This window comes from Bradyrhizobium sp., assembly GCF_030646015.1.
Lineage (GTDB): Bacteria > Pseudomonadota > Alphaproteobacteria > Rhizobiales > Xanthobacteraceae > Bradyrhizobium.
Map to the genome: position 1 here is coordinate 1 of NZ_JAUSLT010000019.1, position 163,616 is coordinate 163,616.

At 61.6% G+C, this 163,616-nt stretch carries 163 protein-coding genes, 3 tRNA genes and 6 pseudogenes; 78 read left to right on the forward strand and 94 right to left on the reverse strand.

The features are described 5' to 3' along the window. From Q7T45_RS01660 to Q7T45_RS01675, 4 genes and pseudogenes are all read right to left on the reverse strand, one after another. Nucleotides 1-352, reverse strand: a pseudogene (locus tag Q7T45_RS01660) (carbohydrate ABC transporter permease); the annotation flags it as partial. Next, nucleotides 349-1,221 (reverse strand): carbohydrate ABC transporter permease, encoded by an 873-nt coding sequence (locus Q7T45_RS01665; RefSeq protein WP_304866660.1) that lies wholly within the window; start codon nucleotides 1,219-1,221, stop codon nucleotides 349-351. The pseudogene Q7T45_RS01660 and the gene Q7T45_RS01665, both read right to left, overlap by 4 nt. Before the next feature lie 28 nt (nucleotides 1,222-1,249). Beyond that, the gene (locus tag Q7T45_RS01670) at nucleotides 1,250-2,611 is read right to left on the reverse strand and encodes an ABC transporter substrate-binding protein (RefSeq protein ID WP_304866663.1); all 1,362 of its coding nucleotides are present in this window, start codon (nucleotides 2,609-2,611) and stop codon (nucleotides 1,250-1,252) included. Continuing rightward, nucleotides 2,571-3,731 carry an ABC transporter ATP-binding protein gene (locus Q7T45_RS01675; RefSeq protein WP_304866666.1) on the reverse strand — a complete coding sequence of 387 codons (1,161 nt, stop codon included), beginning with the start codon at nucleotides 3,729-3,731 and terminating at the stop codon, nucleotides 2,571-2,573. Before Q7T45_RS01675 ends, Q7T45_RS01670 begins: the two co-directional genes overlap by 41 nt. 340 nt (nucleotides 3,732-4,071) lie before the next feature. On the opposite strand from Q7T45_RS01675, the gene Q7T45_RS01680 reads away from it, so the two are divergent. From Q7T45_RS01680 to Q7T45_RS01695, 4 genes are all read left to right on the forward strand, one after another. After that, nucleotides 4,072-5,340, forward strand: a complete 1,269-nt coding sequence (locus Q7T45_RS01680; protein WP_304866669.1) for a CaiB/BaiF CoA-transferase family protein — start codon at nucleotides 4,072-4,074, stop codon at nucleotides 5,338-5,340. A gap of 482 nt (nucleotides 5,341-5,822) precedes the next feature. Continuing rightward, nucleotides 5,823-7,454, forward strand: coding sequence for a GMC family oxidoreductase (locus tag Q7T45_RS01685; protein ID WP_304866672.1), 1,632 nt, complete (start codon nucleotides 5,823-5,825; stop codon nucleotides 7,452-7,454). A 177-nt stretch (nucleotides 7,455-7,631) separates the two neighbouring features. After that, nucleotides 7,632-8,426: a hypothetical protein gene (locus Q7T45_RS01690; RefSeq protein WP_304866676.1), complete on the forward strand. Its 795-nt coding sequence runs from the start codon at nucleotides 7,632-7,634 to the stop codon at nucleotides 8,424-8,426. Nucleotides 8,427-8,457: 31 nt separating this feature from the next. Then, a complete protein-coding gene (locus tag Q7T45_RS01695; RefSeq protein ID WP_370691190.1) occupies nucleotides 8,458-8,904 on the forward strand; it encodes a DUF2924 domain-containing protein in 447 nt (148 codons plus the stop codon). Between the two features lie 93 nt (nucleotides 8,905-8,997). Here the strand turns inward: Q7T45_RS01695 and Q7T45_RS01700 are convergent, their stop codons facing one another. Further along, nucleotides 8,998-9,423 carry a hypothetical protein gene (locus tag Q7T45_RS01700; protein WP_304866679.1) on the reverse strand — a complete coding sequence of 142 codons (426 nt, stop codon included), beginning with the start codon at nucleotides 9,421-9,423 and terminating at the stop codon, nucleotides 8,998-9,000. Between the two features lie 817 nt (nucleotides 9,424-10,240). Here Q7T45_RS01700 and Q7T45_RS01705 point away from each other — a divergent pair. The 3 genes from Q7T45_RS01705 to Q7T45_RS01715 are packed head-to-tail and all read left to right on the forward strand — an operon-like array spanning nucleotide 10,241 to nucleotide 13,435. Beyond that, nucleotides 10,241-11,227, forward strand: coding sequence for an FAD-binding oxidoreductase (locus Q7T45_RS01705; protein ID WP_304866682.1), 987 nt, complete (start codon nucleotides 10,241-10,243; stop codon nucleotides 11,225-11,227). Next, entirely contained in the window at nucleotides 11,220-12,227 is a 1,008-nt protein-coding gene (locus tag Q7T45_RS01710; protein ID WP_304866685.1) for a tripartite tricarboxylate transporter substrate binding protein, read from the forward strand. The genes Q7T45_RS01705 and Q7T45_RS01710 overlap by 8 nt, the downstream gene beginning before the upstream one ends. A gap of 41 nt (nucleotides 12,228-12,268) precedes the next feature. Then, the gene (locus Q7T45_RS01715; protein WP_304866688.1) at nucleotides 12,269-13,435 is read left to right on the forward strand and encodes an ABC transporter substrate-binding protein; all 1,167 of its coding nucleotides are present in this window, start codon (nucleotides 12,269-12,271) and stop codon (nucleotides 13,433-13,435) included. 125 nt (nucleotides 13,436-13,560) lie between these two features. Here Q7T45_RS01715 and Q7T45_RS01720 read toward each other — a convergent pair whose 3' ends face one another. The 7 genes from Q7T45_RS01720 to Q7T45_RS01750 form a co-directional block, all read right to left on the reverse strand. Continuing rightward, a complete protein-coding gene (locus Q7T45_RS01720) occupies nucleotides 13,561-15,162 on the reverse strand; it encodes a GMC family oxidoreductase (protein ID WP_304866691.1) in 1,602 nt (533 codons plus the stop codon). 91 nt (nucleotides 15,163-15,253) lie between these two features. Further along, nucleotides 15,254-16,012 carry an ABC transporter permease gene (locus Q7T45_RS01725; RefSeq protein ID WP_304866695.1) on the reverse strand — a complete coding sequence of 253 codons (759 nt, stop codon included), beginning with the start codon at nucleotides 16,010-16,012 and terminating at the stop codon, nucleotides 15,254-15,256. Continuing rightward, nucleotides 16,009-16,779 carry an ABC transporter permease gene (locus Q7T45_RS01730; protein ID WP_304866698.1) on the reverse strand — a complete coding sequence of 257 codons (771 nt, stop codon included), beginning with the start codon at nucleotides 16,777-16,779 and terminating at the stop codon, nucleotides 16,009-16,011. The genes Q7T45_RS01725 and Q7T45_RS01730 overlap by 4 nt, the downstream gene beginning before the upstream one ends. 7 nt (nucleotides 16,780-16,786) lie before the next feature. Next, the gene (locus Q7T45_RS01735) at nucleotides 16,787-17,773 is read right to left on the reverse strand and encodes an ABC transporter substrate-binding protein (protein WP_304866701.1); all 987 of its coding nucleotides are present in this window, start codon (nucleotides 17,771-17,773) and stop codon (nucleotides 16,787-16,789) included. A gap of 29 nt (nucleotides 17,774-17,802) precedes the next feature. After that, on the reverse strand, nucleotides 17,803-18,573 hold the full coding sequence (locus Q7T45_RS01740) for an ABC transporter ATP-binding protein (protein WP_304866703.1): 771 nt from the start codon (nucleotides 18,571-18,573) through the stop codon (nucleotides 17,803-17,805). 8 nt (nucleotides 18,574-18,581) lie between these two features. After that, a complete protein-coding gene (locus tag Q7T45_RS01745) occupies nucleotides 18,582-18,902 on the reverse strand; it encodes a hypothetical protein (protein ID WP_304866706.1) in 321 nt (106 codons plus the stop codon). Next, on the reverse strand, nucleotides 18,899-19,426 hold the full coding sequence (locus Q7T45_RS01750) for a MarR family winged helix-turn-helix transcriptional regulator (protein WP_304866709.1): 528 nt from the start codon (nucleotides 19,424-19,426) through the stop codon (nucleotides 18,899-18,901). Before Q7T45_RS01750 ends, Q7T45_RS01745 begins: the two co-directional genes overlap by 4 nt. 184 nt (nucleotides 19,427-19,610) lie before the next feature. Here Q7T45_RS01750 and Q7T45_RS01755 point away from each other — a divergent pair. From Q7T45_RS01755 to Q7T45_RS01775, 5 genes and pseudogenes are all read left to right on the forward strand, one after another. After that, nucleotides 19,611-21,111: pseudogene (locus Q7T45_RS01755) on the forward strand (sulfatase-like hydrolase/transferase); the annotation flags it as partial. A 739-nt stretch (nucleotides 21,112-21,850) separates the two neighbouring features. Beyond that, nucleotides 21,851-22,168, forward strand: coding sequence for a 2Fe-2S iron-sulfur cluster-binding protein (locus Q7T45_RS01760; protein WP_304866712.1), 318 nt, complete (start codon nucleotides 21,851-21,853; stop codon nucleotides 22,166-22,168). 38 nt (nucleotides 22,169-22,206) lie between these two features. Next, entirely contained in the window at nucleotides 22,207-23,478 is a 1,272-nt protein-coding gene (locus Q7T45_RS01765; protein ID WP_304866715.1) for a cytochrome P450, read from the forward strand. A gap of 180 nt (nucleotides 23,479-23,658) precedes the next feature. Continuing rightward, nucleotides 23,659-24,894, forward strand: a complete 1,236-nt coding sequence (locus tag Q7T45_RS01770) for an NAD(P)/FAD-dependent oxidoreductase (RefSeq protein ID WP_304866718.1) — start codon at nucleotides 23,659-23,661, stop codon at nucleotides 24,892-24,894. A gap of 164 nt (nucleotides 24,895-25,058) precedes the next feature. Further along, nucleotides 25,059-25,850 (forward strand): GntR family transcriptional regulator, encoded by a 792-nt coding sequence (locus Q7T45_RS01775; RefSeq protein ID WP_304866722.1) that lies wholly within the window; start codon nucleotides 25,059-25,061, stop codon nucleotides 25,848-25,850. Nucleotides 25,851-26,092: 242 nt separating this feature from the next. On the opposite strand, the pseudogene Q7T45_RS01780 reads toward Q7T45_RS01775, so the two are convergent. The 3 genes and pseudogenes from Q7T45_RS01780 to Q7T45_RS01790 all read right to left on the reverse strand — a co-directional run. Then, nucleotides 26,093-26,485, reverse strand: a pseudogene (locus tag Q7T45_RS01780) (heterodisulfide reductase-related iron-sulfur binding cluster); the annotation flags it as partial. Nucleotides 26,486-26,578: 93 nt separating this feature from the next. Continuing rightward, entirely contained in the window at nucleotides 26,579-26,734 is a 156-nt protein-coding gene (locus tag Q7T45_RS29000; protein WP_370691191.1) for a hypothetical protein, read from the reverse strand. A 169-nt stretch (nucleotides 26,735-26,903) separates the two neighbouring features. Further along, a complete protein-coding gene (locus tag Q7T45_RS01790) occupies nucleotides 26,904-27,416 on the reverse strand; it encodes a transposase (protein WP_304866725.1) in 513 nt (170 codons plus the stop codon). A gap of 264 nt (nucleotides 27,417-27,680) precedes the next feature. Here Q7T45_RS01790 and Q7T45_RS01795 point away from each other — a divergent pair, with 264 nt between their 5' ends. Together Q7T45_RS01795 and Q7T45_RS01800 are read left to right on the forward strand one after the other, a co-directional pair. Next, complete coding sequence (locus Q7T45_RS01795) at nucleotides 27,681-28,592, forward strand: ATP-binding protein (protein ID WP_304866728.1); 912 nt, start codon at nucleotides 27,681-27,683, stop codon at nucleotides 28,590-28,592. Nucleotides 28,593-28,611: 19 nt separating this feature from the next. After that, entirely contained in the window at nucleotides 28,612-29,085 is a 474-nt protein-coding gene (locus Q7T45_RS01800) for a hypothetical protein (RefSeq protein ID WP_304866731.1), read from the forward strand. Between the two features lie 252 nt (nucleotides 29,086-29,337). Here the strand turns inward: Q7T45_RS01800 and Q7T45_RS01805 are convergent. Both Q7T45_RS01805 and Q7T45_RS01810 read right to left on the reverse strand, forming a co-directional pair. Beyond that, nucleotides 29,338-29,493 (reverse strand): annotated as a pseudogene (locus tag Q7T45_RS01805) (DUF2235 domain-containing protein); the annotation flags it as partial. Nucleotides 29,494-29,512: 19 nt separating this feature from the next. After that, complete coding sequence (locus Q7T45_RS01810) at nucleotides 29,513-30,493, reverse strand: CBASS cGAMP-activated phospholipase (protein WP_304866735.1); 981 nt, start codon at nucleotides 30,491-30,493, stop codon at nucleotides 29,513-29,515. A 191-nt stretch (nucleotides 30,494-30,684) separates the two neighbouring features. Between Q7T45_RS01810 and Q7T45_RS01815 the strand changes: the two genes are divergently transcribed. From Q7T45_RS01815 to Q7T45_RS01825, 3 genes are read left to right on the forward strand one after another with little or no spacing between them, the layout of a single operon-like run. Further along, entirely contained in the window at nucleotides 30,685-31,833 is a 1,149-nt protein-coding gene (locus Q7T45_RS01815) for a CBASS cGAMP synthase (protein ID WP_304866738.1), read from the forward strand. Nucleotides 31,834-31,873: 40 nt separating this feature from the next. After that, nucleotides 31,874-33,517, forward strand: coding sequence for a ThiF family adenylyltransferase (locus Q7T45_RS01820; protein ID WP_304866741.1), 1,644 nt, complete (start codon nucleotides 31,874-31,876; stop codon nucleotides 33,515-33,517). Continuing rightward, the gene (locus Q7T45_RS01825) at nucleotides 33,514-33,966 is read left to right on the forward strand and encodes a Mov34/MPN/PAD-1 family protein (protein ID WP_304866745.1); all 453 of its coding nucleotides are present in this window, start codon (nucleotides 33,514-33,516) and stop codon (nucleotides 33,964-33,966) included. Before Q7T45_RS01820 ends, Q7T45_RS01825 begins: the two co-directional genes overlap by 4 nt. Before the next feature lie 254 nt (nucleotides 33,967-34,220). Here Q7T45_RS01825 and Q7T45_RS01830 read toward each other — a convergent pair whose 3' ends face one another. After that, entirely contained in the window at nucleotides 34,221-35,774 is a 1,554-nt protein-coding gene (locus Q7T45_RS01830) for a hypothetical protein (protein ID WP_304866748.1), read from the reverse strand. Nucleotides 35,775-36,014: 240 nt separating this feature from the next. Then, nucleotides 36,015-36,431: a hypothetical protein gene (locus tag Q7T45_RS01835; protein WP_304866752.1), complete on the reverse strand. Its 417-nt coding sequence runs from the start codon at nucleotides 36,429-36,431 to the stop codon at nucleotides 36,015-36,017. Between the two features lie 13 nt (nucleotides 36,432-36,444). On the opposite strand from Q7T45_RS01835, the gene Q7T45_RS01840 reads away from it, so the two are divergent. After that, nucleotides 36,445-36,945 carry an NADAR family protein gene (locus Q7T45_RS01840; protein ID WP_304866755.1) on the forward strand — a complete coding sequence of 167 codons (501 nt, stop codon included), beginning with the start codon at nucleotides 36,445-36,447 and terminating at the stop codon, nucleotides 36,943-36,945. A gap of 3 nt (nucleotides 36,946-36,948) precedes the next feature. On the opposite strand, the gene Q7T45_RS01845 is transcribed toward Q7T45_RS01840, so the two are convergent. From Q7T45_RS01845 to Q7T45_RS01875, 7 genes are all read right to left on the reverse strand, one after another. After that, nucleotides 36,949-37,935 (reverse strand): PfkB family carbohydrate kinase, encoded by a 987-nt coding sequence (locus Q7T45_RS01845; protein WP_304866759.1) that lies wholly within the window; start codon nucleotides 37,933-37,935, stop codon nucleotides 36,949-36,951. A gap of 21 nt (nucleotides 37,936-37,956) precedes the next feature. After that, on the reverse strand, nucleotides 37,957-39,882 hold the full coding sequence (locus Q7T45_RS01850; protein ID WP_304866762.1) for a hypothetical protein: 1,926 nt from the start codon (nucleotides 39,880-39,882) through the stop codon (nucleotides 37,957-37,959). A 162-nt stretch (nucleotides 39,883-40,044) separates the two neighbouring features. Continuing rightward, on the reverse strand, nucleotides 40,045-41,160 hold the full coding sequence (locus tag Q7T45_RS01855) for a hypothetical protein (RefSeq protein ID WP_304866765.1): 1,116 nt from the start codon (nucleotides 41,158-41,160) through the stop codon (nucleotides 40,045-40,047). Nucleotides 41,161-41,166: 6 nt separating this feature from the next. Beyond that, on the reverse strand, nucleotides 41,167-42,990 hold the full coding sequence (locus Q7T45_RS01860) for a hypothetical protein (RefSeq protein ID WP_304866768.1): 1,824 nt from the start codon (nucleotides 42,988-42,990) through the stop codon (nucleotides 41,167-41,169). A gap of 80 nt (nucleotides 42,991-43,070) precedes the next feature. Continuing rightward, nucleotides 43,071-44,219, reverse strand: a complete 1,149-nt coding sequence (locus tag Q7T45_RS01865) for a hypothetical protein (RefSeq protein ID WP_304866771.1) — start codon at nucleotides 44,217-44,219, stop codon at nucleotides 43,071-43,073. 546 nt (nucleotides 44,220-44,765) lie between these two features. Further along, entirely contained in the window at nucleotides 44,766-45,083 is a 318-nt protein-coding gene (locus tag Q7T45_RS01870) for a hypothetical protein (protein WP_304866775.1), read from the reverse strand. 381 nt (nucleotides 45,084-45,464) lie between these two features. Next, nucleotides 45,465-45,878, reverse strand: coding sequence for a hypothetical protein (locus Q7T45_RS01875; protein ID WP_304866778.1), 414 nt, complete (start codon nucleotides 45,876-45,878; stop codon nucleotides 45,465-45,467). A 249-nt stretch (nucleotides 45,879-46,127) separates the two neighbouring features. On the opposite strand from Q7T45_RS01875, the gene Q7T45_RS01880 reads away from it, so the two are divergent. The 4 genes from Q7T45_RS01880 (at nucleotide 46,128) to Q7T45_RS01895 (ending at nucleotide 49,017) form a co-directional block, all read left to right on the forward strand. Next, the gene (locus tag Q7T45_RS01880; protein WP_304866781.1) at nucleotides 46,128-46,703 is read left to right on the forward strand and encodes a site-specific integrase; all 576 of its coding nucleotides are present in this window, start codon (nucleotides 46,128-46,130) and stop codon (nucleotides 46,701-46,703) included. A gap of 170 nt (nucleotides 46,704-46,873) precedes the next feature. After that, nucleotides 46,874-47,752, forward strand: a complete 879-nt coding sequence (locus Q7T45_RS01885) for a hypothetical protein (RefSeq protein WP_304866785.1) — start codon at nucleotides 46,874-46,876, stop codon at nucleotides 47,750-47,752. A 230-nt stretch (nucleotides 47,753-47,982) separates the two neighbouring features. Then, nucleotides 47,983-48,564: a hypothetical protein gene (locus Q7T45_RS01890; RefSeq protein ID WP_304866788.1), complete on the forward strand. Its 582-nt coding sequence runs from the start codon at nucleotides 47,983-47,985 to the stop codon at nucleotides 48,562-48,564. Nucleotides 48,565-48,684: 120 nt separating this feature from the next. Beyond that, nucleotides 48,685-49,017: a DUF3768 domain-containing protein gene (locus tag Q7T45_RS01895; RefSeq protein WP_304866791.1), complete on the forward strand. Its 333-nt coding sequence runs from the start codon at nucleotides 48,685-48,687 to the stop codon at nucleotides 49,015-49,017. A 10-nt stretch (nucleotides 49,018-49,027) separates the two neighbouring features. On the opposite strand, the gene Q7T45_RS01900 is transcribed toward Q7T45_RS01895, so the two are convergent. Then, nucleotides 49,028-49,177, reverse strand: a complete 150-nt coding sequence (locus tag Q7T45_RS01900; RefSeq protein WP_304866794.1) for a helix-turn-helix domain-containing protein — start codon at nucleotides 49,175-49,177, stop codon at nucleotides 49,028-49,030. 179 nt (nucleotides 49,178-49,356) lie between these two features. On the opposite strand from Q7T45_RS01900, the gene Q7T45_RS01905 reads away from it, so the two are divergent. Both Q7T45_RS01905 and Q7T45_RS01910 read left to right on the forward strand, forming a co-directional pair. Further along, complete coding sequence (locus Q7T45_RS01905; RefSeq protein ID WP_304866796.1) at nucleotides 49,357-49,785, forward strand: hypothetical protein; 429 nt, start codon at nucleotides 49,357-49,359, stop codon at nucleotides 49,783-49,785. 797 nt (nucleotides 49,786-50,582) lie between these two features. Further along, nucleotides 50,583-51,059, forward strand: a complete 477-nt coding sequence (locus Q7T45_RS01910; protein ID WP_304866799.1) for a hypothetical protein — start codon at nucleotides 50,583-50,585, stop codon at nucleotides 51,057-51,059. Between the two features lie 114 nt (nucleotides 51,060-51,173). Here the strand turns inward: Q7T45_RS01910 and Q7T45_RS01915 are convergent, their stop codons facing one another. Both Q7T45_RS01915 and Q7T45_RS01920 read right to left on the reverse strand, forming a co-directional pair. Then, a complete protein-coding gene (locus tag Q7T45_RS01915) occupies nucleotides 51,174-51,674 on the reverse strand; it encodes a hypothetical protein (protein WP_304866802.1) in 501 nt (166 codons plus the stop codon). Nucleotides 51,675-52,054: 380 nt separating this feature from the next. Continuing rightward, nucleotides 52,055-52,870, reverse strand: a complete 816-nt coding sequence (locus tag Q7T45_RS01920; RefSeq protein WP_304866810.1) for a phage Gp37/Gp68 family protein — start codon at nucleotides 52,868-52,870, stop codon at nucleotides 52,055-52,057. Between the two features lie 580 nt (nucleotides 52,871-53,450). Between Q7T45_RS01920 and Q7T45_RS01925 the strand changes: the two genes are divergently transcribed. Continuing rightward, nucleotides 53,451-55,181: a DUF927 domain-containing protein gene (locus Q7T45_RS01925; RefSeq protein WP_304866813.1), complete on the forward strand. Its 1,731-nt coding sequence runs from the start codon at nucleotides 53,451-53,453 to the stop codon at nucleotides 55,179-55,181. Nucleotides 55,182-56,187: 1,006 nt separating this feature from the next. Here Q7T45_RS01925 and Q7T45_RS01930 read toward each other — a convergent pair. The 5 genes from Q7T45_RS01930 to Q7T45_RS01950 all read right to left on the reverse strand — a co-directional run bounded on the left by Q7T45_RS01930 (nucleotide 56,188) and on the right by Q7T45_RS01950 (nucleotide 59,179). Further along, nucleotides 56,188-57,279, reverse strand: a complete 1,092-nt coding sequence (locus tag Q7T45_RS01930) for a ParB/RepB/Spo0J family partition protein (RefSeq protein WP_304866817.1) — start codon at nucleotides 57,277-57,279, stop codon at nucleotides 56,188-56,190. Further along, nucleotides 57,272-57,490, reverse strand: a complete 219-nt coding sequence (locus tag Q7T45_RS01935; RefSeq protein ID WP_304866820.1) for a helix-turn-helix domain-containing protein — start codon at nucleotides 57,488-57,490, stop codon at nucleotides 57,272-57,274. The genes Q7T45_RS01930 and Q7T45_RS01935 overlap by 8 nt, the downstream gene beginning before the upstream one ends. Nucleotides 57,491-57,574: 84 nt before the next feature. Then, the gene (locus Q7T45_RS01940; RefSeq protein ID WP_304866824.1) at nucleotides 57,575-58,294 is read right to left on the reverse strand and encodes a hypothetical protein; all 720 of its coding nucleotides are present in this window, start codon (nucleotides 58,292-58,294) and stop codon (nucleotides 57,575-57,577) included. Nucleotides 58,295-58,448: 154 nt separating this feature from the next. Beyond that, nucleotides 58,449-58,523 (reverse strand) — tRNA-Glu (locus Q7T45_RS01945). A gap of 320 nt (nucleotides 58,524-58,843) precedes the next feature. Then, complete coding sequence (locus Q7T45_RS01950) at nucleotides 58,844-59,179, reverse strand: hypothetical protein (RefSeq protein WP_304866828.1); 336 nt, start codon at nucleotides 59,177-59,179, stop codon at nucleotides 58,844-58,846. A gap of 33 nt (nucleotides 59,180-59,212) precedes the next feature. Here Q7T45_RS01950 and Q7T45_RS01955 point away from each other — a divergent pair, with 33 nt between their 5' ends. Together Q7T45_RS01955 and rpoH are read left to right on the forward strand one after the other, a co-directional pair. Further along, nucleotides 59,213-60,229, forward strand: a complete 1,017-nt coding sequence (locus Q7T45_RS01955) for an RluA family pseudouridine synthase (RefSeq protein WP_304866830.1) — start codon at nucleotides 59,213-59,215, stop codon at nucleotides 60,227-60,229. Between the two features lie 216 nt (nucleotides 60,230-60,445). Beyond that, nucleotides 60,446-61,345 carry an RNA polymerase sigma factor RpoH gene (rpoH, locus tag Q7T45_RS01960; RefSeq protein ID WP_304866833.1) on the forward strand — a complete coding sequence of 300 codons (900 nt, stop codon included), beginning with the start codon at nucleotides 60,446-60,448 and terminating at the stop codon, nucleotides 61,343-61,345. 300 nt (nucleotides 61,346-61,645) lie between these two features. On the opposite strand, the gene Q7T45_RS01965 is transcribed toward rpoH, so the two are convergent. The 3 genes from Q7T45_RS01965 to Q7T45_RS01975 form a co-directional block, all read right to left on the reverse strand. Then, nucleotides 61,646-62,269: an N-acetylmuramoyl-L-alanine amidase gene (locus tag Q7T45_RS01965; protein WP_304866836.1), complete on the reverse strand. Its 624-nt coding sequence runs from the start codon at nucleotides 62,267-62,269 to the stop codon at nucleotides 61,646-61,648. Nucleotides 62,270-62,288: 19 nt separating this feature from the next. Beyond that, a complete protein-coding gene (locus tag Q7T45_RS01970) occupies nucleotides 62,289-63,515 on the reverse strand; it encodes a GGDEF domain-containing protein (RefSeq protein WP_304866841.1) in 1,227 nt (408 codons plus the stop codon). 611 nt (nucleotides 63,516-64,126) lie between these two features. After that, nucleotides 64,127-64,738 carry a LysE family translocator gene (locus Q7T45_RS01975; RefSeq protein WP_304866844.1) on the reverse strand — a complete coding sequence of 204 codons (612 nt, stop codon included), beginning with the start codon at nucleotides 64,736-64,738 and terminating at the stop codon, nucleotides 64,127-64,129. Nucleotides 64,739-64,859: 121 nt separating this feature from the next. Here Q7T45_RS01975 and Q7T45_RS01980 point away from each other — a divergent pair, with 121 nt between their 5' ends. Next, the gene (locus Q7T45_RS01980) at nucleotides 64,860-65,702 is read left to right on the forward strand and encodes an SDR family oxidoreductase (protein WP_304866847.1); all 843 of its coding nucleotides are present in this window, start codon (nucleotides 64,860-64,862) and stop codon (nucleotides 65,700-65,702) included. A 122-nt stretch (nucleotides 65,703-65,824) separates the two neighbouring features. On the opposite strand, the gene Q7T45_RS01985 is transcribed toward Q7T45_RS01980, so the two are convergent. The 3 genes from Q7T45_RS01985 to Q7T45_RS01995 all read right to left on the reverse strand — a co-directional run bounded on the left by Q7T45_RS01985 (nucleotide 65,825) and on the right by Q7T45_RS01995 (nucleotide 67,993). Continuing rightward, a complete protein-coding gene (locus Q7T45_RS01985; protein ID WP_304866850.1) occupies nucleotides 65,825-66,628 on the reverse strand; it encodes a lytic transglycosylase domain-containing protein in 804 nt (267 codons plus the stop codon). A 161-nt stretch (nucleotides 66,629-66,789) separates the two neighbouring features. Then, a complete protein-coding gene (locus Q7T45_RS01990) occupies nucleotides 66,790-67,590 on the reverse strand; it encodes a lytic transglycosylase domain-containing protein (protein ID WP_304866854.1) in 801 nt (266 codons plus the stop codon). A gap of 133 nt (nucleotides 67,591-67,723) precedes the next feature. Further along, on the reverse strand, nucleotides 67,724-67,993 hold the full coding sequence (locus Q7T45_RS01995; protein WP_304866857.1) for a DUF2442 domain-containing protein: 270 nt from the start codon (nucleotides 67,991-67,993) through the stop codon (nucleotides 67,724-67,726). 239 nt (nucleotides 67,994-68,232) lie between these two features. On the opposite strand from Q7T45_RS01995, the gene Q7T45_RS02000 reads away from it, so the two are divergent. The 3 genes from Q7T45_RS02000 to Q7T45_RS02010 all read left to right on the forward strand — a co-directional run bounded on the left by Q7T45_RS02000 (nucleotide 68,233) and on the right by Q7T45_RS02010 (nucleotide 69,979). Continuing rightward, a complete protein-coding gene (locus tag Q7T45_RS02000; RefSeq protein WP_304866860.1) occupies nucleotides 68,233-69,177 on the forward strand; it encodes an OmpA family protein in 945 nt (314 codons plus the stop codon). Between the two features lie 102 nt (nucleotides 69,178-69,279). Further along, the gene (locus tag Q7T45_RS02005; protein WP_304867136.1) at nucleotides 69,280-69,684 is read left to right on the forward strand and encodes a hypothetical protein; all 405 of its coding nucleotides are present in this window, start codon (nucleotides 69,280-69,282) and stop codon (nucleotides 69,682-69,684) included. Further along, entirely contained in the window at nucleotides 69,668-69,979 is a 312-nt protein-coding gene (locus Q7T45_RS02010; protein WP_304866863.1) for a hypothetical protein, read from the forward strand. The genes Q7T45_RS02005 and Q7T45_RS02010 overlap by 17 nt, the downstream gene beginning before the upstream one ends. A 274-nt stretch (nucleotides 69,980-70,253) precedes the next feature. Here Q7T45_RS02010 and rpoD read toward each other — a convergent pair whose 3' ends face one another. Further along, entirely contained in the window at nucleotides 70,254-72,392 is a 2,139-nt protein-coding gene (gene rpoD, locus Q7T45_RS02015; RefSeq protein WP_304866865.1) for an RNA polymerase sigma factor RpoD, read from the reverse strand. Between the two features lie 250 nt (nucleotides 72,393-72,642). Then, nucleotides 72,643-74,667 (reverse strand): DNA primase, encoded by a 2,025-nt coding sequence (dnaG, locus tag Q7T45_RS02020; protein ID WP_304866868.1) that lies wholly within the window; start codon nucleotides 74,665-74,667, stop codon nucleotides 72,643-72,645. A 196-nt stretch (nucleotides 74,668-74,863) separates the two neighbouring features. On the opposite strand from dnaG, the gene Q7T45_RS02025 reads away from it, so the two are divergent. After that, nucleotides 74,864-75,427: a chlorite dismutase family protein gene (locus Q7T45_RS02025; RefSeq protein WP_304866871.1), complete on the forward strand. Its 564-nt coding sequence runs from the start codon at nucleotides 74,864-74,866 to the stop codon at nucleotides 75,425-75,427. A 6-nt stretch (nucleotides 75,428-75,433) separates the two neighbouring features. On the opposite strand, the gene Q7T45_RS02030 is transcribed toward Q7T45_RS02025, so the two are convergent. The 3 genes from Q7T45_RS02030 to Q7T45_RS02040 form a co-directional block, all read right to left on the reverse strand. Further along, complete coding sequence (locus tag Q7T45_RS02030) at nucleotides 75,434-75,832, reverse strand: gamma-glutamylcyclotransferase (protein WP_304866874.1); 399 nt, start codon at nucleotides 75,830-75,832, stop codon at nucleotides 75,434-75,436. A gap of 154 nt (nucleotides 75,833-75,986) precedes the next feature. Further along, complete coding sequence (locus Q7T45_RS02035) at nucleotides 75,987-76,799, reverse strand: transglutaminase family protein (protein ID WP_304866877.1); 813 nt, start codon at nucleotides 76,797-76,799, stop codon at nucleotides 75,987-75,989. Nucleotides 76,800-76,804: 5 nt separating this feature from the next. Next, the gene (locus tag Q7T45_RS02040; RefSeq protein ID WP_304867139.1) at nucleotides 76,805-77,689 is read right to left on the reverse strand and encodes a transglutaminase family protein; all 885 of its coding nucleotides are present in this window, start codon (nucleotides 77,687-77,689) and stop codon (nucleotides 76,805-76,807) included. 97 nt (nucleotides 77,690-77,786) lie between these two features. Here Q7T45_RS02040 and Q7T45_RS02045 point away from each other — a divergent pair, with 97 nt between their 5' ends. Continuing rightward, nucleotides 77,787-78,590, forward strand: a complete 804-nt coding sequence (locus Q7T45_RS02045) for an N-formylglutamate amidohydrolase (protein ID WP_304866880.1) — start codon at nucleotides 77,787-77,789, stop codon at nucleotides 78,588-78,590. 39 nt (nucleotides 78,591-78,629) lie between these two features. Here the strand turns inward: Q7T45_RS02045 and Q7T45_RS02050 are convergent, their stop codons facing one another. The 4 genes from Q7T45_RS02050 to Q7T45_RS02065 form a co-directional block, all read right to left on the reverse strand. Further along, nucleotides 78,630-78,920, reverse strand: coding sequence for a hypothetical protein (locus Q7T45_RS02050; protein WP_304866882.1), 291 nt, complete (start codon nucleotides 78,918-78,920; stop codon nucleotides 78,630-78,632). A gap of 144 nt (nucleotides 78,921-79,064) precedes the next feature. Then, on the reverse strand, nucleotides 79,065-79,742 hold the full coding sequence (locus Q7T45_RS02055) for a hypothetical protein (RefSeq protein WP_304866885.1): 678 nt from the start codon (nucleotides 79,740-79,742) through the stop codon (nucleotides 79,065-79,067). Between the two features lie 80 nt (nucleotides 79,743-79,822). Further along, nucleotides 79,823-80,791: a DUF3592 domain-containing protein gene (locus tag Q7T45_RS02060; RefSeq protein WP_304866888.1), complete on the reverse strand. Its 969-nt coding sequence runs from the start codon at nucleotides 80,789-80,791 to the stop codon at nucleotides 79,823-79,825. A 99-nt stretch (nucleotides 80,792-80,890) separates the two neighbouring features. Next, the gene (locus tag Q7T45_RS02065) at nucleotides 80,891-81,508 is read right to left on the reverse strand and encodes a LysE family translocator (RefSeq protein ID WP_304866891.1); all 618 of its coding nucleotides are present in this window, start codon (nucleotides 81,506-81,508) and stop codon (nucleotides 80,891-80,893) included. Nucleotides 81,509-81,773: 265 nt separating this feature from the next. Here Q7T45_RS02065 and Q7T45_RS02070 point away from each other — a divergent pair, with 265 nt between their 5' ends. The 4 genes from Q7T45_RS02070 to Q7T45_RS02085 all read left to right on the forward strand — a co-directional run bounded on the left by Q7T45_RS02070 (nucleotide 81,774) and on the right by Q7T45_RS02085 (nucleotide 85,493). After that, nucleotides 81,774-82,088 (forward strand): helix-turn-helix transcriptional regulator, encoded by a 315-nt coding sequence (locus tag Q7T45_RS02070; protein ID WP_304867142.1) that lies wholly within the window; start codon nucleotides 81,774-81,776, stop codon nucleotides 82,086-82,088. After that, the gene (locus Q7T45_RS02075) at nucleotides 82,081-82,548 is read left to right on the forward strand and encodes an SRPBCC family protein (protein WP_304866894.1); all 468 of its coding nucleotides are present in this window, start codon (nucleotides 82,081-82,083) and stop codon (nucleotides 82,546-82,548) included. Before Q7T45_RS02070 ends, Q7T45_RS02075 begins: the two co-directional genes overlap by 8 nt. Continuing rightward, nucleotides 82,545-83,057: an SRPBCC family protein gene (locus tag Q7T45_RS02080; protein ID WP_304866897.1), complete on the forward strand. Its 513-nt coding sequence runs from the start codon at nucleotides 82,545-82,547 to the stop codon at nucleotides 83,055-83,057. The genes Q7T45_RS02075 and Q7T45_RS02080 overlap by 4 nt, the downstream gene beginning before the upstream one ends. A gap of 201 nt (nucleotides 83,058-83,258) precedes the next feature. Next, nucleotides 83,259-85,493 (forward strand): ATP-binding protein, encoded by a 2,235-nt coding sequence (locus tag Q7T45_RS02085; RefSeq protein WP_304866900.1) that lies wholly within the window; start codon nucleotides 83,259-83,261, stop codon nucleotides 85,491-85,493. Between the two features lie 22 nt (nucleotides 85,494-85,515). On the opposite strand, the gene Q7T45_RS02090 is transcribed toward Q7T45_RS02085, so the two are convergent. The 5 genes from Q7T45_RS02090 to Q7T45_RS02110 all read right to left on the reverse strand — a co-directional run bounded on the left by Q7T45_RS02090 (nucleotide 85,516) and on the right by Q7T45_RS02110 (nucleotide 91,012). Beyond that, entirely contained in the window at nucleotides 85,516-86,295 is a 780-nt protein-coding gene (locus Q7T45_RS02090; RefSeq protein ID WP_304866903.1) for a DUF2189 domain-containing protein, read from the reverse strand. Nucleotides 86,296-86,560: 265 nt separating this feature from the next. Beyond that, nucleotides 86,561-88,171: an acyl-CoA synthetase gene (locus Q7T45_RS02095; RefSeq protein WP_304866906.1), complete on the reverse strand. Its 1,611-nt coding sequence runs from the start codon at nucleotides 88,169-88,171 to the stop codon at nucleotides 86,561-86,563. 193 nt (nucleotides 88,172-88,364) lie between these two features. Continuing rightward, nucleotides 88,365-89,561 carry an NADH:flavin oxidoreductase/NADH oxidase gene (locus Q7T45_RS02100; RefSeq protein WP_304866909.1) on the reverse strand — a complete coding sequence of 399 codons (1,197 nt, stop codon included), beginning with the start codon at nucleotides 89,559-89,561 and terminating at the stop codon, nucleotides 88,365-88,367. A 166-nt stretch (nucleotides 89,562-89,727) separates the two neighbouring features. Next, complete coding sequence (locus Q7T45_RS02105; protein WP_304866912.1) at nucleotides 89,728-90,183, reverse strand: GatB/YqeY domain-containing protein; 456 nt, start codon at nucleotides 90,181-90,183, stop codon at nucleotides 89,728-89,730. 127 nt (nucleotides 90,184-90,310) lie between these two features. Then, nucleotides 90,311-91,012: an alpha/beta fold hydrolase gene (locus tag Q7T45_RS02110; protein ID WP_304866917.1), complete on the reverse strand. Its 702-nt coding sequence runs from the start codon at nucleotides 91,010-91,012 to the stop codon at nucleotides 90,311-90,313. A gap of 169 nt (nucleotides 91,013-91,181) precedes the next feature. Between Q7T45_RS02110 and carA the strand changes: the two genes are divergently transcribed. From carA to Q7T45_RS02125, 3 genes are all read left to right on the forward strand, one after another. Further along, nucleotides 91,182-92,372 carry a glutamine-hydrolyzing carbamoyl-phosphate synthase small subunit gene (gene carA, locus Q7T45_RS02115; RefSeq protein ID WP_304866920.1) on the forward strand — a complete coding sequence of 397 codons (1,191 nt, stop codon included), beginning with the start codon at nucleotides 91,182-91,184 and terminating at the stop codon, nucleotides 92,370-92,372. Nucleotides 92,373-92,576: 204 nt separating this feature from the next. Beyond that, entirely contained in the window at nucleotides 92,577-93,086 is a 510-nt protein-coding gene (locus Q7T45_RS02120; protein ID WP_304866923.1) for a PaaI family thioesterase, read from the forward strand. A gap of 88 nt (nucleotides 93,087-93,174) precedes the next feature. Then, complete coding sequence (locus Q7T45_RS02125; RefSeq protein ID WP_304866926.1) at nucleotides 93,175-93,699, forward strand: hypothetical protein; 525 nt, start codon at nucleotides 93,175-93,177, stop codon at nucleotides 93,697-93,699. A 184-nt stretch (nucleotides 93,700-93,883) separates the two neighbouring features. Here Q7T45_RS02125 and Q7T45_RS02130 read toward each other — a convergent pair whose 3' ends face one another. Continuing rightward, on the reverse strand, nucleotides 93,884-94,423 hold the full coding sequence (locus Q7T45_RS02130; protein ID WP_304866929.1) for a Dps family protein: 540 nt from the start codon (nucleotides 94,421-94,423) through the stop codon (nucleotides 93,884-93,886). Between the two features lie 123 nt (nucleotides 94,424-94,546). Here Q7T45_RS02130 and Q7T45_RS02135 point away from each other — a divergent pair, with 123 nt between their 5' ends. The 9 genes and pseudogenes from Q7T45_RS02135 (at nucleotide 94,547) to Q7T45_RS02175 (ending at nucleotide 102,044) form a co-directional block, all read left to right on the forward strand. Beyond that, nucleotides 94,547-95,242: a class I SAM-dependent methyltransferase gene (locus Q7T45_RS02135; RefSeq protein ID WP_304866935.1), complete on the forward strand. Its 696-nt coding sequence runs from the start codon at nucleotides 94,547-94,549 to the stop codon at nucleotides 95,240-95,242. A gap of 66 nt (nucleotides 95,243-95,308) precedes the next feature. Continuing rightward, a tRNA-OTHER gene (locus tag Q7T45_RS02140) sits at nucleotides 95,309-95,385 on the forward strand. A 276-nt stretch (nucleotides 95,386-95,661) separates the two neighbouring features. After that, complete coding sequence (gene carB / locus Q7T45_RS02145) at nucleotides 95,662-98,991, forward strand: carbamoyl-phosphate synthase large subunit (protein WP_304866938.1); 3,330 nt, start codon at nucleotides 95,662-95,664, stop codon at nucleotides 98,989-98,991. 141 nt (nucleotides 98,992-99,132) lie between these two features. Then, nucleotides 99,133-99,609, forward strand: coding sequence for a transcription elongation factor GreA (greA, locus tag Q7T45_RS02150; RefSeq protein ID WP_184257210.1), 477 nt, complete (start codon nucleotides 99,133-99,135; stop codon nucleotides 99,607-99,609). Between the two features lie 154 nt (nucleotides 99,610-99,763). Then, nucleotides 99,764-100,054, forward strand: coding sequence for a hypothetical protein (locus Q7T45_RS02155; protein ID WP_304866946.1), 291 nt, complete (start codon nucleotides 99,764-99,766; stop codon nucleotides 100,052-100,054). Between the two features lie 141 nt (nucleotides 100,055-100,195). Beyond that, a complete protein-coding gene (locus tag Q7T45_RS02160) occupies nucleotides 100,196-100,600 on the forward strand; it encodes a DoxX family protein (protein WP_304866950.1) in 405 nt (134 codons plus the stop codon). A gap of 10 nt (nucleotides 100,601-100,610) precedes the next feature. Next, entirely contained in the window at nucleotides 100,611-101,024 is a 414-nt protein-coding gene (locus Q7T45_RS02165; RefSeq protein WP_370691192.1) for a DoxX family protein, read from the forward strand. Nucleotides 101,025-101,243: 219 nt separating this feature from the next. Beyond that, nucleotides 101,244-101,465 (forward strand): annotated as a pseudogene (locus tag Q7T45_RS02170) (DoxX family protein); the annotation flags it as partial. A gap of 162 nt (nucleotides 101,466-101,627) precedes the next feature. Next, the gene (locus Q7T45_RS02175; RefSeq protein WP_304867145.1) at nucleotides 101,628-102,044 is read left to right on the forward strand and encodes a DoxX family protein; all 417 of its coding nucleotides are present in this window, start codon (nucleotides 101,628-101,630) and stop codon (nucleotides 102,042-102,044) included. A gap of 19 nt (nucleotides 102,045-102,063) precedes the next feature. Here Q7T45_RS02175 and Q7T45_RS02180 read toward each other — a convergent pair whose 3' ends face one another. Next, nucleotides 102,064-102,543, reverse strand: coding sequence for an Lrp/AsnC family transcriptional regulator (locus tag Q7T45_RS02180; protein WP_304743931.1), 480 nt, complete (start codon nucleotides 102,541-102,543; stop codon nucleotides 102,064-102,066). A 268-nt stretch (nucleotides 102,544-102,811) separates the two neighbouring features. On the opposite strand from Q7T45_RS02180, the gene trxB reads away from it, so the two are divergent. The 5 genes from trxB to Q7T45_RS02205 all read left to right on the forward strand — a co-directional run bounded on the left by trxB (nucleotide 102,812) and on the right by Q7T45_RS02205 (nucleotide 106,735). Beyond that, nucleotides 102,812-103,777 (forward strand): thioredoxin-disulfide reductase, encoded by a 966-nt coding sequence (gene trxB / locus Q7T45_RS02185; RefSeq protein ID WP_304866959.1) that lies wholly within the window; start codon nucleotides 102,812-102,814, stop codon nucleotides 103,775-103,777. Nucleotides 103,778-103,815: 38 nt separating this feature from the next. After that, nucleotides 103,816-104,709 carry a LysR family transcriptional regulator gene (locus Q7T45_RS02190; RefSeq protein ID WP_304739641.1) on the forward strand — a complete coding sequence of 298 codons (894 nt, stop codon included), beginning with the start codon at nucleotides 103,816-103,818 and terminating at the stop codon, nucleotides 104,707-104,709. 474 nt (nucleotides 104,710-105,183) lie between these two features. Next, on the forward strand, nucleotides 105,184-106,101 hold the full coding sequence (dapA, locus tag Q7T45_RS02195; protein ID WP_304866962.1) for a 4-hydroxy-tetrahydrodipicolinate synthase: 918 nt from the start codon (nucleotides 105,184-105,186) through the stop codon (nucleotides 106,099-106,101). A 218-nt stretch (nucleotides 106,102-106,319) separates the two neighbouring features. Further along, nucleotides 106,320-106,469, forward strand: coding sequence for a hypothetical protein (locus tag Q7T45_RS02200; RefSeq protein WP_304739472.1), 150 nt, complete (start codon nucleotides 106,320-106,322; stop codon nucleotides 106,467-106,469). A gap of 131 nt (nucleotides 106,470-106,600) precedes the next feature. After that, complete coding sequence (locus Q7T45_RS02205; protein WP_304866966.1) at nucleotides 106,601-106,735, forward strand: hypothetical protein; 135 nt, start codon at nucleotides 106,601-106,603, stop codon at nucleotides 106,733-106,735. A 109-nt stretch (nucleotides 106,736-106,844) separates the two neighbouring features. On the opposite strand, the gene Q7T45_RS02210 is transcribed toward Q7T45_RS02205, so the two are convergent. The 7 genes from Q7T45_RS02210 to Q7T45_RS02240 all read right to left on the reverse strand — a co-directional run bounded on the left by Q7T45_RS02210 (nucleotide 106,845) and on the right by Q7T45_RS02240 (nucleotide 111,459). Next, nucleotides 106,845-107,528 carry a ParA family protein gene (locus Q7T45_RS02210; RefSeq protein ID WP_304739475.1) on the reverse strand — a complete coding sequence of 228 codons (684 nt, stop codon included), beginning with the start codon at nucleotides 107,526-107,528 and terminating at the stop codon, nucleotides 106,845-106,847. 177 nt (nucleotides 107,529-107,705) lie between these two features. Continuing rightward, nucleotides 107,706-108,038, reverse strand: coding sequence for a hypothetical protein (locus tag Q7T45_RS02215; RefSeq protein ID WP_304866971.1), 333 nt, complete (start codon nucleotides 108,036-108,038; stop codon nucleotides 107,706-107,708). A 147-nt stretch (nucleotides 108,039-108,185) separates the two neighbouring features. Continuing rightward, a complete protein-coding gene (locus Q7T45_RS02220) occupies nucleotides 108,186-108,545 on the reverse strand; it encodes a hypothetical protein (RefSeq protein WP_304866974.1) in 360 nt (119 codons plus the stop codon). Nucleotides 108,546-108,804: 259 nt separating this feature from the next. Continuing rightward, entirely contained in the window at nucleotides 108,805-109,176 is a 372-nt protein-coding gene (locus Q7T45_RS29005; protein ID WP_370691195.1) for an RES domain-containing protein, read from the reverse strand. A gap of 886 nt (nucleotides 109,177-110,062) precedes the next feature. Further along, a tRNA-His gene (locus tag Q7T45_RS02230) sits at nucleotides 110,063-110,139 on the reverse strand. 258 nt (nucleotides 110,140-110,397) lie between these two features. After that, nucleotides 110,398-110,829: a phasin gene (locus Q7T45_RS02235; RefSeq protein ID WP_304866980.1), complete on the reverse strand. Its 432-nt coding sequence runs from the start codon at nucleotides 110,827-110,829 to the stop codon at nucleotides 110,398-110,400. A 246-nt stretch (nucleotides 110,830-111,075) separates the two neighbouring features. Next, on the reverse strand, nucleotides 111,076-111,459 hold the full coding sequence (locus tag Q7T45_RS02240; protein ID WP_304866983.1) for a phasin: 384 nt from the start codon (nucleotides 111,457-111,459) through the stop codon (nucleotides 111,076-111,078). A 339-nt stretch (nucleotides 111,460-111,798) separates the two neighbouring features. Here Q7T45_RS02240 and Q7T45_RS02245 point away from each other — a divergent pair, with 339 nt between their 5' ends. Together Q7T45_RS02245 and Q7T45_RS02250 are read left to right on the forward strand one after the other, a co-directional pair. After that, the gene (locus Q7T45_RS02245; protein WP_304867149.1) at nucleotides 111,799-115,392 is read left to right on the forward strand and encodes a PAS domain-containing protein; all 3,594 of its coding nucleotides are present in this window, start codon (nucleotides 111,799-111,801) and stop codon (nucleotides 115,390-115,392) included. A 242-nt stretch (nucleotides 115,393-115,634) separates the two neighbouring features. After that, on the forward strand, nucleotides 115,635-116,462 hold the full coding sequence (locus Q7T45_RS02250; RefSeq protein WP_304866986.1) for a metallophosphoesterase: 828 nt from the start codon (nucleotides 115,635-115,637) through the stop codon (nucleotides 116,460-116,462). Here the strand turns inward: Q7T45_RS02250 and Q7T45_RS02255 are convergent. Together Q7T45_RS02255 and Q7T45_RS02260 are read right to left on the reverse strand one after the other, a co-directional pair. Then, nucleotides 116,401-116,886 (reverse strand): Crp/Fnr family transcriptional regulator, encoded by a 486-nt coding sequence (locus Q7T45_RS02255; protein WP_304866989.1) that lies wholly within the window; start codon nucleotides 116,884-116,886, stop codon nucleotides 116,401-116,403. The two genes, Q7T45_RS02250 and Q7T45_RS02255, sit on opposite strands and share 62 nt — an antisense overlap. 126 nt (nucleotides 116,887-117,012) lie before the next feature. Beyond that, nucleotides 117,013-118,203: an NnrS family protein gene (locus tag Q7T45_RS02260; RefSeq protein WP_304867152.1), complete on the reverse strand. Its 1,191-nt coding sequence runs from the start codon at nucleotides 118,201-118,203 to the stop codon at nucleotides 117,013-117,015. Between the two features lie 211 nt (nucleotides 118,204-118,414). On the opposite strand from Q7T45_RS02260, the gene Q7T45_RS02265 reads away from it, so the two are divergent. Both Q7T45_RS02265 and Q7T45_RS02270 read left to right on the forward strand, forming a co-directional pair. Then, entirely contained in the window at nucleotides 118,415-119,137 is a 723-nt protein-coding gene (locus Q7T45_RS02265) for a Crp/Fnr family transcriptional regulator (protein WP_304866992.1), read from the forward strand. Between the two features lie 56 nt (nucleotides 119,138-119,193). Continuing rightward, on the forward strand, nucleotides 119,194-119,403 hold the full coding sequence (locus Q7T45_RS02270) for a hypothetical protein (protein WP_304866995.1): 210 nt from the start codon (nucleotides 119,194-119,196) through the stop codon (nucleotides 119,401-119,403). Nucleotides 119,404-119,431: 28 nt separating this feature from the next. On the opposite strand, the gene hemN is transcribed toward Q7T45_RS02270, so the two are convergent. Next, nucleotides 119,432-120,784, reverse strand: a complete 1,353-nt coding sequence (gene hemN, locus Q7T45_RS02275; RefSeq protein ID WP_304866998.1) for an oxygen-independent coproporphyrinogen III oxidase — start codon at nucleotides 120,782-120,784, stop codon at nucleotides 119,432-119,434. Nucleotides 120,785-121,014: 230 nt separating this feature from the next. Here hemN and Q7T45_RS02280 point away from each other — a divergent pair, with 230 nt between their 5' ends. From Q7T45_RS02280 to Q7T45_RS02300, 5 genes are all read left to right on the forward strand, one after another. Beyond that, complete coding sequence (locus Q7T45_RS02280; protein ID WP_304867001.1) at nucleotides 121,015-121,227, forward strand: hypothetical protein; 213 nt, start codon at nucleotides 121,015-121,017, stop codon at nucleotides 121,225-121,227. A gap of 284 nt (nucleotides 121,228-121,511) precedes the next feature. Continuing rightward, on the forward strand, nucleotides 121,512-122,606 hold the full coding sequence (gene nirK, locus Q7T45_RS02285; RefSeq protein ID WP_304867005.1) for a copper-containing nitrite reductase: 1,095 nt from the start codon (nucleotides 121,512-121,514) through the stop codon (nucleotides 122,604-122,606). Nucleotides 122,607-122,732: 126 nt separating this feature from the next. Next, entirely contained in the window at nucleotides 122,733-123,635 is a 903-nt protein-coding gene (locus Q7T45_RS02290; protein ID WP_304867008.1) for an SUMF1/EgtB/PvdO family nonheme iron enzyme, read from the forward strand. 157 nt (nucleotides 123,636-123,792) lie between these two features. Continuing rightward, nucleotides 123,793-124,821, forward strand: a complete 1,029-nt coding sequence (locus tag Q7T45_RS02295; protein WP_370691193.1) for a Fe(3+) ABC transporter substrate-binding protein — start codon at nucleotides 123,793-123,795, stop codon at nucleotides 124,819-124,821. A 93-nt stretch (nucleotides 124,822-124,914) separates the two neighbouring features. After that, nucleotides 124,915-126,549 (forward strand): iron ABC transporter permease, encoded by a 1,635-nt coding sequence (locus Q7T45_RS02300; RefSeq protein WP_304867012.1) that lies wholly within the window; start codon nucleotides 124,915-124,917, stop codon nucleotides 126,547-126,549. Nucleotides 126,550-126,661: 112 nt separating this feature from the next. On the opposite strand, the gene Q7T45_RS02305 is transcribed toward Q7T45_RS02300, so the two are convergent. Next, nucleotides 126,662-127,312, reverse strand: a complete 651-nt coding sequence (locus Q7T45_RS02305) for a 3-oxoacid CoA-transferase subunit B (protein WP_304867015.1) — start codon at nucleotides 127,310-127,312, stop codon at nucleotides 126,662-126,664. Further along, a complete protein-coding gene (locus tag Q7T45_RS02310) occupies nucleotides 127,312-128,040 on the reverse strand; it encodes a CoA transferase subunit A (protein WP_304867018.1) in 729 nt (242 codons plus the stop codon). Before Q7T45_RS02310 ends, Q7T45_RS02305 begins: the two co-directional genes overlap by 1 nt. Nucleotides 128,041-128,453: 413 nt before the next feature. Between Q7T45_RS02310 and Q7T45_RS02315 the strand changes: the two genes are divergently transcribed. From Q7T45_RS02315 to Q7T45_RS02330, 4 genes are all read left to right on the forward strand, one after another. Beyond that, nucleotides 128,454-130,409: an AsmA family protein gene (locus Q7T45_RS02315; protein ID WP_304867021.1), complete on the forward strand. Its 1,956-nt coding sequence runs from the start codon at nucleotides 128,454-128,456 to the stop codon at nucleotides 130,407-130,409. 194 nt (nucleotides 130,410-130,603) lie between these two features. Further along, nucleotides 130,604-131,020: a DUF6088 family protein gene (locus Q7T45_RS02320; protein WP_304867024.1), complete on the forward strand. Its 417-nt coding sequence runs from the start codon at nucleotides 130,604-130,606 to the stop codon at nucleotides 131,018-131,020. Further along, on the forward strand, nucleotides 131,010-131,582 hold the full coding sequence (locus Q7T45_RS02325) for a nucleotidyl transferase AbiEii/AbiGii toxin family protein (protein ID WP_304867027.1): 573 nt from the start codon (nucleotides 131,010-131,012) through the stop codon (nucleotides 131,580-131,582). The genes Q7T45_RS02320 and Q7T45_RS02325 overlap by 11 nt, the downstream gene beginning before the upstream one ends. Next, nucleotides 131,573-131,941 (forward strand): nucleotidyl transferase AbiEii/AbiGii toxin family protein, encoded by a 369-nt coding sequence (locus Q7T45_RS02330; RefSeq protein WP_304867030.1) that lies wholly within the window; start codon nucleotides 131,573-131,575, stop codon nucleotides 131,939-131,941. The genes Q7T45_RS02325 and Q7T45_RS02330 overlap by 10 nt, the downstream gene beginning before the upstream one ends. A gap of 82 nt (nucleotides 131,942-132,023) precedes the next feature. Here the strand turns inward: Q7T45_RS02330 and Q7T45_RS02335 are convergent, their stop codons facing one another. The 6 genes from Q7T45_RS02335 to Q7T45_RS02360 all read right to left on the reverse strand — a co-directional run bounded on the left by Q7T45_RS02335 (nucleotide 132,024) and on the right by Q7T45_RS02360 (nucleotide 137,552). Beyond that, nucleotides 132,024-132,899, reverse strand: coding sequence for an NAD(P)-dependent oxidoreductase (locus tag Q7T45_RS02335; protein ID WP_304867031.1), 876 nt, complete (start codon nucleotides 132,897-132,899; stop codon nucleotides 132,024-132,026). Between the two features lie 77 nt (nucleotides 132,900-132,976). Continuing rightward, nucleotides 132,977-133,399: a VOC family protein gene (locus tag Q7T45_RS02340; protein ID WP_304867032.1), complete on the reverse strand. Its 423-nt coding sequence runs from the start codon at nucleotides 133,397-133,399 to the stop codon at nucleotides 132,977-132,979. A 900-nt stretch (nucleotides 133,400-134,299) separates the two neighbouring features. Continuing rightward, nucleotides 134,300-134,476 (reverse strand): hypothetical protein, encoded by a 177-nt coding sequence (locus Q7T45_RS02345; protein WP_304867033.1) that lies wholly within the window; start codon nucleotides 134,474-134,476, stop codon nucleotides 134,300-134,302. Nucleotides 134,477-134,635: 159 nt separating this feature from the next. Next, the gene (locus tag Q7T45_RS02350; RefSeq protein ID WP_304867035.1) at nucleotides 134,636-135,454 is read right to left on the reverse strand and encodes an ABC transporter permease; all 819 of its coding nucleotides are present in this window, start codon (nucleotides 135,452-135,454) and stop codon (nucleotides 134,636-134,638) included. Then, nucleotides 135,451-136,365, reverse strand: a complete 915-nt coding sequence (locus Q7T45_RS02355; protein WP_304867039.1) for an ABC transporter permease — start codon at nucleotides 136,363-136,365, stop codon at nucleotides 135,451-135,453. The genes Q7T45_RS02350 and Q7T45_RS02355 overlap by 4 nt, the downstream gene beginning before the upstream one ends. Beyond that, nucleotides 136,362-137,552, reverse strand: a complete 1,191-nt coding sequence (locus tag Q7T45_RS02360; RefSeq protein ID WP_304867042.1) for an ABC transporter ATP-binding protein — start codon at nucleotides 137,550-137,552, stop codon at nucleotides 136,362-136,364. The genes Q7T45_RS02355 and Q7T45_RS02360 overlap by 4 nt, the downstream gene beginning before the upstream one ends. A 115-nt stretch (nucleotides 137,553-137,667) precedes the next feature. Between Q7T45_RS02360 and Q7T45_RS02365 the strand changes: the two genes are divergently transcribed. The 3 genes from Q7T45_RS02365 (at nucleotide 137,668) to Q7T45_RS02375 (ending at nucleotide 139,573) form a co-directional block, all read left to right on the forward strand. Then, entirely contained in the window at nucleotides 137,668-138,987 is a 1,320-nt protein-coding gene (locus Q7T45_RS02365; protein WP_304867045.1) for a tetratricopeptide repeat protein, read from the forward strand. Nucleotides 138,988-139,052: 65 nt separating this feature from the next. Next, nucleotides 139,053-139,283, forward strand: a complete 231-nt coding sequence (locus Q7T45_RS02370) for a hypothetical protein (protein ID WP_304867048.1) — start codon at nucleotides 139,053-139,055, stop codon at nucleotides 139,281-139,283. After that, nucleotides 139,280-139,573, forward strand: coding sequence for a type II toxin-antitoxin system RelE/ParE family toxin (locus tag Q7T45_RS02375; protein WP_304867051.1), 294 nt, complete (start codon nucleotides 139,280-139,282; stop codon nucleotides 139,571-139,573). Before Q7T45_RS02370 ends, Q7T45_RS02375 begins: the two co-directional genes overlap by 4 nt. A gap of 10 nt (nucleotides 139,574-139,583) precedes the next feature. Here Q7T45_RS02375 and Q7T45_RS02380 read toward each other — a convergent pair whose 3' ends face one another. Then, complete coding sequence (locus tag Q7T45_RS02380; protein ID WP_304867054.1) at nucleotides 139,584-141,053, reverse strand: glycerol-3-phosphate dehydrogenase; 1,470 nt, start codon at nucleotides 141,051-141,053, stop codon at nucleotides 139,584-139,586. 9 nt (nucleotides 141,054-141,062) lie between these two features. Continuing rightward, the gene (locus Q7T45_RS02385; protein WP_304867057.1) at nucleotides 141,063-143,756 is read right to left on the reverse strand and encodes an EAL domain-containing protein; all 2,694 of its coding nucleotides are present in this window, start codon (nucleotides 143,754-143,756) and stop codon (nucleotides 141,063-141,065) included. A 300-nt stretch (nucleotides 143,757-144,056) separates the two neighbouring features. Between Q7T45_RS02385 and Q7T45_RS02390 the strand changes: the two genes are divergently transcribed. Continuing rightward, on the forward strand, nucleotides 144,057-145,160 hold the full coding sequence (locus Q7T45_RS02390) for an NAD(P)/FAD-dependent oxidoreductase (RefSeq protein WP_304867060.1): 1,104 nt from the start codon (nucleotides 144,057-144,059) through the stop codon (nucleotides 145,158-145,160). A gap of 110 nt (nucleotides 145,161-145,270) precedes the next feature. Here the strand turns inward: Q7T45_RS02390 and Q7T45_RS02395 are convergent, their stop codons facing one another. After that, the gene (locus Q7T45_RS02395; RefSeq protein ID WP_304739529.1) at nucleotides 145,271-145,456 is read right to left on the reverse strand and encodes a YdcH family protein; all 186 of its coding nucleotides are present in this window, start codon (nucleotides 145,454-145,456) and stop codon (nucleotides 145,271-145,273) included. Nucleotides 145,457-145,693: 237 nt separating this feature from the next. Between Q7T45_RS02395 and Q7T45_RS02400 the strand changes: the two genes are divergently transcribed. Further along, nucleotides 145,694-145,900: a YdcH family protein gene (locus Q7T45_RS02400; protein WP_291562571.1), complete on the forward strand. Its 207-nt coding sequence runs from the start codon at nucleotides 145,694-145,696 to the stop codon at nucleotides 145,898-145,900. 6 nt (nucleotides 145,901-145,906) lie between these two features. Here Q7T45_RS02400 and Q7T45_RS02405 read toward each other — a convergent pair whose 3' ends face one another. Further along, complete coding sequence (locus Q7T45_RS02405) at nucleotides 145,907-146,287, reverse strand: response regulator (RefSeq protein ID WP_304867069.1); 381 nt, start codon at nucleotides 146,285-146,287, stop codon at nucleotides 145,907-145,909. Between the two features lie 207 nt (nucleotides 146,288-146,494). Here Q7T45_RS02405 and Q7T45_RS02410 point away from each other — a divergent pair, with 207 nt between their 5' ends. Together Q7T45_RS02410 and Q7T45_RS02415 are read left to right on the forward strand one after the other, a co-directional pair. Further along, entirely contained in the window at nucleotides 146,495-146,695 is a 201-nt protein-coding gene (locus Q7T45_RS02410) for a hypothetical protein (protein ID WP_304867072.1), read from the forward strand. Between the two features lie 27 nt (nucleotides 146,696-146,722). Then, entirely contained in the window at nucleotides 146,723-146,974 is a 252-nt protein-coding gene (locus Q7T45_RS02415; protein ID WP_304739544.1) for a hypothetical protein, read from the forward strand. 37 nt (nucleotides 146,975-147,011) lie between these two features. On the opposite strand, the gene Q7T45_RS02420 is transcribed toward Q7T45_RS02415, so the two are convergent. Together Q7T45_RS02420 and Q7T45_RS02425 are read right to left on the reverse strand one after the other, a co-directional pair. Beyond that, nucleotides 147,012-148,169 (reverse strand): epoxide hydrolase family protein, encoded by a 1,158-nt coding sequence (locus Q7T45_RS02420; RefSeq protein WP_304867075.1) that lies wholly within the window; start codon nucleotides 148,167-148,169, stop codon nucleotides 147,012-147,014. An 89-nt stretch (nucleotides 148,170-148,258) separates the two neighbouring features. Next, nucleotides 148,259-148,951 carry a GGDEF domain-containing protein gene (locus Q7T45_RS02425; RefSeq protein WP_304867078.1) on the reverse strand — a complete coding sequence of 231 codons (693 nt, stop codon included), beginning with the start codon at nucleotides 148,949-148,951 and terminating at the stop codon, nucleotides 148,259-148,261. Between the two features lie 165 nt (nucleotides 148,952-149,116). Here Q7T45_RS02425 and purE point away from each other — a divergent pair, with 165 nt between their 5' ends. Together purE and Q7T45_RS02435 are read left to right on the forward strand one after the other, a co-directional pair. Continuing rightward, the gene (gene purE, locus Q7T45_RS02430; RefSeq protein WP_304867082.1) at nucleotides 149,117-149,605 is read left to right on the forward strand and encodes a 5-(carboxyamino)imidazole ribonucleotide mutase; all 489 of its coding nucleotides are present in this window, start codon (nucleotides 149,117-149,119) and stop codon (nucleotides 149,603-149,605) included. Next, entirely contained in the window at nucleotides 149,602-150,702 is a 1,101-nt protein-coding gene (locus Q7T45_RS02435; protein WP_304867085.1) for a 5-(carboxyamino)imidazole ribonucleotide synthase, read from the forward strand. The genes purE and Q7T45_RS02435 overlap by 4 nt, the downstream gene beginning before the upstream one ends. A 12-nt stretch (nucleotides 150,703-150,714) precedes the next feature. Here Q7T45_RS02435 and aqpZ read toward each other — a convergent pair whose 3' ends face one another. Beyond that, nucleotides 150,715-151,437 (reverse strand): aquaporin Z, encoded by a 723-nt coding sequence (gene aqpZ / locus Q7T45_RS02440; RefSeq protein ID WP_304867088.1) that lies wholly within the window; start codon nucleotides 151,435-151,437, stop codon nucleotides 150,715-150,717. Nucleotides 151,438-151,685: 248 nt separating this feature from the next. On the opposite strand from aqpZ, the gene rpsU reads away from it, so the two are divergent. Then, nucleotides 151,686-151,991 carry a 30S ribosomal protein S21 gene (gene rpsU, locus Q7T45_RS02445; protein WP_079564913.1) on the forward strand — a complete coding sequence of 102 codons (306 nt, stop codon included), beginning with the start codon at nucleotides 151,686-151,688 and terminating at the stop codon, nucleotides 151,989-151,991. 175 nt (nucleotides 151,992-152,166) lie between these two features. Continuing rightward, the gene (locus tag Q7T45_RS02450) at nucleotides 152,167-152,745 is read left to right on the forward strand and encodes a tetratricopeptide repeat protein (RefSeq protein WP_304867096.1); all 579 of its coding nucleotides are present in this window, start codon (nucleotides 152,167-152,169) and stop codon (nucleotides 152,743-152,745) included. A 21-nt stretch (nucleotides 152,746-152,766) separates the two neighbouring features. Here the strand turns inward: Q7T45_RS02450 and Q7T45_RS02455 are convergent, their stop codons facing one another. From Q7T45_RS02455 to Q7T45_RS02515, 13 genes and pseudogenes are all read right to left on the reverse strand, one after another. Continuing rightward, nucleotides 152,767-153,768: a hypothetical protein gene (locus Q7T45_RS02455; RefSeq protein WP_370691194.1), complete on the reverse strand. Its 1,002-nt coding sequence runs from the start codon at nucleotides 153,766-153,768 to the stop codon at nucleotides 152,767-152,769. A 156-nt stretch (nucleotides 153,769-153,924) separates the two neighbouring features. Further along, nucleotides 153,925-154,209: a cupin domain-containing protein gene (locus Q7T45_RS02460; protein WP_304867099.1), complete on the reverse strand. Its 285-nt coding sequence runs from the start codon at nucleotides 154,207-154,209 to the stop codon at nucleotides 153,925-153,927. A 52-nt stretch (nucleotides 154,210-154,261) separates the two neighbouring features. Then, nucleotides 154,262-155,598 (reverse strand): annotated as a pseudogene (locus Q7T45_RS02465) (sodium:proton antiporter). Between the two features lie 83 nt (nucleotides 155,599-155,681). Continuing rightward, on the reverse strand, nucleotides 155,682-156,779 hold the full coding sequence (locus Q7T45_RS02470; protein ID WP_304867102.1) for a calcium:proton antiporter: 1,098 nt from the start codon (nucleotides 156,777-156,779) through the stop codon (nucleotides 155,682-155,684). 50 nt (nucleotides 156,780-156,829) lie between these two features. Further along, nucleotides 156,830-157,639: an alpha/beta hydrolase gene (locus tag Q7T45_RS02475; protein WP_304867105.1), complete on the reverse strand. Its 810-nt coding sequence runs from the start codon at nucleotides 157,637-157,639 to the stop codon at nucleotides 156,830-156,832. A 17-nt stretch (nucleotides 157,640-157,656) separates the two neighbouring features. Further along, nucleotides 157,657-159,054 carry an NAD(P)(+) transhydrogenase (Re/Si-specific) subunit beta gene (locus Q7T45_RS02480; RefSeq protein WP_304867108.1) on the reverse strand — a complete coding sequence of 466 codons (1,398 nt, stop codon included), beginning with the start codon at nucleotides 159,052-159,054 and terminating at the stop codon, nucleotides 157,657-157,659. Between the two features lie 42 nt (nucleotides 159,055-159,096). Then, nucleotides 159,097-159,414 carry a proton-translocating transhydrogenase family protein gene (locus tag Q7T45_RS02485; RefSeq protein WP_215605028.1) on the reverse strand — a complete coding sequence of 106 codons (318 nt, stop codon included), beginning with the start codon at nucleotides 159,412-159,414 and terminating at the stop codon, nucleotides 159,097-159,099. A gap of 11 nt (nucleotides 159,415-159,425) precedes the next feature. Next, on the reverse strand, nucleotides 159,426-160,553 hold the full coding sequence (locus Q7T45_RS02490; protein ID WP_304867118.1) for a Re/Si-specific NAD(P)(+) transhydrogenase subunit alpha: 1,128 nt from the start codon (nucleotides 160,551-160,553) through the stop codon (nucleotides 159,426-159,428). A 124-nt stretch (nucleotides 160,554-160,677) separates the two neighbouring features. After that, the gene (locus tag Q7T45_RS02495) at nucleotides 160,678-160,830 is read right to left on the reverse strand and encodes an aa3-type cytochrome c oxidase subunit IV (protein WP_304867121.1); all 153 of its coding nucleotides are present in this window, start codon (nucleotides 160,828-160,830) and stop codon (nucleotides 160,678-160,680) included. Between the two features lie 98 nt (nucleotides 160,831-160,928). Next, nucleotides 160,929-161,324 carry a type II toxin-antitoxin system death-on-curing family toxin gene (locus Q7T45_RS02500; protein ID WP_304867124.1) on the reverse strand — a complete coding sequence of 132 codons (396 nt, stop codon included), beginning with the start codon at nucleotides 161,322-161,324 and terminating at the stop codon, nucleotides 160,929-160,931. After that, a complete protein-coding gene (locus Q7T45_RS02505; protein WP_304867127.1) occupies nucleotides 161,321-161,593 on the reverse strand; it encodes an AbrB family transcriptional regulator in 273 nt (90 codons plus the stop codon). The genes Q7T45_RS02500 and Q7T45_RS02505 overlap by 4 nt, the downstream gene beginning before the upstream one ends. 86 nt (nucleotides 161,594-161,679) lie before the next feature. After that, complete coding sequence (locus tag Q7T45_RS02510) at nucleotides 161,680-162,267, reverse strand: intradiol ring-cleavage dioxygenase (protein WP_304867130.1); 588 nt, start codon at nucleotides 162,265-162,267, stop codon at nucleotides 161,680-161,682. Nucleotides 162,268-162,278: 11 nt separating this feature from the next. Further along, nucleotides 162,279-163,616, reverse strand: a 1,338-nt coding sequence (locus Q7T45_RS02515; protein WP_304867133.1) for a M3 family oligoendopeptidase, incomplete at its 5' end; no start/stop codon positions are given.

Below are 163,616 nucleotides of genomic sequence, written 5' to 3' on the forward strand. Positions count from 1 at the left end.
AGTTCGTCAGTTCCAGCAGCGACTTATACGAAGAGAGATCTGGCGGCCAAAACGCCAACGACGTGTCCAGAAACAACCGCTGCGGGGCCCGAAGACTGGATACAATCATCCAGTAGATCGGAAAGAACGAGTAGATGCAGATTACAATGACCGCCGCGTAGAGGCCGATGCGCCCGGCAATCTGCTTGATCGGCTTGCTCACAAAACCGGAGAACTTTTGTTCCGATGCTGGCGTTGGCGCGTCCTGCGGCAAGCGATCGAACCGAGAGGCGCTGCGAAGGAGTCGCTCCTGCCGCGGATCGGCAACAGCAGCAACGACGGAGAGGTGCGGATTTTGTTGTGTCACTGTCATCGGCCTTGCTTTGCTTCGTCGATCGGGAAGAACCGCAGATAGATCAGGATAATGGTCGCCAGTAGCGCAAACGAGATTGTCGCCACCGCAGCCCCACCTCCGAGATCGAACTCCAGAAACGCTCTTCGATAGGCAAGGGTCGGGAGCGTCTCGGTCTGATTCAGTGGGCCTCCCTTGGTCAACAGCCAGATCACGTCAAACTTGTTGAACATCCAGATGCCTCTCAGCAGAATGACCACGATCAATACAGATCTGAGACCCGGCAGAGTGATGTGCCAGAACTGCTTCCAGGCGCTGGCGCCGTCGACCCGAGCTGCTTCGTAAAGCTGGACCGGAATTGTTTGCAGGCCAGCCAGCACGCACGTCACCACAAATGGCGTCCATATCCATACGCTGACGAGAACAATCGTTCCCTTCGCGGTTGCCGAGTTCGCGCCCCAGTCAAACATGCTGGATCCGAACGATGCCAGGATACTTTTGATCAATCCGTAATTAGGATCGAGCATCCATTGTGCGATGAGGCACGCAACGACCGTCGGAAGAAAGTATGGAACGATCGACAGCGCTCGAACGACTGCCTGTCCCACGAATTGACGGTTCAGAACGAGTGCAATGCCCACGCCGAGCGTGACCTGCAACACGATCGCGGAAATAGAGATCGTTATCCCGTTTAACAGCGCGTCCCAAAAATTTCTGTCCTCGAGGACGGTGAGATAGTTTCCAAGTCCGACCCATCGCGGCGGAGCGATAAAGGACTCCGCCGCGTAGAATGAGAGCTTGATGGAGTACAGGAGTGGCCCGCCAACGATCGCGCCGACTATCAAAACGCCCCCGACGAACAAACAGATGATTCGCCAATCCTGCCTCATGAGGCACCTACCTTTTCGTCAACACAATTCAACCAAGCTTCCGGATGCGATTGGCCGCCGCTTTCACGCAATCGGCCGATGACATGTTCTTGAGCACCTTGTTCTGCAACATCTCGGGCATGACATTCGAATCGAAGACCTTGCACGGCCGCAGATCGATCGACGGACCGATCAAGTCGACCGACGAGAGCCTCACCTTGCTGTCCGGGTCGATGAACGACTTCATCTGCATCATCGTTGCCCAATGCTTCTGAATCATCGGGTGTTTCTTCCAACGCGGGTCCTCGTAGATGTCCAGGCGCACCGGCTGGAAGTTCATCCAAGCCGAATGCAGCCAATCGATGTAGTGCTCATCGATGAACCATTTGAGGAACTTGAGCGTTTCCTCGCTTTGCTTGGTCTTGAACGCGACGAACCCGTCGAAGGCGAACGGCAGCGCCTTCTGTTTACCCCCGCTGTCTGGTGCGGCGAAGATTCCATACTTGTCCGCGAGATCCGGATTTCTCGCTTCGAGCGCCTCGACCACACGTCCCGAGTAAAGGGTGTGCGCGACCTTTCCGGTGACGAAGAGACTCATGAGCTCGGCATAACCTACCGTGTTCAATCCGGGCGGCATGGTCTTGTAGAGTTCACCGTAAAGATCGAGGAAGCGTCCGGTCCGATCCGCATTCTCCGGAGCATCCAGAACAACATTCCACTTGTCGTCGTAGAATTGCGGGGCTTCCGCGAACAGGTTGCCGAAGCTCGCCCAATTGGTCGCGCTGTCGCTCGCCAGCGGCATCACGCAACCGCCACGCTCGATATTGCCGTCCTTCGAGACAGTCAGCGCTCGGCAGTTGTCAAGATATTCCGCCCATGTATTAGGGATCTTGAGGCCCTTCTCGGCATAGAGATCCTTCCGATAGTAACAGGTCACCAGATTGTAATCGTAGGGATAGAACCAGTTTTCACCCTGATACTTCCAGGCCCCCATCTGTCCCCAGGAATGCTGCTTCACAAGATCGGTCATCGGAAGAAGATGACCGCCGCGCGCGTACTGTAGAATGTGGGCGATATAGCCTTGGGTGGCGAGGTCGTACGGATTACCCGCGTTGATCGCCGCCATCGTCTTTGCGTATGCGCCGCTTATCGGCGTCGAATCGACGATGATCTTGACGCCGAACTTGCTCTCATACGCATTGCACGCGTTTCGCAGCACGGCTTGGCTGTCGGCCGCAGTTTCAGCGTTGAGGAACCGGAGCGTCACTCCGGCTTGAGCATTTACGTACGGAGCCGCTAGAGAGCTCGTCGCTCCAACCACCGCGCCCGCTGATGTTTTGAGAAAGTCCCGTCGGCTGAAGCCGAAAGACTTATCCTTGGACTTCCATTGATTTGAGTTGCGCCTGGTCATGATTCTTCCTCCCGTTGTTAGTTTCATTTATCGATTTCGATTGCCTCAACGTCCTTCCGTTCTCGCGCGAAAACATATGCAACCGCTGCGCGGGCAGAACGAGGGGGATTTTGTCCCCAGCCGCGAGCACATCGTCGCGCGCGAATACCGCGCGGAATTTCTGGCCGAATATCGTCCCCAGCACATAGGTCTGCGCGCCGATTTGCTCGACCAGACTGACGATCATCTCGATATCGGAAGCCGCTTCAGCGCGAATGATATGCTCTGGTCTGATGCCGACGGTGACGCTCCTCTCGGTCTCGACAAACTCGCCGTCCGGCAATCCGAGCTGCAGTTCGCCAGAACGAACCTTCAGACCACCACCGTCACGGAGCAGATCGCCCTCAACCAGGTTCATCTCGGGCGAACCGATGAAGGCGGCCACAAAGACATTCATCGGCCGGTCGTAAAGATCCAGCGGCCGTCCGGCTTGCTGGATCCAGCCATCGCGCATGATGACAATCCGGTCACCGAGCGTCATGGCTTCGACCTGGTCGTGAGTCACGAAGATCATCGTGGCTCCGAGCCGGGCATGCAGGGTCGCGATTTCTTCGCGAGTCTTCACGCGCAGCTTGGCGTCGAGGTTGGAAAGAGGCTCATCGAGCAGAAAGACATCGGGGTCTCGGACGAGCGCACGGCCAAGCGCAACCCGCTGCATCTGACCGCCCGACAGCTGCCGCGGCTTCCGCTCGAGCAAAGGATCAAGGCCGAGGCTCGACGCCGCGCTGCGCACGCGACGATCAATCTCGTCTTTCGGTTCTCCGCGCACGCGAAGACCAAATGCCATATTGTCGTAGACGGTCTTCTGCGGATAGAGCGCGTAGTTCTGGAACACCATCGCAATATTGCGATCTTTCGGCGGGAGTGAAGTCACATCCCGCCCGCCGATCATGATCTTGCCCGATGTCACATCATCGAGGCCGGCAAGCATGCGCAACGTGGTCGATTTCCCGCAGCCGGACGGCCCGACAAAAACGACCAGTTCTCCGTCGGCAATATCCAACGAAAAGTCCTGCACCGCCCATGGCCCTCGATCTCCACCAAAGGATTTCGACACATTCTGGAGAGTTACTCGCGCCATACAGCAAACCTCGCTTCGCGTTGCCTCTAGTTATTATCACCATGCGCCAGAGCCTTGACCGCATAGCTGTCTTCTAAATTGGACAGACCATTTTGGTCTTCCATACGTCTCCGCCTGGCGGCTGTCAAGCAATCTCCACGGTTGGCACCTTCAAAACCGCGCGGTCATTGAGCAGAAGCTCCCGCCGGGATCCGGCGATCCGGCGACCCGGAACTCTGCCCTAAAAACTGATCACAACCTGTGTTGGTTTGACCAATTTGGTAAATCCAATTATAGATGAATGGAGGGCGCGCGGTTTCTCGGAAATAGATCGCGCCATATGAACTAACAAGGAAGCGACATGGCTGGACCTCTGGTGGGCTACCGAGTGCTCGATCTCTCAAGAATTCTCGCAGGGCCGTGGTTGGGCCAACTTCTTTCGGATCTCGGTGCTGAAGTCTGGAAAATCGAACGCCCAGGCACTGGCGACGACACACGGCAATGGGGTCCCCCGTTCCTGAAGGACGGCGAATCGAACGACACAACCGAAAGCGCATACTTTCTCAGCGCCAACCGCGGCAAGCATTCGATCTGCGTCGACATCGCGACCAACGAAGGCAGCGCAATCGTGCGCGCGCTGGCGCAACAAGCCGACATCGTGATCGAGAACTACAAGGTCGGCGACATGACCCGATACGGGCTGGACTACGAGTCACTGCGAAAGCTGAAGCCGGACATCGTTTACTGCTCGATCACCGGCTACGGCCAGACCGGCCCGATGAAGGACGTGGCGGGATACGACATGGCCATCCAGGCAACCGGCGGCCTGATGAGCATCACGGGTGAAAGTGACGATATGCCGGGCGGCGGTCCTCAAAAAGTCGGCGTTCCGATCGTCGATATTCTCACCGGCATGTACAGCGCAACCGGCGTCATTTCAGCGTTGCTGCACCGGGAGCGCACCGGCGAGGGTCAACACATCGATATGGCTCTGCTCGATGTCCAGGTTTCGGTACTTGCCAACCAGAACATGAATTATCTCACGACGGGAACTCCTCCCAAGCGTTACGGCAATGCGCATCCGAACATCGTTCCCTATCAGGTGTTCAAGACAAGGGACGGCTCGTTTGTGCTGGCTGTCGGAAACGATCAGCAATTCAGAAACTTCTGTGCCGCGTCGGGATTGACGGAATTGGCCACCGACGTCCGCTTCCTCACGAACACCGACCGGCTCTACAATCGCGACCAGCTCATTCCCCTGATGGATGTGCATCTTGCAAAGCAGACGACACGCCATTGGATATCAATGCTTGAGCCAGTCGGAGTTCCTTGCGCGCCGATCAACCGGCTGGACCAGGTGTTTGCTCATCCGCAGGTGATCCACAGAGAACTGCAGATTAATCTGCCTCATTCTTCTGGCGCCGTCGCGCCTCTCGTCGGCAACCCGATCAAGTTTTCGAGAACGAAAATCGAATACTCCAAGAGCCCTCCGCTGCGGGGCGAAGACACCGTACATATCCTCAAGACTGTTCTCAAATTCGATGAAGCGCGCATTCAGCGCCTGAACGACCGCCGGATTGTCGATACCGGCACGCATCCGCGGCACTCCTCACCAGGACGGCCCGACTAAGCGGGGGGCGCTACTCGCACCCATGAACGGCGCAGCCTACGCGGCGGTCGCGCTCGTGACATCTGCCTGCGGATCTGGTGGCAGCGCTATTTCTGCGGCAGGCGGAGCGCGAACGAATTCGGACGAATGCTGACCTAACTAATGACCAAGGGCCCAGACTGCCTTTTGAAATGCCGTTCTGTCCTGGGGAGACATAATCTTATCCCAATGCTGCGAGTCTTTCGGTCCCCATAGAAGAACAACAACAGCCAATACGACAAGCGAAGCAGTCAACATGCGAGTGATCATCGAAACACCTCTCTGTTGACGCCCGAGCTTCGGGCACTATAATTGGACATACCAAAATGGTACTCCAAAACGACCCAAAAAACAACGGCAATGTTCGTCACCCGTATCAGAAAGCATCTTCCTCGGCGGGCTACTAGCTTCTTGCCATACCAGCCACGCTGGCAGCCGCGGGGCGTTCCCAAGGGGGATTCGAAATGAAACTATCCGGATATGACTACATCGTCGTCGGCGCGGGATCGGCGGGATGCGTGCTGGCGTCGCGACTAAGCGAGAATCCAAACGTCAATGTCCTGCTGATCGAGGCCGGAGCTCCGTCCGCATCCATCTTCGTTCACATGCCGGCCGGCATTCGCGTGCTCTACACAAGTCCGAAATACAACTGGCAGTTCTGGACCGAGCCTCAGGCCCATCTCAACAATCGAAAGATCTACATCCCTCGTGGTCGGGTTGTGGGTGGATCGTCCTCCATCAACTCGATGATTGCGATTCGAGGCAACGCCTGGGACTACGACTCGTGGGCCGCCCAGGGCCTGCCGTCATGGAGTTACGAAAACCTGCGCCCTTACCTCCGAAAGATCGAGGATGCCACCCTGGTGACACGGGAGCGCGATCAGGACAGAGGATATTCTGGTCCTATTCGGCTGTCCTATGGCACCCTGCAACATCCCATTTCGAAGGCGTTCATTGAAAGCGCGGTGTCGGCCGGCTTGCCGGAGAACAATGGCTTCAACGGCCCATCCCAGATCGGCGCCGGCTTCTACGAACTCACCATCGCTGAAGGAAAGCGATCCGGAGCCTTCAAATATCTCGATCGCGCGAAGGGACGAAGCAATCTCACCCTCATGGCCAACTGCAGAGTACGCCGGATCGCGATGGAGGGGACGCGCGCGCGCGGCGTGGTCATCGAGAAGGGCGGCCGCGAGATAACCATCTCGGCAGAGCGCGAGGTATTGCTGACATCCGGAGCCATCGGCTCGCCGCAACTGCTGATGCTGTCGGGAATCGGACCGGCAGATCACCTGCAATCGCTCGGCATCAAGCCTGTCCTCGATTCCGCTGGCGTTGGAGACAACTTGCAGGACCATCTGGATTGTGCGATTCGCTTGGAAGCCTCTCAGCCCGTTACGCTGACGCCGTATCTCGGCCTGATCAAGGGTGGCCTCGCGGGGGCGCAATACCTTCTTCGAGGCACGGGCCCCGCCACGTCTCAAGGCGTTGAAGCCGGCGCCTTCTGGGGACCTGACAAAAATTCGTCGCTGCCAGAGTGGCAAGCTCATCTCATCGTGGCGCTCCGAAATCCGCCGCCCAACGAACGCATTGCTCATGGTTTCGCGATTCGCGTTTGCCAACTTCAGCCCAAGAGCCGAGGAACATTGCGACTGCGATCGGCAGACCCATCTGACACTCCCGCTATCGATCCCCGTTTCCTTTCTGACGAGTCGGATTTCATCAGCATGCAAGAAGGTGTCAGACAACTGTGTGAGATTATCGATCAACCGGGTCTGGGCAAATTCGTGAAACGAAAGATCGATATCGATGCATTTACCAGTGTGGCTTCCCGCAAGAAGTGGATACGGGAGCGCGCCGAGACGATCTATCACCCCGTTGGTACCTGTCGCATGGGCGAAGACAGCAACGCCGTCGTCGACGATCAGTTGCGGGTCCGAGGAATCGACAATCTCAGAGTCATCGATGGTTCGATCATGCCGACAGTGATCAGTGGAAATACCAATCTGCCGATCATGGCTATGGCGGAGAAAGCTGCCGAGTTGATTGCGGAGGGCAATGAGACAAGGGCAGTTCTTGTCGGGCGCCGGTGCCCCTAGAAGCCAATCAGCATGATGCAGGAGTACATGTCACTCATCGGGCCCGAGTATTTCGGAACCGCTGAGTGACCTATTTCCTCGATGGACCACTGCGTATGGTATGCCGGACCGTGACTTCAGGCTGCGGTAATTCGCGAACGGCAACACCGTCGTCTCCCGCAACCATAAGGATGGATCATGACTGAGCGGCTCGAAGCGTATCGTGTGGAGGCTTTCAACACCGCCAAACTATCCGAAAACAAGATGCACGATGATTCCGTGGCCCTGAAGTACGGTTTCAGAGGCGGTCTGGTGCCGGGGATCGATATTCTTGCCTACATGATCCACGTTCCAGTTGCGAAATGGAGTCGAGCATTCCTCGAACGAGGACTGATCGAGGCGCGGTTCATTAAGCCGATCTATGATGGTGAAGTCCTACTGGTTCAAGCGGAGGAGTCCAGCGAAGGACTCTCGCTAACCGTCGAACACGGCGAGGCCAAAGCCACAGGACATGCCTCGCTGGCGGTAACAGCGCCGGCCTTCTCGCTCGCCAGTTTTCCCGACACCGCACCGGTTGCGACGCGGAAGCCCATCGACGCTGATTCTTATCAACTCGGCAAATGGCTCGGCACTGCCCCGCGCTCCTGGCAGGGCAAGGCCGGCGCCGAATACCGCACCGGGGTGCGCGAGGCCGATCCAATCTATGCGCGCGAAGGCCTTGTCCATCCTGGCGTGCTGCAGCAGATCATGAATCGGGTACTCATGGAAAATGCCCTTCTCGGGCCATGGATTCATATCGGCAGCCGCATGCAACTGATATCAGCCGCTACCGACAGTGACCAACTGACCGCACGTGCACGCGTCACGGGCAACTACGAGAAGAAGGGCCACTTATTTGTGGAATTGGACGCCCTTATCGTTGCCAATGGCCGCACTCCTGTCGCACATTGCCAACATATAGCGATCTATCAGCCTCGACCTCAAGTTGCATGAGACATGCTCCCGGTACGGACGTACTTATGAGGTGTACCGCGAACGCGCTCGAGCGGGCGATATCTGTTTTCTATATCGACGAGAGCGGCTGCGTCGTCCGCAGGCGCGCCTCAAGCGATTCGCACAACGCTTGGCTGTCATAGCCTTGTCGGCGACGAGTCCGGCAGATGACCAGCTCGGCTCTATGCCGATTGCCGCCTTGCGGGCTCGATACCGCGAGCTGTTCCGGTCCGATCCGCCTCCGGCGTTCGGGCCGGACTTGCTGCGGCGAAGTATCGCCCAGCAGATTCAGGAGAACGCCTATGGCGGTCTTTCCCGAGAGGCCAAGAAGCTGCTCGGCCAACTGGTGCGATCGATGGCTTCCGGAAACCCAGGTCGCCTTGAGGTGCCGCAGCGGATCAAACCCGGTTCAGAGCTGGTGCGGATCTGGAATGGCCAAACCCACAAGGTCACGGTCTTAGCCAAGGGCTTCGCCTAAGCGTCTCGTGAAGATCGACTAACCACCCTAGTAAAAAACCATCGCTCGCCAAACCAATGAGCCGCCCCAGCTCCTTGTCATCATCGTTGCTGATCAACATTTCAGCCTCCTTTCGCCGCAAGATCTGGACGATCGTAGATGCTTCGTAGAAGATCGAACGACGGCCCGAACTGACGCAATTTCAGTTTCGAGCCGCCAATGCAGTTGCTCGAGACCGTCCATGTCGAATGGGCTGTACTCACCAAGCGTTTTGCTAAGGTTGATGATGCGATTTAGCCGTCGTCGAATGCGGCGGCGCTCGACCGGTATAATCTCCGTCTCGGTTACTCGCCTTAGAATTCTTTGCATAGCTTGCAACTCGGTCAACAGCTCAGCCGAACGCTCGCCAACAGCCACGAATAGTTCGGCACAGTCAACCAAGCATGTTTTCTGAAAAGACGATTCAGCCTTCCCGAACAGGCTTCTTAGATCCAGCTTTTTTGGCTCCTTGCGGGTGCGATGCGCAATTTTCGTTTTCATTTTTTTGCTCTCCAATATTTTCATCGCGGCAGTCACAGCCGCGTACTGCCATTTACAAGATTACGAACCATGCTCGAACACGACGATATTTAGCTGGGGGACCCGCCGGCAACTCTTGCGATCGACTCACGCACCGCGTCGTCCAGGTCGTACCTTACCGATGGCGTTCGCATTCCTCCTCCATTTTGCGATTGAGAGGCGACGATAGTGCAACAGCCCGCAAAGGCAAAATGCGATCATCTCCGAAGCGTCTCTGCTTTGATGGCCGCCCACGGATCATGGCGGACGCTCGGGGACTTAGTCGACCAACATCATGAGCAACGCCAAGAATTAGTTCACGCAAATTTTCTCTTCTGATGGGGCGTCGCAGACGTTGCCGCTGGTTTCCATGCCCGCATGGTCTTGCCGTAGTAAGAGCCAACAATTGCCGCCTCAAACGAGCATTCCGGCTCTTGAGCGAACTGATCCTCGGATGTCGCAGCTCAAGGCATGACCATCCGGAAGCCGGGTTTTTCCGGTCTTGGAGGCCTTGACAACGATAGTAGGGATATCGAGATCATTCCTCCACGCCTGTACGTCGAGCATTACAGGCCAGTCCACCAATGGGTTGATCGGAGGCAAACCTCTGTCAGCTTTTTCAACAAACGCTTCGGCATTTCATCAGCGGTGATACGCGAATTGCCATCACGACATCATTTACAAGATTGATTCTTCGTCCCCTCCAATGTCGCCACGGCCGCGAACGCGACTGATAAGCTTTCTGCTAAAACCTTATCAGTTCACGCGTCCGAGCTAGTCCGCTCATGATCGACCGTCGTTGCTCTCCGACCGACTTCGACCTCGATTACCTGATCCGCCATTCGGCCGGCCAGGACTTTGCGGTAAGCGCGATGAAAAACTCCACCACATCCAATGCTCGCTGTCGGGCGAGATCGATCAGCAGGGCAAGGAATTGGTGCGTCCTGAAAGCGGCCCGGTCCTGATGTGCCGCTCGCGGCCGCGCACCGACCTGCAAATTCTGCCCAAGCGAATCGAAAGTATCGGGTCGCCGGTTCGGAAGACGCTGACCGCGCGAGTATTTCGACGCACCACGCCCGCTCCCGACGTTTCCATCCTCACCCTGCGTTTCCCGATCGGTGTTCGCGCCAAATTCAAGGCGGGACAATATCTGAAGGTCCTGATGCCAGACGGCGACTCCAGGAATTTTTCCATGGCCAACCCGCCTCACCAGAATGACGGAGTTGAGCTTCACATTCGTCATGTTCCCGGCGGGCTGTTCTCCGAACAGATGCTGCCCGGTCTCGCGGCCGGCAGCAGGCTGCGCGTCGAGCTGCCGTTCGGCGATTTCTATCTGCGATCGGCATCCGAATTGCCGGTTGTCCTGCTTGCAAGCGGCACCGGATTTGCGCCGATCAAATCGATCGTCGAGAACGCCATCCGGCAAGGCAGCACGCGGCCGATGAGCCTGTATTGGGGTGCCCGGACGGGCGACGACATTTACCTGCACGATCTGCCGGCGAAATGGCAGGGCAAATTTCCTTGGTTCTCATTCATCCCGGTGTTGTCGGAAGCCGCTAGCGACTGGTCCGGCCGCACCGGCCTCGTGCATCGCTCGGTCCTCGAGGATTTCACGGATTTGTCATGCGTCGAGGTCTATGCATGCGGCAATCCGCTGATGATCGCCGCGGCGCAAGGCCAATTCAGCGAAGGCGCGGACTACCGGAAGACCGCTTCTATTCAGATGCCTTCGTTGATTCCAGTTCGCCACAACCGGCTCACAAAGACGGCTTATCGCAATGACTAATTCTCGATCACGACATCTTTCCGTCGCAGCAATCGCCCTTGCAGCGATGCTGGCTACCTTGATCCTGTCAGTTCCATCCAGCTCGAGGGCCGAAGATTCGGCATCCGGGTATCCCGCACGTGCGATCCGGATTATTCCGTTTCCAGCCGGAGGGACCGCGGATATCCTTCCGAGGATCGTCGCCGAGAAGCTTCGCGAGCGTTGGAAACAACCGGTCGTTGTCGAGAATCGCTCGGGCGCGGGCGGCAATATCGGGGCGGAGTTTGTCGCCGCCAGCCCGCCCGATGGCTACACGTTACTTGCGAGCCCGCCGGGTCCGATTGTTATCAACGAAACACTCTACAAGGCTCTTCCGTTCCGTCCGGCAGACCTCGAGCCAATCACCGTATTGGGCTCGGTTCCGAATGTACTTACCGTACGACCGGGATTTCCGGCCCAGACTGCACACAGCTTTATCGAATATTCCAAGGCCAATCCGGGAAAGGTGTCATTTGCCTCGCAAGGCAACGGGTCGACCTCTCATCTGACCGCGGTGTTGTTCCAGAAACTGACCGGGTCGCAGATGGTCCATATTCCCTACCGCGGGACCGCGCCCGCGCTGCAGGATATCATGGGCGACAACGTCGACATGTTTTTCGACAACCTCGGATCCTCGCTCAATCTCCATTTGGGCGGGAAGATCCGAATTCTGGCCGTCGGAGGCGCCGAACGTGCCTCCTCGCTTCCCGACATTCCGACCGTTCGGGAAGCCGGCGTTCCAGATTTCCAATCCGTTACCTGGTTTGCCTTACTGGCGCCGCATCAAACACCAGCAGCAATCGTCGCGCGATTGAACACGGCCATCACGGAAATCCTGACGGAGCCGGATGTCAGGGAGCGGTTTTCCAAAATCGGCGTGCAGGCCGTGGGGACAGATCTTGCAGCCACGGCCAAATTCATCAACGACGAGCGATCCCGCTGGGGCGCCATTATCAAGACCGCAAACGTCGTAATTGACTGATGCCGATGAAAACAATCGTTCAAAGAACAGGGGAGGCCAGAATGAAATCATTTAATGTCGCACTTGCCGCATCGATCAGCCTTGCCATGGCAAGCATCTCAGCCGGAGCGCAGGACGCCTATGTGATTGGAATCAACTCGGCATTGACGGGACCCGGCGCCAGCACCGTGGCCGGCGCCGCCGAAGGCCTAAAGCTGTATATTGAAAAGCTCAATAAGTCGGGCGGTATCAACGGCAGGCAGGTCAAGCTGGTGGTCCAGGACGATCAGGGCGAACCATCAAAAGCGGCCGCGAACGCGAAGAAGCTGTTGACCCAGGACAATGTCTCACTCCTGATCAACACAAGCCTGTCCTCGACATTCGCGCCGATGATTGCGGAAGCGCAGCGCGCCGGCGTGCCTCTGCTTTTCGCGGGATCGGTTTGTCCGCCTGACGTCTATCCGCCGGCAAATGAGTTTCTGTTCTGCACCACATCCCACTCCGCCGCCCATGACGCCCGCGCAACGATCGATTTCATCAAGCAGAAGTCAGGCACGGACATCAAGATCGGCCTCGCCGCCATGGCCATCCCGGTATCTCGTACCGGTATCGATGCCGCGGAGAAATTCGCCGTGGGCGCTGGCATGAAGCTGGTTGGAAAAGAGATCATTCCGCCGGCTACTCCCGACTACACGCCGTTCGCGACCAAGCTCATGCAGGATAATCCCGAATGGGTTTACTGCTGGGCACCTTGGGTGACGGAAGCCAAAACCTTCGAAGCGCTGCGCAAGCTCGGCTGGCAAGGCCAATACGCCTTGAACGTGCTGCCTGAAACCGAAGGCGAGCTGGCGCAACTCAAGGATGGAAAGCTATTCGCGCTCGGATCGAACGCGATGTTCTTCCAGAATTTGCCGATCCAGAAGGAGATCGCGGACGCCGCCAAGGCCGCGAACTCGACCTACCAACCCAACCAGATGACCGACGGATGGATTGGAGGAATGACCATCGAGGCAATTCTGAAGACAGCCGGCTGGCCGGTCACCGCCACAAAACTGAAGGATACGATGGCCGCCCTCACCATCGACACCAAAGGGCTGCGCGGCGGCCCAATCGAATGGACCAAAGACAATCACTTTAGAACGAAGCAGTACTATCGCGTCTACCGTTGGAATCCCAGCAAGAATGCGATCGAAATCGCGATGGACTGGAAGGAATACGAAATTAAGTAGATGCGATCTCCGGATCCATACGGCGAGCTGATCTGACCATTGTCCTCGTCTGGGGAGCGGCGAGCCGCAATATCAGGACCGGAAGGAATTCCTGTTCTCGCTTAGGTCCGGCGCCACTGTCTTATTCACGTCCGAAGCTCCTCGGAAATCCAGTCCGACGTCCGCTCCGCCATCATGACGATCGGTGCATTGGTGTTACCGGACACCAGTCGCGGCATCGCCGAACCATCGACCACGCGCAGGTTGCGGATACCGCGCACGCGCAGCCGATGATCGAGCACGGCGTCAGGATCACCGTCTGGTCCCATCGCGCAGGTGCCGACCGGATGGAAAATGCTGCCGGCGCTGTTGCGAACCCAGTCCAACAGCTCGGCGTCGGATTGATGCGCCCTGCCCGGTCTGTATTCGTCTTCAATGAAATGCGACAGCGGCGCGGCCGACGCTATCGCGCGCATCTTGCGCACCATTTTGACCGCAAGCGTTTGGTCGCGCGGATCGCGCAGATAGTTGGGCTGAATCCGCGGTGGCGCGAGCGGATCCGTGCTGGCTATTTCAATGACGCCGCGACTCTGCGGCCGCAGCATGCAGGCCGACAGGGTAACGCCAGGAAAGGGATGCGGCGGTTGATGCGGCCGGTCGAAGCTGACGAGGCCAAAGTGGATCTGAACATCGGGCCAGTCTGCATCAGTTCCCAGTGTGAGAAAAGCGCCGGCGCGATAGACACCGTTGCCCAGCGCGCCGCCGCGCGTCAACATGTAGCGAAGGAATTCCCGGGCGCTGCGCCAGCGACTGTTGGCGATGTCGTTGAGGGTTTCCACGCCGCTGCAGCGATAGGAAGGACGAACCTGAAGGTGATCCTGCAGATTGCGACCGACCCCGCGCAAGGGGCTGACGACCTCAATGCCGAGCGGCTTCAGCATCTCGGGATCGCCGATGCCGGAGAGTTGCAGAAGCTGAGGCGACTGGATCGCACCGGCGCAAAGGATCACCTCTTTTCGTGCCGTGATGATCTCGCGGGTACCCCTGCGTGCGAACTCCACGCCCGTGGCACGGCCATTGTCAATGATGATCTTGGTGGCGTGCAACCCGCACTCAACGTGCAGATTGGTGCGATGCCGCGCGGGATCGAGATAGGCGCGCCGAGTGCTCATGCGCCGGCCGCGCCGCGTCGTCATTTGAAAATAGCCGGCGCCATTGTTGTCGCCGGCATTAAAATCGGCGGTTGGCGGAATCTGGCATTGCCCCGCCGCCGCAATGAAAGCATCGGACAATCGATCATGCGGCAGGTCGGAGACCCAAAGCGGCCCACCCGTGCCATCGTGGGCGCCGGGGGCGCGGGCGCGGTGCTGGGCGCGTTTGAAATAGGGCAGCACGCTGTCCCAGTCCCAACCTGGATTGCCCAGATCGCCCCACTGGTCATAGTCGCGGCGGTGGCCGCGCAGATAAAGCATCCCGTTGATCAGGCTGGTGCCGCCGGGGCCCTTGCCGCGCGGCCACGGCAGTCGCCGACCAGCCATCTCAGGATCGGGCTCGGTGTCAAATTTCCAGTCGAAACGCGGATCGCCTACAGTCTTGAAATAGCCGATCGGAATGTCAATCCACGGAAAGCGCGTCGGCACGCCGGCCTCTACCAGCGTGATCTGCAGGGCGGTGGTCTCGCTCAACCGCGCCGCCAGTGCACAGCCCGCAGAACCCGCGCCGACGATAAGGATGTCTGTTTCAGTCATTGCAGCAGGTGTTCCCGATTTTCTGGCTCGGCATCATTTTTATCGTCGTCGCCCGGTCTGCCGCATCCATCGTACCGCCTCCTTCATCTTGCTATCGGCCGTGTCCGCCGGTGGTCGCGTGGTGCCAGGCGAGCAGGCGGCGATCGAGCCATTGGAACAATGCATTGACGAGAAACCCGACGACAGCGACGACGACCACTCCTGCCAGGCCGTCGGCAATGCGGAAGTTCTCCTGCGATCGCAACAAATAGACGCCAATGCCATTGGTCGTCAGCAACATTTCCGAGACGACCGAGACCAGGAGCGCCGCGGCTACCGCAAGACGAATGCCGGTCATGATGATGGGAGATGCCGCCGGCAGATCGATCAGCATCATGTTCTCCAGCCGCGTCAGCCGCAGCGATCGGCCCACATCGGTCAGCATCGGGTGATTGGCGCGAACGCCGTCGATGGTGCTGATCAGCACCGGAAAAGCGCAGGTGAAGACGATCATGGCGATCTTGCCACCGTCGCCGGTGCCGGCGAACAGCATTGCGATCGGCGCCACCGCGGGGGGCGGCAACGGCCGCAGCAGGTTGATCAGCGGCTCGAAGATTTCACCGAGCGTACGGATACGCCCGACCAGGATGCCGAACGGGATCATGGTGGCGAGCGTGATCGCAAGCCCGATCGCGGCGCGACGCAACGTCGCCGCCATCTCCATTCCGATGGTGCCGGCATTAGCGATCAGCGCCGCAAATGTCGCCGACAATGTCGGCACGAACGGATTGTGAATCATCCGCGCGCCGACCTCCCAGAACGCCAGGATCGCCAGGCCGAACAGAATCGCGGGCAGGTTGATGCGGCTCATGACGCAGCCGCCGATCGCATCATGACGTCGTGCCAGCCGACGCAGACGCCGCGTAGCGCGGCGACGAGGGAGTTGATGAGAAGGCCCGCGACCATGGCAGCCAAGAGACCTGCGAAGGTTTCCGGTACGCGTAACGTAAATCCGGCATCAATCAGATAGAAGCCGAGTCCGTCGCGTCCGGCGATCATTTCCGCGGCGACCGCCGCGATTAGCGCAACGGCTGCCGCAAGCCGGATGCCGATGAAGATCGTCGGTAGTGCTGCTGGCAGCCGGACATAGGCGATGATCTCCCAGGTGTCATATCCGGTCGCGCGCGCGGTCTCGATCTGCACATTAGAGGTAGCCTTCAATGCCTGCGCAGCATTGAGATAGACTGGCCAGAAGCAGGCAAAAATGAGAATAAAGGCATAGAGCTTCCAGCCGAGGCCAAGAAAGAAGATCGCCATCGGTACGATTGCCGCGGGAGGTAGCGGTCGCAGGAATTCGGCGATCGGATCGAAGGCGCGGCTGATCAGCGGTAACCACGCCGCCAAGAGCGCCACAGCGAGCGCGACCAGCGTCGCGGCGGAGGCGCCTGCCAGCGCTCTAATGAAGGTGATCGAGAAGGCGGCAGCGAGCGGACCGCGGCGCAACTCATCGATCAGGGTTATGACGACGAGGCTCGGCGCAGGAAAGTGATCGCCCGGCACAACGCCAGCACGCGCGATCCCTTCCCAAAAAAGCAGGAAGCCTGCGATCGACAGCGCGCCGCGTCCGAGCGATCCCATCGCGCACCTATTTCGCTGTCACGATGACGTCTTCGGCTTTGGTTGGCTTCTTCAGCATACCGTACTTCAACATCTTGTCGATGATGGTCTGATAGTCGGCGGCCTTCGGCTTGAAATCGACCAGGAAGTCGTAGCGTAGCTTTTCGATATACTCAGCCGGAAAGCGGAATTCGTCAGCCAGGATCGCCTTCGTCACCGACGGATCGCGATTCAGCTCGGTAGCGGCGCGCAGCGACGCCTTTTCCAGCGCGACTATCTCCTTTTGGTGCGCGGCGATCCAGGTCTCAGCCGCGAACAGCCCCGCGATCCGGTAGGGTGTTGTGACTTCCGCGAGAAAGCCGCGCGCCAGCTCTACGGGTTTGGTCTTGCCGTTGAGCGCGGCAGTTGCAAACGGCTCCACAATGCAGGCGGCGTCGGCAGTGCCGAGTTCGAGCATCGCGGGCATCTGTGGGAACGGGTTGTTGAGGATTCTCGCCTGGCTATAGGCCAGCCCGGCCTTGTCCATCCAGTCATGGATTGACAGCTCGCACAGGCCGCCTGGGACACCCAGTACGATGTTCTTGCCGGCGAGATCCTTGATCGATTTGATTCCGGATTTGGCGCTGGCCATGATGGTGCCCCACAGCCGGCCGGGCGTTTGCTCATATTCCAGGCTCATGAAGAACTTGAATGGCTGGCCCTGCTCGCGCGCGATCAGCACCGGCGACAGCGCGGCAAAGCCAAAATCAGCCGAGCCTGAAGCAATCGCGGCGCCGACCGCGGGACCACCGGGCACCGCGATCATCTCGATATCGAGCCCCACGTCTTTGAAATAGCCCTTCTTGGCAGCATAGAAGAACGGCAGCACTTCGAGCGTCTTCACGTAAGCGAAGCGAACCTTGGTCTGCGCCGCCGCGGGAACCGCGAGCGCCAATTGCCCGAGCGCCAGAACGGCGATGACGGCCGTCAGTCGATGGGTCCTGGATGAAATCTTGCCAGATGTCCGGTCGGTCATTGTTGGTCTCCCCTTCTGATCCATTGATGTTACGCAGCGGCCCGCATGGAGCGGATCTGTGTCAGCACCCGCTCCCGCATTTTCAGAAACGCTGGATCGGCACGACTCACGATCTGGTCGCGTGGCGTCGGCAGTTCGATGCGAATGGTCTCGACCACATGGGTAGGGCGTTGCGACAGCACCATGACGCGGTCAGCCATATAAATCGCTTCATCGACGTCATGGGTCACCAACAAACAGGTCTGCTTGTATCGGCGCGCGAGCGACAGCAGCAGATCCTGGATATCTGCCCGCGTCTGGGCGTCCACCGCGGCAAGCGGCTCGTCCAGCAGCAGGAGATGTGGCCGGGCAGCGAGCGCACGCGCGATCGCCACGCGCTGCTGCATGCCGCCGGACACCTGCCAGGGAAAATGCGTCTCGAAACCGGTCAGACCCACGGCACCGAGCATCTCGGCAGCGAGCGCACGCTTGGCCCGGCCATCGAGATCGCGCAACCGGCGCATGCCGAAGATCACATTATCGATGTTGCGCCGCCACGGCAGAAGCGAGCGGCTGTAGTCCTGAAAGATTAGCGCCATTCCGGCCGGCGGCCCGTCGATCGTCCGCCCCTCAAACTCGAGGCGCCCTGAATCCGGCAGCCGCAACCCGGCCAGGCAAGTGAGCAGCGTGGTCTTGCCGCATCCTGACGGGCCAACCAGCGAAATGAACTCGCCGGCCTCGACATCGAGGTTCAAGTCGCGAATGATCTCGGCACCGCCAAGCGATTTCGCGATGCCCTCCGCGCGCAAAATGGGCGACATAGCCGGGGTCATATCGGCGCCGCCGCGAATGCGACGTCGAGGATCGCGACGGTTTCATCCACATTGTCGCACGTGTAGGTCAGCGGCGACGACAGGATGACCTTACCACTGGCCCAACGCAAGGCGAGGCCACGCGACAGTCCCGCCGCACACGGCCTGCTGCCGAAGCTGTCGGTGAGAGCGAACGGCCCTTTGGTCTTGCGATCCCGGACGCATTCGATTGCGAGCATCAATCCCTTGCCGCGAACATTGCCGATCGCCGCGCCGACCATCGGATGCCAGACGTGACGGGCTTTGTGGGCCTCGATAAGATTGGCATGCTTGTTCATCCGCGGGCCCCCTCGTTGACGCGACGCTTGTCGCGTGGCGGATCGGTCGCTGGCGCCGCCTGCGCCAGCGCTTCGACGTAAGCCGTATTCGCCGCAGCGGTAAGCTTGTCGAGCAAGCGAAAGACCTCGCCGCGTTCCTTCGGAGCAAGCGCATCCAGCAGATGCTGATTGCGCGCCGCGACGAAATCGAAAATCCGATCGTGCCAGCGGCGGCCTTCCGCGGTGAGGCTGAGAAACACGTGCGGACCGCCATTCGCAGCTCGTTTGCCCGCCACCAGCTTGCGGCCGGTCAGCGCACTCACGGTGCGACTGAGCTGCCCCTTGTCCTGATACAGGTTGCGTGCGAGCTCGGTGAGCGTGAGCGGGCCGACGGCGTGAATTGAGCCCAGCACGCGCCATTCGCTGAGATTCATGTCGAACCGTGTGGAGATCTGCGACTGAGCCTTGCGGTCGGTGATGGTCGCCAGTTGTGCGATGCGAAACCCCAGCAGGGCGCGAATGTCGCGCGCGGTCGCGGCGGCCATTTTGCCCTTACGCTGGTTCGCCACATTCCCTCCCATGTCGCTGACTTGCGATCGCATTGTTTTTGTCGCTGCTCTGCCTGCTGGCGGTTCGAGAGCGGCACGCAGTGTGGTCGCTGTTGACAAGTTCAACACGAAGCTTATCAGTTGAGGACGATCGGTCAAGCCGGAGCATGGACTGAACGGAATGGCGACTCCGAATACCCTCTTCATCATGTGTGACCAACTGCGGTTCGACTATCTGAGCTGCGCGGGGCATCCGTTCTTGCAGACACCGAACATCGATCGCCTTGCGGCGCGCGGGGTTCGGCTCACCCCAGGCCTATTGCAGTCGCCAGTGTGCGGCTCGTCGCGGATGAGCTACCACACCGGACGTTGCATGCGCTCGCACGGCTCCAACTGGAATAATTTCCCGTTGCGTGTCGGTGAGCCGACACTTGGCGATCATCTCAAGCCGCTCGGCGTGCGCACGGCATTGGTCGGCAAGACGCACATGAAGTCAGATGACGAAGGGATGACCCGCCTCGGCATCGATTCATGTTCGGTGATCGGCGTTCAGGCCGCTCAATGCGGCTTCGAGCCCTATGAGCGAGACGATAGTCTGCATCCCCACATGCTATGTCGGCAAGCCGCTGGCTTACGACACGTATCTGCGCGTCCGGGGCTATGACGCTGAAATCCGTGGAAGGAGTGGGCCAATTCCGGCGCCGCGCCTGACAGGCATGCTGCAGAACGGCTGGCTGCTGGTGCACGCCGACAAACAGGCGCGGGTGCCAGACGAGCACTCGGAAACGCCCCATACGACGCGGCGCGCGATGCAGTTCATCGATGAGGCCAGCGCCGATGGCAGGCCTTGACTGCTGCATCTGTCCTATATCAAACCGCATTGGCCTTACATCGCGCCGGCAGCCTACCATGATATGCATGGCGATAACCAAGTCATTGCTCCGGTGCGCGATGAATCGGAGCGGCGCGACCCGCACCCCGTCTATGACGCCTTCATGGATCTGCGGGTGTCGCGGAATTTTTCGCGCGACGACGTGCGCCGCCGGGTGATCCCGGCCTATATGGGCCTGATCAAACAGATTGACGATCAGCTCGGTCCTCTCTTCGCGTTTCTTGATGCGCGCGGCCTCACCGATCAGACCATGATCGTGGTCGATCCGTTGCCACGGGCGGATGCCACGCGTGGCACGACCTGCGACGCTCTGGTGGAGGCGATCGACCTCGCGCCAACCTTCGTCGAGTATTTCGGCGGTACGCCGCCGCGCCACATTCTTGAGGGTCGCTCGCTGATGCCGCTGTTGCGGGGCCAAAGGCCCGACGGCTGGCGGCGTTGCGTGTTCTCCGAATACGATTACTCGATGCAGGACGTTCGCCAGGCGCTGCGGCAGCCGATCGACAAATGCCGGCTGTTCATGGCCTTTGACGGGCGCTGGAAATATATCCATGCCCCAGGCTATCGGCCGATGCTGTTCGATCTGCAGGGCGATCCACACGAACTGCGCGACCTCGGCACCGATCCGGCCCATGAAGCCGAGCGGCAGATGATGAAGGAGCGGCTGTTCGAATGGGCGCTCACCGATCACAACCGCATCACGACGCGCGACGAGCGGATCGCGGCCTATAGCGCGCGGGCGCAGCTCAAGGCCGGCGCCCTGATCGGCTACTGGGACGAGACGGAGCTAAAGGCGGCCGAAAAGACGCTCCATCCCGGGTGTTCGCAGACACGGACGGACGCTTGCTGCGATCAAAGGCGCGTCAGCATCCGTGACCCATATGAGCGCAAAGCAAGGTGGCTATTGCAGGACCCGGGCTTGCCGCAGGGCCACAGCCCCTCAAGAGCAAGCGCTGACAAGGTATTTATGAACGGTCCCAACACCGCCGGGTTCCGTCGTTATGGCGGCTTAGCGAACAGGTGGTCTCTTTCTCCTCCAGAGGTCCGGCTACCGCATCTCCTGCACCTCGCGTGGACAACTCCTGCTGGGATCAAAGCTGTGCGGATTGTTATCCCAAGGGCGCGAGCGTCTGAAAGGGGCGACACATCCCCGCTGCGGTGCGGTACGATATGGTCTGAAAATTTCCAGCCGAGGATGTTGACGCCGGCGAGGATAGCCCCGGGTGGCAGATCCTACCCGGCCCAACCGCCTGAGGCGTTCCCGAACACGACCAGCCGGATAGCAGCTAAACTGGAACTGGTCCAAATCATTAAAAGGGCAAGGTGGGGGTAGGTGGAAGTGACCGGGCGCACACCATAGCAAGCAATCGCCGCTCCCCCGGCCTGACGACGACCTTCGTAGGAACATACGACAAGGATGTAGGAAACGGACGCCTCACGATTCCACCTTGTCGATTATTGACATCCACCTTGCATCTTACTAATATACAATTTCACTGGAAGCATAAACCCAAAAAGCGGGGACGCCCATGTCGAAATTGGTCTTCATATTGCCTGACGGTACGGCGCAGACGGTGGCTGCCATCCCTGACACAAGCGCAATGAGGCATGCCGTCGACAATGGACTTCCTCTTGATGCGGATTGCGGCGGCGAATGCATGTGCGCCACCTGTCATGTCCACGTCGATCCGGGATGGTTCAACAAGCTTGAGCCCGCGGAAGAGCAGGAAGCCGACATGTTGGGCGTCGTGGACGACCCAAGCCCAACTTCGCGTCTGTCGTGCCGAATCCGGATGACCGAAAAGCTTGACGGTCTAGTACTGCGTCTGCCTCCAACACACCGCTGACCGCGCGCCATCCGGCGTCCATCGAGAGGAGATTCCTTATGAGTGATGTCACCATCGAAGCCGCTCGTGACTTGGTGTCCGAGCACGAGCGCCTGGCCTATGAAATGCCTATCGAGGACATCGTAGTGGCCGACGCCGCGTTGTTTCAGCAAGGGGTATGGATGCCGTATTTTCAGCGCCTCCGGCGCGAGGATCCGGTACACTTTACGCCCAAGAGCCGCTTTGGCGCGCATTGGTCAGTTACGAAGTTCAAGGATATCCAAGCCGTTGATTCAAACTGGCGCGTGTTCTCATCCGATACCGCCCGCGGTGGCGTGCACATAGGTGACAAGCCGCCCGAGAAGCGCTTGCGCAGCTTCATCGCATCGGATCCGCCGAAGCAAATAGAACAACGGAAAGCCATCCAGCCGATCGTATCCGCCGGGAGCCTTGCGGAAATCGAGGGAACGATACGGCGGCGGACTGGAGCGCTTCTTGATCAATTGCCCCGCAATGAGACGTTCGATTGGGTAGCCCGCGCTTCTATCGAGCTAACGTCGATGACTCTTGCAACCATCTTCGACTTTCCGGTGGAGGACAGACGCCTGCTCGCCCACTGGTCGGATGTCTCAATCGTCGATCTGTTAGCTGGTGGCCCGATCGATAGCGAGGAGAAGCGAGGCGCAGAACTCGCGAAATGTCTGGATGCGTTCAAACTGCTGCGAGAAGAAAAACTCAAACGCCAACCGGAGAACAATCTTATCTCCATGATCGCTCATAGCCCAGCCTATCAGGGGATTTCCGAGAAGGAGTTTCTCGGCAATCTTCTCCTCCTCATAATCGGCGGTAACGAAACCACACGGAACTCGATGAGCGCCAGCGTCCTCCTCCTTAACGAGAACCCCACTGAGCAGCGTAGACTACGTGCAAACCCTGAATTGATTGAGAGCATGGTAAGCGAAGTTATCCGCTTCCAATCGCCAATTCTCGCTTTCCGGCGGACGGCAACTCAGGATACCAACCTGGCCGGCAAAACCATTCGCGAAGGCGAGAGGGTGGTAATGTGGTATATCTCCGGAAATCGAGACGAAGACGAATTCGCAGAGCCCCATCGCTTCCTATTGGGTCGCGACAACTATCGCAAGCACATCGCATTCGGTTTCGGAGTACACCGCTGCGTTGGAAATCGATTGGCAGAGTTGCAGCTGCGCGTTCTATGGGAAGAGATTCTCGCCCGCGACCTCAGGATTGAGGTGGTCGGGGCCCCCAAGCGCCAATATTCGACTTTCGTGCATGGCATTGTGGAATTGCCAGTAGTCATCCGGCAATAGGGAGAACGCCTCGTAGCGTTTGCCGACGATCCTTCACGCATCGCCTTTTTGCACGCCTGCAAACGCACCCAGCTCTCGGAAGACGAATCGCCTTTCCGTCGACTGTCACTTCGACCGCGCAGACTTAACCTTTCCGACAGACTTGCTTTGTTGGCCACCTGACCCCGGGAGCGCAGAGACTTGGATCCTATCGTCATCATCGGCGCTTCACATGCCGGAGTGCAGATGGCAGCTTCGGCTCGCGACGCAGGCTGGGAGAACGAAATCGTTCTGGTAGCCGAGGACACGCTCCTACCGTATCACCGCCCCCCGCTGTCGAAAGGTCTGCTTACCGGCAAAACCGCCGTTACAGACATCCCCCTGCGCGGCGAGTCCTGGTACCAAAGGAACCGTATAGTCCGCCTGACCGGCCGCCGTGTCGTTGCGCTCGACAGACATCGTCGTCGAATCATTCTTCAAGGTGGCGAGCAAGTTTCATACTCCCGTCTCGGACTTGCAACAGGTGCTCGCGTGCGGCGTCTCTCCTTGCCGGGATCGGAGCTGGACGGCGTATTGTATCTGAGGGATTTCGCAGACGTCGAGACGTTGAACTCGCAGCTTCAACAGGCGCAGTCGGCTGTTGTTATTGGAGGTGGCTTCGTAGGGTTGGAGGTAGCGTCCAGCCTCTGTCAGATGGGCAAGAGCGTGACAGTGCTTGAAGCACTTCCGCGCCTTATGCCGCGCGCCACGAGCTCGGCGATCTCCGGCTGGTTCGGCCGCCGCCATACGGAACAAGGCGTCAACCTGCTTTTCAATGCGCGAGCAGAAATTATTCTGAATGACGGCCAGGGACGCGCGGCGGGAGTGCGCCTCACCGGCGGGCAAACAATCGCCGCCGACTTTGTCGTCGCGGGAATTGGCGTAACGCCCGCTGTCGAACTCGCCAAGGCGGCGGGGCTCACCTGCAGCGACGGCATCCTCGTTGACTCGCTAACCCGCACAAATGACCCATCCATTTTCGCCGCCGGCGACGTGACCAACCATCCATCCGCATTTTCCGGCGGGCAGCTGAGACTGGAGTCGGTGCAGAACGCTACCGATCAGGCCAAAGTGGCGGGACAGATGCTGGCCGGCGGCGCTCCCAACCCGTACAACGTCGTGCCGTGGTTTTGGTCCGACCAGCACAGCGTGTCATTGCAGATGGTCGGCCTGGCAAGCAGCGCCGACCACTGCGTGGTACGCGGCGATTATGCGGCTGGCAAATTCTCGGTTTTCTCCTTTACTGGGAACAGGCTGGTGTGCATTGAAAGTGTTGACAGTCCTCGCGATCACATCGCGGGACGCCAGATTTTAGCCAAAACGAATGCGCGACTGACCCCCGAGGAGGCCGCAGATATCCGGTTCGACCTACTTGCAGCGGCCCGCGCAAAAACTTGATTCGCAGCAGACCGTGAATGCGATCCGGAAGGCGACGGCCCACGGAGGCTCGGCCAAAATGCTACAACGTCACCGCTTCTTGAGCGTTGACAGCTACCGAGCTACGACGTTACTTGAACGCAATCAGACTGGAACATCAAAAATCGCGTCTGGATTATATTAGCATGGCGGATGGCGCACATATGCCGCGTAGAAAGCTTCAACGCCCTGTACCGGCAAAGAGCGGCCGGAGCGCTTCGCACATTGCCGCGGCTAAAGAGACCCTTGCAGGCTTGAATGGTGACATGAATGACGGCCAGGCAAAGTCAGGCCAGGAGCCGGAGCTCAATTTGGCCGACTGCGCGTACCGTGCTCTCGAAGAGATGATTTGCACCTTGGAGCTGCCGCCAGGGACCCGCGTTTCGGAAAGCTCCCTCGTAAAGCGTTTGGGAATCGGGCGCACACCGGTGCGAGAAGCCCTGCAGCGCTTGTCGCGTGATGGTCTTGTTGTTGTGCTGCGAAGACATGGTGTCCTCGTTAGCGAGATCGACGTCCGCACCCAGCTGCGAATTATCGAGGTGCGCCGGGTTTTGGAATCGCTCATGGCGCGTTTGGCTGCGGAGCGTGCCGCCGAGGACGAAATCGCGCAATTCGCCAAGGTCGCAGCCGCCATCTATGCAGCAGTTGATGCTAACGACGATCTCGCCTTTGTTCGGCTTGATACGCAGCTGAATGAGCTGCTCGCCCGCGCCTGCGGCAACCGTTTTGCCAGTGGTGCGATGAATTTGATGATCCCGCTAGCGCGACGTTTTTGGTATCGGAATTACAAGTCTGCCGGTGACATGATGCTGGGTGCTCGGCTCCACGCGGAGATCGCCGACGCGATCGCCCGCCGGAATCCCGATGAAGCGGAGGAGGCCGTGAGGCGTTTACTCGACTATATCGACGATTTCTCTCGCAAAACGCTGGATCGCTAGCACATTTGAGCACCTTTCCGCGTCGCAAATCGATTTCCGGCACTTTGATTTGAGCTATCCTCTTCGATGTTCTCCAATCGAGCTCGTCACCGACGCACGCACCTCGTCAGGTGTTTAGTCCCGGACTGTGATGGTGCGTTCCTTTCGTTTGGCTGGAAGGATGCGACGTGGCACAAGCCCACCACGACAGAGACGGTACGTCGAGCGATTCAGTCAGTCCCAGTTCCCGCCGGGACCGTCAATCAGAGCAACCCAGCTTTGGGAGATACGTCGCGATTCAGTCCAGAAGAAGCAGAATCCAATGCAATCAAGTCATTCAAAGCGTAAGGAACAGGGCCTCCAGTCGCCCAATCAAGCAATTCGGCGGTATGCACAATCGGGATTTCCGTCCCCTTACCGATCTGCGTGATGCAGCCGAGATTACCGCTCGCGATGAGCTGGGGTTTCGTCTTTTCGATGTTATTTACCTTCCGAGAACGGAGGCGGTTCGCGATCTCAGGTTGCAGTATGTTAAAGACTTCCGCTTAGCCACAGCAAATGTGCCCCTCCGGAACATCCTTCACCACGAATCCCATCGGCTTAAGAAGGTGTTTGGGTTGTTCCCTGATCTGCTGCCCGTGCTGCATTGAACAGGCTGGTACAACCTTGACGCCATTGTCGTGGCAGAATTTGAGAACAGCTCTCACCTCATCGGTTGAGACCGGCAGCACAACAGCAAGCGGCATCTTTCAGTAAGCAATGAGTGCGTCGGTCTCATACGCGCGGCACTCGTCTCTGGAGGTGATGAGGCTGCCAAGCGAGACCAATCTGGCCAGACCTTCGACAATGGAGGCGCGGCGCGCGATGATAGCTTGATCCGGTTCGGAAAATCTCATCGCGCTCATGGAAATCTCCTGTGTCGGTAACCTCCGACTTCTGCGGAACAATCGCCGCTTCTGTGAGGTAACTCCCGGCAGGCTTTCAGCCGGAGGGAACGGCAGCGCCGAACTGTGCGTTGAATAACGCGAGCCCAACTCGAACACATTCTCTAGATCCGCCTGTGCCTGTCGTAAATCAAATCCGGACATACTGGTGGTGCAATCCTCCCAAGATCGGACGACAAACAATGTATCCAGCGCTCTGAATGGGGCGCGGTGCCGGCGCATCCTTGTTCAACGATAGATGCGTACGCACCTCATTGTAGTATTGCATGTACGAGAGCAGTAGGTGACGGAGGTGGCGTTCGCTGAATACAATAACGTGGTCAAGGCATTCCCGTCGGATCGAACCGATCAGCCTTTCAGCATATCCATTTTGCCAAGGGGAGCGCGGCGACGTCGGTCGATCGCGGATGCCTATCGATCGGAGTCTGCGGATAAGGACCTCACCATAGGCCCCGTCCCGGTCACGAATGAGATAGCGGGGAGCCTGTTCCCACCCGCATGCTTCCGTGACCTGATTTGCGATCCATTCTGCGGTTGGATGCGCTGTGACGCCAAACCACAGAATATGTCGCCGGCCGTGCCCCATGATCAGCAATCCATAGAGCAGGCGAAACGAGATTGTCGGCACGACGAACATATCCATCGCATCGATCCCATCAGCGTGATTGCGGAGGAATGTCCTCCAGCCTTGGGACGGCGGGTCTCGTCGCCTGACCATGTACTTGGCCACGCTGGTCTGTCCGATACCGACGCCGAGCTTGAGGAGTTCTCCATGGATCCGAGGCGCTCCCCACAGGGGATTGGCAATGCTCATCTCGCGGATAAGCTTGCGTATCTCCAACGGAAATGTTGGCCTGCCACCCCGCGCTTTCGATTTCCAGCGCCAATATAATCGGAAGCCAGCGCGATGCCATTTGACTACGGTCTCCGGCTTAACAATCGCCAGCGCATCGCGAACGCCAGGGAGAGGCCGATAGAGGCAAACAAAAATCAATCGGTCGATGGAGCTGAAGGTTTGTTTCTTAGGAGCGGTTCGCCGCAGAACGTTTATCTGGTGCCGCAACGTCAGAATTTCAGCCTCGAGCGCTACCCGCGACCGAAACAGATCTTCGACTATCCAAACAATGAGCCTGACAAGATCTCTCATCCCGCAACAGCATCGCCCGATTCTCGATCAACTGCTAGTCAGATTGAGTTTGCGACAGGGACAGGTGTCGAAACGCAAATTAAGACCTTCCTGAAAGGCGCTGAAAGGCTTGCGATTCTTGAACTGACGGAGATTTCGAACACCAAGGCAACGCTGCGGATAACGGAGCAGTATCTATCGACGATCATGGCCTGGGCCCGGAAACATCGCCAGGCGCGCAAGGTCCTGATCGTCCTGGAAGAAGCGCACACCATCATTCCGGAAACGTTCAGTTCGGGTTTCGATGGCGACACCCAGTGGGTTGTCAGCCGCATCGGTCAAATCGCGTTGCAGGGCCGCAAGTATGGCGTGGGCTTGCTCGTCATTAGCCAGCGCACGGCCCTGGTGAGCAAGACGATCCTTTCCCAATGCAATACCTTCCTGACGCACAGCCTCATCGACCAAACCAGCCTTACGTTCCTTGAAAGCGTTTACAGTTCGCAGCACGTGCGCTCGATTCCAAACCTGGGACGGTTTGAATTCCTGGCCGCGGGCAAGGCGATCAAAGCCGAGCGGCCGATTCTTCTCTGCCGGCCGTTCGACCAGGCAAAGAAGGATGCCAGTGACGCGCTGAGACAACCACCGCCGGCGCCCCCGGGGCTAGCGCAGCCTGAACAAAGCATATTTGGCTAACTGATTTCGGAACAAGACATTGATTGACCCTTTAACGGCCCTGGCGTTTTCGATCTACGAGAACAAGGGCGTCTATTGCCTGCTGCTCGGCTCGGGCGTTTCGCGACCGTCCGAAATCCCCACAGGCTGGGAGATAACACTCGACCTGGTGCGCCGGGTGGCCGCATTGCGAGGCGTGACCAACGAGCCGGATTGGGCAGCTTGGTACAAGGCTACATTTGACACGGACCCAAGGTATTCAGAACTGCTCGACGAACTAGCAAGCACGCCAGACGAACGGCGATCGGTGCTGCACAGTTATATCGAGCCCAATGCTGACGATATCGCGGCCGGCAGGAAAATCCCTACCCGCGCTCACCAGGCGATTGCGCGGATGGTAGCGGCCGGTCACGTGCGGGTTATCACGTCGCGAAGTACATCTCGCAACCGCCCAATCGACGTCTCATCCGGAAACTTTCCGCATGTGATCGAACCGGCGGAGGCATTTGGCTGAGAACGTGAGCTCAGCGACAACTGCACATATGAACTATGCGGCATCGATACTCCTCGGGCGACGCGAAGACTTCGCGTCCTATCATAGCTGACCCAGCAGGGCATGAAACCTGCCTTTTGATAGAACGACAGACCTGTCAGACCTAAACTCCGCTTGTTAGCCGGTTCGACGGCTCAGCGAGTGGCTTTTGAACCAGGGAAGCAGATCATTGGATAAACCGCTGTCACATGGTTTCGCTTGCGGCTAGACCAGATCGTAAAACGCAACCTGCTCGCGCGGGTCGATTGAAGAATCAGGGCCACAGCGCGTCGTCCGGTAGAGCTTTTAGATATTGCTTCGCTTTTTATCGAAACGGAAACCACCAGCCTGACCGGTGCCGTCGGAGAAAAAAACGACGTTTTGTTGCATGCTGGCCCCGAGAAATATCTCAGTGATAGAAAATCGGCTTTGGCGGCTGATGGTTCAGCATTTCCAGGACACGCGGATTATTGCTAAGAGCTTGATAGCAACCATCTGCCATCCCGAGCAGGGTTTGCCGCCGGTTGCCGGTCGCAAGATCCAAGCCGAGATCGGAGATCTGTTCGGGCGAAGGCTGTTCGTCAAATCGGACGTAGCGGTCCGCCAACTGATGCTTCAGCATGAAGTCGACAAGCTGTTGTTGCGAGGACAGGATGGTGGAAACCAGCCTTCCGTTCTCGAGCCAAAGCTTCTGTCCGAAGTTACGGCCCAGGGAGCTCGGCAGCGAGAACTTGCTCGTCGTGGTGCCGATGCTGAGAACGCTGATGTCCTTGATGTCCTGATCCAGGAATTTGACCGCTTCGTGCACGGCACACATGTCAGGCGCGTTCGCGACTATGCCACCGTCGACAAAGTTGCTGTTTTCGAGCCTGGCCATCGGGAAATACAGCGGTGCTGCCGAAGTCGCCATCGCGACATCCACCGCCGAGAGTTTGTGGTCGTTCAGAAAATTCTGGTGGTGGGCAGTCTTGAACATTTGGACGCTGCCCTTCGTCATATTGACCGAAGGAATCAGCAACCTGGTCCGCGCATCGCCGAGCTTGGTGTCCTTCCCCACGACGGCCTCGATCTTTTCCCTCAGAACGGTGCCGTCGTATTTCGGTTGCCGCCATTGTGCCCAGCGCGCCCTTAATTTGGCCACGCGACCTCGCGGCGGCTCACCCCGGGTGAAGATCTCCTCGCCGTGGTCGAGGAACATCTTCTTGATCGACTCGGCGCTTTTGCCCAGAGCCAGACCGAGCGCGATCACACCCCCGATCGAGGTCCCCGCAATGAGGTCAAAGCAATCGCCGATCGGGCGCTGCGCCTGTTGTTCGAGCCGAGCCAATACCGTGCTGGTAAACAACCCCCGATAGCCGCCACCGCTCAAGGCAAGTATCTGAAAAGGCATGAATAATTCCTATCTTGGGTTCTCCCGGGCTGGCTCGGGTTGCGAACCTGGAACCCCGCTCCTATATGGATGTTCGGTTTATGTTCTGCAAGTTTTGAGCGACTCAGGTAGAAGTTGTTAACCGCGCGGTTGTGCGAGTTGGGGGCCGCCCCCCGCTCAAATCTCCCTCGCTCAAAGAGGTGAGGACAACCATGGCAAACGTCGCCAAACTGCTCCATTCCAACGGTGATGCACCGTCGTTCCTGAAGAACCTTCAACTGGACGATAACGGCCACTCCGAATTGAAGGCCGCCCGGGCAAAGGTGCGCCGCTGCCTCAGAGCCGAATTCGCCAAAGCCAGCAAGGCCGAGTTCGGTGTTACGGTGCAACCGCGGTTTTTCACCCAGGGCAGCTACGCCTACAAGACTATCAACGAGCCGGCGTGGACGCCGCCTCAGCAAAAAGATCTCGATGACGGCGCCTATCTTCCGATGACTTTCGTTCAGGGGGCCAAACCGTCGGTGGCCGCAGCGGCCTTCTTCACGGTAGTTGACCGCGCGCTGCAGGAACTTGCGAAGACCGAGGGATGGAAATTCGTCAGGAAACCTACTTGCGCCCGCCTGATCATTTCAAACGATGCGCACATTGACGTCCCCCTATACGCCATTCCCGACGCGCAATTCATGCTGCTGGAAAAAGCCCTGCAAGCGCGCACATTCGATGGAGCATTGGACGCGCGGGCGGACAGCATCGATCGTTGGGACGCCCTACCGTCAGATTGCGTTCTGCTGGCTCATCGCGAGGAAGGCTGGAAGGCCTCCGATCCGCGCAAGATTCATGATTGGTTCGTCGATGCGGTCGAACTTTACGGCGAACGGCTGCGCCGGGTTTGCCGTTACCTGAAGGCATGGCGCGACCACAATCGACCTCACCTAGATGGAGTATCGTCAATCCTGCTGATGGTTTGCGCGTGGGAAGCTTTTGAAGATCTGGGTCGGCCGAACGTCCCGGACCGCGATGATAAGGCTCTGCTGAGCGTAGCCGAGCGCCTTCCCCGATTGCTGGCTGGTCCCGTCTGCAGTCCCACCGACCCGGACGAGAAGATCTGCGCGCGGCTTGACGATGATGATCGGCGCGTGGCGGTCCAGATGGCCGGCCAACTCCAGGCGACGCTGACCGAGATCGTCGAGAAATGCTTCGACCCCAATGAGGCAGTCCGGCAGCTTAACGGCCTGTTCGGAGACCGGATCCCCGATCGCATCGACCTCGTCGACGTAACCAAGGCGGCGCACGCCGAAGTGCGCTCTCATCCCGTGAGAATTGCGGCCGCACCCGAGGTTGGTAAATCGGTAAGTGCCTGAGAAGCGCACAAAATCCCTTTGCGGCATACACGATGCTTTCTTGCAGCGCAAATTCGCGCGAGACTACTCGTGGACGGGACTGCACTACAAAGGCGTCCTTGACGAAACGGGCCTGAAGATACCGGTTGTTGTTTCAGTCAACGATCTCGATTTCGTAACGCCCCCGGTCATCAAGCTTGTCGATCCCGAAGCGGGATCTTCCGGCCAGATACCGCATGTGCTGCGATCCGACGGCACGTTCTGCTATATGGACGGACAGGCGATCGTCCTTGACCGCTACAAACCCGCGGAGACCATCATTCAATGCCTTGAGCGTGCGGACAAGGTCATAAGGGACGCCGTCAACCGCCGTCTTGACGAAGACCTCGGCGGCGAGTTTGGCGCCTATTGGTCGGACGGCACCGTGTTGGTCGATTTGCCGGAGGATTTTGAGGGCGACGCGGAAATTCAGTTCCTGCAATTCGACAAAAATTCCGAGCGCCAGAAAATACTGATCTCAAACGGCAAGTCCAAGTTCCTGTCGCTCCACAAACGAAATGATCGCCTGGACCCCGATCCAGAGGGATATTTGTGTCCGGTATTTTGCGTACCGGTGCTCTCGTTTGATCCGAAGCAATCTTGGCCACCCAAGAATTTGGCCGAGTTTAACGCTTGGCTGCAGCAGGTCGCCCCTGCGACACTGGGGAAACTCGAGGAGGCGTTCACCCGATCCAAGGGGCACGGACAATGGATATGCCTGTCGGCACGGAACGGGCGGTTCTTCGTGTCGGCGGAAATCGGAAAGGCGTACAGGACGCCGGAATTCCTGACGAACAGACGCGCCCAACTAGCCCAGACCCTCCAGCATATCGAGGGCGCCGTGGAGATTTCCGGCTACGTGGGGGTGCCGGTCGACGAAGGATATGTGTTTTCGAGGAATTTAGGTGACATGAACAGTCTGGCCGGAAAGAGGATCCTACTTATCGGTTGCGGTACCATCGGCGGTTTTTTGGCCCAGCAACTCGGTCAGAGCGGTGCCGGCGCCGGCGGAGGCAAATTGACCCTGGCCGACAATGACACCCTCAAGGGCGCAAATCTCGGTCGACACCTGCTCGGGGCTCCGTATCTCGACCGCAACAAAGCGGAGGCCTGTGCCGATTTTCTGAAGGAGCAACTTCCCCACCTGGAGATCGCAAGCATCGCCGGGTCGATCCAGGCCAACATGGAGGTTCTGTCCCGTCAGGACCTTGTGATCGATGCAACCGGGGATGAGGCGCTATCGATAGCCATCAACGAGCTTGCCGTCGGCAAGCGGCCGACTTTTCCGCCGGTGCTGTTTTCGTGGCTGGAAGGAAACGGTGCCGCCGCTGTCGCCTTCATTGCGGGCGATGCAGATCTTGCCTGCTTGAAATGCCTCAAAACAGATTTGGCCGGCATACCTCGTTTCCGTCTCCTGAAAGGCGATACTGAGCTCAAGACCGGCCGGAATCTTGCGTGTGGCGACGCTCACTTCATTCCGTTCCCGGTCTCCAGAGCAGCCGCAGCTGCAAGCCTCGCCTGCGACGTGGCTCTGGATTGGGCTAATGAGGGCGAGGGTCACAGATGGCGATCGATAACGCTTGACCACCATCGCGCCAACCGAATTGATGACCGCAACCCGAAACGGCTGGCCACTTGCCCCGCGTGTGGCGATTCCGCCCGATGATCTTCCTTACCGGCGCCCGGCTTGTGACGCTGACTGACGAGGTCACAGAGCAGATCCAAAGGTTCACCCAGCCTCCGGAAGCCGATCTAGAGGCCGGCGGCATATTGCTCGGCTCATACCGCGGTCCTCATGTCGAGATTCTGCAGTGCACCACGCCGATGCGTGAAGACTCACGGACCCGATTTAGCTTTGTTCGCCGAGATCCTGGCCATCAGCGCGCGGCGGACTCGGCCTGGAGAGCAAGCGGTCGAACGGTCAATTTCGTCGGAGAATGGCATACTCATCCAGAAGATTATCCGAAGCCGTCCAACGTCGACCGAAACACTTGGGTGGAGCAAATGCGGAGACGTCAACACGACGCCCTGATTTTCCTCATAGCCGGCCGCGCCACATTCTATTGCGATCTAGGCCAAAACAACCGGTTGATGAACATGACCGTTGTTGGCTAAGTCGGTCCGAACGTAAGTAATAAAACTTAGTTACGATCAATACCGACTAGTTTTTGTTAGAATCCCATCCAGCCGCAGACTGATAAGCATTTGCTCGAAAGCTTATCAGTCTGCGAACTGATTCCATTTGCTCCAAACCTTATCAGCTGGCGAGCTGACTCCATTTTGCGTACTACTTCATCAGTCGGGACTAACCCTGTTTCGGCGAACAGATAGATTTCGGTACGGCGGCCTGCGCGTTCCTCAGCTTGTATTCAACTGGTCTGTGCTTGCCTATCCAACTTCAAACTCCGCGGATCGAGCAACCAGGTTATGCCTCGAGCTTCGCCTTGGTCGAAGCCGTACTCCTCAAGATCTTCGACCATCGGACGAACGTCGAGCGCCTCAAACTGCACCGAGCGGTATCGCCAGACGGGATCGTCCGATTGTTCAAAAGTTATCTTCGCACTGTAAGTCAAGCTCGTGCCGCCCAATGAGCATGTGCGGAAAACGAGACCTTCAAGAGAGCGCGCTCCATAATCGCCATCAAAACTTTGGAATTCCAACCGGGTTTCTGGTTTGGGACTGAGAAGCATTTCGACCGCAACCTGCGCTTCATCAGCCGTCCAGATTTCGTCAAAATTGAAACTTCCGCTCGAAACAACACCGGCCTTCGACAAGAGCATTTGCCAGCCGTCTAGAAATTTGCTGATCGCGGGAAGCTGTTCGACGTAGGGGCCACTGAGCAGATCGCCCAGCGGCAGCGTGATGGATGGAATTCGTGAATTGCCCGATATTGTGAGCTCGGCCTGGCCCCGTGCCATGAGCGAGAGCGCTCGCGCGAGCTCCGCATGGTGTTCTAGAGAGCGCTGAACATCATCCAGACCACGTTCAGTCTCAAACTTCGCGCCGCTGCGTGTGATCCGAATAAGGAAATCGGCATGCCGGATCAGCAGCTCCGGGCCATCGGCGGCTTCGATAGGCGGACCGATGAACACCATGGCATCGAACCGCGCGGCCTGTCCGAACCCTGCTCCTCGGATCGATACGATGCAGGAACCCAGACTCGGGGGCGTAAGAACCAATTCGCTTAGATCATCGAATAGCGTGCCTCGATATGGGAGCCGGATGTCAAATCGCGTATCGAAAACGCGAAACTCCTTAGGCTTCAGCGGAGTTAGTCCGAGCAGCACATTGTTTAAGTGCTGCGGCCCTTCGATAAATGCGATGGCTTCGGCTTCAAATCTTCCCTTTTCATAGCCAAGCTCAGCGAGCTGCCTCTGCTTTTCGATGGTGTAAGCTGCTGAATCCACCCGGCAGATGGAGGTAAGCGCTTCTAGTAAGCCCTCCGCGGTAGGCTCGAAGCGCGTTCCCAGCTTCTCGTAATCGTAGCTGACGTCTGCCTTGTTGATGTCATACGCCTCGTTGGCTTCAGCCAAGCGAAGTCTCTTCAACACCTTAGCGAGCTCATCGCCAATGAGATGAACCAGATAGCCAGACTGGAACTTGCCTTCTTGGCTTATTCGGAAGACGACGATGACGGAGGGATGCGCATCCTTCGCGAGCCGATCTACGGCGGAGAGGCTTAACCGAACTCGGCTGTTCGTTCGCCCGACCGTTGATTTCAATTGCACACGGACCGCTTTGGCCTGCTGCTGATCTAGCGCTACGCCATTCCCGAAGTGCTCCACCGGAAATTCGACGAGAAAATCCCAACCCATCACATCGACTGTGGTTTTGTTGCAGATCAGATCGGCCTGCGCACATAGGAGCTGGAACTGTTGTTCCCCGATATGACCGATGCGTTCCGGCTCGAGGTCGCGTCCCATTCAAAGCTCCATATCGCGAGCTGCAAACCAAATTGATCGGCGCACGTCAGGGTAAGACGTCCAACCATTGGACTCTTAAGGTTCTGGAGATGCGGTTCGAACTCGTCAATGCAACTCAAACCGCACTCGGTGGAGAGTTCTCGTGAAATCCTCGGAAGAGCAAGGGTGGCGCAATTTTCGGAAAGCGGAACGACCTCCCGACTCCTGGATGAGCTGCCGATTGACCGAAGAAGAGCTCCCTCAGTCGCGAGAGACGAGATCCCCGAGATCACGTAGGAAGGTTAGCAGCTTGTTCAGTCCCTCTGGTGATCCATCCCATACGCCGGAAACCGCTTTGGCGAGCTGCTCCTTTCCGTTGTCGATTTGCTGCGAACTATCGACCGCGAGGCGTTTTTTTGCATAATTGCATAACTTGACCAAAGTCGGGGTGAGCCTTGGCGGCCTCCGGCTCAGGGCGCGATGAACGCTCGACTGGTCCACGCTGACTAATCTGGCCAGCGCAGAATCGCCTAAATTAAGCTCGTTTTTGAGCTTTTCCACCCAAGCAACCGCCTCGACTGCTCCCTCCTCGGGGCTGACGGGCCGTCCAAGAATACTTTTAATTTCATCTTTTCTGCGCGCCACTTTTATGCAATAATGCAGAAAGTAGATATTCACAAGGGGGTCGGTGATGAAGGAAATCCGCTTTTATCGTGCAAGCGAAAAGCCGTATGGCGTGTTCAGCAATCTCTACAGGCGGCCAATCACGTTCGAGGGACGCGTCTACCCGACCTCCGAGCATGCCTACCAAGCTAGAAAAGCGCGCAAAGAAGAAGTGCGCGAGTGGCTCATGGCCGCACCTTCGCCGGCTTTGCTCGCGATGGCGGCGCACGGCCTCTACCAGTGGGATATTGCTCCGGACTGGTCTAGAGTTAAGTTCGACCGCATGAGAGGCGTGCTCAGGACAAAGTTTACCGAACACCCCGATTTGGCAGCCATTCTCCTCGACACGAAGGATGCCGTACTGATCGAGACTGCAACCGTCGACAACGCCGTGAATAGGCTTTGGGGAGAAGTGCCGGGCAAGGGCGGAAAGAATATGCTCGGGATTCTCTTAATGGAAGTTCGCGACCATCTTGCGCAGGGCAGCAACAAGCGGCGACGCAAGATCGCCATGCAGGCCGCTGAATAGGCTTCAGCGGTTACAGGTTCCGAGCGTGCTCACGTAGGAGGTAGACGCCTCGTCGATACCTCGATCGAGCATCTCACGGACGTGGTTAGCGCCGGCCGCCCGGAAAAGACCGCGGGCACCAGTGAAACCGCAATTGAGTGCCGCCAGGCGCTGCCCGACTTCAACTCCGTCGAAGACATCGTCAACTGTCCAGCTTCCTTCCCGATACCAGCGCCTCAAAACGAGATCCAGCAGGCCGGTCGTCACCATGTCGCCCGATCCGCAAGTGTCGATGACCCGCGGTGCGAAGCTGGAAGGAAAGTGACGATGTACGCTTCTGTTCGAAACCGTCAATCCGAACGCGCCGTGGGTTCTGATCACTATGACTTCTGGATCGAGGTTGCGGTCCGCGATGCTTTTCCCTGCAGTCTCGTCGGAGAGCTTGATCACGGTGGCGCAGCGCACAGCTCTAGCGAACATCTCATCATCAGTGGATGCCGGCTCGAAGAAGACGAGAGCACCCGCTCGCTTGGCCTCTTCCATCGCGATCACGATCGATTCCGAAACGCGGTCGGCGTAGAAAACCGACACGGATTTCAACGTGTCTGCGGCCCGGCAAACGTGGTCGTGATCGATCGAGCGCCATTTCGGAAAGCGGACGAGCGTCTGTGGACACGTTGAAGTGAACCGGTGGCTCCCATTCACGGTATCGACGATTTCGACGATGACAGGAGAACTTCCCGTGTGCGCTCTTGAGACGTAGCGCGTCTCGCACCCGGCCCTCTCGAACTCGTCGAGGAGGAAACGACCGTAGTCGTCGTCGCCAAGGTTGACGACCGGGAAAACAGGATGACCCAACATCGCCAGCGATAGGAGAACGTTCCCGCAGGATCCGCCGAGAGCTTCGGCCGGAGCGGCATAGTCATCCGAATAGATCCGATCGACGGCTGTCAGACCTGTGCCTGCGACGGCTGGACGTGCCGATTGAGGCGTGGGGTCTTGCGATCTCATTTGGACCATAACATGAACATCCTAGCAGGACCGCCGCAGCACGGATACGTCCAATCGCGCGCGACCAACACCCGTCAGGCGCATGCCGCCGAGTATCCTTAACAGACCATCAGGACCCGAAACGTTGCCTGGCAGAAGATTCCAACAGGAAATCTCGCGTTCGCACACCCGATCCACGCTCAATCCGAAGTCTCCGCCAAGAAGGTCGTAGTCGTTGCCATGTCGATCACCGCTGTCGCCGATCGCGAGCATTTGAAGATGGCCTTCTGCCATCTTGCCTCGGACCGCATCCAAAACACGCGGCTTGGCCGCCCAGGCCGGACATACGTCGATCGAGTGACCGGAGCGAACCATTTTCAGTTCCGAGCGTGATCTCACCATTTCGTGCAGCCTGCGCCACCCGTCCGCCGACGACGCAAGCTTGTCTATGGCGATCGTGATCTGAAAGGGATTCTCCTTCGGAAGCCATCCATCCCGGAACATCCCGCCTTCGGCCCGGATGCTATCGAATGCTTCCAATATCGCGGCATCCGGCTTCAGATCGGTATTCCGGATGTCGACCGATAGCGGAGCGACGTACGCTCCGTTGTAATAGCCAACCAACACCCGCTCGCAATGCTCCGCCGAAAGGCACTCTCGTAATTCCTCGCCGACCGATCCCCCTCGGCCGGTCGCAAGCGCAATTGCGACGCCACCATCCAAGAGTTTCTGGACACCGGCTATGACGGGACCCGTGGGCGGTTTGCCTCTCTTGTCTGTCGCGACCATGGTCCCGTCGTAGTCTAAGATGACGGCGCCGAACTCCGCGGCTCCAAGACGCTCGATGAATTCGTCGCGGCGCGCGCTCCAAGTCGCAGCCGTTCTGTTTGGCTCGTCGGCCCTTTGCTCCGACCGACGTTTGCGGCGCGTGGCCGCATCTTCGTCCTCGATCGCGGCAAGAAGATCCTGGCTTTCGAAGATAATTCGTCCAAAATCGGCGACGCCAGGCTTTCCGGGGTCGATGCCCACCGCCGCTCCCAAACCTTCTACGACGCCGAAAGAACTCAGAACCGCATCAAAGAGAGTGTGCCGGCCCGGTGCGCCGAAGCCAAGATTGATCCGTCCTACCGTCGAGGGAATACATGATTCGATAGACTCCCAGAAGGGCCGGCTGCGATCGCAGGTCAACGAAAGCACGACGGTGCGATCCCCATGCTTATCTAGCCAGACATGTCGCCCGTGAGCGAAGTTGCGGAAGTCGGTCCGCTGTATCCTGCAGAGACCGGCTTCCCAACAACTGGTTTCAATCATAACGGCCGCAGCGGTCAGAGCGGGATCATGCAGGATAAGGAGTGTATCGCGCTCGGAGCCCCAGGTACTTGCGATCGTCTCGATGGTACGAGCCCGGGCCGACGGCGACAGTAGGTCCTCCGATCTTGCCTTCACGCGGTCGCTTCTCTCGGCGACGCCGTATCCAGCGACCTGATCGCTCGCCAGGAGCAACGAAGTAACGGTCGAAGTGAGCGAGTGAGTTGCCAGAAAACCGTCCTTCTCATCAGTGACGGGGACGAGGTGCAGTCTCGCATCTTCCGCGCCAGAGACCAGGTTTCTACCCCGGGCGGTGACGACGTCGATGCGACGAGCGTGTTCGTTGACCGCGGTCTGGAAAGCTGCACGGATGTCCGCATTCTCACCGCTCGCGGTAAAGAGCCAGACCCCCCACTTCGGCAACACCGGATCGAGCGCGAACGCCATAGGAGTTGTCACCGCCGTCGCGGAGTGGAGCAGCCACGTCCGGCAAGACGACAAAAACTCGGCGGCAACAGCGGAGCCGCCGCTTCCGACAGCGGCTACGGGATACTCGGCAGCGCGTTCGAGGGCCTCGGCCAAGAGGCTTGACTCATTGCCGCATGCCGCCGAGACGGTGTGCGACAGCCCGTCCAGCTTCGATGTGAAAACAGCGGTCATGAGCGAGCCGACACATCTTCGTCGATTGCGATCCTCAGTGATTGAGTTGTCACGGTCAACGGCGGCGCCTTGTCGGCGTCGAGAGTCTTCGAAATTATCGACATCTGACTTGTTTCCGGCTTGCCACAGCGGGTAGGCCAAAACCCGGAGGCGTTCGTAGGTCTAGTTGGCGACCTTCTCGGATCCGACATCATAGCTCCCATAAACAGGTCCGTGAAGCCATACGTGAACGGCCAGATCAGGTGGAGGAGCAGATTCCTTCACCCCCGTGGAATCGAACTCATACCGCAGTGTCTCGACGTACTGCACCGACAAGTCATGTTCCAGAGCGGCCATCATTGCCCCAACCGCCGTGACCTTGCTTCCGAAAGGTGAAAGAATGATCTGGGGAAAGAAGACGTCCTCTACGGTCAGATCATATCTCTTCTTGAGGGTGGAGATCGTCCGATAGCAATCGAGCGGATTTCTTTCTGAAACGTATATCAGGTCCCTCGCGTCGACCTGCCATTCGTTCAGGAGCTGCGATTGATATTCGGCAAGGAGTTCGTCTGCCCGCCTGGGATTTCGCGCGGGAAAGGGCACAACGGGGCACACTTTATATACGCTGTCGAGCGTGTTCCTTATCCTACGCAGCGTTTCCACCCGCCCTCGCCCGAGCTGAGGCAGCCAGATCCGCGCAACCGGAAGCGCGTCGTAGCTTCCGGAAGGGCCAGAGTATCCTCGAACAAACTGCACCTGCGCCGAAGGCTCTCCGACGATCCGGTCATCAAGTTCCGGATTCGAGACGACCATCAAGTGAAGGCTTATGGCGGGCCTCGCCTCGGCGTATTCGAGCAGCAGCCTGGCCAGCGGAAAGCCAACTCCTGTCGATAGCGCGCTCATGTCGAGCACGATGTCGGTGATGCCGTCGGGCCATTTGTAACCCTCGATAGCCGACCGGACGCCGTGACCGCCGATGGGCGCGCCGTCATCTGCAGAGAATATCTGAACATCAGCGACTGTCGTATCGGCAATGATGCTTTTGAGCTGGGCTTCATTTTCGTCGGCAAGCTTCTGAAGGGCGATGGCGGGATCGCCGCGGTCCTCGCGTATGAAGAGACCGTGGACGCGCTCTCCCATCGCGGCGGACAGTTGACGCGCAATCCTCTGGGCTCTCGGATCGAACCCCGCGCCCGCGACGAGAACACATCGACGGCTAGTTTGAGAAAAGAAGTCATCGATGAACTGATCCACGCCTTCATCGAAATGGGTGACGCAATTCTCCCAGTGCCGGCGCATGATCTTCTAGACCTTTTCCTGGACCAGACTGAGATCCGAAACTCGACGCTCCAAGAACCCTCCGCGATTGAGCGTGAGACCGTTCGCGAGGCAGACCGGACCCGATAGCTCCAGGAGACACCAGATCTTGCCTCCTTGACCGTAGTCGCGGATGGCGACGATCGCGCCGTAAGCGATCGCGAACTTGAGAATGAGCGCGAGTTCGCTGTCGCTTGCGAGCAGATCCTTCATCTCGGTTTCGAGAACGGCGACGGCGTTCGCACCGGCTCCCAGCGGAGCATTCGGCTCGGCAGATACTTCGCGACAATCGGCAACGATCCGCTCGATGAGCGCACGCACCTTGCGGGCAAAAGGGAAACCCCAGGAATCGATCATCTGTCCCGACTTGTCGCGAAGCGCACCCTGCTGTTGCGCGGGTGTCAGCGCGGGATCCTGATTTCTGATCGCCTTGGTCTCCATCCGCTCGACGAGCGCGCCGGCCAACTGGAGAAAGACTTCGGCATTTTCATTGCTGGCATCGCAGAGATCGTCCAGCCCGAAATGAAATGGTCGATTGAACAATTGATTGAGGATGAGGCGAGCGGCATCGGCGATGGTGCTCTTGACCTTCAACGGCTGGCGCGGCTCTGGATCGTCAGCAAAGAGATTCCCCGTCTGTCCGGACGTCCGGACCGCGTACCGATGCAGGAGCACTCGGGTCATTACGAGTTGGACTTCTTCGCCCAGATCGAGCGATTTCGCCCCCTTGACGTAGCGTTCGACGGCTTGCTGAATTTTCCGCCGTCTGTCGGGCGAGATCTGCAGCTTTCTCTGTTCGCGATCGATAAGTGCGCGCAATTCACTCACTTGGCTTGCCGAAAGCCTTGGCGACTCCTCGCCAAGGAGATCCTGGAACCGATTGTAGTTCCGGTCGCGAAGCGGCTGTACGAGACGGAGATATCGGTCGGCCATGTCGGCGGCCATCTTGCGGAACTGGCGACGCTCATCGAGCCGCACGACATCGGTCTGCATGAAGATGTCGAGGTAGTCGCGCTCCACCTTCAGGCCGGGCAACGCATCAGCGTCGGTGGAGCGGAAGACCGCATTCGGCGAAAGCGCGTCCATTCGCATCATCATCCAGCGCGCGAAACGTATCTCGCGACGTGCAAGGGAACGGAAGAGTGCCTCGAACTGGTCGGGATGCAGGGTATGGACGTCATCGAGTATCGTCAGGGGTTTCAGACGACAAGGTTTACCGTCCCAATCGATCTCGATTTCTCGAATTGCCTCGAAGGGCTGGTAGGGCTCGCGCGCTTCTTCGGCGATATTATCCAGAGAGGGTGGAAGAAGGCTTGCTCCGACGGAATAAACGGCGCGTTCCACGCTGCGCGCGCGGGCCACGACGTTTTCTGCGTCAGATCCACCGATCTGTTCGAGCTGTGCCCCTGCCCCCTCGCGCGGGATGAACCTGATGTCGCCTAGACGGCGCCGGCGGTTTGACGTCAGGTTACGAACCAGCGCAAGGATCGTCCGAGCCTGGATCAAGGCCAGGACGAGCTTGGTCTTGACCGCCGGCTCGTAGGGCAGCTCCCAGAAGTCCCGATATTCCGATTCCATGGGAATTCTGACTGCCGCGATTTTAGGGCGCTCGTTCTCCGTGAAGCCACAGCTCGCCAGAACGGAGGCAAGCGACCGATTGTTCTCGCTGCTCTGGTCGCGAAGAATCGACTCGACAAGCCGAAATTCTACCAAGCTTGCCATCATGGTCTTGCCGCTTCCCGGGGTTCCAATCACCCGAACCGGATGATCGAAAAGAAGCGACCGTTTCTTGTGCTTGGCTACGAACGTCATCAACGGCTCCGGACTGACGATCGCAAGAAATGCGGAATCGTCTCGAATGTACTCCGTCGCGCGTCTCAGAAAGGGATTGGTCATTGCAGAGACCCATGTCTGTCGCGTCGAAAGAAAAGAGGCCGCATCGGATGTGCGCCACCATTCCCCGTGGTTTCTGCCCACAATAACGGGACGCTGTTGTTCGGCGTATTGTGCTCGAGAACGATTGGGAGAGCGCAGTCGGCATATCCGAGCTTCATGTCGCTCTGACCAGCTTCGCGACAGTGCTTCTCCGCGCGAGTGAATATCTCGTGATCGTAGTACTTGTCACCCAGGTTGAGCATCGGCCCGTCGACGGGCTGCGCCAGAGGGAGCGAGTCTGGCAGGAGCAAGCTCTCCGTGACCTTGTAATCTGAACAGGTCCATTCACTCCATTCCGCTTTGGCGATCTCAAGCCGCTCCACCAGAGCCAGCTTCGCCTGGGCGCTCGAAATATAATGATGGATATGCAGTTCATAGTTATCAGCAATCGGGAAACCATCGCCGACAATGCCGCGCGCATCACGGATCAAATCGTTAAATTTCTTCAGTTTTCCCTTCCACTCGCCATCGACGTTCTTACGAATGAACGTTGTACCTGACGCGGTAAAATCGTCGATCAGGTAGACGCAATCGAATCTTTCGGACGGCGTCATCCCCTCCGCCTGCTGAAGATTTTTGCTGAGATCGAGCCACTTCTCCTTGTCAACATTCATCATTGGCACGACCTGTTCGGTCGAGATTCGCCCTGAATTCGCCCGTCGGAGCATATCGATGCGACTCCCGTCGCTCATCCCGACGAACAAGGTCTTGCGCAAGCATCGCCTAAACGCATCCGCGCCGCTTTTTTCAGCCCATACTTCGTACGGTTTGATGCCAAGCTGATGTGCCACCGTTCGTCGGAGATGAGGGGTGACGACCTCGGGCAAGAAGGTTTCGACCAAGCATTGCATTTCGGGCAGCGAGATATAGACAAGGCGCCGCTTGATGAAGTCGTATGCGGCGGATCGGTCTTCCGGAGCGAATTGCTTGAGCCAAGTGGCCAGACTTTCGAGAAAGCGCACGCCTGCCCGGAAGTACGAGTATCCGTCGTACTTCACCGCGGACATCATTCGTAGCCAGGCATATTCGTGAGTTGCTACGGCCTGATCGTCTTCTGGCCAGCCCATCACTTCAGCTAGAAGACTCAAAGCCATCCTGTCGTTCAAATGAGCCTCTTCTGTAAGAGATTCGTCTCTGAAAACTGCCCCGAATCACCACTTGCACGTGGACCAGTTCGCACTGTTATAATGGTAGCGGAGAACCGAGCAACCGATGGTGGATTATTGTAGGCGTCGCGACCGTATTGAGGGGTTTGAGGGCGGCAAGGACAAACGGCCAAAGCTGCTCCTGGCGCCATTTCCTCGTCTTGTCCCGATCCGACTCCCTTCCGCCCGACAAGCTTAAGCCGGGAGTACCTGAGACAACCGCCTCCCTGTTTCGGCACCTTCCTGTGCGATGCAATCGGTGAGCTGGACAGTACCGCTGTACCGCATTCCACAACTTCTGATAGCTTCCCGGCATCGGGCATCCAAGCCCTTGAGGAACGCCCATGTCCGTAACCTCAAGACTGACAAAGCTGACGACCAAGCCCGCTACGCCAGAGCATCAGGAGGAATACGACAAACAGACCGGCGAAAAGGCGGATGATCTTGGCAATTAACAGCGTCCAGGCATCACACCCAGAGGCCATTTCTGTCGCTGAGCTTTTGATCTCATCTGGTCATGAGACCATCAGAGAAGGTGTCAGATTTTTTGCCGATTTCCACAATGATCGTTTCCTGCGGGTCAACGATGTCCTCGAGTTCAGGAAAATCTCGCTCCCATTGCATTCTTAGACGCTGCGTCGCTCGAAACTCATCGATCCTACGTAACGAGTTATAGCGGTGCCGGACCAACTCAGAATCCATCAAAGCTTTAAGAACGGCAGTCACTGCCCTCTCCCGAGCGACCGGCGGTTTTTCAGATTCAGGGACGGCCTCGAGCGTCTCTAGTACATATTCATTGATTACGGCATCCAATTCGATTCTCATCGCACTCTCCATGCTCTGACTTCAATGAGAAAGCCACTTCGAACTTTAAGTTCACGGGCACCGTTATCCTTTTTCATTTCGCACTCCTATTTCTAGAAACATCTTCGTCAGGCATGATGCAACACCTGTTGCACGACATCTATTTACAGGATTGAGAAATGTTGCCGACACGAGTCACCCAACACGCACTGATAAGCTTTCTCTCAAAAACTGCCCAGTTCGAGACTGATAAGGTTTCTGCGAAACCGTTATCGGCACGAGCAATCGAAGGAACGGTCGAAAAGCAGGCCGAGCCGAAACTCGGCTTAGCCTGGGTTGATACCAACTTCGCCAACTTATAGCCGACGTGAGCAACGAATGTCCAACGTCGCGCACTAGCGACTACACTGATTCACAATAGTGGACCAACTTTTTTACCGCCCGCAACGGTACATCAAGCTCTTGCGCTAGCTCATCCATCACTCGTAGTAGATCTTCAGCGATTCGCATAAACGAGAGAGGTTCACTGGCGCTATCCATTTGGCGATAATATTTCCGGATTCGCTCCAACATCGCGCGTATTTTTTTCTGCTGTTCTAAATTCATATTCTCTTCGTCAGTGGCCTTAACTAATTCTTCCAAGTGGACCACAGCGTCCGATATCGAAACTTGAAGGGCGGAAATGTCTTCGTACAAGCTAAAGGCCCTGAAATGCGATTGTTGCAACAACTCCGAAGCATGCTTAACTTCAGCCCACAGCGCATGCCTAGCTAGAAAGTGACCACGCAACTTTTTCTGCTTCTTTTTCGATTTCATTTTGACATTCCAATCTATGATGAGGTTGAGATTCACAACGGTCTTTGTCGTCGCGAACTACTTTACAAGATTGATTTTGACCTATGCGTCCGACCAGGTATCGAGCTTGCCCAGGGCGTACGAATTGAACCATCCGCTTCATGACTGATAAGAAAATTCTGAAAACCTTATCAGTCTGCAGCATGCGAGATTTCCGTATGCCGCGAGATTCGAATGTTCTAAAATCTTGGCTCAATCAGGTTGAGCAACATGGCAGGCAAACAGGCCAAGACCCTATCGACCGATCACATCGACGATCTCTTGTTTTTCGCCGAGCGTTCTCGGCATCCGCTTCGCAACCGCCTTATCGTTCTTCTCTCGGTGAGGGCTGGCCTTCGGGCGGCAGAAATAGCCAAATTGAGCTGGGACATGGTCCTAGGCCCCAGTGGCCAAGTCAGCAGCACGCTCGAGCTGCAAGACAAGATTGCAAAAAAAGGCAGCGGGCGGTCTATCCCCCTTCACAAGGACATTCGCGAGGCACTAATCGAAGCCCGTCAGGTTTGCCGCGATCATGGTCCGGTTATCCGGTCGGAACGAGGCGGCGCCATGACGCCGATGAGCATCGTCGTCTGGTTCAGCCGGGCCTACGAGTCCCTCGGCTTCGATGGCTGTTCCTCGCACTCAGGTCGCCGAACCTTCATCACCCGCGCCGCCCGCGTCGTACATAAGGCCGGAGGATCACTGCGCGACGTTCAGTTGCTGGCGGGGCATCGATCCATTCAGACAACTCAGCGCTATATTGACGGCGACAGCGACGCCCAACGGAGGCTGGTATCTCTGATCTAGCAGCCAAGCACCCACCGTCGCGGCTCGAACGCTCCGCAACGCGCCATAACCTGCCCGCCCATTCCTCCAACCAGATCGCGCGAGCCGAAGCACTAATTCGGACTGTATGCGCGGTGGCAGGGTCGACGTCGTTTCTCGATGACCTCGATACAGAAGCTCGAGAGGCAGGGTTGGATCAAGCCGTTGCCCTTGGTCGCTCGCCTGCGCTTTTCGACTGGCTCCTCACGACCTTCAGCTTCCAGGGCATATCCGACCGAGTCGCCCACGAATATATGGACAAGCACGGTAAGGCGTCCTGGGCTGAAATGGAGACGAGCCTCGAGGCAACGCCTACCTGCCCGAAGCTCCGTGGATATTGGGCCTATGAAGGCTGCCGGTACGACAAGGGCAGCGCTACCTGCTCGGAGCCTGACCATATCGAAGGCTGTCCCGTACCCCGCCCTCGCCTACGCAATGGACGGTTAAACCAGACCGCATATAGCCTTTACCTGTTCGTGCGGGATATTGCCGGCAGCGATCTCATCGGCTGGATAGACAGCCAACTGGAGGGCGCCGCAGGCCCGTCTGGAGCCAACCTAGAGGCGGCCCGACAGGAGGCTCTCATCGGTCCCCTCCGGAACGTCTACGGCATTTCCGACAAGATACTGACGATGGGGCTGTCCGGCCTGCTGATCGGGGCACGTAACCATCGGCCCGTCTGGTTCGAGACGGGCAAAGCCATGATCGCAATTGACACCCTGGTGCACAACTTCCTGCACCGCACCGGCATTCTCCAAAGCTGCGGCGCTTCGCATAACTATGGTGCGGCCTGTTACTTGCCCGGTGGCTGCGCCGAGATCATCAGGACCGTCGCCAACCGTATTGACGCCCGCGCCTTTAATGCAAAATTCCCGTCGGCATTCCCAAGGTTCGTACAGCACGCAATCTGGCGCTTTTGTGCGGCTGATGGTCTGAACCTGTGCAACGGCAACCGAATTGACGACATAAAGCCGTGTCAAATTGACTATTGCTACATCTATCAGAAATGCGGCCGCAAGCCATTGAAATAGCTGTATTATTGACGATTTTATCGTTTATTATTCGCTTGAGGTGGCTATATATTGGTATATAATTAGCCTGCACAGTCGAATTCTCGACTTTGCGATTTTTTAGACTAGGAGATACTTCCATGATTACTTGGAGACCGCCCGACCGAACGTGGCCTAGCCACGGCAACTCAGCAACCGCAGACCAAGGGGCCCTATCATCGGGCCCCTTCTGTTTTTAAGGAGGGAAAAACATGGGAAAACAGCAAGACAAGAAGACGACTGCGACACCCGACAAGTTCTTCGTGTTCGGCTTGGACGACAAGGGCAAGCCGCGGGGTGCACGATTTGCGGAGTTCAATGAGCGAGCGTTGAATTTCGCTCTCGATCTCAAACTGACTGGTATTCATCCGGCGTCGCCAGCCTTTACCGAAATTGGGATGAAACTACCTCCCGGAAGACTCTACTCATCGGGCAAAGCGTTCATCCCGAACATTCGCAGGGACCTGGTCGACAAGCTCCAAGCCGCATTAGCTACCCCCGGCGACGAGAGCAAAACGCACAAGCCGGCGGCACCGCCAGAGGGGCAATCCGACGAGACAATGGTTCGTACCGTATCCCCGATTACGTCAGGTCTGCCTCGAAGCTGGGAAGGTGTCGGCGTTGGCCACGTCGTTCTGATTCACGAGAGCCCCACTGACGGCTGGTGGGAGGCCACCGTGGAAGCCAAGGACCTCGAGATCCTCACGCTGCGATTTCGTGACTACCCCCGGCAGCCGAGATTCCAGCGGCACATCTCTCAGGTTGCCTTGATCAATCCGGGACCGGACGCATAAGACCGCCCCCGCTCGAAGCATAAGCCCGGACTACGGCCCGGGCCCTCGAACTATGCCATCTCCTGAAGGGCCCCATCACGGCTCTGACACAAACAATCACATCAATATGGAGACTCAACCATGTCCATCACGGATACGGACCGCATACGTACGCTTAACGACCAACTCCGACGGCAACTGCGAGGTGGCAAGGCGGTCATGACGCCCGGTGTCGCCGCACTCGGTTCGGAAGCAGTTCAACGGCTGGTCCAGACCATTGCGATTTTCGAAGATTTCTCTACCGCCAACGATCCCCACGGCGAACACGACTTCGGGGCTTTTGAGTTTGATGGAACGCCCGTAATTTTCAAAATTGATTATTACGACAAAGATATGAACTTCCACTCGCCTGATCCCGGCGACCCCGCGGTGACCGAGCGGGTGATCACCTTGATGTTGGCTGAAGAATACTGAGCTTCGACAACTAGTCGCTCAGGAGTTTTGCGAGCGGCACTGAAAGCGCCCGGGCGATTTTAGCCATCGCTAGAAGACTGGGATTACGCCGTCCGCGCTCGATCCCACCAATGTAAGTCAAGTCAAGCTCCGCCTCGAAGGCCAGCTTTTCCTGGGTCATTCGACGCTGCTGCCGGATACGCCGGACGTTCTTACCAACAATGACACGCCAATCCTGCATTTGCAGGATGGAGCACCATCGGGCATATAGTCTCTAGGGACTATATGCCCGATTAGTGAGATTTTGACATCAATCGCGGGTCGGGCACGCCGACACATACTCTAGATCAGGAGACGAAAATGACTGAACAATTCGCTGCACCACCGCCAATACCAACCACAACCACGAAACCAAGGAGCAAGTGGCGATGGCTAAAGATTACGATTGGAATCGTCGCCGCAGGATTCCTAGCAATAGGAATTATCGGGAGTTATAACCCTGTCGAACTAGAGCTGCGAAGACGCGATCTCTTTGACGCGGCACGTGACGGCAAAGTCTTGGAAATAACCAACGTGGGTAGAAAGCCGATCAAGCTTGTCAGCCTCACAATCAATGATCGGCCCGACTGCAACGTCCACCGGCTTGATGCTATCCTTGGTAACAGCAAGCCGCTGTTTCCTTCAACTCTGGATGTAGGGGATAAGGTTTCTATATCTGGTTCATGCCAAATTATTCGTGCCGCAGTAGAGACGGATCAAGGTTCCAAAACCTACTCATTCAATCGGTGATAGCTGTTGTGAGGCCGGGCTTTCGTCACCGAAAGCCCGGCTTCAACGCTCACCATCCAGCCCACGATTGACGGTTGGCAGTCTAACATGGCCTTCAGGCACCCCTTGGACACTGCCGAAGCCGTCAAAGGAAAAATGTACGGCGGGACCCCCTATCGCTCGACAATTCTCTCATGTTTCTACGAGCACAAAATGCGAAGCAAAACCCAGGTGAAACGGTCGCAATTTGATGAACTCTATGTGTTGCGACTTAATTCAGCCGGAAGAGCATGCGGCGCTCGGTTCGCAAGGTTAGAGGACAACGTTGTCTCCGCCGCTCTGGACATAAAGTGTCGCACGCTCCTCCTTCCGCCATCGACTGTGTGCGTTATTGGCATGGAGCTACCGGAAGGACGCCTGTATCGAGGTCGACTAGTCATGCCGCGGATCCAACGCGGGCTCTACAACAGAATATTGAGAGCGGCGCGCATCGCCGCGCGGCAAGAAAGGACCCGAGCAAAAGCTGCGGCGCTGAATCAATCAGCATACATAAAAGCGCTAATCGCGGAAGCGAACTCAGCAATAGCGGAGGGCCGCAAGATGCGACGCGTCCGACGCCAGCCATTGATGTTGAGCAACCGCCCTTCAAGGACGCGTCGAGCATCCTGATAATCGGTTGTGACACTTTTGGCAGTCAGATGGATTTCTGCAGAGGATCTCGCGCGAACACATGAAAGGCTCGAAAACCTGCGATTTGTCGCTTCAGAAGAAATCCTAATTTCTCGATGATCGCCTGAAAAACAATCGGAGAAATTGCGATGCCCTATATCAAGGCAATTCCACCACGCGCCGAACGTCACATTTCCTTTGATCCAGCGGCCACGATCCAACCTGCAACCGAAGCAGCCGCGCGATTGAAACAGCCCGTTGGGCGGTTCGAAATCTACGATTTCCTGAAAGCTATCTACCGAGTTTACATCGATTGGAAACGCCGCAACATTGTGAAACGGTCGGCACGCACACTCGCCGACGAAATGAACATCGCTCGGCGCACGGGCATGAGCCCGATCCGTGTCTTGATCGAAGCGACACTCCCCAGCGCGGATTTCAAGCAAAAGAGCCGCTGGGTCCGGGCACTGGAGTACGTCCATTCAGAAAACGTGTCCCCGTCCCGGTTCCGAAAGTTCGTCCGCGCCAATGGCGGGTTGGCCGGCTGCGCGCGGCTGGCCGCTCAGGGGCATCGCAGACGGCGACGCCCGCGACGCAATCACGGAGAGGGTGACTGGGATGACTAATCCGATGGCCTTGACCGAACCATGGAAAAGTGCGGAGCCCGAAAGCTCCCACTAATCGGAGCTCCGTTCCATCCTCCATGGCCGCCGTCGCGGTAAGGATCGCACGGTGGATTCTTAGGCTAAGTACCTTTCAACAAAGTCGGCAGTATTTCCGTCTTCATCCTCTACCAGGATGCGGCTTGATGATCTTTCGAATTGACACAAGCCATTCTTTTTTCCACGATACTCAAACAATCCCATCTCATACATCGCAAAGAGACGAAGAACGTAAGAGGTCACCTCCTCGACCACTTTACCATTGGCTTGCAGAATCTCAGAAAATTCATCGGCAAGTGTCGAAATGGCTATCGGAGCTTCGATTCTTTCGAGTTCATCAGGAACTCCACGTGGCTTCACGCCGATGCAGTTCTTCAGACGATGCGACAGCCGCCAACGTAGAACCTTGCGTCCTCCTAGCTTTTCACCTCTGGCGATATCGAATCGGACTAGAGCACCCATAATATAGTGCATTCTGTGAAATCGCGGCAAAGTCGCGAAATTCGGAGCGTGCTCCAACAGATTGAAATCGAGGGCTCCGGCAATCTCAGCAACTATCGCATCTAGTTTCACTTTCATGACCATCTCCTTTGTTGGCCGCGACATCGCGGCTGATCGTCACAAGGAGTCTTTACAAGATTGTTTTTCTGACCAGCGCATCGCTCATCCATGGGCCTGGCCGGCGTCCAGCATGTTCCCCCAAATAAACGATACCAAGAACACGTTCCGGCAAATGGTGCCGGGCCGGACGAGCGCGTTTAGCCGGCCGACTGAACCTTGAACGGAGGCGCGCCCCGGCGCGATCGAAACTCGGACATCCAGCGCCAGCGACCATAGTCGCCACTCGCCTGCACGGAGCCCACCGCATCGACTGAGCGCGACATGACCGGAATGAAAGAGCCCTGCCGGTCGCGGCAAGGCTCACTCTCGTCACTTCAGTCAGCTTTCCCGGATCGGAACTAGACCTGATCCGGGAATTCACGAACGAGCTTGCCATCGACCAACCCGCCACCTTTTCCTTCTGCATCGATTTCTCGTGCGTCCCGTGCTGTCATGCCTTTCTCCACTACAAGCGGGTTGTTGTGATAAGATCCCCACTGCTTATGAAATGGCGCAACGCCAAAACGGCGGCAATCGGCGATAACATCGCGAACCCATTGCGGCCGCAATGTACGGGCACCCGCACCGCTTTCTCCCCCAGATATCAGCCAATCCGGCCAAAACCCGTTGGACGGCAACCGCACCGGCCCAAGAGCAGGCTCGTAAGAAATGAAGCGAATAACCGCTGGTACTTTCTTTAGCCGCTTCCACCGGAAATCAAACCGTGTTTGATCTTCTGCCGTTGTTCCGAGCCAAACGTTGGAATACCCACCGCGCCAATCCGACGGCAGCATTTTTTCTATATTTTCTGGTCTTTTCGTAACCACCAGCCAATCTAAGTTACTGCACTTGCGGATTAAGGCGAACAAGTCTTGGCGCCACGAAGAATCAACCTGATTGTCAAAGACATCGGCGAGCGAAGCGCAAAATACCCGCGGTCGACGACCATTTTCCTTTCGAAACGTGCGGGCTTGCGCATTCCACTGGATAGGCTTTTTCCAATTTTGTTCTGACGTTCGTTTGCGCTCGCCGTGCGCGCCCCACTGCACCTTTTTGTATCGATGGTCCATCATTGCCTCGGCGTAACAATGGTCACATCCCGGCGAGACTTTTTGGCAGCCGATCCATGGATTGAATGTATGATCGCACCACTCAATTTTCGAATTCTCACCCATCGCAAATCTCCAAAGTTCAGAGCATCGCTCTGCCCGAAACACTGGTCTCGGTCGTATCCTTTACAAGCTTGCTTCACCACTCAAGGCTGGGCATCCGAGACATTGACCAGCACACATCGCCAGTGAACATCCACACCGCGGTATCGATCAGTTGCTGTGGTGGGCCTACATGGGGCAAGCTCAGAACCATGGATCAGAAAAGCGCTTACGACGTGATTTCACGACCGAGATCACTTCTCTTGAAGAGAAGTCGAAATCCTGCGAGAGGGCCGAATTTCGAAAAATAGCTGGTGCGGCTGCTGTTCACAGATTCACACGGTTCACATGAGCTACGTTCGAAGCGGCTTGGCTTTTCTTTCTAGCAAGCGGATAATCCGACGCATTTGCAGTGTTCTGTAGTCGCTTTGTCAAAATGGCAGGTTCGGGACCGTAACTACCCACTTCGCGCACCTAACCTCGCCTTCACCTGACATTTCTCGTTGACATCCAGCGCCACGCTCGGCCTCTCAACCATCGCCCCCTCTGCGCTTCACACGGTCTTGTAAATGGACGCGTGTGAACAATCAGAGGAGTGCCAACGATGGCTTGGAATAGTAAAAGCGATAATCCCTTAGCTAATATCGAAATAGTCGGTGAGGGTTTCGATGACCTGGGTCGTCGCTTCATAAAGCTAAAGGTGAAGGGGTCAGACCGCGACCTTCCACCATATTCAATGGAGGATATTCTGAAGCCTGAACGCCTCTATCGTGAACTCGGTGATGCTGGTTGCAAACTGTTTTCGCGAAACCTGCAGAACCGATTGCAGGACATACTGCAGAACTACGAGCAAATCGGCGCACCGAACTTTTCAGTCGTCACTCGCTTGGGATCATTTCGGAATTTCTACGTTCGGCCAGATGAAATAATTGGCAATCCGCCCCTTCTGATTGAACTCGCTCTTGGTTCCCTCGATTCCCACATGCTTCAAAAGTATCGATGCCGGGGGGCATTGGAAAACTGGCAAGATAGAATCGGCAAGCTTTGCACCGGTAACTCCCGCCTTATGTTTGCCGCCAGCCTCGCTTGCACCGGTCCGATCCTGCCGTTCGTCTCTGGGCCCCGTACTGGCGGCTTTCAAATTTCCGGCAAAGCTGAAGCCGGCAAAACCGCTGCGGCAATGGTTGCTGGCTCAATCTGGGGCTGCCACCGCGACTCGATGCGAAATGAAAAGGGCTTTGCCGAAAGCTGGAACACCACCGGCAACGAACTGGAACGGACAGCGCAGGCTCACAGCGATGCCTTGTTGATCCTCGATGAAACGAACATCGCCGGAGGAACCGATAAGGATCGCGCGCTGGCTGTTCTTGGCGGTGCGTTTCGGCTTTCGGAGAACACGCAAAAGGGTCGCCTCAACGCACCGGAAAGGGCGGCTTGGCGTCTCTATTTTCTGAGCACCTCGAACCTCACGCTCGATGAATTGGCGGACCAGGGCGGCGTCCTAATTGATGAACAGCATCGCGGCCGCTTGGTGGATGTCGTTCTCCCATCAGGCCAAGGCACCTTTGGCATCTACCAGGATCTCCATGGGTTTGCTGACGGTGCGGCGCTCACTGACGCCATCAAGTCTCGGTGCCGCACGGCGTTCGGCACGCCCGGCTACAGCCTCATCAGTAAGCTCTACAAAGACAAGAACAGCAGGTCCGCGGCAAAGAAATTCGTGGCCGCGCGCCGGAATTACTACGTTAACCGCGCGCGAATAATGGCTGCGGCGAAAGGGCTCAAACCCCTTGAGCGCGCGATCGCTCGGTTTGCTACCGTCTACGCGGCGGGGTGCCTCGCCATCAATTACGGCATCTTCACCTGGGGCCGAAAGGATCTTTTGCGGGCAATCCTTAGCTGTCAGCTTGATGGCTTACTTCAAGCCCGGGGCACGACCGATAAAATCACCACTCTCCGCCAGCAATTGATTGATCACCTCGTTCAGAGCCGGCGGCACTCTGTCTCCCTAAATGGCAAAAAGCCTGCGAGCAGCGACCACAAATTCGGCTCCGTGCCGGGCTATAGCCACACTCATAAGGGAATTGATTGGCTCTATTTGACGTCGGATCAGCTGAAGGCGGTCATCGGCACGGACAAGGCTGCAGGCCGGCTAAAGAGGCAACTGGTTGAGGAAGGTGTTCTGGCGTGCACCGGGACGCGCGCCCTAGTTCAGCGGCCCATCTTCAAGGCTAAGGGCAACAAGGGCTACCGCTGGGTTCATGCCTTTCGCGCCTCTTTGCTCGAAAACTCAATCGATGCTCCACGCCGCCTAGCGTTGAACAAGAACAGATGATCGGAAAATTCATATCGCGCCATCCAACGGACAAGTTCCAGGTGTTCGGAGAGGTTAAGCGGCACCGCTTTGGCCTTCGTGGGTCCGCGTTGCTGATGTGGTCGGTGGTACGTCGTGAACTTTAAGACGTACGACAGCTGCTCCGCTGCGTCTTTAACGGGGGCTCGCTCGACCGGTCGATAAAGGCCATCATCGCGAAACCCTTCCTCGAACTTTGTGATTGCCTTCTCGTTGCCGCCGAACATCACGAGATTGATGTGAAGCACCCATTGCTTCGAACGGGCCCGATAAACCATCTCAAATCCACCCACGACGGGAACGTGGACCAGCCCAGCTCTAACCAACCGCTTCCGTAAGGAATGGCGATATCGGTCAATTTCAAGGTCCTGCAATTTTCCGCGCGAGGCCGCTTCCAGCAAGACCACCAAGACCGATGGCCTAGTCTTGAACTCGGCGTGCAGGCGAAGGAGTTCGCCAGTGATGTGACGCCGAAATGCTCTCGCGCATCTGGGACAGTATGTTCTTTCGCAATGATAGTGACCTTCCCGGCATTCTCGAAGGTAGACGCCGTACGGCCTGCCTTGACGTTGTGTCGCGAGAAGCGTCTCGCTACGAATGCTATCTTTGCGAGCATCGTTCCGCGTCTCAAACCGCTGCCCACGAGGGAGGTACTTGGGCCGAAGTTTTGCGATATCGAACTGTGCGGGAGTGGCGCGCCTCCAGTAAGGAAGCTTACGACGCGATTTGGCCATTTCAGAAACTCACGTGATCCCTGCTACTTTACGGGGGGTATCAACTAGCGTGATCGCAGAGCCGCAGCTGCAAAGGAGCCGTTTTTGAATTGATCTGACCCTCGCCTACGTTCCGTCTTCGAACTCCGGTGAAGCTCGAATCTATGACGGCAGGGCCATGATGTCCGTGTGATGACTTCCTTCCCGCGGCCAAAAGTGTGCTCCACGAGCGTTCTAAAGCAAGTCGATGATATCATTGCGGTGTCATTTGGCACTCACACCGACACGTTGATTGCAGTCGCCGGCACAAGCTGGAGAAAAATCGGCATCACGCACTCATCGAAGAAGCGCCTCTGCTCCTCCTGAGTTGCTGCATGCAGTAGACTCAAGACGCCCCCGGTCTTCTCCCATTCCCGCTTAATGGCCTCGTATCCCGAAGCGGTCTGTTCACTCCGCGGCGCTGATTGAGTGCGCGACGGGGGAGGCACAGGTCTTTGAGCCGTCGCTTCGTTGTTCGGAACGACAGGTCGCGACTCAACACCGGTAGAGTTAGAGCCTCCCGGAATCGGATGTTCCGACGATTCCGATTGCGATGACGGCGACTCTTCACCTTCCCCTGTTCTCACAAACGTGCCTGGCGAATCTTCTTCGGGAGATTGGGAAGCGCTTCTGCCAGTCTTGGTTCGATTCATGATCCTTGCAAGTGTATGCAATTGGCTGTGGACGTCGTCACCGGACGCTGCGATCTCAAGCAAAACGCTCTGATTGTCTTCCAGATTCAGCTTGCGGACATGGACCTGCACATAAGAGACAAGTTTCGCGATCTTGCATGATCTGGCAATCTGGTCAGGCGATGCGCCAAGCTCTCGAGCTGCTTTTTTGTGAAACTTTTCCTTAGGCTGCCTGCCGCCGGGAGGTGTCGCAAGTTGCGACACCTTTTCCTCTACATATTGAAGGAACGCGACGTCAGTCAGAGCGCGATCTAGGGCGGCGAGCTTCTGCCGCCGGTGGCTGTTGCTGATTGCCTCACACGCTTTCGCTTCTTGATCCGATGTCAGATCCAAAACGGTGGCGAGCACCTCGATTTCACCAAGTTGCTTCAGAGCTGCGATTCTATTCAGGCCATCGATCAGCGCATATCCAACCGAGCTTCGGCGAACAAGAACCGGCGTCACTTGTCTTGTGCGTCGTATGGAGGTTACGAGCTGAGCGACAACTCGAGGGTCTACAGGTATGAGGCGTTCGCCGATAGCGATCTCAGCAATCGGAAGCATAGTCGACGTGTCTACGCGCGACATCTCCTTGAGACCAAGCACATGACGCTTAGCGGCCTCATGCTTTGTCAGTACGAGGATCTCGTCATTCATGACCGACGTCCCCCGGACTATTGCGATCAGATCGACCGCGTCCTTGGCCTTCGACAGCTCCGATAAAGGCATCGAGGGATTTAGCGGAGATAAGCGTGCGACGGCCTATCTTGAGAACGGTCAGATCACCCCGACCGATAAGTGCGTAGAGAGTTGTGCGGCCAATACTCAGAAGGCCGCACGTCTCTTGAATGCTATAAGCGAGCTTCATGGTGGTAGTCCCGACTGAGATACTGCGCGGGACTACATCACCTGGAAGGCCGCCCTTACAACGGCCGAGCGGGCTCAACTGAGCTCACCGTGGCGACTTGAACTTCAACTGCTCGTCTCGGATCTCACTCAGCGCGCGCTTGATCGTGGCTGTCGAGTATTTGTCCGCGTCTTCATATCCGTTTTTGGCAAGCCAATCACGAATTCGACGGTCGCGAATCTTGGCGGCCACCGACCTTGGCGGAAAGCCGCCCCAAAGATCGTAAACGGCGTTCTTTACGGCTTCCCGTTGCTTGGGTCTGTTTGGCGGATACAGAAGCTGTTCTTTGACCCACGCATCAAACGTGGCCCGATACACGACCGCATATTGCAACTGCGCATAAAACCGGGTGCCATCAGCCCCGCGCACGCCGTAATTGCCGGTCTTGAGAAAATCGCCCGACAGCCGATCTTTCGGCGCCCACGGCAGCCAATCCTCAGGAAGCAGCGGCAACAGCTGCCCGTCGTTGGGATCTCTGACGTACGTAGCCAGCCGCCCCTCCTCCATTTGCAGCCGAAGAAATAGGGTCGCCTTTTGGTAATTGTGCCAAACGTCCGCGCTGTCTCCGACATGCCAAGCCCTGACCTCGGGCGGATACCTTTCGGGAAGCCCATCGTCATTCGGTTCGTCCGGCGGTTTCAGCAACGAGCCAAGGTCGCTGCACAGTTCAGTCTTCCAATGACCGGTCCAGATCGGTTCATGGGTAGCGATGAGGTTCTCAAGTTCGAGAAGCGCTTCGTCTAAAGTCATCAACTCGTCAGCCACTGTTCCTCCTTTGGCGAAGTCTCTAACGAGACTTCACCTTTAGCCGACCCGATGAGGACAATTCAGTGCTGTTTATCGCTTGGGTGACTTGAAGAAAAATTGAAGAAGGCGGTCAAACACACCCTCCTGACCAGACTCAACCTATTGAAATCATTGGCGCTCCCTAGGGGAATCGAACCCCTGTTTCAGCCTTGAGAGGGCCGCGTCCTAACCGCTAGACGAAGGGAGCGTTGGCTCAGCCAATAGCCTTGAAATCCGCCGGCTGCAAGGCGGGATTGGCCCGGGAATACACGTCAAACCCTGGGTATCAGCCACGGCTGCCGGCGGTCTTTCTTACCCTCCCCTGGTGGGGTCGAGACGAGCGAAGCTCGCTCTCTGGGTCGACGCGACTGAAAGGAGCGGCGGGGTGGGGTGACGGTCTCTCGTTTTCAGGCGGTGCCGCAGTTGAGAGATCACCCCACCCCGTCTCGCATTTCGCTGCGCTCCATGCGAGCCGACCCTCCCCCTCCAGGGGAGGGTGAAGACAAGCCCGGCCATGAGGGCGCTAATCTACGGCTCGTTGACGAATTTCAGCTTTCCGGCCGGTTTCAGCGTCTTCGCATCGAACGTGCGGATTTCGGTCACGCCGCCGACATCCAGCGTCACCACCAGGCGGTCGCCGGCGATGCCAGTTGAGACGATCCGGGCGCCTTTCGGCAGCATCGAGGTGGTGTCGGTGGCGACAACGCTTCCCTCTGACCGAAAAAGGCGGTAGCCGATGGCGATCAGGACGGCGGCGACGGCCAGCGCCGTGGTCAGCCCCGCAATCAGCATCAGCCGCCGCACCCGCGCGAACAGCGCGGCCTGTTCGGGTGTCGGTTCGGGCGGCGCGGCTTCTTCGGTCATGCAAGGCTCTTCATTACAAGGCTCTCAAGGCAAATGGAACACGGCTCGGCGTCGAATAGCGGTCAGAGGCTGGAGGTCATCGTTGCCGGCGACGAGGGATCGGTGCGGCTCGACCGCGTGCTCGCGGTCAGGCTACCGCAATTGTCGCGCTCGCGGCTGAAGGCACTGATTTTGGCTGACGCCGTCACCCTCAAAAACGCCCCCATCCGCGACCCCGCTTATCATGTCGCGTCAGGCGATACGATCACAATCGACGTGCCGGAGGCGGTCGCCGCCGAGCCCGCCGGCGAGGCTATTGCGCTCGATATCGTCCATGAGGACGACGACATCATCGTCATCAACAAGCCCAGGGGGCTGGTGGTGCATCCGGCCGCCGGCCACGAGACCGGCACCCTGGTCAACGCCCTGATCGCCCATTGCGGCGCCAGCCTTTCCGGCATCGGCGGCGTCAAACGGCCCGGTATCGTGCACCGGCTCGACAAGGACACCACAGGGCTGATGGTGGCGGCGAAGAACGACCGCGCGCATAAATCGCTGACCGAGCAGTTCGCCGACCACGGCCGCACCAACGAGATGCGCCGCGGCTATCTGGCGCTGGTCTGGGGCGTGCCGAACCGGCTGCGCGGCACCGTCAATGCGCCGATCGACCGGCATCCCTTTGCCCGGGAGAAGATGGCGGTGCGCGATAGCGGCCGGGAGGCCATCACCCACTGGGAAATCGTCGAATCCTTCAACGGGCGCGACGGCAAACCGGTGGCGGCGCTGCTGGCCTGCCAGCTCGAGACCGGCCGTACCCATCAGATCCGGGTGCATCTGGCCCATATCGGCCACCCCCTGCTGGGCGATGCCGTCTACGGCCCGCACTTCAAGACCAAGTCCAGCCACCTCGGCCACCAAAGCCAGGCGGCGCTGACTGCCCTCGGCCGGCAAGCGCTACACGCATACCTCCTGGCGCTCGAGCACCCCCAAACCGGGGAAATTTTACACTGGGAAAGCCCCCTGCCGCAGGACTTGCTTCTCCTGCAAAACGCCCTCCGAGCGGCGCTATGACGCAGGCCGCCTGATAAAGCTCTGTTATACCAACAGGTTATACCAGCCACACGCGGACGTGACGTCAGCAATCCTTCCCTATATCCCCCGATTTGGTGTATGTTGCACCTGCGTTGAATATCCAACGCGGAACATCGCAGCCCGGGCGGCTTTAACACAGCGCTCGTCTGCCGGGCCCGCCGCTATCGGGGGCCTGAACCACTGGAGGGCGCTAAAATGGCCCGTACAGCTACCCTGCCGGTTCTCAACGGAGAATCCGGCCTGTCCCGTTACCTTGCCGAGATCCGCAAATTTCCGATGCTGGAACCCCAGCAGGAATACATGTTCGCCAAGCGCTGGCGCGAGCATGACGATCGCGACGCGGCACATCACCTTGTCACCAGCCATCTAAGGCTCGTGGCCAAGATTGCCATGGGCTATCGCGGCTACGGCCTGCCGATTTCCGAGGTCGTCTCGGAAGGCAATGTCGGCCTGATGCAGGCGGTCAAGCGGTTCGAGCCCGAAAAGGGTTTTCGGCTCGCCACCTACGCCATGTGGTGGATCAAGGCGTCGATCCAGGAATACATCCTGCGTTCGTGGTCGCTCGTGAAAATGGGCACCACCGCGAACCAGAAGAAGCTGTTCTTCAACCTGCGCAAGGCGAAGAGCAAGATCTCCGCGCTGGACGAGGGTGATCTCCACCCCGACCAGGTGAAGCTGATTGCCAAGCGCCTCGGCGTCACGGCCCAGGACGTGATCGACATGAACCGCCGTCTCGGCGGCGATGCGTCGCTCAACGCGCCGATCCGTGACGACGGCGAAGCCGGCGAATGGCAGGACTGGCTGGTCGATAACTCGCCCAACCAGGAAGCCATCATGGCCGAGCACGAGGAGTTCGATCATCGCCGTCAGGCGCTGAACGGCGCCATCGGCGTGCTCAACCCGAGGGAACGCCGCATCTTCGAGGCGCGGCGTCTGGCGGAAGAGCCGATGACGCTGGAAGACCTCGCCACCGAGTTCGGCGTGTCGCGCGAGCGCGTGCGGCAGATCGAGGTCCGCGCCTTCGAGAAGGTGCAGTCCGCGGTCAAGGGCACCATCGCCCGGCAGGAACAGGCCGCGCTGGAAGCCGCGCATTAATCAGCGCGCGGTCGAAACGAAACAGAAAGCCGGCGGCAACGCCGGCTTTTTTTGTGCCTCGCCTGACCAGCCATGTTTCAACCACACCCATTGTCGTCCCCGCGAAAGCGGGGATCCAGTACGCCGCGGCTTCTCGGTAACGACAGATGTCATCGCCTACTGGGTCGCCCGGTCTGCGCCGGGCGATGACAGGTTCGGGTAGGCAAGAAAACGCGCTTGCGGCATGCGTTAGCGACGAGGAGTGCCGCCAGACGATCCCTTCTTTGCATGGGGTTGCTTTCGATATTTTGGTTTGGGCTGCTACTCCCCCCACTCCCTCGCCAGCTTCGCCAGCGCGCAGCCTTCGCAATAGCGCGCGTCCTTGTAGTCGATCCAGTTATGCGCATAGACCCGTTCGAGCGGGATGCCGTAGCGCGTCCGCAGCACCTTGAGCAGGATCCGCCACGCCGCGATCTGCGCCTCGGTGGCGCCGCGCGTCACGTCGGGGAAATTGCCGGCGAATTCCACCCCGATCGAATTGGTGCCGAGCACCTGGCGAAAGGTCGGGCGGTTGTCGATGTACTTGTTGTCGTTGCGGTTGGCGCCGTCGCCATGGGTCGGAACCAGATTCTCCGCCACCGCCCAGTACACCGTGCCGTCGGTCTCGACCCAGACCGTGACGCCGCGCCGCGTCGGGTTTTTCGATTGCGCCTGCGCGCCGCCGCGCGCCGAGCCGGCCGGCCCCTCGGTCTGGTGCACGATGATGTTTTTCCAGGGGTGGGCTTTTGAAACCTCGCCCCACGGCGCCAGCCAGACCATCTTCAGGCCGGGAATATCGGGCGTGCCCGCCGCCCGCGCGACAACCGCGAGGTCGGGCGACTGGGCTGAGGCCGGGGCCACACTCAAGATGGCGCCCAGCGCCATCGCTAACAGGCGAACGTTCATGGCCTGGAGTCTAGCACGCTCACGCGTGCTTGCGCAGCGCTCGTTCCGGCATCGAAGCGGGATCGATCCCGGGCGCCAGCGGCGGGGCGGGATCGTAAATCGCGTGTCGGTTCTTGCCGTCCTTCTTGGCGGCGTAGAGCGCATGGTCGGCGGCGGCGATCACCCGGTCCGGGAATGCGCCCATCTCGCGGGTCCATTGCGCGACGCCGATCGAGAGCGAGATCGGGATATCGGCGCCGACGCAGGCTTCCGCGTCCTCGCGGCAGACATCGAGGATGCGGCGCGCGATCATCGCCCCTTCCCGCAGCGTCGAGGACGGCAGCACGACGCAGAACTCGTCGCCGCCGGTGCGCGCCAGCATGTCGCCGGGCCGCAGCCGGGTCTGCGCCATCAGGGTGAAATGCTGCAGGCAGGCGTCGCCCGCGGCGTGGCCATGGGTGTCGTTGATCGCCTTGAAGCCATCGAGGTCGATCACCAGCAGCGCGAAGGATTCGCCTGAGCGTTCCGAGCGCGCGCATTCCTCGGTCAGGCGCTGCAGCAGATGCCGCCGGTTGCCGACGCCGGTGAGGTCGTCGAGCAGCGCGAGGTCGGCGACCTCGTTGCGCAGCCGGTCCATCGCCATCAGCAGGAAGCCGAAATTCCACGACATCGACAGGAACATCAGCACCAGGATCGAAATCGAATGAACCGGGGTGAAATGGAGGAAGGAGAACTCGCCGCCGACCTGCACCACGTTGCTGAGCACGCGCATGAAATAGATGGCGATGATGAGAATGGCGACGGTGGCCGCGAGCCGGGCGCCGGCGTTGACCCGTCCGTTCTCCCGCGCCAGCAACAGTTTGAGGGTCAGCGCGAACGGCAGCACCTGGGCGAACGAATAGATGAACATCCGGATCGGCTGGTGGTCATAGCCGAAGGCGAAGAAGGTCATGCCCGCGGTGCCCAGTCCGGTGATCAGCGCGGTCTGGCGCCAGCCGACCGGCCGGTCATAAAACCGCCTGACGCCCATCGCGGCCAGGCAGGAGGCGATGATCAGCACGGTACCGCCGGCCAAAAGCGGCAGCAGCGAATCCACCACGACGCGCAGGCTGGCCAGCGACGCACCAAAGGCCGCGGCAAACGCCGAAGCGGTCCAGTACGGCGCCGCCGCGAATTTCGGATAGCACCGGGTGACGTAGGCCCAGATCAGACCCAGCGCGAGAAAATTGATGATGAACGCCGTCCACAGCGTCGGTACGCTCAGCATCGCGAAGCCAGAACGCGCATCGTCCCGTCTCCCCTGTTGTCCAACAACCCACCCATCGAAGTCCCCGTGTTCTTGCTGGGCAAAGTGCGCCTGTGTCGCTTAACGGACCCTCACCACGGCAAGGCAATCCGTACCGTGGTTTTGAAATCATGAAGATTGCGCGGCGCACCATCGCGCCGTCAGCCTGTACCGGATCGACGCAGTTGCGCGGCTCGCATTGGCAAGCTGTTAACCGTGACGGGGCGGCGTGGAATGCATTGCGCGGCTGAAAGGTGCCCGAAAACGCATAACAGCTGTGGATAACACAATGACACCGGCGTGACGGCGCGAGGCAGTCGGGCGCGAATCTGTTCGGATGATGATTGAGGCTGTTGCGAGGCTAAGCCCTCCCCGAGCAAGCCTCGTGTCGCGTTTCCACCCATTAAACCCAATGAGGATGCTATGGCTAAGAAAGCGAAGAAGGCTAAGAAGGCTAAGAAGGTCGCAAAGAAGAAGAAGGCCAAGAAGTAATGTTTCTGCCCGGGTGGAGCCTCGGCTCCGCCCGGGCATCCGATCCCGGGGCGAAACACTTTTGCTAATGCGGCGGGCCTTGGGCCTGCCTTTTTATTTGTCTACCTTTCCGCCAGCGCCAGCCTCGCGCCGAGCGCGGCGAAGCCGGCGGCAAAACTGCGGCGCAGCCAGGTCATCACCCTGGGCCGGCTCACGATGCGGTCGCGGACCGAGGCCGCGAACAGGCCGTAGAGCACGAACACCGCGAATGTCATCGCCATGAAGGCCGCGCTCAATTCCAGCATCCGCGCCAGCGGATGGCCCTCGTCGGCCGCGATGAACTGCGGCAGGAAGGCCAGGAAGAAGATCGACAGTTTTGGGTTGAGGATGTTGATCAGGACGCCGGTGACGACCACGCGGCGGCTGGAGCGGCCGTCCAGCCTGGTATCGACCGCCAGCGCGCCCTGCTCGCGCAGCGCCTGCCACGCCATGTACAACAGATAAGCCACCCCGCAATATTTCAGCACCGCGAACGCCAGCGCGCTGGTGTGCAGCACCGCGGCGAGGCCGAGCATGGCGGCCAGCATATGCGGCACGATGCCGAGCGTGCAGCCGAACACCGCGGCGATGCTGGCCCGCGAGCCGCGTGTCAGCGCCGCCGCCAGCGTATAGAGCACGCCGGTGCCGGGCGAGGCGACCACGATCAGCGACGTCAGCAGGAAGGACCACGACATGGTTTTTGCCTTATCACGCCGACGGCGGCCGAGGAAGCTGATGCGCCGATCCGGTTGCCAAAATCCGCCAGCCGGATAAGGGTTCACCGGCAATTGCTTTCCCCGCCTGGAGTGACATCTGATGACTGCGATTCCCGGAAGTGCGGCGGCCGTCACCGGCGCCGCCAGTGGTATCGGCCGGGCGCTGGCGCTAGAGCTGGCCGCGCGCGGCTGCGATCTCGCGCTGGCGGACCGCGACGAGGCGGGACTTCAGACGCTCGCCGCCGAGATCGCCAAGGCGCACCAGCGCAAGGTCACGGTGCATACCGTCGATGTCGGCATACCCCAGGAGATCGAAGCGTTCGCGCAAGCGGCGATCGCCGCCCATCCGGTCCTCAACATCGTCATCAACAATGCCGGCGTGGCGCTGATGGGGATGTTCGACGAGGTCGACCAGGCGCAGATGGAATGGCTCTTCAACATCAATTTCTGGGGCGTGGTGCACGGCACCCGCGCCTTCCTGCCGCATCTGTCGAAAAAGCCGGAGGCGCACATCGTCAACCTCTCCTCGATCTTCGGCATCATCGCGCCGCCCGGTCAGACCGCCTACTGCGCGGCGAAATTCGCGGTGCGCGGCTTTTCGGAAAGCCTGCGGCACGAGCTTCAGATGGCGAACAGCCCGGTGCGCCTCTCGGTGGTGCATCCCGGCGGCGTCGCCACCAACATCGCCCGCAACTCCCGCCCCGGCGTTGGCATGACCGACAATGCCCGCCGGGCGCAGTCGATCGAACGGTTCGATGCGGTGGCGAAAACCACGCCGGCGGCCGCGGCACAGCGGATTATCGTCGGCATCGAGAAGAACCAGCCGCGCATCCTGATCGGCAACGACGCCCGCTATATGGACCTGCTGCAGCGCTTTCGCCCCGGCACCTATTGGGCGGTGCTGGCGCGCAAGATCGAGAAGATGGCGAAGGCGGGGAAGTAGCACTGCGCCCGTCGCCGCGTAGGGTGGGCAAAGCGAAGCGTGCCCACCATTCCTTGCTCCGAATGATCATGGTGGGCACGGCGCGAAAAGCGCCTTTGCCCACCCTACAAATTCTGCGCCCCCTACCGCCCCACCAGCTGATCGGCGAAATACCCGATGGTCTTGCGATAGATCGTGGCCCGGTTCCACTCGCGCATCGCCTCGAAATTCGGCGTGCCCTCGCTGTAGGGCTGGCCGTTCTTGAAGCCGCTCACATGCAGCAGGTTGGCGGTGGAGGCGAGCACGTCGGGGATGCTGTGGCGCAGGTCGACATGGCCGTTGCCGTCGAAATCGACGCCGTATTTGAGGTAGGACGACGGCAGGAACTGCGTCTGGCCAATTTCGCCCGCGAAGGCGCCGATCATGTCCTTCAGGGGCAGATCGCCGCGCTGCACGATCTTCAGCGCCGCCAGCAGTTCGCCCTGGAACAATTCGGTGCGGCGGCAATCATGCGCCATGGTGGCCAGCGTGCGGACCACCGGCATCTTGCCGATGTCGCCCTTGCCGTAATCGGATTCCAGCCCCCAGATCGCGACGATGATTTCGGGCGGCACGCCGAAACGCTTCTCGACCCGCGCCAGCAGGGCGGCGTGACGCTGCAGCATCTGCCGACCCATGTTGATGCGGCCGGGACCGACCCGGGTCGAGACATATTGCTCGAAGGTCTTGTTGAAGGTGCCGCGCTGGCGGCGGTCGAAGGCTAATACCTTCGGGTCCTGCGTCACGCCGGCAAGCGCCTGCGAAATCACCGCCGGTGAAACCCCCGCCGCCTGCGCTTCCGCCGACATCGCCGCGATGAAGGTGTTGAAGTCGCCGCCGCAGCGGGCGGCGTAGGATGGCGTGGCGAGGATGGTACAGAACGAAACGGCCAGTAGAAGCTTGCGCATGCGAATCCCTTGTGACCTGCAGGCCCGATCATGACATGAGAAAACGCCGCGCGGCAGGTGTATTCAGCGGCGCTCAATTTAAACTCGTCGTCCCGGATCGGCCGCTCGCGTTGCTCGCTTGTCCGGGACGACGGCGCGGTTGGCTCCACGTTCGCGCCGCCTCACTCGCCGCCGTCGATCTGGCGGCCCATCAGCGCGATCGCCTTCTGATAGACACCGGCGGCATTCCAGGCCTGGATGGCGGCGAAGTTCGGTTCGCCCGGCTGATAGCCGGCGCCGGCGCGCCAGCCATGAGCCTTGAGAAAATTCGCGGTCGAGTTCAGCGCGTTGGCCGAGTTCTCGAGATTGCCGGTGCCATAGGCCAGGATGGCTTTCGGCATGAACTGGGTCTGGCCGACTTCGCCATGCATCGAGCCGCGCTGGGCCGGCGAGAGCGCGCCGCGGTCGATCAATTGCAGCGCGGCGTAAAGGTGCTCGGTGAAAAAGGCCGAGCGCCGGCAATCATAGGACAGCGTTGCGATCGAGGAGAGCATGTTCTGGTTGCCGCGCTGGCTGCCGAAGCCGGTCTCCATGCCCCAGATCGCGAGCAGCGGCCCCGGTGGCACGCCATAGCGCTGCTGGATCGAAGCAAACAGCGCGCCCTGCGATTGCTTCAGCGAACGCCCCTTCGCGACGATGGCAGGTCCCCCGCGCTTGGCGAGAAACTGCTCGAGCGACAGCGAAAAACTGCGCTGGCCGCGATCGGCATTGATGGTCGCCTGCGCATAGTTCGTCGCCATCAGCGCCTGGATGGTCGAGGCGCTGATGCCCTTGGCGCGCGCCTCGCCGGCGAATTGCTGTTTCCAGGCTTCATAGCCGCCGGCGGAGCTGCCGCATGTCGCGGCGGCGGCTGGCGAGGTCAGGGATGCGAGCATAGCCAGGGCCGCGAAGATGGCGGTCGTAAGTTGATTGCTTTTGCTCATCACGAAATTCCCTGGCAAACCTATAATGGAAGGCTTCCGTCAACATCTCGCCCATTCTGGCACGAGGGGCCCAGCCGGTCAAAATCCTTGCTCGCACAACTGAACGCATGCACGTGAGCGACGAGAGCGGACTTCAGCTTGCCGTATCCCGTTTCAGCGCCCCGACCGCCTCTATTTCAAGGCGCAGCCAATCGGGACACATATCGAAGCCATTCGGCCAAGTCGGCGCGCCATCCTCGAGGAAAACGCGAGCGAAGTATGCAGGGTCCCGCAACGGCTCGATCATAGGCCCGGTTTCGGCGACTCTCATCGAGAAATCATACTCACCCGCCGCTCCGTCACTGAACGTCGCATGCAGGCGATGGTTGCCGATGCACTTGAGCTTGGTGACTTTGAGCATCATCGAGGCCCCGCGATGGCGGCATCCGCTCCCTTGCCCTGCACAGGCGCGTCCCATCATTCTCGAAAGGATGGATTGCCGGGTCAAGCCCGGCAATGACGGTCGGGACGACCGACCCGGCTTTTTCCGTGGCAATCCGTGCCAGCCCTTGCCGTGGCCCCGTTGCCCCGGCCATAATTTCGGCCGCACCGGGAATACATGTTGGCTGCCGGCTCCCGGTCGTGTTCATAGAGATTGCTCTGATGGCTCCTCCGCACCGCTTCGCCGCACCGCTCTTCCTGCTGCTCGCTCTCTGCCTGCTTGCGCCCACCGGCGCCTCCGCGCAAACGCGCGACGTGGCGGGCGCGCGGGATTTTCCCGGGGTCGGCCGTTTCGCCGGCAGCGTGATCACGGGATACCAAATGAAGGATTTCGACGCCGCGCGGATGCAGGCGGCGGCCTTCAAGGACGGCCAGCCGGCCGATGCGCGGCGGCTGGAGGGCAAGGTCACGCGGATCGCCTATCGCAGCAATCCCGGCCCCTCCATCCTGGAAGTGTTCCGGAATTTCGAGACGCAACTGACCAAGATCGGATTCGAAAAGCTGCTCGCCTGCGACACCGATGCCTGCGGCGGCATTCCCTTCACCGAGGCGATCGACGCGCTGCCGATCCCGCAGATGTGGATCGACGGTTTCAATTATCACTACTACGCCGGGCGCAGGGTCGATGGCGCGCGCGAGATCTTTGCCAGCGTCGTCGTCAGCGAGAACAACCGCGAGATCTACGCGCAGCTCACCATCGCCGAGACCCGCGCGATCGAGAACAAGATGGTGGACGCCGCCGCGATGTCGAAAGGCCTGCGCGAGACCGGCCGCATCGCGCTCTACGGCATTTACTTCGACACCGACCGCGCGGTGCTGAAGCCGGAAAGCCGCCCCGCCCTCGAGCAGATCGCAAAGCTGCTGGCCGCCGAGGCGCAGCTCAACGTCTTCATCGTCGGCCACACTGACAGCCAGGGGCCGTATGCCTACAACCTCGACCTGTCGCGCCGCCGCGCCGAGGCGATCGCCGAGGAACTGGTGAAGAATTATCGAATCGGCGCGCCTCGGCTGCGCACCGCGGGGGTCGCACATCTGGCGCCCGTCGGTTCCAATGGCAACGAGGCCGGGAGGGCGTTGAACCGGCGGGTGGAACTGGTGGCGCCGTAGGGCGGGCGGCACAGACGAGCGGTTTCAGGCCTTCGACCGGCGGCGGCGTTCTGATAGAATACATTGGGGGCGAATGCAGGCGAGCCGATGCCAATGACCAAGATGTCCGATCAAGCTCAGCCGCGCAGGTTCAATTTCCTGCGCGTGCCGCTATTCCGGTTGCTGGCGATCAACCTTGCGGCGGGCACGGCGGTGGCGGCCGTGTTCGTCGGCGGCCTGCTGGCGCTCAATCCCGCCGGATTGCGCGACCTGATCCTCGCCGACTCCTCGCCCGGCACCGCGCTCGGCCTGCTGCTGTTCGGTTTCGTCGTGACCTTCGGCTCGACCGCAATGGGGACCGCGATCATGGCAATGGGGCGTCGGCAGAAGGACAATGAGCCGCCGCGCGGTCCGCCGCGGCTGGTGGCGCGGCGGCTTGACCGGGTTGCGGTGCGCGTGAAGCGGTACCCTTGCAAAATTTCTTTCAAAAGTGCTGGCTTCTGGAGAGATTATGGCTCCGCAAGATGATGAGCGCCACTTTGACGTGCGCGAGATCGCATCGGCATTTCAGCAACTTTCTCGCTACACGGTAGGCATAAACCCGACGGCAGTCGAAACCGAGGCACTAATTGCTTATCAGCTAGTTCTCGCCGTTCTGAGCGAAATGGAATTCGGGATTTTCAACACGGCGCCCCGACGTAGGTCAGCAGGCCTTGAAAGATTGAAAAAGCGAAAAGATTTTATTCGACAACATTTAGCATCTCACCAAAGTCACCGAACCCATTCTCAGGTCCTTGCAAACTGGCTTCAATCCACTTCTTGAGAAAAGTCTAGCAGCGGATGGCGACCTTAGAAGCACGCGTTCCCAACAAGCAGGGAAACGCGGCTTCCAAACCCGTCAAAGTCATCCAGCCCTCAGGCCTAACTTGTCTAGTAGCAGCTTTTTTCAAAAGTCGAGACCGCAAAAAAAACGGCGGGCTTTCGCCCACCGTTTTTTCGATGGATTGCCGGGGCAAGCAGTGACGAAGAGAAAGAGAAGACTGGGTCCCGGGTCTGCAGCGCACCACTTCGTGCTGCGCCGCGCCCGGGACACGGGATCAGTTATCCAGGAACGACCGCAGCTTCCTCGACCTTGACGGATGCTTCAGCTTCCGCAGTGCCTTCGCCTCGATCTGCCGGATACGCTCTCTCGTCACCGAGAACTGCTGCCCGACCTCTTCCAGCGTATGATCGGTATTCATGCCGATACCGAACCGCATGCGCAGCACGCGCTCCTCGCGCGGCGTCAGCGACGCCAGCACGCGCGTCGTGGTTTCGCGCAAATTGCTCTGGATCGCGGCGTCGATCGGGAGGATCGCGTTCTTGTCCTCGATGAAATCGCCGAGATGCGAATCTTCCTCGTCGCCGACGGGGGTTTCGAGCGAGAGCGGCTCTTTCGCGATCTTCAGGACCTTGCGGACCTTCTCCAGCGGCATGCCGAGCTTTTCGGCGAGCTCTTCCGGGGTCGGTTCGCGGCCGATCTCGTTCAGCATCTGCCTGGAGGTGCGCACGATCTTGTTGATGGTCTCGATCATGTGCACGGGAATGCGGATGGTGCGGGCCTGGTCGGCGATCGAGCGCGTGATCGCCTGCCGGATCCACCAGGTCGCATAGGTCGAGAACTTGTAGCCGCGGCGGTATTCGAATTTGTCGACCGCCTTCATCAGGCCGATGTTGCCTTCCTGGATCAGGTCGAGGAACTGCAGGCCGCGGTTGGTGTATTTCTTGGCGATCGAGATCACGAGGCGGAGGTTGGCCTCGACCATTTCCTTCTTGGCCTGGCGCGCCTCGCGCTCGCCCTTCTGCACGCCGTGCACGATCTTGCGGAATTCGCCGATCTCGAGGCCGGTCAATGCCGCCAGCGACTGGATCTCGTGGCGCAGTTCCTTGATGCGGTCCTTCTCGTGATGGACGAAATTCTTCCAGCCTTTGGCGGAGAGTTTCGAAACACGGTTGAGCCAGCGCGGATCGAGTTCCGAGCCCTGGTAGTTACGCAGGAAATCTTCGCGCGCGACGCCGTGGCTGTCGCCGAGGCGCAGCAGGCGGCCCTCGAACGAGACCAGCTTCTTGTTGATGTCGTAGAGCTGCTCGACCAGCGAATCGATACGGGCCTGGTTGAGCCGCAGCGACTTCACCTCGACGATGATTTCGTCCTTCAGCTTCTTGTATTTACGCTCCTGCGCCGGCGACAGCGTTTCGTTCTGCAGCTGGTTGGAGATGTCCTGCTCCTGCAGGCGGCGCAGCTTCTTGTAGTTGTCCGCAATTTTATCGAAGGTCTCGACCACCTTCGGCTTCAGCTCGGCCTCGATGGCGGCGAGCGACATCTGGTTTTCGAACTCGTCGTCGTCCATGTCGCCGTCGGCGGCGGTCTCGGAGGTGGCTTCGCCCTCGGCGGCGGCCGCCGGAGCGGCGGCGCGGAACGGGGTCGGCGCCGGCGGAGCGGCGGGCGGCGCGACATGCGAAGGAGCAGCAGCCGCGATCGCGGCGCCATTGTTGGCGCCGGCCGGGACCGGCTGGCCGTCGGGGCCGACCGGTGCGGCCAGCAGCGGGTTCATGTTGTTCTTGGCGTCGGGACCGGCGTAGGTCGCTTCCAGATCGATGATGTCGCGAAGGAAGATCTTTCCTTCGTTGAGTTCGTCGCGCCAGATGATGATGGCCTGGAAGGTCAGCGGGCTCTCGCAGAGCCCCGCGATCATCGCCTCGCGGCCGGCCTCGATGCGCTTGGCGATGGCGATTTCGCCCTCGCGCGACAAAAGCTCGACCGTGCCCATCTCGCGCAGATACATGCGGACGGGATCGTCGGTGCGCTCGCCGGGCTCGGATTTCTTGACCTCGGTGACGGCCTTCTGCGTGACCTCGACCAGTTCGTTGTCGGTCTCGTCCTCGGCCTCTTCCTGCTTCTCTTCGTCGGAGTCGGAATCCTCGGCCTCGGAGACGTTGATGCCCATGTCCGAGAGCATCGACATGATGTCCTCGATCTGCTCCGGCGCGGTGGTGTCGGACGGCAGCACTTCGTTGAGCTGATCGAAGGTCACGAAGCCGCGCTTCTTGGCCTGCTTGATCATCTTCTTGACGGCGGCATCGGACAAATCGAGCAACGGCGACGGCGCGTCCGGGGAATCCTTCTCGGGGGCGTCCGCTGCCTTGTCGTCTTTTTCCTTGTCTTTTACCTGCAGCGTCTTTGCCTTGGTGGCCATTCAGTGCTCTCCAAACGCGCTCATGCCGGGGCGTTGCCGCTTCCCGAATTGAATTGGTGTCGCTTACGACGCGGAAAGGGCGGCGCACACTCCTCGCCACCCCATCAAAAAATCTCTCGCCGGGTTTGAGCTTCTAGCCCGCAGGCAATTAAGCTTCGATTAACCCTGTCGATCCTGTTTTTGCAGCCAAACCATGGGTTTGGCGAGTCTTTTCGCGGTTCCGGCGGCTGCCGTCCGCAGCATTTTTTTATCAGACGCTGCGCTGGGACCGGCCCGATAACTCCCCAAAACCCTCGATCAGGGCCTCGGTGCCGTCCACTTCCTCCAGCCGGGCCTTGATATCGCGCAGCCACGCCAGATTGGCCTCACTGGCCTCGTCGCCGAGGGCCTGCTCGGCATCCTTCAATTCCCTAAGTAAGGAGTGCCATTGGCGATGCAAGGAGACCAGCTGGTGCCAGGTGGAAAGAACGTCCTCGCGGGCGGCGCCGACCTGGACGCCCCATACCGCCTGGGTCGTGATTGCCCGCTCAACCCTTTGAAGAACCTCCTGAAATCCCCGCGCGGCCAGGTCGGCGCGCATTTTCTCGGCCGCTTCTTCCGGTTCCGGGCTCTGGTGATGGTCGCTGGCAAAGGCGGCGATTATGCCGGCGCGCAGTTTGTTGGCTTCCGGATGGGCCATTTCCAGCGCCGCCACCTCTTCGAGATGGTCGTGCAGCAGCCAGGGGTGGTTGATCAGGGACTGCAGAATCAGCGCCTCGCGGCGGGAAATCGCGCTGCGCTGGCCGCGCATGATCGGGCTCAGCGCCAGTTGCGGGCTCGCCGCCTGGTAGGGCCCGCGGTTGATGGTCTGGGTGCCGGCCTGGGCCCGGCCGCGCGGCTCGATTCGGCCCGCCGCCCCCGGCGTGAAGGTGGCGCGGGGCGCAAAACCGCGGCCTGATTCGCGGCCGAAACCGCCGGCCCCGCGGCCGGCGAAATTGCCCCTGTTATAGCCGCCGCGGCCACCTTCCGGCGCAAAGGTGCGCTGCAGGCGCTCGGCGAGATCCTGGCGGTAATAGCGCCGCACCACCTCGTCGCGGATGCCATTTGTCAGTTCCTTGATCCGCGCCTCCAGAGCGGCGCGGCGCTCGGGCGTGGCGAAGGTGCCGCTTTCGATCTCGCGCGACCAGATCACGTCGGCGAGGCCGCGCGCCTGCCCGATCACTTCCTCGATCGCGCCGCGTCCGCCGGAGCGCGCGAGGTCGTCGGGGTCCTGTCCCTCCGGCAGCAGCGCGAAACGCAGGCTCTTGCCCGGTGCAAGGAGTGGAAGCGCCAGCTCGGCGGCGCGCCATGCCGCCTTCTGCCCGGCCTTGTCGCCGTCGAAGCAAAGTATCGGTTCGTCCGCCATCTTCCACAGCAGCACCAGCTGGTTCTCGGTCAGCGCCGTGCCGAGCGGGGCGACGCTGGCGGGGAAGCCCGCGCCGACCATGGCGATGACGTCGACATAGCCTTCCACCACCACCAGGACAGCGCCGTTATGGGTGGCGAGACGTGCGGCGGCGAGGTTGTAGAGATTGTCGCCCTTGTGAAACAGCGGTGTTTCCGGCGAATTCATGTATTTCGCCGGAACGTCCTTCTCTAGCGCACGGCCGCCGAACGCGATCACCCGTCCGCGCAGGTCGGTGATCGGAAACATCACGCGGTCGCGAAAACGATCCCACGGCACCGGGATGTCGTCGCCCGACACCAGCAGGCCGGCTTCGACCATGTCCTCGACCGGAATGCCATGGCCGCCGAGATATTCCTTCAGCGCAAAGCGTTCGCCGGGCGCATAGCCGATGCGGAACTGGAGCTGCACCGCCGGCGAAATCGCGCGGTCGGCGAGATAGCCGCGCGCCTTGGCGCCGTTGCGGGAGGCCAGCGTCTCGGCGAAGAATTTCGCCGCCAGTTCCATCACGTCATACAGCGTCTTGCGGCGCTGCTCGTGCCGCGCGGCATCCGGGGTCGCGGCCGGCAGTGCGAGGCCCGCCATCGCGGCCAGCCGCTCGACCGCCTCGGTAAAACCGACGCCCTCGGTCTCCATCAGGAAGGAGATGATGTCGCCGTGCTTGCCGGAAGAGAAGTCGTGGTAAAATCCCTTCTGGTCGTTGACCGTAAAGGACGGCGATTTCTCCTGCTGGAACGGCGACAGCCCCTTCCACTCCCTTCCTGCCCGCTTCAACTTCACGCGCCGTCCGACGACTTCCGAAACCGGAAGCCGGGCGCGCAGGTCGTCGAGAAATTGGGGCGTGAAGCGCATTCGCGATGTGTAACCCAAGGTGTGAGGAAACGCTCATAATATCAGCCTTCTCCCGGCTATTCACAGGCCCACCACCGTCATTCCGGGGCACGCGCAGCGTGAACCCGGAATCTCGAGATTCCGGGTCTGGTCCTTCGGACCATCCCGGAATGACAGCACTCTTGAACCCCGCCCGGTTCCACGCTTCGATAGCCCCATGTTCACGACTTTCAGGGGCGGCCAGAGCGGCGCGTGGCGGGTGACGGCGTTTTCGGCGGTGAAGGGCCCGCCGCTTGAGGCCGTGCCTTCGCTGTCGGTGGTGCATTCCGAGGCGATCGCGCTGCCGCTGTTGCCGTCGCGGACCTCGTGGCGGCTGGCCGGGGTCGCCAGCCATGTTCGTTATGTCGAGCGGGGCGAGAAGACGCAGCTCACCGAAAAGCAGGAAGGGCTCGGCCGCCCCGAGGCGAGTTGCGCGGCGCTGATCCCGATCCGGAAATCGGCTGCCTGGTGGGAGCTGACGCAGGAAGAGCGGCGGCGGATTTTCGAGGACAAGTCGCACCATATCGCCACCGGCCTGAAGTACCTGCCGATGATCGCGCGCCAGCTCTATCACTGCCGCGATCTCGGCGAGCCGTTCGATTTCCTGACCTGGTTCGAATACGCGCCGCAGAATGCGTTGTTCTTCGACGATCTGGTGCGGGTGCTGCGCGCGACCGAGGAATGGAGCTACGTCGAGCGCGAGGTCGATATCCGCGTCACAAGGATCGATCTGGCGGGGTAAGCGCGGCTACTTCTCCAGAAACCGCCCCGAAGCGATGCGCGGCAGGCCGGTGACCGGCCAGTTGTAGAGATAGGTCCAGGCCTCGCTGACAGCCTCGTCTTCGAGCGTCACCGGCAGCATCTGCCTGACATATTCGGTCGGCTCGGCAAAGCCCTCGCCGCAGGCCTCGTACATGTCGAATTCGCGCAGCAATGCTTCCGGCTGGCGCAGCCGGTACAGTTCGCCGAACACGATTTCGGCGGGATCGTCCGACAGCAGCAGCCCGGGATAATGTTTGATGAGATAAAGGCGGCCGCAGCAGCGCGCCTCGCCGATGAAATCGGCGCTGCGCGACAACAGCTGCGCCATCGGATGGTCGAAGCCGCGCATCAAGGTGCCGTAGACGAAGAGACGATCTGAAGTCATGGCGGGATGTATAACCCGTCATTGCGAGCGAAGCGAAGCAATCCATCGAGCGGCGTACTGAGCTGTGGATTGCTTCGTCGCATCCGCCTTCGCCCGAAGGCGGGCTTCGACGGACAAGAGGGCTCCTCGCAATGACGGCTGATGAACCGGTGCCCTACGCCGTCACCACTTCATCGCTGATGACGACGAACTTTACCAGGTCCATCCGGCCAAAGCTGGTGGTCAGCGCCACGTCGGCGGCGTCGCGGCCGGTGCCCATCAGGATGCGGCCGATCCGCGGGTGGTTGTGGCGGGCGTCGAAGGTGTACCACTGGCCCGACAGATAGACCTGAAACCAGCCCGAAAAATCCATCGGCGCCGGATCGGGCGGGATGCCGATGTCGCCCATATAGCCGGTGCAGTAGCGCGCCGGGATATTCATGCAGCGGCAGAACGTCAGCGCCAGATGCGCGAAGTCGCGGCAGACGCCGGTGCCCTGCTCGTAGACGTCATGCGCCGACTTCATGTGATGCGCGTGCTGATAGCCGAAGGTGACGTGGTTGTGGACGAATTCGGTGATCGCCGCGACCCGGGCCCAGCCCGGCGGCGTATTGCCGAACAGCGACCAGGCGATGTCGGTCAGCTTGTCGGTCTCGCAATAGCGGCTCGGCATCAGATAGAGCAGCAGTTCGTCCGGCAGCAGGTCGATCGGGACCTGCTGCGCGGTCGGCATCACCACATCGGGCAATCCGGAATCGCGCACCAGCGCCGAGCCGCGCAGGGTGACGCCGCCGGCGGGCGCCACCAGCCGGCCGCAGACATTGCCGAAAATGTCGCGGTAGAATCCGATCGGCACGTCGGGTTCGGCGATGATGCTTTCGGTGCCGACGATATCGGAAAAGCGCGAGGGGTGAATGCTGAGCATGATCACCATCGGGGTCGGTTGCACCGCCGCATAGGCAATCTCGAATCCCACCTTGATCTGCATCAGGCCTATTCCTCTTCACTGACCGAAACGACGTTGATGCTCACCTCCATGCCAACGAAGGCGTCGGCCGAGCCCAGATAGGTGCCGTGCAGCGGAACCGCCTGGCGCGGATCGCGCGCCACCGCGACGCGGACGAGGTCGCGGGTACCGACGATGCCGTTGGTCGGATCGAATTCGATCCAGCCGGCGCTCGGCAGGTACACCTGCACCCAGGCGTGGGTATTGCCGCCGCCGACATAGCCATGGGCGCGGTCGCCCGGGATGAAGATGTAGCCCGACACGAAACGCGCGGCGATGCCGAGCCGCCGCAGCGCCTCGATCATGAACAGCGCATAGTCGCGGCAGGTGCCGGACCTCGTCTGCAGCGTGTCGAGCGGATGCTGGGTGCCGTGCTCATGCCGCTTGCGGTAGGTGAACTGCGCGCGGATACCGTGGGTCATGCCGGAGAGAATGTTGAAGGTCGGCGTCGGCCCCTCGCCGTCGAGAAAATTACGCGCCCAGGCCGACAGCTCGCCGTCGGGGTCGCCATATTGCGGCGCGATGTATTGCACGAGGTCGGGAAACTCGTCGTTGTTGTAGAGGAACGGATAGAAATACGCCGGATCGTCCGCGGTCAGCGCGAACTCGTCGGCCGGGTTGTGCTCGACCGTAGCGGTGGAGGTGAAGGTCAGGGTTTCCGAGCGCTCGTCAAAGGTCGCGATCGCGACGCTGTTGCCGAATACGTCGTGGATCCAGCGCAGCGACATCGGCGGCGGCGCGATCTCGAGGCTGTTGGACAGCATGCGCAGATCGTGGCCGTCGCGCGGGCGCAGCATGATACGGTGTTCGCCGAACGCCACCGGGTGGGCATAGCGATATTCGGTCTTGTGATGGATCGTCAGGAGCGGCATCGTCGAAGCAATCATCGTGATTTCCGGCAATCTAATCTATAGAGATCGTTGCTCATTTCTAACTCGATATGCTGCTTCGATAGGCAACAGGCAAGATATGGCTCTGGATAACGCGGGCGATACATCCCTACTCCTCGGCAAAGATGAAGTTCCGCCGGTTCTCGAACAAAATGCGCATGGACGGTCGCCGTTCCTGCTGACTGCGGACCATTACGGCCGCCTGATCCCGCGGGCGCTCGGCGATCTCGGGTTGCCCTCAGGCGAACTGACGCGCCACATCGCCTGGGACATCGGCATCGCCGGCGTCGCCGAGGCGCTGTCGAACCAGCTCGGCGCGCATCTGATCGCGCAGCGCTATTCGCGGCTGGTGATCGACTGCAACCGGCCGCACGACGCGCCGAGCTCGATTCCCCTGATGTCGGAGGCGACCACCATCCCGGGCAACGAAAACCTTGGCCATGACGCCGCCGAGGCGCGGCGCCGCGAGATCTTCGCTCCCTACCACCGCCGCATCACCGAAGTGATCGACGCCCGCCTGCGCCAGGACCTGCCGACCGTGCTGGTGGCGCTGCACAGCTTTACGCCCGTCTATGCCGGCGTCGCGCGACCCTGGCACATCGGCACGCTGTATCATCGCGACACGAGGCTGCCGCCGCTATTGCTCAAACTGCTGCGCGATGAAACCGATCTCGTGGTCGGCGACAACGAACCCTATGCGGTCAGCGACGAGACCGATTACGGCATTCCCGTCCACGGCGAAGCGCGCGGCCTGATGAACACCGGAATTGAAATCCGCCAGGATCTGATCGCGCATCCCGCCGGGCAACAGCAATGGGCCGACCGGCTGGCGCGGATCTTCGGCGAGATCGAAACGGTGATGCGGGCGCAAGGACTGGTTTAGCCCAGCGCCACACCGCTGCGGCGCCGAACGCCATTTCCGCTAGGAACTGGCAGGCTTGCGCCGCCGGTGAATAATCGGTTCCTGTTTCAGCGGAGCACAAGAACTGCTTTCCGCTTCTTCCCGGGTGGATTCGGAGTTGGTCAAAACCTGCTGGACGCCATTGAAGAACAGATAGCGGCAATGCTTCCTGTAGAATGGCACTGGATAGTCGTCGCTCAGCCGAGCGGTTTCTATCCTCGATCCGACCAGGATCCCGCGGTTGAGCCCGTAGCCGGACGCCAGAACGACAGCCAGGCCCAACAAAGTCCAATGAACTGGAGGTAATCGCATGGCCTTGTCCTCAACGGGGATGCGCGGAAGAAGCGCTGATTGACCGGGCGGAGATGACGTCCTGGAGAATGCGTTGCCGGTCCCCGCATTCGAAGCGGCATCGAAAGGTCGCTTGCAAGTTGCCCGGCCGCCAGTCCATGGCCGTTATTCATCCATGCACTGAAGAATGAAGGCCGTGCGGTCCCTCGGCAGCACACCTTGAACAACAGCCTTTTGCCGGCACTTGAGCTGCGCGATATGCGTGGCGAGCGACTTGGCCCGGCGCGCTTCGGCGGCCGGATCGCCCGCCTCGACTACCGTTATCTTCAGCACCCGGATAGGCGAGCCATCCGACTCAAACTGGAATTCATAGGTCTTCCCATCTCCGTTAGTCGCAGTACAGGAGACGCTCGACACCCGTTGGGTCGCCAAACTCCCGGTTTGCCTGCACGTTCCAGTCGCGGGTTCGACGGAAGGTATCCAAAACCCGCCGACGTTGGGCCGGTGCCTGGATTTCAGAAGCATCTGGTCGATGGACAGCTCGTACAGATTATCCTGCACGCGCCTGGCGTTTTCGCCCGAGAACGTGATGATGCTACTATCATCGTCCGGATCGTTTACAGGAACAATGAAGCCGGATCGGCCGCCGGGGCTGTGGGAAAAGGCAACGGCATTGCATGAGAAGTCGCGTTCCGCTACTTTTAGCGTGGTGCACTTGCCAGTCATCGACGCGAACATGTCCAGCTCAGGTCCATGCCGCCCGACCTCGTCGGCGAACAGTGCAACCGAGCCAATTGAAATCGACAAAAACGCAACGGCGGCTACTCGCCAACTGAAGCGCATGAAAACTACCCCCAGGCCAAATGCAGTCTGGACTCTGCTGGTAAACAGTCAAAGACGCAATGGGCTCATTCGGCGCCGCTCTAGCCGGCCGTCGCGATCAGATACGCAGCCGTCCAAAGTCCGAGCGCGACCAGCCACAGCAGCCAGCCGAACGGCATGCCCGGGTTCAGCGTCGCCTCCGACGGATTGATCGGGTTGACCCAGACCTTGACGCCGGCGCCGTCCTGAAAATCCATCCCGAACAGGCGCAGCACCCATCGCGATGTCGTTTTGGAATTACTGGAGAAGCTGCCATGCACGGCGGTATAGGCGATTTCCTTGAAGTGGTAGCAGTAGGACACCTTGCGCTCGTACATGATCGAGCCGCGCCGGCCGCTGTCGCTGGGGGCCGCGCAGTATTCATCCAGGCCGGACAGCTTTATCACGCCCGGCACCACCGGCCAGGTTTTTGCCAGTGCCGACTGCCGGCGCAGCACCAGCGCGAACAGGGCCGCGACCAGGCCGAAGCCGGCCAGTGCCACCGCCGGCACCGACATCTGCGGATTGGCCACGCGCGTGCTGACCAATTCCACGATGCGCGTGAGCCCGATCGAGGCGCCGAATACGCCGACGACCGCGATCGCCGTGGCGATCCCGAGGCAGCCCCACAGGCCCTGCGGCAGGTCGCGCTCCAGCACCGCCTCGCGCGGGTGCCGCGAATTGTAATAGACCGTCACCTCAGTGCCGACCGGATATTTCGCGATGGTTTCGGCGACCTGGAAATTGCCGCGGTCTTCGCCGATGCTGACGCGGTTGTTGCGGAGCTTCTGGCCGCTGACGGAATATTCGTAAGTAATATTCGCAAAATTGCGCTGCTCGAGCTTGCGCCCGCGCTCGCTGTCGATCACCTTGACGTCGCGCAGTTCGGAGTTCGAGACCACCACCCTGCCCGGCGTCGACGGCCACTCCCGCGCCGCGCGCACCTGCAGCGTCTTGTAGATGGCGGCAACGAGAATGAGCCCGAGCGGCGCCAGCAGCATCGCGTAGACGAACCACGGCAAGTCAGGCACGAAATGTTTCCTTGAGGGAAGAGCGGGCGATGAACACCGCCCGTCCTTTGGACGCGCCGGGATGCCGATCGGTTCAATGACTTGAGCGACGGAGCGGATCTACCGCGCCCGCGTCAGCGCCAGCCAGATGCCACCGCCAACCATGAAGCCGCCGGAGATGCGCGACACCAGCCGGGTCCGCTGCGCCGAGAAGAACCGCCGGGCGCGGCCGGCCAGCACGGCGTAGATCGAATCGGTGACCGCGCCTGTCACCATGAAGGTGATGCCGAGCAGCGCCACCTGCGAGAAATGGTCCTTGTTCATGTCGACGAACTGCGGAATAAACGCGCCGAAGAACACCAGCACCTTGGGGTTGGACAGCAGCACCACAAAGCCCTGCAGGAAGAACCCGCCGCGCGGCGGCGGCGGCGGCGCATCGGCATCGACGCCCTCGACCGGGCTGCGGATCAGCTTGATGCCGAGCCAGACCAAGTAGGCCGCGCCGGCAAACCGCACCCAGTCGAACCAGTAGCCCATCGTCGCCATCAGCGACGTCAGCCCGACCGCGACGATGCCGATCACGATCGCAAGGCCCGCCTGCACGCCGGCGATGTTGACCAGCGCCGCGCGGGTGCCGTAGCGCAGCCCATTGGCCAGCACCAGCGTGACGACGGGACCTGGAATCAACGCCAGCCCGATGCAGGCGGCGACAAAGGCGAGATAGACCTGAAGGGACATGGGGGACTCGCGGGTTCAGTCGGGAGGACGATTGGATTATGCACGAACAGCGCGGCGGTGGAAATCGCGCTCTTTTTTCCCTCTCCCCTTGTGGGAGAGGGTGGATCGAATGCGCTTAGCGCATTCGAGACGGGTGAGAGGTCTGTCTCCGCGGATGGAGACCCCTCATCCGGCAGCCTTCGGCTGCCACCTTCTCCCACAAGGGGAGAAGGGAAGAACAAGCGCCGCTTGACATGCAACCTTTTGGTTGCCTATTATCGCTACCATGGATGAGGTCTTCAAAGCGCTGGCCGACCCTTCGCGGCGGTCGCTGCTGGACCGGCTTCACGCCAGCAACGGGCAGACGCTGGGCGAACTCTGCGACGGCCTCGCCATGACGCGGCAGGCGGTGACAAAGCACCTCGGGATTCTCGAAGCGGCCAACCTCGTCAGCACGATCAGGCATGGCCGCGAGAAGCTGCATTATCTCAATCCGGTGCCGATCCATCGGATCGGGGAACGGTGGATCAAAAAATTCGAGCGCGGCAAGCTCACCGCGCTCAGCGAGCTGAAACGGCAACTGGAGAAGCGTGATGAGTAAACCGGAATTCGTCTACGTCACTTACATCGAAACCACGCCGGAGAAATTGTGGGAAGCGCTGACATCGAGCGAGTTCACAAGGCGCTACTGGTGGAACACGTCCGTGGTCTCGGACTGGAAAGTCGGCTCGCCGTTCGCGCTGGTGATGGACGGGACCATCACCGACGTCGGCGAAGTCCTCGAATTCGATCCGCCGCGGCGGCTGTCCTACACGTTCCATCACGCCCTCAGCGAGGCAGCTCGCAAGGAGCGTCCGACCAGGGTCGTCTTTCATCTCGAACCGGCCGGCAAGCTTGTGAAGCTGACCCTGATCCATGAAGACTTCGCCGAAGGCAGCGTGATGCTTGACGGCATCTCCAAGGGATGGCCGGCCATCCTCTCCAGCCTCAAGAGCATGCTCGAAACAGGCACGGCGCTGGCGATTCCGCCCTCCTGCCTTGGCATCGAGGGCGTGTCATGAACATCGAACACTTCAAACCCGCGATCGTCTACACGATCTACATCGCCTCCACCCCCGAAAAGGTCTGGGAGGCGCTGATATCGGCGGAGTTCAGCAGAAAGTACTTTCACGGTTTCGCCGTCGAGATCGATCTGAAGGTTGGCGGCGCCTACGTCCTGCGTGCGCCGGACGGCTCGGTTCACATCAGCGGCGAGGTTATCGAATGCGATCCGCCGCGGAAGCTGACGACGACGTTCAACGTCAACTGGGAGGGCCTGATCGAACATCTCGGCAGGGAGATTGTCACGTACGAGATCGAGCGCGCCGGTGATGCCGTTCGCCTCACCATGACCGAGGCTCACGAGCGGCAGCTCAGCGATGACATCCTGTCCGGCGGCCGTGCGGGCTGGCCGGCGATCCTGTCCAGCCTGAAGAGCCTGCTGGAGACCGGCGAGGCCCTGGTCATCAAGATGGAACCGCCGCAGCGAATGCTGGCGGCGCTGAAGGCGTTGGGGATCGGGACGCCGTAATCCGTCGCCACTCCCTCACCCTCGCTTGCGGCCGGTAAACTCTGTAGAGTTCCCGGGTGTTCCCGGCACATCCGATTCGGATCGTGCTGCCGCGTTCCGTCCCAAGCATTTTTTGATCGACTCCTATGGACTGACCAATACCCGTGCCGCACATTATGCGATCGCACGAACTGCCTGATTTAAGCACGGAATGACGGACCGATGAGCCTGCGCACCCGGCTGCTGATATTGGTGATCGTGGCCATGCTGGTGCCGGCTGTCCTCGTCGGACTGCGCTTTGTCCAGAACCGCACCAGCGAAATCAACACCGCGCTGGTCAATCTGTCGGCAACGGCCAATGCCATTTCGAGCGACCTTGACGAGAAGATCCAGGGCACAGCCCAGCTGCATTACGGCCTGGCTCGCGCCAGCGACCTCGACACGAGCGACAAGGCGGCCTGCTCGGCCTTCCTTTCCGCCGTGCTGGAGGAGTATCCGCAGTTTACCGGGATACTGACCATCAATCCGGACGGCAGCCTGTTCTGCGACTCGCTGCGGAGCAACCGGACCCTCGACTTGCGGGATCGCGACTATTTCAAGCAGGCGCTGGTCGCGAAAGGGATCGTGACGCTGCAGCCGGTGTTCGGCCGGCTGACGGGGACATCGGTGTTGCAGATCGCCTACCCCGTCCGTTCGGAAACCGCGGAGCTGAAATTCGTTCTGCTCGCGTCGTTCAATCTGCAGAAATTCGCGGAGCAACATTACAAACGCCTCGCCAGCGAAGGCGCGGGCACCGGGGAAATCCTGCTCGTCGACAGGAAGGGTACGGTCCTTGTCACCTATCCGGGAAAGCATCGGACCGAGTCCGCGGGCGCCTCGATCGCGAACTCCGACTTGTTCCGGTTTGCGACCGCACCGGCCGGCGGGCTGTTCCGCGAGGCGGCCGATGCAAATGGCCAGACGTACACCTGGGCCCTCGCCCGTTCGCCTTCGAGCCGGAATGCCGGACTTCACATCATGGTCGGACTGCCCAAGGACAGCCTGGTCGCGGCCGCCAACCGCCATCTTTACGAGGATATGGCGATTCTGGCGGTGGCCATGCTGCTGCTGCTCGCGGGCGTATGGATTTTGGCAACCGTAGGCATCGGTCGTCAGGTCGGACGCCTCGCCACGATGGCGACGAAACTTGGACTCGGCGATCTGGGCGCGCGGATCGCGCCGCCCCATCCGCGCGGCGAGCTCGGCGGATTGATGGTGCTGCTCAACGGCACCGCCGAATCGCTCGAGCGCCAGCGTGCCGCGATCGACGATCTCAATCAAAGACTCCGCCAGTCCCAGAAGATGGAAGCGATGGGCCAGCTCACCGGTGGCGTCGCCCACGACTTCAACAATCTGCTGACCGTCATCCTGGGCAATGCGGAACACATCGCCGAGAAGCTGGCGGCGCATGCCGAATTGCGCTCATTCGCCGAGGGCATCGTGACGGCCGCCGAGCGTGGTGCGGAGCTGACCAGGAGCCTGCTGGCGTTCTCGCGCAAGCAGCCGTTGATGCCGAAGGACATCGACATCGGACGACGGGTTCTCGACATGGAACAATTGCTGCGGCGAACCCTGGGCGAACATATCGAGTGCCAATTCCTGCTCGACCAGGACCTGTGGCTGGCCAGCGTCGATCCCGGGCAATTGACGTCGGCGCTGCTCAATCTGGCACTCAACGCCCGCGACGCCATGCCCGACGGCGGCAAGCTGACGGTCGAGGTCCGCAATGCATCGCTCGACAAGGCCTATGCGGAGCAGAACAGCGACGCCCGGCCCGGCGATTATGTCATGGTTGCCGTGACGGACACCGGCTGCGGCATGACTCCGGAAGTGGCCGCCCGCGCCTTCGAGCCGTTCTTCACCACCAAGGAGGTCGGCAAAGGCACCGGCCTCGGCCTGAGCATGGTGTACGGCTTTGCACAGCAATCCGGCGGGTCGATGAAGATCGATTCCAAGCCGCGGCACGGCACGGCCATCACGCTGTTCTTTCCCCGGGTCGGCGCGCCTGATGCAACCGGCTCGAGACCCATCAACCCGATCACCACGCCCGCGGGCAGCGAAACCATTCTCCTTGTCGAGGATGACGACATGGTGCGCGCCTATGTGGAGAACGAGCTGAAGGCACTTGGCTATCGCGTCATCGTGACGCCCAATGGGCCGGCGGCGCTCGAGGTGTTGCGCCGGTCGGGGCAAATCGACCTGCTGTTCACCGATGTCGTGATGCCCGGCGGCCTGTTCGGGCCGCAGCTCGCCGACGAAGCGTCGCGCCTGCGCCCCGGACTCAAGGTTCTCTTCACCTCCGGCTACAGCGAGCATCCGGTCAAATCGGCTGACCGGCCCAACGCGCGGATCCTGAACAAGCCGTTCCGGCGGCACGATCTGGCATTGATGCTGCGTTCGGTGCTGAAGGCGGGCTGAGCGGCGGCGCGGGGCTGCTGTCCTAATCGGGCAGCGGCGCGACGATCCGCCGGTAGAGATGCCAGGTGGCGTGGCCGAGCACCGGCAGCGTCACCAGCAGGCCGAGGAAGTACGGCAGCGCGGAGACGATCAGCAGGACGACGATGACGGCGGCCCATCCGATCATCGGCAGCGGGCTCGTTACCACCGCGCGCACGCTGGTGACCATCGCCGTGACGAAATCGACGTCGCGGTCGAGCAGCAACGGGAACGACACCACCGTCAGCGAGAACAGTATCAGCGACAGCGCCGCTCCGACCGCATTGCCGATGGCGAGAAACAGCAGTCCCTCATTGGTGGTGAGCACCACCGTGATGAATTGCGGCAGGGTCGCGAACGAGGCATTGAGTCCGAGCAGCAGCGCGATCAGCAGACGCACCTGGTACATCCAGATCAGGAAGATGAACAAGGTGACGAACGCCATCCAGCCGAGTTCGCCGCGCGACCTCACCATGGCCCAGATGCCGGAGATCGAGATCGGCTCACCGGCCTCGCGTCGGCGGCTGACTTCATACAGGCCGATCGCCACGAACGGCCCGATCAGCGCGAAGCCGGCGGCGAGCGGATAGGCCAGATAGACCATGCCGAAAGCCGTCAGGCTGAGCAGAATGACGATGCCACCCGCGGCATAGAGCGCGCCGAACGCGAGGCCATAGAGCGGCATGGCCTGGAAATCGCGCAGGCCCCGGCCGAGCGCCTCGGCGATGTCGGTGGCGGTGATACGCCGCACTACGGGATCGACCTTGCCGGAAACCGATGCCATGGCCATTGCCTCCCTTTATGTATGTTTGGGGAATTGGTGCAGGCGGCGGCGTGCCGCGTATTGATCTGGGTCAAATTATCGGCTCGCGCGACAACTCTTGCCACGGGCAGTGAGCGCCCCCTCGCCCCGCCCTTGCGGGGAGAGGGTTGGGGTGAGGGGCTGCTTCGACAAATTCTGACGGCGAAGTACGCGGCGGCTTCCCCTCACCCGCCGCGCGAAGAGCGCGGCGACCTCTCCCCGCAAGCGGGGAGAGGTGAAGGAGAATCTACCCCAGCGTCCGCAGTTCCCGCCGCAGCACCTTGCCAGTCGCGGTCATCGGCAGGGTGTCGGTGAACTGCACGAAACGCGGATATTCATGCGCGGCGAGCTGCACTTTGACGAAGTCCTGGATTTCGCGCGCCAGCGCATCGCCGGGCGTAAAGCCCGGCCGCAGCACGATCCAGGCCTTGATCGATTCAGTGCGGATCGGATCGGGAATCCCGACCACCGCCGACATCGCCACCGCCGGATGCTTCATCAGCGTGTGCTCGATCTCCGACGGCCCGACGCGATAGCCTGCGGTAGTGATGACGTCGTCCTCGCGGCTGACATACCAGAAATAGCCATCCTCATCCTGAATGCCGAGATCGCCGGTCAGCAGGAATTCGCCGGCATATTTCTTCGCCGTGCCTTCCGGGTTGCGCCAGTATTCCAGCATGGTGCAGGGATTGGGCTGGCGTACCCCGATGATGCCGCGGGTTCCACGCGGCAGCTCCTCGCCCTTCTCGTTGACGATGCGAACGTCGAAGCCCGGCGTCGCCTTGCCCATCGAGCCCGGCCGGATCGGAAACAGTCTCGAATTGCTGCCGATCACCAGGTTGCATTCGGTCTGGCCGAACACTTCGTGGGCGTCGATGCCGAAGGTGGCACGGACCCAGCCGAGCAACTCGCCACCCAGCGACTCGCCGCCGGTAAAAATGCTGCGCAGTTTGACGCCGTCATGCGTGACGCCGGCCTGCCGCATCAGCTTCAGCGCGGTCGGCGGCAGGAACACGTTGCGGATGCCGTAATCGGCCATGACAGCCATCGCCGCCTGCGGCTCGAATTTGCGCGCGCGATGGCCGACGATCGGCACGGCGTGATACCAGGCCGCGAACAGCGCGTTGATCAGCCCACCGATCCAGGCCCAGTCGGCCGGCGTCCACATCAGGTCGCCGGGTTTTGGCAGGAAATCGTGGCACATCTCGACATTAGGCAGATGGCCGAGCACCACGCGGTGCGCATGCAGCGCACCCTTCGGATTGCCGGTGGTTCCTGACGTATAGATGATCAGCGCGGGATCATCGGCCGAGGTATCGACGGTCGCGAATTCCTCGGACGCCGCCTTCAGCTCCGGCCAGAACGCTTTGGTCCCGGCCGGCGCGTCATCGGCGATGACATAGATGTTCTTCAGGTCCGGCAGGCGGTCGCGGATTTTTGCCAGTTTTTCATAGCCGGCAGCATCGGTGACGATGGCCTTGGCGCCGGAATTCGACAGCCGAAATTCCAGCGCGTCCTCGCCGAACAGCGCGAACAGCGGGATCGACACCAGGCCGGATCGAAACGCCGCCAGATGCACGATCGGCAATTCCAGCGACTGCGACAGAAACACCGCGACGCGGTCGCCGCGAACCAGGCCGTCGCCCTTCAGCACGTTGGCAAAACGGCGGGAGAATTCGGCTACCGCGTCGAACGAGGTCCGCGTCGCAGCACCATCTTCGTCGACATAGATCAGCGCGAGGCGCCCGCTGCCATCGGCATGGCGGTCGCAGCACACGGTGGCGAGGTTGAGCCGATCAGGAATGTTCCAGCGGAAATCGCGGTACAGGGTGTCGTAGTCGGAGGCTTCGGTGAGCATGCGGGAGGCTCTCTTTTTTCTTCACCTCTCCCCGTTCTTCACGGGGAGAGGTCGCGAGCGTAGCGAGCGGGTGAGGGGCTTGCCACCATAAACACCGCGATCGCGGAGAGTCCCCCTCACCCGAAGCCTTCGCTTCGCTCCGGCTTCGACCTCTCCCCGCAAGCGGGGCGAGGTTAAAGCAAGACAGCGGTATCTAAGCGCCCCGCTTGACCACTCCGGTCGGCGTAGCAAAACCTTCCATGGTTCGAATACGCTTCTCCAGCCACCAGCCATATTCCGGCGCCCAATCCTCGAATCTCGCGTTGATTCCGAGATCATGAGCCCAGTGCTGCGCGATATTGGGATTGAACTGGGATTGCCGGCCGACCGCGATGAGGTCGGCCTGCCCCTTCCGCAGGATGGCTTCGGCCTGCTCGGCTTCGAGAATGATGCCGACCGCCATCGACGCGATGCCGACTTCCTTGCGGATCCGTTCGGCGTAGGGCACCTGGAAGCCGAGGCCGCGCGGCACCTGGGCTGCGGTCGCCGAGCCCGAGATGCCGCCGGAAGAGCAATCGATCACGTCGACACCGCGGGCCTTCAATTCCCGGGCGAAGGCGACCGTGTCATCCAGATTCCAGCCGTTCTGCGCGCCGTCGACGGCGGAGACGCGCACGAACAGCGGCATCGTATCCGGCATTTCGCGCCGCACCGCTTCGACGATCTCGAGCGGCAGGCGCATGCGTCCCTGGCGGTCGCCGCCATACTCGTCATTGCGCGTGTTGGACACGGGAGAGAGAAACGAGGCGAGCAAATAGCCATGGGCGGTGTGGATCTCGATCGTATCGAAGCCGGCGGCAACCGCATTGCGCGCCGCATTTGCCCAGGTGCGCACCATCGCCCGGCATTCTTCCGACGTAAGCTGTCGCGGGGTAAGCCATCCCTCCGCGACCGGCTCGCTGGTGGGACCCACGGGTTGCCACACCTTGGCTCCCGCCTTGATCTGTTCTTGAGAAAGCGGACCCATGCCGTCCATCGCGCGCTGCGACGACGCCTTGCGCCCGCCATGCGCCAGCTGAATGCCGATCGCGGTGTTCTCGCCCCGCATGAAGTCGATCAGCGGCTTGAAGCTGCGCGCCTGCTCTTCATTCCAGATGCCGAGGTCATGCTCGTTGATCAGGCCGATTTCCTCGACACCGGTCGCCTCGACAAACACAAGCCCAAAGCCGCCCAGCGCATAGCGGCCGAGATGCACGTTGTGAAACATGCCGCAGGTGCTGCCGGGTCCGGCGCGGTAGTGCACCATCGGCGGCACGACCAGGCGATTCTTGAGGGTCAGTCCGCGGATCTTGAACGGTTGAAATAGCAGCGGGCGTGCGGAGTCGGCGCTGTCGGTTACGGAGGATGACATGGGATTGCCTGTTGAATTAGGTTTCAATCGTCGTCCCCGCGAACGCGGGGACCCATACGCCGTGTAAGCGCGGTTGGGTTCGGAATGTTAAAACACCTCGACCTATAACAAAGCTCAGTGGTTATGGGTCCCCGCGTTCGCGGGGACGACGAGAGAGTGGGGCACCTCAAGAAGACAATGCCGCCTTCACCAGCCCGCTGGCCTTTCCGAAATCCATCTGCCCGGCGTATTTCGCTCTGAGCACCGCGATCACCTTGCCCATGTCCTTCATGCCGGCAGCGCCGGTCTCGGCGACGGCGGCTGCGATCGCCGCCTTGACGTCGTCGTCCGACATCTGCTTCGGCAGATAGGCTGATATGATCGCGATCTCCTCGCGCTCCTGGTTGGCGAGTTCGGCGCGGCCGCCCTTGTCGTAGAGCTCGACCGATTCCTGGCGCTGTTTTATCATTTTTTGAAAAACACCGAGAAGATCGGCATCCGACAGCGGCGGCTTGCCTTCGCCGCGGGCGGCGATGTCGGCGTTCTTGATGGTCGAATTGACCATGCGCAGCGTGGAAAGCTTGCGCTCGTCCTTGGCCCGCATCGCGTCCTTGACCGCGTTGTTGATGTCGTCGCGCAGCATCGTGATGTCCTCTCGCGGGCTGAAGTCGCTGGAAGCCCCTGATCTAGGCCGTTCGCGGCCGTCAAACAACTCTTGTTTTGACGCGTTTTCCTCACGCGAACCGGTGCCCACTTCGCTTGAAAACGCTTTAGCTTCGCAGCCATTCGACCAGCGCCTCGGCGGTCGCCTGCGGCTGTTCCGGCGGCGTCAGGTGGCCGCAATCGGGGATGATAACCAGTTTCGCGCCGGGAATGCCGCCGGCCATTTCGGTCGAGAGCGAATTCGGCACGGTCTTGTCCTCGTCGCTCGAGAGCACCAGCGTCGGACACTTGATCCACGCCAGCGTCGGCCGCGAGTCCGGCCGGCTCATGATGGCGGTCAGCTGACGCACAAAGGCGTCGGCCCCGACGTCGTCGCCCATGTCGTTCACCAGCTGGCGCAAGGACGCGTCATCCCGCCGCGACGGATGCACGAAGGCGGCAAACAGCTCGTCGAGGATGGCGCTGAATTCGCCGGCTTTCGCGCGGGCGATCTGGCCGCGGCGTTTTTCACCGGCCTCCGGCGTATCCGGGCGCGCCTGGGTGTTCATCAGCGCCAGTTTTGCGACGCGCTCCGGCGCCTGCCGCATGATCTCGAAGGCGATGTAGCCGCCCATGGAGTGCCCGGCCAGCGCGAAACGCGGCGGCGCCTCGGCCAGGATTTTGCGCGCGATCGCCCCCATATTGTCGTCGCGGATGTGGTTGGCGACCGTCACCGGGCCGAATCGCCACAAGGCCGGGACCACAGGCGCAAAAATCCGCGGCGAGCACGCCAAGCCCGGAACCAGCAAGATCGGCATCGGATTATCCATGCTTGGCTCCGGATCGGGCGGTTTTCGGGGGTAAATCGGGCAAATCGGCCCCGGACGGGGAACGCCAGATTAAGACCCCGGTCCCGCCTGTCAAATAGGCGCAAAGCGCATGTGAATCCGCGCTTTCCGGCTTTGACGCCCGGGAATGCGGCGACTATGTAATGCGCTCATGACATCACCAGAAAACAGTTCAGCCTGGCCGGACCACAAACCGACCGCGCTCCTCGTGCTTGCCGACGGCACCGTGCTGGAGGGTTTCGGCCTCGGCGCGGAAGGCCAGGCGGTCGGCGAAGTCTGCTTCAACACCGCGATGACCGGTTATGAGGAGATCCTCACCGATCCCTCCTATGCCGGGCAGCTCATCACCTTCACCTTTCCGCACATCGGCAATGTCGGCACCAACGACGAGGACATCGAGACGGTGAACATGGCGGCGACGCCAGGCGCGCGCGGCGTGATTTTGCGCGCAGCCATCACCGATCCCTCCAATTACCGCTCCGTCAGACATCTCGACCAGTGGCTGAAGGCGCGCGGCATCATCGGCCTGTCCGGCATCGATACCCGCGCCCTGACCGCGCTGATCCGCAGCAAGGGCATGCCCAATGCCGTGATCGCGCATGCCAGAGACGGCCAATTCGATATGCATGGCCTGAAGGAAGAAGCCCGCGAATGGCCCGGCCTCGAGGGCATGGACCTGGTGCCGATGGTGACATCCGCCCAGCGCTTCACCTGGGACGAGACGCCGTGGGAGTGGGAAAAGGGTTTTGGCCGGCAGACCGCGCCCGAATTCAACGTCGTCGCCATCGACTACGGCATCAAGCGCAACATTTTGCGCCTGCTGGCCGGCGAAGGCTGCAAGATCACGGTGGTGCCGGCAACCACGTCGGCCGAAGACATCCTGGCGATGAAGCCCGACGGCGTGTTCCTGTCGAACGGCCCCGGTGACCCCGCCGAAACCGGCAAATACGCCGTGCCGGTGATCCAGAAGGTGATCGAGTCGGGCACCCCGACCTTCGGCATCTGCCTGGGCCACCAGATGCTGGGCCTCGCCGTCGGCGCCAGGACCAAAAAGATGCATCAGGGCCATCACGGCGCCAATCATCCGGTCAAGGACGAGACCACCGGCAAGGTCGAGATCACCTCGATGAACCACGGTTTTGCCGTCGACCAGGACACCTTGCCGAAGGGCGCGACGCAAACCCACATCTCGCTGTTCGACGGCTCCAATTGCGGCATCTCGCTCGACGGCAGACCGGTGTTCTCGGTGCAGTATCACCCGGAAGCTTCCCCCGGCCCCCGCGACTCGCATTACCTGTTCAAGCGGTTCGCCGACCTGATGCGGGCGAAGAAGAGCGCGTAGCGCTCGTGCCCCGGATGCAGTGCAGCGCGAAGCGGTGCGCTGCTAAGCCGGGGCCCATCACTCATACGTTGCAGCCCATGGGTCCCGGCGCTGCGGCGCACCGCCAAGAGGCGCTGCACCGCGTCCGGGACACGATACCAATGCGTTGCGATTGGGGGCGTCGTTTAGTATGATGGTTATCATTACAAACCGAGAGACGCCCCCATGCCCGCCCAATCCGCCCCCGCCATCGAATACGGCGTCACCCCGACCGACGTGATGGCCTCGATGGCCGGCCTCGATTTCGTCCGCGCCATCTTCGAGGGCAAGCTGCCGGCGCCGCCGATCATGCAGACGGTCGAGCCGTTCGATTCCACCGCCGAGCCCGGAATCGTGGTGTTTCACAGCATCCCCGGCTTCCGGCACTACAATCCGATCGGCTCGGTGCACGGCGGCTACGCCGCGATCCTGCTGGATTCAGCGATGGGGCTCGCGGTCCATTCCGCGCTGCCGGCCGGTACCGGCTACACCACGCTGGAGTTCAAGATCTCCTTCATCAAGGGCATGACCGAGAATACCGGCCCGGTGCGCAGCGAGGGCCGCACGCTGAGTGTCGGCCGCCGAGCCGCGACGGCGGAAGCGCGCATTACCGACGCCAAGGGCCGGCTGCTGGCGCATGCCACCACGACCTGCCTGGTGTTCGAGCTTCCGGCCACCTCGCCGGTCGGCAGTTAGGCTGGGCGATTCCCCACATCCACCAAGGGAACGTGAGAAGCTGACATTGGTTGAATTCACGCGTATTTTGATGCGCCGGAGGATCGCCATGTCAGTCATCTGTGCGGACATCGAACCGCTCGCCTTCGTCTTCGCCGATGACGGCCTCGTCCCCAACAATCCGATGCCGTTTCTGGTCTACAAGGGCGCGATCGACGTCGCCAACGCGCATCCCGAAAGAACCATCGAGGGACTGTTCGGCGCCAATGGCTGGGGCGAGATGTGGCGCAACGGCGTCTACGATTATCTGCACTACCATGCGACGGTTCACGAGGCGCTCGGCGTCGCGCGCGGTCGTGCGCAAGTGCGGTTCGGCGGCGACCACGGCCGGGAATTTGAAATTGCGGCGGGCGACGTCGCCATCCTGCCGGCGGGCACCGGGCATCAACGCCTGTCGGCGAGCGCTGACTTCTGCGTCGTCGGCGCCTATCCGCCGGGGCCACCGATGGATCTGGTGCGGCCGACGAAGGAAGCTCACGCGAAGGCGCTGAAGTCGATCCCGCAAGTGAAGCTGCCGAACACCGATCCGGTGCGGGGCGCGGACGGGCCGCTGGTGCGGCTGTGGAATTTGTAAAGTGGACCTTCTTCCCTTCTCCCCTTGTGGGAGAAGGTGGTCCGGACGAAGTCCGGACCGGATGAGGGGTCTCTATCATCCCACGAAGACATCGCCGTGAGGAGAGAACCCCTCACCCGTCACGAACGCGCTTCGCGCGTCCGTGCCACCCTCTCCCACAAAGGGAGAGGGAAGAATAAAGATCCTACGCGGCGTTGTCGCCTTCCTGCCGGCTGGCTTCGAACAGGAACCAGGTGCGGCGCTCGGTCTGATCGATGAAGTTTTCCAGCAGGGAGGTGGTGCCGACATCCTCGTGGTCGTCGGCCAGCTTGCGCGCCTTGCGCATCGCCGTCGCCATCTTCTTGTTGTCTTCCATCAGTTCACGCAGCATCTCGCGCGGCGGCACATAGGACTCGTTGTTGTCCTTGACGGTTTGCAATTTCGCGACCTGCCCGATCGAGCGCAGCGTGACGCCGCCGATCTTGCGGACGCGTTCGGCCAACTCGTCGGTGGTGGCTAAGATCGCGGCGGCCTGCTCGTCGAGCAGCAGATGATAGTCGCGGAAATGTCGGCCCGAGACATGCCAGTGGAAATTCTTGGTCTTCATGTAGAGCGCGAAGGCGTCGGCCAGCAGCACGTTGAGCGCGGCCGAAATCTTGTCCACCCCCGCCTGCGGCAGATCGGTGGGCGTGTCGAGATCGGGGGACACCTTGCCGGATTTGTTGTCTTGCTTGGCTTTGCTCACACTGCACCTTCCTGTTAGGAACCGGACATTGGACGTTGGACACCGGTCGCGGGACCATCTAACGCAGCACCTACGCAGTCGGTTCCACGCCCGGAACCTCCGTTTTTGCCGGACACATCAGCGATGGACGACTGGATCGACTATTACGATTCCACGCATACAATTTATGCGAGCAGGCTGCATCGCGACCTGCATTTCCAGATCATCGCCCGGGACATCATCGGCTACATCTCCTCCCCGGACGCGGTGGTACTGGACTACGCCTGCGGCGAAGCGCTGTCCGCAGCCAAGGTCGCCGACGCCTGCGGCAAGCTTTATCTCGCCGAACCGGCACCCGGCGTGCGCGGCCGGCTGATCGCGCGCTTTGCCCCGATCACCAAAATCAGGGTGCGCTCGCTCGACGACCTCCGGAACATGGAGGAAAAATCCATCGATCTCGCGGTCATGAACTCGGTCGCCCAATACATGACGCCGGCCGAACTCGACCAGGCCTTCGCGGTGATCAAACGGCTGCTGAAGCCCGGCGGCCGGCTGGTGGTGGGCGATATCCTGCGCCCCGAAGTCGGCATGATCAGGGACGTGACGGCGCTGTTGCGCTTCGCGCTCACCCACGGGTTCTTGAAGGACGCCCTGATCGGGCTGGTCTCGACCGCGCTGTCGGACTACCGGCAATTGCGCGCCAAGGTGGGCTTGCAGCGCTACAGCGAGGCCGAGATGGTGGCAAAACTGGCCGCCAGCGGATTCACCGCCTCGCGCGCGCACGTCAATATCGGCCACAACCCCTGGCGGATGACCTTTGTGGCGCGCCACGCGTTCTGACCGGCCCGTTAGGGTTAATCAACGGCAAGCATGGCTCACGGCGGCGTGATCGGCGATGATCGGCGCGGCCCGGTGGCGGAAAGCGTCGACGCGGGAGCAGTGCAATGCTCTTTATCCTGGTTCGAATCCAGGCCGGGCCTCCAGCCTTCGCTGCTGCGCAGCTTCGGCTGGGCAAGCCAGCCCTAGGCGGGCTTCCGGCCATCCCCCAAGGCGGGCTTGTCCCGCCATAGCCCGCAGGGCGAAGGCGGAAAAAATGCCGGTTGATGGGGCCTTTAAGACCCTTTCGCGGGTGCGGAATCTGGTCTAAAGACCACCCGCGCGCGAGGTTGATCCCAAGCGCCGGGTTTGAGGGACGCGCGACAGGCGCGCCCTTTTTTTGTGCCCAGTTCCCAGCCCCCAAGACTTGACCCCGAGACTTGATGCCCAAAAGAACCGATATCTCCACCATCCTGATCATTGGCGCCGGTCCGATCGTGATCGGCCAGGCCTGCGAATTCGACTATTCCGGCACCCAGGCGGTCAAAACGCTGAAGGACGAGGGCTACCGCATCGTCCTGGTCAATTCCAATCCGGCCACCATCATGACCGATCCGGAACTGGCCGACGCCACCTATATCGAGCCGATCACGCCGGAAATCGTCGCCAAGATCATCGAAAAGGAACGCGGCGACCGTTCCAGGGGTTTTGCCTTGCTGCCGACCATGGGCGGCCAGACCGCGCTGAACTGCGCGCTGTCCCTGCGCAAGCAGGGCACGCTGGAGAAATTCGACGTCGAGATGATCGGCGCCACCGCAGATGCCATCGACAAGGCCGAGGACCGCCAGCGGTTTCGCGAGGCGATGACCAAGATCGGGCTGGAGACGCCGCGTTCGGTCCAGGTCAAGACGCTGCCGGACGCGCTGCGCGCGCTCGACGTGATCGACTTCCCGGCCCTGATCCGCCCCTCCTTCACCATGGGCGGCACCGGCGGCGGCATCGCCTACACCAAGGCGGAATTCATCGAGATCGTCGAACGCGGCATCGATGCGTCGCCGACCTCCGAAGTGCTGATCGAGGAATCCGTGCTCGGCTGGAAAGAGTTCGAGATGGAGGTGGTGCGCGACAAGAAAGACAATTGCATCATCATCTGCTCGATCGAGAACCTCGATCCGATGGGCGTGCATACCGGCGATTCCATCACGGTGGCGCCTGCGCTGACCCTGACCGACAAGGAATACCAGATCATGCGCGACGCCTCGCTGGCGGTGCTGCGCGAGATCGGGGTCGAGACCGGCGGCTCCAACGTGCAGTTCGGCGTCAATCCGGCCGACGGCCGCATGGTCGTGATCGAGATGAATCCGCGGGTGTCGCGCTCCTCGGCGCTGGCCTCGAAGGCGACCGGCTTTCCAATCGCAAAAGTCGCCGCCAAGCTCGCGGTCGGCTACACGCTGGACGAGATCGCCAACGACATCACCGGCGGTGCGACGCCGGCGTCGTTCGAGCCGACCATCGATTACGTCGTCGTCAAGATCCCGCGCTTTGCGTTTGAAAAGTTTCCCGGCGCCTCCACCACGCTGACGACCTCGATGAAGTCGGTCGGCGAGGTGATGGCGATCGGCCGCACCGTCCAGGAGAGCCTGCAAAAGGCGCTGCGCGGCCTCGAGACCGGGCTGACCGGGCTCGATGAAATCGAGATCGAGGGCCTCGGCCGCAGCGACGACAAGAATGCGATCCGCGCCGCCCTGGGCACGCCGACGCCGGACCGCCTGTTGCAGGTGGCGCAGGCGATGCGGCTCGGCTGGAGCAATGAGGAGATCTTCACCTCCTGCAAGATCGATCCCTGGTTCCTCGCGGAGATGCGCGGCATCGTCGAGATGGAAAGCAAGATCAAGCAAAGCGGCCTGCCCACGCATGCATTCGGCATGCGCACCCTGAAGGCGATGGGCTTTTCGGACGCACGGCTCGCAGTATTGACCCAGGCCACCGAGGCCGCCGTGACGGCCCAGCGCCAGGCGCTCGGGGTTCGCCCGGTGTTCAAGCGCATCGACACCTGCGCCGCCGAATTCGCGTCGCCCACCGCCTATATGTATTCGACCTATGAATCGCCGTTCGCCGGCGCGCTGGCCGACGAGAGCGCGCCGACCAGCGCCAAGAAGGTCATCATCCTTGGTGGCGGCCCGAACCGGATCGGCCAGGGCATCGAGTTCGATTACTGCTGCTGCCATGCCTGCTTCGCGCTGCACGACGCCGGTTATGAAACCATCATGATCAACTGCAACCCGGAAACGGTGTCGACCGACTACGACACCGCGGACCGGCTGTATTTCGAGCCGCTGACCGCCGAAGACGTGCTGGAAATCATCGCCACCGAACGCAAGAACGGCACGCTGCATGGCGTCATCGTTCAGTTCGGCGGCCAGACCCCCCTGAAACTGGCGCGTGCGCTGGAAGCGGCCAATGTGCCGATCCTCGGCACCTCGCCCGACGCCATCGACCTCGCCGAGGACCGCGACCGCTTCAAGCGCGTGCTCGACAAACTGCGTTTGAAGCAGCCGAAGAACGGCATCGCCTATTCGGTCGAGCAGGCGCGGCTGGTGGCGGCCGATCTCGGCCTGCCGCTGGTGGTGCGCCCGTCCTACGTGCTCGGCGGCCGCGCCATGCAGATCATCCGCGAGGACAACCAGCTCAGCGACTATCTGCTCGGCACCTTGCCCGAGCTCGTCCCCGGCGACGTCAAGGCGCGCTATCCGAACGACAAGACCGGCCAGATCAACACCGTGCTCGGCACCAATCCGCTGCTGTTCGACCGCTATCTGTCCGACGCCATCGAGATCGACGTCGACTGCCTGTGCGACGGCAAGGACACTTTCATCGTCGGCATCATGGAGCATATCGAGGAAGCCGGCATTCACTCCGGCGATAGCGCCTGCTCGCTGCCGCCGCATTCGCTGGATGCTGCGATGATATCGGAGCTGGAGCGGCAGACCCGCGAGCTGGCGCTCGGCCTCGACGTGGTCGGGCTGATGAACGTGCAATACGCCATCAAGGATGGCGACATCTACGTGCTCGAGGTCAACCCGCGGGCGTCGCGCACCGTGCCGTTCGTCGCCAAGGTGATGGGCATGCCGGTGGCGAAGATCGCGGCGCGAATCATGGCCGGCGAGAAGCTCGCCGACTTCAATTTGAAGAAGCGCAAGCTCGGCCACGTCGGCGTCAAGGAATCGGTGTTCCCGTTCGCCCGTTTCCCCGGCGTCGATACCGTGCTCGGCCCGGAGATGCGATCGACCGGCGAGGTGATGGGCATCGACCGCTCGTTCGAGGTGGCGTTCGCCAAGAGCCAGCTCGGCGGCGGCACCCGCGTGCCGCGCAAGGGCACCGTGTTCGTTTCGGTTCGCGAGATCGACAAGGTCAGGATCCTGGACGCGGTGCGGCTGTTGTTTTCGCTGGGCTTCAAGGTGATGGCGACCTCGGGCACCCAGCGTTTCCTCGCCGACAGCGGGGTGCCGACCGAGAAAGTTAACAAGGTGCTGGAGGGACGGCCGCATATCGTCGATGCCATCATGAACGGCGACATCCAGCTGGTCTTCAATACCACCGAAGGGCCGCAGGCGCTGGCCGACAGCCGGTCGTTGCGGCGCGCTGCCCTCTTGCATAAAGTGCCATATTACACCACTCTTTCGGGCGCCGTGGCGGCCGCGCAGGGGATCCGCGCCTATCTGGGCGGGGACCTTGAGGTCCGCACGCTGCAGAGTTACTTTTCCGAAACCTGATCCTTTGACCGGGCGCTTGCGCCCGGCAAACAGATCGGCAGTGAATCCGCATGACTGGAACTCGCCAGGCATGAGAGGGTTCTGTTTCGGCGTTTGTGCGTGCCGCGGATTGGTCCGCATGAAGTTGAAGGACGAAGAGCTATGATGGAAAAGGTTCCGATGACCGCGGGCGGCTATGCCGCCCTCGAAGTCGAGTTGAAGCAGCGCCAGTCGGTGGACCGTCCACGGATCATCGAGCATATCGCCGAGGCGCGCTCGCATGGCGATCTGTCGGAGAACGCGGAATATCACGCCGCCAAGGAAGAGCAGTCGCACAATGAGGGCCGCATCGCCGAGCTCGAGGACAAGCTCGCGCGCGCCGATATCATCGACATCTCCAAGCTAAGCGGCGATACCATCAAGTTCGGCGCCACCGTCACCCTGGTCGACGAGGACACCGAAAAGAAGGCGGTGTGGCAGATCGTCGGCGAACCGGAGGCCGACGCCAAGAAGGGCCGTATCTCCATCACTTCGCCGCTGGCGCGCGCGCTGATCGGCAAGAAGAAGGGCGCATCGGTGGAAGTCGTGGCGCCCGGCGGCGCCAAGGCCTACGAGATCACCAAGGTCGAGTGGCGCTGATCGCCCGAAGCGGGCTTTCAATTCTGCCAGCATGAAACGGCCGGGATATTTCCCGGCCTTTTTCATTTGTCCGGTCGGCGCCGCCACGGCAAGATGCAGAAAGTTGTCAGGCGGCTGACCCATGCAAATCCTGACAGGGCGCGCGGAGAGCAGCATGCGGCATGGTCATCTCACCGCGCTTTTCATCCTCGCGGCGATCTTCGCGTGGACCGGAGGTGCCGCTGATGCCGCCGACATCAAGGTCCCGCCGCGCCGCGCACCTGCAGATGTTCAGGTGCAACAAGGCCCGGCGAACTGCAGCCGGTGGACCGACCAATGCGTGAACTGCTCGCGCGGCGCCGAAGGCGGGCCGCCGGTCTGCTCCAACATCGGCTTTGCCTGCCAGCCGCAGGCCATCCGCTGCCTCAGCCCGGACGCTCCGAAGCGCGCCCCCTCGAAAAAGTGATCGGGTTATCGCAACACTTTGCTTGCGGTGTTATTCCCATGCTGCTTTGCGAAACGCGGCGGATTTCTTGCGGTGACATGCTTTCCCTCGAAGTCGCGACACGATACGAATTGAACGCATTAAACTTTGGGGGGAGACGACATGGACGCATTCGACAAGATATTGGGGAAATGGCAGCCGACGGCGCTGAGCCTGCTGCGCATCATTACAGGCTTGCTGATCATCCAGCATGGCATGGGAAAGTTGATCGGCTTTCCCGTCGTTGCGATGTACGCCACCGTCAAGCCGCTGTCGCTGATCGGCGCGGCCGGCTTCATCGAACTGATCGGCGGCGCGCTGCTGATCATCGGCCTGTGCACGCGTCCCGTGGCTTTCATCCTCTCGGGCATGATGGCGTTCGCCTATTTCATCGGCCACTTTCCGAAGGGCTTTCACCCGCTGATCAACGGCGGCACGCTGGCGGCCCTGTACTGTTTCGCCTGCCTCTATCTGGCGACGGCAGGTGCTGGACCGTGGAGCGTTGACGCTTCGATGAAAAAAGCCTGAGGGGATGACCATGGACAAGTTGAACAGGACGCTTGCGGGCTTTGAGCCGATGGCTCTCAGCATCTTCCGCATCATGACGGGATTGCTGCTGTTTCAGTATGGCGTCGCCAAAATCCTGAAATTTCCGGTGCTGCCCTATTTTGCCAATATTCCGCCGCTGATTACCGCCGCCGGCGCGATCGAACTGGTCGGCGGCGCGTTGCTCATGCTGGGGCTGTTCACGCGGCCGGTGGCGTTCATCCTGTCGGGCCAGATGGCGTTCGCCTATTTCATCGGGCACATGTTCAAGGGCGCAACACCGGTATTCATCCCGCTGTTGAACGGGGGCAATGCAGCCATCCTGTTCTGCTTCGCCTGCCTTTATCTCGCCTGTGCGGGCGGCGGCCCGTGGAGCGTGGACGCGATGATGCGCGGCAAGCGCTGACATCGGCATTCGTCATTGCGAGCCAACGGCTCGCAATGACGGCGGCACAAACGCCTGGCGTCAGCCCGGCACTTTCAATTGCAGCGGCATCGCCGTCGCGTTGTGCTGCTTTACGAGCCGCAGCGGATTTTCCTGCGGTGGTTGCTTTCCCCGGAAGCCGCGACGCGATACGAATCGGACGCGTCTTATTCCTGGGAGGCAATCTTGACCGAAGCACTGGTGGGGTTCGCGCCGCGCGCGCTGAGCCTGCTGCGCGTCATGACAGGCTTGCTGATCATTCAGCATGGCATGGCAAAGACCATCGGCTTTCCCGTGGTGCCGTCCAACGCCAATATCCAGTTGTTCTCGATGATCGGCGCGAGCGGATTCGTCGAACTGATCTGCGGCGCGCTGTTGATCCTCGGGCTGTGGACGCGGCCGGCGGCCTTGATCATCGCCGTGGACCTCGCGTTTTTCCTCATCACCAGGTACTTGCCGAAAAGCTTTCACCCGCTGATCGCCGGCAGCACGCTGACGATCCTGTACCTCCTCAGCTGCCTCTATCTGTCGAGCGCCGGCGCGGGGACGTGGAGCGTCGATGCGTCGCGCTCGAGCGGGGCGGCCATGGACAAGTTCAACAGCACGCTCGCGGGCTTCGAACCGACGGCTCTCAGCATCTACCGGATCTTCACGGGATTGCTGCTGTTTCAGTACGGCCTCGCCAAAATCTACAAAATTCCGGTGCTGCCCGCTTTCCTCAATATTTCACCGCTGGTCACGGTCGCCGGCGTGCTCGAACTGGTGGGCGGCGCTTTGTTGATACTGGGGCTGTTTACGCGGCCGGTGGCCTTCATCCTGTCGGGTCAGATGGCGTTCGCTTACTTCATCGGACACATGTTCGAGGGCGGGCTCGCCGCACCGGCGTTAATCCCGCTGCTCAATGGCGGCAACGCGGCGATCCTGTTCTGCTTCGCCTGCTTCCATCTCGCCTGCGCCGGCGGCGGGCCGTGGGCCCTCGACGCGACGCGCGGCAAACGCTGAGCGCCGGCGTCGCTGTAACTCAGCCCGGCACTTTCAATTCCAGCGGCACCGCCGCCTCGTATTTCGAATTGTGCAGCACCAGCGAGGTCCGGACGTTGCGGACATGCGGCGCCGCGGTCAGGTGGGTGACGAAATCCTGAAACGTCGCCATGTCGGGCGCGACGCATTTCAGGATGAAATCGACCTCGCCCGACAGCATCCAGCATTCCCGCACCAGCGGCTCGGCGCGCACGAACTCCTCGAACGCGCGCAGGTCGGCATCGGTCTGGCTGGACAGGTGCACCGAAGCGAACACCGTGACGTCGAAACCGAGCCGGCGCGGATCCAGCAGCCCGCGATAGCCCTGGATATAGCCGGCCTCCTCCAGCGTCCGGACCCGGCGCAGGCAGGGCGGCGGCGAAATACCGACACGTTTGGCCAGTTCGACATTGGTGATTCGGCCATCGGCCTGGATTTCGGCGAGGATTTTGAGGTCGATCTCGTCAAGATTCTTCGACACGCGGGTCCAGGTCCTGGCTAAGCGGCTTGTGGGATGGGTATCGGCAACACTCTTAGCCCAGCTCGCGCGGCTTGCGCAATTTTATTGCGCGTGCGCTGCGCCATTTTTCCACCTCACGGGGAAAATTCGCGGATATGGATTGCAATTCTTGCATAGCTCGCCAGATGCCCTATCTTGGATTTGACACTTTCAGCGCCGCCGCGATGGCTATCCGGGCGCATTCCGCGCAAGCGCTGGCCAAATTCCCTTAAGAGAGGGACCTGCCTCTATGCCTGCCCCCATCCATGCCAAGGTCGTCATTATCGGTTCCGGCCCGGCCGGCTACACCGCGGCCATCTATGCCGCGCGCGCGATGCTCGAACCCGTGCTGATCCAGGGCATGCAGCCGGGCGGCCAACTCACCATCACCACCGACGTGGAGAACTATCCGGGTTTTGCGGATGTGATCCAGGGGCCGTGGCTGATGGAGCAGATGGAAAAGCAGGCGGCCCATGTCGGCACCAAAATGGTCACCGATCTCGTCACAAGGCTCGAACTGGGAGAGCGGCCGTTCCGCCTGACCTGCGACAGCGGCGACGTCTATCTCGCCGAAACCGTCATTCTCGCCACCGGCGCGCAGGCGCGCTGGCTTGGCACGCCGTCGGAAGAGAAATTCAAGGGCTTTGGCGTCTCGGCCTGCGCGACCTGCGATGGATTTTTCTATCGCGGCAAGGAGGTCATCGTGGTCGGCGGCGGCAACACCGCGGTCGAGGAAGCGCTGTTCCTGACCAATTTCGCGTCGCAGGTGACCATCGTGCATCGCCGCGATCATTTTCGCGCCGAGCGCATCCTGCAGGACCGCCTGTTCAAGCACCCCAAGATCAAGGTGGTGTGGGACAGTGCCATCGACGAAATCTGCGGCACCGAGAATCCGGGCAAGGTCACCCATGTCAGGCTCAAGAACGTCAAGACCGGCACCCTGACCGAGCTTGCGGCCGACGGCGTCTTCATCGCGATCGGACATGCGCCGGCGACCGAACTGGTGCTCGGCCAGGTCAAGCTGAAGCCATCGGGATATGTCGAGGTGGCGCCGAACTCGACCGCGACCTCGGTGCCGGGCGTGTTCGCCGCCGGCGACGTCGCCGACGAAACCTGGCGGCAGGCGGTCACCGCCGCCGGCCTCGGCTGCATGGCAGCGCTTGAGGCCGAACGCTTTCTCGCGCTGCGCGCCAGCGACCGCGCGGCGGCGGAATAACCATGCCAAGATCTCGAACACGCGACGGATTTACCGATATGGATTGGGACAAGCTGAAGGTGTTTCACGCGGCGGCGGAAGCGGGCAGCTTCACGCATGCCGGCGAGCAGCTTGGGCTGTCGCAATCGGCCGTCTCCCGGCAGGTCAGCGCGCTGGAGCAGGAGCTCTCGGTGTCGCTGTTCCATCGCCATGCGCGCGGCCTGATCCTCACCGAGCAGGGCGACCTGTTGTTTCGCACCGCGCATGACGTGTTCATGCAGCTGCAGGCGGCGCGCGCCAAGCTCACTGACAGCCGCGAGCGGCCGAGCGGCGATCTCAAGATCACCACCACCCCGGGCGTCGGCATCAACTGGCTGATCCCGCGGCTCGGCGAATTCACCGCGCTCTATCCGGAGATCCGGATCCAGCTGATCGTCACCGACGAGGAACTCGATCTGTCGATGCGCGAGGCGGATGTCGCGATCCGCACCCGCAAGCCGACGCAGCCGGACCTGATCCAGCGCAAGCTGTTCGCGATGGGCTTCCATGCCTATTGCTCGCCGGAATACATCAAGCGCTTCGGCACGCCACGCACCCTCGACGAGCTCGATGCGCATCGCATCATCACGCTCGCCGACGGCCAGGTCGCGCCGCATCTGCAGAACCGCAACTGGCTGGTCGAGGCCGGACGCAACGGCTCCGGTCCGCGCGAGGTGTATTTCAAGGTCAACAATATCCTCGGCTTGGTGCGCGCCTGCCAGCAGGGCCTCGGCATTGCCGCCCTGCCGGACTATCTGGTCGAGGAAAACAACCGCCTGGTGCAGCTGTTCGGCGAGTCGGATTCGATCCAGCTCGACACCTATTTTGTTTATCCCGAAGAGTTGAAGTCGGTGGCGCGGGTGCAGGTGTTCCGCGACTTCGTGGTCAGCAAGGCGCAGCGCTGGCCGTCGTAGCCTGCCGGTGTTTTCACGAACCCCCGGTCTCCGCATGACTGACATGCGACTTGGACGGTTGCTGCGAGGCACCAACGCGGATCATAATGTCTTTACGCTGAGTTTTCGTGTTGCGCATTTGTCCCCCTCCTCCAGTGGCGCGAGCGCTCAGTAATCCCTCTTGGAAGGTGATTGTGTCGGCCTCACGTGGCCAATACCTTAAGCCGGGCTCGTTCGAGCCCGGCTTTTTTTTGCGCCTGCGACGTACGCGCGCGGCCGCAGCTCTCGCCGTTGACAGTTTTGCGTTTGACGATCATCATTCGCGGATGATCACGATTTCGTGCAAGCTGACGCTGTCGAAAAAAGGTCCCCTTCCGGGGACTGGAGATCGACGCGCGCGATAGGCTTCACGCTCACACGATCCTCAAAACCCCGCCGTCTGGACGGGGTTTTTTATTGTCCCGTCTCCGGCTTACCCCCCAAGGAGATGGACCCATGACTGACCTTCGATCGCAATTGCAGGGCCTGTGGCTGCCCCTCGTCACGCCGTTCCGCGATGGCGAAGTCGACGAGACATCGCTGCGCCGGCTGGCCCGACACTACGCGGCCGGACCGGTCGACGGCTTGATCCTGACGGCCACCTCGGGCGAAGGCATGACGCTCGGCATGGCCGAACTGGAGCGGGTCGTAGCAACAGTCCGCGACGGCATCGCCGACGGCGGACGCACGCTGCCGGTCTGCCTCGGGCTGTCGGGCGCCAGCACGTCGAAGATGCAGGATGCGCTGGATGAGACGGCCGACTGGCCGATCGACGGCTACCTGATCGCCAGCCCCTATTACGTCAGGCCGTCGCAACGCGGCCTGCTGCAGCACTTCACCGCGCTGGCGGACCATGCCGCGTGGCCGATCGTGCTCTACAACATTCCCTACCGCACCGCGGTCAATATCGAGAACGAGACCATGCTGCGGCTCGCCGAACATCAAAACATCGTCGGCCTGAAGGATTGCGGCGCCGACCGCGCGCAATCGATCGAACTGCTCAGGCAGCGGCCGGCCGGCTTCAAGGTTCTGACCGGCGAGGACGCGCACTATTACGAGGCGCTCACCGACGGCGCCGATGGCGCCATCCTGCTGTCGGCCCACATCGAGACCGACAGCTTCGCGGCGGTGCGCACGGAGTTGCGGGAAGGCAACCGCGACGCCGCACGCGCGCGCTGGGAAAGCCTTTCCGAACTCACCACGCTGCTGTTCGCCGAGCCGAGCCCGGCGCCCGCAAAATACTGGCTGGCGCGGACCGGGCTGATCGCGCGCGCCGACGTCCGCCTGCCGATGGTGGAGGTGAGCGCGGAGCTGGCGGCGCGGCTCGATGCGGAGATGCAACGACGAACGGCAGCGTCAACCCGCGCGGCATAGCCGGGACACCGCTCCTCATCCCTCCCCTCGTGAACCCCTTGTAGGAGGGACGAGCAAGACGCGTTCGTTGAAGCGGCCGCAGCCCCCGCAATCAACCCGCTCGATTCGGCTGGTTAATGCGTGGTGAAACCGACAGTTCAAATTCAGCAGATAGCGAGGCGTCGTCCTTAGAGTTTGAGGCTTAATTGAATCCCCATAACAAAAAACGGGGGACGCCAATGACCACTCAATCGATCACGAATGCCAAATATCCGGTTTGCGCACGGGCCCGGCGAATGCAGGACGTTTGGCTGGTGTCGTCATTCGGCCTGTGGGCCGCCATTCTCGGCCTGTCGCCGGTGCTGGCGTTCCGCCTGCTGATGAGCTGAAGCGACCTGACGTGCGCATCGTCGTTAATCGGCGGTAGCACTTGTGGTCAAATGCGAGCGAAATCGCGACCGGCTTTTTAAAATTCGACCTGTATCAATATCCCCCACAAGACAAAAAAAGCGGGGGCGTCATGAACATCGAGAACAATACCTTCCCTGAACCTCAGGGTTTTTCCGTCCAGGACATTCTCTGGGCGGTCGGCGTCTGGTCGGTGATCCTGTGCCTGTCACCGGTGATCATCTTCTACATGCTGATGGTGGCGTGAGATCTTTGCCCTCCCCTGGAGGGTAAGCGCAGGCACAAAAGAAAAACGCGCGGAAACCGCGCGTTCTTTGTCAGACTTGCAGTGCGGCAGAACTTGCCGTGCGGCAGAACTATGCCGCCTGCTGCTTGTGCATCGCGCCGGTCGCGGATCCATTGCCGCGAATGGCCTTCACCGAGCGCTCGATCGCAGCCCATAGCCGGCTGATTTCCGCCGCCGCGCGACCCTCGGCGTCGTATTCGCGCGCGCCTTCGCCATGGCTGAGCGCCATCAGGAGATCGGCACGGTTGGTGATCTGCCCGCCCCACACCGGCGCGCGGAATTTGGCCAGCGCTTCCCGCGCGATGGTGACGATCGGGCTCTCCGCCTCGTCGCGGCGTGCCGGCGCGCCGTTGATCACGACCGCATAGGGTTTTCGCGCGGCACGGCAGGTTTGAATGGTTTCCTGCACGGCGTTGACGTCGAACACGCCCGGCCGCGCCGGAATGATCACCATGGTGGCGTTCTTGATGGCATCGTCGACCACGGCCGACAAATTCGGCGGCGTGTCGATGAATACCCACTCGAAGCCGTCGCGCTTGGCGGCGGCCACGATCCCGCTCACGGAATTGACGGCGGTCTTGATCGTGGGTTCGTTGGTGCCGCGCAGCTTGTGCCAGAGTGTCAATGACCCCTGCGGATCGGCATCGACAAGCAGACAGGGCTTCGTAACCTTATGGACATGCGCAGCGAGATGGGCGGCAAGGGTACTCTTTCCCGAGCCGCCTTTACGCGATGCGAAAACAATAACGTTCATACCTTCGCCTCCAGATTGACCCCAGATGGCGAAAATGAATCAGCACGCTGATTCGTGAAAGAAAAATTTACCGCTAAAGTGGACGAAGCCCCGGATTAATCGGCGGAGTGGGCTTTTGAGTCACACCATGCGCTGCAGCAGACTCAAAAAGTGAATCGCGACAGCGCTGGAAGTGAGTCACTGCGCATTTTTTACGCGCTCACGCTCGGCTTTTGCGCGTTGACGCACTTCCCACTTGCGTTCGATCCATCCGAGCGACTGCGCCATCGGCTTTTGTAGGATCGGCACATCCTGGGCGAACAAAACGAGTCCGAGCGGCAGCATCCAGAGTCCCAGGATCGGCAAGAAGCTGAAGATGCCGCCGATCATCAGCAAGATCGCCAGCGGAATCCGCACCAGGATCGACGACGGCTTGCGTAGCCAGCCGATGAATCTGGCCGGTCCCGGCGGAAGTTTGTCCTGAAACCAGGCAAAATGCCGATCAAGCTCCTCCCTGGAATGTTCACCCACTGAATCTCTCCTTGCCTTCAGATGGGGATCCGAGGCACCGACGCAAGGCGTCGTTCCGTGGTGCCAAGCATCCGCGGGCGGCGTTGTTCCGGGTCACATGAGGCGAATGTCGAACGAGCCCGCGCGCACGTCGCTGCTTTTTCGCGTTCAGGTTGCCTTCGGCTTCGCAGGCTTGCCGGGTTTCTTCGCCTTGGCGCTGGCCGGCTTTCGCGCCTTCGCCGGCGTGATGCCGAGAGGCTTTCCCGCACGGACCGAGCTGACTTCGGAGGGCTCGGGCCGGAAATGCGCCCGGCAGCCAGGGCTGAGCTGGGATTTTTGCTGGATCATGCAGACCGTGATGCGGTCGACGTCCGGGATGTAGGCGCCGCACAGGCGCATCGCATCGCCGGTGCAGGCCTGCTCCTGCTCGGGGGAATAGGCCTGGCTCGCCGCAGGCCACATCGAGACCGCAAGCGCGGTCGCGAGCATCAAACCAAACTGGAACTTGCTGGACCGGAGCACGAACATGAATCCTCCCAAGAATCCTCCCAAAAATCCACTCGAGGATCCCTTCGAGAATCCCCTCAAGCATTAATTGGGAGAATTGTGGGTGAACCGCGGCGGATTGGCAAGCAGAGGTCAAGCGCGGGGTGCGGGGTCGCGGTGGATAGCGTCCTGGTACAGTTGGGTGGGTACTGCCAACATTCAGACAGATGATTGATAAACCTAACGTTTTCGCCCGCGCGTTTGCTTCGTTTGTAGTACCTTTTTGTATTTTCAGCGAGGCCTATGTGCGTCCACGTACCGCTGCACGATGCTCGCGCCACGAGGTCCAATCAACAGGCTTCGGAGACCCAATTATCGTGAGCTGGCCGGGATTAGTCCTCTCCGTAAAGACCACTAGATTGGTGCAATCCCATCGCGCGCTTGGAACTACCAGTCCTGTAAACCCGAGAAACACAGTGGCATCGGCGATTTCCTGCGTGCGACTGTACCCTGACTTCCTTAAAGGGGTTTTGTCGAATGCGCTTGTGCTCACGAGCCCAGCTAAATACGCGCCGCGACGCCGACAGCCAAATTTCTCGAACGGTGCTGGGGCCTCGCTCGTTATTGACCAGACCGTGCACCCACGTACGCGCAACGTCCTCAGTGATACCATCCGCCCCCACTTCGGCGAATTCACGCTGCATTGCGAGGAAAACCGCCCTCCATCTAGTCACAGTCTTCGGCGCGGGCTTCGTCGCGAGTACGAAGGCCTCGAACAATTCCCAGCAACTGACACCCTTACCCCTAGCCGGACCATCGGTGAACGGAGGGAAACTGTCAGGTGTGTCATCACGGGAGTAATCGCCATTGGCACGCCGCTCCAGCACCGAAATCGCCAACAGCAGGTTGTCGCTGACAGCATCCACAAAGAGCGCGTAAGCGGTGGCGTTCAATGCAATACCGGAGCTGGCAAGGAAGGTTGCCACACGGGCCAACTCGGCAACCTGTGGCCTCACCGCTTCGCGAACCTCCGGCTCCTTCGCCCACTCCCATTTGGGGTCAGACTTATGGTTCTCGTGGTAGCTATCTGGTGCCTCGGGGTGGATCACATTCCAAACGAAGTGGTTGCTCATCTCCTGCCAACGCTTGGCTGGACCGGGGTCGTTCTCATGCTGTCCGACGAACCATGTGTACCAACGGCCTGCGAGTGCAATCGCGTTTAATCGAGTGAGCGGCTGACCTGAGCCGTTCTTCTTTGATCGCAGCGTTGCAATGCGCGTTTCAATCTCTGCTCCCCACTCTCCGAGTTGCGTCTTTGCTTCGTGTGACGCTGTGTCCGCTGGCAGTTTGAGATGCGCTTCACGTTTCACGCCATACAGGCGTGCGTACTCCTCGCGAACATCTTCGGGGATGCCTTTGCGTGCAAACCATCGACCATCAGCAGCACGATTTAACGCGACCATCCGTAATGCCATTTGTAGCGCCTTTTGTATTTTAGCGCGGGCAAATACATCAGGTCTATCAGTACGTTGCTGAAACCACAGAGGAATTTGTTGTGGTGGTACAGTTGGGTGGGCTCGAACCACCGACCTCCTGTTCCACAGACAGGCGCTCTAACCAACTGAGCTACAACTGCATCCTTGGCGAGCCCTTGAAATGGGGTCGCCGAACGGGGCGGAAACTAGGTGCAACGCCGCCCTTTGGCAAGGCCGGTGGATGCCCCGTAAGGGTCGATTCGGAGGCGGTAAAAGTTCACGCTTCGCAGGCCTCGCCGGGCAAAAACCCGCACGCCTCGCCCTCGACGCAGTCCCTCGACGCAGTCCCTTGGCGCAGCGCCCAAACAAAAAGCCCGGGCTGGCCGCCCGGGCTTTTTTTGGAATGCGAAACGGGCCTATCAGGCGGCCGGCTTGAACAGCTTCGACGCGCTGGCCTTGATCGGCTCGGCGGTCTCCGCCGCAACCTTCTGGCTCAGCTCGGCAAGTTGCTTGGTCTGGGCGGTGAAGGTTTCGAACTGCTTCTTGGCGTGCGAGGCCCAAAGCTCCATCGCCTCGGTGGGCGATTTCACGCTGAACAGCTCCTGTGCGAAGTCCAGGCTCGCGGTGCTGTTGGCTTTCATGATTTCCATCAGCTTGGCGGAGTATTCGCTGGCGCCCTTGCTGACGGTCGTGAACACCGCCTCAATGGTGCCGTTATGGGTCTCGGCGGCATCCTTGAACTTGGCGTAGCTGTCGCGGGCCTGCGAAACGCCCTTTTCGGCGAACGCACGCATTTGCTCGGGGACTTCGAACGGGATCACGGAAGCAGAGAAAGGATCGTTATTGGCCATTACTTGCATCCTTCGCGTTGGGTGAAAAATGTGACCCCTCACACGCCCCCGGCGCCCACCGGAAAACGTCGAACTGATCACGCAGAACGGGAATGCCCATTGTCGGGCAACCAACAGATAACACCCTTAACATGTCAATTTTGTGCATTGCAATGCGATTTTCACCGCAATGCCGCATAGCAGGGGCCAGCCGAACGCACGTTCCGGCTGCGGAACCCGCCAAAATCAACCGTCGGAAGGCATTTGTCAGCTTTTCGGCTTGGCGGCGTCCATCGCCGCCTTGCTGACGATCTGGCCCATCTCGCTGGCCTGCTCGGCCAGCGACCGCATCTGCGCCTGCACATATTCGGTATGCAGCCGCATGATTTCCGTCAGATCCTTGGCGTGCAGCAGCGATTGGGCATAGTCCAGCGACGCCTGGACGTTCTTTTCGGCGTAGGACATCGCCTTGGCGCCGATGTCCTTGGCGCCGGCGGCAACCGCCTCCCGCTTCTCCTCGATGGTTCCGGCGGTCGTTTGCGCGCCGCTCAGGAACTTCTCGAAGGCCTGGCGGGCCTGGTCGAAGCCGGCCTCGGCCATCGACCGCATTTCCTTGGGAGTCTCGAAAGGGTCACGTCCTTGTTCGCTCATGGTCCCACTCCTGTTCGGTATCCGAAGGCTGTCCACGGCCCCGGTTCCCCGTTCCCATGTCAGGATAAAGGGCAAATAGCCTCGCCGATATGACGCGACATCCGCCTGTTCCCATCGTGGACCTCTGGACGCCGTTTGCAACAGCCCAACGCCAAAGCCCGGCGCAGGGTTCAGCCGGATTAAGGTTATCTCCGCTTTGGGCGGCAGCCCGGCCGCAAACCGTGGACCTGACCTTGGCGGCGGGCGATACTAAGGGTTCGTTAAGGCTGTCATCGTTTGGCCGCCGAACTCTGCGCCATCGTCTTAGCCAAGGCCCAACCAGTCAGCCATGTCACCACGATGAACAATGCGGAATTCCAGTTGCGAGGCGTCGGCGATCCGAGGCTGGCCGTGCATGCCACCAGTGCGCTGCCGGTGTGGCTGTGGTCGACCGACGGCACCCGGATCTGGTGGGCCAATGCGGTCGGTGCCAGGCTGTTCGGCGCGGCCAACGGCGCCGTGCTCGCCGGCAGGATTTTCGGCCCCGCCGACCAGCACCGGCGCCAGGTGGCGCAACTCGCCGGGCGGCTGTCGCCCACCGGCGCGATCCGGCTGGAGCGGCTGCGCGGTTTCGGCGCACCGCTCGGCACCCTGATGACCTGCGGCTGCGCGCGGCTCGAATTCGCCGACGGCAACCACGGCATCCTGATCGCCGCCGCCGAAGCGGTGGGCCGCGCGATGCCGCTGGTCGAACGGCTGCAGCGCCTGGTCGAAGGCATCGATTCGCCGATCGCGGCGTTCGCGCGTGACGGCATGTTCGTCGGCGCCAGCGACGCCGCGCGGCCGCTGCTCGGCTTTCGCAATCTCTCCGAGGCCGGTCTCGACGAGGCGCGCAGCAACGCGCTCGCCCAAGGCCGCGTCGAGACCCCGGTCGGCATCGGCCACATGGTGCTGCAACGCGTCGGCACCGGCGCGGATGTCGGGCTGGTGGCGCTGATCGCGCCGGCGCCTGCCCAGATCGCTCCTGAACAGGTCGCTCCTGAAGACGTCGCGTCGTCTGATCACGAACAGCCGGCGGTCCCGGACGCAGCCCCCGCCGGATTCGCGCTGGTCGACGAGTTCGCGACATCGTCGCCGGAAGAGACGGTTGCCGCCCTGCCGCCGGAGCCCGTGCAGCAGGTCGCGCCGCTGGCGGACCTGCCGGCGCCGGACTACGAACGGCCGGCGATGTCGGGCGAAGCCCCGGCCGAGTTCGCGCTGATCGACGAGTTTGTGGAGCCGGCCCAAGCGACTGCTGAAGCCCCGGACGCCGGGGACTTCGTCGAGGAGCCACCCGAAGAAGATATCGACCTGCAGTCGGTGCTGCAGCTCAACTTGCCCCAAGTTGAATCTCACGTCGAGGCTTCACCGATCGAAGACCAGGTGGAAGCCGCAAAGCCCGATGCCGGTGTTGATCTGGAGCAACCTTCCCGCGATGTCGAAGCCGTTGCCGAAGCGACGGCGCCTCTGCCCGCGGAGCAAGCTGCATCCGCGATGGAGGCTTCCATGTCACCGGCAAACCAATCCGAAGCCACCGGCGCGCCGTCATGGCTCGACGAGCCACCCGCCGCGCGGGAGCACCCGCTGCGCTTCATGTGGCAGATGGATGCCGAAGGCCGCTTCTCGCTCGGGTCCGATGAATTCACCCGCCTGATCGGCGCCCGCACCGCCGCCGGCTTCGGACGGCCGTGGAGCGAGATCGCCGAGACGTTCGGGCTCGATCCCGACGGCCGCGTCGCCAGGGCAGTCGCCACCGGCAGCACCTGGAGCGGCATCACGCTGGACTGGCCGGTCGATGGCGGCGGCCGCTTGCCGGTGGAACTGGCGGGACTGCCGACCTACGATCACACCGGAAAACTTGCCGGCTATCGGGGGTTTGGGGTTTGCCGCGATCTCGACGGGCTGACCCGGCTCGCCGCGCAGCGCCGCCACGAATTTTTCAACCCGCCGCCCCCACCGCAGCCGCTTTCGGCCGATATCGTACAGGCCGGTCCGGCCAGTGATTCGCCCGCCGCCGCGTTGCCCGACATAGCCGTTGTTGCGTCGTCCACTACGTCTGAATTGCCAGCATCGATTGCCGCCCCGACTTCATACCAAACCGATTTGGAAACGACCGTGGAAAGCTCCGAAACGCTCAAGAACGTCCTGCCGTTTCGCCCGATCAGCGAACCGAAATCACCGGTCCTGACCCCGGTGGAGAACAGCGCCTTCAACGAGCTCGCGCGGCAATTGTCGGCGCGGCTCGAGGCCGAGACCGGCGCGGCGGCAATGGCTGATCTGTCCGACGCGTCAGACGATGTTGTCGGGCCGGTCGCGGCGGCCGAGCCGGTCGAAGCGCCGGCTGAAACGCCGGAGTGGCTGGCCCCGCCCGAACCGCCGGCGCGCGGCGAGACCCGGCGCGACAAGATGCTGCTCGACCTCGTGCCGGTCGGCGTCCTGATTTACCGGCTTGACCGGCTGCTCTATGCCAATTCAGCGTTTCTGGCGCGGATCGGCTATGACAGCCTTCACGCCCTCGAAGAGGCCGGTGGCCTCGACGCGCTCTATGTCGAACCCGGCGTCTCCACCGCTTCCAGCACATCCGATACCGGCACGCCGGTGACGATTTCCGCGAGCCAGGATTCGCCGGACCAAGCGCCGTCGCCGGCGACCGATGCGCGGCTCTATACCATCGCGTGGGACGAGGATTCGGCGCTGGCGCTGATCTGCTCGGGCGCCGCCGGCGAAGGCGCCGCGATCGCCGCCGCCATCACGCAGGCGGTCCCGGCCGGCGCGCCTTCGAGCGAGCCCTCAGCCGTCGGTCACGCCAATGCCGAGGAGCTCGGCGCCATTCTCGACACCACGGCCGAAGGCATCGTGATGTTCGACGGCGAAGGCAACATCAATTCGTGCAATCGCAGCGCCGAGGCGCTGTTCGGCTACGACGGCGCCGATCTCGTGCAGCGCAATCTCGCCGAGCTGTTCGCGCCGGAAAGCCAGGGCGTGATGCAGGATTACCTGGAGAGCATCAAGGGCGCCGGCGTCGCCAGCCTGCTCGACCACGGCCGCGACATGCTGGGCCGTGTGCGCGGCGGCGGCATCATCCCGCTGTCGATGACCATGGGGCGGACGCGGCCCGACGGCCCGAATTTCTTCGCGGTGTTTCGCGATCTGTCGCAAGCCCGCAAGAACGAAAGCGAGCTGCAGCAGGCGCGGCGGCTGGCCGAGCGCGCCGCCAACGCCAAGGCCGACATGCTGGCGCGGATCAGCCATGAGGTCCGCACCCCGCTCAACGCCATCATCGGCTTTGCCGAAGTCATGATCGGCGAACGCTTCGGCTCGCTCGGCAACGAGCGTTACGTCGAATACATGAAGGACATCCGCGCTTCCGGCGAGCGCGTCATCGCCATCATCAACGATTTGCTCGATCTCTCGCGGATCGAGACCGGCAAGCTCGATCTGGCTTTCACCAACCAGAACCTCAACGAGCTGGTGGAGAGCTGCGTCGCGGTGATGCAGCCGCAGGCCAACCGCGAACGCATCATCATCCGGACCTCGCTGGCGCATGCGCTGCCGCCGGTCATCGCCGACGCCCGCGCGCTGCGCCAGATCACGCTGAACCTGATCGGCAACTCGATCCATCTCGCCAATGCCGGCGGCCAGGTCATCGTCTCCACCGCGCTGTCGGATTTCGGCGAGGTGGTGCTGCGGGTCCGCGATACCGGACACGGGCTCAACGACAATGAGGTCGCCGCCGCGATGGAGCCGTTCCGCAACCATGCGCCGTCGGATCAGTCCTCCGACGGTTCCGGCGTCAGCCTGTCGCTGACCAAGGCGCTGGTCGAAGCCAACCGCGCGCAATTCCACATCAAGACCGGCCCGCATTCGGGCACGCTGATCGAAGTGGTGTTTTCCCACGCAGTGGCGAAGGCCTGAGTTCGATCCGGCTTCGTTGAAACAGACGGGGCCTCGTGGTTCGAGACGCGGGGCGATGCCGCGCTCCTCACCATGAGGGAGCGAGGGGGTTATCGTCCGAGAAGCGGCGAGATCCTCATCCCGCTGCGTGAATCGGCCGCGTCCAATTCGGCGCGACACGGCACAATTTTTGCTCGGTCCTTGCTGTTTGAATACAGACGCGGCTGTTTCGCTCAATCTTTAAGCATTTGGACCAAACCGATATGCGCTGCCTTGTCGTGGCCGATCTGCATTACTCGCTGCCGCAATTCGACTGGCTGCTCAGCGCCGCGCCGAATTTCGACCTGGTGATCTTCGCCGGCGATGCGCTGGACGTCGGGTCGCTGGTGGATTTCCGCGCCCAGATCGTCGTCGTGAAGAAGTACCTGGAGCTGTTGTCCGGCATCACGAAAGTGATCCTGTGTTCCGGCAATCACGATCTCGACGCGCGCAGCCCGGAGGGTGAAAAAATCTCGCGATGGATCGGCGACGTCCGCGAACTCGGCATTGCCTGCGATGGCGACAGCCTCGTGATCGGCGACACCCTCTTCACGGTGTGTCCGTGGTGGGATGGACCGCTGGTCCGGCAAGGGATCGACGACCAGTTGCGCGCGGCGGCCGCAGACCGCCTGAAACGATGGATCTGGGTGCATCACGCGCCGCCGGCGGATTCACCGGTCAGCTGGGGCGGCAAGCGCTTCTTCGGCGACGTCGAACTGGTGCAATGGATCAAGACCTGGCAGCCGTCGATGGTGATCTGCGGCCATGTGCATCAATCGCCGTTCATTCCCGAAGGCTCGTGGTTCGACCGGCTCGGCGCCACCTGGGTGTTCAATACCGGCTTGCAGCCGGGCCGTCCGCCAACGCATATTGTGCTCGACATCGATGACGGGACGGCCTTCTGGCTGGCGGCCGGCGAAGGGCAATGCATCGACCTCAACGCGCCGCTGCAGCGGCCGGGAGCGCGGATTGAAGATCCGCCGGCCTGGCTCACATCCTTGGGTCGGATTTCCGATCCGAGCCTGGCGAGACCTGCGTCGGCGACTGGTTGATCATGCTTTGCAGGAGATCGCCGACCATCGCCAAATGGGTGCCGTGGCCGGCATATTGCCGCTTGATGTCGGCGAGATAGGTGTTGGCGGCATTGAGCCGCTGCGCCAGCATGCGGGCGATCAGCAGCGCCACGCCGGGCTGCTGACGCAGGAACGAGGCGGCATCGTTGATCTCGTAAATCACCGAGTCCGCCGCCGTGCGCACGGTCGCGGTGTGGGGCTGATCGAGCAGCACCGACATTTCGCCGAGCACCGCGCCCGGTTCGGTGATGGCGGCAACCACAGTGTCGCCCTTGATGACTTCGAGCCGTCCCTCGATCAGGACATAGAGATGGCCGGTCCTGCCGCCCTCTTGCACGACGAGGCTGCCGGCCGACACGTTTTGCCTGATGCCGCCGATGCAATATTCGAGAATTTCACGCATCCGACACACCCCAAGGCGCCCACTTCAACGTCCCGAGCGCAAGATTAGGCAGGACCACCCCCGCCGTCGAACGGATAATGCAGCCGATTTGCCCGAATTGTCAGCACTAAACCGCTGTCTGAAGCTTCAGGCGACCGTCTTCCGCCTGCGATCGACGCCGGCCAGCAGCGGTCCGAACACGATCGCGAATCCGAAGAAAGCGGCGGTCCAGGCGAACGCGGCCACATACAGCAGCGGCTCGCTGTGACTGGGTTCGATCACCGCGCAGACCCGCGCCAGCGCCGCCACGATGATGGCAAGATAGATCGCCTGGGTGGCGCGCGAGGCGGTGAGGGGCTGGCCGGTATGGCCGAGCGTGGCGCGGCTCATCACCGCCAGCGTCATGGTGCCCGCAGCACCCGCCATCCAGGCATGAACACCGGCGCCCGGTGCCACGAGGCCGAACGCCGAGGCGGCATTGAGCAGGAAGCCTGCTGGCACGAAGGCGTAGCCGACATGCAGGATCAGCAACAGCCGCTCGCGGAAAGTGCGATCGCCCGCCCAGCGCGCCAGGCGCACCAGATGCAGCAGACCGGTCAATGCCAGCGCTGCGCCGGTGAGCGGGCTCCCGGAACTGACGATCCAGCCCACCAGCGTCAACGCGGTGATGGCAACGACGATGATATCGAAGCGGTTGAACGGCGCCGGCAGCCGGCCGGGATTTTCGCGCACCAGCCAGTTGCGGGTAAAACTCGGAATGATGCGGCCGCCGATCAGCGAGATCAGCAGCACCACCACGGCGATGCCGATCCGGATGCCGGTCTCGGCAAGCCCGTTGAAATGCGCCTCGAGGTGAAACGCGAGGTTGCCCGCCAGCAGCAGCAGCACCAGGATGACCACGTTGAGATTCTTCCAGTTGCGGCCGGCCACGATCTCGCGGGTTGCGGCGGCGGCGACCAGCGCGAGAAAGCTCGCATCGACCAGCATCGCCGTCAGCCAGCCGGTTTCGGCCGACAACGTCACGGCAAGCCGTCCCGCGATCCAGACCACGACCAGCGCCAGCAGCGGCGTGCCCTGGATCGGCAGCCGCCCGGTCCAGTTCGGGATCGCCGTGAACAGAAAGCCGGTGATCACGGCCGGCAAATAACCGTACAGCATCTCATGGACGTGCCAGTCGCGCGGCGCGAACGCGGAGAGCAGCGTGATCTCGCCATGGAACACCGGCAGCCATACCAGAATGGCGAGCCCGGCATAAACCGAGCCGAGCAGGAAGAACGGCCGGAAGCCGGCCCCGAGCAGCGCCCAGCCCTGATATGAGCGCGGGCGCGAAACCGCCATCATGACCGCTCCATGCGGCTTGAGTCAGCCGGTCCCATTGCCTTGTGCATGGTGTGCTCCATCGATCAATTCGTCCCTCGAGGGGCCGTTGTTGAAAACTATTTAAGGGGAAGGCCGCGCGTCGTTGTTGCGCCAACGCAAAGTTCCGCTTGATCGGGAGCCACAATCGCAGTCTAGATTCCATCCAAGTCGCTGATGCGACGGAGGAACCATGGCCACTATCGACCCCTCGCTGGTTGCCCATCTGCCGCTGTTTGCGGGATTCGGCACCGAGGAACTCAGTGATATTCTGCGCGAAGCCCGCTCGGTGCGGTTTGCAAGGAACAGCCCGGTATTCGAGGAGGGCCAGGACGCGCACTCCTTCTTCGTGCTGCTGCACGGCCATGTGCGCGCCACCAAGACCACGCCGGGGGGAGAACAGGTCGTGGTGCGCTATGTCGCGCCCGGCGAGACTTTTGGCGTCGCGATGGCGATCGGGCTGCCGCGCTATCCCGCCACCGCGACCGCCGTCGACGACAGTGTCGTGCTGGCCTGGCCATCGGCGACGTGGCCACGCCTGGTGGCGAAATTTCCCGCATTGGCGACCAACACGCTGCAGACCATCGGCAGCCGGCTGCAGGAAACCCATACCCGCGTCGTCGAAATGTCGACCCAGCAGGTCGAACGGCGTGTCGCCCACGCCCTGTTGCGGCTCGCCAAGCAATCCGGCCGCAAGGTCGAGCACGGCATAGAAATCGATTTTCCGATCAGCCGCCAGGACATCGCCCAGATGACCGGCACCACGCTGCACACGGTGAGCCGTATCCTCTCGGGCTGGGAGAGCCGCGGGCTGATCGAGGGCGGCCGGCAACGCATCGTGCTGCGCGAGCCGCACAAGCTGTTCGTGCTGGCCGAAGCGACATCAGGCGAAGACGGACCGCTGGAGCGGCCGTAAGCAGCAATCCTAGATTGTGCAATAGCACCCTCCTGTCTTTCAAGGAGAAATAATAAATGTCCAAAACTCCCGACTGCCCGGAAACCGGAAAACCCATGGCGCGCGATACGCGTCCCATGGAAATTTCATACAAGGGACAATCAACCACAATCGACATGCCGGGATGGTATCGTCATGAGTCTGGCCAAAGCATTCACACGCCCGAGGATCTGAAAATTTCAGATGCGGCATTGAAGGATCTTCGTCTCAAGTCGAAAATCTCTTGAAGCTGATCGCCCCGCCCGGCCGTAAGCGTCAAACCGCCCGGCTGTGCAGCTGCTTCGATCCATCGAGATGGGCGTCGAAGGCCGCCGCCACGCTGCGGACCAGAAAGCGCGAATCATCCGCGACGGCGAGCGACGTGCCGTCGAGTTCGACGATGCCGTCGGAAATCAGGTCCTGCAGCCGGGACGACGACTTCAGCATGGTTTCCGCCGACAACCCGTGCCGCGCGCAGACCGGATCGAGATCGACGCCGAAGTCACACATGATGCGCTCGATGATCTCGGCACGCAGCCGGTCGTCGTCGGTCAGGGCATAGCCCTTGACGGTTGCCAGCGAGCCACTGGCGATGGCCTGCTCATAGGCGCGGGTGCCGACTTCGTTCTGCACATAGCCCTGCGGCAGACGACCGATGGCGCTGGCGCCGAAGCCGAGCAGGACATTGCTCTCGTCGGTGGTGTAGCCCTGAAAATTCCGCCGCAGCCTGCCCTCCCGGAACGCCACCGCCATCGCGTCATCGGGCAGCGCGAAGTGATCGAGCCCGATCTGGATGTATCCCGCCTGTTTCAATGCGCCGGCGATCGCTTCGGACTGCCGAAGCCGTTCCAGGCTGTCGGGCAGCGCCGCCTCGTCGATCTTGCGCTGATGCTTCTTGAAGCTCGGGACGTGGGCGTAGCCGAACACCGAGAACCGGTCGGGGCGAAGCTCGACGCAGCGGCTGACGGTGTCGAGGCACGACGCCACGGTCTGGTGCGGCAGTCCGTAGATCAGGTCGAAATTGATGCCGGATATGCCGGCCCGCCGCAGACCTGTGGTCGCCGCGGCGGTCTCCTCGAAACCCTGCACCCGGTTGATGGCGCGCTGAACCACGGGATCGAAGCTCTGCACGCCGAGGCTGGCGCGGTTGACGCCGCCGAAGGCCAGCGCGTGGATCATCTGGCCGGTCAGCGTGCGCGGGTCGATCTCGATGGCGATCTCGGCCGAGGGCGGCACGAAGAAGGATTGCCTGACCGCGCCCATCAGATCCACGAAAGTCTCTGGCGCCATGATGGTCGGCGTGCCGCCGCCGAAATGAATGTGCTCGACCTTGATGCGGCGATCGATCTGGCGCGACACCAGCTCGATTTCACAGCGCAGCGCCGAGGCATAGACCGCGACCGGGTCTTCCCGGCGGACCACCGAGGTGTTGCAGCCGCAATACCAGCACATCGCCCGGCAGAACGGCACATGCAGATAAAGCGAGGTGGTGGCGTGCTGTGGAATGGCCTTCAGCCATTCGGCGTATTGGCCGGGACCGATCGCGGCGGCAAAATGCGGCGCCGTCGGATAGCTGGTGTATCGGGGCAATCGCTCCTGGCCGTAGCACGCGGCAAGATCTGGCCTCATCTGGTACCCGTCCTCGAATGGCTGAACCATGGTCGATCGGGGCTTCTGCGCCCCGATTTCCTCCAGCTAACCCGCCCGACGGAGGGCGACCTTGCGCTCGCTCAAACCCGGCACCGAAATGCGGCGATTCCGTACAAGTCCGGATTGAGCGAATCCTTGCGCGCGCGCAAAGAATGATTCGTCGTTCCGGGCGATGGTCGCGCATCGAACGATGAATCGGAGCCGAGGCCATGAGCCTGTACGTGCTGGACGCCTTCATCTGGATTGTCGGAATACGCGGGCATATCCCGCAAAGCGGCGAGTTCAGCCCCGTCGCGGGGCGATCGTCGGTTGGCGCCAGCGCCGGCGCGCTGATGCGCGCCCTCGCCGTCTTCGTCGGCATGGTCGCGTTGCTGTCGCTGGTGCTGTGGCTGGCCGTCTGGCTCGCCATCAAGCTGCTGTAACCGGCCGCCAGCGCTTTGGCGTCGGCGCGGCGACGGTCACCGACGCCGACGAAAGCTCCTTCACTTCATCCCCATGCCGGGCCGGCGATGGCCGGCATCGTCAGGCGTTGTCACCGTTCCGCGATCGCCACGGTTAACCTCGTGTCACCGATTCTCATCGGTGACCTACGTAGCATTGCGTAGGGGTCGTGCAGTTCATCCGATCGTTGTTGCAGCGCAAAGAGCCTTGTCGTGAAAGGCCTAGATTGGCGTCGGTAGAAAACTTCAGATGAAGGAACGATCCGATGTTGACCCGCAGAGCCGCCATGTTCAGTGCCGCCGCCGCAGTCCTCATGCTGGCGACACCAGCGCTTTCCCAGGACCTCAAGCTGCCCCGACAGAAGGTCGAGCTGGTCGCTCCGCCCTTCGTGCATGCGCACGAGCAGGCCACCAGGCAGGGTCCCAAGATCATGGAGTTCACGCTCCGGATCGAGGAGAAGAAGGTGGTGATCGACGACAAGGGCACCACGTTCCACGCCATGACCTTCAACGGCTCGATGCCAGGACCGCTGATGGTGGTGCATGAGGGCGACTACGTCGAACTGACGCTGGTCAATCCCGACACCAACTCGATGGCGCACAACATCGATTTCCATTCGGCGACCGGCGCGCTCGGCGGCGGCGAACTCACCATGGTCAATCCCGGCGAACAGGTGGTGCTGCGCTGGAAGGCGACGCGCACCGGCGCCTTCGTCTATCACTGCGCCCCGGGCGGGCCGATGATTCCCTGGCATGTCGTTTCCGGCATGAACGGCGCCGTCATGGTGCTGCCGCGCGACGGCCTGAACGACGGCAAGGGCAAGGCGCTCAAATACGACAAGGTCTACTATATCGGCGAGCAGGACATGTACGTGCCGCGCGACGAGAAGGGCAACTTCAAGTCCTACGAGTCCGCCGGCGAGTCCTACAACGATACCGTCGAGGTGATGCGCAAGCTGACGCCGACCCATGTCGTGTTCAACGGCAAGGCCGGGGCGCTGACCGGCAAGAATGCGCTGACCGCCAATGTCGGCGAGAACGTGCTGATCGTGCATTCGCAGGCCAACCGCGACAGCCGTCCGCATCTGATCGGCGGCCACGGCGACTATGTCTGGGAGACCGGCAAGTTCTCCAACGCGCCGGAGACCGGCCTCGAGACCTGGTTCATTCGCGGCGGCTCGGCGGGAGCGGCGATGTACAAGTTCCTGCAGCCCGGCATCTACGCCTATGTCACGCACAACCTGATCGAGGCCGTCGAGCTCGGCGCCACCGCGCACTTCAAGGTCGAAGGCAAGTGGAACGACGATCTGATGACCCAGGTCAAGGCGCCGGCGGAGATTCCGGCCCCCAAGACCAACTAGCCGGCGGAGATTCCGGCCCCCAAGACCAACTAGGAGACAAACTGGGAGTCACACCAGGGGACCAACTGACGAAACAGCGGTGCCGGCATGACGCCGGCACCCTCCTCCCGACGACGCGAGACGGCCATGCTGATCGCATTCAAACTCAAGCTAGCGTTAAAGCTGACCTTGGCCTGTGTGGCCGGCCTCACCGGACCGCTGGCGGTGGCGCCGCTGTTCAATGGCGCCGCAGCGCCCGACCAGATCCCTGGCCATCCGCCCGCTTTGGTCGAACTCCAGCCCGGCACCGTGTCCTATCGGGTTGCCGGCGACTTCACCCGCTCCAACAGACAGATCGAAGCCCCCTTGACGTCGGTGCGTTTCACCCGGCCGCTGTCGATCATGAAGCATCAGGTCTCGGCCGCCGACTACCAGCGCTGCGTCGATGCGGCCGGCTGCCGCGCGCTGAGCCCGGGCGTCAAGCCTGTCGCCGACCGTCCCGCCGTGCAGATCAGCTGGCACGATGCCGACGCCTATGCGGCCTGGCTCTCGCGCACCACCGGCGAGCAATATCGGCTGCCGACCGACGAGGAATGGGCCTATGCCGCCGGCAGCCATTACAAGGACGACAGCCTGCCGGTCGACGACAACGATCCTTCCAAACGCTGGCTGGCCCGTTACGAGCGCGAGTCGAACCGGGAGTCCGGGACCGACATCGAGCCGCAGCCATCAGGGCATTTCGGCGTCAACGAGAACGGCCTCTACGACATGTCAGGCAATGTCTGGGAATGGACCAGCACCTGTTTTGTCCGTTCCAAGCTTGACGAAAACGGCCGGACGATTTCGAAGAACTCGAATTGCGGCGTTCGCGTCGCCGAAGGCCAGCACCGCACCTACATCACCGATTTCATCCGCGATGCCCGCGCCGGCGGCTGCGCGGCCGGGGTTCCCCCTGATAATCTCGGCTTCAGGCTGGTGCGCGAGCACAGGTCCTGGGTGAGCGAGCTTGCCTCCGGACTCAGCAAGGCACTGTCGATCGCGCGGTCGTAGTTTTGCTGGCAGATGAAGGCACACTTTGGAACGCTTCTAAATCAAAGCGTGGAATCCCTCTAAATCAGCACTTTCGCGGCATCGAGTCGCGGACAGCACCGCACCTGCTGCGCTACTTGAAACCGGCATCGCCATCGTCGCCGCCGGAGCAGTTCTCATGATGAATTTTCGCGTCTTCACCGCAACCGCAGCGTTGCTTTGTCTGGCCTCGTCCGGTGTCACGACGGCATCCGCCGACAATGGTGAGGTCAACGTCTATACTTACCGCGAAACCAAGCTGATCCAGCCGCTGTTCGACGCCTTCACCGCCGATACCGGCGTCAAGGTCAACATCGTGTCGGCCAGTTCCGGACTCGAGCAGCGCATCAAGGCCGAGGGCGCCAACAGCCCCGCCGACGTGCTGCTGACGGTCGATATCGGCCGCATCGACGAAGCCGTGCAGGCCGGGGTGACGCAGCCGATCAAGTCGGAGGCGATCGACAAGATCGTGCCGGCGCAGTATCGCGATCCCGACGGTCACTGGGCCGGCATTTCGATGCGCGCGCGCGTGATCTATGCCTCGAAGGACCGCGTCAAGCAGGATGCCATCACCTATGAAGAACTGGCCGGTCCCAAGTGGAAGGGCAAGATCTGCATCCGCTCCGGCCAGCACATCTACAACAACGGGCTGTTCGCGGCCTATGTCGCCCGGCACGGCGAAGCCAAGGCCGAGGAATGGCTGCGCGGCTTGAAAGCCAATCTCGCGCAAAAGCCCTCGGGCGGAGATCGCGAAGCCGCGCGTGACGTCGCCGCCGGTAAATGCGATATCGGCATCGGCAACACCTATTACTGGGCGCTGATGATGAACAAGGATCCCGACAAGAAGCCGTGGGCGGAAGCGACCCGCGTCGTGCTGCCGACCTTCGAGGGCGGCGGCACCCACGTCAATCTTTCCGGCGTGCTGCTGGCCAAACACGCTCCCCACCGCGCCAACGGCATCAAGCTGATCGAATGGCTCGCCGGCGAGAAGGCGCAGCAGATGTATGCCGACCAGAACTACGAGTACCCGGTCCGCGCCGGCGTCGCCGTCAATCCGACCATCGCGGGCTACGGCAAGCTCAACGCCGATTCGCTGCCGATCGCGAAGATCGCCGCCAACCGCAAAGCAGCCTCGACGCTGGTGGACAAGGTCGGTTTTGACAATTGAGCTCTCCCGATTGCGGCCTGCTTCCCCCTCGCCTCAGCGCGGAGGGAAGCGGTCGCATGCTTGCGTGACCAGCGGCCCGGCGTGAACCGCGCCATGCCCACAGGACGGGTCGCGGCGGCTGTCGCGGTGGCGACCGCGATCCTGGTCGCCGCACCCGTGATCTCGATTATCTCGCTGGCGATGCATCCTGCGCCGGATCTGTGGCAGGATCTGATGGCCTACGTGTTGCCGCGGGCCATGCTCGATACCGCGCTGCTGCTGGGCGGCGTCGGCGCCCTGGCGCTCTCGATCGGCGCCGGCACCGCGTGGCTGATCTCGCTGCATGATTTTCGCGGTCGCGCGTTGCTGGTGTGGCTGATGCCGCTGCCGCTGGCGATTCCGACTTATCTCGCCGCCTACGTCTACGCCGATTTGTTCGAGCCGCTGGGGCTGGTCCACCGCACGCTGGCGATCTGGTTTCCGCTGCGCGACCTGGTCGGCGCGCTTCCCAATTTGCGCTCGATGCCGGGCGCGATCGTCGTCATCGGCCTCGTGCTCTACCCTTACGTCTATCTTTCGGCGCGGACCATGTTCCAGTTCCAGAGCGCCGAATTCGCAGAGGCTGCCAGAACCCTCGGCGCCAAACGCTGGACCGTGTTCTGGCGCGTCTCGCTGCCGATGGCGCGGCCGGCGCTGGCGGTGGGCGTGGCGCTGGTATCGCTGGAAACCCTCAACGACATCGGCGCCAGCGAATATCTCGGCGTCCGTACCCTGACGGTGTCGATCTTCACCACCTGGCTCAATCGCGGCAGCCTCGCCGGCGCCGCGCAGCTTGCCTGCTTCATGCTGGCGATCGTCGCCGGCCTGATCGCGATCGAGCGCTATGGCCGCCGCAATACCGATGCGGAGTTTTCCGCCGAAAGTCCGCGGCTGACGCCGCGCACCCGGCTGAACGGCATCAGGGGCGGAGCCGCCTTCGCGGCGTGCCTGTTGCCGGTGTTGCTCGGCTTCGTCGTGCCGGTGCTGTTCCTGCTGCAGCAGAGTTTCGGCCGCGGGCTACTGACGAATTTCGACATGACGCTGGGGCGCGACGCCTTCAATTCGATTGCGTTCGCAACCCTCGCCACGCTGATCGCGCTCACGCTCGGCTTTGCCACCATTCTGGCCTGGCGCTGGCGGCCCAATCCGGTGCGGTTCATCGCCATGAACATCTCGCAGACCGGCTACGCGCTGCCCGGCCTGGTGCTGGCGCTCGGCCTGCTGACGCCGGTGCTGGCGATCGACAACGGGTTGAATGCGGTGGCCGGCTGGCTGGGACGCTCATTGCCGGGACTGATCCTGATCGGCTCGGGCGCTGCCGTTGTGATCGCCTATGTGATCCGGTTTCTGGCGGTGCCGACCGGGATGATCAAGGCCGGGTTCGAGCGGATTCCACGCGATTATGACGACAGCGCGCGCGCCGCCGGCGCGGGACAGGCGACGACGTTGCGGAAAATCCATCTGCCGCTGCTGCGGCCGGCGATGCTGGGCGCCGTCATCATCGTGTTCGTGGATTGCCTGAAGGAATTGCCGGCGACGCTGCTGCTGCGGCCGCTCAACGTCGACACGCTGGCGACCTCGATCTACCAGTTCGCCAGCCGCGGCAGTTTCGAAGACGGCGCGCTGGCCGCCTTGCTGATCGTCGCCGCCAGCATCGGCCCGGTGGCCTGGCTGACGCGTTTTTCGGACATGCCGAGCGGGCCGGCGTAAAAGTCTGTAGGGTGGGCAAAGGCGTTCTTACGCCGTGCCCACCATTAGGATGATGATCGAGGATAGATGGTGGGCACGGCGCGAAGACGCGCCTTTGCCCACCCTACGTATTTCACGCGTTCTTCAGCGCGACCCGGAATTCGGCTTCGGTCTTCGCCTTCACTTCGTCGAGCGTGACGCCGTCGGCGAGTTCGATCAGCGCCATGCCGTCCTTGCCGTGCTTGTCGATGGTGAAGACCGCGAGATCCGTCACCACCATGTCGACCACCTTCTCGCCGGTCAGCGGCAGGTTGCAGGTCTTCAGCAGTTTCGGGCCGTCCTTGGCGGAATGTTCCATCACCACCACGACGCGCTTGACGCCGGCGACCAGGTCCATCGCGCCGCCCATGCCCTTGACCATCTTGCCGGGGATCATCCAGTTGGCGAGGTCGCCGTTCTGCGCCACCTGCATGGCGCCGAGGATCGACAGATCGATATGGCCGCCGCGCACCATGCCGAAGGAATCGGCCGACGAGAAATAGCTGGTGTCGGGCAGTTCGGTGACGGTCTGCTTGCCGGCGTTGATCAGATCGGGATCTTCCTCGCCCTCATAGGGAAACGGCCCCATGCCGAGCATGCCGTTCTCGCTCTGCAGGCTGACGTCGACGCCGGCCGGGATGTAGTTCGAAACCAGCGTCGGAATGCCGATGCCGAGGTTGACGTAGAAGCCGTCGCGCAGTTCCTTGGCGGCGCGGGCAGCCATCTGTTCGCGGGTCCAGGCCATCAGACTTCCTCTCCGGTTGCGGCGGCGGCTTCACGCTTGCGCGTGGTGCGCTGCTCGATGCGTTTCAGGCCGGTTCCCACCTGAATGATACGCTGCACGAAGATGCCGGGCGTATGGATATGGTCGGGGTCGATCTGGCCGGCGGGCAACAGATGCTCGACCTCGGCCACGGTGATTTTCGCCGCGGTCGCCATCATCGGATTGAAGTTGCGCGCGGTCTTGCGGTACACGAGGTTGCCGGCGGTATCGCCTTTCCAGGCATGAACGATGGCGACGTCGGCGAACAGCCCGCGCTCCATCAGATACTTCTCGCCGTCGAATTCCTTCACTTCCTTGCCTTCGGCGATCAGGGTGCCGACGCCGGTCTTGGTGTAGAACGCCGGAATGCCGGCGCCGCCGGCGCGGATGCGCTCGGCCAGCGTGCCCTGCGGCGCGAATTCGAGTTCCAGCTCGCCGGCGAGGTACTGCTGGGCGAACAGCTTGTTCTCGCCGACATAGGACGAGATCATCTTCCTGATCTGCCGGGTTTCGAGCAGCCGGCTCAATCCGATGCCGTCGACGCCGGCATTGTTGGAGACCACGGTCAGGTTCTTGACGCCGGAGTCGCGGATCGCGTCCGACAGGGTCTCGGCGATGCCGCACAGGCCGAAGCCGCCGGACATGATCATCATGCCGTCCCTTAGAATGCCTTCGAGTGCCGATTTGGCGTCGGGGTAGACCTTGTTCATGGAATACGACCTGATGGGAGGAAGGGCGCTGGCGGCCTGGGCACTGGCGGCCCGCATTGACCGGGATTATTAGGCGAATTCTTCGCAATGCGTCAATGACGGGGCAATTGCGCTTGCCGGAGGTCGGAATGCGCTTTTCCGACATGAAAATGCGCCCCCTCTCCCGAGCTTGCGGGGGAGGTTTGGGGTTGGGGCGCGGCAACGGGACTCGCGGAGACAGCCCCCACCCGCCGCGCTGACGCTCGGCACCCGCCCCCCCAAGCGGGCGAGGGAAGGAAGGCGGCCTTGAAAGCGTCAAGAAAACCTATCAAGTTGCGGGAGTTGGCCTGCCGCCCGGCTCACTTTTGAGATCGGCCCGACGTCATCAACCTGACATCAGCTTAACCAGACCCGGGCTCTAACAAGACTTGGATATGTCATTGACGGTGGCCCAACGAATGAAGCGCCTCGGCATGCCGGTTGCCGCATTTTTCGGCGTGGTGCTGATTGGCCTGATCGGAACTTCCTGGTTTCTCAACCGCGACGCCCTGCGTCAGGCGGTGGAGGACCAGATCCGTGCCGTCACCGGCCTCGATCTGGTGGTCAACGGCCGGATCGACGTCTCGGTGTTTCCCGGCAGCTACGTCTCGTTTCATGAGGTCGGCCTGAAGGGCGGCGCGACCGCCGACCCCGCGCTGTCGGTCGACGTCCTGACCGCGAATTTGCGCCTGCTGCCGCTGTTGCTGCGGCGGTTCGAGATATCGGACGTCATGATGCTGCGCCCGCATATCCGCGTCGTTCGCGACGGCAATGGCGAGAGCAACTGGACGCCGTTCATCGAGACCATCGCGCGCACCATGCAGCCCGGCGCCGAGAACCCGCTGTCATTCTCCGAAATCCGCATCCAGGACGGCCTGCTCACCTATCAGGATGCCGCCAACCGCGTCGCCGAGACCATCGGCGACATCGATCTGTCGCTGGCGTGGCCCTCGATCTCGCGTTCCTTCGCGGCCACCGGGCAATTCGACTGGCGCGGCGAACGGGTCGACGGTTCGATCAGCACCAGCGACTTCGTCGCAGCCCTGTCCGGCGACCGCTCCGGCCTGAAGGCGCGGCTGGCCAGCACGCCCTTGAAACTGGCATTCGACGGCACCGTCGCCAACCGCACCAGCCTGATGATGGAAGGCACCGTCACCGTCGACAGCCCCAGTCTGCGCAACGCCCTGCGCTGGGCCGGCCAGCCGCCGCCGGGTACCGGCGGGTTCGGCCGCTTCGCGCTGAAGGCGCGCGCCAATGTGGTGGGGGCGTCGATCGCGCTGACCAATGTCAATGTCGAACTCGACGGCAATGTCGCCGAGGGCGTCATGACCTATTCCAATGCCGGCCGCCAGACGCTGCAGGCGACGCTGGCCGCCGGCAATCTCGACTTCACCCCCTACATCTCCACCTTCCGCCTGCTCGCCTCGGGCGCGCGCGACTGGAACCGGCAGCTGTTCGACCTCAACGCGCTGACCACCACCGACCTCGACATGCGGCTGTCGGCGGCGAAGGTGACGGTCGGCTCGTCGAAACTCGGCCGCACCGCGTTCGGCGCCAATTTGCGCAGCGGCGCGCTGGCGCTCAGCGTCGGCGAGGCGCAGATGTATGGCGGCATCGCCCGGGGCTCGTTCGGGATCGCGCGCTCCGACACCGTCGCGGACATCAAGGCCCAGTTCCAGTTCACCGACGTCGACCTGCAGGCCTGTGCCAGCGAATTGTTCGGCATCACAAAGCTGTCCGGCCGCGGCAATCTCAACGTCTCGCTGGTCGCCTCGGGTGCCAGCCCGTTCGGCCTCGCCCAGTCGCTCGACGGCAGCGCCACCCTCACCGGCCAGAACGGCGCGATATCAGGCTTCAATGCCGAGCAATTGCTAAAACGCCTGGAGCGCCGGCCGCTGTCCGGCGCCGGCAATTTTCGCTCGGGCTCGACGCCCTACGACACGCTGACCATCGCGCTGAAATTCAGCGACGGCATCGCCACCGCCGAGGACATCCGCGTCGAGGGCCCGGCGGCGCGCCTGACCCTGACCGGCACCGCCTCGGTGCCGATGCGCGAATACGACATGAAGGGCATCGCCAGCCTGGTCTCGGCGCCGAACGCCGCCGCGGCCTTCGAACTGCCATTCGTGGTGCAGGGCCCATGGGATGATCCGCTGATTTTCCCGGACCCGGAAAGCCTGCTCCGCCGTTCGCCGGGCGCAGCGCCGCTGCTCGATGCGGTCAAGGACCGCAAGACAAGGGATGCCGTGCGCTCGGTGCTGGAGCGGATTACGGGCGGGCGGCCTGCGGCGGCGCCGGATGCGGCGGCACCGGCGGCGGGTGTGCCGGCGGAGGCGCCGAAGGCGAACTAGCACTGTGCTTCGCGTTCAATTTGAACCTGTGACTCAAAAACTATGAGCCTGACGAGCCATCAGGCGGCTCTATCTCCCGACAAAGCTTACTGAACCATTGATGCCTCATATAATATTGAATTAACTACGTTATTCATTGAACAATGTCGGGTTTTTGCTTATATTGAGTGTCGGGTTTTTGTAAGGGACTGATCATGCCGCGCCAGCCAACATTGCGCAAAAAAATTGAACAGCGAATCGCCCGCAAGAAGGGCGAAGACGTGTTTCTTACCCGCGAGTTCAAGACTCTCGGCGGCGAGGATCAAGTGGTACGCGCGTTGCGCGAGTTGGTGGACAATGGCCGCCTGGTGCGGCTCGGCTATGGCGTTTATGGCCGCGCGACCGTTTCGCGCCTCAGCGGCAAGCCGATACTGCATAGCCGCGACGGCTTCGCCGGTGTGGCGCGGCAGGCGCTCGACAAGCTCGGCGTTGAGTGGGAGCCGACGGAAGCCGAACGCGCCTACAATGAGGGTCGCTCGACGCAAGTGCCGGTGAACCCGGTCGTGCGAGTCAAGGGGCGCTTCTCGCGCCATCTCCGCTACCGCAACACGGAGCTGTTGCTTGAGCGATAAGCCTACCCTCGAAGAACTGCTCGAAGTCCAGGAGCATTTTGGCCTCCCGGGGCCAGCACTTGTCGAGAAGGATTGGCATGTCGTCAAGGCGCTGGCCGCCATCGCGGCCGTCGATACCGGCGATTTCCGCATCGTGTTCGGTGGCGGCACGGCGTTGAGCCGCGCTCACAGGCTCACCAAGCGCATGTCGGAAGATGTCGACCTCAAGATCGTCCGCGATAAGGCTCCAACGCGCAGCGAGCTTCGGAAGTTGCGCACAAAAATTACCGATGCGCTGCTGGGTGCCGGCTTTGCCTTCGACCCCGAGAACAAAGACCATCGCGTCACGATGTACGAAGGGCGCTACACAAAATACCAACTTCCCTACAAACCGATCGCCGAGGGAAAAGGCATCCTGCGTCCTGATGTCCAGATTGAAACAGCGGTGTTTCCGATGTGGCGCGATGCCGTAGACAAACCCGTGATCTCCTTCATCGCCGAGGCCTATGGCCGCGATCCGGAATTGCCGAAGATCGCCTGTTCCTCCGTTCTTGAAACCGCCGCCGAGAATTCGTGGCGTTGACATGGCGCGCGGGCTCGGAACTGGCGGGTCTGCGCGAGGAGCGCGACCCGACGCTGGTTCGGCATATCTATGACCTGCACATGATCCGCGACGAGTACGACGTGAAGGCAGCTGCCACGCTGGCCCATGAAGTGATGCTCGCGGATGCCGCGACACGCGGCGATAGTTTCCCGGCATGGAAGAAAGACCCGCTCGGCGAAACGCTGCGCGCGATCGGGGGTATTTCCAAGGACAAGGTGTTCGTGGATGGCTATGCGAATTTCCAACGCGACATGGTCTACGGCGAAAAGCCGGATTTCACGACGGCGATGGGAACGCTCAACACGCTGGCCGATCATCTCAAGCAGCTTAAGGTCTAAGACAACCGCCGTTCCTTCACTCGCCCGACGATCATTTGCCGCCGTCGCTTTCATCAATAAGAAGCGGGCGGCGCACCCAATCCTACTTCCGCGTCCCGTCCTCGATGATCTCGACGATGCGCGACATGTCCTGCTGGGCGCGGCCCTGAAAGACGCCGTGCTTCAGGACCAGCCGTACCGCCTGGCTCACCCACATGGGAACGCCGAGTTCCTCGCCCTGCTCGATGGCGAGATCGACATCCTTCATCAGGATCTCGATGGTCGCGCCGAAGTCGAAGGTGCGCGGCAGCACGGCGTCGGGGAAGATGTGCGTCGTTGCGAAATTGCGGCCGGTGCCATTGTTGAGAATTTGCAGCATGGCGTCGTCGGGAATACCGGCCTTGGCCGACATGGTCATGGCCTCGGAGGTCGCGACCAGCGCGACGGCGCAGAGCATGTTGTTGGTGAGTTTCATGACCTGCGCGGCCCCCGGCCTGTCACCGGCAACGACGACCGTCTTGCCCCACAGCTGGAACACCGGCATCAGGTCGGCAACCTTGCCCGGATCGCCTGATACCATCATGGCCAGCGTTCCGGCTTTGGCTCCGGCGACGCCGCCGCTGATCGGGACATCGATGACGGTGATGCCGGCCGCTGCGCATTCCTGTTCGATCTCACGGACAAACGTCACACCGACCGTGCAGGTGTTGACCAGTGTTTTCAACGCCTTCCCGGCGAGCAAGCCGTCCGGCCCGGACAGCGCATGCCGAAAAATCTCGAGCGTCGGCAGCGAGACGATCACCGTGTCGCATGCGTCAGCCAATTCCCTTGGCGACGCCGCCCGCCGCGCCTGACGCTCGATCAGCGGGAGCATGGCTTCCTCGCGGACATCACAGACCCATAATTCGTGCCCGCCGTCGAGCAACTTGCCCGCCATCGGTTGACCCATGTTGCCGAGGCCGAGGCAGCCGATGCGCATCGTGGTACTCCAGTGAGGGGGCGATCCTGCCGGAAGCGAGCCGGCCTTGGTCTCGGGATGGCGATAGAGAATTTCGATTATGCGCCAGGCGCCTTGTAGTCGGTCTGGTGGACCTCGACGATGGTGCCGTCGGGGTCCTGCAGGAAGATCTGGTACCATCCGGCGATGGCCCAAACGCCGTAGTCGGCGAACTGGATATTCTTCTCCCGCAGCATGGCCTTGAAGGCCTCGATATCGTCGGTGCGAAACGCGATGTGACCACGATCGAGCGGATTGAGACTCTGCTTGGTTCGGAATGCGACGCCGAGGTCCTGCGGCGAGATGTGAAACTCGGTCGTGCCGTCGGTCAGAAACTCGACCTTGCGGTCGTAGCCCTGCGAGGTGATTCGCGCATCATCGTAGCCTGACGCCGGCTTCATATCGAAAAGCGACCGGTAAAATTCCGCGACCGCGCCAACGTCCTTGGTCGAATAGTTCACGTGATGGAGTTTCAGTTCCATGAGATTTCCCTTCCTGTCGATCAGACAGTGAAGCTACGCCGAAAGCCAGCGATCATAAAGGTGAGCGCCTGTGTGACGCGCTGTGTGACTACCCGACGGGCAAATCAGTTCGTCAGGTGCATTTCCCCGGTCAAGCGATTTATTTCTGTTTTTCAGAAATATTTCGCTTCGCGCCTGACCCAAATCAGATCCATATCCATCGCTGTCCCGTCCCATTTAGAGGGGCGTTGGCCATCGTCACGAACGTTGGGGCGGGATGCGGTGGACGCGGCAGCGTCGGGCGCGCAGGTGGTTGCAGGGCGGGATCAACTCCGTGAGCGACCGGACGGCGCGCTGGCGAACGGTGCTGTTGCGTACGGTGAAATCGTGTGGATCCGACGCCTCGACGCTGGCGTCAAGTCTTGCGGAGGTGCTGAAAGCCCGACCGGGCCGAGGTGCCGGTTTCCGGAAGGCGACGGAGACTAGAAAGCCCGCTACTCCCGGGTGAGCGCGAGATAAGCCGTCAAGCCATTGCGCAGGGAAGGCCGGAGTGTTTCCGCTGAACCTGTATGCTCATGTGCGTTTCTTGTTGTGCGAGTTTGCACATGAGACCGCGGGTGCAGCGCGCACCCGGTCTTCCCTGCGCCCTCTCGATTTACAGGGCGGAACGAATTGCAGAACTTCGGGCGCATCGCGCCGCGAGATCGCATCGGCGTGTCTGAGGCCGTCATGCCCGGGCTTGACCCGGGCATCCACGTCTTGGCCGCGCGTCAGCAAGAAAGACGTGGATGGCCGGGTCAAGCCCGGCCATAACGAAGAGGGGTTTCCTCTTGGCTGTTTGAAAATTGAATCCGTAAACAAACACCGCTGTCATCGCCCGGCTTGACCGACGACAGTATTGATTGTGGCGCGGAGACGCCCTCACCTCTCTTCGGAGACCACGTGGTTGCAGGCGTAGCAGCGGAAGATCCGCATGGCGGCGCTGCCGATGATGGGTTGAAGATCGCTGAGATGCGTCATGGCCGCGCCGCATTTGTCGCAGGTGCGCGACGGGGCATCCGGGCTGTCAGGCGGGACCTTCGCAACGGTAGCTGCCATTTGATCGGCCTTGCTGGACGAGGAAATATACAACACGGCAATGCGCCGGGGGCGGACTTGTTCGTGAGTCTGTTGCGCGATCGTGTCCGGGCGTTGACGGCATGGTGGCCGCCAGCAGTCAATTTTGCTCACGCTCAAGGCAAAGGAAACACCGTAGAACTACAGGGGCGCCGCGCTCTCGCCCCGCGCGCTGGTCAGCTTCGTGGCGACCGACGCTGCCACGATGACGACCGTGATCAATCCCAGCACCAGCGTGCAGATGGCGTTGATCTGCGGCTTCACGCCGAGCCGTACCTCCGAATAGATCCGGATCGGCAGCGTCGCCGAGCCGGGGCCGGTGGTAAAACTCGCGATCACGACGTCGTCCAGCGACAGCGTGAACGCCAGCATCCAGCCCGCCACGATCGAGGGCAGGATCAGCGGCAGGGTCACACTCACAAATGCCCGCAGCGGATCGCAGCCGAGATCCATCGCGGCCTCCTCCAGGCTGCGGTCGAGCTTGCCCAGCCGCGACTGCACCACGACCGTGACAAAACACATGGTCAGCGTGGTGTGGGCGATCGTAACGGTCCAGAAGCCGCGCTCGGCATTGAGTGCCACGAACAGCAGCAGCAGCGACAGCCCGGTGATGACTTCCGGCATCACAAGCGGCGCATAGAGCATGCCGGAGAACAGCGTGCGGCCCTTGAAGCGTTCGCCGCGCGACAGTGCCACGGCTGCGAGCGTGCCGAGCAGCGTCGCCAGCGTCGCGGACACCGCCGCCACCTTGAAACTCATCCAGGCCGCATCCAGCATGGCGCGGTCGTTGAAGAACTCGCTGTACCAGCGCAGCGACCAGCCGCCCCACACCGTCACCAGCCGCGAGGCGTTGAACGAATAGATCACCAGGATGACGATCGGCAGATAGAGAAACACGAGACCGAGCGCCAGCGAGGTGACGTTGAAGCGCGAGATCCTGCGGAACGGACGCGCCGTCATCGCCCCGCCTCCAGCTGGCGGCGCTGCAGCCGGTCGTACAGCGCCAGCGGAACCACCAGCAGCACCAGCAACACCACTGCGACGGCGGCGGCCACCGGCCAGTCCTTGTTGGTGAAGAATTCCAGCCACAGGGTCTGGCCGATCATCATCGAATCCGAACCCGCCAGGAGGTCCGGAATGACGAATTCGCCGAGAATCGGAATGAAGCAGAGCAAGGCGCCGGCGCCGACGCCCGGCAGGGACAGCGGAAACGTCACCAGCCAGAACGTCGCTTGCGGCGATGCGCCGAGATCGTTGGCGGCTTCCGTGAGCGCCGGGTCCATCTTCGCCAGCGTGGCATAGAGCGGCAGGATCATGAACGGCAGATAGGAGTAGACGATGCCGAGATACATCGCGCTGTCGGTGGAGAGCCACACCACCGGCGCCGAGACGACATGCAGCGCCAGCAGGATCTGGTTGAGCAGGCCGTCATGCTGCAGGATGTTGATCCAGGCATAGATCCGGATCAGGAACGAGGTCCAGAACGGCACGATCACCAGCATCATCGCGATGCCCTGCCAGCGCTGCGGCAGCCGCGCCATGCCGTAGGCGATGGGATAGCCGATCAAAAGCAGGATCGCGGTCGAGACCGCGGCGACGACCAGGCTGCGCAGATAGGACAGCACATAGAGATTGTCGGAGACCAGCAGTCTGTAATTGTCCAGCGACAGCGCGGCGAAGGCTGCCTTGATCGCCGCAAGGCCTTGCGTGAAGTCGAACACCGGCAGATAGGGCGGCTGCGCCACCGCGGTCTGCGACAGGCTGATCTTCAGCACGAAGCCGAACGGCACCAGGAAAAACAATGCCATCCACAGATACGGCGCGATCGCGGCAAGCCGCGCAGGACCGGCGAAGATGCGCCGCGCGCTCATTGCTCCAGCACCAGGCAGTCGTCGGGCGTGAACCACGCCACCACGCGGTGGGTCGGGCTGTAGGCGTCGATATCGATCCGCGCGGTATTGGCCATCGACGAGCGCAGCACCGCGCCGGAGTCGAGCTGCACTCGGTAGGTGGTGGTGCCGCCGAGATAGCCGACATCGGTGACGACGCCCTCCAGCCGGTTGATGGCATGCGCATGGTCGGCGTCGTCGGAAGCCGGACCCCGGCGCGAAAGCTTGACCTTTTCGGGGCGGATTGCGACGGCGACCACGTCCTTCGTGATCGGCTGCAGCGGCGCGGCGACCACGATGGATCCCGCCTCCCGTGTCGCAATCACCAGCCGTCCGGCCTCGCGGGAGGCGACCTCGCCCTCGAACAGATTGATGTCGCCGACGAACTCGGCGATCCAGCGCGACGCCGGCGCTTCGTAGAGCTGGCGCGGCGTCGCCACCTGTTCGAGACGTCCCCTGTCCATCACGCCGATTCTATCAGCCATCGTCATCGCCTCGTCCTGGTCGTGGGTGACGATGATGAAGGTGGTGCCGAGGCGCCGCTGCAGCGCCATCAGTTCGGCCTGCGTGCTCTCGCGCAGCTTCTTGTCGAGTGCTGCCAGCGGCTCGTCGAGCAGCAGGATCCGCGGACGGCGCGCCAGCGCGCGCGCCAGCGCCACGCGCTGCTTCTGGCCGCCGGACAACTGGTCGGGCTTGCGCTTCTCGAGGCCCTCGAGTTTTACCAATGCGACCATCTCGGCGACGCGCTCGGCGATCTCGGAAGCGGCCATTCCGGCGCGCTTCAACCCGAACGCAATATTGTCGCGCACGGAAAGATGCGGAAACAGCGCGTAGTTCTGGAACATCATGTTGACCGGCCGCTCATGCGGCAGCAATGGCGCGATGTCCCAGCCGTCGAGCAAGATCCGGCCCTCGTCCGGCGTCTCGAAACCGGCGAGCATCCGCAACAGCGTGGTCTTGCCGCAGCCCGACGGGCCGAGCAGCGCGAAAAATTCGCCCGCCCGGATATCGAGCGACAGCCGGTCCACCGCGCGAAAACCGCCGAATTGCTTCACCACGGCTTCGATGCGCAGCAGCGGAATGTCGGCGGCCTCGGCCGGAGGCGCGGGCCTCGCCGGCTCCGCCACCACTTCCAATGGCGGTTCGGATGTCGCTGGTTCGTCAGTCATGTTCCCCGCCGGCGGAATGTGCCTGCACGCTAGCGGCGGATCGGCAAAGGCTCAACCCTGCTGTAAGATGACCGGCGACGGCACGACCATCCACCCCTTCGAGCGGAAGCGAAACATGAACCGGGACAATTATGACTTGCCGCTGACCACGCAATCGGACCGCGCCGCGGCATGCTACCGCGACGGCGTCGACTGCATGCTGTCGGCCTGGAACGGCGCCGGCGACGCCTTCGACCGCGCGATTGCAGAGGATCCCGGTTTTGCACTGCCCTACGTAGCGCGGGCGCGCATCCACCAGATGAACATGGAAATCGCCGAGGCGCGCGCCAGGGCGGCGCAGGCGAGGCTGCTTGTGGCCGCAGCCAGTCCGCGCGAGCGGCGGCATGTCGAGATCATGGCCGCCACCATCGAGGGGCAGCCGATGGCGGCCTTATCCGGCGCCGAACAGCATCTCGAGGAATATCCGCGCGATGCCCTGATCCTGTCGCTGCTACTCGGCGCGTTCGGTCTCTACGCCTTCTCCGGACGCGCCGACCACGACGCCGCAAAACTCGCGATCTGCCAGCGTCACGCCAGCCATTACGGCGAAGACTGGTGGTTCCTCACCTATCTCGGCTGGTCGCATACCGAAGCAGGCCAACCCGGCATCGGCCGCACCCTGACCGAACGGGCCTTGCCGCAGCGGCCCGCCAACGCCAGCGCCGCGCACGGGCTTTCCCATGCGCTGTTCGAACAGGGCGAGACGGAGGCCGGCCGCGAGTTCCTGTCGTCCTGGCTGACGACACATGAAAAAGGCAGCTTCCTGCACGGGCATCTGTGCTGGCACGTCGCCCTGACGGCCATTGAAGCCGGCGATCCCGCCGCCGCCCTTGATATCTACCAGCGGCAGATCAGGCCGACCGGTTCGCCCTATCCGCCGCTGAACGTGTTCACCGATACGGCGTCGCTGCTGTGGCGGCTGTCGCTCGCCGGCCTGTCGGGGCTGGAGCCGCACTGGCGCGAAGTCGCCGCCTATGGCGAAAGATTCTTCCCGCAGGCGGGCGCGCATTTCGCGGACGTGCACTATGCCCTGGCGGCTTCAGCCACGAACCCCGAGGGCTTGCAAGCAAGGCTGGGGCAAATGGAAGCGCGCGCCGCCGGCGGCAAGCTCGCCCCGGGTCCAGCCGCGATCGGCCTCTGTCGCGGCGTGCAGGCTTTCGCCGAAGGCGATCACGGGCGCGCCGTCCGCATCCTCGAACCGCTGATGCCCGAACTGGTACGGATCGGCGGCAGCCATGCCCAGCGCGAATTGTGGGAAGACACCTTCATCGTGGCATGCCTGCGCGCCGGACATGGCGACAAGGCCGCGCAAATAATTTCCAGGCGGCTGCACCGCCGGCCGTCGGGGCGCGATGCGGCGTGGCTGCGGGAAGCGCAGCCGGCGGCGCAGTCCTGAGCCGCAGCCGAGCTTCACGAAAATATCCTTCCATCTGGCACGCCAAAAGGAGTACTCTTGGACGTATGACGAAGCTATTGGATCAGGCCCTTGAGGTCGCGCGCAGCCTGCCGTCGGACGCGCAGGACGACATTGCCCGTGTCATTCTTCAACTCGCTGGCGAAAGTGATACACAGCCCATCACACTTTCGGCAGATGAGCGGGCAGCGATCGCCGTTTCGAAGGACGCCGCGGCTCGCGGCGAATTTGCGAGCGACGCACAAGTCCGCGCGACCTGGGCCAAACACGGGCTGTGAAACTCCGTTACACCCTTCCGGCGCTTGCCGACCTCAACTCCATCCTCGACTATATTGCCGCCAATTCGCCACGCGGAGCCAACCGCGTTCAAAAACGCGTGCAAGAGATCGTCGAGCTGCTGCTGGCTCATCCTTATAGCGGCCTCCGCACTGAGGATCCCACAATTCGTCGTCTATCGACGCCGCCCTATCCCTACTACGTTTTCTACGAAGTGGCGGACCAGGAGATCATCATCCACGCCATCCGACATGCTGCTCGCAATCCCTCCGGAATGCCGGGATCCACGTAACCGAGTCGAGCTAGGGCTTGGCGGCCATGAACGCCGCCAGCGCGTCGCGGTCGGCTGCTGGCATGGTCAAACCGAGTTTGGAGCGCCGCCACAGAATGTCATCGGGGAAGCGCGCCCATTCCCTGATCATGAGATGGCGCACCTCCGCGCCCGTCAGCTCCGGCCCGAAGGCCGGCCCGAGGTCGGCGCGCTCCGTGGCGTCACCCAGGATGGCCGCGAGGCGCGAGCCGTAGGCGGCGACCAGGCGCCGCGCCTGAGGCTCCGAGAGAAACCGCCAGCGCGCGACGGCCGCGTCGACCTCGGTTTCGAACCGTTCCCACGCAAAGTCGCCGCCCGGCAGCGGCGTGCGAGCGGTCCAGCGCGGCGACATCGGATAGAACGGCGTGAGCCGGGCGACCGCCCGCTCCGCGCGCAGCCGCGCGGTGGTGACGTCGCCGCCGAAGATCGTCAGCAATGGCGCCTTGCCGCGCGTCCGGTCGAACGCCATCGCGCCATCCCGCGCGGCGCGCCCGCGCGCCGGACCCGCCACCAGATTGGCACCGGACACCGTCCTGATCACGTCGACCAGCTCGATCCGGTCGCGGAAATAGCGGTTGGCCGCGTCACAGAGATAGCCGACATCGCCTGACGTCATCGACACCGCGGCGGGATCGCCCTTGAAGGCGTGCCCGACGGTCCCGATCAGCGTGAAATCGCGCTCGTAGGGGCTGGCGAAAATCAGCCGCCGGTCGCTGTTCTGGAATACATAGACGTTGTCGGTATCGAACAGGCGCCTGACCACGATCTGGCTGATCTGGACCGCGCCGAATTCGGGCGGCTTCATGCGCAACACGGTTTCCGCGACCGACGCGGTCCAGGCGCCCGACGCGTTGACCAGCGCGCGGGCCGTGACCACCCGGCGGTGGCCGCGATCGATCACCACCAGCCGCCAGCTGTCGAGCCGGTCGGCGCGGACGCAGCGCGCGCCGGTGCGGATGTCGGCGCCGCGCTCGGCGGCATCGACCGCAGTGAGAACCACCAGCCGGGAATCGTCGACCACGCAGTCGGAATATTCGAAGGCAAGGCCGATCGGCCGCTTCAGCGCGTTGCCGACCGGATGGTGGGTGATATCGATGGTGGCCGACGCCGGCAGCCGTGGGCGCGCGGCGAGGCGATCATACAGCAACAGCCACGACCTAAGTACCCAGGGCTGACGCTCGTCGGAATGGGCGGGAATGACAAAACGCATCGGACGCACCAGATGCGGCGCGGTGCGCAGCCAGGTGTCGCGCTCCCTCAGCGCCGCGCGGACGCGAAACAACCCCCGGCGCTCCAGCACCTGGAGATCGCCGTGGATCAGCCGGGGCGAGGCCTGCGACGCGCCGGCGCCGAGATCGCCCTGCTCCAGCAGGATCACGCGCAGGCCGCGTCCGGCGGCGTCGCGCGCGATGCTGACGCCGTTGAGGCCCCCGCCGATGATAGCCAGATCGTAATCTGCCATGCGCAAGCCTTAGCCGGTCTTGCGCGCGGGCTCCATCGTATCACTGGGGTTGTGGCCGACCAGCGCGGCGTATTGCCCGATCGGCAGCGGCTTGCCGAGAAAATAGCCCTGTACCGCGTCGCAGCCCGCATCCGCGAGGAAGACGAGCTGTTCCTGGGTTTCCACGCCCTCGGCCACGATCGACATTTCGAGGCCGTGGCCGAGGCCGATGACGGCGCGCACGATCGACGCCGACTGCGGGTTGCGGCCGAGATTGATGACGAAGGCGCGGTCGATCTTGATCTTGTCGAACGGAAACGCCTGCAGATAGCTCAGCGAGGAATAACCGCTGCCGAAATCGTCCATCGAGATGCGCACGCCGAGCGCCTTCAGCCGCCGCAGCAACGCCAGGCCGCGATCGAAATCCTCGATCAGCACGCCTTCGGTGATTTCCAGTTCAAGCCGGCCCGGCGCCAGACCGGTTTCGAGCAGGATCGAGTGCACGAGTCCGACCACGTCGCCGTGCATGAACTGCGCCGGCGACAGGTTGACGGCGATCTGCAGCGGCAGCGGCCAGGAGGCAGCCTCGCGGCACGCTTCGCGCAGAATCCATTCGCCCATCTCGACGATCAGGCCGCTCTCTTCGGCGAGCGGAATGAAATCACCAGGCGGAACGAAACCGCGCACCGGATGCATCCACCGCGCCAGCGCCTCGAAACCGATGATCTTGCTGCCGGCAACGGTCGGATGCGCCATCGCCTGCGGCTGATAATGCAGCGAGAGTTCGCCGTTCCTGATCGCCAGCGAGAGATCCTGGTGCAGCACCCGGCGATCCCGGATCTGCTGATCCATCTCGGGTTCATAGATGCTGATCGAGCCGCGCGATTTCGCCTTGGCGCGGAACAGCGCCGCGCCGGCATTGGCCAGCAGGGAGGCTGCGTCGGAGCCGTTGTGCGGAAATACCGAGATGCCCGTGGTGCAGCCGGTGCGGACCGATTTGCCGTCGATCAGGAATTCGCTAGAAAGCGCCTCGGCCAATTGCTCGGCCAGCAACACGCCTGCCACCGGCTGCTTGCCGTCGATGATCATTCCGAACTCGTCGCCCGAGAGCCGGGCCACGACCCCGCCGCGCGCCGAGTGCTGGATCCGGTGCGCCACTTCGATCAGCAGCTTGTCGCCGACCGCATGGCCGAACACGTCGTTGATTTCCTTCAGGCCGTCGAGGTCGACCGACAGCACCGCGAATTCCTCGTCGGTGCCTCCGCAGGCCTCGATCATCTGCGCCAGCGCCTGCAGGAAGGCGGCGCGGTTCGGCAGGTCCGTCAGGCCGTCATGATACGCCATGTGCGCCATCCGCGACTCGGTCTGGCGACGGTCGGTGACATCCTCATGGGTCTTGATCAGGTATTGCGGCTCGCCGGCATCGTCGAGCACCGTCATGCGGCGCGTCAGGAACAGCCGCAGCCCGTCCTTGGTGGAGATCGGGTGTTCCTCGGTGAGCAGGCCGCGCTTCTTGATCGCGGCTTCATCGCGGGCGATGATCAGCTTGGCTTCGCGCGGGTTGAAGATATCCGCGGCCGTGAGGCCGGTGGCGTCCTCGCGCCGGCGGTTGAGGATGGTTTCGGCGCTGCGATTGGCCAGCAGATATCGCCCGTCGCTGACGCGCTCGACGATCAGCGACACCGGAATGTTGTCGACCACCAGCTCGAGGAATTTCTTGGTGTTCTCGAGTTCCTTGGACAGCGACCGGCGATCGGTGACATCGTCGAACAGGGCGATCAGGAATTCCGGCCGGTTCCGCTCGTCGCGGGCGACCACCCGGACACTCGAGAGGACGCGCTTCTGCGCGCCGCGCTCGACCACGAACTCGTTGCGGAACTGGCCATCGGGCGAGTTGAGCGCGGCCTGATCCGCCGCCTCGATGCTTGCCGTCGTCTCGGGGCGAAAGATCTCGTCGGCGCGCTTGCCGACGATGTTGTCGCGGGAAAAGCGCGAGAATCGTTCGAATGCGCGATTGGCGAAGATGTAGCGGCCGTCGTCGATACTCTTGGCGGCGACGCAAACCGGCACATTGTCGAGCACCGATTCCAGGAATTGTTTGGTCGACGCCAGTTGCCGCGACAGCTTGCGCTGCTCGGTGCAATCCTCGTGGGTGGCAACCGAACCGCCGTTTGGCAGGCCGAAATGCTTGACCAGCACCGACCGCCCACCGGGCAGTTCGGTGACGAAGCCTTCCGGGCTTTCGACGAGGCGGTAGAATTCCTCGACGCTGATGTTGAGGACGCCGCGCTGGCGGCGCAGCTCCAGCAGTTCCGGCCCGGTCATGTTCTTTCGAAGATCCGAACGGGCCAGACCGTAGATCTCGAGATAGCGATTATTGCAGAACACGATCCGCTTCTGCGCATCCGTCATCACGACGCCATGGCTGAGGTTGTTCAGGGCGGAACTGATGAAGACGTTTCTGCGCAACTGCGCGCGCTTGACCTTGCGCAACGCCGAGTGCACCCACAGCGCGACCGCGGCGAGAAACGACGCGATGACGATGCCGCCGATCAGCATTTGCCAGATCATGCCGGGGTCGGCCGAGCCGAAATAATCCCGCGGCGAAAAGTTACCGGATGCGGCCGAGGCGGCGCCGAACGGCGTAACGGTGGCGACCACGCAGACGACGGCCTGCGCGGGAATCAAGATCTTGCCGCCAGCCTGCCAATTCTTGTCAGCCATCAGTCACCCGCGGATTTGTGGCCGGAGTGTCTGGCTTGACGGGTTTGGATCAGGTAAACGCGTACCCTTGCAACCCAAAAATGTGTCTCAAATTACGGCAATTGCCCTGACATGATTAACGCTTCCCTAACAAGAGGCCGTTCGGAAAGCGTTCCGGAACGAATTCAACGGCTTCCTGTGAACATCGCCCCCGAAAGCTGGCGATCATGCGTGAGTCCGGTTGATCCGGGACGCGCGGTATTCCACAACGGCGCACCCTAGGTCGAATGGCCAGACAATCCCACGGATCAGAACCCTCGAATGGACAAGGTAGAGTGCGTCGTTATCGGTGCGGGGGTGATCGGTCTTGCGATCGCACGCCGGCTCGCACGGGCGGGACGCGAAGTGGTCGTGCTGGAGGCGGCCGAGGGCATCGGCACCGTCACATCCTCTCGCAACAGCGAGGTGATCCACGCCGGCATCTATTACAAAGCCGGCAGCCTGATGGCGCGGATGTGCGTCAGCGGCAAGCAGGCGCTCTATGAATACTGCCGGGAGCACGGCATTCCGCACCGCAATTGCGGCAAGCTGATCGTCGCCACCAGCCCTAAGGAAACCGAAAAGCTGCAATCGATCCGGGCGCATGCCGAAGCCAATGGCGTGCTCGATCTGCAGGCGCTCTCGGGCGAGGCCGCGCGGCAACTGGAGCCGGCCTTGAACTGCGACGCTGCACTGCTCTCGCCCTCCACCGGCATCGTCGACAGCCACGCCTTCATGCTGGCGCTGCGCGGCGATGCCGAGGCAAGCGGCGCGGCCTTCGCCTTCCACACCCCGCTGCTGCGCGCCAGGGCAAGCGCGGGGGAGATCGAACTCGACGCCGGCGGCGAGGCGCCGACCACGCTGACGTGCCGGCTTGTGATCAACGCCGCGGGGCTCGCCGCGTCGGCTATCGCGCGCAGCATCGATGGCATGCCGATCGAACTGATCCCGCCGGCCTATCTCGCCAAGGGAAACTATTTCAGCTGCAGCGCGCGGGCGCCGTTCTCACGGCTGATCTACCCGGTGCCCGAACCCGGCGGGCTCGGCGTCCATCTCACCCTCGACATGGCGGGACAGGCCCGGTTCGGCCCTGATGTGGAATGGATCGATGCCATCGACTACGCGGTCGATCCGGCGCGGGCGGAACGATTCTATCCGGCTATCCGGCGCTACTGGCCGACGCTGCCGGACGGCGCGCTGATGCCGAGTTATTCCGGAATTCGGCCGAAGATCGTGCCGCCGGCGGTGGCTGTGCAGGATTTCCTGATTCAGGGGCCACGGGAGCATGGCGTCGCCGGACTGATCAATCTGTTCGGGATTGAGTCGCCGGGGCTGACATCATCGCTGGCAATCGCCGACCATGTCGGCGAACTCGCCGACATGTAGCAATCGCAGACAATCCCGGCCGAAGTTGCGCGAGAGCAACTTAGAGGTGAGCGCAATGACGCTCATCCCGGGATGATAGCAGGGGTGGCTGGAAAGTGGGCGGTACGGCGCTAGTGCAGCGTCTCGCCTGCGGTATGCCTCAACCGCTCGATCTCGTCCTTGACCATCAATTTCCGGCGCTTCAGTTCGACAATTCGCAGGTCGTCCGTTGAAAGATGGACGAGAGCTTCATGCAATTCGTTTTCAAGAACTTTGTGTTTCCGTTCTAGTTCAACGAGATGCGCCTGAATTGCCATACGAAACCTCCTCGGTGGAATGAAACCTCAGATTCGATCCGGATAACAAAGTGTACACGAGCCGGCGAATCTGTCGATGGAAATCAAAAATCGGTTGCTCATATTTCGGTGCTATGTGTAACCAATCGTGAGTAGGGAACCGCCCCGCTTGCGCACGGGGCCGACAGGGCCGATATTCCCTGAGGCGGCTTCCACAACCCTTCGCGACCTCATCGCGTTTTTCAGCTAACGTACATCATGACCGACGAAGATGAGCGCGAACTCGAATCCGAGCTCGCACGGCTACAGCAAGAACACCGCGACCTCGACGCGGCGATCGATGCGTTGCATCAGTCGCCCGCCCCGGATTTGTTGCGACTGCAGCGCCTGAAGAAGCGCAAGCTACAACTGCGCGACCGCATCGCGTTCATCGAAGACCAGATCACGCCTGACATCATCGCCTGATCAAGTTCAGCTGTCGCAAATCAACTCCCGCAGCAGACCATTGATCTGGGTCGGACTGTATGGCTTGGGCAGGAACCGGCCGCCATCCGGCAGATCGGTTTCCCCGACATGGAGCCGGCCGGAGGTGGCGACAATCTTGATCGGCGGCCAGCGGCCCCGGACCGCCCGGGCCAGTTTCAGGCCGTCCATCGAGCCCGGCATCTGGATATCGGTAAACACGACCGTGATGTCCCGGCGGGCTTCGAGAATTTCAATTGCCTGGTCGGCATTGGCGGCTTCGACCGCCTCGAACCCGGCGGCCTTGACCATGTCGGCCGCCTCCATTCGCAACAGAAACTCGTCCTCGACGATCAGCACCACGGGCCTCTTCGACTCGACAAGACCCATGCTTCCACTCCCCCGCGAATACGCATTAAGCGCCGGATATTGTTTTCGTTCCCGCCCCACCCTTTTTCTGCCGTTGCGACGACGCCCATGCGGCGCTCCGCGGTTCGCGGTGGAAATCGGCAACCGGCGCCGTCTGGTCTGTTGACTCCATTGGAACAAAATAGGAACATTCGACCACTGCCCCTCACCATTTCCGGGAGCCACGCCATGTCCGAAGCCGCTTCACTGCCCGACATCGATCATTACGAACAGGCCTGCGACCAGGCGATCGCGATGTGCGACGGAAACCTGCGCAGCACGATCAAGGCGCTGATCATGGCCAACGAATATCTGGAAACCGAATTGCAGGAACTGCAGGCGGCGGTTTCATGCGGCTGCGCGCCGGCCTCCAACAGCGACGCCGCCTGACCGAGCGGACAAACCTGGAGCAACACCATGGCCGATGTCACCTATTACGTCGCAATGCCATTCCTGCAGGACGACACCGGTTCGCCGGTCGCGGGTGCGGCGGAGGAATGCCAGAGTTCGTCCGGCGCGCTGCGGCGCGCGGAGGTGTTGTCGAGGGCCGCGGGCTCGATCGGCGCGGTCGCGTTCAGCCGCACCGGCGATCCCCTGATCGGCGAATTCAGCGACGCGCAGCTGCTGCGAAAATTCGGCAGCGTGCCGGATGATCTGAGCGGGCTGTGAAAAGCCCCCTCAAGATCCTCTCAACACCTCCCTGGCGTCATCGCAGATCCCGGAAGAAGGCGCGCACCTCATCGGCGAGCAACTCCGGCTGTTCCAGCGCGGCGAAATGTCCGCCCCTCGGCATGATGCTCCAGCGTCGGATATCGGTGAACACGCGCGCCGCGGCCGAGCGCGGCGGCCTGACGATTTCGCGCGGGAATTCCGCATAGCCGGTGGGTACCGAAATCGTTGCGCCGGCGGGAAAGATCGGCGAGCCGTGCAGGCGGGCGTAATAGGGCCAGAACGACGAGCCGATCGCGCCGGTGAACCAGTAAAGCGCGATGTCGGCGAGCATTCGGTCGCGGCCGATCGCGCGCTCGACATCGCCATCGCAATCGGACCAGGCGCGGAATTTCTCCACGATCCACGCCGCGAGCCCGGCGGGCGAATCCGTGAGACCGAACGCAAGCGTCTGCGGACGGGTGCCCTGAATCGACTGATAACCGGTCTCTTCGCGCATCCATTGTGCAAGTTCGCTGAGGTAACGCTGTTCCTCCTCGTTCGGATTGGGAAAGGCGGAGGGATCGCGGCCCGCGGCCATCATCAGGTTGACGTGGATGCCGATCATCCGGTCGGCATAGGCATAGCCGAGCCGGCTGGTGACCGCCGCACCCCAGTCGCCACCCTGCGCGCCGAAGCGGGCATATCCGAGCGCATCGCGCATGAGGGCGGCGACGCAATCCGCCATTTCGGGAACGCCGAACCGCTTCTGGCCGGGTTGAAACGACAGGCCGTATCCGGGCAACGAGGGCGCCACCACGGTGAAGGCGTCGCGCGCATCGCCACCGAAGCGTGCCGGATCGGTGAGCCGCGGGATGATGTCGAGAAACTCGAATACCGAGCCCGGCCAGCCGTGCAGCAGGAGCAGCGGCATCGGGTCCGGGCCGACGCCGGGTACATGCAAATAGTGGAGATCGATGCCGTCGAGCGGGACGCGGAATTGCGGAAAGGCGTTCAGCGCGGCTTCCTCGGCCCGCCAGTCGAACGTGTCGCGCCAGTATTCGGTGAGCTGCCGGAGATACGCGACATCGGTGCCATAGGCCCATGCGTCGCCGGGCGCCTGGTCGGGGAAGCGGGTGCGGGAAAGACGGTCACGGAGGTCGGCGATATCGGCGTCCGGGATACGAAGCGTGAAGGGGCTGGGTTTGATGGCCATGATCCTGCTCGGCGGTTGGACAGATAGCCCAGCTTCTAGAAACCCTCAGGCCCCGTCCAGCGGCGGCGTCAGCCTGCCGGAAGACGGCCTTACTTCTCATGCCGCCGTTGCGCCTTGCGCACATACATCGCGCTGTCGGCCGCTTCCAGCGCGCGGCCGGCCTCGGCATGAGGGCCGAGGATCGCGACGCCGGCGGAAGCGCCTGCGGTCACGCTGCGGCCGCGAAAGGTGAATGTCAGCTGGTCGATGGCTTGCTCCAGCGCCGCCGCCTTGGCCTTGGCGTCGGTTTCGCTCAGGTTCCACAACAGCAGCGCGAACTCATCGCCGCCGAGCCGCCCGACCACGTCGGACGAGCGCACATGGCGCGAGAGCGCCGCCACGACGGCCTTCAACACCTGATCGCCCGCGGCATGCCCGAAGGCGTCGTTGATCGGCTTCAGGCGATCGACGTCGAGCACGATCAGCGCGCCGCTGGCATCATAGCGCTTGATATAGGCGATCGAGCGATGGAGCTCGCGCTCGAAGCCACGCCGGTTGGGAATATCCAGCAGGAAGTCGATATCCGCGGAAGCCTGCAGTTCCTCGATCCGCGCCTGCGCCTTGGCCAGCTCGGCCCTGAGCCGGCGAACGACCCGCTTGGCGTCATCCGGCGGCGCGGCCGCCAGCGTCTTCGCAGGCCTGGCGCGCTTGGGCGACGCCTTGGGCGCGGCCTTGCGCGCCGCCGCAGCGGTTTTGCGGCGTTTCACTGGAACTGGAGCGGTTGGCCTGGTTTTCTTTTTCATGGGGCATCCCTGATCAAGGCTTGCCGGAATTCACCAAGACAGGATAGTCCATTCCAGACCCCTTGCCATGACATGGCCAGACCTTGGCCAGACCCATTAGCCAAACCTTGGGGCCGCCCCTATAATCCGGCCTATGTTTTTGGATTCCCGAAAAGAATTGACCTTATGACCGCCCCCGTCGCCATTATCATGGGAAGCCAGTCGGACTGGGACACCATGCGCCATGCCGCCGACACCCTGGCCGCGCTCGGGATACCCTGCGAAAAGCGCATCGTCTCGGCGCACCGCACGCCGGACCGGCTGTTCGCCTTTGCCAAGGGCGCCAAGGCGGCCGGATTCAAGATCATTATCGCCGGCGCCGGCGGTGCGGCCCACTTGCCGGGCATGGCCGCGTCGCTGACGGAACTTCCGGTGTTCGGCGTTCCCGTCGAATCCAAGGCGTTGTCCGGGGTCGATTCGCTCTATTCCATCGTCCAGATGCCGGCGGGCGTTCCGGTCGGGACGCTGGCGATCGGCAAGCCCGGCGCCATCAATGCCGCCCTGCTTGCCGCCAGCGTGCTGGCGCTGAACGACCCTGACCTGTCGGCCAGACTGGCCGCCTGGCGCAAGGCGCAGTCCGAGGCGGTAGCCGAGCGCCCGGAGGGTTCTGCGTGACGGCCTCCCAACGGGTGAAGCTGAAGCCCGGCGACACCATCGGAATTCTCGGCGGCGGACAATTGGGCCGGATGCTGGCGATGGCGGCGGCGCGCCTTGGGCTGCGCTGCCAGGTGTTTTCGCCCGACCCGGATTCGCCGGCCTTCGACGTGGTGCTGAACGCCACCTGCGCGGAATATGCCGATGTCGAGGCGCTGGAGCTGTTCGCCAACGACGTCGACGTCATCACCTACGAATTCGAGAACGTGCCGGCCGCCACCGCGATGGTGCTGGCGGCCCGGCGGCCGGTATTGCCCACGCAGAAAATCCTGGAGACCACGCAGGACCGTCTGGTCGAGAAGGATTTTGTCAGAAAGCTGGGTATCGGGATTGCCGACTACGCCGACGTGTCTTCCGTCGAAACCCTGCGCACGGCGATCGCGCGCATCGGCTTGCCCGCGGTGATAAAGACCCGCCGCTTCGGCTATGACGGCAAGGGCCAGGCGATCATCCGCGAAGGCGACGATATCGCCCAGGTCTGGGAGGACCTTGCCACTCGGTCCGCGATCCTCGAGGCGTTCATTCCGTTCGAGCGTGAGATCTCGGTGATCGCCGCCCGTTCCGCCGACGGCCATGTCGAATGCTTCGACGTCACCGAGAACGAACATCGCGACCACATCCTGAAGATCTCGCGGGCGCCGGCCGATATCCCGGAAGCGCTGGCGGCAAAGGCGCGCGGCATCGCCGAGACCATCGCCAGCGCGCTGGATTATGTCGGCGTGCTCGCGGTCGAGATGTTCGTGGTGCAGGGAGAAGGCGGTCCCACGGTGCTGGTCAACGAGATTGCGCCACGGGTCCACAATTCCGGGCACTGGACGCTCGACGGCGCGTCGATCTCGCAGTTCGAGCAGCATATCCGCGCCATTGCCGGCTGGCCGCTCGGCAAGCCGGTCCGTCACGGCCCGGTCACCATGACCAATCTGATCGGCGACGACATCAACGACTACGAGCAGTGGCTGACCGTGCCCGGCGCCACCGTGCATCTCTACGGCAAGGGCCCGGCGCGGCCGGGCCGCAAGATGGGCCACGTCACGCAGGTGTTTCCGCGCGAAAAATAGCCGCCTGCCGAACTACGCCGGCTTGCGGCCCTCGACGACGCCGGCCGGCTCGTCGCTGAGCCAGCGATAGATCACGCCGCCCAGCACGCCGCCGATCAGGGGCGCCAGCCAGAACAGCCAGAGCTGCGCCATTGCCCAGCCGCCGACGAACAGTGCCGGCCCGGTGCTGCGCGCCGGATTGACCGACGTATTGGTGACGGGAATGCTGACCAGATGGATCATCACCAGCGCGAGGCCAATGGCCAGCGGCGCGAAGCCCGCGGGCGCCTTGCCATGGGTGGCGCCCATGATGATGAACAGAAACATCATCGTCATCACCACCTCCATGATGAAGCACGCGACCAGGCTGTATTGGCCCGGCGAATGCGCACCATAACCGTTCGCGGCAAAACCCTTGCTGACGTCGAAACCGGCGGCGCCGCTCGCGATCACATACAGCAGCGCCGCGGCGGCAACCGCGCCGACCACCTGCGCGATCACATAGGGCAAGACCTGTCCGGCCGGAAAACGGCCGCCGGCAGCGAGGCCCACGGTGACAGCGGGATTGAGATGGCAGCCGGATATGTGGCCGATGGCATAGGCCATGGTCACGACGCTCAGCCCGAACGCCAGCGATACGCCGACCAGACCGATGCCGACCTGCGGAAACGTCGCGGCGATCACCGCGCTGCCGCAGCCTGCGAAAGTCAGCCAGAACGTCCCGATCGCCTCGGCGGCATATTTCTTTGCATTCATGACCTTCTTCCTCCTGTTGGGCGAAAACCTGGGTAAGGCGCGCTAAGGGGCACTGAAGGCTGGGAACCAAGTTTTGAGCGCATTATCTCGAGTGATTCGGGCCATTTTCGGCATTAATCCCCTTCCCCGCAGGTGGACATCGCCGGCTTTGTCTGGTACATCCGCGCCCTCAGGGCTAAGGGCTTGGCCTTTCGCCAGCCCCTCGCTTTACCAGAATTCAAATCCGATCAATTGAAAGAGGATGCCGCGTGCAGGTTCTCGTTCGCGATAACAATGTCGATCAAGCCCTCAAGGCGCTGAAGAAGAAGATGCAGCGCGAGGGTATTTTCCGCGAGATGAAGCTCCGCGGCCATTACGAAAAGCCCTCCGAGAAGAAGGCCCGTGAAAAGGCCGAAGCCGTGCGCCGCGCGCGCAAGCTCGCCCGCAAGAAGCTGCAGCGCGAGGGCCTGCTGCCGATGAAGCCGAAGCCGGTGTTCGGCGCCGGTCCCGGCGCAGAACGCGGTGGTGCCGGCGGCCGAGGCGGCCCGGGTGCCGGTCCGCGCGGACCGCGCTGACTCGTCGCACAGATTTTGAGCCGAAAACGCGGGCCTTTGGGCCCGCGTTTTTGTTTTAGCCATGCATTTTGCGCTTCGCCGGGCTACCAATACTGCGTTGGCCGCGCGGATATTTGCAACAATGGTCTTTCCGGTACTCTCCCCATTTCCCGGACTCTGGCGTCTCGGCGCACGCATGTCGGCCCCGGTCGTATTGCTCGCGCTCGGGCTCGGCGGCTGCTCTTTTGACCTCGGATCATGGTCGTCAGCGCCCGAGAAGGAGGCCGCCCCGAAGGTGGCGCCAACGGCGCCGGCCGTCGCGGGCGATGCGCACGGTCACGCCACGCGCGCCCAGGCGCTGGCAAAGTCCGGAAAAACCGAGGAGGCGCTGGCCGAGTTCGACAAGGCGATCACCATCGATCCGCACCATGCCGAGGCGCTGTACAACCGTGGCCTGCTCTATCAGCGCGAACGACAGCATCAACTCGCGGTCGACGACTTCACCTCCGCCAATGGCCTGACGCCGCAGCGGGCGGAGCCGCTGCTGGCGCGCGCCATCAGCTATCTCGCGATGGACAAGTTCAAGGAAGCCGCCACCGATCTCGACGAGGCGGTGCAGGCCGACCCGCAAAACGCACTGGCATGGACGACGCGGGGACAGGCCTATGAACGCCTCGGCGACAAGGACAAGGCCAAGGCCTCCTATGGCCGGGCCATCGCCATCCGTCCCAGGGACGACGCCGCGCGCAGCGGCCTGGCGCGCCTCGGCGGTTAGCCGGCCGCAACGGGCCTTGGGCTATTTCGGCAATACGACATGAAACACCGACTTGGCCGCCGACAGCACGTCTTCGGCCGTGCTGCGGGCCCGCGCTAACGGCCCCGAGCCCTCGGCCCGCCCTACCGGTTCCGACGCCTCGGCCCGCAGGTCGAGCGGGGGCGACGGGATGTCGGCTGGCGGCGTCGGGCGGCGGGGACCGTCGTTCCGGGACGCCGCGGCATAAGGCGGCTTCATCTCCTGATATCCCGTCGTCGAATCGATGGACTCGTGGATGGGCGTCGAGACCATGATCGGCGGCGGCAGCGGCCGGACCGCTGGCGCCAACACGACACGGGGAGCATCCGGGATGCGAGCAGCCTCCGGGACACGGGCCGCGTCCTGGGTGCGGGCGGCTTCCTGCGGTCGCGGCGAACCATCGTTGGAACCGCGCAGGCGATCGATCGCCGCGCGGGCAAGATCGTTGGCGTCGCGACGCTCTTCCAGTGCGCTGGCGGCCTCAGCCGGCGCAGCCTGGGCAGGCGTCGATACCACCAGCGGCGCAGGCGCCGGAACGCTCCTGGCGGCAGTCTTTTCACGCGGCGCCGGCTGGTGCCGCCGTGTCTCGGCTGGAATGGAAGCGGTCTCCGCCGGCTTGTCGGCGACGTTCTCTCCGGACTTCTCCTGCTTCTCCTGCTTCTCCTGGGCCTTTTCGGCGGCGGCCTTCTCGAGGATCGCCCGTTCCGAGATCCCCTTGGCCTTTACGCCCGGCCCGCGCGCGTTGCCGATTTCGACGGATGTGTCGGCTGACTTGTCGGTGGTCTTGTCCGTTGTCCTGTCAGTTGTCTTGGCATCAGCCTTGATGTCGATTTTGGCAGCTTCGGGCGCGGCCTTCGGATCGACGGTCGAAACCACCGATGCGACCGGGGCGCTCGGGGCGGGCTTGGTGACGATGTAATGATTGACGATGTAGGCCCCGATGACGGTCGCAGCCACCGACGGCAAAATGTCCACCGCAAATTTCGCAAGATACTTTTTCAGCATACCGGCACTCCCCGCAGCTGATCTGATGCGGGAACTTTGAGGCGCATTGAGGGATCAACTGCGACAGATCGGTGGCAATCGGCTGATCCGACATGACAATCCGTTAACAGCAGCGTCAGCCGGCCGCCGATCGTGAAGCGGCCCCCGGCGGCGGGCTCAGGGCTTCAGCTCGACTTCCAGGAACACGATTTCGCTGGATGACTCGTTAAGCACGTCATGCTCGACGCCGGCCTTGCGGAAATAGGATTTTCCTGTCGCGAGTTGCGCCTTGGAGCGCTCTCCGTTGGGCGCCACGATGGTCATTTCGCCCGAGGTTACGGGCACGATGACATAGTCCATCCCATGGGTGTGATGGCCGGTGGCGCTGCCCGGCGGCAGCCGCCACTCGGTAACCCGGACTTCTGATGTATCGACCTGAACGTCTGATTGGGCGCTGAGCATTATCGGTCTCTCCAGGTCGCTGCGGACAAGCTTTCAAACATCCATAGCGCACTCACTGCAGCCTGAGAACAGGGGCTAACGGCAGAAAGGTCAGCAGCAGGAACAACGGCACCAGGATGGCGGCGGCTCGCAGCAGGTAGCCGAAGAAGCTCGGCATCTTGATCCCGCTTTGGGCGGCGATCGCCGCGACCATGAAGTTCGGAGCGTTCCCGATATAGGTCAGCGCGCCCATATAGACGGCGCCCATCGAGATCGCCGCCAGGGTTCCCGAAAGCTCACCCATCAACTCGCGCGCGTCGCCGCCGGCAAGCTTGAAGAACAACAGGTAGGTCGGCGCATTGTCGAGGAAACGCCGACATCAGCCCGGTGTACCAGAAATAGGCGACCTCATGCGGCGTCCCGTCTCGTTCCGTCACCGCCGACAGCAGCCATGCGAAGAAGCCCTTCGGGCCGGCATCGAGCACGGCCAGCATCGGAATAATGACGATGAAGATGCCCGCGAACAGCTTGGCCACTTCCCTGATGGGCCCCCAACTGAATCCATTCGCCTCGCGATGCTCGTCCCGGGTCCACCATAACGACAGCAATGCGATCACGACCAGCAGCCCGTCGCGCACCAAATTCTGCAGTTCCAGCCTGGTGCCGATAACATCCAGCGCGAGGCCCGGCCGCCAGTTTGCCGACAGCAGGATGCAGCCGATGATGGCGGCTATCAGCACGACGTTGACGAGCCCGCGAACTCGAAGCGGCTGCGGTGGTTCGATGCGACGCTCGATCGGCTCACTTCGAAAGCGCCAAAGGTCGAGCGCGATGAAGATCGCCAGCAGCAGCACCGTCACGATGGCGGTCTGGATCCACAGATTCCTCGTCGTCCAGAAGAAATCAACGCCGTTGAGAAAGCCGATGAAGAGCGGCGGATCGCCCAACGGGCTCAATGCGCCGCCGACATTGGCGACGAGAATGATGAAGAAAACCATGACGTGAACGTTGTGGCGGCGAGAAACGTTGGCGCGGATCAGCGGCCGGATCAGGATCATGGCCGCGCCCGTGGTGCCGACGATGCTCGCCATCGCCGTCCCGAGGGCGAGGATCGCCGCGTTATTCCAGGGCGTACCCCTGATATCGCCGCTGACGAGAATGCCGCCTGCGACGGTGTAAGAGGGCGAACAGCAGCACGATAAAACTCAGATATTCGCCCAGCACCGCATGCGCGAGGGTCGCGAACATCACCTGACCGCCTGCGAACCACGCGATCGACGCCAGCGTCGCCGCAGACCAGGCAGCGGCGATCTTGCCGTAGTGGGCGTGCCACAGTTTCGGAAACAACAGCGGCCCGAGCGCGATCGACAGCAGCAGGCCGGCGAAGGGCAGCGCAAACGGCCACGTCATGGCCGCGCCATCGAGCGTGGCCGCGCCGGCGGCTTGCGGGAAGACGACAAGCAACGCGGCAGTGAGCGCCAGAACCAGCAGCCTCACGGTACGAACACCAGGAACACGAACACGGCAAACACCACCATGTGCACCAGACCGAACAGGATGTTGGTGCGGCCGGTGCCGAAGGTGAGCATGCTCAGGATGAACGTCAGCAGCAAGAGCACCATGCCCTGCGCATTCAGCCCAAGCACCAGTTGCTTGTCCAGCGCCCAGGCCGCCACCGCAACGGTCGGCACCGTCAACCCGATGGTCGCCAGCGACGAGCCGAGCGCGAGATTGATGCTCTTCTGCAGATCGTTCTTGCGGGCCGCGCCGATCGCGGCGACGCCTTCCGGCAGCAGGATCAAGAGCGCCACCAGCACACCCGCAAACGCCGGCGGCGCGCCGATCCGCGCGCTGACGACGTCGACCACGAGCGAGAATTTCTTCGCCAGCAGCACCACCGCCAGCAGCGAGACCAGAAGCAGCGCGACGCTCAGGCCCAGCATCCGGTTCGAAGCGTGTGTCCCGCTCTCCGCGGCTTCGGCAGCTGCGCTGACGAAGTAATCGCGATGCCGGATGGTCTGGGTATAGAGGAACACACCGTAGAGAATGAGGGTGACGATACTGACAAAACCGAGCTGGCCGGCCGAATAGATCGGTCCCGAGGTGGTCAGCGTGTAATTGGGCATGATCAGCGTGATGGTTGCCATCACGAACAGCACGCTGAGATACAGGTTGGAACCCGTGACTTGAAAATCCTGCTCGCGGTAACGCAGCCCGCCGATGAAGATGCAGATGCCGACCAGTCCGTTGCAGACGATCATCACCACCGCAAACACGGTATCGCGCGCCAGCGTTGGAACTTCCTTCTCGCCGAGCATGATGGTGGCGATCAGCGCGACCTCGATGATGGTGACCGCCAGCGTCAGCAGCAGCGTGCCATAGGGCTCGCCGATCCGCTCGGCGATCATTTCCGCATGATGCACGGCCGCGAACACCGTGCCGAACAGGATGACCAGGAGGACGACCGCGAAAACCAGCCCGGCGGCCGAAGGCGTAAACGTAAATCCCAGCGCGGTGGCGCCTGCGAAAAGCAGGATCGCCAGCGCCGGAAAAATCCACGCCGATCGCGGCATCGGGCCGTGCGCGCTCATACCGTCATCCTATGGAACCTGCGATACCGCTGATCTACCGACCCTAGCATCTATCGCCCGTTCGCGGCGCCGATGAATTGCCGCACCATTGCCGTCGCACCATAGGCGTCGAGATCGTTATGGCCGCCTTCGGGGAACCGGACGAACTGTTTTGGTTCTGGCGCCAGCGCGAACAGACGCTCGCCAAAGACAACCGGAATCGTTCCATCGCGGACGCCGTGCATGAACAGCAGCGGAGCTTTCACCCTGGCAATGCGCTGGTCGGAGTGAAACGGATCCCGCATCACGAGGCGGACCGGGAAGATCGGAAATGCCGACGCGGCAACCTCGGCAATCGATGCGTAGGGAGCTTCCAGGATCACCCGGCCGACCGGCTGTTCCGCCGCCAGCGCCACCGCCACGCCGCTGCCGAGCGAAAAGCCCCAGACCATGATCTTGTCCGCGCTGTATCGCGCCGAAGTGAAAGCATAGGCCGCCGCGGCATCCCGCAGCAGGCCCTGCTCGCTCGGGTGTCCGCTCGATCCGGCATAGCCGCGATAGGACAGCGCCACGACGCCGGTGCCGTCAGCAATCAATTCGCGAAAGCGGCCGAAGAAACCGGCGAGGAAATCGCCATTGCCGTGAAAATAAAGAATGACGGGGTGTCCCGGCCTGGCCGCAAGGTGCCAGACGATCACCTTCTCGCCATCCTCCGTGGTCAGCAGATGCTCCTCGACGGCCGCAAAGCCGGCAGCGGCCGGCGCCGTGCGCTCGGTTTGCGGAACCGGAAACAGAAAGAACCGCTGCGCCAGGAACAGAACGGCAAGGCCGCCGAGATAACCGACCGAAACGACGATCAGGAGCCATTTCAGGACGGTCATGATTTCCCGTAACCGGCTTACATCCCCTTGACGATGTTCTCGGTCATTTTCTTGGCGTCGCCGAGCAGCATCATGGTGTTGTCGCGGTAGAACAGCGGATTGTCGATGCCGGCATAGCCTGACGCCAGCGATCGCTTGATGAACATCACCGTGCCGGCCTTCCAGACCTGCAGCACCGGCATGCCGTAGATCGGCGAGGTCTTGTCGTCCTCGGCCGCCGGGTTGGTGACGTCGTTGGCGCCGATCACGAAGGCGACGTCGGCCTGGGCGAATTCAGAGTTGATGTCCTCGAGTTCGAACACCTCGTCATAGGGCACGTTGGCTTCGGCCAGCAGCACGTTCATGTGGCCGGGCATGCGGCCCGCGACCGGATGGATGGCGTACTTGACCTCGACGCCTTCCTTCTTGAGCTGGTCGGCCATTTCGCGCAGCGCATGCTGCGCCTGCGCCACCGCCATGCCGTAGCCGGGCACGATGATGACCTTCTGCGCGTTCTTCATGATGAAGGCGGCATCGTCGGCCGAGCCCAGTTTCACGGGGCGCACTTCGCCGCCGCCCGCGCCGGCCGCCGCGGTCTCGCCGCCGAAGCCGCCGAGAATGACCGAGATGAAGGAACGGTTCATCGCGTGGCACATGATGTAGGACAGGATCGCGCCGGACGAGCCGACCAGCGCGCCGGTGATGATCAGCGCCGAGTTGCCGAGCGTGAAGCCGATGCCGGCGGCGGCCCAGCCGGAATAGGAATTCAGCATCGAGATCACGACCGGCATGTCGGCGCCGCCGATCGGGATGATCAGCAACGCACCGAGCACCAGCGCGATGATGGTGATGAGCCAGAAGTCGAGCGCGCTGCCCGACATCACGAGGCCGACGACGAAGAATACCAGCGCCACCGCGAGCACGACGTTGATGATGTGGCGCGCCGGCAGGATGATCGGCGCGCCGCTCATGCGGCCCGACAGTTTCAGGAACGCGATCACCGAGCCGGTGAAGGTCAGCGCGCCGATGGCGACGCCGAGCGACATTTCGATCAGGCTGGCGGCGTGAATCTGGCCGGGCTTGCCGATATCGAAGGCTTCCGGCGCATAGAACGCACCGGCGGCGACCAGCACCGCGGCCATGCCGACCAGCGAATGGAACGCAGCGACCAGTTCCGGCATCGATGTCATCGGCACCCGGCGCGCGATCACCGCGCCGATGCCGCCGCCGATGGCGACGCCCAGGATCACCAGCACCCAGGCGAGGCCGTCCGCCGGCGGATGGCTTGCGATCGTGGTGGCGATCGCGATCGCCATGCCGATCATGCCGAAGAAATTGCCCTGGCGGGACGTGGCGGGACTGGACAGTCCCCGCAGTGACAGGATGAACAGCACACCCGCCACGAGATACAGTACTGCAGCCAGATTGGCGTTCATCTCAGGTCCCCTTTGTCATCGTCACCCCGAGGTGCACGCCGCTCACTTGGCCTTCTTCTTGTACATCGCCAGCATACGCTGGGTGACAAGGAAGCCGCCGAAGATATTCACACAGGCAAAGACCAGCGCGACGAAACCGAAGCCCCGCGCCCAGCCGCTGCCGCTCGAGATCATGGGAACGCCGACCGCGAGCAGCGCGCCGACCACGATCACCGAGGAAATCGCGTTGGTCACCGACATCAGCGGCGTATGCAGAGCGGGGGTCACCGACCACACCACGAAATAGCCGACGAACACGGCGAGCACGAAAATCGAAAGCCGGAACACGAAGGGATCGACGGCCTGCGCGATATGATCCATGGCGGCTCTCCTTAAGCTTTCGGCTGAAAATTCGGATGAATGACGGCGCCGTCTTTGGTCAATGCCGTGGCTTTGACCAGTTCGTCGTCCCAGTTCACCGCGAGTGCCTTGCTGGCCTTGTCGACCAGCGTTTCGATGAAGTTGTACAAATTTCGCGCATAGAGGCTCGAGGCCGACGCCGCCACCCGGCCCGCGACATTGGTGTAGCCGACGATCTTGACGCCATCGACGTCGGCGACTTCGCCGGCCTTGGCGCCCTCGACGTTGCCGCCACGCTCGACCGCGAGATCGACCAGCACCGAACCGGGCTTCATCGACTTCACCATCTCGGCGCTGATGAGTTTTGGCGCCGGGCGGCCCGGGATCAGCGCGGTAGTGATGACGATGTCCTGTTTCTTGACATGCTCGGCGGTGAGCGCGGCCTGCTTGGCCTGATATTCTTTCGACATTTCCTTGGCGTAGCCACCGGCGGTCTGGGCGTTCTTGAACTCTTCGTCCTCGACCGCGAGGAATTTGGCGCCGAGGCTTTCGACCTGCTCCTTGGTGGCGGGACGCACGTCGGTGGCGGTGACGACGGCGCCGAGCCGTCGCGCGGTCGCGATCGCCTGCAGGCCGGCGACGCCGACGCCCATCACGAACACCTTGGCGGCCGGAATGGTGCCAGCCGCGGTCATCATCATCGGGAAGGCGCGGCCGAAGGCCTCCGCCCCCTCGATGACAGCGCGATAGCCGGCGAGATTGGCCTGGCTGGACAACACGTCCATCGACTGGGCGCGGGTGATGCGCGGCATCAATTCCATCGCGAATGCCGCGACGCCGGCATCCGCCATCGCCTTCAGCGCCGCGTCATTGCCGTAGGGATCCATGATGGCGATTACCAGCGCACCGCGCTTGTAGTTGGCCAGCTCCGACGCCTCGGGCCGCTTCACCTTGATGACGATGTCGGCGTCCTTGAGCGCGTCCGCGCTGACGGTGGCGCCGGCCGCGGTGAATTCGGAGTCCGGCAGGCCGGACTTGATGCCGGCGCCGGGCTCGATCGCGATATCGACGCCCAAAGCCTTGAATTTTTTCACCGTGTCGGGCGAAGCGGCAACCCGGGGCTCGGACGGATCGATTTCCTTGGCAACGGCAATCTTCATGGGGCCTCCGGCGGCGCGAGCAGCGCGCGCGCAAGCAAACTAGCGCTTATTGCGTGGGGATGGATACCCGGTTTTGCGACCGGAAGGCGGGCAATCCTTCCGACCGCCGCCGGATAGGCGGCGATCAGGTCAGGAAGATCGCCATCATGGCAACGATGAAAATAACGGCAGCGGAGCCGTATTTCACCAGCATGATGAAACCCTCATAGGTCTGCTCATGGGCCGGATAATCGTTGCCGTCGGCGGTCGTGTAGGCCACTTCGTTATGCTCTGCCATCGGTATCCCCAGTCAGGTTTCGCCTCTGGCGTGGGAATTACCGCAAACCGTCCGGAAGGGCAACGGCGGCGGGCGTCTTGTGCACCCGTGGCCGTCCCTCACTTGCCGGGCCCGGCCGGCCAGTTGTCCTTGATCCAGCGGGTCAGGCTCTCCTCGCTGACCTCGCCGGCCGCGAGGGAGAGGATGATGGCCGCCGCGTCCGCTTCCGGCACGACGAAATCGACACCGTTCACACCGAGGAACGTGTAGAGCGCAAGCAGCGAAGTACGCTTGTTGCCATCGACGAACGGATGGTTGCGCGCGATTCCGAAGGCGTAAGCCGCGGCCAATTCGGCCAGCTCGGCCTGCTCGTAGGACCATCGATTTTTCGGCCGATCGAGCGCGGACTCAAGCATGCCCTCATCGCGCAAACCGCTCGCCCCGCCGTGGATCGTGAGCTGCTCGTCGTGAATTGCAACGACCATCTGGCGGGTGAGCCAAAACGGCTCGGTCATTTGGCAAGCTCAGCCAGAGCATTGTGGTAGCGCTTCATGCCACGCCGCGCGACTTCCATCGCTTTCTCAAAATCCGGGTCGTATGGAGTCAGCCGAAACCCGCCATCCGGAGTGAGCGTTGCATACAGCTTGTCGCCTACGCTGACATTCATCCGGGCGAGTACGTCCTTGGAGAGAATAATCCCCGACGAATTACCAATTTTCTTGATCTCGACGGTGCCGATTACCTGACCGCGGACATCGGGCTCAATCTTCGATTGTTCGTTCATGGAAGAAATCTCCGTTATACGGAATGTATAACGGATGTAGCCGCTCCGTTCAACAAATGTTTTACGCCCTGCCCGCCCAGAGCCCCCTAGTCCACCACGAAGTCGAACCGCCCGGCGAGCCATCCGGCATTCTTGGCGGTGCGCACCAGCAACTCCTTGCGAAACAGGCCGTCGGAACGGTTCTGCGACTCGCCGGGGAAATAGAGCTGGGTGGTCAGCACGCGGCCGCCGGATGGCTGCACCTTCACATGGATATGGCGGGTACGGCCGACATAGACGCCGGGCACGATGCTGCGCAAACGATAGCGCCCTTCCGCGTCGGTGAACTGATGGCCGCGCAGGCGGAAACCGGAATTGTCATAGCGGCCCTTGTCGTCGGCCTGCCAGAAATCCAGCAAGGCTCCGGCGTGGGGTTTGCAGGCGCGGGAAAGGACAAAACCGACTAGTTCGATGGGCTGCCCCGCCATGCCGGTTTCGAGCAGTTCGAACCGCTCGGGTGAGGATGGCTTGAAGAACGGCCCTTCGGTCTGCCGCAAGGTGGCTTCGTCGCCATCGTGGCAGGCCGGCGTGGCGGAAAGCGGAGCCTGAGCGGCGCTGCGATCGATCGTAAGCCATGAACCGGCCGCGACGACACCGGCTCCCAGTACCGCGCGGCGCGTCGGCTTGTCGATCATGAGCGACCTCGTCAGCCCATCGTTTCCAGTTCGTCGATCATGCCCGAGATCACCGACAGCCCGCCGTCCCAGAATTTCGGGTCTTTGGCGTCAAGCCCGAACGGCTTCAGCAGTTCGGAATAATGCCTGGTGCCGCCGGCGGCGAGCATCGCCAGATAGCGCTCGGCGAATCCGTCAGCGGCGTTTTCGTAGACCGCATAGAGCGAGTTCACCATACAGTCGCCGAACGCGTAGGCGTAGACGTAGAACGGCGAATGGATGAAGTGCGGGATGTACATCCAGAAATTCTCGTATCCGGGGCGGATGTCGATTGCCGGCCCAAGGCTCTCGCCCTGCACGCTGAGCCAGATTTCGCCGATCCGCTCCGCGGTCAACTCGCCGTTCTTCCGCTCGGTGTGGATGGCGCGCTCGAACGAATAGAATGCGATCTGCCGAACCACCGTGTTGATCATATCCTCGACCTTGCCGGCGAGCAGCGCCTGACGCTGCCTGGCGCTCCTGGTCTGAGCCAGCAGCCGCTTGAAGGTCAGCATCTCGCCGAACACGCTGGCGGTCTCCGCCAGGGTCAGCGGCGTCGGCGCCATCAGCGCTCCATTTTTGGCCGCCAGCACCTGATGCACGCCATGGCCGAGCTCATGGGCGAGCGTCATCACGTCGCGCGGCTTGCCTTGATAATTCATCAGCACATAAGGGTGCGCCGAGGGCGTTGTCGGATGCGAGAAGGCGCCCGGCGCCTTGCCGGGCCGCACCGGCGCATCGATCCAGCGATCGGTGAAAAACCGATCGGCGATATCGGCCATTTCCGGCGAGAAGCCGCGGTAGGCCGACAGCACCATCTGCCTCGCCTCGGGCCAGGCGATCGTGCCGGTGGCGGCGAACGGCAGCGGCGCATTGCGGTCCCAATGCGCCAGTTTCTTCTTTTTGAACCAGCCGGCCTTGAGCCGATAGTAGCGATGCGACAGTTTCGGGTAGGCTGCGCGCACCGAGCCGACCAGCGCATCGACCACCTCGCGCTCGACACGGTTGTTCAGATGGCGCGAATCCGCGACATCGGCGAAGCCGCGCCAGCGGTCGGAAATCTCCTTGTCCTTGGCGAGCGTGTTGGTGATCAGCGCGAAGGTCCGTTCATTGGCCTTGAAGGTTTTCGCCAGCGCCTGCCCCGCCGCCTTTCGCCTGGCCGGCGCACGGTCCTGCAGCAGGTTCAGTGTCGGCTCGATCGCGAGGTCCTTGCCGCCGACCTTGAATCGCAGTCCCGAGATGGTCTGCTCGAACAGCCGGTTCCAGGCGGCATAACCGCTCTGGGATTTTTCATGGAACAGCTGCTCGACCCGATCCTCCAGCTGATACGG

Bases quoted from the DNA above. Each gene is read 5' to 3' on its own strand.
- Q7T45_RS01765 (WP_304866715.1), top strand. From the start codon at position 22,207: ATGAGTGATGTCACCATCGAAGCCGCTCGTGACTTGGTGTCCGAGCAC.
- Q7T45_RS01850 (WP_304866762.1), bottom strand. From the start codon at position 39,882: ATGACCGCTGTTTTCACATCGAAGCTGGACGGGCTGTCGCACACCGTC.
- Q7T45_RS01735 (WP_304866701.1), bottom strand. From the start codon at position 17,773: ATGACCGACCGGACATCTGGCAAGATTTCATCCAGGACCCATCGACTG.
- aqpZ (WP_304867088.1), bottom strand. From the start codon at position 151,437: ATGAATGCAAAGAAATATGCCGCCGAGGCGATCGGGACGTTCTGGCTG.
- Q7T45_RS01795 (WP_304866728.1), top strand. From the start codon at position 27,681: ATGCCATTTGACTACGGTCTCCGGCTTAACAATCGCCAGCGCATCGCG.
- dnaG (WP_304866868.1), bottom strand. From the start codon at position 74,667: ATGCGCTTCACGCCCCAATTTCTCGACGACCTGCGCGCCCGGCTTCCG.
- Q7T45_RS02405 (WP_304867069.1), bottom strand. From the start codon at position 146,287: ATGGGTCTTGTCGAGTCGAAGAGGCCCGTGGTGCTGATCGTCGAGGAC.
- Q7T45_RS02030 (WP_304866874.1), bottom strand. From the start codon at position 75,832: ATGACTTCAGATCGTCTCTTCGTCTACGGCACCTTGATGCGCGGCTTC.
- purE (WP_304867082.1), top strand. From the start codon at position 149,117: ATGACCGCCCCCGTCGCCATTATCATGGGAAGCCAGTCGGACTGGGAC.
- Q7T45_RS02000 (WP_304866860.1), top strand. From the start codon at position 68,233: ATGGCTCCTCCGCACCGCTTCGCCGCACCGCTCTTCCTGCTGCTCGCT.
- Q7T45_RS02470 (WP_304867102.1), bottom strand. From the start codon at position 156,779: ATGAGCGCGCACGGCCCGATGCCGCGATCGGCGTGGATTTTTCCGGCG.
- Q7T45_RS02080 (WP_304866897.1), top strand. From the start codon at position 82,545: ATGAACATCGAACACTTCAAACCCGCGATCGTCTACACGATCTACATC.
- Q7T45_RS01915 (WP_304866802.1), bottom strand. From the start codon at position 51,674: ATGAAAGTGAAACTAGATGCGATAGTTGCTGAGATTGCCGGAGCCCTC.
- Q7T45_RS02340 (WP_304867032.1), bottom strand. From the start codon at position 133,399: ATGGAACTGAAACTCCATCACGTGAACTATTCGACCAAGGACGTTGGC.
- Q7T45_RS02505 (WP_304867127.1), bottom strand. From the start codon at position 161,593: ATGAACGAACAATCGAAGATTGAGCCCGATGTCCGCGGTCAGGTAATC.
- Q7T45_RS01930 (WP_304866817.1), bottom strand. From the start codon at position 57,279: ATGAATGACGAGATCCTCGTACTGACAAAGCATGAGGCCGCTAAGCGT.
- Q7T45_RS02125 (WP_304866926.1), top strand. From the start codon at position 93,175: ATGTCAGTCATCTGTGCGGACATCGAACCGCTCGCCTTCGTCTTCGCC.
- Q7T45_RS29005 (WP_370691195.1), bottom strand. From the start codon at position 109,176: ATGGTATCACTGAGGACGTTGCGCGTACGTGGGTGCACGGTCTGGTCA.
- Q7T45_RS01985 (WP_304866850.1), bottom strand. From the start codon at position 66,628: ATGCGCAAGCTTCTACTGGCCGTTTCGTTCTGTACCATCCTCGCCACG.
- Q7T45_RS02485 (WP_215605028.1), bottom strand. From the start codon at position 159,414: ATGGATCATATCGCGCAGGCCGTCGATCCCTTCGTGTTCCGGCTTTCG.
- Q7T45_RS02335 (WP_304867031.1), bottom strand. From the start codon at position 132,899: ATGCGCATCGGCTGCCTCGGCCTCGGCAACATGGGTCAACCGATGGCG.
- Q7T45_RS02050 (WP_304866882.1), bottom strand. From the start codon at position 78,920: ATGCGATTACCTCCAGTTCATTGGACTTTGTTGGGCCTGGCTGTCGTT.
- Q7T45_RS02280 (WP_304867001.1), top strand. From the start codon at position 121,015: ATGAGCCTGTACGTGCTGGACGCCTTCATCTGGATTGTCGGAATACGC.
- Q7T45_RS02355 (WP_304867039.1), bottom strand. From the start codon at position 136,365: ATGAGCGCGCGGCGCATCTTCGCCGGTCCTGCGCGGCTTGCCGCGATC.
- Q7T45_RS01845 (WP_304866759.1), bottom strand. From the start codon at position 37,935: ATGAGATCGCAAGACCCCACGCCTCAATCGGCACGTCCAGCCGTCGCA.
- Q7T45_RS01875 (WP_304866778.1), bottom strand. From the start codon at position 45,878: ATGAAATCGAAAAAGAAGCAGAAAAAGTTGCGTGGTCACTTTCTAGCT.
- greA (WP_184257210.1), top strand. From the start codon at position 99,133: ATGATGGAAAAGGTTCCGATGACCGCGGGCGGCTATGCCGCCCTCGAA.
- Q7T45_RS02260 (WP_304867152.1), bottom strand. From the start codon at position 118,203: ATGGCGGTTTCGCGCCCGCGCTCATATCAGGGCTGGGCGCTGCTCGGG.
- Q7T45_RS02025 (WP_304866871.1), top strand. From the start codon at position 74,864: ATGTTCACGACTTTCAGGGGCGGCCAGAGCGGCGCGTGGCGGGTGACG.
- Q7T45_RS02245 (WP_304867149.1), top strand. From the start codon at position 111,799: ATGAACAATGCGGAATTCCAGTTGCGAGGCGTCGGCGATCCGAGGCTG.
- Q7T45_RS01720 (WP_304866691.1), bottom strand. From the start codon at position 15,162: ATGACTGAAACAGACATCCTTATCGTCGGCGCGGGTTCTGCGGGCTGT.
- Q7T45_RS01810 (WP_304866735.1), bottom strand. From the start codon at position 30,493: ATGCCTTTTCAGATACTTGCCTTGAGCGGTGGCGGCTATCGGGGGTTG.
- Q7T45_RS01750 (WP_304866709.1), bottom strand. From the start codon at position 19,426: ATGGCCGCCGCGACCGCGCGCGACATTCGCGCCCTGCTGGGGTTTCGC.
- Q7T45_RS01860 (WP_304866768.1), bottom strand. From the start codon at position 42,990: ATGACGTTCGTAGCCAAGCACAAGAAACGGTCGCTTCTTTTCGATCAT.
- Q7T45_RS02380 (WP_304867054.1), bottom strand. From the start codon at position 141,053: ATGGCAGATTACGATCTGGCTATCATCGGCGGGGGCCTCAACGGCGTC.
- Q7T45_RS01760 (WP_304866712.1), top strand. From the start codon at position 21,851: ATGTCGAAATTGGTCTTCATATTGCCTGACGGTACGGCGCAGACGGTG.
- Q7T45_RS02120 (WP_304866923.1), top strand. From the start codon at position 92,577: ATGCCCGCCCAATCCGCCCCCGCCATCGAATACGGCGTCACCCCGACC.
- Q7T45_RS01680 (WP_304866669.1), top strand. From the start codon at position 4,072: ATGGCTGGACCTCTGGTGGGCTACCGAGTGCTCGATCTCTCAAGAATT.
- Q7T45_RS01815 (WP_304866738.1), top strand. From the start codon at position 30,685: ATGGCAAACGTCGCCAAACTGCTCCATTCCAACGGTGATGCACCGTCG.
- Q7T45_RS02350 (WP_304867035.1), bottom strand. From the start codon at position 135,454: ATGACGGCGCGTCCGTTCCGCAGGATCTCGCGCTTCAACGTCACCTCG.
- Q7T45_RS02385 (WP_304867057.1), bottom strand. From the start codon at position 143,756: ATGGCTGACAAGAATTGGCAGGCTGGCGGCAAGATCTTGATTCCCGCG.
- Q7T45_RS02360 (WP_304867042.1), bottom strand. From the start codon at position 137,552: ATGACTGACGAACCAGCGACATCCGAACCGCCATTGGAAGTGGTGGCG.
- Q7T45_RS01665 (WP_304866660.1), bottom strand. From the start codon at position 1,221: ATGAGGCAGGATTGGCGAATCATCTGTTTGTTCGTCGGGGGCGTTTTG.
- Q7T45_RS02420 (WP_304867075.1), bottom strand. From the start codon at position 148,169: ATGGCCATCAAACCCAGCCCCTTCACGCTTCGTATCCCGGACGCCGAT.
- Q7T45_RS02175 (WP_304867145.1), top strand. From the start codon at position 101,628: ATGGACAAGTTCAACAGCACGCTCGCGGGCTTCGAACCGACGGCTCTC.
- rpoD (WP_304866865.1), bottom strand. From the start codon at position 72,392: ATGGCCACCAAGGCAAAGACGCTGCAGGTAAAAGACAAGGAAAAAGAC.
- Q7T45_RS02500 (WP_304867124.1), bottom strand. From the start codon at position 161,324: ATGACCGAGCCGTTTTGGCTCACCCGCCAGATGGTCGTTGCAATTCAC.
- dapA (WP_304866962.1), top strand. From the start codon at position 105,184: ATGACTGACCTTCGATCGCAATTGCAGGGCCTGTGGCTGCCCCTCGTC.
- Q7T45_RS02040 (WP_304867139.1), bottom strand. From the start codon at position 77,689: ATGCCGCTCCTGACGATCCATCACAAGACCGAATATCGCTATGCCCAC.
- Q7T45_RS02365 (WP_304867045.1), top strand. From the start codon at position 137,668: ATGAACCGGGACAATTATGACTTGCCGCTGACCACGCAATCGGACCGC.
- Q7T45_RS02410 (WP_304867072.1), top strand. From the start codon at position 146,495: ATGTCCGAAGCCGCTTCACTGCCCGACATCGATCATTACGAACAGGCC.
- Q7T45_RS01825 (WP_304866745.1), top strand. From the start codon at position 33,514: ATGATCTTCCTTACCGGCGCCCGGCTTGTGACGCTGACTGACGAGGTC.
- Q7T45_RS02165 (WP_370691192.1), top strand. From the start codon at position 100,611: ATGGACAAGTTGAACAGGACGCTTGCGGGCTTTGAGCCGATGGCTCTC.
- Q7T45_RS01740 (WP_304866703.1), bottom strand. From the start codon at position 18,573: ATGTCGCCCATTTTGCGCGCGGAGGGCATCGCGAAATCGCTTGGCGGT.
- Q7T45_RS01790 (WP_304866725.1), bottom strand. From the start codon at position 27,416: ATGGATATGTTCGTCGTGCCGACAATCTCGTTTCGCCTGCTCTATGGA.
- Q7T45_RS01925 (WP_304866813.1), top strand. From the start codon at position 53,451: ATGGCTTGGAATAGTAAAAGCGATAATCCCTTAGCTAATATCGAAATA.
- Q7T45_RS02390 (WP_304867060.1), top strand. From the start codon at position 144,057: ATGGACAAGGTAGAGTGCGTCGTTATCGGTGCGGGGGTGATCGGTCTT.
- Q7T45_RS02490 (WP_304867118.1), bottom strand. From the start codon at position 160,553: ATGAAGATTGCCGTTGCCAAGGAAATCGATCCGTCCGAGCCCCGGGTT.
- Q7T45_RS01905 (WP_304866796.1), top strand. From the start codon at position 49,357: ATGACTGAACAATTCGCTGCACCACCGCCAATACCAACCACAACCACG.
- Q7T45_RS01670 (WP_304866663.1), bottom strand. From the start codon at position 2,611: ATGACCAGGCGCAACTCAAATCAATGGAAGTCCAAGGATAAGTCTTTC.
- Q7T45_RS02455 (WP_370691194.1), bottom strand. From the start codon at position 153,768: ATGCTGAAAAAGTATCTTGCGAAATTTGCGGTGGACATTTTGCCGTCG.
- Q7T45_RS02110 (WP_304866917.1), bottom strand. From the start codon at position 91,012: ATGGATAATCCGATGCCGATCTTGCTGGTTCCGGGCTTGGCGTGCTCG.
- Q7T45_RS02510 (WP_304867130.1), bottom strand. From the start codon at position 162,267: ATGATCGACAAGCCGACGCGCCGCGCGGTACTGGGAGCCGGTGTCGTC.
- Q7T45_RS02270 (WP_304866995.1), top strand. From the start codon at position 119,194: ATGTCCAAAACTCCCGACTGCCCGGAAACCGGAAAACCCATGGCGCGC.
- Q7T45_RS02235 (WP_304866980.1), bottom strand. From the start codon at position 110,829: ATGGCCAATAACGATCCTTTCTCTGCTTCCGTGATCCCGTTCGAAGTC.
- Q7T45_RS01950 (WP_304866828.1), bottom strand. From the start codon at position 59,179: ATGACCGAAGAAGCCGCGCCGCCCGAACCGACACCCGAACAGGCCGCG.
- Q7T45_RS02240 (WP_304866983.1), bottom strand. From the start codon at position 111,459: ATGAGCGAACAAGGACGTGACCCTTTCGAGACTCCCAAGGAAATGCGG.
- Q7T45_RS02200 (WP_304739472.1), top strand. From the start codon at position 106,320: ATGACCACTCAATCGATCACGAATGCCAAATATCCGGTTTGCGCACGG.
- Q7T45_RS02005 (WP_304867136.1), top strand. From the start codon at position 69,280: ATGTCCGATCAAGCTCAGCCGCGCAGGTTCAATTTCCTGCGCGTGCCG.
- Q7T45_RS02315 (WP_304867021.1), top strand. From the start codon at position 128,454: ATGTCATTGACGGTGGCCCAACGAATGAAGCGCCTCGGCATGCCGGTT.
- Q7T45_RS01920 (WP_304866810.1), bottom strand. From the start codon at position 52,870: ATGGGTGAGAATTCGAAAATTGAGTGGTGCGATCATACATTCAATCCA.
- Q7T45_RS01870 (WP_304866775.1), bottom strand. From the start codon at position 45,083: ATGAGAATCGAATTGGATGCCGTAATCAATGAATATGTACTAGAGACG.
- Q7T45_RS02190 (WP_304739641.1), top strand. From the start codon at position 103,816: ATGGATTGGGACAAGCTGAAGGTGTTTCACGCGGCGGCGGAAGCGGGC.
- Q7T45_RS01935 (WP_304866820.1), bottom strand. From the start codon at position 57,490: ATGAAGCTCGCTTATAGCATTCAAGAGACGTGCGGCCTTCTGAGTATT.
- Q7T45_RS02370 (WP_304867048.1), top strand. From the start codon at position 139,053: ATGACGAAGCTATTGGATCAGGCCCTTGAGGTCGCGCGCAGCCTGCCG.
- Q7T45_RS01910 (WP_304866799.1), top strand. From the start codon at position 50,583: ATGCCCTATATCAAGGCAATTCCACCACGCGCCGAACGTCACATTTCC.
- Q7T45_RS02135 (WP_304866935.1), top strand. From the start codon at position 94,547: ATGGACGACTGGATCGACTATTACGATTCCACGCATACAATTTATGCG.
- Q7T45_RS01675 (WP_304866666.1), bottom strand. From the start codon at position 3,731: ATGGCGCGAGTAACTCTCCAGAATGTGTCGAAATCCTTTGGTGGAGAT.
- Q7T45_RS01890 (WP_304866788.1), top strand. From the start codon at position 47,983: ATGGGAAAACAGCAAGACAAGAAGACGACTGCGACACCCGACAAGTTC.
- Q7T45_RS02035 (WP_304866877.1), bottom strand. From the start codon at position 76,799: ATGCAGATCAAGGTGGGATTCGAGATTGCCTATGCGGCGGTGCAACCG.
- Q7T45_RS01855 (WP_304866765.1), bottom strand. From the start codon at position 41,160: ATGCGCCGGCACTGGGAGAATTGCGTCACCCATTTCGATGAAGGCGTG.
- Q7T45_RS01880 (WP_304866781.1), top strand. From the start codon at position 46,128: ATGGCAGGCAAACAGGCCAAGACCCTATCGACCGATCACATCGACGAT.
- Q7T45_RS02305 (WP_304867015.1), bottom strand. From the start codon at position 127,312: ATGGCCTGGACCCGCGAACAGATGGCTGCCCGCGCCGCCAAGGAACTG.
- Q7T45_RS01725 (WP_304866695.1), bottom strand. From the start codon at position 16,012: ATGAGCCGCATCAACCTGCCCGCGATTCTGTTCGGCCTGGCGATCCTG.
- Q7T45_RS01690 (WP_304866676.1), top strand. From the start codon at position 7,632: ATGACTGAGCGGCTCGAAGCGTATCGTGTGGAGGCTTTCAACACCGCC.
- carB (WP_304866938.1), top strand. From the start codon at position 95,662: ATGCCCAAAAGAACCGATATCTCCACCATCCTGATCATTGGCGCCGGT.
- Q7T45_RS02300 (WP_304867012.1), top strand. From the start codon at position 124,915: ATGCCCACAGGACGGGTCGCGGCGGCTGTCGCGGTGGCGACCGCGATC.
- carA (WP_304866920.1), top strand. From the start codon at position 91,182: ATGACATCACCAGAAAACAGTTCAGCCTGGCCGGACCACAAACCGACC.
- Q7T45_RS02475 (WP_304867105.1), bottom strand. From the start codon at position 157,639: ATGACCGTCCTGAAATGGCTCCTGATCGTCGTTTCGGTCGGTTATCTC.
- Q7T45_RS01685 (WP_304866672.1), top strand. From the start codon at position 5,823: ATGAAACTATCCGGATATGACTACATCGTCGTCGGCGCGGGATCGGCG.
- Q7T45_RS02460 (WP_304867099.1), bottom strand. From the start codon at position 154,209: ATGCTCAGCGCCCAATCAGACGTTCAGGTCGATACATCAGAAGTCCGG.
- Q7T45_RS02065 (WP_304866891.1), bottom strand. From the start codon at position 81,508: ATGTCCCTTCAGGTCTATCTCGCCTTTGTCGCCGCCTGCATCGGGCTG.
- Q7T45_RS02085 (WP_304866900.1), top strand. From the start codon at position 83,259: ATGAGCCTGCGCACCCGGCTGCTGATATTGGTGATCGTGGCCATGCTG.
- Q7T45_RS01955 (WP_304866830.1), top strand. From the start codon at position 59,213: ATGGAACACGGCTCGGCGTCGAATAGCGGTCAGAGGCTGGAGGTCATC.
- Q7T45_RS02055 (WP_304866885.1), bottom strand. From the start codon at position 79,742: ATGCGCTTCAGTTGGCGAGTAGCCGCCGTTGCGTTTTTGTCGATTTCA.
- Q7T45_RS01700 (WP_304866679.1), bottom strand. From the start codon at position 9,423: ATGAAAACGAAAATTGCGCATCGCACCCGCAAGGAGCCAAAAAAGCTG.
- Q7T45_RS02480 (WP_304867108.1), bottom strand. From the start codon at position 159,054: ATGAACGCCAATCTGGCTGCAGTACTGTATCTCGTGGCGGGTGTGCTG.
- Q7T45_RS02155 (WP_304866946.1), top strand. From the start codon at position 99,764: ATGCGGCATGGTCATCTCACCGCGCTTTTCATCCTCGCGGCGATCTTC.
- nirK (WP_304867005.1), top strand. From the start codon at position 121,512: ATGTTGACCCGCAGAGCCGCCATGTTCAGTGCCGCCGCCGCAGTCCTC.
- Q7T45_RS02075 (WP_304866894.1), top strand. From the start codon at position 82,081: ATGAGTAAACCGGAATTCGTCTACGTCACTTACATCGAAACCACGCCG.
- Q7T45_RS02295 (WP_370691193.1), top strand. From the start codon at position 123,793: ATGATGAATTTTCGCGTCTTCACCGCAACCGCAGCGTTGCTTTGTCTG.
- Q7T45_RS02415 (WP_304739544.1), top strand. From the start codon at position 146,723: ATGGCCGATGTCACCTATTACGTCGCAATGCCATTCCTGCAGGACGAC.
- Q7T45_RS02090 (WP_304866903.1), bottom strand. From the start codon at position 86,295: ATGGCATCGGTTTCCGGCAAGGTCGATCCCGTAGTGCGGCGTATCACC.
- Q7T45_RS02010 (WP_304866863.1), top strand. From the start codon at position 69,668: ATGGCTCCGCAAGATGATGAGCGCCACTTTGACGTGCGCGAGATCGCA.
- Q7T45_RS02450 (WP_304867096.1), top strand. From the start codon at position 152,167: ATGTCGGCCCCGGTCGTATTGCTCGCGCTCGGGCTCGGCGGCTGCTCT.
- Q7T45_RS02290 (WP_304867008.1), top strand. From the start codon at position 122,733: ATGCTGATCGCATTCAAACTCAAGCTAGCGTTAAAGCTGACCTTGGCC.
- Q7T45_RS01975 (WP_304866844.1), bottom strand. From the start codon at position 64,738: ATGTCGTGGTCCTTCCTGCTGACGTCGCTGATCGTGGTCGCCTCGCCC.
- Q7T45_RS01895 (WP_304866791.1), top strand. From the start codon at position 48,685: ATGTCCATCACGGATACGGACCGCATACGTACGCTTAACGACCAACTC.
- Q7T45_RS02310 (WP_304867018.1), bottom strand. From the start codon at position 128,040: ATGAACAAGGTCTACCCCGACGCCAAATCGGCACTCGAAGGCATTCTA.
- Q7T45_RS01715 (WP_304866688.1), top strand. From the start codon at position 12,269: ATGAAATCATTTAATGTCGCACTTGCCGCATCGATCAGCCTTGCCATG.
- Q7T45_RS01990 (WP_304866854.1), bottom strand. From the start codon at position 67,590: ATGAGCAAAAGCAATCAACTTACGACCGCCATCTTCGCGGCCCTGGCT.
- Q7T45_RS02255 (WP_304866989.1), bottom strand. From the start codon at position 116,886: ATGCGTGAAATTCTCGAATATTGCATCGGCGGCATCAGGCAAAACGTG.
- Q7T45_RS02070 (WP_304867142.1), top strand. From the start codon at position 81,774: ATGGATGAGGTCTTCAAAGCGCTGGCCGACCCTTCGCGGCGGTCGCTG.
- Q7T45_RS01775 (WP_304866722.1), top strand. From the start codon at position 25,059: ATGGCGGATGGCGCACATATGCCGCGTAGAAAGCTTCAACGCCCTGTA.
- Q7T45_RS01830 (WP_304866748.1), bottom strand. From the start codon at position 35,774: ATGGGACGCGACCTCGAGCCGGAACGCATCGGTCATATCGGGGAACAA.
- Q7T45_RS02105 (WP_304866912.1), bottom strand. From the start codon at position 90,183: ATGCTGCGCGACGACATCAACAACGCGGTCAAGGACGCGATGCGGGCC.
- trxB (WP_304866959.1), top strand. From the start codon at position 102,812: ATGCCTGCCCCCATCCATGCCAAGGTCGTCATTATCGGTTCCGGCCCG.
- Q7T45_RS01730 (WP_304866698.1), bottom strand. From the start codon at position 16,779: ATGGGATCGCTCGGACGCGGCGCGCTGTCGATCGCAGGCTTCCTGCTT.
- Q7T45_RS02400 (WP_291562571.1), top strand. From the start codon at position 145,694: ATGACCGACGAAGATGAGCGCGAACTCGAATCCGAGCTCGCACGGCTA.
- Q7T45_RS01745 (WP_304866706.1), bottom strand. From the start codon at position 18,902: ATGAACAAGCATGCCAATCTTATCGAGGCCCACAAAGCCCGTCACGTC.
- Q7T45_RS29000 (WP_370691191.1), bottom strand. From the start codon at position 26,734: ATGAGCGCGATGAGATTTTCCGAACCGGATCAAGCTATCATCGCGCGC.
- Q7T45_RS02345 (WP_304867033.1), bottom strand. From the start codon at position 134,476: ATGGCAGCTACCGTTGCGAAGGTCCCGCCTGACAGCCCGGATGCCCCG.
- Q7T45_RS01965 (WP_304866836.1), bottom strand. From the start codon at position 62,269: ATGAACGTTCGCCTGTTAGCGATGGCGCTGGGCGCCATCTTGAGTGTG.
- Q7T45_RS02160 (WP_304866950.1), top strand. From the start codon at position 100,196: ATGGACGCATTCGACAAGATATTGGGGAAATGGCAGCCGACGGCGCTG.
- Q7T45_RS02210 (WP_304739475.1), bottom strand. From the start codon at position 107,528: ATGAACGTTATTGTTTTCGCATCGCGTAAAGGCGGCTCGGGAAAGAGT.
- Q7T45_RS01710 (WP_304866685.1), top strand. From the start codon at position 11,220: ATGACTAATTCTCGATCACGACATCTTTCCGTCGCAGCAATCGCCCTT.
- rpoH (WP_304866833.1), top strand. From the start codon at position 60,446: ATGGCCCGTACAGCTACCCTGCCGGTTCTCAACGGAGAATCCGGCCTG.
- Q7T45_RS02320 (WP_304867024.1), top strand. From the start codon at position 130,604: ATGCCGCGCCAGCCAACATTGCGCAAAAAAATTGAACAGCGAATCGCC.
- Q7T45_RS01840 (WP_304866755.1), top strand. From the start codon at position 36,445: ATGAAGGAAATCCGCTTTTATCGTGCAAGCGAAAAGCCGTATGGCGTG.
- Q7T45_RS02205 (WP_304866966.1), top strand. From the start codon at position 106,601: ATGAACATCGAGAACAATACCTTCCCTGAACCTCAGGGTTTTTCCGTC.
- Q7T45_RS01900 (WP_304866794.1), bottom strand. From the start codon at position 49,177: ATGACCCAGGAAAAGCTGGCCTTCGAGGCGGAGCTTGACTTGACTTAC.
- Q7T45_RS01970 (WP_304866841.1), bottom strand. From the start codon at position 63,515: ATGCTGAGCGTACCGACGCTGTGGACGGCGTTCATCATCAATTTTCTC.
- Q7T45_RS02095 (WP_304866906.1), bottom strand. From the start codon at position 88,171: ATGCTCACCGAAGCCTCCGACTACGACACCCTGTACCGCGATTTCCGC.
- Q7T45_RS02395 (WP_304739529.1), bottom strand. From the start codon at position 145,456: ATGGCAATTCAGGCGCATCTCGTTGAACTAGAACGGAAACACAAAGTT.
- Q7T45_RS02220 (WP_304866974.1), bottom strand. From the start codon at position 108,545: ATGTTCGTGCTCCGGTCCAGCAAGTTCCAGTTTGGTTTGATGCTCGCG.
- Q7T45_RS02250 (WP_304866986.1), top strand. From the start codon at position 115,635: ATGCGCTGCCTTGTCGTGGCCGATCTGCATTACTCGCTGCCGCAATTC.
- Q7T45_RS02045 (WP_304866880.1), top strand. From the start codon at position 77,787: ATGGCTCTGGATAACGCGGGCGATACATCCCTACTCCTCGGCAAAGAT.
- Q7T45_RS01980 (WP_304866847.1), top strand. From the start codon at position 64,860: ATGACTGCGATTCCCGGAAGTGCGGCGGCCGTCACCGGCGCCGCCAGT.
- Q7T45_RS01995 (WP_304866857.1), bottom strand. From the start codon at position 67,993: ATGATGCTCAAAGTCACCAAGCTCAAGTGCATCGGCAACCATCGCCTG.
- Q7T45_RS02265 (WP_304866992.1), top strand. From the start codon at position 118,415: ATGGCCACTATCGACCCCTCGCTGGTTGCCCATCTGCCGCTGTTTGCG.
- hemN (WP_304866998.1), bottom strand. From the start codon at position 120,784: ATGAGGCCAGATCTTGCCGCGTGCTACGGCCAGGAGCGATTGCCCCGA.
- Q7T45_RS02100 (WP_304866909.1), bottom strand. From the start codon at position 89,561: ATGTCATCCTCCGTAACCGACAGCGCCGACTCCGCACGCCCGCTGCTA.
- Q7T45_RS02425 (WP_304867078.1), bottom strand. From the start codon at position 148,951: ATGAAAAAGAAAACCAGGCCAACCGCTCCAGTTCCAGTGAAACGCCGC.
- Q7T45_RS02495 (WP_304867121.1), bottom strand. From the start codon at position 160,830: ATGGCAGAGCATAACGAAGTGGCCTACACGACCGCCGACGGCAACGAT.